This window comes from Streptomyces physcomitrii (assembly GCF_012273655.1).
Lineage (GTDB): Bacteria > Actinomycetota > Actinomycetes > Streptomycetales > Streptomycetaceae > Streptomyces > Streptomyces physcomitrii.
Map to the genome: position 1 here is coordinate 55,743 of NZ_JAAWWP010000011.1, position 219,594 is coordinate 275,336.

The 219,594-nt window shown below is 73.8% G+C and carries 176 protein-coding genes, 2 tRNA genes and 3 pseudogenes (1 of these 181 cut by a window edge); 93 read left to right on the top strand and 88 right to left on the bottom strand.

Annotation, left to right across the window (positions count from 1 at the left end; genetic code table 11):
• From HFV08_RS18620 to HFV08_RS18650, 7 genes are all read right to left on the bottom strand, one after another.
• Nucleotides 1-69 carry the start of a DNA repair helicase XPB gene (locus HFV08_RS18620; protein WP_168540869.1) on the bottom strand. Its footprint begins 1,572 nt before the window's first position, so the window shows 69 of its 1,641 coding nt (coding positions 1-69); its start codon is at nucleotides 67-69; the stop codon falls past the left edge of the window.
• Nucleotides 70-220: 151 nt separating this feature from the next.
• Nucleotides 221-700, bottom strand: a complete 480-nt coding sequence (locus HFV08_RS18625; protein WP_168540870.1) for a GNAT family N-acetyltransferase — start codon at nucleotides 698-700, stop codon at nucleotides 221-223.
• Between the two features lie 193 nt (nucleotides 701-893).
• On the bottom strand, nucleotides 894-1,829 hold the full coding sequence (locus HFV08_RS18630) for a PaaX family transcriptional regulator (protein WP_168540871.1): 936 nt from the start codon (nucleotides 1,827-1,829) through the stop codon (nucleotides 894-896).
• Nucleotides 1,830-2,133: 304 nt separating this feature from the next.
• Complete coding sequence (locus HFV08_RS18635; protein ID WP_168540872.1) at nucleotides 2,134-3,747, bottom strand: AMP-binding protein; 1,614 nt, start codon at nucleotides 3,745-3,747, stop codon at nucleotides 2,134-2,136.
• Between the two features lie 31 nt (nucleotides 3,748-3,778).
• Nucleotides 3,779-4,558: a maleate cis-trans isomerase family protein gene (locus tag HFV08_RS18640; protein WP_281373508.1), complete on the bottom strand. Its 780-nt coding sequence runs from the start codon at nucleotides 4,556-4,558 to the stop codon at nucleotides 3,779-3,781.
• A complete protein-coding gene (locus HFV08_RS18645; RefSeq protein ID WP_168540873.1) occupies nucleotides 4,555-5,490 on the bottom strand; it encodes a fumarylacetoacetate hydrolase family protein in 936 nt (311 codons plus the stop codon). The genes HFV08_RS18640 and HFV08_RS18645 overlap by 4 nt, the downstream gene beginning before the upstream one ends.
• Nucleotides 5,491-5,587: 97 nt before the next feature.
• Nucleotides 5,588-6,709: a cupin domain-containing protein gene (locus HFV08_RS18650; RefSeq protein ID WP_168540874.1), complete on the bottom strand. Its 1,122-nt coding sequence runs from the start codon at nucleotides 6,707-6,709 to the stop codon at nucleotides 5,588-5,590.
• Nucleotides 6,710-6,901: 192 nt separating this feature from the next.
• Between HFV08_RS18650 and HFV08_RS18655 the strand changes: the two genes are divergently transcribed.
• From HFV08_RS18655 to HFV08_RS18665, 3 genes are read left to right on the top strand one after another with little or no spacing between them, the layout of a single operon-like run.
• Nucleotides 6,902-7,321 (top strand): acyl-CoA thioesterase, encoded by a 420-nt coding sequence (locus HFV08_RS18655; protein ID WP_168540875.1) that lies wholly within the window; start codon nucleotides 6,902-6,904, stop codon nucleotides 7,319-7,321.
• Nucleotides 7,321-9,732 (top strand): oxidoreductase, encoded by a 2,412-nt coding sequence (locus HFV08_RS18660; RefSeq protein WP_168540876.1) that lies wholly within the window; start codon nucleotides 7,321-7,323, stop codon nucleotides 9,730-9,732. The genes HFV08_RS18655 and HFV08_RS18660 overlap by 1 nt, the downstream gene beginning before the upstream one ends.
• On the top strand, nucleotides 9,732-10,769 hold the full coding sequence (locus HFV08_RS18665) for a carbon-nitrogen hydrolase family protein (protein ID WP_168540877.1): 1,038 nt from the start codon (nucleotides 9,732-9,734) through the stop codon (nucleotides 10,767-10,769). Before HFV08_RS18660 ends, HFV08_RS18665 begins: the two co-directional genes overlap by 1 nt.
• Nucleotides 10,770-10,808: 39 nt before the next feature.
• On the opposite strand, the gene HFV08_RS18670 is transcribed toward HFV08_RS18665, so the two are convergent.
• Both HFV08_RS18670 and HFV08_RS18675 read right to left on the bottom strand, forming a co-directional pair.
• On the bottom strand, nucleotides 10,809-11,879 hold the full coding sequence (locus HFV08_RS18670) for a hypothetical protein (RefSeq protein WP_168540878.1): 1,071 nt from the start codon (nucleotides 11,877-11,879) through the stop codon (nucleotides 10,809-10,811).
• Between the two features lie 84 nt (nucleotides 11,880-11,963).
• Nucleotides 11,964-14,468, bottom strand: a complete 2,505-nt coding sequence (locus HFV08_RS18675; protein ID WP_168540879.1) for a helicase C-terminal domain-containing protein — start codon at nucleotides 14,466-14,468, stop codon at nucleotides 11,964-11,966.
• 154 nt (nucleotides 14,469-14,622) lie between these two features.
• Between HFV08_RS18675 and HFV08_RS18680 the strand changes: the two genes are divergently transcribed.
• Nucleotides 14,623-15,720, top strand: a complete 1,098-nt coding sequence (locus tag HFV08_RS18680) for a hypothetical protein (RefSeq protein WP_168540880.1) — start codon at nucleotides 14,623-14,625, stop codon at nucleotides 15,718-15,720.
• A 91-nt stretch (nucleotides 15,721-15,811) separates the two neighbouring features.
• Nucleotides 15,812-16,465, top strand: a complete 654-nt coding sequence (locus HFV08_RS18685) for an HAD family hydrolase (protein ID WP_168540881.1) — start codon at nucleotides 15,812-15,814, stop codon at nucleotides 16,463-16,465.
• A gap of 221 nt (nucleotides 16,466-16,686) precedes the next feature.
• Here HFV08_RS18685 and HFV08_RS18690 read toward each other — a convergent pair whose 3' ends face one another.
• A complete protein-coding gene (locus tag HFV08_RS18690; RefSeq protein ID WP_168540882.1) occupies nucleotides 16,687-16,965 on the bottom strand; it encodes a hypothetical protein in 279 nt (92 codons plus the stop codon).
• 169 nt (nucleotides 16,966-17,134) lie between these two features.
• On the opposite strand from HFV08_RS18690, the gene HFV08_RS32115 reads away from it, so the two are divergent.
• On the top strand, nucleotides 17,135-17,518 hold the full coding sequence (locus HFV08_RS32115; RefSeq protein ID WP_040252226.1) for a cold-shock protein: 384 nt from the start codon (nucleotides 17,135-17,137) through the stop codon (nucleotides 17,516-17,518).
• 51 nt (nucleotides 17,519-17,569) lie between these two features.
• On the opposite strand, the gene HFV08_RS18700 is transcribed toward HFV08_RS32115, so the two are convergent.
• The 4 genes from HFV08_RS18700 to HFV08_RS18715 all read right to left on the bottom strand — a co-directional run bounded on the left by HFV08_RS18700 (nucleotide 17,570) and on the right by HFV08_RS18715 (nucleotide 21,181).
• Nucleotides 17,570-18,415 carry a 1,4-dihydroxy-6-naphtoate synthase gene (locus HFV08_RS18700; RefSeq protein WP_312885699.1) on the bottom strand — a complete coding sequence of 282 codons (846 nt, stop codon included), beginning with the start codon at nucleotides 18,413-18,415 and terminating at the stop codon, nucleotides 17,570-17,572.
• 10 nt (nucleotides 18,416-18,425) lie between these two features.
• Entirely contained in the window at nucleotides 18,426-19,208 is a 783-nt protein-coding gene (locus tag HFV08_RS18705; protein WP_168541011.1) for a futalosine hydrolase, read from the bottom strand.
• Nucleotides 19,178-19,681: a DUF2771 domain-containing protein gene (locus HFV08_RS18710; protein WP_168540883.1), complete on the bottom strand. Its 504-nt coding sequence runs from the start codon at nucleotides 19,679-19,681 to the stop codon at nucleotides 19,178-19,180. The genes HFV08_RS18705 and HFV08_RS18710 overlap by 31 nt, the downstream gene beginning before the upstream one ends.
• A 72-nt stretch (nucleotides 19,682-19,753) precedes the next feature.
• Entirely contained in the window at nucleotides 19,754-21,181 is a 1,428-nt protein-coding gene (locus HFV08_RS18715) for an MFS transporter (protein ID WP_210430505.1), read from the bottom strand.
• A gap of 436 nt (nucleotides 21,182-21,617) precedes the next feature.
• Here HFV08_RS18715 and HFV08_RS18720 point away from each other — a divergent pair, with 436 nt between their 5' ends.
• The 5 genes from HFV08_RS18720 (at nucleotide 21,618) to HFV08_RS18740 (ending at nucleotide 28,015) form a co-directional block, all read left to right on the top strand.
• Nucleotides 21,618-22,709, top strand: coding sequence for a DUF3027 domain-containing protein (locus tag HFV08_RS18720; RefSeq protein ID WP_168540885.1), 1,092 nt, complete (start codon nucleotides 21,618-21,620; stop codon nucleotides 22,707-22,709).
• 245 nt (nucleotides 22,710-22,954) lie between these two features.
• The gene (locus tag HFV08_RS18725) at nucleotides 22,955-23,110 is read left to right on the top strand and encodes a hypothetical protein (protein WP_246341865.1); all 156 of its coding nucleotides are present in this window, start codon (nucleotides 22,955-22,957) and stop codon (nucleotides 23,108-23,110) included.
• A 238-nt stretch (nucleotides 23,111-23,348) separates the two neighbouring features.
• Entirely contained in the window at nucleotides 23,349-26,795 is a 3,447-nt protein-coding gene (locus HFV08_RS18730) for a sacsin N-terminal ATP-binding-like domain-containing protein (RefSeq protein ID WP_168540886.1), read from the top strand.
• 107 nt (nucleotides 26,796-26,902) lie between these two features.
• Nucleotides 26,903-27,592 carry a DUF6313 family protein gene (locus tag HFV08_RS18735; protein ID WP_246341866.1) on the top strand — a complete coding sequence of 230 codons (690 nt, stop codon included), beginning with the start codon at nucleotides 26,903-26,905 and terminating at the stop codon, nucleotides 27,590-27,592.
• A 60-nt stretch (nucleotides 27,593-27,652) separates the two neighbouring features.
• Nucleotides 27,653-28,015, top strand: coding sequence for a hypothetical protein (locus tag HFV08_RS18740; protein ID WP_168540887.1), 363 nt, complete (start codon nucleotides 27,653-27,655; stop codon nucleotides 28,013-28,015).
• Between the two features lie 49 nt (nucleotides 28,016-28,064).
• On the opposite strand, the gene HFV08_RS18745 is transcribed toward HFV08_RS18740, so the two are convergent.
• From HFV08_RS18745 to HFV08_RS18760, 4 genes are all read right to left on the bottom strand, one after another.
• Nucleotides 28,065-28,658: a maltokinase N-terminal cap-like domain-containing protein gene (locus HFV08_RS18745; protein WP_168540888.1), complete on the bottom strand. Its 594-nt coding sequence runs from the start codon at nucleotides 28,656-28,658 to the stop codon at nucleotides 28,065-28,067.
• A gap of 209 nt (nucleotides 28,659-28,867) precedes the next feature.
• On the bottom strand, nucleotides 28,868-31,384 hold the full coding sequence (locus HFV08_RS18750) for an HAD-IC family P-type ATPase (RefSeq protein WP_168540889.1): 2,517 nt from the start codon (nucleotides 31,382-31,384) through the stop codon (nucleotides 28,868-28,870).
• A 234-nt stretch (nucleotides 31,385-31,618) separates the two neighbouring features.
• Complete coding sequence (locus tag HFV08_RS18755; protein ID WP_168540890.1) at nucleotides 31,619-31,909, bottom strand: DUF2530 domain-containing protein; 291 nt, start codon at nucleotides 31,907-31,909, stop codon at nucleotides 31,619-31,621.
• Between the two features lie 77 nt (nucleotides 31,910-31,986).
• Complete coding sequence (locus tag HFV08_RS18760) at nucleotides 31,987-32,922, bottom strand: NmrA family NAD(P)-binding protein (RefSeq protein WP_376770660.1); 936 nt, start codon at nucleotides 32,920-32,922, stop codon at nucleotides 31,987-31,989.
• A gap of 152 nt (nucleotides 32,923-33,074) precedes the next feature.
• On the opposite strand from HFV08_RS18760, the gene HFV08_RS18765 reads away from it, so the two are divergent.
• Together HFV08_RS18765 and HFV08_RS18770 are read left to right on the top strand one after the other, a co-directional pair.
• Nucleotides 33,075-33,722 carry a TetR/AcrR family transcriptional regulator gene (locus HFV08_RS18765; protein ID WP_168540891.1) on the top strand — a complete coding sequence of 216 codons (648 nt, stop codon included), beginning with the start codon at nucleotides 33,075-33,077 and terminating at the stop codon, nucleotides 33,720-33,722.
• Between the two features lie 269 nt (nucleotides 33,723-33,991).
• The gene (locus HFV08_RS18770; RefSeq protein WP_168540892.1) at nucleotides 33,992-35,440 is read left to right on the top strand and encodes an NCS2 family permease; all 1,449 of its coding nucleotides are present in this window, start codon (nucleotides 33,992-33,994) and stop codon (nucleotides 35,438-35,440) included.
• 60 nt (nucleotides 35,441-35,500) lie between these two features.
• Here HFV08_RS18770 and HFV08_RS18775 read toward each other — a convergent pair whose 3' ends face one another.
• Entirely contained in the window at nucleotides 35,501-35,686 is a 186-nt protein-coding gene (locus HFV08_RS18775) for a hypothetical protein (protein ID WP_040252261.1), read from the bottom strand.
• Between the two features lie 325 nt (nucleotides 35,687-36,011).
• Here HFV08_RS18775 and HFV08_RS18780 point away from each other — a divergent pair, with 325 nt between their 5' ends.
• The 3 genes from HFV08_RS18780 to thpR are packed head-to-tail and all read left to right on the top strand — an operon-like array spanning nucleotide 36,012 to nucleotide 38,345.
• Entirely contained in the window at nucleotides 36,012-36,389 is a 378-nt protein-coding gene (locus HFV08_RS18780) for a MarR family winged helix-turn-helix transcriptional regulator (protein ID WP_210430509.1), read from the top strand.
• 47 nt (nucleotides 36,390-36,436) lie between these two features.
• Nucleotides 36,437-37,777, top strand: coding sequence for an MFS transporter (locus HFV08_RS18785; RefSeq protein ID WP_168540893.1), 1,341 nt, complete (start codon nucleotides 36,437-36,439; stop codon nucleotides 37,775-37,777).
• 13 nt (nucleotides 37,778-37,790) lie between these two features.
• Nucleotides 37,791-38,345 (top strand): RNA 2',3'-cyclic phosphodiesterase, encoded by a 555-nt coding sequence (gene thpR, locus HFV08_RS18790; protein ID WP_168540894.1) that lies wholly within the window; start codon nucleotides 37,791-37,793, stop codon nucleotides 38,343-38,345.
• 245 nt (nucleotides 38,346-38,590) lie between these two features.
• Here the strand turns inward: thpR and HFV08_RS18795 are convergent, their stop codons facing one another.
• From HFV08_RS18795 to HFV08_RS18805, 3 genes are all read right to left on the bottom strand, one after another.
• Complete coding sequence (locus HFV08_RS18795) at nucleotides 38,591-39,580, bottom strand: aldo/keto reductase (RefSeq protein ID WP_168540895.1); 990 nt, start codon at nucleotides 39,578-39,580, stop codon at nucleotides 38,591-38,593.
• Nucleotides 39,581-39,659: 79 nt separating this feature from the next.
• Nucleotides 39,660-40,250, bottom strand: a complete 591-nt coding sequence (locus tag HFV08_RS18800; protein ID WP_168540896.1) for a Uma2 family endonuclease — start codon at nucleotides 40,248-40,250, stop codon at nucleotides 39,660-39,662.
• Nucleotides 40,251-40,407: 157 nt separating this feature from the next.
• Nucleotides 40,408-41,100 (bottom strand): GDSL-type esterase/lipase family protein, encoded by a 693-nt coding sequence (locus HFV08_RS18805; RefSeq protein ID WP_168540897.1) that lies wholly within the window; start codon nucleotides 41,098-41,100, stop codon nucleotides 40,408-40,410.
• A 179-nt stretch (nucleotides 41,101-41,279) separates the two neighbouring features.
• Between HFV08_RS18805 and HFV08_RS18810 the strand changes: the two genes are divergently transcribed.
• Nucleotides 41,280-42,275, top strand: coding sequence for a YncE family protein (locus HFV08_RS18810; RefSeq protein WP_168540898.1), 996 nt, complete (start codon nucleotides 41,280-41,282; stop codon nucleotides 42,273-42,275).
• 119 nt (nucleotides 42,276-42,394) lie between these two features.
• Nucleotides 42,395-44,764: an FHA domain-containing protein gene (locus HFV08_RS18815; protein WP_168541015.1), complete on the top strand. Its 2,370-nt coding sequence runs from the start codon at nucleotides 42,395-42,397 to the stop codon at nucleotides 44,762-44,764.
• A 91-nt stretch (nucleotides 44,765-44,855) separates the two neighbouring features.
• Here HFV08_RS18815 and HFV08_RS18820 read toward each other — a convergent pair whose 3' ends face one another.
• Nucleotides 44,856-45,317 (bottom strand): PPOX class F420-dependent oxidoreductase, encoded by a 462-nt coding sequence (locus tag HFV08_RS18820; RefSeq protein ID WP_168540899.1) that lies wholly within the window; start codon nucleotides 45,315-45,317, stop codon nucleotides 44,856-44,858.
• 149 nt (nucleotides 45,318-45,466) lie between these two features.
• On the bottom strand, nucleotides 45,467-46,585 hold the full coding sequence (gene serC, locus HFV08_RS18825; protein ID WP_168540900.1) for a phosphoserine transaminase: 1,119 nt from the start codon (nucleotides 46,583-46,585) through the stop codon (nucleotides 45,467-45,469).
• A 169-nt stretch (nucleotides 46,586-46,754) separates the two neighbouring features.
• Between serC and HFV08_RS18830 the strand changes: the two genes are divergently transcribed.
• The 7 genes from HFV08_RS18830 (at nucleotide 46,755) to tgmC (ending at nucleotide 53,903) form a co-directional block, all read left to right on the top strand.
• Nucleotides 46,755-49,691: an FAD-binding and (Fe-S)-binding domain-containing protein gene (locus HFV08_RS18830; protein WP_168540901.1), complete on the top strand. Its 2,937-nt coding sequence runs from the start codon at nucleotides 46,755-46,757 to the stop codon at nucleotides 49,689-49,691.
• A 170-nt stretch (nucleotides 49,692-49,861) separates the two neighbouring features.
• Nucleotides 49,862-50,068: a hypothetical protein gene (locus tag HFV08_RS18835; protein WP_168540902.1), complete on the top strand. Its 207-nt coding sequence runs from the start codon at nucleotides 49,862-49,864 to the stop codon at nucleotides 50,066-50,068.
• On the top strand, nucleotides 50,052-50,576 hold the full coding sequence (locus HFV08_RS18840; RefSeq protein ID WP_168540903.1) for a DUF6879 family protein: 525 nt from the start codon (nucleotides 50,052-50,054) through the stop codon (nucleotides 50,574-50,576). Before HFV08_RS18835 ends, HFV08_RS18840 begins: the two co-directional genes overlap by 17 nt.
• On the top strand, nucleotides 50,566-51,408 hold the full coding sequence (locus HFV08_RS18845; protein ID WP_168540904.1) for a helix-turn-helix domain-containing protein: 843 nt from the start codon (nucleotides 50,566-50,568) through the stop codon (nucleotides 51,406-51,408). Before HFV08_RS18840 ends, HFV08_RS18845 begins: the two co-directional genes overlap by 11 nt.
• 121 nt (nucleotides 51,409-51,529) lie before the next feature.
• A complete protein-coding gene (gene tgmA / locus HFV08_RS18850) occupies nucleotides 51,530-51,802 on the top strand; it encodes a putative ATP-grasp-modified RiPP (protein WP_168540905.1) in 273 nt (90 codons plus the stop codon).
• A complete protein-coding gene (gene tgmB / locus HFV08_RS18855) occupies nucleotides 51,802-52,764 on the top strand; it encodes an ATP-grasp ribosomal peptide maturase (RefSeq protein WP_168540906.1) in 963 nt (320 codons plus the stop codon). The genes tgmA and tgmB overlap by 1 nt, the downstream gene beginning before the upstream one ends.
• A complete protein-coding gene (tgmC, locus tag HFV08_RS18860) occupies nucleotides 52,761-53,903 on the top strand; it encodes an ATP-grasp peptide maturase system methyltransferase (RefSeq protein WP_168540907.1) in 1,143 nt (380 codons plus the stop codon). Before tgmB ends, tgmC begins: the two co-directional genes overlap by 4 nt.
• 37 nt (nucleotides 53,904-53,940) lie before the next feature.
• Here the strand turns inward: tgmC and HFV08_RS18865 are convergent, their stop codons facing one another.
• On the bottom strand, nucleotides 53,941-54,321 hold the full coding sequence (locus tag HFV08_RS18865; RefSeq protein WP_168540908.1) for a VOC family protein: 381 nt from the start codon (nucleotides 54,319-54,321) through the stop codon (nucleotides 53,941-53,943).
• A gap of 219 nt (nucleotides 54,322-54,540) precedes the next feature.
• Between HFV08_RS18865 and HFV08_RS18870 the strand changes: the two genes are divergently transcribed.
• From HFV08_RS18870 to HFV08_RS18910, 9 genes are all read left to right on the top strand, one after another.
• Nucleotides 54,541-55,533, top strand: coding sequence for an EamA family transporter (locus HFV08_RS18870; RefSeq protein ID WP_376770661.1), 993 nt, complete (start codon nucleotides 54,541-54,543; stop codon nucleotides 55,531-55,533).
• A 136-nt stretch (nucleotides 55,534-55,669) separates the two neighbouring features.
• The gene (locus HFV08_RS18875; RefSeq protein WP_168540909.1) at nucleotides 55,670-56,479 is read left to right on the top strand and encodes a TIGR03084 family metal-binding protein; all 810 of its coding nucleotides are present in this window, start codon (nucleotides 55,670-55,672) and stop codon (nucleotides 56,477-56,479) included.
• Entirely contained in the window at nucleotides 56,476-58,200 is a 1,725-nt protein-coding gene (locus tag HFV08_RS18880; protein ID WP_168540910.1) for an acyclic terpene utilization AtuA family protein, read from the top strand. Before HFV08_RS18875 ends, HFV08_RS18880 begins: the two co-directional genes overlap by 4 nt.
• Before the next feature lie 61 nt (nucleotides 58,201-58,261).
• Nucleotides 58,262-59,869: an acyl-CoA carboxylase subunit beta gene (locus HFV08_RS18885; RefSeq protein ID WP_168540911.1), complete on the top strand. Its 1,608-nt coding sequence runs from the start codon at nucleotides 58,262-58,264 to the stop codon at nucleotides 59,867-59,869.
• Between the two features lie 8 nt (nucleotides 59,870-59,877).
• On the top strand, nucleotides 59,878-61,959 hold the full coding sequence (locus HFV08_RS18890; protein ID WP_168540912.1) for an ATP-binding protein: 2,082 nt from the start codon (nucleotides 59,878-59,880) through the stop codon (nucleotides 61,957-61,959).
• On the top strand, nucleotides 61,956-63,116 hold the full coding sequence (locus HFV08_RS18895) for an acyl-CoA dehydrogenase family protein (protein ID WP_168540913.1): 1,161 nt from the start codon (nucleotides 61,956-61,958) through the stop codon (nucleotides 63,114-63,116). Before HFV08_RS18890 ends, HFV08_RS18895 begins: the two co-directional genes overlap by 4 nt.
• A gap of 68 nt (nucleotides 63,117-63,184) precedes the next feature.
• On the top strand, nucleotides 63,185-64,837 hold the full coding sequence (locus HFV08_RS18900; RefSeq protein ID WP_210430484.1) for a 4-coumarate--CoA ligase family protein: 1,653 nt from the start codon (nucleotides 63,185-63,187) through the stop codon (nucleotides 64,835-64,837).
• A complete protein-coding gene (locus HFV08_RS18905) occupies nucleotides 64,834-65,565 on the top strand; it encodes an enoyl-CoA hydratase family protein (protein WP_168540914.1) in 732 nt (243 codons plus the stop codon). The genes HFV08_RS18900 and HFV08_RS18905 overlap by 4 nt, the downstream gene beginning before the upstream one ends.
• Nucleotides 65,553-66,140, top strand: a complete 588-nt coding sequence (locus tag HFV08_RS18910; RefSeq protein WP_168540915.1) for a TetR/AcrR family transcriptional regulator — start codon at nucleotides 65,553-65,555, stop codon at nucleotides 66,138-66,140. Before HFV08_RS18905 ends, HFV08_RS18910 begins: the two co-directional genes overlap by 13 nt.
• Nucleotides 66,141-66,396: 256 nt before the next feature.
• On the opposite strand, the gene HFV08_RS18915 is transcribed toward HFV08_RS18910, so the two are convergent.
• On the bottom strand, nucleotides 66,397-67,506 hold the full coding sequence (locus HFV08_RS18915) for a citrate synthase 2 (protein ID WP_168540916.1): 1,110 nt from the start codon (nucleotides 67,504-67,506) through the stop codon (nucleotides 66,397-66,399).
• Between the two features lie 407 nt (nucleotides 67,507-67,913).
• Here HFV08_RS18915 and pdxH point away from each other — a divergent pair, with 407 nt between their 5' ends.
• On the top strand, nucleotides 67,914-68,594 hold the full coding sequence (gene pdxH, locus HFV08_RS18920) for a pyridoxamine 5'-phosphate oxidase (RefSeq protein WP_246341883.1): 681 nt from the start codon (nucleotides 67,914-67,916) through the stop codon (nucleotides 68,592-68,594).
• Between the two features lie 48 nt (nucleotides 68,595-68,642).
• Here the strand turns inward: pdxH and HFV08_RS18925 are convergent, their stop codons facing one another.
• The gene (locus HFV08_RS18925; protein ID WP_168540918.1) at nucleotides 68,643-69,503 is read right to left on the bottom strand and encodes an alpha/beta fold hydrolase; all 861 of its coding nucleotides are present in this window, start codon (nucleotides 69,501-69,503) and stop codon (nucleotides 68,643-68,645) included.
• Between the two features lie 490 nt (nucleotides 69,504-69,993).
• Nucleotides 69,994-70,686: an iron-dependent transcriptional repressor DtxR gene (locus tag HFV08_RS18930; protein WP_040252313.1), complete on the bottom strand. Its 693-nt coding sequence runs from the start codon at nucleotides 70,684-70,686 to the stop codon at nucleotides 69,994-69,996.
• A gap of 225 nt (nucleotides 70,687-70,911) precedes the next feature.
• Here HFV08_RS18930 and HFV08_RS18935 point away from each other — a divergent pair, with 225 nt between their 5' ends.
• Complete coding sequence (locus HFV08_RS18935) at nucleotides 70,912-71,718, top strand: SIS domain-containing protein (RefSeq protein ID WP_168540919.1); 807 nt, start codon at nucleotides 70,912-70,914, stop codon at nucleotides 71,716-71,718.
• Nucleotides 71,719-71,744: 26 nt separating this feature from the next.
• Here HFV08_RS18935 and HFV08_RS18940 read toward each other — a convergent pair whose 3' ends face one another.
• The 3 genes from HFV08_RS18940 to HFV08_RS18950 all read right to left on the bottom strand — a co-directional run bounded on the left by HFV08_RS18940 (nucleotide 71,745) and on the right by HFV08_RS18950 (nucleotide 76,162).
• Nucleotides 71,745-73,247, bottom strand: coding sequence for a PAS domain-containing protein (locus HFV08_RS18940; RefSeq protein WP_376770662.1), 1,503 nt, complete (start codon nucleotides 73,245-73,247; stop codon nucleotides 71,745-71,747).
• Between the two features lie 456 nt (nucleotides 73,248-73,703).
• Nucleotides 73,704-75,362: a transporter gene (locus HFV08_RS18945; protein ID WP_168540921.1), complete on the bottom strand. Its 1,659-nt coding sequence runs from the start codon at nucleotides 75,360-75,362 to the stop codon at nucleotides 73,704-73,706.
• Nucleotides 75,359-76,162, bottom strand: coding sequence for an ABC transporter ATP-binding protein (locus HFV08_RS18950; RefSeq protein WP_168540922.1), 804 nt, complete (start codon nucleotides 76,160-76,162; stop codon nucleotides 75,359-75,361). The genes HFV08_RS18945 and HFV08_RS18950 overlap by 4 nt, the downstream gene beginning before the upstream one ends.
• A 218-nt stretch (nucleotides 76,163-76,380) precedes the next feature.
• Between HFV08_RS18950 and HFV08_RS18955 the strand changes: the two genes are divergently transcribed.
• Nucleotides 76,381-77,763: an NsdA family TPR-like regulatory protein gene (locus HFV08_RS18955; protein ID WP_040252321.1), complete on the top strand. Its 1,383-nt coding sequence runs from the start codon at nucleotides 76,381-76,383 to the stop codon at nucleotides 77,761-77,763.
• A gap of 219 nt (nucleotides 77,764-77,982) precedes the next feature.
• Nucleotides 77,983-79,986, top strand: coding sequence for a hypothetical protein (locus tag HFV08_RS18960; RefSeq protein WP_168540923.1), 2,004 nt, complete (start codon nucleotides 77,983-77,985; stop codon nucleotides 79,984-79,986).
• Nucleotides 79,987-80,107: 121 nt separating this feature from the next.
• Here the strand turns inward: HFV08_RS18960 and HFV08_RS18965 are convergent, their stop codons facing one another.
• A complete protein-coding gene (locus HFV08_RS18965) occupies nucleotides 80,108-81,427 on the bottom strand; it encodes an ABC transporter substrate-binding protein (RefSeq protein WP_168540924.1) in 1,320 nt (439 codons plus the stop codon).
• 181 nt (nucleotides 81,428-81,608) lie between these two features.
• On the opposite strand from HFV08_RS18965, the gene HFV08_RS18970 reads away from it, so the two are divergent.
• The 3 genes and pseudogenes from HFV08_RS18970 to HFV08_RS18980 form a co-directional block, all read left to right on the top strand.
• A complete protein-coding gene (locus tag HFV08_RS18970) occupies nucleotides 81,609-82,055 on the top strand; it encodes an SCO4402 family protein (RefSeq protein WP_040252327.1) in 447 nt (148 codons plus the stop codon).
• Nucleotides 82,056-82,247: 192 nt separating this feature from the next.
• Nucleotides 82,248-83,165 (top strand): formyltetrahydrofolate deformylase, encoded by a 918-nt coding sequence (gene purU, locus HFV08_RS18975; RefSeq protein ID WP_312885706.1) that lies wholly within the window; start codon nucleotides 82,248-82,250, stop codon nucleotides 83,163-83,165.
• Nucleotides 83,166-83,416: 251 nt separating this feature from the next.
• Nucleotides 83,417-84,682: pseudogene (locus HFV08_RS18980) on the top strand (glycoside hydrolase family 27 protein); the annotation flags it as partial.
• A gap of 117 nt (nucleotides 84,683-84,799) precedes the next feature.
• Here the strand turns inward: HFV08_RS18980 and HFV08_RS18985 are convergent.
• Nucleotides 84,800-86,278 carry a zf-HC2 domain-containing protein gene (locus HFV08_RS18985; RefSeq protein ID WP_312885707.1) on the bottom strand — a complete coding sequence of 493 codons (1,479 nt, stop codon included), beginning with the start codon at nucleotides 86,276-86,278 and terminating at the stop codon, nucleotides 84,800-84,802.
• The gene (locus HFV08_RS18990; protein ID WP_168540926.1) at nucleotides 86,275-86,913 is read right to left on the bottom strand and encodes a sigma-70 family RNA polymerase sigma factor; all 639 of its coding nucleotides are present in this window, start codon (nucleotides 86,911-86,913) and stop codon (nucleotides 86,275-86,277) included. Before HFV08_RS18990 ends, HFV08_RS18985 begins: the two co-directional genes overlap by 4 nt.
• 615 nt (nucleotides 86,914-87,528) lie before the next feature.
• On the opposite strand from HFV08_RS18990, the gene HFV08_RS18995 reads away from it, so the two are divergent.
• From HFV08_RS18995 to HFV08_RS19005, 3 genes are all read left to right on the top strand, one after another.
• A complete protein-coding gene (locus HFV08_RS18995) occupies nucleotides 87,529-87,903 on the top strand; it encodes an STAS domain-containing protein (RefSeq protein WP_040252331.1) in 375 nt (124 codons plus the stop codon).
• A gap of 178 nt (nucleotides 87,904-88,081) precedes the next feature.
• Nucleotides 88,082-88,621: an EF-hand domain-containing protein gene (locus HFV08_RS19000; RefSeq protein ID WP_168540927.1), complete on the top strand. Its 540-nt coding sequence runs from the start codon at nucleotides 88,082-88,084 to the stop codon at nucleotides 88,619-88,621.
• Between the two features lie 561 nt (nucleotides 88,622-89,182).
• A complete protein-coding gene (locus tag HFV08_RS19005; RefSeq protein WP_210430485.1) occupies nucleotides 89,183-89,647 on the top strand; it encodes an ATP-binding protein in 465 nt (154 codons plus the stop codon).
• Nucleotides 89,648-89,769: 122 nt separating this feature from the next.
• Here HFV08_RS19005 and HFV08_RS19010 read toward each other — a convergent pair whose 3' ends face one another.
• Nucleotides 89,770-90,840 (bottom strand): GlxA family transcriptional regulator, encoded by a 1,071-nt coding sequence (locus HFV08_RS19010; RefSeq protein WP_168541020.1) that lies wholly within the window; start codon nucleotides 90,838-90,840, stop codon nucleotides 89,770-89,772.
• On the opposite strand from HFV08_RS19010, the gene HFV08_RS19015 reads away from it, so the two are divergent.
• Nucleotides 90,821-90,961, top strand: coding sequence for a hypothetical protein (locus HFV08_RS19015; protein ID WP_168540829.1), 141 nt, complete (start codon nucleotides 90,821-90,823; stop codon nucleotides 90,959-90,961). The genes HFV08_RS19010 and HFV08_RS19015 overlap by 20 nt on opposite strands.
• A 57-nt stretch (nucleotides 90,962-91,018) precedes the next feature.
• Nucleotides 91,019-92,398: an MFS transporter gene (locus HFV08_RS19020; RefSeq protein WP_312885711.1), complete on the top strand. Its 1,380-nt coding sequence runs from the start codon at nucleotides 91,019-91,021 to the stop codon at nucleotides 92,396-92,398.
• A 130-nt stretch (nucleotides 92,399-92,528) separates the two neighbouring features.
• On the opposite strand, the gene HFV08_RS19025 is transcribed toward HFV08_RS19020, so the two are convergent.
• The 3 genes from HFV08_RS19025 to HFV08_RS19035 form a co-directional block, all read right to left on the bottom strand.
• Nucleotides 92,529-94,862: an acetate--CoA ligase family protein gene (locus HFV08_RS19025; RefSeq protein ID WP_246341869.1), complete on the bottom strand. Its 2,334-nt coding sequence runs from the start codon at nucleotides 94,860-94,862 to the stop codon at nucleotides 92,529-92,531.
• Nucleotides 94,863-95,084: 222 nt separating this feature from the next.
• Entirely contained in the window at nucleotides 95,085-96,704 is a 1,620-nt protein-coding gene (locus HFV08_RS19030) for an ABC-F family ATP-binding cassette domain-containing protein (protein WP_168540929.1), read from the bottom strand.
• Between the two features lie 220 nt (nucleotides 96,705-96,924).
• Entirely contained in the window at nucleotides 96,925-98,097 is a 1,173-nt protein-coding gene (locus HFV08_RS19035; protein WP_168540930.1) for a flavin-containing monooxygenase, read from the bottom strand.
• A 191-nt stretch (nucleotides 98,098-98,288) separates the two neighbouring features.
• Between HFV08_RS19035 and HFV08_RS19040 the strand changes: the two genes are divergently transcribed.
• Entirely contained in the window at nucleotides 98,289-98,972 is a 684-nt protein-coding gene (locus HFV08_RS19040) for a GNAT family N-acetyltransferase (protein ID WP_168540931.1), read from the top strand.
• Nucleotides 98,973-98,995: 23 nt separating this feature from the next.
• Here the strand turns inward: HFV08_RS19040 and HFV08_RS19045 are convergent, their stop codons facing one another.
• Together HFV08_RS19045 and HFV08_RS19050 are read right to left on the bottom strand one after the other, a co-directional pair.
• Complete coding sequence (locus HFV08_RS19045; RefSeq protein WP_168540932.1) at nucleotides 98,996-99,802, bottom strand: pyridoxal 5'-phosphate synthase; 807 nt, start codon at nucleotides 99,800-99,802, stop codon at nucleotides 98,996-98,998.
• Between the two features lie 220 nt (nucleotides 99,803-100,022).
• Nucleotides 100,023-100,670 carry a TetR family transcriptional regulator gene (locus HFV08_RS19050; RefSeq protein WP_168540933.1) on the bottom strand — a complete coding sequence of 216 codons (648 nt, stop codon included), beginning with the start codon at nucleotides 100,668-100,670 and terminating at the stop codon, nucleotides 100,023-100,025.
• 351 nt (nucleotides 100,671-101,021) lie between these two features.
• Here HFV08_RS19050 and kbpA point away from each other — a divergent pair, with 351 nt between their 5' ends.
• Entirely contained in the window at nucleotides 101,022-101,804 is a 783-nt protein-coding gene (gene kbpA / locus HFV08_RS19055; RefSeq protein ID WP_168540934.1) for an AfsK-binding protein KbpA, read from the top strand.
• 419 nt (nucleotides 101,805-102,223) lie between these two features.
• Nucleotides 102,224-104,620 carry a protein serine/threonine kinase AfsK gene (gene afsK / locus HFV08_RS19060; protein ID WP_168540935.1) on the top strand — a complete coding sequence of 799 codons (2,397 nt, stop codon included), beginning with the start codon at nucleotides 102,224-102,226 and terminating at the stop codon, nucleotides 104,618-104,620.
• Between the two features lie 73 nt (nucleotides 104,621-104,693).
• On the opposite strand, the gene HFV08_RS19065 is transcribed toward afsK, so the two are convergent.
• The 4 genes and pseudogenes from HFV08_RS19065 to HFV08_RS19080 form a co-directional block, all read right to left on the bottom strand.
• Nucleotides 104,694-105,197, bottom strand: a complete 504-nt coding sequence (locus HFV08_RS19065) for a low temperature requirement protein A (RefSeq protein ID WP_312885714.1) — start codon at nucleotides 105,195-105,197, stop codon at nucleotides 104,694-104,696.
• A gap of 31 nt (nucleotides 105,198-105,228) precedes the next feature.
• Nucleotides 105,229-105,609: a DUF2255 family protein gene (locus tag HFV08_RS19070; protein ID WP_168540936.1), complete on the bottom strand. Its 381-nt coding sequence runs from the start codon at nucleotides 105,607-105,609 to the stop codon at nucleotides 105,229-105,231.
• A 73-nt stretch (nucleotides 105,610-105,682) separates the two neighbouring features.
• Nucleotides 105,683-106,615: pseudogene (locus tag HFV08_RS19075) on the bottom strand (alpha/beta hydrolase); the annotation flags it as partial.
• A 28-nt stretch (nucleotides 106,616-106,643) separates the two neighbouring features.
• Nucleotides 106,644-107,582, bottom strand: coding sequence for an alpha/beta hydrolase (locus HFV08_RS19080; protein WP_168540938.1), 939 nt, complete (start codon nucleotides 107,580-107,582; stop codon nucleotides 106,644-106,646).
• 177 nt (nucleotides 107,583-107,759) lie between these two features.
• Between HFV08_RS19080 and HFV08_RS19085 the strand changes: the two genes are divergently transcribed.
• Nucleotides 107,760-108,641, top strand: a complete 882-nt coding sequence (locus HFV08_RS19085; RefSeq protein WP_168540939.1) for a helix-turn-helix domain-containing protein — start codon at nucleotides 107,760-107,762, stop codon at nucleotides 108,639-108,641.
• A gap of 252 nt (nucleotides 108,642-108,893) precedes the next feature.
• On the opposite strand, the gene HFV08_RS19090 is transcribed toward HFV08_RS19085, so the two are convergent.
• Nucleotides 108,894-109,733 (bottom strand): DUF4190 domain-containing protein, encoded by an 840-nt coding sequence (locus HFV08_RS19090; protein ID WP_210430486.1) that lies wholly within the window; start codon nucleotides 109,731-109,733, stop codon nucleotides 108,894-108,896.
• 308 nt (nucleotides 109,734-110,041) lie between these two features.
• On the opposite strand from HFV08_RS19090, the gene HFV08_RS31730 reads away from it, so the two are divergent.
• Nucleotides 110,042-110,689, top strand: a complete 648-nt coding sequence (locus tag HFV08_RS31730) for a hypothetical protein (RefSeq protein ID WP_246341870.1) — start codon at nucleotides 110,042-110,044, stop codon at nucleotides 110,687-110,689.
• A gap of 186 nt (nucleotides 110,690-110,875) precedes the next feature.
• On the opposite strand, the gene HFV08_RS19100 is transcribed toward HFV08_RS31730, so the two are convergent.
• From HFV08_RS19100 to HFV08_RS19110, 3 genes are all read right to left on the bottom strand, one after another.
• On the bottom strand, nucleotides 110,876-111,046 hold the full coding sequence (locus HFV08_RS19100) for a hypothetical protein (RefSeq protein WP_168540940.1): 171 nt from the start codon (nucleotides 111,044-111,046) through the stop codon (nucleotides 110,876-110,878).
• Between the two features lie 463 nt (nucleotides 111,047-111,509).
• Nucleotides 111,510-114,461, bottom strand: coding sequence for an SARP-family global regulator AfsR (afsR, locus tag HFV08_RS19105; protein WP_168540941.1), 2,952 nt, complete (start codon nucleotides 114,459-114,461; stop codon nucleotides 111,510-111,512).
• 962 nt (nucleotides 114,462-115,423) lie between these two features.
• On the bottom strand, nucleotides 115,424-117,010 hold the full coding sequence (locus HFV08_RS19110; RefSeq protein WP_168540942.1) for a CehA/McbA family metallohydrolase: 1,587 nt from the start codon (nucleotides 117,008-117,010) through the stop codon (nucleotides 115,424-115,426).
• 254 nt (nucleotides 117,011-117,264) lie between these two features.
• Between HFV08_RS19110 and HFV08_RS19115 the strand changes: the two genes are divergently transcribed.
• Together HFV08_RS19115 and HFV08_RS19120 are read left to right on the top strand one after the other, a co-directional pair.
• The gene (locus tag HFV08_RS19115; RefSeq protein WP_376770669.1) at nucleotides 117,265-119,826 is read left to right on the top strand and encodes a bifunctional FO biosynthesis protein CofGH; all 2,562 of its coding nucleotides are present in this window, start codon (nucleotides 117,265-117,267) and stop codon (nucleotides 119,824-119,826) included.
• A 161-nt stretch (nucleotides 119,827-119,987) separates the two neighbouring features.
• Nucleotides 119,988-121,103, top strand: coding sequence for an ADP-ribosylglycohydrolase family protein (locus HFV08_RS19120; protein ID WP_168540944.1), 1,116 nt, complete (start codon nucleotides 119,988-119,990; stop codon nucleotides 121,101-121,103).
• Between the two features lie 195 nt (nucleotides 121,104-121,298).
• Here HFV08_RS19120 and HFV08_RS19125 read toward each other — a convergent pair whose 3' ends face one another.
• From HFV08_RS19125 to HFV08_RS19135, 3 genes are all read right to left on the bottom strand, one after another.
• Entirely contained in the window at nucleotides 121,299-121,511 is a 213-nt protein-coding gene (locus HFV08_RS19125) for a DUF397 domain-containing protein (protein WP_168540945.1), read from the bottom strand.
• 210 nt (nucleotides 121,512-121,721) lie between these two features.
• Nucleotides 121,722-122,579, bottom strand: coding sequence for a helix-turn-helix domain-containing protein (locus HFV08_RS19130; RefSeq protein WP_168540946.1), 858 nt, complete (start codon nucleotides 122,577-122,579; stop codon nucleotides 121,722-121,724).
• A gap of 224 nt (nucleotides 122,580-122,803) precedes the next feature.
• Entirely contained in the window at nucleotides 122,804-123,502 is a 699-nt protein-coding gene (locus HFV08_RS19135) for a GOLPH3/VPS74 family protein (protein ID WP_040252364.1), read from the bottom strand.
• A gap of 868 nt (nucleotides 123,503-124,370) precedes the next feature.
• Here HFV08_RS19135 and HFV08_RS19140 point away from each other — a divergent pair.
• Both HFV08_RS19140 and HFV08_RS19145 read left to right on the top strand, forming a co-directional pair.
• Entirely contained in the window at nucleotides 124,371-127,091 is a 2,721-nt protein-coding gene (locus HFV08_RS19140; RefSeq protein ID WP_312885715.1) for a D-alanyl-D-alanine carboxypeptidase, read from the top strand.
• Between the two features lie 302 nt (nucleotides 127,092-127,393).
• A complete protein-coding gene (locus HFV08_RS19145; RefSeq protein ID WP_168540947.1) occupies nucleotides 127,394-129,229 on the top strand; it encodes a DUF8823 domain-containing protein in 1,836 nt (611 codons plus the stop codon).
• A gap of 85 nt (nucleotides 129,230-129,314) precedes the next feature.
• On the opposite strand, the gene HFV08_RS19150 is transcribed toward HFV08_RS19145, so the two are convergent.
• From HFV08_RS19150 to HFV08_RS19175, 6 genes are all read right to left on the bottom strand, one after another.
• Nucleotides 129,315-129,872, bottom strand: coding sequence for a glutathione peroxidase (locus HFV08_RS19150; RefSeq protein ID WP_168540948.1), 558 nt, complete (start codon nucleotides 129,870-129,872; stop codon nucleotides 129,315-129,317).
• 10 nt (nucleotides 129,873-129,882) lie between these two features.
• Nucleotides 129,883-130,932, bottom strand: coding sequence for a 2,3-diaminopropionate biosynthesis protein SbnA (sbnA, locus tag HFV08_RS19155; protein WP_168540949.1), 1,050 nt, complete (start codon nucleotides 130,930-130,932; stop codon nucleotides 129,883-129,885).
• 163 nt (nucleotides 130,933-131,095) lie between these two features.
• Nucleotides 131,096-132,181: a 2,3-diaminopropionate biosynthesis protein SbnB gene (gene sbnB, locus HFV08_RS19160; RefSeq protein WP_168540950.1), complete on the bottom strand. Its 1,086-nt coding sequence runs from the start codon at nucleotides 132,179-132,181 to the stop codon at nucleotides 131,096-131,098.
• Nucleotides 132,178-133,179, bottom strand: a complete 1,002-nt coding sequence (locus HFV08_RS19165) for a TauD/TfdA family dioxygenase (protein ID WP_168540951.1) — start codon at nucleotides 133,177-133,179, stop codon at nucleotides 132,178-132,180. Before HFV08_RS19165 ends, sbnB begins: the two co-directional genes overlap by 4 nt.
• Nucleotides 133,179-136,016, bottom strand: a complete 2,838-nt coding sequence (locus HFV08_RS19170) for a non-ribosomal peptide synthetase family protein (RefSeq protein ID WP_168540952.1) — start codon at nucleotides 136,014-136,016, stop codon at nucleotides 133,179-133,181. The genes HFV08_RS19165 and HFV08_RS19170 overlap by 1 nt, the downstream gene beginning before the upstream one ends.
• Nucleotides 136,013-138,712 (bottom strand): Pls/PosA family non-ribosomal peptide synthetase, encoded by a 2,700-nt coding sequence (locus tag HFV08_RS19175; RefSeq protein ID WP_312885717.1) that lies wholly within the window; start codon nucleotides 138,710-138,712, stop codon nucleotides 136,013-136,015. The genes HFV08_RS19170 and HFV08_RS19175 overlap by 4 nt, the downstream gene beginning before the upstream one ends.
• Nucleotides 138,713-139,600: 888 nt before the next feature.
• Here HFV08_RS19175 and HFV08_RS19185 point away from each other — a divergent pair.
• A tRNA-Arg gene (locus HFV08_RS19185) sits at nucleotides 139,601-139,676 on the top strand.
• Between the two features lie 212 nt (nucleotides 139,677-139,888).
• Here the strand turns inward: HFV08_RS19185 and HFV08_RS19190 are convergent.
• Entirely contained in the window at nucleotides 139,889-141,487 is a 1,599-nt protein-coding gene (locus HFV08_RS19190) for an SNIPE associated domain-containing protein (protein ID WP_246341871.1), read from the bottom strand.
• A gap of 369 nt (nucleotides 141,488-141,856) precedes the next feature.
• Entirely contained in the window at nucleotides 141,857-143,134 is a 1,278-nt protein-coding gene (locus HFV08_RS19195) for a M6 family metalloprotease domain-containing protein (RefSeq protein ID WP_168540953.1), read from the bottom strand.
• 364 nt (nucleotides 143,135-143,498) lie between these two features.
• Here HFV08_RS19195 and HFV08_RS19200 point away from each other — a divergent pair, with 364 nt between their 5' ends.
• Both HFV08_RS19200 and HFV08_RS19205 read left to right on the top strand, forming a co-directional pair.
• Complete coding sequence (locus HFV08_RS19200; RefSeq protein ID WP_168540954.1) at nucleotides 143,499-144,194, top strand: TetR/AcrR family transcriptional regulator; 696 nt, start codon at nucleotides 143,499-143,501, stop codon at nucleotides 144,192-144,194.
• Nucleotides 144,195-144,513: 319 nt separating this feature from the next.
• The gene (locus tag HFV08_RS19205) at nucleotides 144,514-146,061 is read left to right on the top strand and encodes an MFS transporter (protein ID WP_168540955.1); all 1,548 of its coding nucleotides are present in this window, start codon (nucleotides 144,514-144,516) and stop codon (nucleotides 146,059-146,061) included.
• A 46-nt stretch (nucleotides 146,062-146,107) separates the two neighbouring features.
• Here the strand turns inward: HFV08_RS19205 and HFV08_RS19210 are convergent, their stop codons facing one another.
• Complete coding sequence (locus HFV08_RS19210) at nucleotides 146,108-146,629, bottom strand: MarR family winged helix-turn-helix transcriptional regulator (RefSeq protein WP_168540956.1); 522 nt, start codon at nucleotides 146,627-146,629, stop codon at nucleotides 146,108-146,110.
• 189 nt (nucleotides 146,630-146,818) lie between these two features.
• On the opposite strand from HFV08_RS19210, the gene HFV08_RS19215 reads away from it, so the two are divergent.
• Nucleotides 146,819-147,580, top strand: coding sequence for a dioxygenase family protein (locus HFV08_RS19215; protein ID WP_168541025.1), 762 nt, complete (start codon nucleotides 146,819-146,821; stop codon nucleotides 147,578-147,580).
• Nucleotides 147,581-147,596: 16 nt separating this feature from the next.
• Here the strand turns inward: HFV08_RS19215 and HFV08_RS19220 are convergent, their stop codons facing one another.
• Nucleotides 147,597-148,193 (bottom strand): GNAT family N-acetyltransferase, encoded by a 597-nt coding sequence (locus HFV08_RS19220; RefSeq protein WP_168540957.1) that lies wholly within the window; start codon nucleotides 148,191-148,193, stop codon nucleotides 147,597-147,599.
• 129 nt (nucleotides 148,194-148,322) lie between these two features.
• On the opposite strand from HFV08_RS19220, the gene HFV08_RS19225 reads away from it, so the two are divergent.
• The gene (locus tag HFV08_RS19225) at nucleotides 148,323-149,351 is read left to right on the top strand and encodes a sigma-70 family RNA polymerase sigma factor (RefSeq protein ID WP_168540958.1); all 1,029 of its coding nucleotides are present in this window, start codon (nucleotides 148,323-148,325) and stop codon (nucleotides 149,349-149,351) included.
• 102 nt (nucleotides 149,352-149,453) lie between these two features.
• Here HFV08_RS19225 and HFV08_RS19230 read toward each other — a convergent pair whose 3' ends face one another.
• The 3 genes from HFV08_RS19230 to HFV08_RS19240 form a co-directional block, all read right to left on the bottom strand.
• Nucleotides 149,454-150,230 carry a DUF6227 family protein gene (locus HFV08_RS19230; RefSeq protein WP_168540959.1) on the bottom strand — a complete coding sequence of 259 codons (777 nt, stop codon included), beginning with the start codon at nucleotides 150,228-150,230 and terminating at the stop codon, nucleotides 149,454-149,456.
• Between the two features lie 183 nt (nucleotides 150,231-150,413).
• The gene (locus HFV08_RS19235) at nucleotides 150,414-151,589 is read right to left on the bottom strand and encodes a L,D-transpeptidase (RefSeq protein WP_246341890.1); all 1,176 of its coding nucleotides are present in this window, start codon (nucleotides 151,587-151,589) and stop codon (nucleotides 150,414-150,416) included.
• A gap of 527 nt (nucleotides 151,590-152,116) precedes the next feature.
• Nucleotides 152,117-153,208, bottom strand: a complete 1,092-nt coding sequence (locus HFV08_RS19240; RefSeq protein WP_168540961.1) for a P1 family peptidase — start codon at nucleotides 153,206-153,208, stop codon at nucleotides 152,117-152,119.
• A gap of 79 nt (nucleotides 153,209-153,287) precedes the next feature.
• Between HFV08_RS19240 and HFV08_RS19245 the strand changes: the two genes are divergently transcribed.
• Entirely contained in the window at nucleotides 153,288-153,467 is a 180-nt protein-coding gene (locus HFV08_RS19245) for a hypothetical protein (RefSeq protein WP_168540962.1), read from the top strand.
• A gap of 50 nt (nucleotides 153,468-153,517) precedes the next feature.
• On the opposite strand, the gene HFV08_RS19250 is transcribed toward HFV08_RS19245, so the two are convergent.
• Nucleotides 153,518-153,988, bottom strand: coding sequence for an MscL family protein (locus HFV08_RS19250; RefSeq protein ID WP_168541026.1), 471 nt, complete (start codon nucleotides 153,986-153,988; stop codon nucleotides 153,518-153,520).
• Nucleotides 153,989-154,216: 228 nt separating this feature from the next.
• The gene (locus HFV08_RS31735; protein ID WP_246341872.1) at nucleotides 154,217-154,486 is read right to left on the bottom strand and encodes a hypothetical protein; all 270 of its coding nucleotides are present in this window, start codon (nucleotides 154,484-154,486) and stop codon (nucleotides 154,217-154,219) included.
• 301 nt (nucleotides 154,487-154,787) lie between these two features.
• Between HFV08_RS31735 and HFV08_RS31740 the strand changes: the two genes are divergently transcribed.
• Nucleotides 154,788-155,033: a hypothetical protein gene (locus tag HFV08_RS31740; RefSeq protein ID WP_246341873.1), complete on the top strand. Its 246-nt coding sequence runs from the start codon at nucleotides 154,788-154,790 to the stop codon at nucleotides 155,031-155,033.
• Between the two features lie 143 nt (nucleotides 155,034-155,176).
• On the opposite strand, the gene HFV08_RS19260 is transcribed toward HFV08_RS31740, so the two are convergent.
• The 4 genes from HFV08_RS19260 to HFV08_RS19275 all read right to left on the bottom strand — a co-directional run bounded on the left by HFV08_RS19260 (nucleotide 155,177) and on the right by HFV08_RS19275 (nucleotide 159,611).
• Nucleotides 155,177-156,073 carry an S-methyl-5'-thioadenosine phosphorylase gene (locus tag HFV08_RS19260; protein ID WP_168540964.1) on the bottom strand — a complete coding sequence of 299 codons (897 nt, stop codon included), beginning with the start codon at nucleotides 156,071-156,073 and terminating at the stop codon, nucleotides 155,177-155,179.
• Between the two features lie 74 nt (nucleotides 156,074-156,147).
• The gene (locus tag HFV08_RS19265) at nucleotides 156,148-156,504 is read right to left on the bottom strand and encodes an FmdB family zinc ribbon protein (protein WP_168540965.1); all 357 of its coding nucleotides are present in this window, start codon (nucleotides 156,502-156,504) and stop codon (nucleotides 156,148-156,150) included.
• Between the two features lie 67 nt (nucleotides 156,505-156,571).
• Nucleotides 156,572-157,852 (bottom strand): MFS transporter, encoded by a 1,281-nt coding sequence (locus HFV08_RS19270; RefSeq protein ID WP_168540966.1) that lies wholly within the window; start codon nucleotides 157,850-157,852, stop codon nucleotides 156,572-156,574.
• Between the two features lie 286 nt (nucleotides 157,853-158,138).
• Nucleotides 158,139-159,611, bottom strand: coding sequence for a potassium/proton antiporter (locus HFV08_RS19275; RefSeq protein ID WP_376770665.1), 1,473 nt, complete (start codon nucleotides 159,609-159,611; stop codon nucleotides 158,139-158,141).
• 323 nt (nucleotides 159,612-159,934) lie between these two features.
• Between HFV08_RS19275 and HFV08_RS19280 the strand changes: the two genes are divergently transcribed.
• Nucleotides 159,935-162,688 (top strand): penicillin acylase family protein, encoded by a 2,754-nt coding sequence (locus HFV08_RS19280; protein ID WP_168540967.1) that lies wholly within the window; start codon nucleotides 159,935-159,937, stop codon nucleotides 162,686-162,688.
• 23 nt (nucleotides 162,689-162,711) lie between these two features.
• On the opposite strand, the gene HFV08_RS19285 is transcribed toward HFV08_RS19280, so the two are convergent.
• Nucleotides 162,712-163,329 (bottom strand): 5-formyltetrahydrofolate cyclo-ligase, encoded by a 618-nt coding sequence (locus tag HFV08_RS19285; RefSeq protein ID WP_246341874.1) that lies wholly within the window; start codon nucleotides 163,327-163,329, stop codon nucleotides 162,712-162,714.
• Between the two features lie 94 nt (nucleotides 163,330-163,423).
• Here HFV08_RS19285 and galU point away from each other — a divergent pair, with 94 nt between their 5' ends.
• From galU to HFV08_RS19330, 9 genes and pseudogenes are all read left to right on the top strand, one after another.
• Entirely contained in the window at nucleotides 163,424-164,329 is a 906-nt protein-coding gene (gene galU, locus HFV08_RS19290; RefSeq protein ID WP_168540969.1) for a UTP--glucose-1-phosphate uridylyltransferase GalU, read from the top strand.
• A complete protein-coding gene (glp, locus tag HFV08_RS19295) occupies nucleotides 164,211-165,656 on the top strand; it encodes a molybdotransferase-like divisome protein Glp (RefSeq protein ID WP_168540970.1) in 1,446 nt (481 codons plus the stop codon). Before galU ends, glp begins: the two co-directional genes overlap by 119 nt.
• A 115-nt stretch (nucleotides 165,657-165,771) precedes the next feature.
• On the top strand, nucleotides 165,772-166,287 hold the full coding sequence (gene moaC / locus HFV08_RS19300; RefSeq protein WP_168540971.1) for a cyclic pyranopterin monophosphate synthase MoaC: 516 nt from the start codon (nucleotides 165,772-165,774) through the stop codon (nucleotides 166,285-166,287).
• A gap of 212 nt (nucleotides 166,288-166,499) precedes the next feature.
• Nucleotides 166,500-167,021 (top strand): MogA/MoaB family molybdenum cofactor biosynthesis protein, encoded by a 522-nt coding sequence (locus HFV08_RS19305; RefSeq protein WP_210430525.1) that lies wholly within the window; start codon nucleotides 166,500-166,502, stop codon nucleotides 167,019-167,021.
• Nucleotides 167,018-167,647: pseudogene (locus tag HFV08_RS19310) on the top strand (GNAT family N-acetyltransferase); the annotation flags it as partial. The gene HFV08_RS19305 and the pseudogene HFV08_RS19310, both read left to right, overlap by 4 nt.
• Nucleotides 167,648-168,123: 476 nt before the next feature.
• Nucleotides 168,124-169,344 (top strand): SepX/GlpR family protein, encoded by a 1,221-nt coding sequence (locus HFV08_RS19315; RefSeq protein WP_168540972.1) that lies wholly within the window; start codon nucleotides 168,124-168,126, stop codon nucleotides 169,342-169,344.
• A gap of 116 nt (nucleotides 169,345-169,460) precedes the next feature.
• Nucleotides 169,461-169,534, top strand: a tRNA-Ala gene (locus tag HFV08_RS19320).
• 558 nt (nucleotides 169,535-170,092) lie between these two features.
• Nucleotides 170,093-173,221, top strand: coding sequence for a GH92 family glycosyl hydrolase (locus HFV08_RS19325; RefSeq protein ID WP_168540973.1), 3,129 nt, complete (start codon nucleotides 170,093-170,095; stop codon nucleotides 173,219-173,221).
• 112 nt (nucleotides 173,222-173,333) lie between these two features.
• Nucleotides 173,334-174,206, top strand: coding sequence for a glycoside hydrolase family protein (locus HFV08_RS19330; RefSeq protein ID WP_168540974.1), 873 nt, complete (start codon nucleotides 173,334-173,336; stop codon nucleotides 174,204-174,206).
• Nucleotides 174,207-174,410: 204 nt separating this feature from the next.
• On the opposite strand, the gene HFV08_RS19335 is transcribed toward HFV08_RS19330, so the two are convergent.
• From HFV08_RS19335 to HFV08_RS19360, 6 genes are all read right to left on the bottom strand, one after another.
• On the bottom strand, nucleotides 174,411-176,831 hold the full coding sequence (locus HFV08_RS19335) for an acyl-CoA dehydrogenase family protein (RefSeq protein ID WP_312885720.1): 2,421 nt from the start codon (nucleotides 176,829-176,831) through the stop codon (nucleotides 174,411-174,413).
• Nucleotides 176,828-177,103, bottom strand: coding sequence for an acyl carrier protein (locus tag HFV08_RS19340; protein WP_040252429.1), 276 nt, complete (start codon nucleotides 177,101-177,103; stop codon nucleotides 176,828-176,830). Before HFV08_RS19340 ends, HFV08_RS19335 begins: the two co-directional genes overlap by 4 nt.
• Entirely contained in the window at nucleotides 177,100-178,869 is a 1,770-nt protein-coding gene (locus tag HFV08_RS19345) for an acyl-CoA dehydrogenase family protein (protein ID WP_168540975.1), read from the bottom strand. Before HFV08_RS19345 ends, HFV08_RS19340 begins: the two co-directional genes overlap by 4 nt.
• Entirely contained in the window at nucleotides 178,866-179,696 is an 831-nt protein-coding gene (locus HFV08_RS19350; RefSeq protein ID WP_168540976.1) for an acyl-CoA thioesterase, read from the bottom strand. The genes HFV08_RS19345 and HFV08_RS19350 overlap by 4 nt, the downstream gene beginning before the upstream one ends.
• Nucleotides 179,697-179,701: 5 nt before the next feature.
• Nucleotides 179,702-179,968, bottom strand: a complete 267-nt coding sequence (locus tag HFV08_RS19355) for a MoaD/ThiS family protein (protein WP_168540977.1) — start codon at nucleotides 179,966-179,968, stop codon at nucleotides 179,702-179,704.
• Nucleotides 179,969-180,049: 81 nt separating this feature from the next.
• Nucleotides 180,050-181,810 carry a fatty acyl-AMP ligase gene (locus HFV08_RS19360; protein ID WP_168540978.1) on the bottom strand — a complete coding sequence of 587 codons (1,761 nt, stop codon included), beginning with the start codon at nucleotides 181,808-181,810 and terminating at the stop codon, nucleotides 180,050-180,052.
• Between the two features lie 216 nt (nucleotides 181,811-182,026).
• Between HFV08_RS19360 and HFV08_RS19365 the strand changes: the two genes are divergently transcribed.
• From HFV08_RS19365 to HFV08_RS19395, 7 genes are all read left to right on the top strand, one after another.
• Nucleotides 182,027-183,451, top strand: coding sequence for an MFS transporter (locus HFV08_RS19365; protein ID WP_168540979.1), 1,425 nt, complete (start codon nucleotides 182,027-182,029; stop codon nucleotides 183,449-183,451).
• 640 nt (nucleotides 183,452-184,091) lie between these two features.
• Nucleotides 184,092-184,385 (top strand): hypothetical protein, encoded by a 294-nt coding sequence (locus HFV08_RS19370; protein ID WP_168540980.1) that lies wholly within the window; start codon nucleotides 184,092-184,094, stop codon nucleotides 184,383-184,385.
• Nucleotides 184,382-185,320 carry an acyl-ACP desaturase gene (locus tag HFV08_RS19375; protein WP_168540981.1) on the top strand — a complete coding sequence of 313 codons (939 nt, stop codon included), beginning with the start codon at nucleotides 184,382-184,384 and terminating at the stop codon, nucleotides 185,318-185,320. The genes HFV08_RS19370 and HFV08_RS19375 overlap by 4 nt, the downstream gene beginning before the upstream one ends.
• On the top strand, nucleotides 185,296-185,784 hold the full coding sequence (locus tag HFV08_RS19380; RefSeq protein ID WP_168540982.1) for a holo-ACP synthase: 489 nt from the start codon (nucleotides 185,296-185,298) through the stop codon (nucleotides 185,782-185,784). Before HFV08_RS19375 ends, HFV08_RS19380 begins: the two co-directional genes overlap by 25 nt.
• Nucleotides 185,771-186,157 carry an acyl-CoA thioesterase gene (locus tag HFV08_RS19385; protein ID WP_312885721.1) on the top strand — a complete coding sequence of 129 codons (387 nt, stop codon included), beginning with the start codon at nucleotides 185,771-185,773 and terminating at the stop codon, nucleotides 186,155-186,157. Before HFV08_RS19380 ends, HFV08_RS19385 begins: the two co-directional genes overlap by 14 nt.
• A gap of 101 nt (nucleotides 186,158-186,258) precedes the next feature.
• Nucleotides 186,259-187,854: an AMP-binding protein gene (locus HFV08_RS19390; RefSeq protein ID WP_168540984.1), complete on the top strand. Its 1,596-nt coding sequence runs from the start codon at nucleotides 186,259-186,261 to the stop codon at nucleotides 187,852-187,854.
• 49 nt (nucleotides 187,855-187,903) lie between these two features.
• The gene (locus HFV08_RS19395; protein ID WP_168540985.1) at nucleotides 187,904-188,569 is read left to right on the top strand and encodes an enoyl-CoA hydratase-related protein; all 666 of its coding nucleotides are present in this window, start codon (nucleotides 187,904-187,906) and stop codon (nucleotides 188,567-188,569) included.
• 363 nt (nucleotides 188,570-188,932) lie between these two features.
• Here the strand turns inward: HFV08_RS19395 and HFV08_RS19400 are convergent, their stop codons facing one another.
• The 3 genes from HFV08_RS19400 to HFV08_RS19410 all read right to left on the bottom strand — a co-directional run bounded on the left by HFV08_RS19400 (nucleotide 188,933) and on the right by HFV08_RS19410 (nucleotide 192,888).
• Nucleotides 188,933-190,096: a hypothetical protein gene (locus tag HFV08_RS19400; RefSeq protein ID WP_168540986.1), complete on the bottom strand. Its 1,164-nt coding sequence runs from the start codon at nucleotides 190,094-190,096 to the stop codon at nucleotides 188,933-188,935.
• Between the two features lie 784 nt (nucleotides 190,097-190,880).
• Nucleotides 190,881-192,392 carry a hypothetical protein gene (locus tag HFV08_RS32570; RefSeq protein ID WP_376770666.1) on the bottom strand — a complete coding sequence of 504 codons (1,512 nt, stop codon included), beginning with the start codon at nucleotides 192,390-192,392 and terminating at the stop codon, nucleotides 190,881-190,883.
• Between the two features lie 40 nt (nucleotides 192,393-192,432).
• Nucleotides 192,433-192,888 (bottom strand): hypothetical protein, encoded by a 456-nt coding sequence (locus HFV08_RS19410; RefSeq protein ID WP_168540988.1) that lies wholly within the window; start codon nucleotides 192,886-192,888, stop codon nucleotides 192,433-192,435.
• 218 nt (nucleotides 192,889-193,106) lie between these two features.
• On the opposite strand from HFV08_RS19410, the gene HFV08_RS19415 reads away from it, so the two are divergent.
• Nucleotides 193,107-193,547, top strand: coding sequence for a hypothetical protein (locus HFV08_RS19415; protein ID WP_168540989.1), 441 nt, complete (start codon nucleotides 193,107-193,109; stop codon nucleotides 193,545-193,547).
• Nucleotides 193,548-193,645: 98 nt separating this feature from the next.
• On the opposite strand, the gene HFV08_RS19420 is transcribed toward HFV08_RS19415, so the two are convergent.
• Together HFV08_RS19420 and HFV08_RS19425 are read right to left on the bottom strand one after the other, a co-directional pair.
• Nucleotides 193,646-194,665 carry an aldo/keto reductase gene (locus tag HFV08_RS19420; RefSeq protein ID WP_312885723.1) on the bottom strand — a complete coding sequence of 340 codons (1,020 nt, stop codon included), beginning with the start codon at nucleotides 194,663-194,665 and terminating at the stop codon, nucleotides 193,646-193,648.
• 96 nt (nucleotides 194,666-194,761) lie between these two features.
• Nucleotides 194,762-195,241, bottom strand: coding sequence for a GNAT family N-acetyltransferase (locus tag HFV08_RS19425; RefSeq protein WP_040252449.1), 480 nt, complete (start codon nucleotides 195,239-195,241; stop codon nucleotides 194,762-194,764).
• Between the two features lie 181 nt (nucleotides 195,242-195,422).
• On the opposite strand from HFV08_RS19425, the gene HFV08_RS19430 reads away from it, so the two are divergent.
• Nucleotides 195,423-196,223 carry an exodeoxyribonuclease III gene (locus tag HFV08_RS19430; protein ID WP_168541032.1) on the top strand — a complete coding sequence of 267 codons (801 nt, stop codon included), beginning with the start codon at nucleotides 195,423-195,425 and terminating at the stop codon, nucleotides 196,221-196,223.
• 103 nt (nucleotides 196,224-196,326) lie between these two features.
• Here HFV08_RS19430 and HFV08_RS19435 read toward each other — a convergent pair whose 3' ends face one another.
• A complete protein-coding gene (locus tag HFV08_RS19435) occupies nucleotides 196,327-197,022 on the bottom strand; it encodes a MerR family transcriptional regulator (protein WP_168541033.1) in 696 nt (231 codons plus the stop codon).
• Nucleotides 197,023-197,288: 266 nt separating this feature from the next.
• Between HFV08_RS19435 and HFV08_RS19440 the strand changes: the two genes are divergently transcribed.
• The 4 genes from HFV08_RS19440 (at nucleotide 197,289) to HFV08_RS19455 (ending at nucleotide 201,128) form a co-directional block, all read left to right on the top strand.
• Nucleotides 197,289-198,857, top strand: coding sequence for a flavin-containing monooxygenase (locus HFV08_RS19440; protein WP_168540990.1), 1,569 nt, complete (start codon nucleotides 197,289-197,291; stop codon nucleotides 198,855-198,857).
• Nucleotides 198,854-199,777: an alpha/beta fold hydrolase gene (locus tag HFV08_RS19445; protein WP_168540991.1), complete on the top strand. Its 924-nt coding sequence runs from the start codon at nucleotides 198,854-198,856 to the stop codon at nucleotides 199,775-199,777. Before HFV08_RS19440 ends, HFV08_RS19445 begins: the two co-directional genes overlap by 4 nt.
• On the top strand, nucleotides 199,774-200,661 hold the full coding sequence (locus tag HFV08_RS19450; protein ID WP_168540992.1) for an SDR family oxidoreductase: 888 nt from the start codon (nucleotides 199,774-199,776) through the stop codon (nucleotides 200,659-200,661). Before HFV08_RS19445 ends, HFV08_RS19450 begins: the two co-directional genes overlap by 4 nt.
• Nucleotides 200,662-200,930: 269 nt before the next feature.
• Nucleotides 200,931-201,128, top strand: a complete 198-nt coding sequence (locus HFV08_RS19455; RefSeq protein ID WP_168540993.1) for a hypothetical protein — start codon at nucleotides 200,931-200,933, stop codon at nucleotides 201,126-201,128.
• 197 nt (nucleotides 201,129-201,325) lie between these two features.
• On the opposite strand, the gene HFV08_RS19460 is transcribed toward HFV08_RS19455, so the two are convergent.
• Nucleotides 201,326-204,925 (bottom strand): S41 family peptidase, encoded by a 3,600-nt coding sequence (locus HFV08_RS19460; protein ID WP_246341893.1) that lies wholly within the window; start codon nucleotides 204,923-204,925, stop codon nucleotides 201,326-201,328.
• 387 nt (nucleotides 204,926-205,312) lie between these two features.
• Here HFV08_RS19460 and HFV08_RS19465 point away from each other — a divergent pair, with 387 nt between their 5' ends.
• Nucleotides 205,313-205,903, top strand: a complete 591-nt coding sequence (locus HFV08_RS19465; RefSeq protein WP_040252466.1) for a TetR/AcrR family transcriptional regulator — start codon at nucleotides 205,313-205,315, stop codon at nucleotides 205,901-205,903.
• A 115-nt stretch (nucleotides 205,904-206,018) separates the two neighbouring features.
• Nucleotides 206,019-208,250, top strand: a complete 2,232-nt coding sequence (locus HFV08_RS19470) for an MMPL family transporter (protein WP_168540995.1) — start codon at nucleotides 206,019-206,021, stop codon at nucleotides 208,248-208,250.
• A 211-nt stretch (nucleotides 208,251-208,461) separates the two neighbouring features.
• Here HFV08_RS19470 and HFV08_RS19475 read toward each other — a convergent pair whose 3' ends face one another.
• The gene (locus tag HFV08_RS19475) at nucleotides 208,462-208,821 is read right to left on the bottom strand and encodes an SsgA family sporulation/cell division regulator (RefSeq protein WP_168540996.1); all 360 of its coding nucleotides are present in this window, start codon (nucleotides 208,819-208,821) and stop codon (nucleotides 208,462-208,464) included.
• 532 nt (nucleotides 208,822-209,353) lie between these two features.
• Between HFV08_RS19475 and HFV08_RS19480 the strand changes: the two genes are divergently transcribed.
• From HFV08_RS19480 to HFV08_RS19495, 4 genes are all read left to right on the top strand, one after another.
• Complete coding sequence (locus HFV08_RS19480) at nucleotides 209,354-210,478, top strand: energy-coupling factor ABC transporter permease (RefSeq protein ID WP_168540997.1); 1,125 nt, start codon at nucleotides 209,354-209,356, stop codon at nucleotides 210,476-210,478.
• A 1-nt stretch (nucleotide 210,479) separates the two neighbouring features.
• Entirely contained in the window at nucleotides 210,480-211,241 is a 762-nt protein-coding gene (cbiQ, locus tag HFV08_RS19485) for a cobalt ECF transporter T component CbiQ (RefSeq protein ID WP_168540998.1), read from the top strand.
• A 97-nt stretch (nucleotides 211,242-211,338) separates the two neighbouring features.
• The gene (locus HFV08_RS19490) at nucleotides 211,339-212,097 is read left to right on the top strand and encodes an energy-coupling factor ABC transporter ATP-binding protein (RefSeq protein WP_168540999.1); all 759 of its coding nucleotides are present in this window, start codon (nucleotides 211,339-211,341) and stop codon (nucleotides 212,095-212,097) included.
• Nucleotides 212,098-212,216: 119 nt separating this feature from the next.
• Entirely contained in the window at nucleotides 212,217-213,413 is a 1,197-nt protein-coding gene (locus tag HFV08_RS19495; protein WP_168541034.1) for a serine hydrolase domain-containing protein, read from the top strand.
• Nucleotides 213,414-213,438: 25 nt separating this feature from the next.
• Here HFV08_RS19495 and HFV08_RS19500 read toward each other — a convergent pair whose 3' ends face one another.
• On the bottom strand, nucleotides 213,439-213,900 hold the full coding sequence (locus HFV08_RS19500; protein WP_168541000.1) for a MerR family transcriptional regulator: 462 nt from the start codon (nucleotides 213,898-213,900) through the stop codon (nucleotides 213,439-213,441).
• Nucleotides 213,901-214,006: 106 nt separating this feature from the next.
• Between HFV08_RS19500 and HFV08_RS19505 the strand changes: the two genes are divergently transcribed.
• Nucleotides 214,007-214,903, top strand: a complete 897-nt coding sequence (locus HFV08_RS19505) for a polysaccharide deacetylase family protein (protein WP_168541001.1) — start codon at nucleotides 214,007-214,009, stop codon at nucleotides 214,901-214,903.
• 85 nt (nucleotides 214,904-214,988) lie between these two features.
• On the opposite strand, the gene HFV08_RS19510 is transcribed toward HFV08_RS19505, so the two are convergent.
• The gene (locus tag HFV08_RS19510; RefSeq protein WP_168541002.1) at nucleotides 214,989-216,686 is read right to left on the bottom strand and encodes a penicillin-binding transpeptidase domain-containing protein; all 1,698 of its coding nucleotides are present in this window, start codon (nucleotides 216,684-216,686) and stop codon (nucleotides 214,989-214,991) included.
• 340 nt (nucleotides 216,687-217,026) lie between these two features.
• Nucleotides 217,027-217,728, bottom strand: coding sequence for a hypothetical protein (locus HFV08_RS19515; protein ID WP_168541003.1), 702 nt, complete (start codon nucleotides 217,726-217,728; stop codon nucleotides 217,027-217,029).
• 362 nt (nucleotides 217,729-218,090) lie between these two features.
• Here HFV08_RS19515 and HFV08_RS19520 point away from each other — a divergent pair.
• On the top strand, nucleotides 218,091-219,594 hold a 1,504-nt coding region (locus tag HFV08_RS19520), incomplete at its 3' end, for a sensor histidine kinase (RefSeq protein WP_512700960.1).

Consider the following 219,594-nt stretch of genomic DNA (forward strand, 5'->3'; position numbering starts at 1 on the left):
GTCGGCCTGCTCGTGGTCCACCTCGAGCAGCAGGGTCTTGTCGCTCTGCACGATCAGCGGACCGTTCACGTGCGCACCTTTCCTCGTCCCACCGGCCGCCCCGCCCCGCCGCGCGGAACCCGGGTCACTCGGCCAAACGTCCAGTGTGCCGTATGGCGGGGGAGGGGAGGAGTGGTGCCGAGGCCGTCCCCGGCAGGTGTGGCGGAACGAACAGCCGGGCTCAGCCCGGCGCCGGCGCCTCCCACTCCAGCGACTTGAACAGGTGCACATCCGCGTGCCCGCCCGGGATTCCCAGGGAGCGGCCGGTCTCCACGTAGCCGTGGCGCTGGTAGAAGCCGGGGGCCTGGAAGGTGAAGGAGGAGACGAGGACGCGGTCGCAGCCGCGGTCGCGGGCCTCCTGCTCGGCGGTGCGCAGGAGCTTGCCGCCCCAGCCGCCGGAGCGCAGGTCCTCGCGTACCCAGAGCAGTTCGATGCCGCACAGTCCGCCCCAGATCCAGGCGGAGAGGCCGCCGGCCAGCTCGCCGGAGGCGTCGGTCAGGCGGACGGTGAGGTGCTTGTCCTCGTCCGGTGTGCCGGTGGCGGCGGCGTTGAAGGCCTCCAGGGCCGCTTCGAGCTGCTTGTCGAGGGCCTTGTCCTTCTCCCCGGTGGTGAGCGTGAGCGCGGCGGGGGAAGGTGCGCCGGTGGGGTCTTCCGTGGTCATGCGGGGAGTATCGCAGCGGGGTGCGGGGCGGGGCAGCGGATTTCCTTGCGGGTGCGGGTGCGGGTGCGGGTGCGGGTGCGGGTGCGAGTACGGGGACTGGGACGGATATGGGTACGGATACGGGTACGGGCAGGCTCCCCGGCAGTGGCGCCCGGCGAGGGCTGTCGGCGGCCGGGCGGCCGGGCCTCCTGGCTCAGTCCAGCATCGCGGTCACCTGGGCCCGGGCCGGTTCCTCCAGGTCGGCGTGGAGGGCGAAGAAGAGGTCGGCGGCGCGGAGGCCGACCCAGTCGGCGGGCAGGAGCTCGGCGGGCAGGCCCGGGTCGAGGTAGGGCAGGCGGCGCCAGTCGGTGAGCGCCCGCACGTAGTCGGCGAAGGCCCGGAAGCCGTCGGCGCCGGCCCCTTGCCCCTCCTCCCGGCGCAGGCGTTCCCGTACCGGGCCGTGGGTGTCGAGGAACTGGCCGTACAGGGCGTCGAGTTGGCGGAAGTCCCACCAGGTGCGGACCTTCTCGGCGAGGTCGCCGAAGGCGAGGTGGTCGGCGCGCAGCAGTTCGGCGTACGCGCTGAGGCCGAGGCGGCGCAGGACGGCGGCGGTGGGCTCGTAGAGGTGGGCCGGGGCGATCCAGACGCCCGCGGTCATGGTGCCGAAGCCGAGGCGGGTGAGCTGGGAGCGGAGCTGGTGGCGCTTGTTGCGCTCGGACTCGGGGACCGAGAAGACGGCGAGCAGCCAGCCGTCGGCGAGGGTGGCGCGCTCGCGGCGGAAGATGCGGGCGTCGCCCTCGCGCAGGATGGCGCGGCCCGCCGCGGAGAGGGCGTAGCCCGCGGCCCCGTCCTGCTTGCCTGCCTCCAGGACGCCGCGGCGCTTGAGCCGGTGGATCGCGGAGCGGACCGCCTGCTCGTCCACGCCGAGGGGGGTGAGCAGCGCGATGAGGGAGGCCACCGAGAGCCAGCCGCCGTGGCTGCGCGAGTACAGGCCGTAGACGGTGACGATCAGGGACCTCGGCGGGGCGGCGGCGAGCCCGGACGCCTCGGTCCCGGATGCCCCGGACACCCCGGCTCCGGCCCTCGGGGTCACGGGGGCCTGCGCGCCGGGCCCCTCCTCGGCGGCGGCTGCCGCGCGTGCGCTGGTCATCCGCTCACGGTACCCAGCCGCCCGCGGCGCCTCCCCGGCCGTCCCCTCCGGCCGCCTCGACCAGCCCGCAGGCCTCTCCCCGCGACCACGGACCTCTCCCCGCGGCCACGGACCTCTCCCCGCGGCCCCGGCCCGGCCGTCGCTCACGGACCGGCCTTCGACCCCGGACCGGCCGTCCCTCACGGACCGTCCATCGATGCCGGACCGGCCGTCGCTCACCGACCGCCCGCCGCCCCCGAACCGCCCTGCGCCCCCACACCCCCCTTCGGTCACGACCCGCCCTCCTGCCCCCCTGACCGCCCCCTCACCCCGCCGGCTCCCGCAGCCGGAAGCGCTGGATCTTGCCGCTGGGGGTCTTCGGGAGTTCGGGGAGGAAGGTGAGGGCGCGGGGGTATTTGTAGGGGGCGATGGCGGACTTCACGAAGGACTGGAGTTCGGCGGCCTTGGCCTCGTCGGCGGGGGTGCCCTCGCGCAGGACGACATAGGCCTTGACGATGGTGCCGCGCTCCTCGTGCGGGGCGCCGACCACGGCCGCCTCGGCGACGTCGGGGTGGGCGAGCAGCGCCTCCTCGACCTCGGGGGCGGCGATGTTGTAGCCGGAGGAGATGATCATGTCGTCGCTGCGGGCCCGGAACCAGAAGTAGCCCTCGGCGTCGCGGACGTAGGTGTCGCCGGTGATGTTCCAGCCGTCCTGGACGAAGAGCCGCTGCCGCTCGTCGGAGAGGTAGCGGCAGCCGGTCGGGCCCTGCACCGCGAGGCGCCCTGGGGTGCCGTCCGGGACCGGTCTGCCGTCGGGGCCGAGGACGGCGGCGCGGTAGCCGGGGACCGCGCGGCCGGTGGCGCCGGGGCGGATGTCTTCGTCGGCGGCGGAGATGAAGATGTGCAGGAGTTCGGTGCCGCCGATGCCGTCGATGATGCGCAGACCGGTCTGCCGGTGGAACTCCTCCCATACGGTCCGCGAGAGGTGTTCGCCCGCCGAGACGCAGCGCCGCAGGGTGCCGAGCGAGTCCGCGTGCCCGGCGGCGAGCATGGCCTTGTAGGCGGTCGGCGCGGTGAACAGGACCGTCACGCCGTGCGCGGCGCAGGCCTCGGCCAGCTCGGCGGGGGTGGCGCGTTCCAGGAGCAGGGTGCTGGCGCCGGTGTGCAGCGGGAAGACGAGCAGTCCGCCGAGGCCGAAGGTGAAGCCGAGCGGGGGCGTGCCGGTGAAGACGTCGTCCGGGCCGGGCCGCAGGACGTGCCGGGAGAAGGTGTCGGCGTTGGCGAGCACGTCCCGGTGGAAGTGCATGGTCGCCTTGGGGCGGCCGGTGGTCCCGGAGGTGGGGCCGAGCAGCACCACGTCGTCGGCGGCGGTGGCGACCGCGGTGAACCGCGCCGGTTTGGCGGCGCTGCGCGCGACGGCGTCCTCGGGTGCCGCCGGGTCGCCGTACGGCAGCACCGTCAACTCCCGGTCCGCCTGGTGGAGTTCACCGAGGAAGCGGTGGTCGCACAGGGCCAGCGAGGGGCGGGTCAGCTCGATCAGGCCGGCGAGTTCCCCGGCGCGCAGCAGCGGCACGGTGGTGACGACGACCCCGCCCGCCTTGACCACCGCCAGCCAACAGGCCACCAGATACGGGGTGTTGGGGCCGCGCAGCAGGACCCGGTTGCCCGGCAGCAGGCCGTGGTCCTCGGTGAGCAGCCGGGCCAGGCGGTCGGTGGCGCGCTGGAGGTCGCCGTAGGTCCAGGTCTCGGTGGGGGTGCGCAGACAGGGCCGGTCGGGGCCGAGGCGGCGGATGGTCTTGTCCAGCAACTCCTCGGCGCAGTTGAGGCGTTCGGGGTACTGGAGTTCCGGCAGGTCGAAGTGGAGTTCGGGCCACTGGCTTCGGGGCGGCAGGTGGTCGCGGCAGAACGTGTCGAGGTGCGCGGACTCGGAGAGCTGCACGGGCGGTGCTCCCTTCTGCGAGTGGCCCTTCTCAGGAGGGCAGCGGGGACTCGGCGTAGGCGCCGGAGAGCAGGGTGCCCGCGCCGGGGGCGAGGGCGGGCAGGTCCAGGGCCCGCATCAGCTGGTGCGCGGTGGCGACGGAGGCCGACAGGACCGGCTTGCCCAGCTCCTGCTCGACGCGTTCGACCGAGGTCAGCGAGGGGAGCTGCACACAGGCCGAGAGGACGACCGCATCGGCCTGGCTGTGGTCCAACCGCCGCACGATCGGCAGGAGTTCGTCGGGGTCGTGGGCGGCGACCCGCAGGTTGTCGGGGATCTCCAGGGCGGTGAAGTCGGCGGTCTCGATGCCCTCGGCGGCCAGGTAGTCCACGACCGTGCGGGTCAGCGGCTTCAGATAGGGGGCGACCAGGGTGATGGTGCGCGCGCCCATCGTGTGCAGCGCGCCGACCAGGGCGCCGGCGCTGGTCACCACCGGTGCCTCGGCGCCGTTCTCGCGGGTGACCGCGGTGAGCTTCTCCTCGCTGGCGCGGTGGTAGCCGCGCCCCGTGCTCATGATGGCGACCAGGCAGGCGTAGCCGAGGACGTCGACGCGGGCGTCGGAGAGTTCGGCGGCGCAGCGGGTGGAGTCGGCGTCCATGACGGCCAGTTCCTCCGCGCGTACCTCCCTCATCCGCATCCGGCTGGAGTGGAAGGTGAAGCGCTCCGGGGCGACCTGCTCCCTGGCCCGGAAGAGGGCCGGTATCTCGGTCTCCATGGTCACATTGGAACTGGGCACGATCTGCCCGATGCGGTAGGGGAGTTGGCGGCTCATCCCCGCTCAGCCCCCGCCTCGCGCGCGTCCACCACCGGGTTGCGCAGGGTGCCGATCGACTCGATGCTCGCCTCCACCACGTCGCCGGGGGTGAGGAACTGCTGCGGGGTGAAGCTCGCCCCGACGCCCGCCGGGGAGCCGGTGGCGATGACGTCGCCCGGTTCCAGGGTCATGCCGGAGCTGATGTCGGCGATGAGTTCGGGGATGCGGAAGAGCATGTGCCGGGTGTTGCCCTTCTGCTTGACCTCGCCGTTGACCTTGAGCAGCAGGTCCAGGTTCTGCGGGTCGGGGACCGTGTCGGCGGTGCGGACCGCGGGGCCCAGCGGGGCGTAGGAGTCCTGGCCCTTGGAGAAAAACCACTGCCCGCCGCGGCGCTGGTCGCGGGCGCTGATGTCGTTGACGATGCTGTAGCCGAAGACGTGGTCCAGGGCGTCCTCGGGGCGCACCCGGCGGGCCGTCTTCCCGATGACCACGGCGAGTTCGCACTCCCAGTCCAGCTGGGCGGTCAACTCGCCGTTGTGCCAGATGGGTTCACCGGGCCCGGTGACCGCGGTGGCGGGCTTGCTGAAGAGCACCGGCCGCTGCGGGAGTTCCCTGTCGGTGTCCAGGGTGCGCGCCGACTCGGCCACGTGCTCGGTGTAGTTGAGGCCGACCCCGACCACCTTCCCGGGCCGCAGCGGCGCCCGCAGCCGCACTGCGGAGAGCGGCAGCCGCACCCCGTCCGGGAGCGGAGCGGCCAGCAACTCCCGCAGCCGTACGAGGAGTTCGGGTCCCGCCTCGATCGCCTCGCGTACCGAGGCCGGGGCCTCGCCGAGCCCCGGAAGCGGCACCCCGTGCGCGGCCGCCAGCGCGGCGACGTCGAGCACCGCGTCCTGGTCCTGGACGCCGAGGCGGCGCACCTCGTCCTCGCGGACATAGCTGACGAGCAGCATGCGTACTTCCACTCCCTCTCGTTTTGGCCCTGGTGGGCCGGGCCGTGCGGTCCTGCCGTGCGGGTGGTGCTCCTCGGCTGCTCAGCCCTTCGGCTGCTCAACCGAGGGGCTGGTGGCCGCCGTTGTCGGGGTAGGCCTCCTCGCGCCAGAAGCCGAGGGAGCGCATCACCGGGAAGTCGTCGAAGGAGAAGAGGACGGCGTCCTCGGAGGCGTCGGCGTTCGCGTGCTCGTGCCAGGCCCAGGAGGGCACCGCGAAGATGTCGCCCTCGCGCCAGTCGAAGCGCTGCCCGGCGATCACCGAACTCCCGCTGCCCTTGGCGACGTTGTAGACCACCGAGCCGGTGTGCCGGTGCGCCCGGGTCGCCTGGCCCGGTCGCAGCAGTTGGAGATGGGCGCCCATGGTCGGCATCACCGGGCCGCCGGTCAGCGGGTTGCTGTACTCCAGGATGATCCCGTCGTACGGCGAACCCTCGCTCGCCTTGGCCGCGTCGAGCAGCGCCGGGTAGGCCCGCTCCCAGGGGTAGGCGAACAGCGGCGAGTAGGGCTTGTGCCAGCCGTCCTCGAAGCCGAAGGGGCGCAGTACGCCCGAACCGTAGGTCAGCAGCGAGGAGTCGGGGATCGGCCGGGGCTGCTGGTACAGCTCGGGGTGGACCTCGTAGAAGCCCGCGTCGTGCGCGTTGACCAGCGGGATGTCCAGGCCGTCCTGCCAGATGACCGGGCCGCCGGTGTCCTCGGGGCTCTCGTTGCCGTGCTCGTGCCAGGTCCAGTTCGGGGTGATCGCGAAGTCGCGGGGGCCGACGCGGAGTTTCTGCCCGTCCACGACGGTCCAGGCGCCCTGTCCCTCGACCACGAAGCGCAGCGCCGAGGCCTGGTGGCGGTGGGCGGTCATCGACTCGCCGGGGCCCATGACCTGGAGCCCGGTGTAGAGCATGCCCACGGCCGCGGAGACGTCCTTGCGGCCCGGGTTGACCAGCATCACCACCCGGCGCCCCGCCTCGTCGCCCTTGACCAGGGCCAGCGACTCCAGGACCAGCGGGCGCAGCTTCTCGTACGACCACAGCACCGGCACCGACTTGGGCTGCGGGTACCAGGGTTCGATCTCGTTGGCCACGGTCCACAGGGCGCCGGCCTCGTGCCCGGCCAGCCGCTCGTAGTACGCCTTCAGGTCCGCCGTGTCGCTGACCCGTGCCCGGCCCAGTACGTCGTCGCTGTACGTCATCTCCGCGCCTCTCCGTCCGGCGTCGCCGTCCGCTGTCGTCCGCGCTCGTGTCCTGCCGCCTGCCCCCGTGTTGCGTTCTGTTGACGGTCGTCATAGTCACGCTATAGCTTCGAGGGTGTCAAGAGGCCGGGAGTGGAGTGTCGGAGGACCGCGCGTGCCGAGGGCGCGGGCGCCGGGAGACTGGAGGACCAGATGAACGCACCGGACCCCGCGGCGCTCGCCGTCACCCTCAAGCGCCGCGTGGAGTGGGTCGACACCGACGCCGCGGGCCACCAGCACCACTCGGCGATCCTGCGCTGGGTCGAGGCCGCCGAGGCCCAACTCCTGCGCGCGCACGGCCTGGAGTGGCTCTTCGGCCGCGCGCCCCGGGTCCGCCACGAGGTCGACTACCGCGCCCGGCTGTGGTTCGGCGAGGAGGTCACCACCCATCTGCGGGTGGAGCGCCTCGGCCGCACCTCGCTCGCCTACGCCTTCGAGGTGCACGGGCGCGAGGGACTGGCCGCCGAGGGCCGCCTGGTGGTGGTGCACGCCGAGCCCGACGCGCCCGCGGCCACCCCCTGGCCCGCCGAGGTCCGCACCGCCTTCGCCGCCGCCGAGGGGGTGCGCTCCTGATGCGGATCGCGGTGGTCGGCGGCGGCCCGGCCGGGCTCTACTTCGCCGCGCTCGCCCAGCAGTCGGACCCCTCCCGCGAGATCACCGTCCACGAACGCAACGCCGCCGACGACACCTTCGGCTTCGGCGTGGTCTTCTCCGACGAGACCCTGGACGGGATCGCGGCCGCCGATCCGGGCGTATTCGCCGCCATGGAGAGCGAGTTCGCCCGCTGGAGCGACATCGACATCCACTACCGCGGCCGGGTGGTGACCTCCGGCGGCCACGGTTTCGCCGCCCTCTCCCGCAAGCGGCTGCTCCAACTGCTCCAGGAGCACTGCCGGGACCTCGGCGTGCGGCTGCGGTACGGCGCCGCGGCCCCGCCCGCCGACCAACTCGCCCGCGAGAACGACCTGGTGGTCGCCGCGGACGGGGTGCACTCGGCGATCCGCGCCAAGTACGCCGATGTCTTCCAGCCCTCCCTGGACGCCCGCGACTGCCGCTATATGTGGCTCGCCGTCGACCGGCCCCTGGAGGCCTTCACCTTCCTCGTGGTCGAGACCCCGCACGGCCCGGTGCAGGTGCACGCCTACCCGTACAGCCGCGAACGCTCCACCTTCATCGTCGAGATGGACTCCGCCACCTGGCGCGCCGCGGGCTTCGAGACCCTGGCGGCGCGGGAGCCCGCGCCGGGGGCGAGCGACGAGGCGAGCATCGCCCGCTGCGCCGCGCTGCTCGACGGACACCTCGGCGGCCGGCGGCTGCTCGGCAACAACTCCCGCTGGGTGCGCTTCACCACGGTGCGCAACCGCACCTGGCGGTACGGCAATACGGTGCTCCTCGGCGACGCCGCGCACACCGCGCACTTCTCCATCGGCTCCGGCACCAAGCTCGCCATGGAGGACGCCCTCGCCCTCGCCGCCGCCCTCCGGCCCGGGCACCAGGACCTCGCCACCGCCCTGGAGCGCTACGAGCAGGATCGCAGGCCGGTGGTCGCCTCCACCCAACGGGCCGCGCAGGCAAGCCTGGAGTGGTTCGAGACGGTACGGCACGCGGTCGGCCAGGAGCCCGAGCAGTTCGCCTTCAACCTGCTCAGCCGCAGCCGCCGGGTCACCCACGGCAATCTGCGGATCCGCGATCCGCGGTACGCCGACTCCCTGGAGCGCTGGTACGCCGACTCGCTCCCGCCCACCGGGCAGTCCGGGGAGCCGTCCGGCACCGGACGCCCCGCCCCGCCGCTCTTCCAGCCCTGCCGACTCGGCGGCCTGGACCTGCGCAACCGGGTCGTCGCCGCGCCGGTGGCCACCTACACCGCCGATGCCCGAGGGCGGGTGGGCGAGGCCGAGTTGCTGCACCTCGGCGGTGCCGCGCTCGGCGGCGTGGGCCTGGTCCTCGCCGGGATGACCGCGGTCAGCCCCACCGGCCGGACCACCCCCGCCTGCCCCGGGCTGTGGGAGGACGCGCAGATCGCGCCCTGGCGCCGGATCACCGAACTCGTGCACCGGCAGAGCGGCGCCGCGATCGGCGTGCAGCTCAACCACAGCGGGCGCAAGGGCTCCACCGCCGTGCCGGAGCGCGGCTCGCTCGGCGCCCCGCTCACCGAGGGCGGCTGGGAGACCCGCGCCCCCTCCCCGCTCGCCTGGGCGGACCACCCCGCGCCCCGGGAACTCACCGAGGCCGAACTCGACACCCTCACCGAGGAGTTCGGGCAGGCGGCGGAGCGCGCGGAGGCCGCCGGATTCGACGTACTGGAGATCCAGGCCGGCCACGGCTTCCTGCTCTCCTCCTTCCTCTCGCCGCTCACCAACCACCGCACCGACGCCTACGGCGGCAGCCTGGAGGCCCGCCTCCGCTTCCCGCTGCGGGTGCTGACCCGGGTGCGCGCGGCCTGGCCCGCCGCCAAGCCCCTCCTGGTGCGGATCTCCGCCTGCGACTGGGCCGAGGGCGGCACCCGGATCGAGGAGGCGGTACGGATCGCGGCGGCCCTGCACGCCGCCGGGGCGGACGCGATCGAGGTCTCCAGCGGCGAGGTCGTCCCCTGGGAGCGCCCCGCCTACGGCCGCACCTACCAGACCCCGTTCGCCGCCCGGATCCGCGCCGAGGCCGCCGTCCCGGTCATCGCTGTCGGCGGCTACTCCTCGTACGACGACGTCAACTCCAGCCTGCTCGCCGGGCGCGCCGATCTGGTGGCCCTCGGCCGGGTCCAGCTGTACGACCCCGCCTGGACCCTGCACGCCGCCGCCGAACTCGGCTACCGCGGCCCCGGCGCCCCCTGGCCCCGCCATCTGCTGCCCGGCAGCACCCCGCCCCCCTCGGGCGGCCGGGAACGCCCCGCGCTCACCCTGCGCCCGCCTACCGCACCCGCCCTCCACCGGCGCTGGCTGCCCGGGGCGGGGGACCGGACCGAGCCCCGTACCGAAGGGACCGACTGATGCAGCTCCTCGGACAGGACGACTTCCCCCGCTTCACCGCCGCCGCCGTGCAGGCCGCGCCGGTCTACCTCGACGCCGCGGCCACCGTCCGCAAGGCCGTCGCCCTCATCGAGGAGGCCGCGGGCGAGGGGGCTCGACTCATCGCGTTCCCGGAGGTGTTCGTCCCCGGCTACCCGTACTGGAACTGGACGATGAACCCGGTCCAGGGCTCCGCCTGGTACGAGCGGCTCTACCGGGCGGCGATCGACGTGCCCGGCCCCGAGGTGGACGCCCTGCGCGCGGCGGCGGCCGGCACCCGCACCACGGTCGTCATCGGCGTCAACGAGCGCGGCGCGCACAGCCTCGGCGTCCTCTACAACAGCGTCCTGGTCATCGGGCCCGACGGTTCGCTGCTCGGGGTGCACCGCAAGCTGGTGCCGACCTGGGCGGAGAAGCTCACCTGGACCGGCGGGGACGGCAGTTCGGTACGGGTGCACCGCACCCCGGTGGGCCCGCTGGGCGTGCTCGCCTGCGGGGAGAACACCAACACCCTGGCCCGCTATGCCCTGTTGGCGCAGGGCGAGCTGGTGCACATCGCCAACTACATCGCCCTGCCGGTGGCGCCCGCCGACTACGACATGTCCGAGGCCATCGCCATCCGCACCGCCGCCCACTCCTTCGAGGGCAAGCTCTTCTCCCTGGTGTCCTGTTCGACCGTCACCGAGGAGATGATCGAGATCGCGGCGAGCGAGGACGCGCGGATCGCCGCGACCATGCGCCGCCCGCGCAGCGCCCTGTCCGGCGTCTTCGGCCCCGACGGCCGCCCGCTGAGCGAGCCCCTGGTCGACGAGGAGGGCATCGTCTACGCCGAGATCGACCTCGCCCGCTGCCTCGCCCCCAAGCAGATGCACGACATCATCGGCCACTACAACCGCTTCGACGTCTTCCGCCTCCACCACGACACCACCGCCCGCCAACCCGTCGTACGGCAGGGGGAGTTCAGCCCCGGGCCGGTGCTGGGGCCGTGGGAGGGGGAGTCGGGGCGCGAGCACGGCTGACCTGTCGGCGGTCCGCCCGTGGCGGGCCCGGCTCCCGGGTCAGTCGCCCCCGCCGCCGCCGTCACCCCCGCCATCGCCTCCACCGTCTCCGCCGCCGCCGTCACCGCTTCCGCCGTCGCCGCCGTCCGCGCCCCAACCGTCGCCGCCGCCGGGCTCGTTGTCCTGGCCGTCGCCGCCGAGGTTGCTGAACCAGGGGCGGTCCCAGTCGAGGTCGGGGGCGAGCGGCTCGCTGCCGCCCGGCTCCCGGTGCTGCGGGGAACGGAACCGCGCGAGGCCGGTGGCGTCCCCGAGCCCGAAGGACGCGGCGAAGAGGTGCGCCATGACGGCGTCGAGCGGATCCGGGTTCTGGTGCAGCACCCGGGCGAGCGGCAGCAGCAGCGTGTCCGGCTCGGGCTTCGCCCGCCGCGGCGGGCGGGTCAGCAGGGCCACCCGCCGCTCGCCGCTCAGCAGCCACGAGCTGTCGGGGGCCTCCCGCCGCAGCACCCACTCGCGCCCGTCGAGCCAGACCCGGACCGAACTCTTCGCCTTCCGCAGCTTCTTGCGCAGCCTCAGCTCCGCCGGGACCTCGCCGACGGTCAGCGAAAGCCCCTGGGACGGACCGGTCAGACGGGAGAAGCCCTGCGGCGCCCGGAGGCGGACGGCCGGAGCCCCCGGCCCCCACACATCCACCCGCGCCAGCCGCCGGTCGACCGCCACGGTGACCGGACCCGCGGGCCCCGGTGCCCGGCGCCGCGCGATCCACAGCGGCACCCCCTCGGCCTCGGCCCGGGCCGCGAGGGCGGCGACCTGCTCGGGCCCACCGCACTGCCGTACGGCCAACTCGCCCAGCGCACGCGCGAATTGAGCGGCCTCCCGCACCTCGACCGGCCTGCTCGTCCCGGTGGCACGGGTGATCGGGACGACCCCGGGCCCCTGCGGGAGCAGCTCCAGCGGGCGCTCGGTGCCGCCGCCCCCGAGCCAGTGCCCGCGCCGATAGGCCTCGGCCATGGCGCCGAGGTTCAGCTCGGTGAACGGCACGGTCCTGCCGTGCGCCCGCAGCCCGTCCTCGGTCAGTTTCACGGTCCGCGCGAGCGGGTTCCACGACCGCTCGGCGTAGAGCTCCTGGCCCACCCCAACCCCCCGGATACGTAAGCGACTCGGCCGGTCCGCCCGCGCAGCCCCGGCCCGGGCGGCCCCCACCACCCTGTCATGCGCCTACGCCAGCTCCGCGACCCCGGTGATCCGGTGCAGCGGATACGTCCGCACCTCGTCCGCCGTGTGGTCGAAGGCCGTCACAAAGCCGCCCTCGACGCGGATCGGGGCGATCACCCGCTGGCTCGCGGTGCCCTCCGCGTTGACGTACCCGATCCACAGGGCCTCGTTGGTCAGCACCGCGGCCTGCACGGTGGCCAGGGTCTCCGCGGCGGTGGTGCGCGGGAGTTCGCCCTCCTGGCCGGGTTCGGGGAGCCCGCGGCGGGGGGCGGTGGAGGCGAGGTCGCCCGCACGGATGGCCCGAACCGCCGCCTGGACCAGGGCGGTTCCGGGGGCCGGGGGGCCTTCGGGGACCGGTTCGGGGGCGCTGCGCGGGGTGGTACGGCGGGAGTCGGCGCGGGTGATGAGGACCTCGCCCTCGGGGGACTCGGCGGCCGGGGCGAAGCCGATCGCGCGCAGGGTCTCCAGGAGGGTGCCCGGGTCGGCCTGGGCGGCGAGCACGGTCGGCGCGAGCCGGCGCAGGCGCAGCGGCTGGGCCCGCCGGTCGGCCAGGATCTCGCCGAGCACGGCCTCGTCGTCGCAGCGGACGTACGCGGAGGCGGCGCCGATCCGCAGCCGGCCGTGTCTTCGGGCCACGTCGTCGATCAGATAGGCCAGCGGCTGCGGCACCGGGGTGCGGGAGTGCGCGGCGAGGAAGGCGTGCAGTTCGGCGGCGGTCTGCCCGGCGTCCAGGGCACGGCGTACCGAGCCGGGGGTGAAGCGGTAGACGGTCGCGCCGCCCTTGGACTCGACATCGGCGAGCACCCCGAGCAGCTGGGCGAGGGGGCGGCGCAGCGGGCCCGGCGCCACCGCGGTCAGGTCGGCCTGGAGCAGCACCTCGTCGACCGGCTCCGGCAGCAGCGGGGCGAGCAGCCGTCCGGCCCGGGCGGCGCTGACGGCGGCCTCGGCCTGGCCGTGCCCCTCCGCCGCCTCCTCCTCGCCGAGGAGCGCCCTGCCGTGCGCCGAGAGCGCGCCGCGCCCTGTGACGCCGAGGAGTTCGGCCTCTTCGAGGGTCCAGCGGGCGAGGCGGGCGCGCAGGTCCTCCTGGCCCTCGCCCTCCTCGCGGGCCCGCGCGCGCCGCGGCCGCTCCCAGGCGAGGCGGCCGAGCACGGACTCGGCGGTGGCGGCGGCGCCTTCGGGCAGCTCGGCGAGGAGCGTGAGGACCCGGTGGCGCACCTCGGGCGCCGCGGAACGGTCCAGCCCGGGGCCGAGCGCCGACAGCGCCCGGTCCTTGGCGTCCCGGCCGCCGGCCAGGCCCGCGGTGCGGGTGGCGGTGAACCAGGCGCCGGCCAGCCAGGACCAGCGCTCGGAGTCCGGGAGATCCTGCCACTGGTCGTAGGCGGGGGTGGCCGCGAAGCGCTCCTCGGCCTCCCCGTCGGCGGCGAGCAGGCCCGCGCAGTGGGCGAGTTCGAGCCAGAAGGCGGCCAACTGCTCGGTGGTGTCCAGGGCGGCGGCGGTGCGCTTGAGGTCGCGCACGCTCAGCCCGCCCGCGCGCAGCACCGCGGGGCCGCCCTCGTCCCAGTCGCGCAGCAGTTCCTCGACGGTGTTCAGCGCGGTCCACGCCTGACCGGCGGCGGTGGCGTCCACGATCCTGGCGCTGTGCTCCGCGGCGGCGAGCAGGGCGGGCGGCTCGGGGTGGGTCTCGCGGTGCGCGTGCCCGGCGCGCAGGTGCAGCGCCGCCTCGCGCGGGAGCACCACGGTGCCCGGCGCGGTCGGAAGGAGCAGCCCGCGGTCGAGCAGCCAGCGCAGGTGCGCGGCCGGTTCGGCGGTCACCTTCCCGTACGGCGGGCCCCACTTCAGGCGGTCCAGGACCTCGTGGGCCGCCTCGGGCGCCTCGGCGAGCAGCGCCGCCATCCGGGCGCGGTCGGTGAAGAGCGCGGTGAGCGAGCCGACCGCCGAGACGGGGTCGTGGGTGGTCTCCAGGCCGGCGGTCACCACGATCTCCTGGACGCGGCCCGGCGAGATCCCGGTGCAGGACTCCGCCAGGGTGGGCCCGAGGCCGGTGGGGGAGGGGTGCTGCGGGGAGGGGCTGAGCAACTCCCGGGCGGTGCGTACCAGGCGCAGCCGGTCGTCCTCGCCCCAGACCAGGGCCCGTCCGCGCAGGGTGCCGAGCGCCCGCGGCAGCGCCGCCGCCACCGCCGGATCGCGCTCCTCGCCCGCCATGAGGGTGAGCAGTTCCCCGTACGAGGCGGGGTCGGGCGCGACGGCCAGCGCCTCGGCGCTCTCCAGGGCGAAGCGGTCCAGATGCTCCAGGGCGCGGACCACCGAGGCCCGGGTGCCCGCCCTGGTCGCCAGCTGGCCCACATCGTGCGGCACCGGGGAGAGCAGGTCGGGGCGGGCGCGCAGGAGTGCCGCGAGTGCCTCGTCGTCGTGCGCCCGCAGCGATTCGGCGAGCGAACGGGGCGCGCCTGCGGGGGCCGGGGCCCCGTCCCCCGCGGTGGGACCGGCTGCCGGTACGTGAGCGCTCATCCGGCCCACGGTAGCGGGTGCGGGTGACAGGCGGGGGCGCGCGAGGGGCGCCCGGACGTCGCGGGGAACGGCCGGGGCTCCCGCGGGCGGCCCCCGGATCGCGATACGGTCGGTCGGCGGGAACCATCAACGCGCGCGCCCCGGAGGGGACTTCGTGGGGATCGAGAGCGATCAGCTCGTCTTCGACTATCTGAGCCGGGTCGGCGACCTGGCCCAGCAGCGGCAGCTGCCCTCGGGCGCCCGGATGCGCCTGGTGTCCGAGCTGCGCAACGAGATCGAGCAGCGCAGGGCCAGGACCTCCGACGAGACCCCGGCCTCCGTGCGGCGCCTGCTCGACCGCCTGGGCAGCCCCGAGGAGCGGGTCACGGCGGCGGGCGGCGGCGCCCCGGCCGCCGGTGCGGCGCCGCCCTCCCCGGCCGCGGTCCCCTCCCAGCGGGAGGACGAGCGGCCCCCCGCGCCCGCCCGCCGGGGACTGCTCGGCAAGCGGTCCCGCCCCGCGCGGCCGGAGGCCCCGGGGGACCGGAAGGCGCCGGAGCAGGAGGCGGAGCAGCCCCGATTGCTGCCGAAGAGCCTGCGCCGCCGGGCGCCACGGCCCCGTACCGAGGAGACACCGCCGCCCGCCGAGGTGCCCTCGCCGCCGCATCTCGCCAGCGCGGTGGAGCTGGGCGACCAGCGCGCCGGAGGGGACTGGTGGAGCGACCGGACGCCCTTCGGGCCCGGCGAGAGCGTGCCCGGCTTCGTCGGCGGCATCGAGATCCCGGAGATACTGCGTCCGCCCCCGCAGAAGGCCGACCTCAGCAAGCCGCTGCCCGCGGGCAAGCCCGGTGAGTCCGGCAAGGCGGCGGAGGCCGAGGACGCCGGGGAGGAAGCGGCCGAGGAGGCCGTCGTCCGGGGGCGGCTGCGGCTGCTCGCGGGCGGCTGGAGCAATCCGCTGCTGCTGCTCGCCGCGCTCAGCCTGCTCGCGGGCGCGGTGCTCGGCAACCTCGTCGTCCTCGCCGTGGGCTGGCTGATCGCCTACCTCTCCCGGCGGCTGACCTCCGCCGAGTCCAAGACCGCGGTCCTCGTCCTGCCCGGCCTCTCGCTGCTCGGCGGCGCCGTCTGGCTGTGGGGCAGGTCCCGCGGCCGCTGGGGCGAGGCCATCGCCGACGGCCGGATGAGCGAGGCGATCGCCGACACCTGGCCCTGGGTGCTGCGCGCGGCCGCCCTCGCCTCGGCGGCGTACGTGGTCTGGCGCTCCCAGCGGCGGCGGTGAGCGGGGCGGGCGGCCGCGGTCCGGCCGCGCGGACGGTGATCTCCGCCACCCGCGCCGCCGGTGTCCGGTACCCCCTCGGCACAATTGCCGCATGGCTTCCCCCGCGACCGTGCCCCCGCCCGCCGACCGCTCCGTACCCACCGTCGGTTTCGACCTGGACATGACCCTGGTCGACACCCGGCCCGGCATCCACGCCACCTACCGCGCCCTCGCCGAGGAGACCGGCACCTGGATAGACGCCGACCTCGCGGTGAGCAGGCTCGGTCCGCCGCTGGAGCAGGAACTCGCCCACTGGTTCCCCGAGGCGGCGATCGAGGAGATCGCCGTCCGCTACCGCGAGCTGTACCGGCGGATGGCGATCGAGCTGAGCCAGGCGCTGCCGGGCGCCCGCGAGTCGCTGGCCGCGGTGCGCGAACAGGGCGGCCGGACGCTGGTGGTGACCGCGAAGTCGCAGCCGCTGGCCGCGCTGCACCTCTCGTATCTGGATCTCGAACCGGACGCCCTGGTGGGCGGGTTGTGGGCGGAGGCCAAGGCGCTCGCGCTGCGCGAGCACGGGGCGGGCGTCTACGTCGGCGACCACCTGGCCGATGTGCGCGGCGCCCGCGCGGCCGGCGCCCTCGCGGTCTCGGTGCCGAGCGGCCCCTGCAGCGCGGACGAACTGCGCGCCGAGGGCGCCGATGTCCTCCTCGACGACCTCGCCGCCTTCCCCGAGTGGTTCGGGCGGCACGCGCGGGGGGCTGCCTGAGGGCCGTACGTACCGGTGACGCGGGGCCCTTGACGGGCGGACGCGCTGCTGAGGCGTACGGGACCCGGGGGACGGGGGATGCCCGAGTCCGGAGCTGAGGTGCGGGCCGGGCGGGAAGCGGGGTGACCGGCCGGTACGTGACGGACGGCCGGTATGTACCGGACGGCCGTCCGGTATGCGGCGGGCGGCGGACCTGCTTCGGGTGCCGCCCCGTGGGGTGGTCAGCCCTGCCGGGCGGTGCGGGCCGCGCGGCGCTGGGCGGCGGCCGAGCGGCACAGGCCGGCCGCGGCGAGCAGGAAGCCGGCGCCCATGAGCATGCTGAGCAGGAACATGTAGGTGGGCAGCGGGGCGGTGCCGAGGAGGAGCGGGACCAGGGTGGCCAGGGTGGCGAGCGCGCCGAGGAGGAAGACGGCGGCTCCGGCGCGCACCAGCCGGTCGCCGGGTCCGGCGCCGCTGTCCGTGGTTCTCCCGGCGCCGCTGTCCGTGGTTTTGTCTCGCACCCGAGCAGGGTAGTTCCCAGCGCATAGGCGAGAAACCGGCGGCGCCGCGTGCCCGGCTCGGGGATCATGGCAGTGGTACCGGGCAGGCGGCCCGCTGCTCTGCGGGTACCGGGCAGGCCGACCGACGGCCCTTCAGCGAACACCGAGTGCGAAGACGAGGACTGACTTCATGCCCACCGGCAAGGTCAAATGGTTCAACAGCGAGAAGGGCTTCGGCTTCCTCTCCCGCGACGACGGCGGCGACGTCTTCGTGCACTCCTCCGTACTCCCCGAAGGCGTCGAGGGCCTGAAGCCGGGCCAGCGTGTCGAGTTCGGCGTGGTCGCGGGCCAGCGCGGGGACCAGGCGCTCTCCGTGACGCTGCTCGACCCGGCACCCTCGGTGGCCGCCGCCCAGCGCCGCAAACCGGACGAACTCGCCTCCATCGTGCAGGACTTGACCACCCTCCTGGAGAACATCACCCCGATGCTGGAGAAGGGCCGCTACCCCGACAAGGCGGCCGGCAAGCAGATCGCCGGACTGCTGCGGGCGGTCGCCGACCAGCTCGACGTCTGAGCCTTCGCCGCCCGCCGCCCCCCGACCGCGAGGCTTTCAGCCGCGAGGCCCTCAGGGAAAGGCCAGCGCCGCGGGCGGCAGCGGCGGGACCAGTCCCTCGGCCGCCGCCCGGGTGAGCAGTCCGCGGACGGCGGCGTAGCCCTCCTCGCCGAGACCGGCGGTGAACTCGTTGACGTACAGGCCGATGTGCTGGTCCGCGACGGCCGGGTCCATCTCCTGGGCGTGCGCGAGGACATAGGGCCGGGAGGCGGCCGGGTCGTCCCAGGCCGCGCGGACCGAGCGGCGGGCGGACTCGGCGAGCAGTTCGAGGCGCTCGGCGCCGAGCGAGCGCCGGGCGATGATCGCGCCGAGCGGGATCGGCAGCCCGGTGGTGTCCTCCCAGTGCTCGCCGAGGTCGGCCAGCCGGTGCAGCCCGTAGTCCTGGTAGGTGAAGCGGGCCTCGTGGATGACGAGCCCGGCGTCGATCTCGCCGTCGCGCACCGCGGGCATGATCCGCTCGAAGGGCATCACCACGATCTCGCCGACCCCGCCGGGCACCTGCTCGGCCGCCCACAGCCGGAACAGCAGATACGCGGTCGAGCGCTCGCTCGGCACCGCGACCCGCTTGCCGGTCAGCGCGGCGCCCGGCTCCCGGGTGAGCACCAGCGGACCGCAGCCGCGGCCGAGCGCGCCGCCGCAGGGCAGCAGCGCGTACTCGTCGAGGACCCAGGGCAGCACCGCGTAGGAGACCTTCAGGACGTCCAGCTCGCCGCGTTCGGCCATGCCGTTGGTGAGGTGGATGTCGGCGAAGGTGACGTCGAGGCCGGGTGCGCCGGGCAGCCGTCCGTGGGCCCAGGCGTCGAAGACGAAGGTGTCGTTCGGGCAGGGCGAGTAGGCGATCCGCAGCGGCTCGGTCACGTGGCTCAGCTCATCCTCGGTCGGGGACCTGTTCCTCGGTCCAACTCTCCAGTACGGGCAGGAATTTCCGCATGCCCCCGGTCAGCGCCGCGAAGGCCTCCGGGATCCGCCAGGCGGCGCGGTCGCGGGGGCCCACCGGGTTCGAGACGGCGCGCAGTTCGGCGACCGGGCAGCCGTGCGCGGCGGCGGCCTCGGCCACCCCGAAGCCCTCCATCGCCTCGGCGAGGGCCCGCGGATGGCGGGCGCGCAGCACGGCGGCGCGCGCGGCGCTGCCGGTGACCGTGGAGACGGTGAGCACCTCGCCCGCGGGGCAGCCGAGCGCGGCGGCGGCCCGGCGCACCAGCTCGGGCGGCGGGGTGTGCGTGACGGTGCCGAAGCCGAGCGCGGTGACCGGCAGGAAGCCCTCGGGCGACTCGGCGCCCAGGTCGGCGGCGGTGATCAGCTCGGCGAGCACCAGCGAGCCGACCGGCGCCGCGGGCAGGAAGCCGCCGCCGATGCCCGCGCTGACCACCAGGCCGTACGGTTCGCCCGCGAGCGCGGCGGCGGTCAGCGCGCTCGCGGTGGCGGCGGCGGCCCGGGCCGGGCCCACGCCCGCCGCGAGCAGGTCGGCGACGGGGGCGCCGGGGCGGGCGGCGGTCCGCACCCGGTGCAGGACGGCGCCGCCGGGCAGCCGCCGCTCCTCTACGGCTTCGGTGAACGCCCGCGCCACCGCGTCCCGTTCCTGCGGGACCGCGGTGGCGAGGAGTATGCGCGGCGGTTTCGTCAGTCTTCCTTCGTCAGCTTGAACGACCAGAGGCCGTAGGCCTTCTGATTATCGCCCTTGGCGATGGAGACGGTGGTCGAGTCGCCCTGCGCCCCGTACTGCTGGTTGAAGAAGACGCTGCCCGGGACGGTGGTGTACGTCCGCTTCAGGGGCTCGGTGATGGGCTGGCCGTTCAGGAGCAGGGCCCAGCCCTTGTCCGCGATGTCCGGTTCGACGCCGAAGCGCACGGTCTCGTCCGCGTGCACCTTGATCGTCTTGATGCCCTTGCTCGCGGTGAGGCAGGACTTGACCTGCTCGGTGCTCAGCGGCTCGTCGCCCTCGTTGTAGCACTCGGCCTCGGAGTGGACCGAGTCGGTGCCCACGGTGACGGTCGCGATCGGGGTCGGCTTGTCGCAGGCGGTCAGGACCAGGGGACCGGCCGCGGCGGCGGCGAGTACGGCGAGGGCGCGGCGGCGGGCCGGGTTCGCGGGGGCGGGCGGCTCGGCCGCGAGCGGGGTGGTCATGGCCGAAAGGTTAACCGCGGCCGTGCTGCTCCGGTGTGCCCGGCGGCGGCGTGCCGCCCGTATCGTGCCCGGTCAGGCCAGCCGTGCGCGCCGCCCCCCGCGATGGCGTGCCGCCGCGAGCAGTCCCCGTACCGTCGACAACCAGCCAAGGGCGACGATGCCCGCGGCGACCGAGAGGCCGAGCGAGCCGACCAGCGGCAGGGAGATCCCGATCGCCCCGCCGAGCACCCAGGACATCTGCAGCAGCGTCTCGGAACGGGCGAAGGCGCTGGTGCGCACCAGCTCCGGGACGTCCCGCTGGATCAACGCGTCGAGGGAGAGCTTGGCGAGCGCCTGCCCGAAACCGGCGGTGGCGCCGAGCGCGGCCACCGCCACCGCGCCGAAGAAGACCGCGGCGCAGATCGCCACCCCGAGGGCGAGCCCGCACACCGTGACGATGATGATCTCCGGGCCGCGGGCCTTCAGCCAGGCCCCGACCGCCGTGCCGAGCGCGTTGCCGGTGCCCGCCGCCACGCCCACTATCCCGAGCGAGACCGCCGCGCTCTGCCCGGCCAGCGGCTCCTGGCGCAGCAGGAACGCCAGGAAGAAGATGAGGAATCCGGAGAGGCCGCGCAGCGAGGCGTTGGCGGCCAGCGCGTGGGTGACCGCGGGCCCGACCGTCCGCAGGCCCGGCTTGCGCTCCTTGGCCTCCTTGGCCTCCTTGGTCTTTCTGCGCTCCTCGGTGTCCTCGGCGTCCTTGGCGTCCCCGGCCTCGGACCGGGCCGCCTCGGACCCCTTCCTGCCGGGCTCGGCCCTGCGCTCCCGCATCCGGGCCAGGCGCAGATGCTCCTCGTCGGCGGCGAGCAGCGCCCGGCGCTCGCCCTTCGCGGAGTCCACCTTGGGCGGCATGGACAGCGAGAGGAACATGCCCGCCACGAAGAGCACGAAGGCCCCGTACAGCGGCCAGGGCGGGCCGATCTGGTGCAGCCCCGCCCCGATCGGCGCCGCCGCGGCCGTCGCGAGCAGACCGCCGAGCGTCACCCGGGAGTTCGCCTTCACCAGCGAGAAGCCCGGCGGCAGCAGCCGCGGTACGACCGCGCTGCGCACCACCCCGTACGCCTTCGAGGCCACCAGGACGCCGAGCGCCGCCGGATACAGCTCCAGGCTGCCGGTCGCCACCGCCCCGGAGAGCATCAGCGCGAGCAGCGCCCGGGCCAGCATCGAGGCGGCCATCGCGGCGCGGCGGCCGTGCGGCAGCCGGTCCAGGAGCGGGCCGATCACCGGGGCGAGCAGGGTGAACGGGGCCATGGTGATCGCCAGATAGAGCGCGACGCGCCCGCGGGCCTCGTCCGTCGGCACCGAGAAGAAGACCGTGGAGGCGAGTGCCACCGTGATCATCACGTCCCCGGCGCCGTTCACCGCGTGCAGCTCGATCAGCTTGCCGAGGCCCGACTCGCCCGCGCCGTGCGCGTGTGTCGCCCTGCGGATCTGCCGGGCCGCGCCGGTGAACGGCCGGTGCAGGGCACGCCCGAGGGCCCGGACCGCCCGGCTCGCGGGTCCGGGCTGTCCGGGTCCGGCTCTGTCGAAGGAGTGGGTCGACCTGGCAGCTGCCACCCCGCAATAGTGCACTGTCCGCGCGGCACCCGTAGCCGCCCGCGCCGCCGGGGCCCCGCGGCACGCCCGCGGCACCCGTGACCGGAGGTCGCGGTGCGCGTCAAGGCGCCGAGAGGGTAGCGTGCCCTGATGAGTGAGTCCGCCGACCGGCGGGGCTCACCCGAAGCAGCGCCCGCGGCGGTTGATTCTGGCCGCGCGCCTGATGGCCCTCTTGCAGAATGGAAGGCACAGGTGCGCCCGGGGACACCGGGCGTGGACGTCGACGCGGCCCACCGGTCCGCTCCGTCCGCGCTCCCGCCACCGGGGCGTACTCGTGAGACGGCGTAGGAGAGAAGCGATACCTGTGAGCGCAGCGACAACGCGAAGCCGCACCCCCGACCGCCTCTGCGCCGAGGCCGTCGACCTGGCGAGGGCGGCGGCCGAGGAGGCCGCGGCCCCCGGCGTCGTCGGCGAGTACGTGGGCGCCGTGTCCGAGGGCGACCGGGTCGTCACCCACCTCTTCGCCTGCGAGGAGAGCGGCTACCGGGGCTGGCGCTGGGCCGTCACGGTGGCCCGCGCCTCCCGCGCGAAGCTGGTCACCCTGGACGAAACCGTTCTGCTTCCCGGCCCCGATTCGCTGCTCGCCCCCGAGTGGGTCCCCTGGAGCGAGCGGCTGCGCCCGGGCGACCTCGGCCCCGGTGACCTGCTGCCGACCGACGCCGAGGACCTGCGCCTGGAGCCCGGCTGGTCCGACGAGGACAATCCGCCGCCCAACTCGGTCGTCGCCGAGCCCTCGGTGGCCGAGTCCGCCGCCGCGGGCGCCGATGTCGCCGCCGCCGCCGTGCTCGCCGAGGAGGCGGCCGCCCCGGACGCGGTCCCCGGCGTGGACACCTCGGCCGCTCCCGCCGCGGCGCCCGGCGAAGTCTCCGAGGGCCTCGCCGCGCTCGCCGAGGCGGAGGACGCCGAGGTCACCCCCGGGCCCGCCGCCGACCTGACCGGCACCCCGCTCCCCACCGGCCGCACCGCGCCCGCCACCTCCCGCGGCGCCATCACCGAGGTCGCCGAGGAACTGGGCATGGGCCGCGCCCGCGTCCTGTCCCGCTACGGGCTGCACACCGCAGCCGACCGCTGGGAGGAGTCCTACGGCCCGAAGACGACCATGGCCCAGGCGGCGCCCGCCTCCTGCGCCTCCTGCGGTTTCCTGGTCCCGCTCGCGGGCTCGCTGCGCCAGGCCTTCGGCGTCTGCGCCAACGAGTTCTCCCCGGCGGACGGCCGCGTGGTCGCCCTCTCCTACGGCTGCGGCGGCCACTCCGAGGCCGCCGTGATGCCCAAACCGCCCCAGCCGGTGCCCCCGGTCCTCGACGAGACCCGGGTCGACCCGCTGCCGCTGCGGCCCGCCCCGGACTCGGGCTCGGTGCAGACGGAGGGGCCCGCGGAGGAGTTCGGGCACTCCTAGGGCCTTTCGTTTGGATCAGGCTGGGCTCGCGGGGGCTGGCACGCACATCTGCGGCGTTGTCGTCAGTTTTCCCCAAACTCTCAACTGCGTTCGAGCAGGGGAGGCCCCAATCGCTCCGCGTCGACGCCCTCCTCCGCCTTGCAGCTGCACGCACCAGCCCCCGCTCCCTGATCCAGCCCGATCCGAACGAAAGGCCCTAGGGCGTGGGCGGCCCTGTTCCGCGAGGTGACGGGAGGGAATCCTCGATGAGCGCCGACGCGATCACGCACACCGGGTTCCCCGCCGGACACACGGTCCTCTTCGGCACCGGCGGGAAGGTGATCATGACCCCGCGGAGCTTCGAGCACTCCCGCACGATCAGGTCGGTGCAGATCGACTCGCTCGCTCTCGGGCGCCGATGAGCTGCCGCGCCCCGAGCAGGAGAGCAACTGACGGCGTGGCGAAGTGAGTTGAGGTCCGCTGTCACCTCGGCGGCGGCTCCCTCCCGCGGCTGTCCGAGGTCCCGGGGCAGCCCCGCTCCGGTTTCGCCGCTCCGGTGGGCCGCCGCTGCCGGGCGGGTGCGGGAGGTGTGCCGCGGGCGCGGTACCTTCGGCCCTGTGCGGGGCGTCTGCCGCGTACGGGCGACAAGGAGTGAGCACCGTGAGCGACTACGTGCGGCCGGCGCCCGAAGGAGCGGATCCCTTCGGGACCGCCCGACTGCGGCGCGGGGTGCTCGACGCCTGGGCGGCGAGCCCGGCGCGCTTCCGCGAGGACGCCAACGCCGAGGAGGACCTCGCGCTCGGCGGCTACCGCGACCGCCTCGTCGTCGAGCTGGCGCAGAACGCCGCGGACGCCGCCGCCCGTGCGAAGGTCCCCGGCAGACTGCGGCTGACCCTGCGCGGAAAGGTCCTGGCCGCCGCCAACACCGGTGCCCCGCTGGACGCCGCGGGCGCCGAGTCGCTGTCCACGCTGCGCGCCTCCGCCAAGCGCGAGGAGGGCGACGCCGCCGGACACACCGTGGGCCGCTTCGGCGTCGGCTTCGCCGCCGTGCTTTCCGTCACCGACGAGCCCGCCGTCCTCGGCCGCCACGGCGGCGTCCGCTGGTCCCTCGCCGAGGCCCGCGCACTCGCCGCGGAGACCGCCGGGTCCAGCCCCGGCCTCGCCGACGAGCTGCGCCGCCGGGACGGCCATCTTCCGCTGCTGCGGCTGCCGTTCGCGGCCGAGGCCAGCGCCCCCGAGCCGTACGACACCGTGGTCGTCCTGCCGCTGCGCGACGCCGCGGCCGAGGACCTGGTGACCCGCCTCCTCGACGGCGTGGACGACGCGCTGCTGCTCACCCTGCCCGGTCTCGACGAGGTGGTCGTCGAGACCGAGGAGGGCGTCCGCGTCCTCGGCCGCACCGCGGTCGTCCCGGCTCCGGTCGCCGAACCGGCCGTGTCTGTCGGCCAGTCGGGCACCGAGGCCGCCCAACAGGACTTCTCCACGGACCAGTTGCGTTCCGGGGACGCCGAATCGACCGCGGTCGCAGGGCAGTCGGCCACCCCCGTACCCGGCGCCCTCACCGATGTCACCCTCTCCGACACCCGCGACGGTACGAGCCGCTGGCGCTGCCTGAGCCACGGCGGGCCGCTCGCCGCCGAGCTGCTCGCGGACCGTCCGGTCGAGGAACGGCTGCGCCCGTACTGGTCGTTGACCTGGGCCGTGCCTCTCGACGAGGAGGGCGCGCCGCTGCGCCCGCGGACCGCGCCGGTGGTGCACGCCCCGACGCCCAGTGACGAACCCCTCGGCGTACCCGCCCTGTTGATCGCCTCGCTGCCGCTGGACCCGAGCCGGCGGCACGCCGCTCCCGGACCGCTCACCGACTTCCTCGTCGAGCGGGCGGCCGAGGCCTACACCGCGCTCCTCGCCGCCTGGCGCCCGGTCGGCGAAGGGCTCATCGGCCTGGTGCCGGGCCCGCTCGGCGAGGGCGCCCTCGACGGGGCGCTCCGGCAGCAAATCCTGGACGCCCTCCCGCGTACCGCCTTCCTGCCGCCCGCCCTCGAAGGCGGCGCCGCGGCGGACGGGCGGGCCGCCGGGTCCGCGAGGACCGAGGCCCCGGCGGGCGCGCTGCCCGACTGGGACCTCGCCGCGCTCGCCGAGCAGGAGGCCGCGCCCTCGGCCCTGGAGTCGCCGGTGGCGCTGCGGCCGCGGGACGCCGAGGTGGTGGAGGGCGCGGGCGCCGAGACCGTCCGGGTCCTCGCCGAGGTGCTGCCGAATCTGCTGCCCGGGGGCCTGGAACGCCGCGGCGAGCTGCGCGCCCTCGGAGTGCGCCGGGTGCCGCTGACCGAGGCGATCGACCGGCTCACCGGCATCGAACGCGAAGCCTCCTGGTGGTGGCGGCTCTACGACAGCCTCGCCGGGGTCGACCCGGACCGGCTCAGCGGCCTCCCGGTCCCCCTCGCGGGCGGCACCGGCCGCACCGCCCTCGGCCCGCGGCACGTCCTGCTGCCGGGCACCGGCGACCGGTCCGGGAGCGGGACGGGCGCGGCCGAGGAGGCGGTCACCGCGGAGGGTGCCGTCACCCCCGGGGCGCTGGCCCGGCTCGGGCTCAAGGTGGCCCACCCCGAGGCGGCGCACCCCCTCCTGGAGAAGCTCGGCGCGCTGCCCGCGTCGCCGCGCGCCGTCCTGACCACCCCTCAGGTACGGGCCGCGGTCGCCGCCTCCCTCGACGACGACGGCTGGCAACTCGCCGAGAACCAGGGCGAGGAGCCGCTCGGCGCCGAGGAACTCGCCGCTCTCGTCCTGGAGTTGGTCCGCGCCGCCGGTCTGGAACCGGGCGAGGAGCCCTGGCTCGGCGCGCTGGCGCTGCCCGACGAGGACGGCGAACTCTCCCCGGCGGGCGAACTCGTCCTGCCCGGGAGCCCCTTCGCCCGCGTGATGCGCGAGGACGAACTCGCCCTGGTGGACGCCGACTGGGCCGCCCGCTGGGGTGAGCAGCCGCTGGCGGGCGTCGGCGTGCTCGCCGGTTTCGCCCTGGTACGCGCCACCGACGTGGTGCTCGACCCGGACGAACTCGACCCCAGGGAAGGCGACTTCGCCGAACCCGACGACGCCGGGCTGCTGGACGCGGTGGACGTCTGGTGCGAGGACGTCCTCGACCGGCTGCCCGAGACCCCGCTGCCCCCGGTCGCCACCGAACTGCTCGCCGTACGCGACCTGGAGGTCGTCGACGACGACCGCTGGCCCGAGGCGCTGGCCCAGCTCTCCCGGCCGCCGCTGCGGGACGCCCTGATCCAGCAGGTGCGGGTGCTGCTGCCGGACGGCGGCACCCGGACGGTGCGCCCCTACACGGCCTGGTGGCTGCGCGGGCACCCGGTGCTCGACGGCCGTCGCCCCGCCGGTCTGCGCGCGGCCGGCTCGGACCCGCTGCTCGCCGGTCTCTACGACTCCGCGGACGCCACCGGCTTCGACGACGAGCAGGTCCTGCGCGCCCTCGGGGTGCGCACCTCGGTCACCGCCCTGCTCGACGAACCCGGCGGCGCCGCCGAACTCCTGGACCGCCTCGCCGACCCGGACCGCGAGGTCACCGCCGCCCAACTGCACGCCGTCTACAGCCTGCTGGCCGAGCTGGACCCGGCGGAGGTGACCCTGCCGGAGGAGCTGCGCGCGGTACGGGACGGCGAGGTCCTGGTGCTCGACGCCGGGTCGGCCGTGGTCGCCGACACCCCCGACCTGCTCCCGCTGGCCGCCGGGCGCCCCCTGCTGCCGGTCCGCCCCGACCGGGCCGCCGCCCTCGCCGAACTCCTCCAGGTACGCCGCCTCAGCGAGAGTGCCTCGGGCGCGGTGACCGGGGACGGCGTGGTGCATCCGGTGCCCGGACCGGTACGCGTGCTGCTCGGCCCCGGCACCCCCGAGACGTACACCGAGTACGAGGAACTCCAGGTGGACGGCGTCGAGTTCGACTGGCGCCGCACCCCCGACGGCACCGTGCACGCGGCCACCGTGGAGGGCGTCGCCGCCGGGCTGGCCTGGGCCGCGGGACAGTGGCCGCGCCGCTTCGAGGTGGCCGCACTGCTCGAAGACCCGTCCCGTACCGCGGAGTTGGCGCGGGACCGGTGGTTCGACTGAGGGGCGGGGTCCGGGCGGCGGGCCGGTAGGCCGCTCGCGGCGGGAACTCGGGCGCGTCCCCGGTCGTCCCTCAGTGTGCCCCGCTGACGGCACGAAGGAGACCACGGATGTCGAGCGGCCTCCCGTCCCCGCTTCCGCCCGCTCTCACCCCGCCCGGGCGCGCCCCGCGCGGGACCGGGGTGCGGCGCGCCTTCCGGTCCCGTAAGGCGCTGTCGGGACTGACCCAGTGGGTGATCGACTGGGGAGTGCTGATCCTGGTCGTGGTGGCGGCGGTGTGGCTCGCCGCGGGCTTCGCCTGGGGGTGGGCCCACGCGTACCGGGTCTTCACCCTGATCGACTCACCGGTCCACGGCCTCCCGTGGGCCGCCTCGGTCATCGGCTGGCTGCTCGTCCCCGCGATCATCGGTGGCGTGGCCGGTCATGTGATCGCCGCCCGGATCCGCAGCGTCAAGGAGATCTCGCCCAACAACCTCTTCAAGAAGCGCAGTTGGGCGGACCGGCGCCGACTCCCCTCGCTGATCACCAAGTTGGGCAGGCTCTTCCACAAGTCGGAGCAGCGGCAGTTCCTGGACGCCTATGTGCGCATCGCCCACCGCGGCGACTGGCGGGAGGCGCAGGACCACTGGGAGATCGTGGTACGCGACACCCTGTGCACCGCGGAGTTCGCCGATCTGGACCGCACGGAGGCGCTGCGGCTCGCGGAGAGCCTCTGCCGCGAGCTGGCCTGGCTCCTGGCCCTCAGTGGACGCTGCCTGGTCTGCGAGGCCCGGCACACCCCGCCCGCCACCACCCCCTGAGCCTTCCGGCGCCGAGCCTCCGGGCCGCCGCCGGTCCCCAACTGCCCCCAGGAGCAAGGCATGCAGACACGCAGCGCCGTGGAGATAGCCCGGTCCGCGCTGGCCAAGGCCTCGCCCGGGGCCAGTGACGCGGCCCTGGACGAGGCCGCCCGGCTGCTCGTCCGCTGGGGCCTGGAGGGGCACGGGGCCTCGCTGGACCTGCCGCGCGCCCTGCTCATGGTGACCGACCTGGAGGGGGTCATGGGGGCCGCTGTCGAGGTCGCCCCCGAACACGCGGGGCTCCGCCGGGAGGTCGGCGGCCTGCGGCGGCCCTGGCGCCGCCCGTCGTCCACGCCGCCCGGCGGCCGGTCGTCCGCGCCGCCCGGTCGCTTCACCTCCGCGACACCGGACGAGGGCGACGGCACCGACGCCCCGGGGGAGTGAATCGGGCCGGTCGCCGGTCGCCGGTCGCCCGTGCCGCCGGCAGCCGGGGCTATCCCTCCTCCACCACCGCGAACACCCCGCGTACGCCCGTCCCGTCCGGGAGTCGCCACCCCGCGAAGAGGCGGCCCAGGGCGGGGGCGGCCTCCTCGGGGGCGCCGTCCGGCAGCGGGGTCAGGGCGCGGTGCAGCCGGGGAGTGAGGGGCGCCGTCGCCGGTCCTGTGTAGTGGGCCCGGACGGTGGGGTCCGGGGTGTCGCTCTCGCTCTGCGCCTGCGGTGCGGACTTGCCGAGGAAGAGGGCGCCCAACTCCCGTACGAGCACCGGGTCGTGGGCACCGTCGTAGACCCAGCGGCGGCCCAGGACACCGTGCTCGGCGGTGCCGAGGAGGGCGTCCGCCGCCTCCTCCAGCGGGGCGGCGCGGTAGGTGAGCGGCACCAGATAGCTGCGTGGCTCCGCCTCGGGGCCCTCGGTCACCACCATGAACTCGATGCCGACCTCGCCCGCCGGGTCGTCCAGGCGGAAGCCGCCCGCCTTGGCGGGGCGCGGGCCGCCTTCCGGCTCCTGGTACCAGGGCTGGGCGGGGAGCCAGGAGGCGAGGAGTTCGAGTTTGGTCGGGCTCAGGGTGGTGCGGTGGATGACTGCCATGCGGGTTCCCCTCGGTCGGCCGCGCGTGCGGTGAACTGCCGCCGCGTACTCTGCCATTCTCCGAGGTGGGCCCGGCGGCGGCACTCCGCTGTCCAGCGGTCCCGGTAAGCCCCGTCCAGCGAACGGGACTTCGGTCCACCCCGGGTGCGTCCTGGTTGAAGGCCCCGGCGGACGAGCACTGGTTGACGGGCCCGGCGGCTGTCGATCGGCTAACTGCCGGGCGCCGCCGCCTGGTCGGCGGGGAACCTGCGCCCCGCCCACACCCACACCGGTTCGAGCAGCGCCGCGGCCACCACGGCGATGCCGACCGCGGTCCAGGGCATCGCGGAGCCCACCAGCCGCAGCGCGAAGAACTCCTGGAGCCAGGGCACCACGAGCACCACGAGGAAGGCCGCGCCCATCGTGGCCACCAGCAGGATCCGCCACCAGGTGTAGGGGCGGGCGATGATCGCGAGTACCCACAGCGAGATCAGGAAGAGGGTCAGGGTCGCCGCGCTGGTCTCGGCCTCCAGCGCGCCGGGCCCGGTGTAGTGGGCGCGGGCGAGCAGATAGGTGGCGAAGGTGGCGGCGCCCGCGAGGATTCCGGCGGGCAGGGCGTAGCGCATCACCCGGCGTACGAAGTGCGGCCTGGCGCGTTCCTTGTTGGGGGCGAGCGCGAGGAAGAACGCGGGCACCCCGATGGCCAGGGTGGACAGCAGGGTCAAGTGCCGCGGCAGGAAGGGGTATTCGACCTGGCAGCAGGCGACGAGCACGGCGAGCAGCACCGAGTAGACCGTCTTCACCAGGAAGAGGGTGGCGACCCGGGTGATGTTGCCGATGACCCGGCGGCCCTCGGCGACCACCGAGGGCAGCGTGGCGAAGCTGTTGTCCAGGAGCACGATCTGCGCGACGGCACGGGTGGCCTCGGAGCCCGCGCCCATGGCGACCCCGATGTCGGCGTCCTTCAGGGCGAGTACGTCGTTGACCCCGTCCCCGGTCATGGCCACCGTGTGCCCGCGCGACTGGAGGGCGCCGACCATGGAGCGCTTCTGCTGCGGGCTGACCCGGCCGAAGACCGCGTGCGCGTCCACCGCCTCGGCGAACTCCGCCTGCTTCTCCTCCCGTTCGGGCAGCCGGCGCGCGTCCACGGTCCCCTCGGCACCCGGCAGCCGGAGCTTGGCCGCGACGGCGCCGACGGAGACCGCGTTGTCGCCGGAGACCACCTTCACCGCGACGTCCTGCGCGGCGAAGTAGCGAAGGGTGTCCGCCGCGTCGGGACGCAGCCGCTGCTCCAGGACGACGAGCGCGGCCGGTTCGGCGTCCTGGGCGGCCCTCGGCCGCTCCAGTCCGCGGCGGCTCCGGGCGAGCAGCAGGACCCGCAGGCCCGCGGCGTTCAGCTCCTCGATGCCGGTGAGGACCGGGTCGCCCGCGGGCAGCAGCACATCCGGGGCGCCGAGCAGCCAGTCGGCGGCGCGGCCGTCCGGGTCCTCGATCCGGCCGCCGCTGTACTTGCGGGCCGAGGAGAACGGCAGCGGCAGCGTGCAGCGCCAGCCGGGCGCCGCGGGGAAGGCCGCGATGACCGCCCGGAGGCTGGCGTTGGGCCGCGGGTCGCCGGTCCCGAGGGCGCCCAGGACCCGGCGTACCGTCTCCTCCGTGCCGGGGGCCGGTCCTGCCCCCGGGGTGCCGTCCGGCAGCAGGCGCAGTTCGGTGACGTCCATGCCGCCCTCGGTGAGGGTGCCGGTCTTGTCCAGGCAGACCACATCGACCCGGGCCAGGCCCTCGATCGCGGGCAGCTCCTGCACCAGGCACTGCTTGCGGCCGAGGCGGATCACCCCGATCGCGAAGGCCAGCGAGGTCAGCAGGACCAGGCCCTCCGGCACCATCGGGACGATGCCGCCGATGGTGCGGGCGGCGGCGTCCCGGGCGCTGTCGTGCTCCAGGAACATCTGGCTGACGATCAGCGCGGCCGCGGTCGGGACCATCATCCAGGTCACGTACTTGAGGATGGTGGAGACCCCGCCGCGCAGCTCGGAGTGGACCAGGGTGAAGCGGGAGGCCTCCTCGGCGAGCTGCGCCGCGTACGCCTCGCGGCCGACCCTGGTGGCGGTGAAGGCGCCGCTGCCCGCGACCACGAAGCTGCCCGACATCAGCGGGTCCCCGGGGCGTTTGACCACCGGGTCCGCCTCGCCGGTGAGCAGCGACTCGTCGATCTCCAGGCCCTCGGCCTCCGCGCAGAGACCGTCCACCGGGATCTTGTCGCCGGGGCCGGTCTCGATCAGGTCCCCGAGCACGATCGTGGAGGTCCGGACTTCCCGCGACCGCCCGTCCCTGCGCACCACGGGGCGGGTCTCGCCGACCAGGGCGAGCGAGTCGAGGGTCCGCTTGGCGCGCAGCTCCTGGACGATGCCGATACCGGTGTTGGCGAGGATGACGAAGCCGAACAGCGAGTCCTGGACCGGGGCGACCACCAGGGTGATCACCCACAGCACGCCGATGATCGCGTTGAAGCGGGTGAAGATGTTGCCGCGGACGATGTCGGCGGCCGAGCGGCTGCTGCGCACCGGCACGTCGTTGACCTCGCCGCGCGCCACCCGCCGCGCCACCTCGGCGGTACTCAGCCCCGGCGCCCGCTCCGGAGCCCCGGCGGGAGCGCTCCCGCCGGGGCCGGCGGCCGTCCCGGCGCCGCTCCCCGCGGGCCGGTCCGGGGGGCCGTGGTCGTCGGCGCCGGTCCGCGCCCGCTGCGTCATGGTTTCGACGGTACGGGGAACCGCCGTGCTCCACTGCCCGGGGACCCGAAGATCAGACCTGGGGAGGGCCGTCCCGCGGGGCGCGTCCACCCGTGGTGGTAGCCGGGTGGAACCGGCGGGGGCGCGGGTGTCCACCCCTGGCCGTAGGGGACGGGACCAGGTGCGGCAGCCGGGTGGACCGGGTGCCGCCGGGCGGGCTGGGAGCCGCCGGGTGGACCTGGTGCCGCAAGGCCTTTAGGAGCCGCTCGCCTCCGCGCCCTCGCCGTCCGCCGCCCCGGAGCGGGCGATCGCCGCCTCGCGCCTGCGGACGTACCAGATGCCGAAGAGGCCGAGCCCGCCGCCGGCCAGGCAGGTCCACAGCCACCACAGGTGCCCGTGGTCGTCGAACCAGCCGTAGAAGGGCAGTTGCACCAGGAAGAGCACGAACCAGATCACCGTGCCGCCCGTGACGGTGCCGACGACCGGTCCCTCCAGGGGTTCCGGTGCCTCGCGGAGCGGGGTGCTGCGGCCAGGGGATCGGGTCATGCGGACAGCTTACGAGGCGGGTGCGCGGGGCCGGGCGCCAGGCGGTGCGGGGCGGCGCCGGAGCGCGGGCCCGGCCGTCAGGCGGCGGGGCGCAGGTGCCGCCGGGCCCACTCCTCGAAGCCGGTCAGCGGGATGCCCAGCTCCCGCGCGTACCGGGGGCGGCCCGGCTGACCGGCGGCGTTCAGCCACTCGTGGTGGGCGCCCATCGCGGGCATCCCGGCGGCGAGGGCCTCCTGCTCGGTCATGTCCGGCGCGGACAGCGGCCTGCCGAGGACGCGGGAGAGGACCGCGGCGATCTCCGTCATCGAGAGGTAGGCGCTCGCCAGCTCCAGCTCGACCCCGTCGAACCGCTCCGGCGCGGTGAAGGCCGCGGCCGCCGCCGAGCCGATGTCCGCCACCGCGACCAGCGACAGCCGGGTCTCCGGGTACAGGACGCTCACCAGGCCGCCCTCGATGCCGCGCGGGAAGAGGAAGGCCATGGACGGCAGGAAGTTCTCCATGAAGAAGCCCGGCTTGAGCAGCGTCCAGTGCGGGAACCCGGCCGCGCGGACCCGGTCCTGGATCGCGGTCTTGGCGCCCAGGGTCGGTTCCATCCGGGCCCAGCGGCCCTCGGCCCAGCCGGGGACCTCGGTGTGCTGCCCGGCGCCGGTGACCGAGGTGTGCACGAACTGCGCCACCCCGGCGGCCCTCGCGCCCTCCACGAGGTTGACGCCCTGGGCCACCTCCCCCTCGAAGTCGAAGCCGTCCGCGGTGGCGGCGGGCATCTGCACGGAGAAGACGGCTCGGGCGCCCTCGGCGGCCCGGACCACGGAATCGCGGTCGTGGAGATCGCCGGTGACCAGCTCGGCGCCGAGCGCCCGGACGGCCCGGGCGCGTCGGCTCGCCGGGTCCCGCACCAGCGCGCGGACGGGCACGCCCGCGGCCAGCAGCGCGCGGGCCGTGGCCCCGCCCTGCCTGCCGGTGGCGCCGGTGACCAGGACGGGTGCGCTCGCGGGCATGGCGCTTGCGGACATGGGGGCTCCTCGGGGTGGGCGGACAGGAAACGGCGGGCCCCGCCGTTTCTGCTCCGGTACGATATGGCGGGCCCCGCCGTTTAGCAATCCCGGCCGGGAGTCCCGTCGGCGGTCCCGGCGGTGGCGCGGTCGGCAATCCCGGAGGTGACGCAGTGCCCGAGCGGCAGCGTTCGGACGCCCGGCGCAACTACCGGCGCATCCTCGCCGTGGCCGAGGAGGAGGTCGCCGCGCGGGGTGCCGGTGCCTCCCTGGAGCAGATCGCCCGTACCGCGGGGGTCGGTTCGGCGACCGTGCGCCGGCACTTCCCCACCCGCCGCGCGCTCCTGGGGGCGGTCTCCCGGACGCGGATCGAGGCCCTGTGCGCCCGCGCCCGGGAGCTGACGGGCCGGGGCGACAGCCGGGCCGCCCTCCTGGAGTGGCTGGACGAGGTCCTCGCCTACTCCCTCTCCGCCCGGGGGCTGGCCTCCGCCCTCGCCTACGACGGCCCGGTGCGCGAGAACAGCTGCGCGGCGGTGCTGGAGGACGCGGGGGATCCGCTGCTGCGCCGGGCCGTACGGGACGGGGCGGTGGCGGCAGGGGTCACCGTCGCCGACCTGATCACGCTGATCGTCGGCATCGTCCTGGCCACCGAGGAGCACCCCGACCCCGCCGCCCAGGCGGACCGGCTGCTCCGGCTGGCCGTGGCCGGGCTGGAGTCCGCGGAGCTGGGCGAGGGGGAAGGGGCGGGCGAGCGGTCGGGGCGGCAAGGGGCTGGGCGAGAGCAGGAGCAGGGGCAGGGGCGGGAGCAAGGGCTGAGCTGAGGGTCCGTACGGCCGGGGCGGCCGGGGCGGCTGAGTGGGGGCTGCCCCCGTACCGCCATCGTTCAGATGCGGGTCCACACGCAGGTCTACGCGCGGAGATTTCCCTTGCGGTATCCATGTATTCATACTGAATCCCGTTCGACCTGGCCGGTTCTCATCGGAGATTCCCCCAAAGGCCCCCGCGCCGCGCACTCTCCCGGACCGGTCGACGGCCCCTGGCGGCCGGGTCGAGCCGCCCCCGCCGCAGCCGCACGATCCCGAGGTCCCCCATGCCCAGCCCGGCCCCCGGCCCGGTCGACGCCCCGCAGGGCGCGTCCGTGCTGCCGCACGGTCCGCTCGACCGCTTCTTCAAGATCAGCGAACGGGGCTCGACCCTCGCCCGTGAGGTGCGCGGCGGCTTCGCCACCTTCTTCGCCATGGCGTACATCGTCGTCCTGAACCCGATCATCCTGTCCAGCGCCAAGGACATGCACGGGCACCACCTGGACAACGGCCAGCTGGTCACCGCCACCGCGCTGACCGCCGCCTTCACCACCCTCCTGATGGGCGTCATCGGCAACGTCCCGATCGCGCTCGCCGCCGGGCTCGGCGTGAACACCGTGGTCGCCCTCCAGCTCGCCCCCAGGATGAGCTGGCCGGACGCGATGGGCATGGTCGTCCTCGCGGGCTTCGTGGTGATGCTGCTGGTCGCCACCGGTCTGCGGGAGCGGGTGATGAGCGCGGTGCCGCTCGGGCTGCGCAAGGGCATCGCCATCGGCATCGGCCTGTTCATCATGCTGATCGGCCTGGTGGACGCCGGTTTCGTCTCGCGGATCCCGGACGTGGCCGAGACCACGGTCCCGCTCCAGCTCGGCGGCGACGGGCGCCTGGACGGCTGGCCGGTCCTGGTCTTCGTGCTCGGGGTGCTGCTCACCCTGGCCCTCCTGGTGCGCAAGGTGCCCGGGGCGATCCTGCTCAGCATCGTCGCGATGACCGCGGTGGCGATGATCATCGAGGCGGCCGCGGACGTGCCCTCCTGGGGCCTGACGACCCCCAAGTGGCCCGGGAACCCGGTCTCCTCCCCGGACTTCGGGCTGGTCGGCGAGGTCAGCCTGTTCGGCGGCTTCGGCAAGGTCGGCCTGCTCACCGGCACGCTCTTCGTCTTCACCGTGCTGCTCTCGTGTTTCTTCGACGCGATGGGCACGATCATGGGCATCGGCGACGAGGCCGGGCTCACCGACGAGGCCGGCGGCATGCCCGGCATGAACCGGGTCCTCTTCGTCGACGGCATCGCGGTCGCCGCGGGCGGCGCCTCGTCCTCCTCGGCCACCACCTGCTTCGTGGAGTCCACCGCGGGGGTCGGCGAGGGGGCGCGTACCGGCTTCGCCAATGTCGTCACCGGCGGGCTGTTCGCGGTGGCGCTCTTCCTCACCCCGCTCGCCACGATGGTGCCCTCCCAGGCGGCCACCCCCGCGCTGCTCGCGGTCGGCTTCCTGATCCTCTCGGGCTCGATCCGCGACATCGACTGGGCGGACTGGACCATCGCCGTCCCGGCCTTCGTGACGATGCTGATGATGCCGTTCACGTACTCGATCACCAACGGCATCGGGATGGGCTTCATCACCTTCACGGTGCTGCGCCTGGTGGCGGGGCGGGCCCGCGAGGTGCCGGTCGCGATGTACGTGGTCGCGGCGGTCTTCGTCTTCTACTACCTGATGCCGGCGCTCGGGCTGACCTGAGGCCGGGCGGCGGAGCCGGGGTCAACCCGCGTCCCCGGCGCCCGCCGCTGCCGTGCGCCGTCAGACGGCTTTTCCGTAGAAACGTTCCGTCTCGTCGACGGCCGCGTGGAAGCGCTCGTCGAAGTCGTCGCGGACGAGCGTGCGGACCACGTAGTCCTGCACGCTCATGCCGCGCTTGGCCGCATGTCCCTTGAGCCGGTCGAGCAGCTCGCTGTCCACCCGCAGGCTGAGCACCGTCGATCCCATGGCACAAGCCTCCCGGGGCCCCGGCGCGCGGGGCCTCGCTTTCCGCAACCGTCTCACTCGTATGAGTGAGCGGTGGGCCGGAAGGGGGTTGGGTGGCCCGGGTCACGGGAAACGAGCTGGTACTTAGACAGAGTAATGAGTTAGGCTAAAGAACATGCCCGACCTTTCCCCTGGCCCGAGCGCAGGCCACCCCCCTCCCGGCGGGGCTCCCGCGGGTTCCGCTGTTCCCGCGGCTCCCCCCTCCCCCGAGGGGACCGCGGCGGGCGGCTTCCGTCCGGACGCCGCCGAGGACATCGCCGCGGTCAACGCCCTGCGCTCCGCCGTGATGCGGCTGTCGCGACGGCTGAAGCACCAGCGGGTGGACGAGTCGCTGAGCCCGACCGAGATGTCGGTCCTCGGCACCCTCTTCCGCTGCGGCTCGGCCACCCCCGGTGAGCTGGCGCGCAAGGAGCACGTCCAGCCGCCCTCGATGACCCGCATCGTGGCGCTCCTGGAGGCCAAGGGCCTGGTCAGTCTCGAGCCGCATCCCGAGGACCGCCGCCAGAAGCTCGTCACGCAGACCGAGCAGGCCGAGGCCATGCTGGAACAGAGCCGCCGCAAGCGGAACGCCTGGCTCTCCGGCCTCGCGGAGGAACTCGACGAGGACGACTGGGCGAAGATCCGCGCCGCCGCCCCCGTGCTGGAGAAGCTCGCCCACCTGTGACCGAGGGCGCCGCGCGCCCGCCGACCGACCGCCCAGGAGGCCCCGCCTTGAGTACGGGATCCGGAGCAGACTCCGCCCCCGTCCCAGCCACCCACGACCCCTCGCCCGCCCGCGAGAAGAACACCTTCAGCTCGCTGAAGGTCCGCAACTACCGGCTCTTCTTCACCGGGCAGGTCATCTCCAACACCGGCACCTGGATGCAGCGCATCGCCCAGGACTGGCTGGTGCTCAGCCTCACCGGCTCCTCCGCCGCCGTGGGCATCACCACGGCGCTCCAGTTCCTGCCGATGCTCCTCTTCGGCCTGTACGGCGGTGTGCTCGTCGACCGGCTGCCCAAGCGCGCGCTGCTGCTCGTCACCCAGTCCGCGATGGGCCTGACCGGCCTCGCCCTCGCCGTGCTCACCCTCAGCGGCCATGTCCAGGTGTGGCATGTGTATCTGACCGCCTTCCTCCTCGGACTCGCCACCGTCCTGGACAACCCGGCCCGCCAGACCTTCGTCTCGGAGATGGTCGGCCCCGGCCAGCTCGCCAACGCGGTCAGCCTGAACTCGGCCAACTTCCAGTCCGCCCGGCTGGTCGGCCCCGCCGTCGCGGGCGTCACCATCACCGCCGTCGGCTCGGGGTACGCCTTCCTCGCCAACGGCCTCTCCTTCCTCGCCCCGATCGCCTCCCTGCTCCTGATACGCACCGCCGAGCTGCACCCGGTGGCCCGCACCCCGCGCGGCAAGGGCCAGCTGCGCGAGGGGCTGCGCTATGTCGCGGGGCGTCCCGAGCTGCTCTGGCCGATCGTCCTCATCGGGTTCATCGGCACCTTCGCCTTCAACTTCCCGATCTGGCTCTCCGCCTTCGCCGACGACGTCTTCCACGCGGGCGCCGGCACCTACGGCATGCTCAACACCCTGATGGCCGCGGGCTCCCTGGCCGGTGCCCTGCTCGCCGCCCGCCGCGGCACCAGCAGGCTGCGGCTGCTGATCTTCGCCGCCGCGGCCTTCGGCGCCCTGGAGATCGTGACCGCGCTCGCGCCCACGTTCTGGCTCTTCGCGGCGCTGCTCGTGCCGGTCGGCATGTGCGGCCTCACGGTCAACGTCACCGCGAACTCCTCGGTCCAGATGGCCGTCGACCCCGCCATGCGCGGCCGGGTGATGAGCCTGTTCATGATGGTCTTCACCGGCGGTACGCCCTTCGGTGCCCCGCTCATCGGCTGGGTCACCGACACCTACGGCGCCCGGCTCGGCTTCGCCGCGGGCGGAGTCGTCGCCGTGCTCGCCGCCACCGCGGTCGCCTTCGCCCTCGCCAGGGCGGGCGGGCTGCGCCTGTCGGTGCGCTGGAACCGGGGCCACCCGGACGTGCGCTTCGTGCCGCGCGAGGAACTCGCGGCGGTGGCCTGAGGGGCGGCACCGGATGAGACTCTTCGCCGCCGTCCTCCCGCCGCCCGCCGCGGTGGACGAACTCGCCCGCGCCGTGGCCCGCCTGCGCGCGCTGCCGGGCGCCGAGGCGCTGCGCTGGACCGACCGGGAGGGCTGGCACCTCACCCTCGCCTTCTACGGGGAGACCGCCGAGGAGGAGCTGCCCGCGCTCTCGGCGGGCCTCGCCCTCGCGGCGGCCGGGGAGGCGGACTTCCCGCTGGCCCTGCGCGGCGGCGGCCGCTTCGGCTCCCGCGCGCTGTGGGCCGGGGTGGCGGGCGACCTGACCGCCCTCGGCCGCCTCGCCGAGCGGTCCCGGGCTGCCGCCCCCGGCGACGCCGACCGCACCTACCGGCCCCATCTGACCCTGGCCCGCGGCCGCGGCCCCGCCGACCTGGCCCCGTACGTCTCCGTGCTCGACGCCTTCGAGGGCGCCGGGTGGCGGGCCGGGGAGCTGGCCCTGGTCCGCAGCAACCTCGGGGGCGGGCCGGACCGCGCCGGCCCGCCGCGGTACGAGAAGGTCGCGGGCTGGCCCCTGAGGGGCGCAGGTTAGTCTCGGAGGGTGAATCCCAAGACCCGCAACCAGATCATGGCCGGTGTGCTCGTCCTGATGTTCGCCGTGGTGGCGGTCGCCGCCGCAGCCGGGCGCTGAGTACGGGCGGCAGCCGAGCAGGCCGCCGGCCGGACCGGCCCGCGAGGGACCGGCCCGGCCGGGCAGTGCCCCGCCGGGTGGTCGCCCGGCCGGGCAGTGCCTGACCGGGCGACCGCCCGGCGATCACCGGGCGGAGGCCGCCGGGATCACCAGGCGAAGGCCTCCGGGGAGGGACCCGGACCCGGGAAGATCCCCTCCAGGCCGTCGAGGACCTCCGCCGAGAGCTCCAACTCGACCGCACGCAGGGCGGAGGCGAGCTGGTCCGCGGTGCGCGGGCCGACGATGGGGCCGGTGACCCCCGGGCGGGTGAGCAGCCAGGCGAGCGCCGCCTCGCCCGGTTCCAGACCGTGCTTGGCGAGCAGGTCCTCGTAGGCCTGCACCTGCTCCCGTACCGCCGTGTTGGCGAGCGCGTCGGCGCTGCGGCCGGAGGCGCGGCGGCCGCCCTCGGACTCCTTGCGGATCACCCCGCCGAGCAGCCCGCCGTGCAGCGGGGACCAGGGGATGACGCCGAGTCCGTACTCCTCGGCGGCGGGGATGACCTCCATCTCGGCGCGGCGCTCGGCGAGGTTGTAGAGGCACTGCTCGCTGACCAGGCCGAGGCGCCCGGCGCGGGCGGCGGCCTCGTTGGCCTGGGCGATCTTGTAGCCGGGGAAGTTGGAGGATCCGGCGTAGAGGATCTTGCCCTGCTGGATCAGGACCTCGACGGCCTGCCAGATCTCCTCGAAGGGTGTCTTCCGGTCCACGTGGTGGAACTGGTAGACGTCGATGTAGTCGGTCTGGAGCCGCTTGAGGCTGGCGTCCACCGCCCGGCGGATGTTCACCGCGGAGAGCTTGTCGTGGTTGGGCCAGACCTCGCCGCCGGCGCCCATGTTCCCGTAGACCTTGGTGGCGAGCACCGTCTTGTCGCGCCGTCCGCCGCCCTGGGCGAACCAGGTCCCGAGGATCTCCTCGGTACGGCCCTTGTTCTCGCCCCAGCCGTACACATTGGCGGTGTCGAAGTAGTTGACCCCCGCGGCGTGCGCCGCGTCCATGATCGTGTGACTGGTCGCCTCGTCCGTCTGCGGCCCGAAGTTCATCGTGCCGAGAACGAGGCGGCTGACCTTGAGTCCCGTGCGTCCAAGCTGCGTGTACTTCATGGCAACCCAGCCAACGCGCTGGAGTGCGCTCTAGGCAAGGGCGGCAGGGCGGGCGAGTGGGGGGCGGGGCGGCCCGGGGTCAGTCCCGCGGGAACTCGTCCGTCCTGAGCACGAGTCCGACCGGGGTCCGGCTCAGGTCGAGTACGTCACCGAACGGCGCCCGGGTCTCGGTCGCGTACTCCTCGCCCTTGGGGGAGGTGAAGAGATGGCAGCGGGCCTGGTAGGGGTCGACGATCAGATACACCGGCACCTCGGCCAGCGCGTACACGGCCTTCTTCGGCCCGTAGTCGTTCCGCGCCGTGCTCTGCGAGACGACCTCGACCACGCACTCGACATCCTGGTGCCGCCAGCGTCCGGCCGCTGTCTTCACCGCGCCCTCCGCGATCACGGTGACGTCGCTGGCGAAGCCGTTGAGCAGTCCCGGGTAGTCGACGCGCACATCGGACTTGAGGCGGGCCCGAGGATACTTCGTCCGCAGCTGCTCGAAGATGTCGGCGATGATGTCCCAGTGGGTGTCCCGCTGCGGCGACATGAAGATGTTTCCCCCGACGATTTCCACCTTGGTTCCTTCGGGGACGGGCATCTTCTCGAGCACCTCGAACATCCTGTCCAGAGTCAGCTCGTCGTCGCTGTCGGCCATGCTGATCCTGTCGCTGTCCACGACGGTCATTGTGGCGCTCCTCCCCGCTGCGGCGTGTGTGCATGCAGCCGGACGGTTCAACGAGGTGGGCCGGGGCGGGGGCACGGGGGGTTCCGTACGGGTGTGCGGTTGTCCGGAAACCTTCGGTGGTGTGCTCCTCGCCGTACTCACCCGGGGCCGGCCCGCGTCAGGCCCGCTCCGCCGCGTACTCCTCCCCGATCCCCCACCCCTGGTGCAGTGACTCGGCGAAGGCGGCGGCGAGTTTGTGTTCGCCGGACTCGCTGGGGTGGGTGCCGTCGTAGGTGTCGAGGTGGAGGTCGTAGTCGGCCGGCGGGGAGGCGAGGAGGAGGGGGGAGGGCGGGGCCGCGAGGTCGGCGACGGCCTTGGCGAGGAGGACGTTGAAGTGGGCGACCTCGGCGGCGAAGGGGGCGTCGTGCCCGGCGCGGATGTTGGGGATGACCGGCATCAGGACGCAGCGCAGGCGGCGGTTGGCGGCGCGGGCGCCGGCGAGGAAGCGGTGCACGTTCTCGGCGGTCTGCTCGGCATTGGTGTAGAAGCCGAGGTCGATCAGGCCGAGGGAGACGAGCAGGATGTCGGCGCGGGCGGCGGCGACGTGCTCCTCGATGACGGGGGCCATGTGCAGCCAGCCCTCGCCCCAGCCCGCGAGGTGGCGGCGGTGGCGGGCGGGGAAGTCCGGGTCGGCGTAGTCGGCGGAGACGGCCTCCCCCGCGGCCTTGTCGTAGAGGGTCTCGCGGGGGCCGACGATCTGGAAGGGGCCGCCGAGGCTCGCGCACAAGTGCTGCCACATGCGGTAGCGCCAGGTGTACTCGCCCGCGCTGCCGATCGTCATCGAGTCACCGACGAACATGAACCTGAGCATCGGCTCATCATCCCGGAACCGCGGCCCGCCGGGGACCGTCCTCCCGCCGACTGTGAGCAGGCCCACCACGGGGCGCCGCGGTCCCCGCGAGCCCGGCCCGTCCGGGGGCCGCCTGTGACGATGGCCACGCGCCGGGCATCGCGGCGGTGTCCGGCGTCCGGGATGGCAGGCTGTGCGGCATGCGTGTGCGTTCGCTGCCGCTGGCAGCCGGTGCCCTTGCGGCCCTTGTCCCGGTCTCGTTCGCCGTCACCCCCGCCCGTGCGGACGGCGGCGGCGCGGCGAGCTTCACCCTCACCGACCCCCGGATCACCGAGTCCAGCGGTCTGGCCGCCAGCCGGGCCCACCCGGGCGTCTACTGGACGCACAACGACAGCGACGACGGCCCCTACCTGTACGCGGTGGACTCGCGCACCGGCAAGACCGTCGCCACCGTCACCATGAAGGGCGTCGGCAGCCCGCGCGACGTCGAGGCGATCTCGATGGGCCCCGGCAACACCCTCTGGGTGGGCGACATCGGCGACAACCGCGGCGGCACCTGGCCCTACGTCTGGATCTACCGGCTGCCCGAGCCGAAGGAGCTGCGCGACCAGACGGTGCGGGCCACCCAGTACACGGTGAAGTACGCGGACGGGCCGCGGGACGCCGAGGCGCTGATGGTGCATCCGAAGACCGGCCGGGTCTACATCGCCGACAAGAAGGAGGAGGGCGGCTCGCTCTGGGCGGCGCCGAAGACGCTCTCCACCGGCGGCACCAACGTCTTCCGGCGGGTCGCGGACACGGGCATGTGGGTCACCGACGGCGCCTTCTCGCCGGACGGCAAGTGGCTCGCCCTGCGCAGCTACTTCGGCGGCGCGAGCTTCGCCTGGAACGACGGCAGGCCCAAGCGGCAGGGCAGGCTGAGCGTCCCGATGCAGCCGCAGGGCGAGTCCCTCACGTACGCCGCCGACGGCTCGGCGCTGATGTACGGCAGCGAGGGGGACGGGAGCCGGGTCACCGCGCGGCAGCTGCGGGCCCGGGACGGCGGCAAGGGCCCCTCCCAGGACGGCAGCGCCACCGGCGGGGATGCGGGCAGCGGCGCGGGCTTCGAGGGCGACTGGAAGAAGGGCGCGCTGGTGATGGCGGTCGCGCTCGCCGCGGTCTTCGGCCTGAAGCGGCTCTTCGCCCGCCGCCGCTGAGCGCACCGGCGGCGGGTGCGGAGAGCGCCGCCGCCGAGGCCCGGCCCCCACGCGGTCCCGCCTTCCTCGGCGCGGGTGCCGAGCATCCCGTACGGCCATAACATCCACGTATGCCAGGTATGTCAGGTGAGCCGGGTGGGCCCGGGGAGGACGGGCCGCCGGATCCCCCGACCGCGCCGGAGCTGCTCGTCGAGTCCGGCGGCGAGGCGCGGGTGATGAGCCCGCGGCGCAGCTACCGGGTGGGCCGGGACCCCCGCAGCGACCTGGTGCTCGACGACTCCCGGGTGTCCTGGCACCACGCGGTGCTGCGGCCCGCCCGGGGCCGCTGGCTGGTCGAGGACGCGCGGAGCACCAACGGCACGTACACCGAGGGGCGGCGGGTGCGGCGCACCCCGGTCGGGCCGGGCAGCGTGATCCGCTTCGGCAGCCCCGCCGACGGGCCCTGCGCGGTGCTCCGGGGCCTGCCGCCGGAGGGGGCCGCGGAACCGGCCGCCGTGGCCCGCCCCGGCGGCACCCGCACCTTCCGGCGGCCGAGCACGGTGCGCCCGCTGCCCACCGCGCGCCGCACCCGGATCGGCCGCGCCCCGGACAACGACCTGCGCGTCGACGACCTCGCCGTCTCCCGGCACCACGCCGAACTGCGCGCGGGCCCCGGCGGCTGGCGGATCGCCGACCTCGGCAGCCACAACGGCACCTATCTGGGCGGGCGGCGGCTCACCGGCAGCGCCCCGGTGCTCCCCGGTGACCTCGTCGGCATCGGGCACTCCGCCTTCGTCCTGGTCGGCGAGGAACTCCAGGAGTACGTGGACACCGGCGAGGTCTCGCTGGACGTCCAGGATCTCTCCGTACACGTCGACAAGGGGCGCCGCACGCTGCTCGACGCGATCTCCTTCCCGGTCGGGGAGCGCACCCTGCTCGCCGTGGTCGGGCCGAGCGGCGCGGGCAAGTCGACCCTGCTCAACGCGCTGACCGGGCTGCGCCCCGCCGATCAGGGCACCGTCCTCTACGACGGCCGCGACCTCTACCGCGACTACGCCGAACTGCGCCAGCGCATCGGCCTGGTCCCGCAGGACGACATCCTGCACACCCAGCTCACCGTCGGCCGCGCGCTCGGCTACGCGGCCCGGCTGCGCTTCCCCGAGGACACCGCCAAGGCCGAGCGCCGGGCCCGGGTGGACGAGGTGGTCCGCGAACTCGGCCTCCAGGAGCGGGTGGACCAGCACATCCACGCGCTCTCCGGCGGCCAGCGCAAGCGGGTCAGCGTCGCCCTGGAGCTGCTCACCAAGCCCTCGCTGCTCTTCCTGGACGAGCCGACCTCGGGCCTGGACCCGGGCATGGACCGCTCGGTGATGGGGACCCTGCGGGCCCTCGCCGACGACGGCCGCACCGTCGTCGTGGTCACCCACAGCGTGCTCAGCCTGGACCTCTGCGACCGCCTCCTCGTGCTCGCCCCCGGCGGACGGCTCGCCTACTACGGCCCGCCCGGCGAGGCCCTGGACCACTTCGGGCACACCGACTGGCCGGAGGCCTTCGAGGCCTTCGAGCGGGACCGGGACCGCGACTGGGCGGGGCTCTTCCGCGCCTCCCCGCTCCACCGCCGCTATGTGCGCGGGGAGTCTCGGCAGCCGCGGCGCCCCGCCCAGCCGCCGCCCGGGCCGGTCGCCCCGCCCACCGCGCAGAGCTGGGGCGGGCAGCTGCGCACCCTGGTCCGGCGCTATGCCGCCGCGCTGAGTTCGGACCGCACCTTCCTGGTGATCATGGTCGTGCTGCCCTTCGTGACCGGGGCGATGGCGCACGCCCTCGCGGGCAGCGGCCTGAACCGGGACTCGGCGCTGAACGCCCTGCTGATCCTGTGCGTGGGCGCGGTCCTGACCGGGGCCGCCAACGCGGTGCGCGAACTGGTCAAGGAACGGGTGATCTACCAGCGGGAGAGAGCCGTCGGCCTGTCCCGATCCGCGTATCTGATGTCCAAGGTCCTGGTGCTCGGGGCGGTCAGCGTGGTGCAGGCGGTGGTCCTCACCATGGTGGCGCTCTTCGGCGTGGACCTGAACGCCCCGGACGGCAGCGGGGTGCTGCTGCCGCCGCTCCTGGAGATCACCCTCGCGGTGGCGCTGCTCGCCTTCACCTCGATGATGCTCGGGCTGCTGGTCTCGGCGCTGGTGCGCAAGGAGGAGGTCACCATGCCGCTCCTGGTGCTGCTCGCCCTGGTGCAGGTGGTCTTCTGCGGGGCGCTGCTGGTCCTCGACGGGGTGCCGGGCCTGGAGCAGGTGGCCTGGCTGGCGCCGTCCCGGTGGGCGCTCGGCGCCATGGCGGGCACCGTCGGCCTGGGCGCGCTCGTCCCCGGCGACATCACGGCCGACCCGCTGATGCGGCACTCGGCCCCGGTCTGGCTGCTCGACATGGGCATGATGCTCGTCCTCAGCCTCCTCCTCGGCCGCCTGGTCGCCCATCTGCTGCGGCGCCATGAGCCGGAGGTCATGCGGGAGTAGCCGCCGGGGCGGAGAGGCGGGCCCGGCGCGCGACCGGGCCCGCGGGGGGCGCGCCTCGGCCGTCCGCCCCCACCCCTAGCTCACCCGTCGCTCAGCCGTCCGCACCCGGGGCCTGGCTCACCGGCGGTCCCTCGCCGCCGTGCGCCTCGTCGGGGCCGGTCAGCCGCAGCTCGTACTGGAGGGTCCGGTCCCGCTTGACCAGGCGGTGCACCAGCGGCACCAGCACCCCGTGCACCACCGGGTGCTTGCGCACCAGGAGCCGCTTCGCGTGCCGGTCCTCCTCGCCGCCCTGGTCGAGCAGCCGCACCCGGGCGCCCACCGCGGCCCCGGTCGGCGCCCCGCGGAAGGTGCAGGGCGCGATCTCCACCCGCGCCTCGCGCCGCATCCGGCGGACCTTCCAGGCCCTGCCGTACGTACGGAAGTACGCGTGGTCGCCGTCGACCGCGAGGTTGACGGGGGTGCCGACGCCCGTGCCGTCCTTCTTGTACGTGGTGAGCAGCACGGTGTACTGGCGTACGAATCGGGCCAGTTCCGGGATCGCGGGTTTCTTCATGCCCCTATGAGGCCACCCGGGGCGCCCCAGCGGAAGCCGTACGCACCGACCGGCCGGGCCGTAACGCGCCGACGGGGTGCCCGGAGGATCCCGGGCACCCCGTCGCGGGGGCCGTCACCTCCGCCGCTCGGCGGGGGCGCGGCACCGGCTCAGAGCTGGGCGATGACGTGGTCGATGCAGCGGGTCAGCGCCTCCACGTCGGCGGGCTCGACGGCCGGGAACATCGCGATCCGCAGCTGGTTGCGGCCCAGCTTGCGGTACGGCTCGGTGTCCACGATGCCGTTGGCGCGCAGCACCTTGGCGACCGCGGCGGCGTCGACGTCCTCGTTGAAGTCGATGGTGCCGATGACCTGCGAGCGCTTCGCCGGGTCGGTGACGAAGGGGGTGGCGTGCTTGCTCTCCTCGGCCCAGCCGTACAGCGTCCGGGAGCTGGTGGCGGTGCGGCGGACCGCCCAGTCCAGACCGCCCTGGCCGTTGATCCAGTCCAGCTGCTCGGCGAGCAGGAAGAGGGTGGCGAGCGCCGGGGTGTTGTACGTCTGGTCCTTGCGGGAGTTGTCGATCGCCGTGGGCAGGCTGAAGAACTCCGGCACATGCCGCCCGGAGGCGTGCACCCGCTCGGCGCGTTCCAGCGCGGCCGGGGAGAAGGCGGCGATCCACAGCCCGCCGTCGGCGGCGAAGGACTTCTGCGGCGCGAAGTAGTAGACGTCCGACTCGGCGATGTCGACCGGCAGCCCGCCCGCGCCGGAGGTCGCGTCGACCAGCACCAGCGCGCCCTCGTCGGCGCCCGCGACCCGCTGGACGGGGGCGGCCACACCGGTGGAGGTCTCGTTGTGGGTGAGGGCGTAGACGTCGGTGCCCGCCTCGGCCCGGGGCTCCGGGTGCGAGCCCGGGTCGGCGGCGATCACGGTGGGCTCGGCCAGCCAGGGCGCGAGCTTCGCCGCCTTCGCGAACTTGGAGGAGAACTCGCCGAAGGTGAGGTGCTGCGACTTGTTCTCGATGAGCCCGTGGGTCGCGATGTCCCAGAAGGCGGTGGAGCCGCCGTTGCCGAGGACGACCTCGTACCCCTCGGGCAGTGAGAAGAGCGCGCGTACGCCCTCGCGGACCCGGCCGACCAGTTTCTTCACCGGGGGCTGGCGGTGCGAGGTGCCGAGCAGGGAGGTGCCGGTCGCGGCGAGCGCGTCCACGGCCTCCGTCCGCACCTTGGAGGGACCCGCGCCGAATCGACCGTCCGCGGGCTTGATGTCAGAGGGAATCCGGATCTCAGCCACGGGCCGAGCCTAGACGCTCCGGCGGCCCTGTCCACCGCGCTGTCCGCCCGATGAGACGGCGGCCGGGCGGTGGCCGGTCACTCCCCGGTGCCCGGTCGCGGATGTGCCGGACGGGACGCGGGTGGCGCAGGGGACGGGAGAAGGTTTGGCGAGCGGGCATCCTGAAGGCATGACCGATCGCGAGGTAGAGGCACTCGGCGGACAGGCCCCGGCGGGCGGAGCGGACGACCCGGAGGCGAAGAGCGCCCGGCAGCCGGCCGGCCGGGACGTGCTCGGCGCCCGGCTGCGCGCCTCGGTCCGCGGCGAGGTCGCCCTCGACGCCACCGCACGCGCCCTGCACACCATGGACGCCTCCAACTACCGGCGGGTGCCGCTCGCCGTCGTCGCCCCCGTGGACGCCGAGGACGTCGCCGCCGTCCTCGCGGTCTGCCGCGAGGAGCAGGTGCCCGTCGTCCCGCGCGGCGGCGGCACCTCGATCGCCGGGCAGGCCACCGGCACCGGCGTGGTCCTCGACTTCACCCGGCACATGAACCGCATCCTCGCCGTGGACCCCGAGGCGGGCACCGCCCTCGTCCAGCCCGGGGTGGTCCTGGACCGCCTCCAGGAGGCCGCCGCCCCGCACGGGCTGCGCTTCGGCCCCGATCCCTCCACCCACTCCCGCTGCACCCTCGGCGGCATGATCGGCAACAACTCCTGCGGCTCCCACTCGGTGGCCTGGGGCACCACCGCGGACAGCGTGCGCCGCCTCGACGTGCTCGGCTCCGACGGCCGCGCCAGGCGCCTCGCCCAGGGCTGGACGGACGCCCCGGCCGGGCTGCGCGAACTGGTCGAGGGCGAACTCGCCCTGCTGCGCACCGGTTTCCCCGAGCTGCCGCGCCGCATCTCCGGCTACGCCCTGGACGCCATGCTGCCGGAGAACGGCACCGACCTCGCCCGCGCCTTCTGCGGCAGCGAGGGCACCCTCGGCGTCCTCACCGAGGCCGAGGTCGCCCTGGTCCGGCCGCCCGCCGCCCGGGTGCTCGCCGTCCTCGGCTACCCCGACGAGTCCGACGCCGCCGAGGCGGCGCCCGCGCTGCTGCCGTACGGGCCGATGACCGTCGAGGGCATGGCCGCCGACCTGGTCCCGCCGGGCACCACCGGTCTGCCGCGCGGCGGGGCCTGGCTCTTCGTGGAGGTCGGCGGCGAGAGCCCGGCCGAGGCCCGCGCCCACGCCGAACGCCTGGTGCGCGCCGCCGGCACCCCGCACTCCCTTGTGGTCTCCGACCCGGCCGGGCAGCGCGCCCTGTGGCGGATCCGGGAGGACGCCAGCGGCACCGCCACCCGGCTGCCCGAGAGCGCGGGCGGCGGGGAGGCCTGGCCCGGCTGGGAGGACTGCGCGGTGCCGCCCGCCCGGCTCGCCGCCTATCTGCGCGACTTCCGCGCCCTGCTCGCCGAGCACGGGCTGCGCGGCACTCCGTACGGGCACTTCGGCGACGGCTGCATCCACGTCCGGATCGACTTCGATCTGATGAGCCATCAGGGAGTGCGCAGCTTCCGGCTGTTCTCCGAGGAACTCGCCAAAGTCGTGGTGGCGCACGGCGGTTCGCTCTCCGGCGAGCACGGCGACGGCCAGGCCCGCGCCGAACTCCTGCCCACCATGTACGGCCCGCACCTGGTACGCCTCTTCGAGCGCACCAAGTCCCTCTGGGATCCGGCCGATCTGCTCAACCCGGGAATGCTGGTACGCCCCGCGCCCCTCGACAGCAACCTCCGCTTCGACGTGCTCCCGCGCCGCCCGGTCGACGTCGCCTTCGGCTATCCGCACGACAACGGCGACTTCTCGGCCGCCGTCCGCCGCTGCGTGGGCGTCGCCAAGTGCCGTACGGACACGGCCGATTCGGGGGTCATGTGCCCCTCCTTCCGGGCCACCGGCGAGGAGGAGCACTCCACCCGCGGCCGGGCCCGGCTGCTGCACGAGATGCTCGCGGGCGAGGTCATCACCGACGGCTGGCGCTCCACCGAGGTACGCGACGCCCTCGACCTCTGCCTGTCCTGCAAGGGCTGCCGCTCCGACTGCCCGGTCGGCGTCGACATGGCCACCTACAAGGCCGAGTTCCTGCACCACCACTACGAGGGCCGCCTGCGCCCCGCCGCGCACTACGCCCTCGGCAGGCTGCCGCGCTGGCTGCGCCTGGTCCACGGGCTGCGCCTGACCCGCCCGGTCAACGCCCTGGCCGCGGTGGGCCCGTTCGCCGCCCTCGCCAAACGCCTCGGCGGCATCTCCGCCGAACGCGCCCTGCCGGTACTGCCCGCCGAGACCTTCACCCGCTGGTGGCGGCGCGGGCTGCGGCGGGCCTCGGGCGGGCGCCGGGGCGGTGCGGTGCGGCGGCTCCAGGCCGGGCGGACGGTGATCCTGTGGCCCGACACCTTCACCGACCACCTCTCGCCCCAGGTCGGCCGCGCGGCCGTGGAGGTGCTGCGGGACGCGGGCCTCGAATGCCTGGTCCCGGAGAAGGTCTGCTGCGGACTCACCTATGTCTCCACCGGCCAACTCGACGGCGCCCGCGCCGTGTTGCGCCGCACCCTGGACCGGATGGAGCCCTATCTGCAGACCGGCGCCCCCGTCGTCGTCCTCGAACCGAGCTGCGCCGCCGCCCTCCGCACCGACCTCGTCGAACTCCTCGGCGAGGACCCCCGCGCCCGCACCCTCGCCGACTCCGTCCTCACCTTCGCCCAGGCCCTGGAGCAGTACGCCCCCGGCTGGCGCCCGCCCCGGCTCGACCGCCCGGTGGCCGGGCAGACCCACTGCCACCAGCACGCCGTCCTCGGCGACGCCGCCGAACGCCGCCTGCGCGAACGCGCCGGACTCACCGGCGAGTTGAGCGGCGGCTGCTGCGGCCTCGCCGGAAACTTCGGCTTCGAACGCGGCCACGAGGACGTCTCCCGCGCCTGCGCCGAGGAACAACTCCTGCCCTCCGTACGCCAGTCACCCCCCGACACCGTCCTCCTCGCAGACGGCTTCTCCTGCCGCACCCAACTCGACCAGCTGGGCGGGGTGGAGGGCCGGCATCTGGCGGAGGTACTGGCGGAGGGGTTGGGGGAGGTGGGGGGATCGGCGGGGGTGTGAGGGGGTGTCACCTGACAATGGTGGCTGGGGAGTTGAGCCGGATGGGCCGCTCTCCGGTGCGTTTTATGCGATGACGCGAATACGGGCGCTCCCGCATGGACGGCCTGGGCGCCCCGCTCGTACCGTCATGGCGTCCGGCCCGCAGGGGGCCGCCGAGGGGGTTCGCAGTCATGTCTCGTGAGGAACTGACCCGGCTCACCGGCAACGGGAACGGCACGTGCGGCAAGGACGACTGCCCGAACGTCTACCGGACCGCGGCGGGATCATTTCTGGTCCAGGGTGACGTGTCCCATGCCTTCAAGGCGCCCGACGGGGAAGGGCTTGTGGAAATTCCGGAGGAGACGTTGAGGGAGGCCGTTCGTGCTCTTGGCTGGTGAGGAGTGGGCTGCTCGCTTTGCGGGATTCCAGCGGGAAGCCTGGCGCCTGGAGACCCTGCCGCAGTACCTCATGCCCCAGGAGGCGGAGGAATTCGCGTCCTTCAGGGACGGCGCTCGCATCGATCCGGCAGCCGTGTCGAACGAGTACACGGACCGGCTGCGCAGGCAAGCCGCAGCGGGGCGGATGCAGGGCAGGGTCCATGTGCTGACCCGCCCCCTCTCCGACTATCTGCGGTTCGAGTTCCATCACTACTACCGGCCGCACGCCCTGGCCGGCGAGCAGATCCGCATTCTCGATGTCACGAACCGCCCCAATCCCCTTGAGGGGGCACAGGACTTCTGGATGTTCGACCGTTCCGAAGTGGTCCTCATGAATTACCACGCCGACGGCCGGCAGATCAGCCGGGAGGCATGGGCCGGTGAGGTCGCACCGTTCCTCGAATACCAGAGGATCGCGGTGAGCGAGTCGGTTTCCTTCGAGGAGTACGTGAAGGGCCTTGACCTTTGACCCCGGAGCCCTAGGTCATTCCAGGTCGGACCTAGCGGCAGCGTTGAAGCGGGAGCGCAAGCGGGCCGGGTGGACCCAAGTCCGGCTCGCCAAGCGCTGCAATATGAGTCAGACCAAGGTGAGCACCATCGAAAGCGGGAAGTCGACCCCCGCCTTGGTCGATGTCGAGCTGATCCTCGAAGCCCTGGGCTCCGGGGGGCCGCCGGCTGCCGACATCCTGTCGCTCGCGCGCTCCGCGCACACCGAGTGGCAGGACCATTGGGCGTCGCGCCGCAGAGGACTGGACAAGAAGCAGAACGAGTTGGCCCGTCTGGAGGCGGCGACCGAAGAGTTCCGCTTCTTTCTGCTTTCCATGATCACCGGCCTCCTGGCCACACCCGATTATGTGCGGGCGAGCATCGCCGATGTTTCCGGTGACCAGTCCAAGACCATCGCCAAGAAGCTTGAACGGCAGAACGTCCTCCTTGAATCCGCGAAGTCGTTCACGTTCATCCTGACCGAGCAGGCTGTCAGGTGGCCTCTTCTCCCGCCGCTTGCGATGGCCATGCAGCTGGACCGGTTGGTGTCGGTTTCCCGGCTGCCCCAGGTCCGCCTGGGTGTTCTCCCTCTCGTCGGCCACATCCCGGAAAGGCCCTTGAACACCTTCACGGTCTACGACCGGCGCCTGGCCACCGTGGAGACGGGTACGGGAGCTTTGGTGCTGCGGGACCACCGAGACGTGAACGCTTACCGAGATGACTTCGACAGATACGAGGGATACGCGGTGTGGGGCGAGGAGTGTCGGGAGTTGCTCTCCGAATGGTCCATGATCTTTACCCGACAGCACCCATAAAAGGCCGAGTCGGGGCCGGTTCGAGGAATCATTTCCCCGTACTCACGAGCCGGGAGGCGGGGACAGCATGGCAGTGGCGCCGACGGAGACCGAGACCGCAGGAGACGGAGGCGCGGAACAGGTGCCTCAGACGCACGCACCGTGGGGCACGCGGCGGATGGGGCCGTATGCGGCCACCTCCACGGTTCCGCAGCACCTGCCCGTGATCGACCCCCGTACGCAGATCGCGCTGATCGTGGACCGGCACGGGCGGACGGTCGAACTGGGCGGTCACGGCACCAGCACGAGCGGTCTGACGCCCACGGCGACCAGCCCCGGTGACGGGGCCGGTCCGGGCGGCGCGACCGACGCGGACAGCACCGAGTCCTACGACCAGGACCAGGGCTCCGACTGATGGGCGACCGCAGGTCCGTGCTGGTGCTGACCAACCCCCACGACGTGACAGCCGACGTGGTGTTACGGCTTCTCCTCGCACGCCGGGTCCCCGTGGTCCGCCTCGACCCCGGCGCCGACCTGCACACGGGTGCCTCGCTGACCGCCATGTACCGGTCGGGCGAGCAGCGGGGCAGGCTCCGTACGGCAAGCCGGGAACTCGACATCACCCGGGTTCGATCGGTCTGGGTGCGCAGGCCCTCGCCTTACGAAGGGCCACCCGGGCTGCGCGGTCAGGACCGCCGGTTCGCCTCGGAGCAGGCGTTGTGGGGTGCGGGGGGCATCCTCGCCTCCCTGCCCGGAGCGCTCTACGTCAACCACCCGTGGAGCAACCGGGCTGCCGAGTTCAAGCCGTGGCAGCTGTCCGCCGCGCAAGGCTGCGGATTCCTGGTGCCTTCCACGGTGATCACCGATCACCCGGAAGAGGCGCGTGCGTTCGTCGCGTCGCACCAGGGCGGAGCGGTCTACAAGCCCCTGTGGAACACGCGCTACCGCATCGACGGCCAGCCGCACAGCGTGTGGGTCCGGGAGGTGCACGCGGTCGAGATCACCGAGGCCGTGTCCGCGTGCCCCCACCTGTTCCAGGCGAAGGTGGACAAGGCTTTCGACGCGCGGGTGACCGCCGTCGGCGACCGGCTGTTCGGGATCCGGATCGACAGCCCCGCTCTCGACTGGCGCCACCGTCAGGATCTGATGACCTGCACACCGGTCGAGGTGCCGGAGCCGGTCGCCTGCGCGGTCGCGGCGTACCTCGCCGAACTCCGGCTGATCTACGGTGCGTTCGACTTCGCCGTCACCGCCTCCGGGGAGTGGTACTTCCTCGAGTGCAACCCGAACGGCCAGTGGGCGTGGCAGCCCGCCGAGACCACCACTGCCGTCGCCCTCGCCCTCGCTGACCGACTGGAAGAAGGCACCGACTCGTGAGCACGGCGACCCGGCTCCGCGCCGTCCTCGCGGACCGACTCACCGAGGACGGCGCCCTCGCGGATGACCAGTGGAGCAGCGCGGTCAGGGCGGTGCCTCGCGAACTGTTCACCGGTGCCTACTTCACGGCGGTGGCGGGCAGCATCCCCACCCGCTACCGCCCCGTCCGTGAGGGCGAGCCCGGCTGGCTGGAGGGGATCTACTCCGACACCACGCTGATCACTCAACTCGACGGCCGGACCAGGCCCGAGGACGTGACCGAGGGGACCGTGCCCGGCTCCCCGACGTCATCGTCCACCCTGCCCTCGCTGGTGTTGCGTATGTGGCACCAGCTCGGCGCCGAGGCCGGACACCGCGTGCTGGAGATCGGCACGGGCACGGGCTACTCGACCGCCCTCGGCGCGCACCGATTCGGGGACGCCGACCTGAGCAGCATCGAGTACGACCCGGTGGTGGGCGGCGCCGCGGCTGCGGCGCTCGAGGCCGCCGGGTTCGCGCCCCGGCTGATCATCGGTGACGGGCTGCGCGGCGATCCGGAGGGCAGGCCGTACGACCGGCTCATCGCCACCTGTGCGGTCCGGTACCTCCCGCTCCCGTGGCTGCACCAGGTGAGGCCGGGCGGGAGGATCCTGGTCACCCTCTCCGGGTGGAGCCATGCCAACGCCCTCGCGCTGGTCGAGGTCACCGGCCCCGGACGGGCCACGGGCCGGTTCCTGCCCGGCTGCACCAGCTTCATGATCGCCCGCCCCCACGACCAGCCGCCCCGCCCGGCACTGGCCCTGCTGCCCGGCGAGGAGCGCCCGAGCCGGATCGACCCCGCGAAGCTCGGCGACTGGACCGGCGGTTGGGTCGCCCAGCTCGCGGCACCCGCGGCCGAGCGCATGGGAGCCGGAGCCGAGCAGATCCTCTGGGACGTGTCCACCGGTTCACAGGCCCGGACGGCGCCCGACACCAACGGAGGGTGGAGGGTCACGCAGCGCGGGCCCGTGCGCCTGTGGGATCGCGTGGAGCGGGCAGTGCGGCTCTGGCAGGAAGCCGGCGAACCCCACCAGGAAGCATTCGGCATCACGGTCTCGGCCGCGGGGCAGCGGGTGTGGCTCGGCACCGAGGACGGGCCCGGCTGGGACCTGCCGATCTGACGTACGGCAGTCCCGGCCGAGGGGCCGCCCCACCCCCTCACACCACCCCCGCCCGCTCCTCCCCGCTCCGTTCCACGCAGAACTCGTTGCCCTCCGGGTCGGCGAGGGTGACCCAGCCGGTGCCGTCGGGCCGGCGGTGGTCGGCGACCGGGGTGGCGCCGAGGCCGAGGAGGCGGGTGACCTCCTCGTCGCGGGTGCGGTCCTGGGGCTGGAGGTCGAAGTGGACGCGGTTCTTCACGGTCTTGGCGTCCGGTGAGGTGACGAAGAGCAGCGAGGCCCCGGGCGCGGTGACCGAGGCCTCCGGATCCCCCGGGAAGTCGTCCTCGGCGAGGGTGCCGCCGAGCGCGGCGGCCCAGAACCGGGCCAGGTGGTAGGCGTCGGAGCAGTCGACGGTGACATGGCGTACGAGAGAGGTCATGCGGCGCACTATCCGAGGGCGGGGGAGGGGTGTCCAGCGGATTTCGGGGTCTGCCCCGGGCACCCCGAACCTTCAAGATCGTCCACTGTCCTGAACTATTGAGTTCAGCATGATGGACCGGTCATGTGTAACCTTTCCTCTTGCTCCTGTACGTCACTGCCATGGCTGCCATGGCGGTGACCGCCCCCACCGCCGTCATCGCCCAGAAAGGCCCCGCCCGTGAACGCCTCCGCCGACCGGCAGCCGTCCCCCGCCAGCCCGGCCGAGGCCCCGGTGCTCGCGGAGGCGACCGTGGGGCAGCCGGAGTCGGCCGCGGCGGTGTCCCCGGGGCCGGCGGCGGGGCGGGTGGCGCTCGCGCCGGTCGGGCTGGTGCTGGCCGGGGGGATCTCGGTGCAGTTCGGTGGGGCGCTCGCGGTGACGCTGATGCCGCGGGCGGGGGCGCTCGGCGTGGTCTCGCTGCGGTTGGGCTTCGCGGCGCTGGTGCTGATGGTGGTCTGCCGTCCGGCGCTGCGCGGGCACTCCCGGGCGGACTGGGGCACCGTGCTGGTCTTCGGCGCGGTGATGGCCGCGATGAACGCGCTCTTCTACCAGTCCCTCGCGCGGATGCCGATCGGCCCGGCGGTCACCCTGGAGGTGCTCGGCCCGCTCACCCTCTCCGTGCTCAGCTCCCGGCGGCTGCTCAATCTGCTGTGGGCGCTGCTCGCCCTCGCCGGGGTCTTCCTCCTCGGCGGCGGGGGCTTCGACCGCCTCGACCCGGCCGGGGCCGCCTTCGCGCTGGGTGCCGGTGCCATGTGGGCGGCGTACATCGTCTTCAGCGCCCGTACCGGCCGCCGGTTCCCGCAGGCCGACGGGCTCGCGCTCGCCATGGTGGTCGCCGCGCTGCTCATGCTCCCGGTCGGGCTCGCGGACGCGGGCTCCCGGCTCGCGGTCCCGGCGACGCTGGGCCTCGCGGCGGCCGTGGCGGTGCTCTCCTCCGTACTCCCGTACACCCTGGAACTGCTCGCCCTGCGCACCCTCCCGGCCGCCTCCTTCGCGATCCTGATGAGCCTCGAACCGGCGATCGCCGCCCTCGCCGGGCTCCTCGTCCTCGGCCAGGCGCTCAGCCTCTCCGAGACGCTCGCCATCGGCCTGGTCATCGCGGCGAGCATGGGCGCGGTGCGCAGCCATACGAAGGCTGCGGGCGGCGGGCGTACCGAGGCGGCCGGGGCCTGAGCCCACCCGGATCCCGGGGCGTCCGGGCCGCCCCGTAAAAACAATACAAGCACGCTTGCTTGTTTCTCCCCGCGCTGCCATGCTCGCCCCAGGGGGCGCCGGTCGCCCCCCGGCGCCGTGTCGAGGGGAGTGCTCTGTGTCCGAGCCGTTGCCGGTCTTCGAGGACCTGCGTGCCGAGGGTGAGGAACTCGACGCGCTGGTGGGGGAGTTGACCCCCGAGCAGTGGGGTCTCGCCACGCCCGCCGAGGGGTGGACCGTCGGCCACCAGATCGCCCATCTCGCCTGGACCGACCGGGTCGCGCTGCTCGCCCTGACCGACCCCGAGGGCTTCGGTGCCGAGGTGGAGAAGGCCCTCGTGGCGCCGGACACCTTCGTGGACGACACCGCCGCGCGCGGTGCCGCGCTGCCGCCCGCCGAGCTGCTCGCCGACTGGCGCACCGGGCGGGCGGCGCTGCACAAGGCGCTGCTCGCCGCCGAGCCCAAGGTGAAGTTCCCCTGGTTCGGGCCGCCGATGTCGGCCGCCTCGGTGGCCACCGGGCGGCTGATGGAGACCTGGGCGCACGGCCAGGACGTGGTGGACGCCCTCGGGGTGCGACGCGCGCCGACCGACCGGCTGAAGAACGTGGTGCACATCGCCGTGCGCACCCGTGACTTCGCCTTCCAGGTCCACGAGCTGCCGGTGCCCGCCGAGCCCTTCCGTATCGAACTCACCGCGCCTTCGGGCCGGTTGTGGACCTACGGTCCCGAGGACGCGGCGCAGCGGGTGCGCGGGAGCGCCCATGAGTTCTGCCTGCTCGCCACCCAGCGGGTGCACCGCGACGATGTGCGGCTCACCGCCGAGGGGCCGGAGGCCGACCGGTGGCTCGGCATCGTCCAGGCCTTCGCGGGACCGCCGGGCGGCGGGCGCCCGCCGCAGGAGGAGCCCGCGGGGGGTGAGCGGCGATGAGCCGGGAGGTGCTGCGTATCGGCAATGCCTCCGGTTTCTACGGGGACCGCTTCGAGGCGATGCGCGAGATGCTCACCGGCGGTCCGCTGGACGTGCTGACCGGGGACTACCTCGCCGAGCTGACCATGCTGATCCTCGGCCGGGACCGGCTGCGGGACAGTGCGCTCGGCTACGCCAAGACCTATCTGCGGCAGCTGGAGGAGTGCCTCGGGATCGCGCGCGAGCGCGGGGTGAAGCTGGTCAGCAACGCCGGGGGCCTCGCGCCCGCCGCGCTGGCCGAGGAGATCCGCGAACTCGCCGAACGCCTGGGCCTGGACGTACGGGTGGCGCATGTCGAGGGCGACGATCTGCTCGGCCGCGGCGGCTGGGGCGAGGGGGTGCTCACCGCCAACGCCTACCTCGGCGGTGAGGGCATCGCCGCCTGCCTGCGGGCCGGTGCCGATGTGGTGGTCACCGGGCGGGTCACCGACGCCGCGCTGGTGAGCGGTGCCGCCGCCGCGCACTTCGGCTGGGGCCCCGAGGACCACGACCGCCTCGCCGGTGCCGTGGTCGCCGGGCACATCCTGGAGTGCGGCACCCAGGCCACCGGCGGCAACTACGCCTTCTTCGGTGAACTGGCCCCCAGGGAGGGCGGGTTCGGGCTGCTGCGGCGGCCGGGCTTCCCGCTCGCGGAGATCCACGAGGACGGCACCTCGGTGATCACCAAGCATCCGGGGACCGGTGGCCGCGTCGACGCCGGCACCGTCACCGCCCAGCTCCTCTACGAGACCGCCGGGGCGCGGTACGCGGGTCCCGATGTCACGGCCCGCCTGGACACGGTGCGGCTGACCGAGGAGGGTCCCGACCGGGTGCGCGTGGCGGGGGTGCGCGGTGAGGCGCCGCCGCCCACGCTGAAGGTGGGCCTGAACCGGCTCGGCGGCCACCGCAACGAGGTCGTCTTCGTCCTCACCGGTCTCGACATCGAGGCCAAGGCGGAGTTCGTCAAGGCCCAGATGGCCGAGGCCTTCGTCAAGTCGCCGCCGGCCGAGGTGCGTTGGGAACTGGTGCGCACCGACCGGCCGGACGCGCCGACCCAGGAGACGGCGAGCGCGCTGCTGCGTCTCGTGGTGCGCGACCCGGACCAGAGCGTGGTGGGCCGCCCGCTGAGTGCCGCCGCCGTCGAACTCGCCCTCGCCAGCTATCCCGGCTTCCACCTCACCGCCCCGCCCGCCAAGGGCACGCCCTACGGGGTCTTCGAGGCCGCGTACACGGGTCAGGAGACGGTGGCGCACTTCGCCGTGCTTCCGGACGGCTCCCGGCACCAAGTGGGCGTACCCGCAAGGACGTTGGCGCTGGAGGAGGTGGCCGAGCCCGCGCTGCCGCCGCTGCCCGCCGGGCTGCGGGAGACCCGGCGCGCCCCGCTCGGCCTGCTCGCGGGCGCGCGCAGCGGCGACAAGGGCGGCAGCGCCAATATCGGGGTGTGGGTACGGGAGGAGGCGGCCTGGGCCTGGCTCGCGGCCACCCTCACCGTGCCGAAGCTGCGTGAACTGCTGCCCGAATGCGCCGAGTTGCCGGTGACCCGGCATGTGCTGCCCAATCTGCGGGCGCTGAACTTCACCGTCGAGGGCCTGCTCGGCGAGGGGGTGGCCTCGCAGGCGCGCTTCGATCCGCAGGCCAAGGGGCTCGGCGAGTGGCTGCGCGCCCGCCACCTCGACATCCCGGTCCGGCTGCTGCCGTCATGACCCCTGCCCGGCGCCCGACCACGACCGCCCGACAGCCCGCCCGACAGGAAGGGAGCGCCCCGTGACCGTGCTGCCCACCGCGCTCGACGCGAGCGCCCCCGAGTACGCCGCGAACCGCGAGAACATGCTCGGCAAGCTCGGCGAACTCACCGCCGAGCAGGACAAGGCCCTGCTCGGCGGCGGCCAGAAGTACCTCGACCGGCACCGGGGGCGCGGCAAGCTGCTCGCCCGGGAGCGCATCGAGCTGCTCCTCGACCCGGACACCCCCTTCCTCGAACTCTCCCCGCTGGCCGCCTGGGGCAGCGACTTCGCGGTCGGCGCCTCGCTGGTCACCGGCATCGGCACGGTGGAGGGCGTGGAGTGCCTGATCACCGCGAACGACCCGACGGTGCGCGGCGGCGCCAGCAACCCCTGGAGCCTGAAGAAGGCGCTGCGGGCCAACGAGATCGCCTTCGCCAACCGGCTGCCCTGCATCAGCCTGGTCGAGTCCGGCGGCGCCGATCTGCCCTCGCAGAAGGAGATCTTCATCCCGGGCGGCGCCATCTTCCGCGATCTCACCCGGCTCTCCGCCGCCGGGATCCCGACCATCGCGGTCGTCTTCGGCAACTCCACGGCGGGCGGCGCCTACGTCCCCGGCATGTCCGACCACGTCATCATGGTCAAGGAGCGCTCCAAGGTCTTCCTCGGCGGGCCCCCGCTGGTGAAGATGGCCACCGGCGAGGAGAGCGACGACGAGTCCCTCGGCGGCGCCGAGATGCACGCCCGCACCTCCGGCCTCGCCGACTACTTCGCCCTCGACGAGCCGGACGCCCTGCGCCGGGCCCGCCGGGTGGTGGCCCGCCTCAACCACCGCAAGGCGTACGCGGATCCGGCCCCGGCCGAGCCGCCCGCGTACGACCCGGAGGAGCTGCTCGGCATCGTCCCGGGCGATCTGAAGACCCCCTTCGACCCGCGCGAGGTCGTCGCCCGCCTGGTCGACGGCTCCGACTTCGACGAGTTCAAGCCGCTGTACGGGCCGAGCCTGGTCACCGGCTGGGCGCGGCTGCACGGCTATCCGATCGGGGTGCTCGCCAACGCGCAGGGCGTGCTCTTCAGCGCGGAGTCCCAGAAGGCGGCCCAGTTCATCCAGTTGGCCAACCAGCGCGACATCCCGCTGGTCTTCCTGCACAACACCACCGGCTACATGGTCGGCAGCCGGTACGAGCAGGGCGGCATCATCAAGCACGGCGCGATGATGATCAACGCGGTCTCCAACTCCAAGGTGCCGCACCTCTCGGTCCTGATGGGCGCCTCCTACGGCGCCGGGCACTACGGCATGTGCGGGCGCGCCTACGAGCCCCGCTTCCTCTTCGCCTGGCCGAGCGCCAAGTCGGCGGTGATGGGGCCCCAGCAGCTCGCCGGGGTGATGTCGATCGTGATGCGGGAGTCGGCCGCCGCCAAGGGGCGACCCTTCGACCAGGCCGCCGAGGAGCAGGACGCGGCGCTGCGCGCCATGGTGGAGCAGCAGATCGAGTCCGAGTCGCTGCCGATGTTCCTCTCCGGACGGCTCTACGACGACGGCGTCATCGACCCGCGCGACACCCGCACCGTCCTCGGTATGTCCCTCTCCGCGATCCACACCGCGCCCGTCGAGGGCGCGCGTGGCGGCTTCGGCGTCTTCCGGATGTGAGGCAGTTGATGATCTCTTCCCTCCTCGTCGCCAACCGCGGCGAGATCGCCTGCCGGATCTTCGGCACCTGCCGCGCCCTCGGCATCGCCACCGTCGCCGTGCACTCCGACCCGGACTCCGGCGCCCCGCACACCCGCGAGGCCGAGAGCGCGGTACGGCTGCCGGGCGCCACCCCCGCCGAGACCTATCTCCGCGGTGACCTCCTGGTGAAGGCGGCGCAGGCCGCGGGCGCCGACGCGGTCCACCCCGGCTACGGATTCCTCTCCGAGAACGCCGACTTCGCGCGCGCCGTCCTCGACGCGGGCCTCGTCTGGGTCGGTCCGCCGCCGGAGGCGATCGCCTCGATGGCCTCCAAGACCCGCGCCAAGGAGCTCATGGCCGCCGCCGGGGTCCCGCTGCTCGCGCCCCTGGACCCGGATCGGATCACCGAGGAGCAGCTGCCGGTCCTGGTCAAGGCGGCCTCCGGCGGCGGGGGTCGCGGCATGCGGGTGGTGCGTGAACTGGCCGCGCTGCCCGAGGAGTTGGCCGCCGCCCAGGCGGAGGCGGCGAGCGCCTTCGGGGACGGCGAGGTCTTCGTCGAGCCCTATGTGGAGCGCGGCCGCCATGTCGAGGTGCAGATCCTCGCCGACGGCCACGGCACCGTCTGGGCGCTCGGCACCCGCGACTGCTCCCTCCAGCGCCGCCACCAGAAGGTCGTCGAGGAGGCGCCCGCGCCCGGCCTCGACGAGAAGCTGCGCACCACCCTGCACGAGTCGGCCGCCGCGGCGGCCCGGGCGATCGGCTACACCGGCGCCGGGACCGTGGAGTTCCTGGTCCGGGGCGAGTCCGCGTACTTCCTGGAGATGAACACCCGCCTCCAGGTCGAACACCCCGTCACCGAGGCCGTGTTCGGGCTCGACCTGGTCGCGCTCCAGCTGCGGATCGCGGAGGGCGGGGCCCTGGACCCCGAGCCGCCCGCCCCGCGCGGCCACGCCGTCGAGGCCCGCCTCTACGCCGAGGACCCGGCCCAGGGCTGGCTGCCGCAGACCGGCACCCTGCACCGCTTCGAGGTGCCCGCCGCGGACGCCGCGCACCGCCCCGGGGCCCCGGCCGCCGAGAGCGGGGTGCGCCTGGACGCGGGCTACCGCAGCGGCGACGCGGTCGGGGTGCACTACGACGCCATGCTCGCCAAGGTCATCGCCTGGGCGCCCACCCGGGCCGAGGCGGTGCGCACCCTCGCCGGTGCCCTGGAACGCGCCGTCCTGCACGGCCCGGTCACCAACCGCGAGCTGCTCGTCCGCTCCCTTCGGCACCCCGACTTCACCGGCACCGGCGGCGACCCCACCGGACTCGACACCGGCTTCTACGAGCGCCACGGCGCCGAACTCACCGGCGCCGACGGGAAGTTCGACCACCGCGACGAGCAGATCGCCGCCCTCGCCGCCGCCCTCGCGGACTCCGCCGCCCGCACCGCGCCCACCGCGGCCCCGGCCGGCACCACCCGTCCGGGCGGCGCCCAGCCCGGCACCCGCACCTTCGGCGCCTGGCGCAATCTGCCCTCGGTGCCGCAGTCCCGCCGCTTCCGGGGGCGGGAGGGTGAACTGGAGGTCCGCTACCGGGTGTCGCGCGATTCCGTCGAGCCTCAGGAGCTGCCCGGGGTGCGGGTCCTGGCCACCGCCCCGGACGCCGTCGTACTCGAAGTGGACGGCGTACGAAGGGAGTTCGGCCTCGCCCGGTACGGGGAGCAGGTGTACGCCGACACCGCCACCGGTGCCTGGGCGCTCACCGCGCTGCCGCGCTTCCCGGACGCCGCCGGGCAGCAGGCCCCGGGCTCCCTGCTCGCCCCGATGCCCGGCACCGTGATCCGGCTCGCCGAGGGGCTCGCCGTGGGCGCCCGGATCGAGGCCGGCACCCCGCTGGTCTGGCTGGAGGCGATGAAGATGGAGCACCGCATCACCGCTCCCGCCGCCGGCACGCTCACCGCACTGCACGCCGCCGTCGGCCACCAGGTCGAGGTCGGCGCCGTACTCGCCGTCGTCACCGAGGCAGAGGACCCGGCGGGGGCCGCAGCCCCCGCCGACACCGCAGCCACCGTGGAGGAGACCCCGTGACCACCGTCCTGGAGACCGAGGAGCAGCAGGCGCTGCGCGAGGCCGTCGCCTCCTTCGGCAAGCGCTTCGGCCGCGACTACATGATGGCCAAGGCCACCGCGGGCGAGTACCCGCGCGAACTGCACGAGGAGGCCGCGAAGCTCGGCTACGTCGGCGTCAGCCTGCCCGAGGAGTACGGCGGCGGGGGCGCCGGGATCTACGAATCCTCCCTGGTGCTGGAGGAGTTGGGCGCCGCGGGCGCACCGCTGCTGATGATGATCGTCTCGCCCGCCATCACCGGCACGGTCATCTCCCGCTTCGGCACCGAGGCGCAGAAGCGCGAGTGGCTGCCCGGACTCGCCGACGGCAGCCGGATCATGGCCTTCGGCATCACCGAACCCGACGCGGGCTCCAACTCGCACCGCATCACCACCACCGCCCGCCGCGACGGCGACGACTGGCTGCTCACCGGCCGCAAGGTCTTCGTCTCCGGCGTCGACATCGCGGACGCCACCCTCATCGTCGGCCGCACCGAGGACGCCCGCACCGGCAAGCTCAAGCCCTGCCTGTTCATCGTCCCGCGCGACGCCCCCGGCTTCTCCCGCCACCCCATCGACATGGAACTGCACGCCGCGGAACGGCAGTTCGAGCTGGTCCTGGACGACGTGCGGCTGCCCGCCGAGTCGCTGGTCGGCGACGAGGACGCGGGCCTGCTCCAGCTCTTCGCGGGGCTGAACCCCGAGCGCATCATGACCGCCGCCTTCGCCCTCGGCATGGGCCGCTACGCCCTGGGCAAGGCCGTGGAGTACGCCAGGGAGCGCACCGTCTGGAAGCAGCCGATCGGCGCCCACCAGGCCATCGCGCACCCGCTCGCGGTCGCCCGGATCGAGCTGGACCTCGCCCAGCTGATGATGCAGAAGGCCGCCCGGCTCAACGACGCGGGCGACGACCTCGGCGCGGGCGAGGCCGCCAACATGGCCAAGTACGCCGCCGCCGAGGCCTGTGTGAAGGCCGTCGACCAGGCCGTGCACACCCTCGGCGGCAACGGCCTCACCCGCGAGTTCGGCCTCGCCTCGCTCATCACCGGGGCGCGGGTGGCCAGGATCGCCCCCGTCAGCCGCGAGATGATCCTGAACTTCGTCTCCCACCAGACCCTGGGTCTCCCCAAGTCGTACTGAGGACGGGTCTACTGAACCGAGAACCGCCCGGCGAACGCCGCGGCCGGTCCCGACAGGTGGGAGTGAGCATGGTGTTCCACAGCGAGTACCCGGCGGTCGAGCCCGTGGAGGAGCCCATCCACGAGGTGGTGCTCCGCGGGGCCGCCGCCCGCGGTGAGCGGCCCGCGCTGATCGACGGCGTGAGCGGCACCGTGCTCAGCTACGCCCAGCTCGACGCCTCCCACCGCCGGGTCGCCGCGGGGTTCGCCGCCGCGGGCCTGGTCAAGGGCGATGTGCTCGCCCTGCACAGCCCCAACACCCTCGCCTTCCCGGTCGCCTTCTACGGTGCCACCCGGGCCGGCGCCTCGGTCACCACCGTGCACCCGCTGTCCACGCCCGAGGAGTTCGCCAAGCAGCTGCGGGACAGCGGGGCGCGCTGGATCGTCACCGTCTCCGCGCTGCTCGGCACCGCGCGCGAGGCGGCCGAACTGCACGGCGGCATCCGGGAGATCTTCGTCTGCGACCAGGCGGAGGGCCACCGCTCGCTCTTCGGGATGCTGGCCGTGCCCGAGTGCGAGGCGCCGGAGCCGGAGGTCGCCATCGACCCGGCCACCGACATCGCCGCCCTGCCGTACTCCTCCGGCACCACCGGCGTCCCCAAGGGCGTCATGCTCACCCACCGCTCCATCGGCACCAACCTCGCCCAGTTGCAGGCCCTGCTGCCGATGACCGAGGGCGAACGCCTGCTCGCGGTGCTGCCCTTCTTCCACATCTACGGGCTCACCGCGCTGCTCAACCATCCGCTGCAGCAGGGCGCCACGGTCGTCGTGCTGCCCCGCTTCACCCTGGAGACCTTCCTCGCGGCCGTCCAGGAGCACCGCATCAGCAGCCTCTTCGTGGCCCCGCCGATCGCCCTCGCGCTGGCCAAGCACCCCTCGGTGGACGACTACGACCTCTCCTCGGTGCGGCACATCGTCAGCTCCGCCGCCCCGCTGGACGCCGAACTCGCCCGCGCCTGCGGGGCCCGCCTCGGCCTCGGCCCGATCGGCCAGGGCTACGGGATGACCGAACTCTCGCCCGCCACCCATGTGGTGCCGCGCGGCGCCGCACACGTACCGCCGGGGACCGTCGGCAAGCTGGTGCCCGGCACCGAGCTGCGGATCGCCGCCCTGGACGGCGAGGAGGGCGGCACCCCGGGCGGCGACCTCGGGCCCGGGGAGCACGGCGAGATCGTCTTCCGCGGCCCGCAGGTCATGAAGGGCTACCTCGGGCGGGCCGAGGCGACCGCCGCGATGATCGACGGGGACGGCTGGCTGCACACCGGGGACATCGGCTACGTCGACGAGGACGGCTGGCTCTTCGTCGTCGACCGGGTCAAGGAACTCATCAAGTACAAGGGCTTCCAGGTGGCCCCCGCCGAACTGGAGGCCCTGCTCCTCACCCACGAGGGCATCGCGGACGCCGCCGTCATCGGCGTGGGCGACGCGGACGGCAACGAGATCCCCAAGGCGTACGTGGTCCGCGCGCCCGGCGGCGCGGACCTCGGCGCGGAGCAGGTCATGGAGTGGGCGGCCGCCCGCGTCGCCCCGTACAAGAAGATCCGGCGGGTGGAGTTCGTCGAGCAGGTGCCGCGCGCCGCCAGCGGGAAGATCCTGCGGCGGGAGCTGCGCACCCGGCACGAACAGGCCGCCCAGGGGCCGGAGTCCACCGCAACCGTGGAAGGCAGGCAGCACACCCCATGACCATCGGCCGCAGCAGGCAGGGCGGATTCCTCACCCTGAGCCTGGACGCCCCCGAGCGCCGCAACGCGCTCTCCGCGACGCTCGTCCGGGACCTCGCCGAGGCGCTCGCCGAGGCGGGTGCCGACCCCGGCGTACGCGCCGTGGTCCTCACCCACAGCGGCAACACCTTCTGCGCGGGTGCCGATCTGCGCGAGCCCCCGGACCCGGAGGCCTTCGTCGCCCTGCTGCGGGGGATCGTCGCGCTGCCGAAGCCCGTGGTGGCCCGGGTGGCCGGGCATGTCCGGGCCGGCGGCCTGGGCCTGCTCGGCGCCTGCGACCTGGCGGCGGCGGGGGAGGGCTCCACCTTCGCCTTCACGGAGGTGCGGATCGGGGTGGCCCCGGCGGTGATCTCGATGCCGCTGCTGCCGCGCCTGGACCCGCGGGCGGCGGCCCGCTGGTACCTCACCGGGGAGAAGTTCGGCGCCGCCGAGGCCGCCGCGGCGGGCCTGGTCACCGCGGCCGGGCCGGAGGTGGACGCGGTGCTCGCCCCCCTCCTCGACGGGCTGCGCAGGGCCGCCCCCGGGGCCCTGGCCGAAACGAAGAGACTTCTGACGGTTAAGGTGCTTGACACCTTCGACGAGCAGGCCGGAGAGCTGATCGCGCTGTCGGCGCGGCTGTTCACCACCGACGAGGCACGCGAGGGGACGACCGCCTTCCTCGAACGACGGGATGCCGCATGGGTGTGGTGACGTCACCGAAGCAGGACCGCAGCCGGGTCACCCGGCAGCGGCTGCTCGAAGCCGCCGTGTCCTGCCTGGCCGAACGCGGCTGGTCGGGCTCGACGGTCTCGGTCGTCGCCGAACGCGCCGGGGTCTCCCGCGGCGCCGCCCAGCACCACTTCCCCACCCGCGAGGACCTCTTCACCGCCGCCGTCGAGTACGTCGCCGAGGAGCGGTCCACCGCGCTGCGCCAGCTCTTCCCGGAGGGCGGCGCGGACCGCCGGGAGGTCGTCACCGCCCTGGTGGACCTCTTCACGGGACCGCTCTTCCGGGCCGCCCTGCAACTGTGGGTGGCCGCCGCCAACGAGGAGCAACTCGGCACCAGGGTCGCCGAGTTGGAGGCACGGGTGGGCCGCGAGACGCATCGGATCGCGGTGGAGATGCTCGCCGTGGACGAGTCCCGCCCCGGCGCCCGGGAGACCGTGCAGGGCTTCCTCGACATGGCCCGCGGCCTCGGCCTCGCCCATCTGCTCACCGACGACACGGGCCGCCGCGCCCGGGTGGTCGCGGAGTGGGCGCGCATCCTCGACGGCGCCCTCGGCTGAGGACGGCGTCCTCGGCGGAAGACGACGTCCTCAGCTGAAGACGACTTCCTCGGCTGAAGAGGACTTCCTCGGCCGAGACCGAGACCGAGACCCAGGCCGAGACCGAGGCCGAGATGGGGCCAGAGATCGGGCCAGAGGCGGGCCCGAGACCGGAGCCGAGGTGCCCGGAGCCGAGGTGCCCGGCGCCGGGTCGTCCTCCCGGTGCCGGGCGGGCCGGGGCGGCGCCGGGCCCTGACGCCCGCGCCGCCGCCGGGGCTCAGCTCCGCCGGCCGCCGATGCCGTCGAAGCCCTCGATGGACTGCGGCGGGCGGGTGCCCGGGCCCACGTAGCGGGCCGAGGGGCGCACCAGGCGGCCGGTGCGCTTCTGCTCCAGGATGTGCGCCGACCAGCCCGCGGTACGGGCGCAGGTGAACATCGAGGTGAACATGTGCGCCGGGACCTCGGCGAAGTCCAGGACGATGGCCGCCCAGAACTCCACGTTGGTGGCGAGCACCCGGTCCGGGCGGCGGGCGTGCAGCTCGGCGAGGGCCGCCTTCTCCAGGGCCTCGGCGACCTCGAAGCGCGGGGCGCCCAGCTCGCGGGCGGTGCGGCGCAGCACCCGGGCGCGCGGGTCCTCGGCGCGGTAGACGCGGTGCCCGAAGCCCATCAGGCGCTCACCCTTGTCGAGGGCGCCCTTCACATAGGCCTCGGCGTCCCCGGTGCGCTCGATCTCCTCGATCATGTGCAGCACCCGGGAGGGGGCGCCGCCGTGCAGCGGGCCGGACATCGCGCCGACCGCGCCGGACAGGGCGGCGGCCACATCGGCGCCGGTGGAGGCGATGACCCGGGCGGTGAAGGTGGAGGCGTTCATGCCGTGCTCGGCGGCCGAGGTCCAGTAGGCGTCCACGGCGGCGACATGCTTGGGGTCCGGCTCGCCGCGCCAGCGGATCATGAACCGCTCGACCACCGACTGCGCCTGGTCGATCTCGCGTTGCGGCACCATCGGCAGGCCCTGGCCGCGCGCCGACTGGGCGACGTAGGAGAGCGCCATCACGGCGGCGCGGGCGAGGTCCTCGCGGGCCTGCTCGGCGTCGATGTCCAGCAGCGGGCGCAGCCCCCACACCGGGGCGAGCATGGCGAGGGCGGACTGCACGTCCACCCGGATGTCCCCGGAGTGCACCGGGATCGGGAAGGGCTCGGCGGCCGGCAGGCCCGGATTGAAGGCCCCGTCGACGAGCAGCCCCCAGACATTGCCGAAGGAGACGTTGCCGACCAGGTCCTCGATGTCGACGCCCCGGTACCGCAGGGCGCCGCCTTCCTTGTCGGGTTCGGCGATCTCCGTCTCGAACGCGACGACTCCTTCAAGTCCGGGTACGAAGTCGGACATCGGGCGGCTCCTTGGGTGCGACGGTGGTCGGCGGCTCTGCGCGGTGCGCCCCGCGGCTCGGGGGCGACGGCCCGGCGTGCCACTCCTAGGGTGAGTGTGCGGCACTGAGTGCCACTGTGCCATCGAGAGGGTCCGCGCGTCGATGGTGCGGACACGGGATCCCGGCCGGGGTGGGTACGGGATCCGGCCGGGGCGGTACGGAGATCCGGCCGGGGCGCTACGGGGACCCGCCCGGGCCGGGTGCCGGAGCCGCCGGGATGTGGTGCCGGATGCGGCAGGATGGCCGGGTGACCGACCCCACCGCCGAGGCCGCCGACGCCCTCGCCGCCGATGCCGCCGCCGACGCGCGGGGCGCCGCCGACCGGCCGCGCCCCGCCGCCCCGGAGACCGCCCTCGACCCCGCCGGGATGCGCGAGCAGTACCGCACCGAGGGCCTGGACGCGCGCACGCTGGCCGCCGATCCGATGACGCAGTTCGGCCACTGGTTCCGGGAGGCCGCCGAATCGGCCATGCTCGGCGGCCTCTACGAGCCCAACGCCATGATCGTCTCCACCGCCGACGCCGAGGGCCGCCCGAGCGCCCGCACCGTACTGATGAAGCAGTACGACGCCCGCGGCTTCGTCTTCTTCACCAACTACGGCTCCCGCAAGGCCCGCGAGCTGGCCGCCAACCCGCACCTCTCGCTGCTCTTCCCCTGGCATCCGATGGCCCGCCAGGTCCTGGTGACCGGCACCGCGGCCCGCACCTCCGCCGAGGAGACCGCCGCCTACTTCCGCTCCCGCCCGCACGGCTCGCAGCTCGGCGCCTGGGCCAGCGCCCAGTCCGAGGTCATCGCCTCGCGCGGTGAACTCGACCGCCGCTGGGCGGAGTTGAACGCCCGCTACCCGGTGGGCACCGAGGTGCCGGTGCCGCCGCACTGGGGCGGCTTCCGGGTCACCCCGGCCGCCGTCGAGTTCTGGCAGGGCCGCCGCAACCGGCTGCACGACCGGCTGCGGTACGTACGGGAGGGCGGCGCGGACGGGCGCGTACCGGAGGGCGGTCGCGAGGGCGGGGCCGCGGGCTGGCGGGTGGAGCGGCTCAGTCCGTGAACTGCCCGGCCCCCGGCGGCCGTTGAGGAGAGGCGGGAGCGGGGGTGCTCAGGAGGTGAGCACGCCCTCCAGGAAGGGTTCCACCGCGGCGCGCCACTCGCCGGGGCGGTCGAGGTGGACGAGGTGGCCCGCCTCGGGCACCTCCGCGTACCGGCCGCGGGGCAGCACGCGGACCATCTCCTGGGCCTCCGCGCGGCCGAGTTCGCCGTCGAGGCCGCGGACCACCAGGGTGGGGCAGTCCACCGCGGCCAGCTCCTCCCAGTGCGCGTCGTAGACCCAGTGCTCCCGGGACCTGAGCATGTGCGCGGGGTCGAAGACCGGGCGCCAGCCGTCCTCGGTCTCGGTCATCACCGCCGCGTAGAACTCGGCGCGGCTCGGATTCGGCCGCTCCAGCCAGGGGTCCGTCTCGCCGAACCATCTTCGGACCTCCGCGAGCGAGCCGAAGGGCAGCGGCCAGGCGTCGTACCAGTCCTCCCAGACGCGCTGGCTGGCGAGGCCGAGCGCGGAGGCCCGCATGTCGCAGATGATCAGCGCGCGCACCAGGTCGGGGCGCTGGGCGGCCAGCTGCCAGGCGTTCAGGGCGCCCATGGAGTGGCCGACGAGCACGGCGGGGCCCAGCTCCAGCTGCTCCAGGACGGCGGCCAGGTCCTCGACGTAGGCCTCCCTGGTCCAGGGGCCGGCGCCGGGCTTCTCGCTGCGGCCGTGGCCGCGCTGGTCGAGGGCGACGGTGCGGTGGCGGGCGGCCAGCCATCCGGCGGTGCCCGTCCAGTGGCCGGCGCAGCCCATCAGGCCGTGCAGCAGTAAGACGCCGCTGTCCGCCGGGGCCCCGCCGGCGCCCGCTGCACCCGTGAACTCACGGGCGGCCAGGCGCACTCCGTCCGCGCCGCTCAGCTCGATGTGCCGCTCCATTGACCTGGCACCCCCCTCGATCCCCTAGACGGTGGTTGCTCCGGGCCGCGCCGTTCGCTGCTCCTCGGGACGGCCACCGGTCACGCTATCGAACCCCTATTCGAAAACATGTGCTGTGCGGCAAGGACCCCTCGTACGAGTGACGGCGCGGCGGGATTGTCGCTCGCGGCGCTGGGGAGATTCGGAGCGGGAGGCGGGCCGCTCGGGGAAACCGGTCCGACGGGTACGACCCTGGGAGCTCGGGGCTCCGGGTCGGGACAGGGGAGGCGGGGCCCCGGCGCCGCGAGGTGCCGGGGTCCTGAGTCCGTTCGCCGACGCTCATCCTCAGGGCTCCTCCGACATCCTCGGGACTCCCGTGAGTCATATGCCGGTCACAGCCTTGCAGGAAATCCCGCTCAGCGCTGCGGCCCGGAGCTGTGAATTCCGAAAACGGCGCGACCTGATCGGTCCGCCGCCCGAAGGCCCCGTCCCGGCGCCCCGGGCGCGGGGTTCAGCGCTTGGCGACGAAGACGTGCGAGGCGATCTCCGGGTCCAGCTCCGCGGCCTCGCCGCCGCTGCCGACCAGGACCCCGCCCGGCGACTGGGTCACGCTGACCACGGCGCCCGGCTGGAGCCCGGCCCGGCGCAGCGTGTACATCAACTGGGCGTCGTTCTGGATGGGTTCGCCGATGCGGCGCACCACGACGGTCTTGCCCTCCTCGCCGGTCTCCAGGTCGGAGAGGGAGACCAGGGAGTCGTTGAGGAAGGGGTCGGCGCCGTCCTTCTCGCCGAGTTCCTCCAGGCCGGGGATCGGGTTGCCGTAGGGCGACTCGGTGGGGTGGCGCAGCAGCTCCAGGACGCGCCGCTCCACCGCCTCGCTCATCACGTGCTCCCAGCGGCAGGCCTCCGCGTGCACCTGCTCCCACTCCAGGCCGATGACGTCGACGAGGAGGCACTCGGCGAGACGGTGCTTGCGCATCACCCGGGTCGCGAGCCTGCGGCCCTCCTCGGTCAGCTCCAGGTGGCGGTCGCTGGCGACGGCGACCAGTCCGTCCCGCTCCATCCGTGCCACGGTCTGGCTGACCGTCGGGCCGCTCTGGTCGAGCCGCTCCGCGATGCGGGCACGCATCGGGACCACACCTTCCTCTTCGAGCTCCAGGATGGTGCGGAGATACATCTCCGTGGTGTCGATCAGTGCGGACATACGTGCCCCTCGAATCTTGCCGTGCCGGTGCGGGTGCTCGCCGCCGTGATGCAGCCTCACGTCAATTCTGACGCATGCCGGAGATTCTCGACCCCAGCGCCTCCGTGTTGACACCGGGCCCGCACTCCCCGCACGGTGAGCGGCGGCAGAATGTGATCCGTACAACAGGCGCCCGGCGGGCGGCCGTACGGCGCCCCGGGCGGGGCGGGGAAGGAAGGTGCGCGGGTGAGCGCAGTCGGTACGGACGGGGACGCGCGCGGGGAGCGGGCCGCGGCGGCGCCGGGCGGCGGCCTCGCGGAGGCCTACCTGGACGCCACGCTCCACCTGCTCGCCCGGCAGCGCGAGCAGGAGGCGGAGTCCGGGCGCATCGGCACCGCGGCGGCGCTGATCGCGGACACCGTGGCCGCGGGCGGCAGGCTCTTCGCCTTCGGCGCCGGGCACTCCTCGCTGCTCGCCCAGGACCTGGTCTACCGCGCGGGCGGCCTCGCCCTGGTCAATCTGCTCCCGGTGCCGGGGGCCCGCGGCGTGGAGTCCCCGGCGACCCTCGGCTCGGCCCTGGAGCACGTCGAGGGCCTGGCCACCGCCGTCCTGGACACCTCCCCGGTCACCGCGGGCGATCTGCTCCTGGTGATCTCGCTCTCCGGGCGCAACACCCTGCCGGTGGAGATGGCGCTGGAGGCCCGCGCCCGGGGCCTCAGGACCCTCGGCGTCACCTCGCTCGCCTACGTGGAGGCCACCACCGCCCGGCACGCCTCGGGCACCCGGCTCGTCGACCACTGCGACGCGGTCCTCGACACCGGGGTGCCGGTGGGCGACGCCCAGTTGACCGCCGAGGGCATCGACGCGCCCTTCGCGCCCGTCTCCACCCCGGTGACCAGCGCCCTGCTGCACGCCGTCTTCGCCGCCGCCGCGGGGGAGCTGGCCCGGCGCGGCGCCGAGGTGCCGCTGCTGCGCTCCGGCAACGTCGACGGCGGCATCGAGTGGAATGAACGGGTCTTCGCCACGTACGGGGACCGGATCTTCTACCGGTAGCCGCGGCGCCCTCCCGTCCGCCCGCCTCAGTCCGCCCCGCCCACGCCCGCCAGGTCCAGGGCGGCGGCCAGGCGGGCGGCGACGCTCTCCGCGTACTGGGCGTCCTCGCGGGTGAAGGCGGGGCGGTGGCCGCCGCGCAGGAAGGTCACCGCGCCCAGGGTCCGCGCCCGGCTGCGCAGCACCACGCACAGGGCGTGCACCGCGTCCTCGGGCCACTGCCGCCGGGCCGCCCAGCGCCGCGCCGCCTCCGGATCCACCGGTCCGGCCGCCTCACCGTTCTCACCGGAGCCGGAGCCGGAGCCGAGGCCGCTGCCGCCCGCGTCCGCCCGTACCGAACCGGCGCGCTGGACGCACAGCAGCGCCGGGTGGTCCTCCTCGTAGCCCACCGGGATGCGGGCCTGCCCCGAAAGCGCGCCGGGGACATGGCCGCCCGCGGGCGCCGAGGCGAACCGGACCAGGCGGGCCGGCTCGCCGTCGAAGGCCGCGTCGAGCAGGGCGTGGTCGGCGAAACCGGCCAGCGCGAAGTCGAGCTGGGTGACGGCGGCCTCGCCGGGGTCCTCGCACTCGGCCGCGGCGAGCGCCGCCCGGTGCAGCTGCCGGCCCCGGAAGCGCAGCCGCGCCGACTCCTGCTCGGTCCGCCGGGACTCGGTCACGTCCTGGAAGAGCCAGCCCACCCCGAGCGGTACGGGCTCCTCCGCGAGCGGGGAGGACAGGCGCAGGAAGCCGTTGCGCCAGCAGCGGCGCCGCTCGCCCTCGGCGGTGCGCAGGGTCAGCCACATCTCGGCGGGGGCGGGCGGCGCGCCCGCGGCGAGGACATGGGTCAGCGCGCTCTCCAGCTCCTCGGCGCCCTGGGCGAGCAGTTCGCCGAGCGGGCGGCCGAGCAGCGCCGAGCGGCCGGAGCCGAAGGCGCGGGCGGCGTGCGTGTTGACCACGGCGGGCCGCAGATCGGCGTCGACGAGGACCACGCCCCAGGAGGCGTCCTCGAAGAGCGCCTCGCTGAGCGCGAGGGAGCGTTCCAGGTCGATCTGGGCGTGCACCTCGCTGAAGGCGCAGTAGACACCGGCCGGGCTCCCGTCGGCCCCGCGGACCGCGGCGGACTGGGTGCGCACCAGGACGCGGCCGCCGTCCTTGGTCAGCAGCGCGAACTCGTGGACCTGGCGGCCCGGGGCGTCCATCGCCGCGAGCAGCCGGTCCGCCACCTGCGCCGCGTCCGCCTCGCGCACCGCCCAGCCGCTGAAGCCGCGGCGCCCGACGGCCTCCTCGGCGCTCCAGCCGAGGATCCGCTCGGCCTCGCGGTTCCAGTGCGTGACGGTGCCCTCGGCGTCGAGCGCGCAGAGGGCGGCGTCCATGCCGTCGAGGAGGGCCGCGAGCAGATCGGAGCCGGGGCGCCCGGTCTCCTCACCGGGGCCGTTGGGCTCGCCGGAGCCGGGTCCGCCGCCCCGGCCGTCGCCCGTTCCGCCGTCCTGGCCCGTGCCCCGGCCGGGCTCGCCGAGTTCGCCGGTGGATCCACTGCGCCGGGAAGCAGTCACCTGGCACCCCCTGCCGTGTGCTCCTGCGCGGTCAACTGCACGGAGGATCATTCAACTCGAAGGTGACGCAGTGCACACCGGGTTCACGGAAATCGTTGCGGGCGCGAAACACCCGGACGGGGCCGGGACGGGAGCGGGCGCCGCTGTGCGGGCCGGGCCGGACCCGTCGGCCGGACCGGGCCGGGCCCCGCCGGGCGGCCGGAGGAAAAAGGGCTTGAACACCGCCGGGACGGTTCCTACTGTGTGGGGCACACGAGAAGGGAGGTGGTTCGGCAGATGTACGCATACCGGACGCGTGAGGTGGCTGAGGGCCCACGCTTCTAGCGCTGGCCCATTCCACGCAGTCACCCGACCCGCGGGCCGCCGGTACGTCCGGCCGGCTCCCTCCCCGGAGGGACCAAGGCCCGCGGGTCGTCCGCGTTCCGGGGCACCCGCCCCGGGCCCCCGGTGGCGCGCTCAGCCCTTGCTCACCGCCGCCAGGATCTCCGGCAGCCGCCGTGCCGTCCGCGGGGCGGCCAGGCGCAGCCCGAGCAGGGTGATCCCGATCCCGTAGGCCGTACCGGCGGGCAGCAGCAGCCAGGCGGCCGAGGCCCGGTCCGCCAGGTGCAGCCAGAGGTCGAGGGCGAGTACCGGAGCGCAGAGCACGGCCGCGGCCACCATCCCGCCGAAGACGGAGATCCAGGCGAGCCCGGCCTGCCCCGCGGCGACGTTCTTGTGGCCCTCCTGCGGGATCGAGTACGGGAAGCGGGCCGAGGCCCAGGCGCCGGTCGCCAGCATCGCCCCGAGCAGCGCGAAGGAGAGCCCGACCGCCTCCGGCAGCAGCTCCCAGTCGCCGATCAGCGCGGTGGTCAGGACGGTGACCAGGGTGGCGTACGGCAGGGTGATCACCAGGAGGGCGAGGGCGCGGCCGCGCAGTTCCACATAGGCGTCCCGGGGCGAGGAGATCGTCATCGCGACCATCCAGAAGGCCGAGGTGTCCTGGCCGAACTGGTTGTACATCTGGATGCCGAGCATGCCCGCCGCGAAGCAGGCGAAGTAGACCGAGCCGCTGCCCTGGAGGGCGTTGAAGACCGGCACGATCAGGCCGACGGCGAGCGAGGTCACCCAGGCCGCCTTGGTCTTCGGATCCCGCCACACATAGCGCAGGCTGCGCTCCATCACGGTCCCGGTGCGCCCGGCGGGCAGCAGCCGGGCGAGCGGGTCCCGGCCCCGGCGGCGTACCGCGTCCGGGGCCGCGGCCTGCAGGGTGGAGCCGTCCGGCGCGGTCATCAGCCGCTCCAGGCTGCGCCGCCACAGGTGCAGGAGGCCCGCCAAGGCGAGGGCGCAGAGGGCGAGTTGGGCCAGCGCGCTGCCGTACGAGCCCTCGCCCGCGGAGGCCACGGCGCCGAGCGCGGCGGCGGGCGGCACCCAGCGCACCGCCCCGGCCACCGGTTCCAGCCGCTCCAGTCCGGCCGAACCCAGCTGCTGCACACCGAAGTTGACCAGCTGCGCGCCGACCGCGATGACCAGTCCGCTGAGCACCGCGAGGTCCCGGCCGCGCCGGGAGGTCAGCAGCCGTACGTTCGCGGCGGCGACCGCGCGGGCCAGGCTGACGCAGACCAGCAGCGCCAGCGGCACCGCGAGGACGGCGAGGGCCCAGGCCCCCGGCGTACCGGCGAGCGCCACCGCCGAGGCGGCGAGGACGCAGAGCGAGAAGAGCGGTCCTACGCCCACCAGGGAGGCCACCAGGAGGGATTGCACCAGCGGGGCCGGGCGCAGCGGCAGCATCACCAGGCGGCTCGGGTCGAGGGTCTCGTCGCCGCTCGGGAAGAACAGCGGCATCACCGCCCAGCCGAGCGCGAGCAGCGCGGCCAGCGGCACCGTGACCGCGTCGGCGTGCGTATTGCCGTGCAGCAGGACCAGGCCGAGGGAGAGGAAGCAGGCGGCGAGCAGGGCGAGGGCGGAGGAGGCGAGGTAGGCCGCGCGGCGCCCCGCCGACTGCCGCAGCCCGCCCCGCAGCAGCGAGAGCCGCAGCCGGACGAAGACGGGGGTGAGCGCCGCCGCGCCCAGCCGCGCGCCGGGTTCGGGTGCCGTCGCGCCCTGCTGTGCTGCGGGTTCGGGTGCCGCCGCGCTCATCGGGCCCCGCCGCCCAGCCAGTCCAGGTGCGAGTCGTCCAACCGGCCCTCGGCGCCCACCAGTCGGAGGAAGGCCTCCTGGAGCGAGGGGGCGCCGCCGCGTACCTCGTCGAGGGTGCCGTGCGCGCGGATGGTGCCCGCGGCCAGCACCGCCACCCAGTCGCAGAGCGATTCGACGAGCTCCATCACATGGCTGGAGAAGACCACGGTGGCGCCGGAGGCGGTGTACCGCTCCAGGACCGCGCGGATGGTCTGGGCGGAGACCGGGTCCACACCCTCGAACGGCTCGTCCAGGAAGAGGACTTCGGGATTGTGCAGCAGGGCGGCGGCCAGGCCGGTCTTCTTGCGCATGCCGGTCGAGTAGTCGACGACGAGCTTGTGCTGGGCGTCGGCGAGGCCCAGCACATCGAGCAGGCGGTCCGCGCGCCGATCGGTCTCGGGTCCGGGGATGCCGCGCAACCGGCCGGTGTAGCCGAGGAGTTCGCGCCCGGAGAGCCGCTCGAACATCCGCAGGCCCTCGGGGAGCACGCCGATCCGGGCCTTCACCGCGGCCGGATCGCGCCAGACGTCGTGCCCGGCCACCTCGACGCTGCCCTCGTCGGGGCGGAGCAGGCCGGTCACCATCGACAGGGTGGTGGTCTTGCCCGCGCCGTTGGGTCCGACCAGGCCGATGAATCTGCCCGCGGGCAGCTCCAGATCGATTCCGGCCACCGCGGTCTGCTCGCCGAACCGCTTCCACAGCCCGCGGACCCGCACCGCCGGGGCCGTCCCCGGTGCCTTCCCCTGTCCCGTTTCCGTCATCCGGTCACGATACGGCCGGTGGGGGCGCACTGATGCACCACCGGGGGCGCGCGGGCACAAGGCCCGCCGGGGTGGGTAGCCCGCGAGAGGCGGCCCGTCCTGCCGCCACGGGTAAAGCTCGCAATGTCCCGCATCTTCCGTTTGTCCGTGGGGCATTGATCAAGCCGAGAAAACACGTCGTGGTGCGCAGGACGGCACCGGGAGCCAGGGGGTACGCCATGGCCGCAAGGCCTCTCGTCGCACGGCAGCCCAACGAGCGCCTGCAGGCGCTCATCCAGGAGGCGGGCTGCTCCAACGCCGGTCTCGCCCGCCGGGTGAACATGTGCGGCGCGGAGCAGGGACTCGACCTGCGGTACGACAAGACCTCGGTGGCCCGCTGGCTGCGCGGCCAGCAGCCCCGGGGCCGGGCGCCCGCCGTGATCGCGGAGGCGCTCGGCCGCAAGCTGGGCCGCGGGGTCAGCGTCGAGGAGATCGGGATGTCCGGCGGGAGCAATCTCGCCACCGGGGTGGGCCTGCAGTTCTCGGTCACCGTCCCCGGCGCCATCGAGCAGGTCAGCGAGTTGTGGCGGAGCGATGTCGGCCGCCGGGACTTCCTCTCCGGCTCCACGGTCGCCGCCTCCGCCCTGGTGGAGCCCAGCCGGGACTGGCTGATCTCCGCCCCCGACGGCCAGGTGGCCCGGTCCGCGGGCGCCCGGGTCGGCGCCTCGGACGTGGCGGCGGTACGGGCGATGACCGAGGCGCTGGTCACCCTGGACCACCAGTACGGCAGCGGGCATGTGCGCCCGGTGCTCGTGCACTACCTCAACAGCGTGGTCTCCGGGCTGCTCTCGGGCTCGTACCGGGAGTCCGTCGGGCGGGACCTCTTCGCCGCGGTCTCCCGGCTCACCGAACTGGCCGGGTACATGGCGGTCGACACCGGCCAGCCCGGTCTCGCCCAGCGGTACTACATCCAGGCGCTGCGCCTCGCCCAGGCGGCGGGCGACCGCGGCTACGGCGGATACGTACTGGCCGCCTCGATGAGCCATCTCGCCGCCCAGCTCGGCAATCCGCGGGAGATCTCCCAGCTGGCGCGCGCCGCGCAGGAGGGCGCGCGCGGGCGGGTGACCCCGCGCGCGGAGGCGATGTTCCACGCGGCGGAGGCGCGCGGGCACGCCCTGCTCGGCGACCGGAGCGCCGCCGAGTCCGGGATCGCCAAGGCGCTGGACGCGATGGAGCGCACCCAGGGGGTCGACGGCGACGACCCGGTCTGGATCGCCCACTTCGACCACTCCTACCTCGCCGACGAACTCGCCCACTGCCACCGCGACCTGGGCCAGTGGGCCGCCGCCGCCCGCACCGCCCAGGAGTCGCTCGCCGGCCACCCCGCGTCCCGGGCCAGGCGGCGCGCCATCGGCCTGGTCCTGCTCGCCACCGCGCAGTTGGAGCAGCGCCAGCTGGAGCAGTCCTGCGACACCGCCCTGCACGCGGTGGAACTCCTCGCTGGGCTCCGCTCCCAGCGCGGCGCCGAGTACCTGGAGGACTTCAAGGAGCGCCTCGCCCCCTACCGCGACGAGCCGGTCGTCCGGGACTTCGGGGCGCGGGCGGAGCTGCGGGCGGCCTGACCGGGGAGGCAGCCGGAAGGGGCCCGGAAGCGGGCCCTCCGGTGGTGCGGCGGGAGCGCGTGCACGGCGTCGCGCGCCGGGCGGGAATTGTCGGACTGGCCCCGGATGCGAGGGCTGCGCGGGCTTGGGCGGGAGCGGGCCCGCCTGCGTGGCACGGGAGTTGGGACAGCGGGTAGCGTGAGCCGTCGAGCGAGAAGCCCACCACTGTCAGGAGTCCCGGTGACGCAGAGCGGACAGGGCGAGGACGCGCCCCTCCCCCCGGAGCGGCACGCACACGAAGGCATCGTGCTGCCCTCCGACGGGGGCGAGCCGCTGCTCCCCGGCGCCCCCGCCGAGCGCCCGGTGCCACCCGGCGGCCCCGAGCGCGGCGCCCCCGCGGGCGGCCAGGCCTGGGGTCAGCCCTGGGGCCCGCAGTCCCCGCCGCCCGCCGCCCCCGGCAACGCCTGGGGCGCCGAGTCCGCCGCCGCGGAGTCCGCCCCCGGGTACGGTTCCGGCTCCGGGCCGTACGAGGTGGACGCGCGCTACGGCACCGACGGCCAGGGGTACGCGCTCGACCAGGGCCCCGGTCGGCACCGGCCGGATCAGTACCAGCAGGGCCAGTACCCGCAAGATCAGTACCCGCAGGATCGGCAGCAGGGCGGGCACCAGGACCAGGGCCACGGGCAGCAGTCCGGTGGCTGGGGTGCCCCCGAGGCGGGCCACGCCCTCCCGCCCGCCGCCGTTCCCGGGGCCCTGCCGCCCGCGCAGCCCCCCGGTCGGTACGCGGCACCGGAGAGCCAGGCGTACGCGCCGGAGAACTCCTCCTACGGGCCCGGGAGTTCCTCGTACGGCTCCGGGGACCCCTCGTACGGTCCTGAAGGGGCGCAGTACGCGCCGGGAGCGCCGCAGTATGCCCCCGAGAGCCCGCAATTCGCGCCGGGCGCCGGGCAGTTCGGTCCGGAGGCCGGGCGGTACATACCGGATGAAGGGCCCACCCAGTACATTCCGCCGGTGGCTCCGGGCGCCCTGCCGCCCGAGATGCCCGCCGGTCCCGCACCGCACGGCGCCGGGGCGTCCCACGCCGAGTCGACCCGGTTCCTCGGCAGCATCCCGCAGCAGCCCGACGCCGGCGACCCGTCTCCGTACGGCGGCGCGCAGCCCCCCGCCCCGAACCCGGACGCGGAGCCGACCCAGTACATCGCCCCGGTCCCCGCCCCGCCGCCCGGCGCCCCCTACGGCATCCGCCCCGGCACGCCCGCCGAGGCCGCCGGGCAGCAGCAGCCGGGCGCGGGCCAGGCGCCCGGCGGTCAGAACCCCGGCGGCCAGGCACCCCGTCCCGGTCAGGGCCCCGGTGCCGGGCAGGAGCCGGGGGAGCGGCAGCCCCCGGCCGAGTTCGACAGCCTCTTCCGTACCGCGCCCGGTGAGGCTCCGGCCGCCACCCAGCAGATGCCCCGCTACGACGCGCGGCGCGCACGGGGCGTGCAGTTCAACGCGGGCGCCCCCGCGGGACCCGGTGCGCCGGGCGGCGGCGCCCCGTACCCCCCGCCGGGCGGCGGCGAGCCGGGCGGCCGGGCCGAGCGGCGGGAGCAGGACGAGCGCCGGCGGCGTACCGGGTCGAAGGTGCCGCTGCTCGCGGCCGTCGGCGTCGGCATCGCGGTGATCGGCGTGGGCGCCGGTGCGCTGCTGAGCAGCTCCGGTGGCGACGGCGACGGGGACGACAAGAGCGCGCCCGTCTCCGCGACCGCCCCGGAGGAGTCCGCGGAGCCGTCCCCCTCGGTCGACCCGGTCGAGGAGCAGGCGGTGGCCCTGGACAAGCTGCTCGCCGACAGCAACAACAGCCGCAGCGCGGTCATCTCCTCGGTCGGCCATGTGAAGAGCTGCGACAAGCTCGGCGAGTCCGCGCGCAGCCTCCGCGAGGCGGGCCGGCAGCGCAGCGGGCTGGTCACCCGCCTCGGCAAGCTCTCGGTGGACAAGCTCCCGGACCACGCCCGCCTGACGGCCGCGCTCACCAAGGCCTGGCAGGCCTCCGCCTCCGCCGACAACCACTACGCGGCCTGGGCCGACCAGGTCGGCAAGGGCGGCAAGAAGTTCTGCCCCAAGGGCAAGGCGCGCGGCACCGCGCACACCGTCGCGGCCAACCGCTCCAGCGGCGAGGCGACCAAGGCCAAGCAGGAGGCGGCGGGCCTGTGGAACACCATCGCCGAGAAGTACGGCCTCACTGCCCGCGACAAGTCCGAGCTGTGAGGCGGGAGCCGGGGCCGGCGGCCGGGGTGCGCTGAGGCGGTCCCGGCGGGCCGCCGCGTACCGAGTCGCCTCGGGCCGTCTCGTACGGGACCGGCTCGATCGCTCCGCACCGTCCGCCCGCTCAGTCCGGCGCGCTCTCCAGCGTCCGGGACATGTCCACCGCTCCGCGCCGCTCAGCCACCAGGCGGCCGGCGCGTACCACCTGGAAGGTCACGTCCGCGTTGACCAGGCGGGGGAAGTCGCGTACCGCGATCATGTCCTCGAAGCGCCAGCTCAGCTTCGGGGTGAGGCCGCCGGTGCCGACCTGGAGGCCGTCGTCGAAGGTGCGGCGCAGGGTGCGCGCGCTGACCTCGCCCCCGCCGAGGGACTCCACCGCGCGGCGCAGCACCGTATAGGCGATCCAGGTGGTCTGCACGCCCGCGTCCGCCGCGTCGACCCGGTTGTCGCCGAAGGCCTGCCGGTCGATGACCGCGCGCAGCTCCCGCCAGCGCGGGTCCGAGGCCACTGGATACCAGCCGGTGACGTACGCGCCCTCGTAGGGGCCCGAGGCCCCGCCGGTGCGGTCGATCACCGACTGGTCCACGCTGCCGAGGACGGAGGCGACCCGCACGGCCGGGTAGCCGTCCTCGGTGCGGCGGAAGGAGTCGAAGAAGGTGTCGGTGCGCTCGCCGAGCGCCGCCGTCACACAGCCCTGCTCGTCCGGGTCCCCGGTGGCGTACTCCAGGGCCTGCCGCGCCGCCTCGCTGTAGGAGGTGTCGTCCTCGGCCGCGCGCACGTCCCTGACCCGCAGACCCGCCCTGGCCAGCCCCGCGTCGAGCAGCACCGGCAGGTTGTCCCCGGCGACGGTGTCGGGACGCACCAGGGCGACCCGGCCGCAGCGCTCGGCGAGTTCCTGGCCGACCCCGGCGAGCACCGCGGGCCGGCCGCCGTTGACCGGGTAGGACAGCGGGCTGGTGAACTCGTCCTCGGTGACGCCGTACCCGCCGATGTACGGGATCCCGGCGGCCTCCAGCGGACCCAGGAAGGAGCGGCCGTGCTGGCTGTAGGAGCCGACCACGGCCGCCACGTCCTCGCGTACCGCCCGGCGCGCGCAGGCCGCGGCGCCCACCGCGTCGTTGTGGTCGTTGCAGGTGAGCACCCGCAGCTCGCGGTGGCCGAGGCCGCCCTGGGTGTTGATCCAGCGCGCGTAGGCCCGCGCCATGGCCGTCATGCCGGGCTTGTTGGTCGCCCGGGTGTTCTCCGGGGCCCAGGTCATGACCGTCAGGGGCGCCTCGTCCGCGGAGTCGTCGAGCACCCCGCAGCCGGAGAGCAGCAGCGCCGCGCAGAGAGCCGCCGCGGCCGCCCGGCGGCACCCGCGTTTCGCCCCGGCGGGCCGGTCGGCGCGAGCGGAGGCGGCGGGGAACGGGACGGGCAAGAGGCGCGTGCGAGGCCTTTCGGTCATGTCGAGCCACGATTCCGGCGCCCCGAGAACCTGCCAGTGACCTTCGGGGAACCGGCGGTGGCGCGCAGGTGAACAGCGGGCGCCGGTGGGGGCCGGTGGGGCGCGCCGGACGGGGAACGTACGATCGGTCCTCGTGCAAGCACCGGAGAACTCTTCCCGTCGCGGCAGTCGCTCGGCCACCATGGGCGTCATGCCGCTGAACGACATGCCGTGGTGGCGCTGGCGCAGCAATGTGCGTTCGGCGCTGCACATGCTTTCCGACCCCGTCTTCCAGCGTGAGTGCTGGCTCGCGGGGCACACCGGGTACGGGGACGTCACCGACGCCGTGTACCGCCTGGTCGAGGACACCTGGCTCGACAACTGGTCCGCCGAGAAGTACGTCGGCACGATCTTCCGGGACTCCCAGGAGGCGGCCCTCGTCGACGTCGCCGTGCTGCGGGTGCTGCGGATCATGCACCAGGTCGGCCCGGACGCCCAGGTCGCCGCCTATCTGGAGCACCATGCCTGGCCGGAGGCGGTGCGCGCGGCCCGGGACGCCCATGTGAGGCTCGCCACCAGCGACGGCGACGATCCCGACACCGCGCCGCGCACCCTGGAGGCGCTGCGCCTCGTCACGCGCACGGCCTGAGGGGCCGGCGGCTTCCGGCGCCCCGTCTCACCTGTCGGCGGGGCGGCCCTCGCGGGCGCCCGACTGTGGAATCCTGGCGGCGGCACCCGGCAGCGCCCGCCCTCCGGTGGCCCGGCCAGGGCCGCGGCGGGAGGGCCCGGTGCCGCGAGAAGCACCAGCCGCGAGGATCACCCAGTGCATGAGGAACGTCCAGTGAACGAGCAGCCCGCAGCCGCCGCCCCGTCCCCCGGCCCGGCGGGCGGTACGGGCGCCGGGGACACCTCCGGGCACTACGTCCTCACCCTCTCCTGCCCCGACCGGCAGGGCATCGTGCACGCGGTCTCCAGCTACCTCTTCATGACCGGCTGCAACATCGAGGACAGCCAGCAGTTCGGCGACCACGACACCGGCCTGTTCTTCATGCGGGTGCTCTTCTCCGCCGAGGCCCCGGTCAGCCTGGACAAGCTGCGGGCGAGCTTCGCCGCGGTCGGCGACTCCTTCCAGATGGACTGGCAGCTGCACCGCGCCGCCGCGAAGATGCGCGTGGTCCTGATGGTGTCCCGCTTCGGCCACTGCCTGAACGACCTGCTCTTCCGCGCCCGCACCGGCGCGCTGCCGGTCGAGATCGCCGCCGTGGTCTCCAACCACACCGACTTCGCCGAGCTGGTCGCCTCGTACGGCGTCCCCTTCTGGCACATCCCGGTCACCAAGGACACCAAGGCCGAGGCGGAGGCCGAACTCCTCGCGCTGGTACGGGAGTCGGACGTCGAGCTGGTGGTGCTCGCCCGCTATATGCAGGTCCTCTCGGACGAGCTGTGCAAGCAGCTCAGCGGCCGGATCATCAATATCCACCACAGCTTCCTGCCGAGCTTCAAGGGCGCCAAGCCCTACCACCAGGCCCACACCCGGGGCGTGAAGCTCATCGGCGCGACCGCCCACTACGTCACCGCCGACCTCGACGAGGGCCCGATCATCGAGCAGGAGGTGGAGCGCGTCGCGCACGGCGTGACCCCCGAACAGCTCGTCGCCCTCGGCCGGGACGTGGAGTGCCAGGCCCTCGCCCGCGCGGTGAAGTGGCACGCGGAGCACCGCATCCTGCTCAACGGCCGCCGCACGGTGGTCTTCTCCTAGGCTCTCGCGCCGGGCCAAAGCGCACACAATCCAACGCCGCTGCCGCACAGGCGCGCCGAACCCTGTCCCCTTCGGTCGCTTTCGGTCGCCGTCCGGATTCCGGAAACGGAACAACTCCCCGTATTTCGCCGAGCTTTGTCCAGAGTCTTTCAACAGAGTCCAACAGCTCCTAACGTAATCGCACGTGTGGAGGCGCTTGTTGCTGCCGCCCCGCATGTCCGCTCCCCCCCACGTCTTGGAGGACTGTGTCCATGCGCTCCATGAACCGTCCGTCAGCGCGCGCCGCTTCGATCCGCCGTCTCTCCGCCGCCCCGGTCCGCCGGCTCTCGCGCCAGGGCCTCGCCCTCGCCGCCGCGGCCCTGCTCTGCGGCGTCGGCGCCGCCGCCCCGGCCCTCGCCCAGGCCCCCGAGGCACCCGCCCCGCCGACCCCGGGCGACGGACTCGCGGCCACCCCGCCGATGGGCTTCAACAACTGGAACTCCACCCACTGCGAGGCCGATTTCAACGAGGAGATGGTCAAGTCGATCGCCGACCTCTTCGTCGAGAAGGGCCTCAAGGACGCCGGGTACGAGTACGTCAACCTCGACGACTGCTGGGCCCTGCCCGAGCGCGACGCCGACGGCGAACTGGTGCCGGACCCCGAGCGCTTCCCCAATGGCATCAAGGCGGTCGCCGACTACGTCCACGGCAAGGGCCTGAAGTTCGGCATCTACACCAGCGCCGGTACGAAGACCTGCAGCGACATCGGCTTCCCCGGCGGCCTGGACCACGAGTACAGCGACGCCCGGCAGTTCGCGGACTGGGGCGTCGACTACCTCAAGTACGACAACTGCAACAACCAGGGCGTGGACGCCCGGCAGCGGTATACGACGATGCGCGACGCGCTGAAGGCGACCGGCCGCCCGATCCTCTACAGCATCTGCGAATGGGGCGAGAACAAGCCCTGGGAGTGGGCCGAGGGCATCGGCGAATCCTGGCGCACCACCGGGGACATCAGCGACAACTGGGACTCGATGCTCTCCATCCTCAAGCAGAACCTCCCGCTCGCCGAGCACGCGGGCCCGGGCCACTGGAACGACCCCGACATGCTCGAAGTCGGCAACGGCGGCATGACGGACACCGAGTACCGCAGCCACTTCTCCCTCTGGTCGGTGATGGCCGCCCCGCTGCTGATCGGTGCCGATCTGCGCGAGGCGGGCGAGGAGACGTACGAGATCCTCGGCAACAAGGAGGTCATCGCCGTCGACCAGGACGAGCTGGGCAGGCAGGGCACCGTGCTCTCCTCCGAGGACGGGCGCTGGGTCCTCGTCAAGGAGATGGCGGACGGCAGCCGCACCGTCGCCCTCTTCAACGAGACCGGTGAGGAGCAGCAGATCGGGACCACCGCCCAGGACGCGGGCCTGCCCGAGGCCGCCTCCTACGAGGTGCGCGACCTGTGGGAGCACCGCACCGACACCGGCGACGGCACCCTCTCCGCCACGGTCCCGGCCCACGGCACGGTCCTGCTGCGGGTGACGCCGAGCAGCTAGGAGGTCCAGGGGGCGGGGCCCGGGCTGGGCTCGCATCCGGCCGGTCAACCCGTGGGGCCCGGATCGGGCCCCACGGGTCCATCGACCCGCACACCCGGGCCGGACTCACATCCGGCTCAGTGCCGCCGCGGCGAAGAGGACCTCGCGGATCGCCTCGCGGTCGCCGTGCTGGCCTGCCGCCGCCTCGGGCGGCGGCAGGTGCCCGGCGGCCAGTCGGCAGAACTCGATGCCGTCCAGGGCGATGTGCGCCACCTCGTCCGCGGGCGGTGCCTCCGCCGCCTCGCCTCCCGCGGCCTGCCGACCCGGCGCCGGCTCTCGCGGAGCCTGCGGTCCCGCCACCTTCCGTGCCGGGGCCGCGGCTCCCTTCGCGGGCCCCGCGCCGCCGGGTCCGGAGGGCGGCGGATCGAGCGGGATCAGCCACTCGCCGCCGCCCGCGCCCTCCACCTCCACGCGCAGCGCCCGGCCCGCCGAGCCGGGGCCCCTCGGCCGGGCGGGAGCGCCGTGCCCGTCCCGGCGGCGGGCGGCGAGGGCGGTCGGCAGCAGCCGTGCCGCGAGGTCGATCATGTGGTGCAGATGGCCCGGGGCCGGGGGAGCGTAGGGGTAGTGGACGGCCTCGGCGATGTCCGCGGCGTGCACCCAGCAGGCGAAGGCGCGGTCGACGAGCGCGTCCCGCAGCGGCAGCGCGCAGCCTCCGTAGGAGACGGGCAGCAGTCCCGAGCCCCGTCCGGCGAAGGCGAGCGTGCGCACCAGTTCATGGCTCTGGTCCCGCCAGGGGCCGCGCAGTTCACGGCCCATCGGCGCGGCGGCGGCCCGCCAGAACTCCTCGGTACGCTCCCGGGGCGTGCCCGCCGCGCTCCCCGCCTCCGCCGCGGCGTCCCCGCCCAGCGGATCCGGCAGCCCGAGCGCACGGGCCACCACCCCGTCCACCGCGGTCAGATGGCCGAGCACCCCGCCCACCGTGGTCTTCCGCCGCACCTGCGCGTCGTGCCGGTACCAGCGCAGGTCCACCCCGGCGTGCCACTCCGCGGTGCCGAAGTCCTTCAGGAGGGCGTCCAGGCGCGCGGTCTCCGCGTCGTAGGCCTCGGCCCACCGCGGCACCGGGATCCGCGCCGGGCGGCCCTCCATCGCCCTGCCGAGGACCCGGCGGCGCAGCGCGGGGTCCAGGTCCAGGCTCTCGGCGGGGTGCAGCAGCTCCACCGCCTGCCGCAGCCGCAGCGCCTCCTCGGCGCAGGAACCGCAGTGGCCGAGATGCTCCTCCACGCTCAGACTCTCCCGCGGCGAACAGGCGGCGAGCGCCCAGGCACCGAGCAGCGACTTGAGCACCTGGTGCGGCGGCGGCGCCGGGTCCTGGGACGCGGACGGCCGCGGTGCGGGCGGCAGTTGGGCGGACGGCGGCGCGGACGACTGCGGTGCCGAGTCCGGTGGTGCCGAGTCGCGCGGTGCCGAGTCCGGCGTCACGGGCGCGGGTGCCTGCGGCAGCGACTCCTCGCCGTTCTCCACCGGGTACCGCTGCCCCGGTATGCGCGGCGCGCCCTGCGGCGCGTCCTCCGGGCGGGGGCCGGAGCGGCCCGGGTCGCCGCTCACGAGACACGCCCCCAGCCGCCGGGGCCGTTGCCGTACGGGCCGAGCTCGCCGCCGTACCTCCCGGGCCCGCCCCCGTACCCGCCGTCGCCGCGCGTGCCGCTGTCGTGGGCGGTGGCGAGCAGTTGCAGTCCGAGGCGCAGGCGCCGGCGTGCCTCCTCCTCGCTGATGCCGAGGTCGGCGGCGGCCTGCCGGTAGTCGCGCCGCTGGAAGTAGGCGAGTTCGAGCACGGCGCGCAGCGGGGCGGGCATCGAGGTGGCGATGTAGTCGGCCCGGGCCGCCACCGAGGCGCGGCGCACCCGGCGGTCGAGGTCCTCGCTGGTGCCCTCGCCGCCGCCGACCAGGGCGGCGGCCTCCCGCCGGCGCAGCCGCGCGACGGCGAGCCGGTGGGCGAGCGCGGCCACCCAGGAGCGCAGTCCGCCGTGGGCCGGATCGTAGGACTCGGGGTGCTCCCAGAGCCGGGTGAACACCTCCTGGGTCAGAGCGCCGGCGGCCTCCTCGTCGCCGAGCACGCGGTGCGCGAGGGCGTGGACGAGCAGTGCGTGGCGGTCGTAGACCTCGCCCAGGGCGGCCGCCTCCCCGCGTGCGAGCCGCTGCTGCACCTTGCGGTCCCAGCGGGGCGATGCGTCCGTCGCCATCCGGTCCCCCTGCCTGCCGTGCCGGTCCGTCCCGCCCCGAGGCCCCTGCCGCCTGAGGTCTGTACCTCTGCCGGTTCCCCCGGCCAGTGTGCGGGAATCCGTCCATGAGCGCGCCCCCGCGCTCCGGGCTGTCCCTTTCGTACCGTCTCCGAATGTAGTCCGGACAACCGTCGGTGCGCCTCTCTTTGCCCAAGGGTGGCCTTCCGCGATGCCGGGGGCGGTCCCTCTGCGGTCGGCACGCGGGGCGGTGCCGTCGGCACGCGGGGCGAGCGATCGGCTACCCGATGTGGTCGATTGAGGGGGTTCGGAACGTGAGCCACGCCACTTCCGGGTGGGGCTTTCGCGGGGAGCGTGCGAGGGTGGAGGGGTTCCGGGCGGCCGAGGGCTCCCGGATCCCGAGCGGGCCCGGAGCCGCGGGCCGCCTTCTGCCCCCTTCCGCGGGCCGCAGACCGTCGAATTCCGGCCACTGCGAAGCCAAGCCTTTGCTTGGGGATACGGAAGAGCTTTCCGCGGTGTTTCATGTGAGGGCGGGCGGGCAGCCGCGCAGGGGAAGCGAAAGCAGAGCTTCCGGATCGAGCGAAGAAGGGTCCGGACCGGCAGAGCGAGAGGCATGGCGTGACGCTCAAGGTGACCGAAGGCAGGCAGGGCGGCTGGGTCGTCCTGCGGGTGTCCGGCGAGATGGACCTGGTGACGTCCCCCGTGCTGCGGCAGGGCGTGCACGAGGCGGTGGCCGAGGGTCGCCGCTCCATTGTGCTGGACCTCTCCGAGGTGCTCTTCTGCGACTCCAGCGGCGTCGGTGTGCTCATCGCCACCCGGCGGCTGATCCGCTCCTGCCGGGGCCGTCTGCGCGTGATCCTTCCCGCCCACGGTGCCGTCGACGGCTCCCATGTGAACCGCGTCCTCGCCGCCCTCGGCGTCCGCCGCCTCTTCGACGTCTACCCGGACGTCGCCGCCGCGGTCGACGAGGAGCGCCAGCCGCTCTCCGCCTAGCCGGACCTCCGCGGCTCCCCGCGGTCCCCGGCGGCGCGCGCCCCGTTTTCGAACACCGCGCTGCGGGCGTCCCGTTGGAGTACCCCCGGGGCCCCCGAGCACGTACGCTCCCTGCGACACAGCAATACCGGCGCGCGGCGGCGCGGCGGGATCGACACCGAGGTGGGTCGCACAAGCCATGGCCAGCAGCGAGTACGAGCACAGGATTGCCTCCCGGTTCGCCGGATTCGACCAGGACGGCAACGGCTACATCGACCGTGAGGACTTCAGCGGCGCGGCCCGTGCCCTGCTCGCCGAGTTCGGCGCCACGGCCCGCTCCGACAAGGGCCAGGCCCTCTACAGCGGGGCCGAGGCCTTCTGGCAGGGCATGGCCGGGATCGCGGACGTGGACGGCGACCAGCGCGTCAGCCGCGAGGAGTTCGTCACCGGCGCGGTCAAGCGCCTGGCCGACAACCCGCAGCGCTTCGCCGAGATCGCCCGGCCCTTCCTGCGCGCGGTGCTCGCCCTCGCCGACGAGGACGGCAACGGCGTGACCCTCCAGGGCGCCGAACGCGTCCTGCGCACCCTCGGCGTCCCCGCCGAGCAGGCCGCCCAGGCCGCCGCCGCCCTCGACTCCGAGCACGACGGCCGGATCTCCGAGGAGGAGACCCTCGCCGCCTTCGCCGCGTACTACACCACCTCCGACTCCGCCGAAGCCGCCGGTACGGGCTCGGACTGACGGGAGTTGCGCGGCGCCGGGGGCAGTCGCGGGGGACAGGTGCGGGCCGGCGGGTGCCGGTCCGCACGGCTTTCCGGGTCAACTCCCGTACGCCATAAGCTCACCGAGAGTGACCAACTGGCTGCTGCCGGGTGCCGATATCGCTTTGTGTCCCAGGTGTGACTCGTCACGGCATGGAGTCGGCGCCCGGCTCCGGTAGCTTGTGCCAGATGCGAGTGGTGTCCGGTCCCAGCCGCCCCCGTGCCGCCCGAACGGCGTCCCGGGCCCGCGTGCTGCCGCGCCGCGACCTCGCAGAACAGGCCTCTGTGGTACGGGTTTCCGGGCAATTCGGCCGTCTCGGCCGGGCTCGCTGTTCGACTGCCGCCGAAAGGCGTCGCACAGTATGCCGGAGTTGTACTCCTTCGCGCGAGGATATGCCCGAAGCGCTTGTTGAGGTGACTGTACGTCAACCATGCTGTGCTCGGGGGGGGTTCCCACCGGGGTTCACGTTCCGTGATCCCGGGGAGACACGAGGCGAAGTGTCCGCCGGTTCGGATGGTGTGAGCGGTGCAGGAGCGTCAGATGCAGCTGGAGGTCGGGGCCGACCCCGCGGAGGTGGGCAGGGCCCGCAGGTGGGCACGCTCCCGGCTGGCCGTTTCCGGAATAGCGGCTGACGAACCCCTCGCCCAGACGCTGGTGCTGCTCATCTCCGAACTCGTCACCAACGCCGTGGTGCACACCGGCTGTCCGGCCGTCCTGCGGATCCGGCTGCCGCACACCGCGCTCGCCGCCTCCGGCACCGTCCGCGTGGAGGTCGCCGACCGCAGCGCCCGGCCGCCGTGCCCGCGCCGCGCCGAGGACTGCGAGACCGGCGGCCGGGGCCTCGAACTCGTCGAGGGGCTCGCCGACCGCTGGGGCTGGAGCCGCGAGGGCGAGGGCAAGCGCATCTGGTGCGAGATCGACCGGCGCCCCGCCCCGGCCGCGTCCCGTGCCGCCGCCCGCCCCGCGACCCCCTCCCTCGGCGGCTTCGCCTTCGGCCTCGCCTGAGCCGATCCGGGGCCCGAGCGCCCGACTCGCCCCGGAGCCCGGCCGCCTGAGCCCGATCCGCTGCGTCCGGCCCGCTGCGCCCGATCCGCTGAGTGGCTGAGCCCGGTCTCCCGAGACCGGGCTCAGCGGGCTCCCGCGGCCGTACGGAAGGTGCGGCGGTACGCGGTCGGGGTGACGCCGAGGGCGGACTGCAGGTGCTGGCGCATCGACTGGGCGGTGCCGAAACCGGCGTCCTGCGCCACCTGGTCCACCGGCAGATCGCTCGACTCCAGCAACTGCCGTGCCCGCTCGACCCGTTGCAGGGTGAGCCACTGGCCGGGGCTGACCCCGGCCTCCTCCCGGAACCGCCGAGTGAAGGTGCGCACCGACATCGACTCCTGCGCCGCCATGTCCCGCAGCTGGATCGGCTCGTGCAGGCGCGCGAGGGCCCAGGCCCGCGCCCGGGTGGTGGTCGCCAACTGCGGTTCGGGCACCGGGCGTTGGATGTACTGGGCCTGTCCGCCGTCCCGGTGCGGCGGGACCACGGTGCGCCGCGCCACGTCGTTGGCGACCGCGGTGCCGTGGTCGCGCCGCACCAGGTGCAGGCACAGGTCGATGCCCGCGGCGACCCCGGCCGAGGTCAGCACGTCGCCGTCGTCGATGAAGAGCACATCGGCGTCCACCTCGACCCGCGGGAAGAGCCGCTGGAAGTGCTCGGCCGAGGCCCAGTGCGTGGTCGCGGGGCGCCCGTCGAGATAGCCCGCCGCGGCGAGCACGAAGCCGCCGGTGCAGATCGCCACCAGCCGGGTGCCGGGCCTGATGTGCCCGAGCGCCGCGGCCAGTTCGGGGGTCAGCCTGCCCTCCTCGTACACCGGTCCCAGCTCGTAGGAGGCGGGCACCACCACGGTGTCGGCGCTCGCCAGGAGTTCGGGGCCGTTCTCCACCAGTACGGCGAAGTCGGCGTCGGTGGCCACCGGGCCCGGGCGCAGCGCGCAGGTCAGGATCTCGTAGAGCGGGGCGCCGCGGCCGTCCTTGGCACGCCCGAAGATCCGCTGCGGGATGCCCAGTTCGAAGGGGAGCAGTCCGGGCAGGGCGAGCACGACCACGCGGTGCGGCCGGGCCGCCGGCGGCGTCGCGGAGGCCGCGGGCGCCGACGACTCCGCTGCTGGCGCTGCTGGCTCCGCCGGCGGTGACGTGGGTGACGTGGGTGGCATCACCGTCTTCGCGGGCGCCGCGGGCGCCGCGGGCGCCGCGGGCTTCGCGGTGGTCGTCGAGGAGGCGGGTGCGGAGGCCGAGGCGGCGGCCGGTGCGGAGGGAGGCATGGCCCGATCCTAACGAATGCTGTCCCTCGGGCCACTCGCTCGCCCCCGGGCCTTCGCGGATGCTGAAGCCGTGACACAGACCTCCGACACCGCCGCCGCTCGGCAGAGAGCCGCGAAGGCCCCGGCCCCCGCCGCCACCGGACCCGCCACCGCTGAGACCCCCCGCGGCACCGCCCCCGCGCGCCGCCGCGGACCGCACCGCGCCTGGCTGGTGGCGGCCGTCGCCTTCGTGACGATCATCGGGGCGGCGGCCTTCCGCTCGCTGCCGGGGCTGCTCTTCGACCCGCTGAACGAGGAGTTCGGCTGGTCCCGCGGCACCATCGGCGCCGCCGTCTCGGTCAACCTCGCCCTGTACGGGCTCACCGCCCCCTTCGCCGCCGCGCTGATGGACCGCTTCGGCATCCGCCGGGTGGTGGCCGCCGCCCTCGCGGTGATCGCCCTCGGCTCCGGGCTCACCGTGTGGATGACGGCGCCCTGGCAACTGCTGCTCTGCTGGGGCCTGTTGGTCGGGCTCGGCACCGGCTCGATGGCGCTCGCCTTCGCGGCCACGGTCACCAACCGCTGGTTCACCCGGCGCCGCGGACTGGTCACCGGCATCCTCACCGCGGCCTCCGCCTCCGGGCAGCTGATCTTCCTGCCGGTGCTGTCCTGGCTGGTCGAGGCGCACGGCTGGCGGCCCGCCGCGGTGACCGTCGCCCTCGCCGCGCTCGCCGTGGTCCCCTTCGTCTGGCTGCTGCTCCGCGACCACCCCGCCGACGTGGGCCTGCGCCCGTACGGGGCCGAGGAGTTCCAGCCGAAGCCGCCGCCCGTGCCCGGCGCCGCCCGCCGCACCCTGCGCGTGCTGCGCTCCGCCTCCCGTACCGGGACCTTCTGGCTGCTCGCCGGTTCCTTCGCGATCTGCGGCGCCTCGACCAACGGACTCATCCAGACCCACTTCGTGCCCGCCGCGCACGACCACGGCATGCCGATCACGGCCGCCGCCTCCCTGCTCGCGGTGATCGGCGTCTTCGACGTGGTCGGCACCATCGCCTCCGGCTGGTTCACCGACCGCTTCGAGGCCCGCCGCCTGCTCGCCGTCTACTACGCGCTGCGCGGCATCTCGCTGCTCTTCCTGCCGATGCTGCTCGCCCCGGACGTCCGCCCGCCGATGATCTTCTTCATCGTCTTCTACGGCCTCGACTGGGTCGCCACCGTCCCGCCCACCATCGCCCTGTGCCGCGCCCACTACGGCGAGGACAGCGCCATCGTCTTCGGCTGGGTCCTCGCCTCGCACCAGGTCGGCGCCGCCGTGGTCGCCGGTCTCGGCGGCCTCGCCCGCGATGTCTTCGGCTCCTACAACGTGGTCTGGTACGCCTCCGGTGCGCTCTGCGCCGCCGCCGCGCTGATGGTGCTGGTGATCCGGGGAGCGGGGGCGGCCCCGGTGCCGGTGCGGAAGCCGGGGGTGGCCTGAGCGCGTACCGCCGCCGGGGGCCGCCCCGCCCGAGCGCCGCCCGAGCGCCGGTCCGGCCGGGGCGCCGGTCGCCCGTGAGGCGCCTCCGGCCACGGCGCGTCGGCTCAAGTCCTTCTCCGCAGTGGGCCGTTCAGCCGCAGACCGCCCGTACGTTGAGGGCCACGGCCCCCTGGCCCCGGGGCAGCACCCGCAGGGGGTCGATGTCGAGGCCGGTCAGTCGGCCGTCGAGTTCCAGGGCCAGGCGCTGCACCCGCAGCAGCACCTCGGCCAGGGCGTCCACATCGAGCGCCGGGCGTCCGCGCACCCCGTCGAGCAGGGCGTGACCGCGCAGCTCCCGGAGCATCGCGTGCGCTCGGTCGGTCCCGAACGGCGGTACCCCGTAGGCGAGTTCGGGCAGCACCTCGCGCAGCTCGCCGCCGTGTCCGACGGTGACCGTGGGGCCGAAGACCGGGTCCTGGGCCACCCCGACCACCCACTCCGCCCCCTCCGGCACCATCTGGCAGACCAGCACCCCGTCGAGGTCGACCCCCTCGTACTGCGCCCGGGCGGTCAACTCCCGGTAGGTCTCCCTGACTTGGCTGGCCGAGGTCAGGGAGGTGCGCAGCAGGCCGCGTTCGCTCTTGTGGGCGAGCCGGGCGCCGGAGGCCTTCATCACCACCGGGTACCCCACCTGGGCCGCGGCCCGTGCCGCCGCGGCCGCACTCGTCACCAGCTTCTCGCGCGGCACCCGGATCCCGTACGCCCGCAGCAGCCGCTTCGCCGCGTGCTCGCTGAGCCGTTCGCCGGGCACGAGCAGGGCCTCGGCCGTACGCAGGCTGGGGGAGGGGGTCCGGGGCGCCTCGTCGAAGGGGGAGCGGTAGCCGGTGGTGAAGCGGTGGTGCGCGAGGTGGGCGCCGACCGCGCCGAGGCAGTGGGCGAGCGTACGGAAGGCGGCGACCCGGCCGGAGCCGAGCAGGGTCTCCCGGTACGCCGCCGCCGTGCCGTCCGGTGAACTCCACACCGCGCAGAGGAGCTTGCCGGTCCCCTCGGCGGCCTCGGCGAGGTCCCGCGCCAGCCGCTCGGTGGCGGCCGGGCTCGCCGCGGGGAGCGGGCAGATCACCACGCCGAGCCCCGGATCGTCGAGCAGCGCGTCGAGGAGCGGCCGTTCCCCGCCCTCCGGCATGGCCCCGGCGTCCGCGAGCGCGCGCACCCGCAGCCCGGCCGCCTCGGCGCGGCGGCGGACCTCCTCGCCCAGGTCGCCGGACGGTGCGTAGACGGCCACCCCTTCGGCCACCGGCGGCCCCGCCTTCGCCAACAGGGCGGCGGTGTCCTGGAGTTCATCGGTGCCGCCGACCTGGATCACCCCGAACTGCCGCAGCGCCGCCTCGGCGACGGCCCCCGCCCGCGGTGAGCCGCCGGGCGGGCCCGCCGCCACCGCGACCAGCGGGATGCCGCGGCGGGCCGCGTGGTCGGCGGCCAGCAGGAGGGCGCGGCCCTCGCGCGGTTCCGCCAGGAAGCAGGCGAGCACGGAGACATCCGGCTGCTCGGCGAGGGAGCAGAGCAGCTCGGCGGCCCCGAGATCCGCCTCCCCGCCCGTCACCACCCAGTGGGCGAGCCGTACACCGACCTCCCGGAGCCCGGCCACGGGCAGCCCCTGCGCGCCCGAGCGGCTGAGCAGGGCGATGCCCGGGGTGCCCGGCCCCGCCCGGCCGGGGGAGCCGCCGTGGCGGTCGGGATCCGCGTCCACCCCGAAGGCGTCGAGTCCGGTGCCGGGGCCCAGCAGCCGGGGCCGGGCGGTCCGGGGGCCGCCGCGCGGCAGCGCGACATCGGCGGCGACGACGGCCAACGGCACCTCGGCCTCGGCCAGTTCGGCGAGCAGCGGCGGGGGAGCGGGGCCCAGGAGCACGGCGAGGTCGGGCCGCTCGGGCAGTTCGGCGAGGGTGAGGGCGGGCCCTTCCGGCAGTTCGGTGACGGCGCGGTCGGGCCCTTCCGGCGGCTCGGGGACGGTGGTTCCGGGCCGCTTCGGCAGATCCGACCGCTCCGGCAGCTCCGGCAGTTCGGCGGGCGAGGTCCTGCGCCCGGGTGCGGGGAGGCTCGTACCTGCAACTCCCTTACCGGGGAGGCTCGTACCTGCAACTCCCCTCCCAGCGAGGCCCGTACCGGCAACTCCCTTGCGGGGGACGCCGGTAGCGGCAGCCGAGGTGAAGTACAGCCGGGCGCCGAGGTGTTCGGCCCAGGTGGTCAGCTGCCGGATCGCCTCCGTGCGGGGTTCACCCTCGGCGTCCCAGGCGTCCAGGACCACGATCGAGCGGGGGCGCAACAGGCCGCTCAGGTCCGGGACTTGAGGGTGCAGGGGGCGGCCGCTGACATCCGTCTCCGGGGCGGCGGGCGAGGGTTGCCCGGGCGGTGCGGGGGCGCGGGACTCGCCGCCCGTGAGGGCGCGGTGTCCGCCGGTGGTGAGGGTGCCGTGGGTCGATCCGAGCATGGGTAACCCCGCTCCTGTGGACGGCAGTTGCGGTCGGCTGACGGGCAAGGGGCCGCTGGTCACGGGTCACTGACGGCTCATCGGGCCTCCTCGGGTGCCGTGCCCCTGCGGTGATCGCCGCGCTGCCTTACCGATGGTTACCCCACCGTCGCACGGAGCAATCGGATCACCGCGGCGCCCGGCCGCGAGGCCCGCCGATCCCTGCCGGGCCGTGCCGGGCGCTCACCGCGCCCGCGCCACCCGGCCCTCGTCCCAGACCGGTTCCGGGGCCTCCCGCAGGCGGCCGTCCGAGCCGAAGACCAGGTACCGGTCGAAGGAGCGGGCGAACCACCGGTCGTGGGTCACCGCGAGCACCGTGCCCTCGTAGGCCTCCAGCGCGTCCTGGAGGGCCTCGGCGCTCTCCAGGTCCAGGTTGTCGGTCGGCTCGTCCAGCAACAGGGCGGTGGTACCGGCGAGTTCGAGCAGCAGGATCTGGAAGCGGGCCTGCTGGCCGCCGGAGAGGCGGTCGAAGGACTGCTCGGCCTGCGCGGTCAGTTCGTAGCGGCGCAGCAGGGACATCGCGGCGCCGCGGTCGCGGGCGTGGTCCAGCCAGAGGATGTCGAGCAGGGTCCGGCAGAGGAGTTCGGGGTGGGCGTGGGTCTGGGCGAAGTGGCCGGGGACCACCCGGGCGCCGAGCTTCCAGTCGCCGGTGTGCGCGACCTCCTCGCCAGCGAGCAGCCGCAGGAAGTGCGATTTGCCCGAGCCGTTGGAGCCGAGCACCGCCACCCGCTCGCCGTAGAAGACCTCCAGGTCGAACGGGCGCATCAGACCGGTGAGTTCGAGCCCCGCGCAGGTCAGCGCGCGCACCCCGGTACGGCCGCCGCGCAGCCGCATCCGGATGTCCTGCTCCCGCGGCGGCTCCGGCGGCGGGCCCGCCTCCTCGAACTTGCGCAGCCTGGTCTGGGCGGCGGAGTACCGGGAGGCCAGCTCATGGCTGACCGAGGCCGCCTCCCTGAGGCTGAGCACCAGCTTCTTCAGCTGCGCGTGCTTCTCGTCCCACCGGCGCCGCAGCTCCTCGAAGCGCGCGAACCGCTCCTTGCGCGCCTCGTGGTAGGTGCCGAAGCCGCCGCCGTGCACCCAGACGTCCGCCCCCGCGGGCCCGGGCTCCACGCTCACGATCTTCTCGGCGGCCCGGGCGAGCAGCTCCCGGTCGTGGGAGACGAAGAGCACCGTCTTGCGGGTGGCCTTCAACTGCTCCTCCAGCCACCGCTTCCCGGGCACGTCGAGGTAGTTGTCCGGCTCGTCCAGGAGCAGCACCTCGTCCGGTCCGCGCAGCAGCGACTCCAGTACGAGGCGCTTCTGCTCACCGCCGGAGAGGGTGCGCACCTGGCGCCACTGCGCCTTCTCGTACGGCACGCCGAGGGCCGCCGTGGTGCAGATGTCCCACAGCGTCTCGGACTCGTAGCCCTGCACCTCGGCCCAGTCCGAGAGGGCCTGCGCGTACCGCATCTGCGCGGCCTCATCGTCGACCGTCATCACGGCCTCCTCGGCGGCGTCCACCGCCCGCGCGGCGGTCCTGATCCGCGGCGGGGCCACCGAGACCAGCAGGTCCCGTACCGTCCGCTCGTCCCGGACGCTGCCCACGAACTGCGGCATCACCCCGAGTCCGCCGGTGACGCTCACCGAGCCGCCGTGCGGGCGCAGCTCGCCCGCGAGGAGGCGGAGCAGGGTGGTCTTGCCCGCGCCGTTCGGCCCGACCAGGGCCAGCGCGCTGCCCTCCGGGACCCGGAAGGACACGTCACCGAGCAGGGTCCGCCCGTCCGGGAGGTGGTACTCGACGTGCGCGGCCTCTAGATGTCCCATGCGGCGCATTGTGGGCGGCGGGCGGCGGGGGCGGCAAATGGGTTCCGGTGGACGCCCGGGGTCGCGGGGCGGGGAACCGGGGCGGAAGGCGGTGGCGAGGCCGCCCCGTACCGCGACCGGGCGGTCCTCCGAAACGGTCCGCCGAGCGGTCCTGCAAGCGGTCTTCCGCAGGCGCGGCGGTCGGCCTCAGAGGTGGCGGCGGTCAAAGAGGTGGTGGCGGTCAGAGGTGGCGGCGGATGGCCTTGGCGATCTTCCGGGACTCGCGGCCGATCTCGCGCAGGGTTCCGCCGAGCGGCGCGGTGTAGCCGGTGAAGAAGAGGCCGGGCGCGTTCGCGGGGCTGCGTCCGCCGCGTGCCGTGGGCAGGCCGTGCGCGTCCAGGACGCCGAGGTGGCCGAGCAGCTCCTCCAGCCCGGGCCGGTAGCCGGTCGCCGCGATCAGCACCTCCGGCGCGAGCAGGGTCCCGTCGGCGAGGAGCACCTTGCCGCCGTCGAAGGACTCCACCGCGGCGACCGGCTCCACCCGCCGCTTGCGTACGGCGCGGATCAGCCCCGGGTCCAGTACCGGCGCCGCGCCCTGCCGGGCCCGGGTGGCGAGCCCCCGCGGCGGGCGCGCGAGTCCGTACTCGGTGAGGTTCGGCACGCTCAGCCGTACGAGCACCGCCGCCAGCCGGTCGACCAGCGGCACCGGCAGCCGGCGGCAGAGCACGCCCGCGCGCTGCACGGGGACGCCGAGCAGCGAACGCCGCAGCAGATGCGGCGGGGTGCGCACCGCGAGCCGGACCTTGTCCGCCCCGGCCGCGGCGAGGTCCGCCGCGATCCCGGCACCGCTGCCGCCCGCGCCGACCACCAGGACCTCCCGGTCGCGGTACGGGGCGGCCTCGCGGTACCCGCTGGAGTGCAGCAGCTCGCCGTGGAACTCCTCCTGGCCCTCCCAGCCGGGCAGCCGAGGTGTGCGGTGGCGGCCGGTCGCCACCACCACGGCGCTGGCCGCCAGCACCCGGCCGCCGGTGGCGTGCAGCAGCCAGCCGGAGTCGTCCGGGGCGCGGTCGACGCGGTCGACCTCGACGCCGGTGACGATCTCCAGATCGTGGTGGTCCGCGTACTTCTCCAGGTAGCGGACCATGTCCCCGGGCGAGACCCGGCGCCCCGACCGGCGCGGCATCCTGAGCCCGGGCAGCGCGGCGAGCCGCCGCGGGCTGTGCAGCCGCAACCGCTCGTAGTGCCGCCGCCAGGACGCGGCGATGTCCGTACTCCGCTCCAGGACCACGGCGCGTATCCCGGCGGCGCGCAGCGATCGCGCCGCGGCGAGCCCGCCGGGACCTGCGCCGATGACGTAGACCGGCCGGTCGGCGGTGCGTCGGGGGGCTGGGGCGGGGGGAGTCGCGTGGGGCATGTACGCGAGCGTAATCACCTCTTGAGTTGATGGGTCTCGGTCAAGGAGGAAATAAGTTGCGAATGGGTCACGGGGTGGTGCAGTCAACACCCGGGAGAGGATGGGGGGTTGGGCGCGGCTCCCGCGGGCGGGGTGCCGCCGGGCGGTCGCGGGGGTGGGCGGGGTGCCGGTACGCGTACTTCAATGGACGGATGCCCGACCCCGTACCGCCGCCCCGGCCGACCACCGCCCCCGATGCCGCCGCCCCCCGGTCCGACTCGCCCTCCGCCCCGCTGCCCGCGCCCGAACTCATCGGCGAGGGGCTGCGGTTGAGGCCCTGGCGGCCCGAGGCGGAGGAGGACGTGGACGCCTGGCTGCGGGGGATCCTGGACGAGGAGTTCCTGCGCTGGAACACCCCGCTGAAGCCGGTCACCGACCGCCTCGGGGCCCGGGAGAGCCTGCGCAGAAGGGCGGAGGAGGGGCGGGCCGGTTCGGCGGTCTCCTTCTGCGTCACCGACGCCGCCGAGGGCACCGTCCTCGGCCATCTCGCCTTCCAGCCGGTGGACCAGGTCAGCCGCTCCGCCCGGGTCGGGTACTGGGTGCTCCCCGAGGCGCGCGGCCGCCGGGTCGCCGCTCGCGCGCTGCGCCTGGCGGGGGACTGGGCCTTCACCCGGCTCGGTCTGCACCGCATCGAACTCGGCCACGCCATGGGCCACTTGGCGTCCTGCCGGATCGCCGAGCAGTGCGGCTACCCGGCCGAGGGCGTGCTGCGCGGGGCGATGTTCGCCGCCGGACGCCTTGACGCCTTCCGCGATGTGCATCTGCACGCCCGACTCGCCTCCGACCACGCGGCACAGCGGGACGGCGTCAACGGCGGTGACGGCGCGGCCGGTTGAGGGTCCGGTGGCGGCAACACCCTTCAGGGCCAGAGGAGTTCCCGTACCCAGGGGGCGGGTTCCGGAGCCTGGGAGGGTGAGGCGGTCTGCTCCGCACGCTCCGGGGCGTGCTGGGGCTGAGGGGCCTGAGGGCCGTCCGGGCCGTCCTGCTCCGCGGGCCCGGCCAGCCGGTAGCGGAGCCGAACATGCCGCCGGTGGCTGTCGCCCTGGAAGAACTCGGCCTCCTCGGGGCGGAGCAGATACAGGGTCCAGCTCGGCGCCTCGGCCCGCGGCTCCCGGCTCGCCCGGTTCCAGGCGGTCTCCGAAGCGCGGACCAACTCCCCGTAGGAGCCGAGGACTTCGCTCTGCCGGCCCACCAGGGCGGAGGCGAGCGCCCCGGTGGAGCGCGCGTGCAGATCGGCCTGGGCGGCGGCTCCGGGCAGCGGGGTGACGGTGCCGCGGACCCGTACCTGGCGGCCCAGGACCGGCCAGTAGAAGCCCAGCGCCGCGAACGGCCTGGCGTGCAGCTGCCGTCCCTTGCGGCTGCCCTCGTGCGAGGCGAACCACCAGCCGCGGTCGTCGGCCCCGTGCAGCATCACGGTCCGTACGTCCGCGCGGCCCTCGGCGTCCGTGGTGGCGAGGGACACCGTCTGCGGCTCCGCCTGACCGGCCTCGGCGGCCTCGGCGAACCAGGTGCGGAAGAGGGGGAGGGGGCTGCCGGGGGCGCCCTCCGTGTCGAAGGCGGGCAGCGTCGTACGGGCCGGGTGCCAGACGGGCAGGGCGCGGAGCAGGCGGTCGAAGTCCGCCTGGCTGGTGGCGGCGGGCGAGGGGGGTTCCGACGGCTCGGTCATGGGCCGATTGTCGCGCGGCGGGGGCGCTGCGGGGCGACCGGGGCGGTGGGGCGCGGCGGCGCGGCGGAGGGGGCCCGCGGAGGGGGCCCGCGGACGGGACCTGCGGACGGGACCCGCGGACGGTCTGCGGACGCGGTCTGCTGACAGGAAGGTGACCGGTCCGGGTGAGGCCGGGGCTCCGGTCTCGGAGTGCGGCGGCCCGGCGGTCCGCGGTGGACGGCTACTTCGTCGGCTTGCGGCCGGTCACGCCGAGGTGGACGAGGAGCGCCAGGTTCGGCTTCAGCTCGGCCTGCTTGACGCCCCAGGTCTGGAAGCCCTTCTGGTGCGAGGCCACCGCGGCGAGCATCGCGACCAGCGAACCGGCCACCGCGGCGGGGCTGACGTCCTTGTCGACCTTGCCCTTGGACCGGAGCTCGGTGACGGCCTCGGTGAGCGAACGGGTCACGGAGTTCAGGACCTTCATACGGATCTTGTAGAACCGTTTGTCCCCCTCCGCCGCGCCGAGGTCGACCACGCGCAGGATCGCCTCGTTGCGCCGCCAGAAGTCGAGGAATCCGTCGACGAGTTCCTGCGCGCTCTGCCAGCCGCTCCTGCCGGTCCAGGACCGCCCCTCGACGAGCGAGGTGAGGCCCGAGCCCTCCGCCGCCATGCCCTCGGCGAGCTCCAGGACGGCGCCCTCGACATCCGGGAAATACTGGTAGAACGTCGCCGGGGAGGTGCCCGCCTTGCGCGCCACGTCGATGACCTTGACGTCCCGGTAGGGCGAGGAGCTGAGCATCTCGCTGAGGCAGTCGAGCAGCTTCTGACGCGTCGCCTGACCACGCCGTCCGGCAACGCGGCCGTCGACGGTTCTCACCTGTCCTGTCATGCCGTCAGCTTACCGAGGGGTGTTCGGCGCGCGATTCGGCCGACTGCAAATGGGGTTGGGGCCCGACAGGACCTGTCCGGCGAGTCCCGTCCGCCATCCACCTGACGCCGCGCGGCCGCCCCGCGGGCGACGAGGGGAACCATCGGACGGGTCCCGGGTCCCGGGTCCCGGGTCTCGGGCGGCGGCCGGCGGCGGCTCCGCGTCCGTCAACAGGCTGTGGACAAGTGCGTCCCGCGCGCTCGCCGCGCCCCCGGGCCCGCGTTAGCTTGTGCCTGACGGGCTCCGCGTAACGGGCGCTCCCGCCCATACCGGAACAGCACCGTGCTCCTGCGTACGGGAAGGACCCTCCCCATGGCCGCATTCGCCGAAGGCGTCCCCTGCTGGGTCGACGCGATGCTCCCGGACGTGGCGGCGGGCAAGCGCTTCTACGGCGAGATCTTCGGCTGGTCCTTCGGCGAGGCCGCCGGCAAGGAGTACGGCTACCGCACCCAGGCGTACCGGGACGGCAAGAATGTCGCCGCGCTCGCCCCCAAGCGGGACGGCCGGATGCCCACGGTGTGGACGGTCTACCTCGCCACCCCGGACGCGGACGCGCTCACCGCGCGGGTGCTGCGCGCGGGCGGCCGCGTCGTACGGGAGCCGCTGCCGGTCGGGAACTTCGGCACCATGGCGCTCGCCGCCGACCCGGAGGGCGCCGTCTTCGGGCTGTGGCAGGCCGCCGCCTACCCCGGCTTCGCCCTGCAGCAGGAGCCCGGCTCCTACTGCTGGGCCGAGGTCTGCTCCCGCGAGGCCGCCGAGGTCGACCCCTTCTACGAGGAGGTCTTCGGCTACACCGCCGCCGATGTCCCCGACGAGGGAGGATCCGACTTCCGCATGTGGTCCCCGGCGGGGCGGGAGCCGGGCCCCGGGACCGCCGTCGCGGGCCGGGCCCTGGTGGGCGACACGGTGCCCGCCGAGCTGCCCGCCCACTTCCTCGTCTACTTCCGCGTCGAGGACTGCGACGCGACCGCCGCCTCGGTGGTCCGCCTCGGCGGGCGGATCCGCTCCGCGCCCGTCGACGTCCCGCCGTACGGGCGGATGGCGGTGTTCGCCGACGACCAGGGAGCGGAGTTCGCGGTCCTTCAGGAGCTGTGAGGCGCCGGACGGCGGCGGCGGGGGCCCGGATCCGGGGCGGAGCAACGGGGGCAATCCGCCGGAAGAGGGTCCGGACTCCGTTATTCCGGCCCGGACCCCGGCATTCCGTCGCCGCTTCTCCATCGGATCTGCACGTCCGTGGCGGGATTCCGGGGGCAATCTGGGACGAGGTGCCGCGGCCCCGGTGGCGGGACAGGGGTGCGGGTGGCGCGTCTGAAAGACCCCGTACCTGCAAGAACGCGGAGATTTCGCGGGCGGCGGCGCGTATTTTGTCCCGAGACACCCCGGTCCTGACCCGGGTTCGCAAGACGGGGGCCGGACAGGAAGAATCGGGGTGCGTTCCGCCGCGGGCTTCGGTGGTGAGACGCTGCACGGGTTGCAACCAGAGAAAGCGACCCGAACGGGGAGGTGGCAGGCACGTGGTCGATCAGCTGACGCAGCAGGATCCGAGACGGATCGGTCCGTTCGAGGTCCTCGGGCGGCTCGGAGCCGGCGGCATGGGGCTGGTCTATCTCGCGCGCTCGGCTTCCGGCCGCCGGGTCGCGATCAAGACGGTCAGGACCGAGCTCGCCGAGGACCAGCTCTTCCGGGTCCGCTTCACCCGCGAGGTCGAGGCCGCCCGCGCCGTCTCCGGCTTCTACACCGCCGCGGTCGTCGACGCCGACCCCCGCGCCGCCGTCCCCTGGCTCGCCACCGCCTACGTACCCGCGCCCTCGCTAGAGGAAATAGTGAACGAGTGCGGGCCGCTCCCGGCCCAGGCCGTACGGTGGCTGGCCGCCGGTATCGCCGAGGCGCTCCAGTCGATCCACGGCGCCGGTCTGGTCCACCGGGACCTGAAACCCTCGAACGTCCTCGTCGTCGAGGACGGCCCCCGCGTGATCGACTTCGGCATCGCCTCGGGTGTCTCGAACACGCGCCTGACCATGACCAACGTCGCCGTCGGCACCCCGGCCTACATGTCGCCGGAGCAGGCCAAGGACTCCCGCAGCGTGACCGGGGCCAGCGATGTGTTCTCGCTCGGCTCCACCCTGGTCTTCGCGGCCACCGGGCACGCCCCCTACCACGGGGCCAACCCGGTCGAGACCGTGTTCATGCTGCTGCGCGAGGGCCCCGACCTGAAGGGCCTGCCGGAGGAACTGCGGCCGCTGATGGATGCCTGCATGGGCATGGAGGCCGCCGACCGCCCGAGCCCGGCCGACCTCCAGGCCCAGCTGGCCCCGCACCTGTTCGCCTCCGGTTCCGACGACAGTGGCACCGCCTCCGCCTGGCTGCCGGAGCAGGCGGTGGCCCTCATCGAGTCCCGCCGCGGGGGCCGCCCCGCGGTGAAGCCCGCGGCGGCGCACGGCCACGGCGGCAAGGCGAGCCCGGCCACGGCGCCCCCGCCTCCGCCGCCCTCGCACGCCCCGCAGGTGCCCGCGCGCGCCCACGAGTCCGTCCACGCGCAGGCGCCCGCCTACGCCCCCGCACCCGCCCACGCTCCCGGGCACTCCCCGGACGCCGCCCCCGTGCATCTCGCGGGCGCCCGGGTGCCCATCGGCCCCGGGCCGCGGGCGGCCGAGGCCCGGGCCGCCGCCGTCGGGGCGCCGCCCGTCGAGGCGGGTCTCGCCGGTTCCTGGTCGCGCGGCCAGGCGGGCCAGGCCCATGGCGCCGAGCCCGCGGTGCCCGGCCCCGCCCCCGCCGTGGACGCGGGCGGCACCTGGCGGCCCTGGCGCTTCCGGATGTCCAACGACGTCTGGGGCACCCCCGCCGTCGCCGGCGACCTCGTCTACGTCACCTCCTTCGAGGTGCACGCCCTCGACGTCGGCACCGGCCGCCGCCGCTTCAAGACCCGGGACGTCGCCTGGTCCATGGCGGTCGCGGGCGGCCGGATCCACGCCTCGGACGGCCCCACCCTCTACGCCCTGGACGCCCGCGAGGGCTCCGAGCTCTGGCGGCTGACCACCGACGCCTGGGTCTACTCCCTCCAGGCGGACCGCGGCACCGTGGTCACCGGCACCCGGGGCGGCGGCATCCAGGCCTGGGAGGCCTCCAACGGCCAGAAGCTGTGGGAGATCACCGGGGCGCAGACCGACTTCGAGACCCCCGAGGCCGGTCCCGCCGTCCACGACGGCACGGTCTACGTCTGGCAGGACGCCCGGCTGCGCGCCCTGGACGCCCGCACCGGTGACGAGCGCTGGTCGTACCCCATCGGCGACGCCGCCTCCTGCGGCGGAGTCCCGGTCCGCCTGAACCACGCCCCGGACGGCTATGTCTACGTAGCCGCCGGTACCCGGGCCCTCGCCCTGGACATCGCGCAGGGCCACGTCCGCTGGCACTTCGAGGCACCCGCGGTCTTCCTCAGCCCGCCCGCCTTCGCCCCCGGGCCCGCGGTCACCGGCGGCGGCGTCTACCTCGCCGACTACCTGGGCACGGTCTACGCCCTGGACGCCACCGACGGCCGCGACCGCTGGCGCATCGCCACCGAGTCCCGCTCCTCGGTGGAGCCGGTGCTGGTCGCGGGCGGCCATGTCCACGTGGGCAGCGGAAAGGGCCTCTACACCCTGGACGCGGTCACCGGCACCCCCAAGTGGCGCTTCCAGGCGGGCGGCGAGGTGGTCGGCACCCCGGTGGTCGCCGAGGGCCGGATCCACTTCGGCTCCACGGACCACCTCCTCTACACCCTGAAGGCCGACGACGGCCGCCTGCGCTGGAAGCTGGCCACCGGCGGCGAGATCACCGGGGCACCGGTCGTCGAGGCCGGAGTCGTCTACGCCTGCAGCAAGGACCGGTGCGTGTACGCACTGGACGCGGAGAAGGGGACGGGGACGCGGGGGTAGGCAGCCGCACCCTGGGCAGCACCGACGAGCAGATGCTCCAGCTCCTGGAGCCGTACGCCGCGGGCAGCCCGGCTCATGCTGTCGTCGCCTGCCCCACCGGCAGGCTCTCGCCGAGCAGGATGAGGGTGAACAGGCCGTAGCGCTCGGTGATGTGGTGCGGGTGCCACGGCGTGGAGCCGGTGCGCTCGGCGATGATCGGCACGGCGAGTTCGGTGCCCACCAGAACGACGAGGGCGACGAAGAACGCCGATTCCGGCAGCAGCAGGGAGGCCGGCCGCAGTAGTCGGACGCCGGTGATGCCGCCGGCGTGGATGAGCGTGGCCCGCCGCGCCTGTCCGGCGGAGCGGGAGGCGCGCAGCCACCGGGCGACCAGGGCCAGGCGCATGACGACGCAGGCGAGGATCAGCACCGAGTAGTCGTGGTCCTCGAAGGCCGGGGTGCCCGGTTCCGGGCCGGGGTGCCCGGTTCCGGACGCTTGCCGTACGGGGTGGCGGCGACGGGGACGACCTGACCGTTCGCACCGGCAGACCGGACTGGTGAGGGCGGGCAGAACAGGCCGTGCGGTCCGGGGCGTCACCCGCCCCGGACCGCTGCACGCATCCGGGGCCTCACTCCTCGGGGACCACCTCCAGGGTGTTGCGGCGCACGGGCTCGGTCGACATCGTCACCGAGTACTCGCTGTCGGCGTACTTCTCCAGGTAGGAGGCGTCGACGGCCCGGTTGGTCTCCTCGTCGTCGGGGTCGACGGGCACGAAGCGCACAGGCTTGTCGACCCCGCCGGCCGAGATCCGGCCCCGGCCGGTCTTCAGGGCCGGCCCGTACCACTTCCCCTGCGTGCCGTTGTAGGAGCGGATGAAGATCCGGTCCCCGACGGGCACGGACCAGATGTCGACGGTCTTGGGGGTGGTTCCGTCGGGCAGGGCCGCCCCGACGGTGAAGTAGGTCTCGGCGTTGATGCGCTCGAGCTCATCCGGGGTCCAAACGGCCATGGCCGGTCTTCCTTTCGCGTCTGCGGTCATGCTGCCCCGCATGGTCGGTGCGGGGCGGCGACGACTGCCCGGGTCAGAGCTTGTCGGCGAAGAAGGGGCCGAGCTTGCTGACGGCCTCGGCGACCTCCTTCTCGCCGTCGTAGAGCTCCATGTGGTTCGATCCCTCGACGACGTGGAATGACTTGTCCTTGCTCGCGGCGCGCGCGAACAGGTCATCGCTCATCCACTTCGATCCGGCCTCGCTGCCCGCGACGACCAGCAGCGGCTGCGTGAGGAACGCCTCGGCCTTGTGGAAGGCGTCGTAGGTGATGATCTGGCTCAGGCTGCGCGCGGTCATGAAGCCCGGCGCGTTGGGGTGCTCGCAACGCGGCGTGTGGTAGTACTCCCACGCCTGGCGCAGCTCCTCGTTCGGCGCGTCTTCCTCGCGCATCGGTGCGAGCGGGAAGGGGTTGTCCTTGCCCTGGACATCGGTGGTGCGGGCTTCGGCGCCCATCGCGAGCAGGGGTGCGGCGTCGGCGTCGGCGACGTCGTTCATCCAGCCGTTGCGGAACATCTGGCCGATGTTGACGAGGCTCACGGTGCCCACGGCCTTGATGCGGGGGTCGTCGATCGCGGCGTTCGCGGTGTAGCCGGCCCCGGCACAGATGCCCATCGCGCCGATGCGGCTGCTGTCCACGTAGTCGAGCGTGGTCAGGTAGTCGACCACGGCGCTGACGTCCTCGGTGCGGATGTGCGGGTTCTCCAGCTGTCGCGGCTCCCCGGTGCTCGCGCCCTGGAACGAGGCGTCGTAGGCGACGGTCACGAAGCCGTGCTCGGCGAGCTTGCCCGCGTACAGGCCGGCGGCCTGCTCCTTCACTCCGCCGCCCGGGTGGGAGACGACGATCGCCGGGTGGGTCTTCGACGCGTCGAAGCCTTCCGGGAAGTTGATCACCGCGGCGAGGGTGGTGCCGTAGCCGTTGAGGGTCTTGATGCTGATGTTCTCGCTCATGATTTTCCTCGGGTCTGCTGTCGAATGGGTTTCTGGGCGGCCTGGCTCACAGGTGGGCGCCGAAGAATTCCGTCGCGGCTTCGACGGCCTGGCGCGTCGGCTCCGGCCGGTCGTAGAGGTCGTAGTGCGAGGTGTCCTCCACGACGAGGAGCCGCTTGTCCTTCGAGGTGGCGCGGCCGTAGATCTCCTGGCCGTCGCGGTAGGCGCCGAACCCGCCGGGCTTGTCGCCGATCACGACCAGCAGCGGCCGGGTGAGCAGCCGCTCGGCGCCGGAGAACGCGTCCCAGCCGATCGCCGCCGCGCGACGCGACAGCACCGCGCTCGTGGCACCGCCCGCGCTCTGCCCCCGGCCGGTCTTGTAGTAGTCCGTGGCCTCCAGCACGTCGATGTCCGTCAGCCCCGCCTCCCGTCCGGCCTCGACCGAGACGGGCAGGAGGTCGTCGACCCGCGGATCCGCGCCGCGTGCCTCGGCGGTGCGCTGCGCCGCCATCTGCTCCAGAGCGCCGATCGGGTCGTAGCCGCTGAACGACTCGCGGCTGAGACGCCCGAAGTTCACGCCGGTGATGCTGGTGACGGCCTTGATCCGGCGGTCGGTCATGGTCGCGTTGATGACGTAGCCGCCACCCCCGCAGACCCCGATCCCGCCGATGCGGTCCGCATCGACGTACGGGAGCGTCACGAGGTGGTCGACCGCGACGCGGACGTCTTCCACGCGCTGCGCGGGATCCTCGATCAGGCGCGGCTGCCCGCCGCTCTCACCCTGGTGACTGGCGTCGAAGACCAGCACCACGTAGCCGGCCTCCGCCAGCGCCTTCGCGTACACGTTGCCGGCGGTCTGTTCCTTGCAGCTGCCGATCGGGTGAACGCTCACGATCGCCGGACAGGAGCCGTTCTCGTCGAAATCCGCGGGGAGGTGGAGGATTCCCGCCAGGTCCCAGGCCATTCCCGGGGAACGGAAGCTCACGCGCTCGGTCCGTTCGGTCATGATTCCTCCTGGCTGTCCCACTCATCGTCGTCCGGGAGCCGGGTCGGCGCCCGTCGGCTCTTACGACATCAACAGTGGGCGCCCTCGACCGAGGGTGGAAGGTTGCGACAGAACCCCCCTCGAAGGGGGGTCCGGCGGAACCTGGCCCCTGGCCCCGATCGCCCATAGCGTGAGGTCATGGCACCGAAGGACGAGCGCGTACGGGACTTCCTGACCACCCGCCGCGCCAAGATCACCCCCGACATGGCCGGCATCCCGAAGGGCGGCGGAGCGCGCCGCGTCCCCGGTCTGCGCCGGGAGGAGGTCGCGATGCTCTCCGGCGTCTCGGTCGACTACTACACCCGGATCGAGAAAGGCGACCTGACAGGGGTCTCCGACGAGGTCCTCGACGTCCTTGCCCGCGCCCTGCAGCTGACCGATGACGAGAGCGCCTACCTCTACGACCTCGCCCGCACCGCGCGCCGGCCCTCGCGGGCGAGGAGGCGGCCGAAAGCCACGGCGGGCGTGCCGCAGCAGGTGCAGCTGCTCATCGACGCGATGAGTGACATCCCCGTCATCGCCCTGAGCAAGAGGCTCGACGTCCTCGCGTCGAACGCTCTCGGCCGGGCCCTGTTCGACATGGCCTTCACCAGCCCGACCCGGCGCTCCTCAGCCTCCCCGCCGAACCTGGCCTCCGTCGTCTTCCTCGACCCCGCCGCGGCCACGTTCTACGACGACCTCGACAACGCGGCTGCCACCTGCGTGCGCATCCTCCGTGCCCAGGCCGGCGCGACACCGCACGACAAGCAGCTGATACAGCTCGTCGGCGAGCTGTCCACGCGAAGCACCGACTTCAGATCCCGCTGGGCCGCTCACGATGTCGGCGTCCACCGCGCGGGCCGGAAGACCCTCCACCACCACCAGGTCGGAGAGCTCATCCTGGGCTTCGAGGAACTGACCCTCGACTCCTCTCCCTCCATCACCCTGTCCGCGTACATCGCCGAGCCCGCCTCGCCCACCGCCGAGCGCCTGCAACTGCTGGCCACCTGGGCAGCGACGACCGCAGCGGCGCACCCGTGAATCAGACCGAGCTGCCGGCCGCCGGGCATGGTGGGGAGGACCAACCCGGTCGCGCCGACGGGTGCCAGAACACTGACGCCGATGATCGGCGGGCGCCAGTCCTCGTACGGTGTCCGTGGTGGTGGTTTGTGCGCGGGTGGCGCTGCGACCGGGATCATGTCCAGCCGCCCCCGTTCACGGCTGAGCGGCTGCCCCTCGCCCCCTGGTCAGGCCCACCTGTTCCAGGCGCCCTCGTCAGCGGCGCTGGCGCACTCAGTGGCGCTGATGGGAGCGCCGGTGCCGATTCCGGTGGCCGGAGTCCTGGGGCGGGTGCTCCGCGGAGGAACCCCAGGTGATGCGGGCGGGCGGGCCGGTGCCCTCGGTGCCCGGCGGGTAGGGGCTCGGCTCGGTCGGCGCGGGGGTGTCGTAGGCGGGCGGCTGGGCCGCGGGGTAGGTCGCCGTGGGGTGGTCGGGGGAGCCCGGGTAGGGAGCGGTGGGGTGGTCGGGGGCGCCGGGATAGGTGTCGTCGGGGGCGGTCGGAGCGTAGGGGCTTCCCCACTCCTGTGGCGGGGTCCGGTCGTACGGGGCGTACGGGGTGAACTGCTCGGCGCCGGTGGTGGGTTGGGCGTACCCGGGGCCGGGTGCGGGGGCGTAGTGGGGCTCGGAGGCGGGGGCGTACCGGGGTTCGCGGGAGGCCCGGCGGCCGCGCATCAGCGCCGCGCCCAGGAAGAGGAGGACGCTGCCGCCGAGGGCCATACCGGCGCCGTGGTCGAGGCCGGTTCCGTCACCGGCGACGGTCAGGCTGCCCTGTTCCTGGGCCTGGCGGACCATCCACAGCGCGGTGAAGCCGAGCACGAGCACTCCGGCCAGGGCGACCAGGAGCCGTGAGCGCAGAATCACCCCGAGGAGGGCGACCACCGCCGCGACGGCGAACGGGAGGAAGAGCGAACCGAGCAGTACGGCTTCCGCCCCGGAGACACCCGTGCTCGTGAAGAGGTCTTCGAGGCGGAAATCCCGTCCGGGACGGCCGTCGTACCAGGCACGGAAGGGGCTCCAGACGGCGGCCGTCGCTCCGAGGAGAGCGAGAAACGACCCGAGGATGGTGCGAAGCATCGCCTTCCTCCTTCGCGGGCTCTCGCCTCCGACGCTACGCCCGGTGACCGGGGCCCGCATGCGGGCGGCACGCGGGGTGCGGTCCGCATGCGGGCGGCACGCGGGGTGGCGGCGGGGACGACAGCACCGCTCCGGGGCGCCGGGAGCGCCCCTGCGCGCGGCCTCCGCATACCCGTCCCGGCCGCGCCCCCTGCGGTCTGCCACAGGCCTGTGCCGAGGCGGTAACGGTCCGGAATCAGCCCTGGAGGGAGGGGAGTCGGCCGTTGCTAGGGTGGCGCGCTCCCACCCACTCACCAGGGGATGAACCCATGCGCGCTCAGCTGCGTCTCACCGCCGTACTCGCCGTCGTGGTCCTGTCGCTCACGGGATTCTCCGCGCGGGGCGGTCACGGCGGTCACGGCGGCCACGGTTCCGGCGGCGGGGGTTGCAGCAGCTCCCACCAGAACCACGGCGGCGGTTCCTCGTACCGGGACCATGACGATGACGATGACGACGATGACGACGACTACGGCGGCGGGGAGGGCGACTCCTACGAGGATCCCTACCCACGGGAGAGCGGCAGTCCCAGCGGCACGGCCGTCGCCACCGTGGTCAGGTGTGCCGGGAGCGTGGGGTCGCCGGGCGGCAACGGGCGCGCGCGGGGCGGGAGTTCGGGCTCAGGGAAGACCGGGGGGACCGGGAGGACCGGCGAGACCGGCGGTACCGGCAAGGGCGGTTCCAGGGGTGCCGACAGCGCGAAGGTGGTGGTCGGGCACAGCAAGGGCTTCGCGGTCACCTACACCGTGCGCCTCACCTTCCGGGACGCCTCCGGTGCCGTGCTGACCCGGGGCGAGGGCAGCGTGGAGGTGCCGGCCAACGGGGAGAGGAGCGTCGAGATCGAGCCCGAGGACGGCGGCAAGCTCGGCCGGATCCGTAGCTGCCAGGTTGCGTACGTCGGTGCGGTAGAAGGTAGTTGACGGGGCGTCAGTTCGCAGCGGGCGTCAGTTGATGGAGTGTCAGGCGTCACTGGCGGGACGGGAGCTGTTGGGAACGCCCGCCGGACCCTGTGGCGGCGGGCGCGGTCCCGCACACACCGGGGCCGCGACAGCCCCCCTCCTGCTGTCGCGGCCCCGGTGCGGTGCGATGGTGCGGTGACGTGACCTCTAGTGAGCGGGCTCGGTGGTCACGTGGATGTTGTCCGTGCTGACGTCGGCCTCGCCCTTGCCCTTCTTGGCGCGGGGCTTGTCCTTGGCCTCGGTCTTCTCCGGGGCGTCCGTGACGTGGATGTTGTCCGGGTGCACGGTCGTGTCGTCGTTGTCGTGGGAAGTGGCCACTGAATTCACCTCTGTGACTGGCTGAATGGGGTGAGGTGCGGCCCCGCCGGACATTCCCCCGAGGACGTCCGGATGAGGCCGCCACGGTCGCCCACCCTGATGAGCGGATACGGCAACCTGACCGGCGGTCCGTCCATCCACCGATGCGGCGGATCGACGGGAACAAGACTGCCGGTTGGCGATAAACGAACGATTAACGTCCTGACCGCATCTCGCAGCAACCACCCCGCCGAATGTAACGGGCCGACAGTGCAAGCAACCCGGCTCGGGGACAGCCGAGTTGGGCCGCACCCGCGGACGGGCCGCCCGCATCCCAGGCCGGAGCGGGTCCGGGGGCCGGGAGGGGGCGGGGGAGGCGGCTCCGGCTCCCGCCCGTGTTTCGTAACACGGGCGGTGTCACCGCCGCGGGCGCCCTGTGCGGCTCGGCCCTCGTGACCGCGGCGGGCGCGATGCGCGGCTCGGCCTACGCCACCGCCACGGGCGCGAGCAGTCCGCGGACGTCCTCCGCCTCGTCCGAGCCGAGTTCCTCGTAGATGGCGAGGGCCTCGCGCCAGCAGACCTGGGCGCGGCCGGACTGGCCGATCTGGTTGAGGGCGCGGCCGAGCACCGTCAGGACGTTGCCGCGGCGCCACTCGCCGCCGATGCCGCGCAGCACGGTCAGGGCGGCGTCGGCGTGGGTCGCGGCCTGGGCCGGTTTCCGTACGGCCAGGTCGAGTTCGGCGAGCCTGAGCAGGGTCATGCCCTCCCACAGGCGCTGCCTGCTGCTGCGGAAGACGTCGAGGGCCTCGGTGAAGCGCTCGGCGGCCTCGCGGTGGCGGCCGCTGGCGCTGAGGGCCATGCCGAGCGCGTAGCGGCCGTTGGCGCCCTTGAGGGAGTGGCCCATCGAGTCGTACATGTCGGTGCCCTGCTGGGCGAGGCGTACCGCGCTCGCCGCCCGGCCGGTGCCCAGATGCGTACGGGAGACATTGCACAGGGCGCTGGCGGCGCCGGGGCCGTCGCCGCGGGCGTGGAAACCCTCGTAGGCGCGCTGGAAGTAGCCCTCCGCGACCTCGAAGCGGTTCTGGTAGAAGGCTATGGCGCCGACCATGTTGGCGGCCCAGCACTCGGTGAGGCCGTCCCCGGCCGCCTCGGAGAGGCGCAGTGCGCGCAGGCCCTCCTCGTCGGCCTGGTCGAAGCGGCCCATCAGGAGGTGGGCGTTGCCGAGCACGATGGAGGCGCGGCCCTCCGAGCGGCTGTCCGCGCAGGCGCGGGCGGCCTCGACGAGGGCGGTGGCCGCGGCCTCGTACTCCCGGGCGTTGGCGCCGGACTCCGCGAGGTCGACGGCGGCCCACATCAGGTCGATGGCCCGCCGCAGGGTGCCGGACCCGGTGGACTGGCGTACGCAGGCGAGCAGCGGGATGGCCTCGGCGTACAGCCAGTCCTGGGCGGCCGGGCGCTCGGTGAAGGCGAGGCCGGGGTGGCGGGTCGGCTCCAGGCTGTCCACCAGGCGGTCGCCGGGGCGGTCGATCTCGTAGACCCGGCGGGCGGAGGCCAGATAGAAGTCGAGCAGCCGCGAGGTGGCCGCCGCGCGCTCGCCCGGGGGATGCTCGTCGCGCTCGGCGCAGGCACGCGCGTAGAGCCGGACCAGGTCGTGGAAGCGGTAGCGGCCGGGGGCGGCGGATTCCAGGAGCGAGGTGTCGACGAGGGCTTCGAGCAGGTCCTCGGCGTCCTCGGCCGGCAGGTCGAGCAGGGCGGCCGCGGCGGCGAGGGACATGTCGGCGCCGTCCGCGAGGCCGAGCAGGCGGAAGGCGCGGGCCTGGGCGGGTTCCAGCTGGCCGTAGCCGAGTTCGAAGGTGGCCTTGACGGCGAGGTCGCCGGCCTGGAGTTCGTCGAGCCGGCGGCGTTCGTCGCCGAGCTTGGCGGCGAGGACGGAGACCGTCCAGGTCCGGCGGGCGGCGAGCCGGGAGGCGGCGATCCGGATGGCCAGCGGGAGGAAGCCGCAGGCCGAGACGACGTCGAGGGCTGCCTCCCGCTCGGAGGCTACCCGCTCGGCGCCGACGATCCGGGTGAACAGCTGCAGGGCCTCCTCGGGGGACATCACGTCCAGGTCGACGAGGTGCGCCCCGGCCAGGTCGACCATCCGCACCCGGCCGGTGATCAGGGCGGCGCAGCCCTCGGCGCCGGGCAGCAGCGGGCGTACCTGGGCGGCGTCCTTGGCGTTGTCGAGCAGCACGAGGACGCGGCGGGTGTCCAGGCTGGAGCGGTAGAGGGCGGCGCGCTCCTCCAGGGAGTCGGGGACGGCGGACTCCGGGGTGCCGAGCGCGCGCAGGAAGGAGCCGAGCACGGTCTCGGGGTCGGCGGGGCGGGAACCGGCGCCCTGCAGATCGACGTACAACTGCCCGTCCGGGAAGGAGGCGCGGGCGGCGTGCGCGACGTGCACGGCCAGGGTGGTCTTGCCGACGCCGCCGATACCGGCCAGCGCGGAGACCGCCATGACCTTGCCGTCGGCGGCCGAGAGCACCTCGCCCAGCTCCGCGACCAGATGCTCGCGGCCGGTGAAGTCCGGCACGGTGGCGGGGAGTTGGGCGGGGCGGACGGCGGCGGGCGGGGGCGTGGCGGCCCGGGTCCCGGACTGGGCGAGCCCCGGGTCGGCCTGCAGGATGCGCTGCTGGAGCTCCTTCAGTCCGGGGCGGGGGTCGACGCCCAGCTCCTCGGCGAGCAGGCGCCGGGTGTCCGCGTAGACGGCGAGGGCCTCGGCCTGGCGTCCGCTGCGGTAGAGGGCGAGCATCAGCAGCTCGCGCAGGCGCTCGCGCAGCGGGTGGGCGGCGGTGAGCGCGGTCAGCTCGGCCACGGTCTCCGCGTGCGCGCCCTCGTCCAGGTCCATGTCGAGCCGGGATTCGAGGAGTTGGAGGCGCCACTCCTCCAGGCGGGTGCGCTGGGTCTCGGCGAAGGGGCCCGGCAGATTGGCGAGCGGTTCGCCCTCCCAGGTGCCGAGGGCCCGGTTGATGAGGGCCCGGGCGTGCGAGAGGTCACCGGCGGTACGCGCCTTCTCGGCCTCGGTGCGCAGGCTCTCGGCGACGGACAGGTCGAGCCGGTCCGAGGAGACCCGGACCGCGTAGCCCCCGGCCTCGCTGACCAGGACCTCCGCGCCGAGGACCTTGCGCAGCCGGGAGGCGTACGTGCGCAGCGCGGCCAGGGCCTGGGACGGCGGCTCCTCGCCCCAGAGGGCGTCGATGAGTTCGGAGGCGGTGGCGGTGCGGCCCTCGCGCAGCAGCAGGGCGGCGAGCAGGGCGCGCTGCTGGGGCGAGCCGGTCGGCAGGGGCTCCTCGCCGCGCCAGGCGCGGACCGGTCCGAGCACGCTGAACCGCAGCGCCGGGGCCACCGGCCCGGGGCCCGTGGCCGGGTGCCGCTGCCGAGGTACGCGCTCGCGGTCCATTGCTTCCCCCTGCCCTACCCGTGACGTCTGCCGTGCCGGTGACTCTGCGGCTGCCCTGGGGCTCCGCGCCGTTGCCGTCGCCGTGCGGTTCTGGTGTGCTGGTGCCTGTCTGTGCCTGCTGCGTACGCGCTTTCTGCTGCCGTACTCGTGACTGCTGCCTTACCCCGTGCTCGCTGTCGTGTCCGTCGTCGTACGCCGGGCTCGTGCCCGCTGTCGTGCCGGTGACGCCCGCCTCGGCCGTGAGGCCTTCGCCGGGCGTGCGTCGCCGTGTGTCCGCCGGGGCCTTGCCCCGCCTGTGAGGCGCCGCCCGCCCGGACGCCTGCCCCTGATCTTCCGCGATGCCGCCCGTGAGCCCGTCCCGCTGAGCGGGCGCCCGGGCGTCGCCCCGCCAGTTTGCCTTGTCGAGCCGGTGCACGTCAGCCGCGGGGGCGACCTCTCACAAGGTCCCCCCGGGTGGCCGGAAGCGTCCCGGTCGCACCCGGGGGTGCCCGAGGTTGACTCTGCGTCAGGGAGGCGCGGTCCCCGGGGCGGTGGCGAAATCCCCGGGAGTTCCGGTGCGGAGCGCGGCGCGGCGGGGCCGGGCGGCGGCGGCCCCCGCGGTCCGGGCGGAGGGCCGGCGCCGCCGAAGTACCAGGGCAAGGGCGTGCGGGCGGCCCCGGGGCACTGTGCGGAAGAACACATTCCGGCGGCGGGTCCGCGGCGTCCGGCCACCTGCCGCCGCCGGTGCGGGAGTCGGCCAACAGGCCGTCGCCGTACGCGGATTCGCACCCTCCGCTCATGCCCCCGGCCCGCGGTCCTCGCGTGCGATCGTGACGAAATCCGGCTGGAAATCATCACCTACGGGCAGATTGCGTGCAGAGGGTGAGGGGTCCCGCAGGGGTGCGGCGGGCGGGCCCGCGCCCCCGCGCACCCCTGGTCCTCCCCGCGCGCGCCCGCGCAGCCGAGGTGCCCCGGGCGCTCCCTCACGCTCCCAGGAACACCGGATTGGTGAACGCCACCAGCGCCCCCGGCAGCCCCGGCACCGCCGGGGCACGGCGGACCTCGGCGCGGACATAGGCGGCGTACTCGGCGGTCGTGCGCCACTCCACGCTGCCCGCGCCGGAGGCCGGCAGGGCGGCGCCGGTGAACAGGGTGCCCTGGTCGGTGACGATGCTCGGGGTGGCGCCGGGGGCGCCCTTGACCTCCAGGCGGACGGTGACCGGGGCCTCGGGCGCCACCCGCAGCCGCTCGCCGATGCCCGCGTGCTCGCCCCGGCTGCCCGAGGCGCTGAACGCCAGCTCGACCTCGGCCGATTCGGCGACGTAGCTGCGGCCCGCGCGGATGCCCGCCTGGATCGCCCGGCGGCTCAACTCCTCGGCGAGCACGACGGTCTGCGGCAGGCCGACGGCGTCCGGGTCGCGGTGCGCGTCGCTGCTGCCCATGGCGGGCAGCCAGCCGCGGCCCGAACGCACCGAGGAGACCAGCATGTTGTCCCACTCGGCGAGGGTGACCTCGTCGTCGGGCGTGTAGGTGCCGTTCCACACCTCCACCGCGTCGGCCTCATCGAAGCCGAACTTCCAGTTGCAGCCGACGCAGGTGCCGTGCGGGTGCGCGGGCACCACGAGGCCGCCCGCGGCGCGGATCTGCCGGGCGTACTTCCCGAAGCGGTTGTCCCGGGCCCGGTAGCGCCAGTCCACGAAGGTGCCGGGGTCGGTGCCGAGGGCGACCACATGGCCGTTGCGGGTGGTGATCTCCTCGCCGAGGAGGACGAGCAGGTCGTCCCCGGCCGCCGCGGACCAGGCGCGGTGGGCGGAATGGGTGTTGTGGTCCGAGGAGTTGAGGAAGTCGAGCCCCGCGGCCCGGGCGAGCGCGGCGATCTCCTCGGGGGTGCGGCGGCCGTCGGAGTGCCAGGAGTGCAGATGGCAGTCGCCGCGGTACCAGGCGCGGCCCCGCCCCTTGGCGCGCTCGGCGGGATAGCGGGGCCGGGGAGTCCGTCCCGGGGCGCCGTGGGTGAGCGTGACGGTGACCCGGTAGGGCAGGCCCTCGGGCGCCACGGTGTAGGGGCCGAGCGCGATGTGCCAGGTGCCGGGGCGGATCGGGCCCGGCAGATAGCCGGGGGTCGCCTCGTCGGCGCGGACGAAGAACTCGGTGCGGGCGCCGCCGGACCAGCCCCGGAAGCCGCGGCCGCCGAGCGCGGTGCCGCCCTCGTCGAAGAGGCCGATGTCGAGCGCGTTGCCCTGGGTGCCGGGCGGGACCTCCGGCTTCTCGTACGTATAGGCCACGTGGATCTCGCGTACCCCGCGCGGCACTTCGACGGGCAGGTAGACGAAGTCGGGGGAGCCCGGCGGCAGGGTCCCCTCGACGGTGCGGCGCTGCTCGGTGCCCGGGGCGGGGTCCCGCTCCCCGTCGGCCTCGGCGAAGGTCACGGTGCCCAAGGTGAGCGCGGCGGCGGCCGAGGAGACGAACACGGTGCGCCGGGTGAGGCGTCCGCCCCCGTCCGCCGGGCCGCCCGGTTCGCCGTGGCCCGCCCGGTGGCTCCCGCCCTGGCCCTTGACGTGGTCCTCGCACATGCTGACTCCCCTGGAGAGGCCGGATGGCTGCGGATCGGTGCCGCCGGGCCGTGGTCCCGGTGCCGGACGACACCCTGGTATCGGGCCATGAACTCCCCGGGAAGGGAAGGGAATCGACAGCTTTCGGCCGGGCGGCTTTCCCGGCGCCGCAGTGCGGCGGGATCAGGCCCGGGCAGTCGACACATTCCGCTCGTATGCTCGGGCACATGACTGATCACCTCTCGGTTCCGCCCGGGGCCCCCACGGCCAACGCGATGCGCCGCGCCCTGCGCAGGGCGCGGGACGGTGTCGCGCTGGACGCCGCCGAGGCGGCCGTACTGCTCCAGGCCCGCGGGGAGGATCTGCGGGACCTCGCGGCCTCGGCGGGGCGGGTGCGGGACGCGGGCCTGGCGGCGGCGGGGCGCCCCGGGGTGCTCACGTACTCGCGCAAGGTCTTCATCCCGCTGACCCGGCTGTGCCGGGACCGGTGCCACTACTGCACCTTCGTGACGGTGCCGGGCAAGCTGCGCGGGGCGGGCCACGGGATGTACCTCTCGCCGGACGAGGTGCTCGACATCGCCCGGCAGGGCGCCCGAATGGGCTGCAAGGAGGCGCTGTTCACGCTCGGGGACCGGCCCGAGGACCGCTGGCCCGAGGCGCGCGAGTGGCTGGACGCGCACGGCTACGACGACACCCTCGCCTATGTGCGCGCCATGGCGATCCGGGTCCTGGAGGAGACCGGGCTGCTGCCGCACCTCAACCCCGGGGTGCTCTCCTGGACCGACCTCCAGCGGCTCAAGCCGGTGGCGCCCTCGATGGGGATGATGCTGGAGACCACCGCGACCCGCCTGTGGTCGGAGCCCGGCGGCCCGCACCACGGCTCGCCCGACAAGGAACCGGCCGTGCGGCTGCGGGTCCTGGAGGACGCGGGCCGCAGCAATGTCCCCTTCACCACGGGCGTCCTGATCGGCATCGGCGAGAGCTACCAGGAGCGCGCCGAGGCGCTGTTCGAGCTGCGGCGGATCCAGCGGGCCTACCACGGGGTGCAGGAGGTGATCGTGCAGAACTTCCGCGCCAAGCCGGACACCGCGATGCGCGCGATGCCCGACGCCGACCTCGCGGAACTCGCCGCCTGCGTCGCGGTGACCCGCCACCTCCTCGGCCCCTCGGCCCGGGTGCAGGCGCCGCCGAACCTGGTGGACGAGGAGTACGCGCTGCTGATCTCGGCGGGCATCGACGACTGGGGCGGCGTCTCCCCGCTCACCCCCGACCACGTCAACCCCGAGCGCCCCTGGCCGCAGATCGAGGAACTCGCCGCCCGTACCGCCGAGTCGGGCTTCACCCTGCGCGAACGCCTCACCATTTACCCGGAGTTCCTGCGCCGCGGGGAGCCCTGGCTCGACCCGCGGCTGCTGCCGCACGTACGGGCGCTCGCCGACCCGGAGACCGGTCTCGCCCGCGAGGGGGTGCTCCCCGAGGGGCTGCCCTGGCAGGAGCCCGACGAGGTCTTCGCCGCGGGCGGCCGCACCGAACTGCACCGCACCATCGACACCGAGGGCCGCACCGCCGACCGCCGCGGCGACTTCGACGAGGTCTACGGCGACTGGGGCGCCCTGCGCGAACAGGCCGCGCCCACCATGGCCCCCGAGCGGGTGGACGCCGATGTCCGCGCCGCGCTCTCCACCGCCGCCGAGGACCCCACCCGCCTCACCGACGACGAGGCCCTCGCCCTGCTGCACGCGGAGGGGCCCGCCCTGGACGCCCTCTGCCGGATCGCGGACGAGCTGCGCCGCGAGGTGGTGGGCGAGGACGTCACGTACATCGTCACCCGGAACATCAACTTCACCAATGTCTGCTACACCGGCTGCCGCTTCTGCGCCTTCGCGCAGCGCCGCACCGACGCGGACGCCTACACCCTCTCCCTGGACCAGGTCGCCGACCGCGCGCAGCAGGCCTGGGAGGTCGGCGCCGTCGAGGTCTGCATGCAGGGCGGCATCCACCCCGACCTGCCGGGCACCGCCTACTTCGACATCGCCCGGGCGGTCAAGGAGCGCGTCCCCGGCATGCATGTGCACGCCTTCTCCCCGATGGAGGTGGTCAACGGCGCGACCCGCACCGGCATGTCGGTACGGGACTGGCTGACCGCCGCCCGCGAGGCCGGGCTCGACTCGATCCCGGGGACGGCCGCCGAGATCCTCGACGACGAGGTCCGCTGGGTCCTCACCAAGGGCAAACTCCCCGCCGCCACCTGGGAGGAGGTCATCACCACCGCGCACGAACTGGGCATCCGCTCCTCCTCGACCATGATGTACGGGCATGTGGACCAGCCCCGGCACTGGCTCGGCCACCTGCGCACCCTGGCCCGGATCCAGCGGGCGGCGCTGGAGAAGGGCGTCGCGGGCTTCACCGAGTTCGTGACGCTGCCCTTCATCCACACCAACGCCCCGGTCTATCTGGCGGGCATCGCCCGGCCGGGCCCCACCGACCGCGACAACCGCGCGGTGACGGCCACGGCCCGGCTGCTGCTGCACCCGTACATCCCGCACATCCAGACCAGTTGGGTCAAACTCGGGGCCGAGGGCGCCGCCGAGATGCTCCGCTCCGGCGCCGACGACCTCGGCGGCACCCTGATGGAGGAGACCATCTCCCGGATGGCGGGCTCCGGTTACGGCTCCTACCGCTCGGTGGCCGACCTGGTCGCCATCGCGGAGTCCGCGGGCCGCCCGGCCCGGCCGCGCACCACCCTGTACGGGGAGGTCCCCGAGGAGCGCAGGGCGGCCGCGGCGGCGCGCGACGGGCAGCTGCCCCGGCTGCTCCCGGTGCTGCCCGCGACCTGATCCGGCGATCGTCCGAACACCCCACAAAACCGCGCGGAAAGCCCAGTCTCCGCATTCCGCTGTGGCCCACAACCGGTCGTTGCCGGTCGATTACAGTGCTGCCGGGACGGGCCCAGCGGGTCCTTCCACCGTGCGACGACGGGGGCAGGGAAGGAGGTCCGGTGAGCGCAGGAGCCACCGCCGTCTGGGGCCGCGCCGAGCAGCAGGACTTCCGCAGCCGGGTGCGCGGATCCCTCCTCGGGCTCGCCCTCGGCGACGCCCTCGGCGCCCCCCTCGAAGGCCTCGGCCCCGAGCAGATCCGCGCGGAGTACGGGGCCGAGGGGCTGACCGGTCCCGCCCCCGCGTACGGCAGGCGCGGCGCCGTCACCGCGGCCACCCAGCTCACCCTCTTCACCGTCGACGGGCTGATCCGCGCCCAGGTCCGCCGCGACACCGGCGCCTGGCATCCGCCGACCGACCTGCACCGCGCCTACCGCCGCTGGTCGGCCACCCAGCACGACTGGGGCCCCGACGAACGCCGCGGCGAGGACGGCTGGCTGGCCCGCGAGGAGTGGCTGTACGCCCGGCGCTCGCCCGCCCGCGCCTGCCTGATCGGACTCGGCGACGAGGCCATGGGCACCCTGGAGTCCCCGAAGAACCCGGGCGACGACTCGCCCGACGCGGCGGTGCGTTCGGCCCCCTTCGGACTGCTCGTCGGCTGGGAGCCGCAGCTCGTCCTGCAACTCGCGGTCGAGTGCGCGGTGCAGACCCACGGGCATCCGACGGCGTACCTCTCGGCGGGGGCGCACGCGGTGATCGTGCACGCCCTGGCCCGCGGCGAGAGCCTGGACGCCGCCGTGCAGCGCGCCCTCGCCCTGCTCGCCGCCCGGCCCGGCCATCTGCCGGTCACCGACGCCCTCCAGCACGCGCTCGGCGCGGTACGGCAGGGCATGCCGACCGCGGCGCGGGTCGAGGAACTGGTCGGTGACGGCGCCGCCGACGGCATGCTGTCCGCCGCGGTCTACTGCGCCCTGGTCGGCGAGGACATCCGGCACGGGCTCTGCCTGGCGGTCAACCACGGCGGCGACTCCTCGGCGACCGGGGCGCTGACCGGTGCCCTGCTCGGCGCGCTGCACGGGGAGACGGCGCTGCCGCCGGCCTGGGTCGCGGGCCTGGAGGGCCGGGCCACCCTGCTCGAACTCGCCGACGACTACGCGATGGAGATGACCCAGGGGCCCGCCCTGCACGGCCCGGGGGTCTCCTCGCCGTCCTGGCTCGCGCGGTATCCGCGGGGCTGAGGGCGGGGACCGTCCCGCGGGAGCGCCGCCCGTACCGGCTCGGCGGGAGCGCCGCCCGGCAGGAGCGGCGGGGCAGCGCCGAGCCCCCTCGGCCGGGACGGCGGACCAGTCGAGAGGGCTCTTCCCGCTGCGGTGCAGCGGTCTGTTCGCGCTGTGCGGTCTGTCGCGCTGTGCGGCCGGTCGGGCCGCGGGGGTTCAGCCGCGGTGGCCGAGGACCCCCTGGCTCACTTCGCTCACGAAAGCGTTCCAGGAGCCGGGGGCGAAGCCGAGCGCCGGCCCCCCGGGCACTTTCGAGTCCCGTACCGCGACGGCGTGTGCCACGGGGGACTTCACTTCGACGCAGGCGCCGTTTCCCGTGGAGTACGAGGACTTGGTCCAGCTGTGGGTGGCGCCTTGTTGGATTGCCATGTCTGCTCCGGTTCGGCCAGTCGGTGATGTGGTGTCACCGCGCAGAGTCGGCAGCAACGGTGTGACCGGCCAACTCCTCTGCGTGATGGCGTGATCGACGCTACTCGTCCGCCCTCGGGGACGCCGGAGCCGTTCACTCGACCGGATGGCATATTCCACAGGTGACTTCCGCCCTGCCGGGATGGCGGTGTACCGTGCCGCGCCTCACCGTCAGGGCGCGTACTCCTTGGCGATGTCGGAGATGAACTGCCGCGACTGGTCGACGTTGAGCGCCTGGGCCCGCAGGTGCTCGTACATCACGCTGTACTTGTGGACGTCGTTCGCCTTCTCCAGGTAGAGGTCGCTGGTCACGCCCTCGATGTAGACGACGCTGGAGTCCGAGGCGTCCGGGAACTCCAGGATGGCGTACTGGCCGTTGAGTCCCGGGTGCGCGCCCAGGTGGAAGGGGATCACCTGCACGGTGACGTGCGGCAGCCGGGACTGCTCGACCAGGTGCTCCAACTGCTCGCGCATCACGGTCCGGTCGCCGACCACCCGGCGCAGCGCCGCCTCGTCGAGCACGGTCCACAGCCGCAGCGGGGCCTCCGGCGAGGTGATCCGCTCCTGGCGGCGCAGCCGCACCTGGACCCGCTTGTCGATGTCGGTGGGCGCGGTCTCCGGGAGCGCCCCGGCGATCAGCGCCTCCGCGTAGGGGCGGGTCTGCAGCAGGCCGGGGACGACCTGGGGGTCGTAGACGCGCAGCGAGGCGGCGTCGGTCTCCAGGCCGATGTAGACGCTGTACGGGATGTCGCCGAAGGAGTGCCACCAGCCCTGCTGGCGCGAGTCCTTGGCCATCTGCATCAGCGAGTCGACGATCCGGACGTCCTCGACCTCGTACACCCCGCACAGGTCGCGTACGTCGCGCTGGCTGATGCTGCGGCGGCCGTTCTCCAGCCGGCTGATCTTCGACTGCGAGACCAGCAGGCGTTCCGCGACTTCCTCGGCCGTCATGCCCTTGAGCTCGCGGAGCCTGCGCAGCTCCTGGCCCAACCGCCTACGCCTGACAGTGGGATTGACATTGGACGCCACGTACGCGCACCTCCGGCTGCGGCCTCAAGAACCCTGGTACTCAAGGACTTTGCGTATCTGCTGCTGAGCAGATTGCCACCAACCGGGCACACTGCGCTGGGAAATGGCCGGGTTGGCCTCTCCCTGTGTGATCCCACCGGCACTCTCCGGCGCCGCACCCGAGGGGGCGCGGGCGCCGGAGAAGGCCGTGTGCCGTACTGCGCGTGGAGCCGCGGACCGCGGTCTCAGCTCGCGGCGCGCGCCATCGGCCCGCGGCGCCCGGGCACCGCCACTGGCGCGGGTGCCCGGCGCGGCTGTGCCGCCACGCCGTTCTGGACGTCCATCACCGCGTGCGCGACGAGACCGCCCATCGGGTCGTGCCTGATCAGATCCCGCAGCCGGGAGCGCGAGGAGCGCCCCTCGTTCCCCGGGTAGAGGTGCTTGCCGAGTCCGACCGCGTGGGCCAGCGCGGCGAGCGCCGCGGTCCGTGGGTCCGGCGGTACACCGGTACGGATCGCTGAGTCCAGCCGGGCCCTGATCTCCCGGCTGATCGCCGTGTCCGTCGCCTGGTAGCGAGTCGTCGGCAGCACTCCGCACATCTGGCCGGCCACGGCATGGACCATGCCGCACCTCTCCAGATGCGAGAGATACGTCTGGCGCAGCCCGAGACGGGGCCCGCCTATCCAGTGGACCGCGCGTACCGGTGCGCCACGCCTTCGCAGCAGCTCCAGTGCGGAGTCCAGCGTCGGATCTCCTGTCGGCCGTGGCACGACCACGGCGATACGATCCCCATCAGGGGCTATCCGTCCGGCCAGCGCCAGCTCCACTAGCTGCGCTCCGGCCAGACCGAGGTCGAGCGACTGCGGCTGCGCTGTGGTACCCGTGGTCGGGTCCAGAGCGAGCAGCAGAAGCTCCTCCGGAATTGTTCTGCGGCTCCTGCCCATCCATGCCTCCCCGCGTGGATGAATGACAGGGTGACCCCTCTCACATTGGTCTGTCGAGAGCGCCTGTCCGGTTGATCCGGGAACCGGAAGGTATGTCGTTCTCGTCTGTCGGAGAGTTGAACCCCGCACACGGGACACTGGTACACGGTTTGGACACCCAAGCGCACCGGCTGGGGCGCGGCGCATGAAGGAGGAATCGGTGGCGGGCGAGTCCCCCGACAGATCGAAGCGGCGGAATTCCGCGGGGAACCCGGCCGAGTCGGCCCCCGCGGTCCCGCGCCGACGTGACCCCCGTCTCGCCCTCGGCCGCGAGGAGGCCGCCGCCGGACGCCCGTCCGCCGCGGGGAGGAGCGCGGACGGCACGGCCGGTACGGATGCTGCCGGTGCCGGTTCGTCCGCTACGAGCGCTGCCGGGCCGGAGAAGGACCGGGAGCCGTCGTCGGCGACGGACCGTTCTTCCGGTGAGACGCCCGGCGGTGCGCGGTCGGTTGCCCTGGGCGCGGGTTCGGCTGGATCTGAGCGGTCGGGCGGGTCCGGGGAGGGCGGCGGCTCCGGGGCCGGTGGTCCTGGGGGCGCCGGTGGCCCGGAGGATCACGGTGGCTCCGGGGGCGCCGGAGCGGTGGCTGATTCCGAGGGGGGCGAGCCCGGCGGGAAGGGCGACGCCCGGCTCCGGAACGCCGTCGCGGCCTGGGTGTCCGGTGGTGGAGCGGAGGCCGCCGACGGGGCGGAATCCGCGAACGGTACGGAAGTTGTCGGCAAGGCGGACGAGGGTGACGTGGCAGAACGGGACGGGGTGTCCGAGGTGACCGGGGGGTCCGGCGGAGCGCGTGGGGGGTCCACTGTGGCGGGTGGGTCCGAGGCGTCCGGGGTGTCCGGGGCGTCCGGTGGGAGCGGGGCGTCCGGCGAGGGCGGGGCGGCAGGGCCCGGTCGGCGGGAGCCCGATCAGGCCACGGCCGTCTTCAAGCTGCCGAAGCGGCCGGTCGAGCCTGTCGACCAGGCGACGACGACGCTGAAGCGCGCCGACCTGCCCGCGGGGGCGGAGTCCGTTGCTGAGGCGGGCGGCTCCTCGGAGGCCGAGGCCTCTTCCGGGGGCGATGTCCCGTCCGGGGCGGAGGCGGCGGTGCCCGCGGCCCGTGGTGGCGAGGAGCAGGATGCCGCGGCCATATCCGGTGCGGGGGGCGAGGGGGCCGGCTCCGGGGAGTCCGACGCGGCCGGTGCCGGTGCCGGTGCCGGTGCCGAGGCGGAGGCCGAGGAGGCCGCCGCGCCCGCACAGGAGCCCGCTGAGGCGCCGGAGGCGGCTCCGGGCGCCGCGGGGCGGGAGCGCGCCGGAGAGGACGAGCAGGAGGGCGCCACGTCCGCGGACGGTGCCACGTCCGCGGAGGGCGTCACGTCCGCGGAGGGCGTCACGTCCGCCGAGGCCGCCGGGCCCGCGGAGGAGCGGGGAGCCGCGAAGCCGGAGGCGGAGGACGAGCCCGCCGCGCCCGCCGAGCCCGTAGCCGAGACGGCGAAGGCGGCCGAGACGGCGAAGGCCGCGGGAGCTGCGAAGGCGGCCGGAACCGCGAAGGCGGCAGAGGCCGCGAAGGCGACCGGAACCAAGACGCCGGAGCCGAAGCAAGACGGCGAACCGAAGCAAGACGGCGAACCGGAACAGGCCGACCAGCCGCAGCGAGCCGACCAGTCGGACAAGGCGGCGCAGGAGAAGCAGGCAGCGCAGGAAAAGCAGGCAACGGAGGAGAAGAAGGCAAAGCCGGAAAAGGCGGCAGAACCGGAGGAAGGGGAAGACCGAAAGGCGGAACCCGCCTTGGCAGCCCCCGAAGCCGCGAAGTCGAAGTCGACCGCCCCGGAAGCCGCGAAGCCGACCGCCCCGGAAGCGAAGTCGGCCTCCCCGGAAGCCGCGAAGCCGACCGCCCCCGCCGACCCCGAGCGAACCACCATGCTCCGCGCGCTCAAGGACCCGAAGCAGACCGAGGGCCCGAAGCGCACCGAGGACCCGGAGCAGGCGAAGGCTCCCGAGCGGACCGAGGACCCCAAGCAGGCCAAGGCCCCCGGGCAGACCGGCGATTCGGCGCGGGCGAGGACCCCCGAGGCTCCCGCCGACCCCGAGCGCACCAGCAAGTTCGTCGCGCTCAAGGACGTCGACGCGCCCCGCCTTCCCGCCGCGGGTGCCGCACTGCCGCCCGCCGCTCCGCGGCAGCCGGGGACGGACCGCACGGGAGCCCCGCAGTCGGCGCCCCGCCCGGCCGACCCCGACCCCGACGGTCTGGTGGGCCGAACCCGGCAGCAGCCCCTGCCGCCGAGGCCGCCGCTGGATCTGCTGGCCGAGCTGACGAACACCCCGCCGCCGCCGGAGACGCCGATGCGTACCGCGGTGCGCAGGGTGAAGGTCTGGACGCCGCTGGTGCTTCTGCTGCTCGTCGCGTTCGCGGTCGCACAGTATCTGCGGCCGCTGCCCGAGCCGGCGCTCGCGCTCACCGCCGAGGACACCTTCGCCTTCGGCGGGGAGAAGCCGGACCTGCCCTGGCCCAGCCAGGGCCAGGCCGCGATGGAGGTCGACGGGATCGGTGACTTCGGTGCCTCCGGCGCGCAGAAGCCGGTGCCGATCGCCAGTGTGGCCAAGGTGATGACCGCGTACGTCATCCTGCGCGACCACCCGGTGAAGAAGGGCACCGACGGCCCGCTGATCACCATGGACAAGCAGGCCGAGGACGACGCCGCGAAGTCCTCCGAGGGCGAGTCCACGGTGGACGTGCACGAGGGGCAGCGGATCACCGAGCGGGAGGCGATCCAGGCGATCATGATCGCTTCCGCGAACAACATCGCCCGGCAGCTGGCCCGCTGGGACTCCGGCGGCTCGGAGAAGGCCTTCGTCAAGAAGATGAACGCCGCCGCCGAGGACCTCGGCATGAAGAACACCACCTACACCGACCCCTCGGGCCTGACCGCGAGCACCGTGAGTACGGCCCGGGACCAGGTGAAGCTGGGCAGGAAGGCGATGGAGAACCCGCTCTTCCGCGAGGTCGTCAGCATGTCCTCGTACAAGGACGTGAACGGCAAGAAGCAGGACAACTGGAACCGGCTGGTGCCGGTGAACGGCGTCATGGGCATCAAGACCGGGACGACCACCAAGGCGGGCGGCAATCTGCTCTTCGCCGCCACCAAGGAGGTCGGCGGCACCCGCCAGACCGTCATCGGGGCGGTGCTCGCGCAGCCCGCGGACAGCAGCGACAACTCGATCCTCACCGGTGCCCTCAAGGCGGGCGACGCGCTCATGCAGGCCGCCCGCGGGGTCCTGGAGACGAAGACGGTGGTCCGCAAGGGCGATGTCGTCGGCGCGGTGGACGACGGACTCGGCGGGACCACCCCGGTCGTCGCCACCCGCGACGTCAGCGCGGTGGGCTGGCCGGGACTCACGGTCGAGCTGAAGATCGCCGACGACGGCAGGACGGTGCCGCACACCGCGGACCAGGGCACCGAGGTCGGCGTGCTGCGGGTCGGGGACGGCACCGCGGGCGCCGTCGAGGTGCCGGTCGCCCTCCAGGAGGACCTCGCCGAACCCGGCTTCGGCGCGAAGCTGACCAGAATCAGCTGAGAGTCGCCGTCCGGCGGGGACCGCGGGTTCCGCCCCCGGACGACGGCGGGGCAGGCCTCACCCGATCGGGCGACACCGCCCCCGTACCGTCCCACCAGGTACGGGGGCCCGGCCCGGGAGCCCGCCGGGCCTTCGGGCCGCCCCCGCGGGCAGGCCGACCGCCCGGTTCCGGCGGGGCGGCCCGTGCTAGCGTCGCGAGACCGGGGGCAGCAGACCGGGGTGCTCCCGGGCGCGGTGTGGTGGGGCGACCACATCGAGGGCCCAGGCGGCCCCGCCGAGACTGATTACGGGGAGTTCCTCCAGTGGCCACTGCGGAGCCGACGCGGGCCGACGGCGCCGATCCGGACAAGGAACCGGACGCCGGCGCGCGAATAGTGCTACCCGCCCAGCGGGACAGCGAGAAGGACGGCCGGTCCCGCGGCAGACCGGTCTGGCTGGAGTGGCTGTGCGCCCGGCCGATCCTGTACGTCACCGTGGTCGCCGGTGTGCTGCACATCGTGTGGTTCTTCGTCTTCGCCAACAGCGGCGGCGACCTCGCCGCCCAGGACGCCTGGGCCGAGTTCGTGGGCCGCCACCCGGACTCCGCGTACAACCTCGCCTGGTACGGCGGGATGCACCCGGTCTCGTACAGCGTGGTCTCGCCGTATCTGATGTCGGTGTTCGGCGTGCGCACCACGATGATGGTCGCGGGCACCCTCTCGGCGACCCTCCTCACCCTCGTCCTGGTGCGCAGCCGGGTGGTCTCCCGGGTGCTGCCGCCCGCCTTCCTCGGCGTCTTCGGACTGGTCTGCAACGCCATCTCGGGCCGGGTGACCTACGGACTCGGCACCCTGTTCGCCCTCGCCGCCGTCGCGGTGGTCTTCTGCTGGCCGCACCGCTGGCGCCGCCGCCGCTGGGCCAAGGCGCTGCTCGCCGCCCCGCTCGCGGGCATCGCCACCGCGGCCTCGCCGGTCGCGGGGCTGTTCGTGGGCCTGGTCGCGGTCGCCCTGTTCCTGCAGAAGCGGCGGCCGGGCGCCTGGGCGCTGGGGATCGCGCCCACCGTCGTGGTCGGCCTGTCCGCCTGGCTGTTCCCCTTCTCGGGCACCCAGCCGATGGACGTGATCGCCGCCGGGCCGCCGCTGCTGTGCTCGCTGATCGTGGCGTGGGGCGTGCCCAAGGACTGGAAGACGGTACGGGTCACGGCCTGGGTCTACGCCCTCGCGGTGCTGCTGACCTGGGTGATCAGCTCGCAGATCGGCTCCAATGTGACCCGGCTCGGGATGGTCTTCGGCGGGGCGGTGCTGCTGGCCGCGCTGCCGTTCATCGAGCCCCGTACCCGCCGCTGGTACATCGTCAGCTTCGGCGTCTTCGGCTTCGTGGTCTGGATCGCCATCAAGACCATCATCGACATCATCCACACCACGCCCGCCGCCTCCTGGGCCCGCGAGCTGGCCCCGCTGGTGCACCACCTGGAGGAGGAGGGCGCCGACAAGGGCCGCGTCGAGGTGGTGCCGACCCGCAGCCACCGCGAGGCCTCCGCGCTCGCGCCGTACGTGAACCTCGCCCGCGGCTGGAACCGCCAGGCGGACATGGAGCGCAACCCGCTCTTCTACGACGACACCCTCAACTCGGCCAACTACCACGAGTGGCTCCAGCGCTGGGCCGTGCACTTCATCGTGCTGCCCAAGGACTCCCTGGACGGCACCAGCGGCCCGCGCGAACGCGAGCTGATCCTGCGCGGCCAGCCCTATCTGAAGCTGCTGTGGGGCGACAAGAACTGGCAGCTGTACGAGGTCACCGACCCGGCGCCGCTCGCCGAGCCCCCGGCCAGCGTCACCCGCGCCGACCAGGGCGAGCTGACCGTCGAGGTCGAGCGGGCGGGCCGGGTGCTGATCCGCATCCCGTACTCGCCCTGGCTCGGGCTGGTCAACGAGAACGGCAAGAGCCTCAAGGCGCCGCAGGAGACCCCGGCCTCCAAGGACCGCGGGGACGGCGAGCCCAAGGAGTACCGGAACACCAACGGCTGCCTGATGGAGGCCGAGGAGGACGCGGCCGGCGACAAGTGGACCGAACTCCTCGCCCCCGGCCCCGGTGTCTACCGCCTCGCCGCCCCCTACCAGCTGCCGCGCGGGACGCCCTGCCCGGAGGAACTGCGCTGAGCCCGCGGCCGGGAAGCCGCCCCGGCCGGGAGCGGCCCGCGCCCGGCGGGCGGTCCCGGCGGGCGTCGGGCGGCCCCGCTGAGCCTCAGGCGGTGGGCAGCACCTTCTCCACCGCCGAGCGGATCTCGGCGGACTCCGGTTCCGTCTGCGGGGCGAAGCGGGCGCTGACCGTGCCGTCGGGGGCGATCAGGAACTTCTCGAAGTTCCAGCGGATGTCGCCGCGGTGGCCGTCCGCGTCGGCGGTGTCCACCAGGCGCGTGTAGAGCGGGTGCCGCCCCTCGCCGTTGACCTCGATCTTCTCGGTCAGCGGGAAGGTGACCCCGTAGGTCGCGGAGCAGAACTCGGCGATCTCCTCGGCGCTGCCCGGCTCCTGGCCCATGAACTGGTTGCAGGGCACCCCGAGGACGGTGAACCCGTGGGGGGCGTAGCGCTCGTGGAGCCGTTCCAGGCCCTCGTACTGGGGGGTGAGTCCGCAGCGGGAGGCCACGTTCACGATCAGTACGGCCCGGCCCCGGTACTGCCCGAGGTCGGCGGCGCCCCCGCGCAGCGCGCCGATCTCCACGTCGTGGACGCCGGGCCGGGCGGTGCCCGTCCCGTCCGCGGTGTGCGCGCCCTGGGCCTCGTTCGCATCGTTGGCTGACATGCCCCGGATGCTACTGGCCGAGGAAGGAGCGCGGCGGGGCAGGTTCCCCGGCGCCGGGCGTCCCGCCGGTGCCGGGTGCCCGGTAGCCGGGGTCCGCCTCCTCGTCCTCGTCGAGGGCCCCGCTGCCGTACAGGCCCTCCACCCAGTTGGCCTGGTAGACGGTGTCGAGGTAGCGCTCGCCGAGGTCGGGGGCGATGGCCACCGCGGTGAGGTCCTCGGCCCGGTGCCGCTCCAGCCAGTCCATGGCGCCGCTGACCACGGTGCCGGTGGAGCCGCCGAAGAGGAAGCCGCGCCGGGCCAGGCGGTGGCAGGTGCGGATGGTCTCCGCCTCCTCGACGCGTACGGCCTCGTCGACCAGGGACTCGTCGAGCAGCGGCGGGCGCACGCTCATCCCCAGGCCCGGGATCATCCGGCGCCCGGGCGGCCCCCCGAAGCTGACCGAGCCGACGCTGTCCACCGCCACGATCCGCACCGGCCGCTCCGCCTCGCGGAACCAGCGGGCGCAGCCCATCAGGGTGCCGGTGGTGCCCGCGCCGACGAAGAGCACGTCCAGGTCGGGGAACTCCTGCGCGATGGCCGGAGCCGTACGGGCGTAGTGGGCCTGCCAGTTGGCCGGGTTGGTGTACTGGCTGAGCCAGACGCAGCGCTCGTCACGGGCGCAGAGGTCGCGGATGAAGTCGAGGCGGGCCCCGAGGTAGCCGCTGCCCGACTCGCCGCCGGAGACCAGGTGCACCTGGCTGCCGAGGGCCTTCATCAGCAGCCGGGTGGTCAGGTTGCAGCGGGGGTCCGTCACGCACAGGAAGCGGTAGCCCTTGCTGGCGGCGATCATGCTCAGCGCGACGCCGAGGTTGCCCGAGGAGGACTCGACCAGGATCGACTCCGGTGTCAGCACTCCGTCCCGTTCGGCGGCCTCCACCATCGCGTTCGCGGCCTTCAGCTTGATCGAGCCGGAGAAGTTGAAGCCCTCGCACTTGAGGAACAGCGGATGGGCGCACAGGGACCGCAGATCGACGTAGAGGTCTTCCTCGTTGAAGGCTTGGGGAGCGGAAATGACAGGCACGATGGTCTCCTCCAGGGGCGGAGCGCCCTCGGTTCGACCGTCCGGTCCCGGCGGGACGGAGGTCCGGCCGGACCCGGCGGTACGGGCGGGCTGGGCTACGGGTGGTGGTCGGGCACGGCCTGCCTCCTCTCGCCTGCCGGTTTCCGGACGGTCCCCCGACTCCTCAGCCGTGTCTGCGCAGTTCGTGGAAGAAGCTGTCGATGACCTGGAGCTCCCCGGAGCGGGCCACCTCCTCGTAGACGTACTTGCCGACCGCGAGGTCGAGCACCCCGAGCCCGAACGGCGAGAACACCGCGGGCCGGTCCGCGGGCACCCGCACCCGCCCGGCGATGACGTCGTCGAGGGTGCCGGTGAGGAAGTCCCGGTTGCCGGTGCGCTCCTCGGTCAGCTGGGTCGAGGTGGCGGCCCGCTGGCAGTGCTCGACGTCGTCGACGATGTTGGCCGAGGCGAGCAGCACCTCGGGGGCCAGATCCCGCAGCGAGACGTGCAGGACCACCGGGTGGTGCGCGAACCAGCCGGGCTCGGTGACATGCGGCTCGGCGGCGACCGTGGCGAAGACCACCAGGTCGCTGGTGCGGATCAGCTCCTCGGCGCTCTCGTGCACGGTGACCCGGCCGGCGGCACCGGACTGCTCCAGGTACGTACGGAATCCGGCGGCGCTGCCCGCGGACAGGTCGTGGACGCCGAGTTCCTCGAAGGACCAGCCGGTGCCGGCCAGGAAGGTGTGGATGTAGCGGGCGATCAGGCCCGCCCCCACGAAGCCGATCCGCACCGGCCGGGGCCGCCCGCGGCTGAGCCGGTCGGCCGCGGACGCCGCCGAGGCGGCGGTCCTGGTCGCGCTGATGATGGAGCTCTCCAGGCAGGCGAAGGGGTAGCCGGTGGCCTGGTCGTTGAGGATCAGCACGGCCGAGGCGCGCGGGATCCCGGCGCGTACGTTCCCCGGGAAGCTGGAGATCCACTTCACCCCGTCCACCTCGCCGCCGATCGAGGCGGGCAGCGCGATGATCCGCGAGGAGCGGCGGTCGGGGAACCGCAGGAAGGAGGACGGCGGGTTCACCGAGGCCCCGGCGGCGTGCAGCCGGTAGGTCTCCTCGACCACGGCCACGATCTCCGCCTCGCGGCCCCGCAGCGCCTCGTGGACCTGGGCGCCGGGGATGACGGCGAAGCTGGGGACGTCGGGCAGCTCCTCGGCCGCGGCGGGCGCGGTGACGGGGGCGGTGGTACGGGCGGCGGTGCGGGCGGTCGTCATGGGAACCTCACCTCGGCTGTGGGCGCGCAGTCGGCCAGACGCACCGGGCCGCCCATGGCCACGACCACGTCCCGCGGTCCTTCGTAGGGCTCCCGGCTGTGCGCGGCGCGGATGTTGTCGACGAGCAGCAGGTCGCCGCGCTGCCAGGGGCGGCGCAGGGTGTGCGCGGCGTAGACCTGGTTGAGGGTGTCCACGGTGTGCTCGTCGATCGGATCGCCGTTCCCGTGGCGGGTGTTGAAGGGCAGCCCCTCGGGGCCGTACTCCTCGATCAGGTACTCGCGCACCTCGGGGGCCATCGTCCACTCGTTGAGGAAGGCGATCTGGTTGAACCAGCAGGCCCGGCCGCTGACCGGATGGCGCACGACGGCGCTGCGGTGCTGGCGGGTGCGGAGCGAACCGTCCGGCTGCCAGGCGCAGTCGACGGCCTGGGCGCGGCAGTAGCGCTCGATGGCCGCGGGGTCCTCGGTGCCGAAGGCCTCGGTCAGGGAGGCGCCGATCTCGTTGTTGTAGCTGCGGGTGAGCAGCCAGCCTTCGCGCGCGAAGCGCTCGGTCAGCGCGGCGGGCAGCGCGTCGAGCACCGCGGCCGCGTCGGCCACCCCGGTCGCGCCGCCGCTCTCGGGGGCGCTGAGGCAGGCGAAGAGCAGCAGCCCGGGGAACTCCAGGGTGTAGCTCAGCTCGTGGTGCATGCACATCGGCTGGTTCGGCGGCCACTTCACGGAGGAGTAGACGCCCTCGCGGTACCTCTGCCGGGGGGCGAAGGCCTCCCGCTCGGCCACCGGGGCGGCGTCCAGGGCGCCGAGGACCGCGGCGGCCTCCTCGGGCCCGCCGAGGGCGAGTCCGCGCACCATGACGGCGCCGTGCGCGACGACCGCGGCCGACAGCTCGTCCCGCTGCCCGGCCACCCAACGCGCCGCGTCCGCACCGGAGTCGGCGTACACCAGCGGTGGTTCGCCGGGGCGCTCCCGTTCGAGGAGCGCGGCGGGGAGTGAGGACGACATCATGTGCTCCTTTCCGTCCCGGGGGTTCCGGGGGCCGGTCGCTGCGGCTGCGGCTGCTGATCCGGCTGTGGCTGTGGCTGTGACGGGGACGGCTGCGGCGCGCGCCGCCGCCCGCGTGCGTCGACGAGTGCGGCCAGGTCGGCGAGGACCGGGTACTCGGTGAGGTCCCGCAGCGAGACCTCCCGGTCGAGGGAGATCGCCAGCCGCACGCCGGTGAGCGAGGTGCCGCCCAGCCCGAAGAAGTCGTCCCGCCGCCCGATCCGCGCCCGCGGGACGCCGAGCACCTCGGCCCAGGCGGCGGCCAGCCGCTCCTCGGTACGGGAGCCGGGGGCGACCGGGCCGGAACCCGGACCTGGACCCGTACCCGTATCCGTACCGGCTCCGGAGTCGGCCTCGGAGTCGGCCTCGGCTTCGGGTACGGGGTCGGCGTCGGGTACGGGTACGGGGCCGGATTCGGGTACGGAGTCGAGGTGCTCGGCGCGGGTCGTGAGCGCCCCCCGGTCGGTCTTGCCGTTGGCGGTCAGCGGCAGGGCGTCCAGCCAGCGGAAGGCGGCGGGCACCATATACGCGGGCAGCGTCTCGGCGAGACGGGCCCGCAGTGCCTCCGGGGCGAGCGGGTGCGGCCCGGCGCAGAAGGCGATCAGGCGCTGCCCCTGCCCGGCCGGGGGCGAGACCACCACCGCGGTGTCCCGCACACCCGGCGTCCGCAGCAGTGCGCTCTCGATCTCGCCGATCTCGATCCGGAAGCCCCGGATCTTGACCTGGCTGTCCCGGCGGCCGAGGAACTCCAGCGTGCCGCCGGGCCGCCAGCGCCCGAAGTCACCGCCCTGGTACAGCCGTTCGCCCGCGCGGTACGGGTCGGCGGTGTACGCCGCCGCGGTGCGCTCCGGGTCGCCCACGTACCCGCGGCCCACGCAGACCCCGGAGAACACCAGGGCACCGGGGGCGCCGAGCGGCACGGGGGCCAGCCGTTCGTCGACGACATAGACCCGGGCATTGCGCACCGGCCGCCCGATGGGCACGCGGTCGCCCTCCGGCACCCGGTCCATGATCTCGTGGTTGGTGTCGTCGGAGGTCTCGGTGAGCCCGTAGGCGTTGACCAGCCGGACCCCGGGCCGGGCGGCGAACCACCGCTCGACCAGTTCCCTGCGCAGCGCCTCGCCGGTCACCGACACACAGCGCAGATCGGGGAGCCGGCGCGGATTCCGCTCCAGGGCGGACAGCACGACCTCCAGGTAGGAGGGCACCACCTGGAGCACGTTGACCCGCCCCCGGACGAGCGTGTCGAGGAACTCCTCCACATCCAGGACCACTTGCTGCGGTACGAGCAGCGTCCGGCCGCCCGCCAGCGGCCCGGCGAGCAGCTGCCACAGCGAGATGTCGAAGCACTGCGGCGCGGTCTGCGCGACGACATCGCCCTCGCCGATCCCCAAGTCCCCTGTCTTGGCCAGGAGATGGTTGAGCATGCCCGCGTGCTCGCACATGGCGCCCTTGGGCTCGCCGGTCGAACCGGAGGTGAAGTAGAGGTAGGCGAGATCGTCCGGGGCCACCCGGATGCCGGGGTCGCTGTCCTTGTGGCTCTCCTCGTCCGCCTCCCCGAGGGACAGCACCCGGAGCCCGGGCACCGTCTCCCGGGCGCGCGTCAGGGCGGCGGTGGCGCCGGGCGCGCTCAGCACGAGACGGCAGGAGGCGCGGCCGAGCATGGTGGCCACCCGCTCGGCCGGGAAGTGCGGCTCGACGGGCAGATAGGCGCCACCGGCCTTGAACACCGCGAGGACCGCGGCCATCCACTCCGGTGTGCGCTCCGCGACCACCGCGACGACCTCCTGCCGCCGCAGGCCCGCGTCGAGCAGCGCGTGCGCCAGCCGGTTGGCCCGCCGGTTCAGCTCCCGGTACGTCAACTCCCGGGCGCCGCACACCGCGACGACCTCCTCCGGGCGCTCCCGTACCCGCTCCTCGAACAGCTCGTGGAACCGCTGATCCGGCAACTCCCGCTCCGGCCCGGCGAGTCCGTAGAGCTGGAGATCCAACTCCTCGGCGGACAGCAGGCTTTGGCGCTCATGTGCCGCCTCCGGATCGCCGGTGAGGAGGGCGAGCGCGGTGCGGTGGTATCCGGCGATCCGCGCGGCGGCTTCTTCGTCCAGTACGTCGGTCCGGTAGCGCAGGCGCAAGGTCCAGGCGGGGGCGTCGAGTTGGGGCGAGTGGGGCTGGTGGGGCGGCCGGAGGAGAGTGAGGGAGAGGACGGTGGCCGGGGCGAGAGGGGGTTCTCGGTCCTCGGCCGACGGGTTGTTGCCTGCCTGGTCGCTCGCTGTCTGGTCGCTGCCTGCGGGGTTGTTGCTTGCGAGGCTGCTGTCCGCCGGGAGGGTGCCTCCCGGGGAGATGCCCGTCGGGTCGAGGATGGTCTCCGGGGCGGGTGCCAACTGGCTGTACTCAGCCTCCTGTTGGCCGTCCTGCCGCCGGTCGTCCCGACGCCGGTGATCCGAGGGGGCCGCGGCCCGTCCCGCTTCCGTGACCCGTGCTGCTTCCGAGACCCGTCCCGCTTCCGAGACCCGTGCCGTCTCCCGGATCAGCGACCGCCAGGAGCCGTCCGCCACGGTCAGGCGAAGGGGTACCGGCGGGCCTCCCGGGTGGTCGACGCAGCCGGTCGTCACCTCGCGTCCGCCGGTGAGTGCGGCGAGCACCTTGGCATGGGCGGCGAGCAGCACCGCACCGGGGGCCGTCCCCTCCGACTCGGCCAACTTCCGTACGGAGGTGATGAGTTCGCCGGACAGTGGTGCGTCCAGGTGCGCGGTCCCGGGGGCGGGGGCGCGGGTCCAGCGGGGAATGGTGGCCGTCATGGCTGCTGCCTCCGCTCGCCGTCGGCGTCCCCCGGAAGGGGCTGGACCCCGTCCTGCGGGAAGGGCCGGGCCGGGTTGCCGCCCCACAGCGCGTGCCGCGGTACCGTCTCGCCCTTCATCAGGAAGGAGTCGGGGGCCAGTTCCGCGCCGTCGCCGAGCGCGATGCCGTAGTGCGCGAAGGCGCCGACCCCGAGGGTGCAGCCGGAACCGATCGCCACGCGGTCGGACTTGAAGGTGCCGTCCTCCTGCGAGTGGCACTGGACGACGCTTCCGGCGTTGAGCGTGCAGCCGTCGCCGATGCTGACCATCGTCCGCTCGGTCAGCGAGCAGCCGTCGTCGAAGACCCGCCGCCCGATCCGGACCCCGAGCACGCGCCAGACGAGGCTCTTGTACGGGGTGCCGTTGAAGAGCCGCAGATAGGTCTCCGAGGGCACCTTCCAGTACCGCTCGCGGCGCCAGAAGCGGATGTCGTAGATCGAGCAGAACAGCGGGCGCAGCGCGTGCCGCGCGGTCACGATCCGCTCGACGAGGACGTAGTACACGGCGGTGAAGAGCACCACCAGGACGTTGCCGAGCGCGATCGCGAGTGCGCCGAAGGCGGTGTACAGCTCCGCGGCGCCCGAGACGAGCAGCGTGATCCCGAAGAAGTGCAGCCACCGCACCAGCAGATACAGCGCCATGGTGGCCGCGTTGTGCCGGTTCTTGGCGGGCAGCAGGCTCTCCAGCTCCTCGCCGCTCTTCAGCCGGTCGAAGCTGCTGTCCCGCTGGACGGACCGCGGTATCTCGAAGGCGGGCGAGCCGAGCAGCCCGACCCCCTCCCGTACGGGCCCGTCCACCGGGACCATGACCTTCGTCGCCAGCAGGCAGTTCTCGCCCGTCCTGCCCCGCGTCGGGTAGGTGATCCGGTTGCCGAGGAAGTTGCGGGGCCCGATGGCCACCGGCGCCACCCGGAAGGAGCTGCTGGAGAAGTCGGCGTTGGCGATCGAGAGCCCGTCGGCCACCATCGTGCCGGTCCCCACGGTGCTCAGATACGGCGTCTCGTGGCGGACGTCGGTGCCGAAGTTGGAGCCGGTCTGCTGGACGCGGGAGAGGTCGTATCCGAGGTAGCGCAGATAGTGCACGATGCCGGAGCTGTCGCCGAACAGCCGGGTCAGAAAGCGCCGGTTGGTGGCGAGCATGATCAGGCGGTGCGCCGCGTAGTGGTAGCCGTAGAGCGGATAGACCCGGCCGGGGCGGACGGTGCGGCCGAGCAGCCGGGGAAGCGTGGCCACCAGGAGCACGCCGAGCAGGGTGGTGCCGAAGAAGAGCAGCAGGGAGGCGGCGAGCGCCTCGCCGTAGAAGACCCAGCCGGTGAGCGCGGTCGCCCCCGGTTCGAGGGCCGCGTTCAGCTGCGGGACCTCGGCGAGCAGGATGCCCGCGCCGCCGACCGCGAGGGGGACGTACACCAGCAGGGCGGCGAGCAGTTGCAGCAGGCTGTGCAGCGCCCTGCGCCGGGTGCCGCACTCTGCCGGGTCCAGCGGCAGGAAGTCGGCGTCGCCGCGCTGGGCCGGGGAGCCGTGCCAGTGCTCGCCGTCGGGGACCGCCTGCCCGCGGTGCAGCGAGGAGGCGTGGCCGAGCTGGGCGCGGTCGCCCATCGTGGTCCCGATGTCGAGGACGGTGGCCTCGCTGACCACCGCGTCCCGGCCGAGGACGACGGCACCGGTCTGGATCACCCCGTCCCGGGCCCGGTAGCAGCTGAGGAAGGAGTCCTTGCGGATGACCGTGCCGGCGCCCACCGTGAGCAGGTCGGTGCAGACCGGCAGGTTGCGGGTGAAGACGCTGACGCCCTTGCCGACGCGGGCACCGAGCGCCCGGAGGTAGAGCACGTAGAGCGGCGAACCCACGAAGAGCACCAGCGGGTTGGATCTCACCAGGGTCTTCACGGTCCAGAAGCGCACATAGTCCAGGCTCCAGACCCGGATCTCCCGCGGCTTCCACCGCCCGACCAGCAGCCACTTCAGGGCAATCGGCAGCCCGCACAGGGCGAGGAAGGCCCCGGTGCCGACGGCCACCGCCCGCAGATAGGCCTCGACGGCACCGGCACCCGCGGAGATCCACTCGTACCCCTGGACCGCCACGACCGCGACCACACAGGAGTAGCCGAGAAACGCGAGGAGTTGCAGGGCTCCGCAGAGGAGGTAGTGGGGGGTGTTGGTGCGGGGCGTGCGGGGTGGGGGGTCGGGTTTCGCCGGGGGTGCGGGGGGTGCTGAGGTGTCGTCGGGTGCTGTCGTGGCTGTGGCTGTGGCTGTGTTTGCGGCTGTGCCCGTCGCCGTCGCCGTCGCTGCTCTTGTTGGTGCTGTGGTGGGGGCGGGCGCGGGGGGCTCGGTGGTCTCGCTCGTCGCGGCGGTCCGGATGCTCGTGGCGGTCTCGGTCGGCTCGGCGATCCCACGGGCTTCCGCGACCTCGGTGGTCTCACCGCTCCCGGTGGCCTGCGGCGTGGGGGCAGGTACGGGGGTGGGTACGGGGGCGGCGAGAGCGTCCGCGAGTGCGCCGACCGTGGGGTACTTGTAGACGTCCCGCATCGACACCTGCGGCAGGTCGCCCCGCTTCCGGACCCGTGCGCAGAAGTGCGCCATCACCAGGGAGTCCGCACCCAACTCCTCGAAGAAGTTACTGTCAGCCGCCACTTCGTCCACGTGCAGCACCTCGGCGAGCACTGCGGCGAACTCCCTCTCCGCGTTACCGAGTTGTGCGCCGTCGTCCGCCGGGGGCGGGGGGCCGTCCGTCCGTTCGTACCGGGCTTCGTCTCGTAGACCCGCGTCTACGCCTGCGGACTCGCCCTCGGCTCGTACGTCCGGGGCTTCGTCTCGTACGCCTACGGCCTCGTCCTCGGCGGGGACGTACTGACCGTCGCCCTCTGCTTGTGTCTGCTCTGTCCGATGTATCGGCTGTATCGACTGGGCGTCTTCGAACGATGCCTGCGAAGTGGTGGGGCCGCTGCCGGCCGAGGAGGGTTCCTCCCGGTCGGCGGGCAGCACTTCGACTGGCTTTCCCCTCATGTGCGCTCCCTGAACGGTTCCGGCGCTTCGTGCCGGGTGCGAGGCGTTGGCCGGGCCTCTGCGCTCCTCCGGTACCGACCCGTGCGGGCGACTCGTGAGGTGGACGGTGCGCCGGGCGCGGGGGCGGCTCGGCCCGAAGGAAGGCCGATGCCGTCCCTCGCACGCTCGGATCTCGCCGCGGTCGGACGTCATGACCTTGATTCGATACTGCAGCAGGTCCGGATTGACCGCTTTGCGAACTGTCTCTACTTCTGAAAAGCCATCTCGAACTCCGGACAGCACTCGCTCGACCAGCAACGGAACATCACTCGGGCATATGCGAAAAGCCCATCGAACTGCTCCGGGGGCTGCTGCCCCCACTCCGGTAAGGCCGACGATCCCTATTTCTGCGGACGGCCCCGCCAGCCCGCCACGCCCTGATCACCACCCGCTACACTGTCCGCGGTGGCGCAGACCTCACCGTCCGCGAGCACCACAAGACTGCCGGGAACAGACCCCCGATCCGCCCACCTCCGGGCGACCTCGGAGACCTACCCGACAGACCCCGCCTTCGTAGCTCAGGGGATAGAGCACCGCTCTCCTAAAGCGGGTGTCGCAGGTTCGAATCCTGCCGGGGGCACCAGGCATAAGGCCCCGGACCGATCATGGTCCGGGGCCTTCTTGTGGTCTCCCCACTCCTGAAAACCCGCACCCGCCGCAGCCGGCCTTCCGAGCTCAGCGGCGCAGACGCTCCCTCTTCGGCCGAGGGCCCGCCCAGGAGGGCAACCTGGATCAGTCTGGATGGCGCCGCCTGCCGTCTGGACGCACCGGACGAGGCCTGCTGAGTCGAGCCCGTCACCGTCCGGCTGCGGTCTGGCTGGCCCTCCATTCAGGAGCCTCGGGCGTGTCCTGGAACTCCAGGAGGTGCTGTCCGGCGAACCGCTGCAGGGCGGCGCGTACGTCTGCCGGTGTGACGTAGAAGAACTCCCGGCGCAGGTTTACCCGGTTGACGCGGCGGGACTCGAACTCCTGGTGCAGGCGGCGTTCCAGGCCGACGGCGTCCTCACTGAAGATCAGGGCGTGCACGTCGAAGCGGAAGGGGACAGACGCGTCCCCGAGTTCGATGACGCGGTCCATGGGATCGAGGCGCCGGGTCATGCCGATCTTGACCATGCGTTCGCCGAACGCCCCGACGTTGGAGATGACGTAGACGTATCCGGCCCGGATGTTGGCCTCGCGGGCCTCGACCGCCTCCAGTTCGGCGCCCAACTCGGCGAGCTTTCCTTCGAGTTCGGCGATGGCGGCCTCATCGCCGGTGCCGGAGCGCAGGCGGCGCAGGGCGCCCTCGTAGTGGCTGCGTTCCTTCTCCAGCCGCTGCCGCTCGCGCTCGATCTCGCGCTGCATGCGTTCCTCTTCGCGCTGCTGGGCTCGTAGCTCCCGCTGCTCCTCCCGCTCGGTCTCCTTCCTCACCAGGTAGTCCGCCGTCAGCTCCAACTCCTGGACCCGCAACTGGTGGTAGTCGTCGCCGATGCGGATCTGCATGGTGGCGCCGAGCCGGGCGATCGACTCCCGCGTCTTGCCGAGCCGGTCGATCAGCGAGTCGAGCCGGTGCGGCTTCATGCCGCGCACCGCGTTGTCCGCCTCCGCGTTGTACGCGCGCAGCATCAGCTTGGAGAAGTCACGGACCATCTTGCGGCCCTTGGCAGCTGAGCCGTCCACCATCCAGTACTGGTTCCCGAGCACTGCCCGATCGTCCTTCGCCAACTGTTTGTAGCGGGCCTTGAGACCGTCGAGCCGGTCCTTGTAGGCGAGCGTGTCGGCGAGCGGATGGCGGTATTCGTAAATGCCTGCCTCTTGCAGCATCCGCGTCTCATCGGTGAGCACCAGATCCCGGCGCGCGGCCGTGAGGCGCTGTTCGGCCTCCACCGTCTGGCGAGCTATGGCGTCGGCTTGGCGGCGCACATCGACCAGGGACTGCGCGGCGCTCTCCGCGGCGTGCTCCACCTTCTCGTCGAGGAGAGCGTCGATCCGTCCGATCTCCTGGAGCTTCTCTTCATGCGCGCGGCGCAGTCGCTGCTGCTCGGCGGCTATCTGAGCGCTGTCGGCTCCGATGAGACGACTTAACTGCTCCGTCAGCTGACGGTTGTCTTCCTGCAGCCCGCTTACCTGTGTCTCCCGCAGCGCCAGCTCGCCCGCCAGACGCGCCGCCTCGGACTCCGCTTGCTTGCGGCGTCGGCCGAACAGACCCCCGCTTGTGGTCGTGACCGTCGCCTGGGGGCCGTAGGGGGACTGCTGAGGAACGGATGCGCTCGGCTGCGGCGCGGCCTCGTCCGGGATCCAGATCTGCCAGCCTGGGGGTGTGGGCCATGCGGGATCCGGTTCCCAGCCCGGTGGCGGGCTCCATCCCTCCGGCGGGGCGGGCCAGGTGGGCGGCGGGTTGAACCGGTAGGTCATGGGGCAACGACTCCTGTCGCGAGGGCGAGAGACGGCCGGCATAACCCCGATGCCGCCCTGCAGCCGGCGGGCCGAGTCGAACGTACTCGGCCTTGTGGGCCTTCGTCCTGCCCTCTCCTGTTCTCGGCCTCCCGGCAGTGGGTCCGACGAGGTGGACAGGCGGCAGGGAGCCGATGGACTCCGGCCGCTGTCAGGACGGCCCTTCGCCGGTCGAACGCGGTCATGGCGGAGCTACCCCAGGTCACGACCCGAAACGCAAGCGGGCAGTGGCGCCTCCCAACTCGCCGGACGAGTCGATGCTTTCGGCGGGGGCCAGTCGGCACGAGCGGTGCGACACAGCCGCGCAGGACGCCGGGACGGCCGCGGTACTCACCCCCGCCTGCTCACCCGCACCCGGTACTCCCCGTCCCCGCCCCCCTTGCTCACCGAGATGCGGACGCCGGTGCTCGGGTCGGTGAAGGTCTGGCCGGGGGTGTAGGCGGCGTCGGAGAGTTCGGCGTGGACGTTGGGGCTGCGGGTGCAGCCGCCGCTGTCCTCGGTGGCGTCGGAGACGGCGATCGGGCCGTGGCCGGTGTCCACGTCGGCGTCGACGCGGTAGACGAGGACGCCGGGGCGGCAGACGGAGGCGTCGTTGCCGCCGCGGACGTGGACCTCGGCGGCGTAGCCCGCGGTGCCGCTGACGGGGACGAAGACCATCTTCTTGCCGCCGGAGCGGGAGAGCGGGCCGAGGGTGTGGTCGCTGGTGCCGGGGGAGGAGGCGCAGTCGACCTGCTTGTCGTCGAGCCAGCCGAGCTTCCACTTGTGCCAGCCGAGGAGGTCGTTGTCGGCGCCCCAGTCCTCGCTCATGATGTCCCAGTGGCCGGCCGCCCCGCCGCCGTCCTGGGTGTAGAGGTCGGGCAGGCCGAAGGTGTGGCTGTTCTCGTGCGGCAGCACCCGGTAGCCGGTCTCCGCGTAGGAGCCGGAGCCGTCGTCCTGGCGGCTGTAGACGAACGAGGTGTTGGAGAGCGGTATGCCGTCGGCGACCGGCGCCTCCCGGTTGCCCGCGAAGGTGACCGACAGGACGGTGTCCAGGGCGGAGGGGCCCGCGTTGGGCGTCGCGATGATGTTGACGATGTCGTAGTCGCGGAAGTCCACCTCGGGGTCGGCGGCCTTCACGATGTCGTCGACGAGGCCGCGGTAGCCCGGGTCGAAGGGCGCGCCGCGCTCTATCCCGTACTGCTTGAAGGGCTTGGGCATGCGCAGCCAGTGCGGTACGGGGGCGGCCGGGCGGTAGTCGAGGCGGCCGTAGGAGCTGGTGCGGAACCACTCCTGGGTCTGCGGGAAGAACTCGGCGAGGCGGTCCAGGGCGCTGCCCTCGCCGCGGGCGTCGGGGAAGTCGACCATCAGGTTCAGGGCGTGCACGGTGCCGGTGGCGCGGGCGTAGCCGGGGCCGGTCGGGATGCCCTCGGACATCTGGACCCCGCTGGAGCCCTTGATCATGCAGGGGCCGAGGGCGGCGCCCCTGGCCTGGGCCACCGGGCCCGCGGCGGTGGCCGAGTCCGCGAGGAGCCGGCCCGCGCTGGCGGAGGTGGTCGCCGCGAGGACGAATGCGCTGAGGGCGGCGAGGGCGGAGGTGCGGCGGGCGCCGCGTATCCGGCTGCTGCTCATGCGTGCGCCTTCCGCTCCGCGGCAGCCCGCGGCCCGGCTGCGCCCTGTGCTCAGCCTGTTTCGGAGCGGGGCCGGGGCGCGCGCTGAGTGCCGCCGATCGTGGGTTTCCGCCGGTCCGGGATGCGGGGCGGTACGGGGTGTGGTGGGCGGCGGGCGGGTGTGCTCGGACCGGGAGGAGCCGGGTCGGGGCCGGGGTGAGGACCGGGGCGAGGAGGGGGCGGGGGCCGGGGTGAGGCAGGTCACAGGCGGCGGGGAATTACCGGGGGGTCGTTCCCCGTTTAGCAGGGTGTCCGGATGAAGCGGGGACTCGATCCCCGGATCGCGGACCACCGCAGCAGAGCGACCGAGAAGTGAGGAGTACGCCGTGAGCACCGCAGCCCAGACGCAGCGCCGGGGGACCCGGCCGAGGGCGGATGCCCTGCGCAACCGGGAGCGGATCGTCACGGCCGCCCGCGAGATGTTCGTCGAACTCGGCGCCGAGGCCGCCCTCGACGAGGTCGCGCGTCGGGCGGGTCTCGGGAATGCTACGCTTTACCGGCATTTCCCGGATCGTTCGGCGCTGATGCACGCCGTCTTCCTGGAGGTCATGGGGAACGTCGAAGGACTCGCGCGGGAGCTGCTCGCCGAGACCGACGACGACACCGCCGCCGCGCGGAACGGGGCCGACGAAGACCCCGGCGGGGCGGATGCCTTCGGAGCGCTCCGGCGTTTCGCGCATGGTGCCGCCGCCGAGCGGATCGGGGCCCTCTGCTCTCTGCGCTTCACGGACTTCGACCAGAACCACCCGGATCTCGTGGCCGCCCGTGCCCGCATCAACGCCGATGTGGAAGCACTCATGGAGCGGGCGCGCGCGGCGGGGCAGCTGCGCACCGACGTCACCGTCGAGGATCTCCTGGTCGCCCTCGCCCACCTCTCCAGGCCGCTGCCCGGCACCGTCTGCCTGGACCTCGACGCGTACTTCCGCCGCCACCTGGAGATCTTCCTCGACGGTCTCAGGGCGCCCGCGCACTCCGAACTCCCCGGTGCGCCCGCCTCCTTGGGGGTGCCCCCGGGCGCCTGAGCGGAACGATCCGCCGCGGCGCCCCCCGGCTCTCCCCTCCCGACCACGACCCCGACCGTCCTCCCCGAGCCACCCCTTCCGACCGACCCCGAACTCCCGAACCGATACGAACGACGAGCGACGAACGAACCCGAGCCTCCCCTCTCTCCTTCCTCTTTCCCTCTCTCCTCTTCTTCCTTCAGCCTTCGCGCGCCGTGACCGGGGCCTCTGACGCCCTGATCCGGCCCGGCCGAGCCCATCCGACCGGTGTCGTGGGCCCGTCCTGCCAGTTTTCCGACCGCAATTCCGTACCGACTCGTACCAACAGGTGGATTCCGTCATGTCCCACACCCACGCCTCCCCGGCCTCCGCGGGCTCGGCCCCCGGACCCCTTCCCGATCCGAAGCGCTGGAAGGCGCTCGTCTTCATCGCCCTCGCGCAGCTCATGGTGGTCCTCGACGCGACCATCGTGAACATCGCGCTGCCCTCGGCCCAGCAGGACCTCGGCATCTCCGACGGCAACCGCCAGTGGGTCATCACGGCGTACGCGCTGGCCTTCGGCGGACTGCTCCTCTTCGGCGGCCGTATCGCCGACCTCTGGGGCCGCAAGCGCACCTTCGTCACCGGACTGATCGGCTTCGCCGCCGCCTCCGCGATCGGCGGTGCGGCGCAGGGCGAGGCGATGATGCTCGGCGCCCGCGCCCTGCAGGGTGTCTTCGGCGCGCTGCTCGCCCCGGCCGCGCTCTCGCTGCTCGCGGTGATGTTCACCGACGCCAAGGAGCGCGCCAAGGCCTTCGGCATCTACGGGGCGATCGCCGGTGGCGGTGGCGCCGTCGGCCTGATCCTCGGCGGTTTCCTCACCGAGTACCTGGACTGGCGCTGGACCTTCTTCGTGAACATCCCGTTCGCGGTGGTCGCCGCGATCGGCGCCTACTTCGTCATCAGCGACCCCGCGGGCAGCCGCAACCGCTCGCCGCTCGACGTGCCCGGCGTGGTCCTGTCCACCCTCGGCCTGGTCTCGCTCGTCTACGGCTTCACCCGCGCCGAGTCCGACGGCTGGACCGACTCGGTCACCCTCGGCCTGTTCGTCGCCTCGGCGGCGCTGCTCGCCCTGTTCATCCTGGTCGAGTCCCGGGTGAAGGCGCCGCTGCTGCCGCTGCGCGTCCTGACCGAGCGCAACCGCGGCGGGATCTACCTCTCGCTGGGCCTCGCCATCATCGGAATGTTCGGCCTGTTCCTCTTCCTCACCTACTACCTGCAGGTCGTGAAGGGGTACTCGCCGGTCAAGACCGGCTTCGCCTTCCTGCCGATGATCGCCGGCATGATCACGGGCTCCACGCAGATCGGCGCCCGCCTGATGACCCGGATCCCGCCGCGCCTGCTGATGGGCCCCGGCTTCCTGGTCGCCGCCCTCGGCATGCTGATCCTGACGCAGCTGGAGGTCGGTTCCTCCTACGCCTCGCTGCTGCTGCCCGGTCAGCTGCTGCTCGGCCTCGGCATGGGTACCGCCTTCATGCCCGCGATGTCGCTGGCCACGCACGGGGTGGAGCCGCGTGACTCCGGTGTCGCCTCCGCGATGGTCAACACCTCTCAGCAGGTGGGCGGCGCCATCGGCACCGCGCTCCTGAACACCATCGCCGCCTCCGCGACCACCTCGTACGTCAAGGACCACCTCGCCTCGACGCCGCGGAACCGGCCCGCCCAGGAGCTGATGCAGCTGGACGGACTGGTCAGCGGCTACACCACGGCGATCTGGGTCGCGGTGGGCATCCTGCTCGCGGCCTCGCTGATCGCGGCGACCTTCGTCAACGCCGGTGTCCCGCAGGCCGCCACGACCACCGGGGACGGCGTCGAGGACGAGGTGAAGATCCCCGTCGTCGCGCACTGAGCGGCGCCCGCGCGCGGTAGGGCCCGCGCACGGTGGGCGAGGCGGGTCAGCGGAGCCAGGGCAGGTCCGCGTCCGCCTCGTCCGGCTGGAGTCCCTCGGCGATGATCTCCATGATCTCGCCGAGGGACTTCTGCTGTCCGGGGCTGAGCCGGTCGAAGAGCGCCTGCCGTACGGCGCCCACATGCCCGGGGGCGGACCGGCGCAGCACCTCCCGGCCGTCCTCGCTCAGCACCGCGAACTGCCCGCGCTTGTCGGAGGGGCAGTCCTCCCGGACCATCCAGCCGCGCTGCTCCAGCCGGGCCGCGGCGTGCGAGAGCCGGGAACGGGTGATCTTGAGATTCTTCGCCAGCTGGGTCATCCGCAGCCGCCGCCGGGGAGCCTGGGAGAGGTGCACGAGTATCGCGTAGTAGAGGTGCGGCATCCCGGCGTCGCGTTGGAGCTGCCGGTCGAGATGGTCCTCCAGGAGGGTCGTGGCCTGCAGATAGGTGAGCCAGAGGTGCCGTTCGGAGTCGTCGAGCCAGCGCGGCTCGGGTCCGGGCGCGGGTGCCGGTGCGGATGCGGGGTCCATGGGCACCACTGTACGAAATGGTTTATTGAACTTTGTACTGAATGTGCGTACGGTGGGAAAGTCATTGCTTGAGAGTTAAACTATCAAGGTGTCGGCCGGGTGCGACAGCCGAGTACGGCGATCGAGGCCGAAGAACCTGGAGGGTGCGCCATGGTGGCAGGGGGAAGTCCGGCCGGTACGGCGGAGCGGATGCCGGCGCTCTACCTCAGCCATGGCGCGCCGCCGCTCGCCGACGACCCGCTGTGGCCCGGCCAGCTCGCCGACTGGGCGGCGCGGCTGCCGCGCCCCAAGGCGATCCTGATGGTCTCGGCGCACTGGGAGGAGTCCCCGCTCGCCCTCGGCGCCACCGTGACCCGCCCGCTCGTCCACGACTTCACCGGCTTCGCCCCGCACTACTACCGGGTCCGCTACGAGGCGCCCGGCGCGCCCCGACTCGCCGCCGCGGTACGGGCCCTGCTCGGCGGCAGCGGCACCCCCGTGCAGGACGTGCCGGAGCGCGGCCTCGACCACGGCGCCTATGTCCCGCTGGTCGAGATGTATCCGGACGCCGACATCCCCGTGCTCCAGATCTCGCTGCCCACCCTGGAACCGGGGCGCCTGATGGAGATCGGCCGGCGGCTCGCCCCGCTGCGCGAGGAGGGCGTCCTCCTGGTCGGCAGCGGCTTCTTCACCCACAACCTCGCCGCGCTGCGGCACCGGGGAATCCCTTCCTGGTCCACGGAGTTCGACGATTGGGGCCACCGCGCGCTCGCGGCGGCCGACGTGGACGCGCTCCTCGACTTCCGGCACACCGCCCCCGCCGGGCAGCTCGCGCATCCGCGTACGGAGCACTTCGCGCCGCTGTTCGTGACGCTGGGCGCGGCGGAGGCCTTCGGTGAACTCGGCTCCCAGCGCAGCGTGATCGACGGATTCTGGCTGGGGCTCGCCAAGCGGTCGGTGCAGTTCGGGTAGGCGGGTCCCTGCCGGGTCAGGCGCCGCCCAGCTCCTTCTCGTACCAGTCCACGTCCCACCAGGCGCCGAACTTGCGGCCGACCTCGTGATAGGTGCCGAGGTGGCGGAAGCCGAAGCGCCGGTGCAGGCGCAGCGAGGCGGTGTTGCTGCCCTCGCCTCCGGCCGGCCGTGACGCGGAGGCGACCGCCGCGTACGCGCGGTGCACGTCCTCGCCCTCCAGGGCGGCGAACAGCGCCTCGTACAGGCGGCTTCCGATGCCGCGGCCGCCGGAGCCGGGGGCCAGGTAGACGCTCACCTCCACCGAGGTCGCGTAGGCGGGCCGGGAGCGGTAGGCACTCGATGTGGCGTAACCGAGAATGCGCGGCGCACCTTCGGGGCAGGCGATCGGTGCGCCGGACAGGGGTGCCGGGCCGGAGTCCTGGGCGACCAGGAGGCGGTGCGGGCCGTCCTGCGGGTGGGAGAGCAGCCAGTCGCGCCGCTCACCGGGGGTGAAGACCCGGGTGTCGAAGGTGACGGCGGTCTCCCGTACGTAGTGGTTGTAGATGTCGGTGAGCGTCGGCAGATCGGCCTCGACTCCCGCTCTGACCTGCACCTCTGAGGGGTTGAGTGCCATCGGCCCTCCCTTTCGGCCGCACAGGGTACTGCAAGATCATCAAATCGAGGGGGTGTCTGGGGAATTCTGTCCTGATTCCAGTCGTTGTTTCCATCAGACAGCTGACCGCACCAGAGCAAGGGAGCACGCATGGCAACCCGTGCCGTCGCCCGTCGTCAGACCACTGCCGGGACCTCGTCCCGGGCAGAGGCCGACACGGCACACAGTGTTCGCGCCGCAGGCGGCGAGATCGCCGACCGCGACCTGGTCGGCATGTACCTCGACGAGATCGCGCGGACCCCGCTGCTCGACGCCGCCAGAGAGGTCGAGCTGTCCCAGATCATCGAGGCGGGTGTCTTCGCGCAGCAGATACTCGACGGCGAGGTCGACGCCAAGAGCGCGGGCCGGGGCAAGAAGTCCGCCTCCCACGAGGAGCTCCAGGCGCTCGTCGCCGAGGGCGAGCGGGCCAAGGACGTCTTCATCCGCTCCAACCTCCGCCTGGTCGTCGCCGTCGCCCGGCGCTATCCCCGCAGCGGCCTGCCCCTGCTCGACCTGATCCAGGAGGGCAACGCCGGCCTGGTGCGTGCCGTCGAGAAGTTCGACTACCGCAAGGGCTTCAAATTCTCCACGTACGCGACCTGGTGGATCCGCCAGGCCATCACCCGCTCCATCGCGGACCAGTCGCGGACCATCCGGCTGCCCGTCCACCTGGTGGAGGAGCTGGGCCGGATCCGCAGGGTGCAGCGGGAGTTCAACCGCGAGCAGGGCCGGGAGCCGGAGCCCGCGGAGATCGCGGCGGAGCTGGGCTCCACGCCCGAGCGCGTCACCGATGTGCTCGACTGGGCGCGCGACCCGGTCTCGCTCAACATGTCCGTGGACGACGACGGCGAGACCCAGTTCGGCGACCTCCTGGAGGACACCTCCGCGGTCTCCCCGGAGACCTCCGTGATGACCCTGCTGCGCAGCGAGGAGCTGGACGACCTCATCGGCCGGCTCGACCAGCGCACGGCGTCCATCATCAAGATGCGGTACGGAATCGAGGACGGCCGCGAGCGCACCCTCACCGAGGTCGGCAAGCAGCACGGCCTCACCCGGGAGCGCATCCGCCAGATCGAGAAGCACGCACTGCTCGAACTCAAGAAGCTGGCGCGCGACACCGGCTTCGACGCGGCGGCCTGACCGCCCCCGGCGGCCGCCACCACAGACGAGCCCCGGCGCCTACTCCCCCCCCAGGCGTCGGGGCTCCCTCCTGCCCCGGTCCGTCCCGGGGCGGCCGGGAGTTCAGCGCACCCGGGAGGCGCGGCGCCGCATGGCCTCGGCCGCGGCGCGGGCGCTGAGGTAGACCTCGCACATATGGCGGCCGTCCTCGGTCGCGGTGTGCTCGACCTCCCAGAGGCTGACCTCGCTGCCGTCGCACAGCAGGAAGGCGTGCTCGTAGAGCGAGAAGCTGCGCCCCGCCTTCTCGTTGGCGGGCAGGGACCGGCCGAAGCTCTGGGTGATCCGGTGGCCGCAGGCCATGCTCAGCAGCCGGGCGGTGGCGGGCCCGGGGCGGTCCTGGTTCTCCGCGCGGCGCAGTAAGCGGCGCGCGTGGTCGGGGGAGTTGTCCAGCGCGTACGTCGGCCGGGGCCCCGGGATCGCGGGCAGGGCGCCCTCGGGCTGCGGCAGTTCGAAGTACGGCATGCCCGGAGTCGGCACCAGCCGGGCCTGGGCCGTCCGCCACTCCTCGGGATCGGTGTACAGCTCGCAGTGCGCGGAGCCGCCGAGGACGCCCGGCGGCAGGGTGTGGTGGCTCAGCTCCCACAGCGTCAGGGTGCCGCCGTCGGCGAGCAGCCAGGTGTGCCGGTAGGTCTCGTGGTGCAGGCTCGCGCTGTGGTACGCGGACTGCAGCGCGCTGTCGTGGGCGAGCGCACCCTCGACGCTGCGCACGGTCTCCTCGGGCAGTTCGAAGGAGTTCAGGGCGCGCGCGAGCAGTCGCGCCAACTGCTCCTGCGGAGTGCAGGGACTGGGCGCCTGGGGTGGTTCGTCCGCTGCCTCATCGGGCCCGTACGGAACGCTCAAGGTCTCTCCCGGCGTTGCTGCATGTCACCTCGTGGGTGCATACCGTAGCCCCTCGAAAGGCGCCGTGCCAGGGCTGTGGGAAAAGAACAGCCACCGGCGAAAAACCGCCGCCCCGCCCGCCCCGCCTCAGCGGGCCGAACGGGGCGGGCGCACCTTCCTGAACAGGCGGTTCGCCGGGGCGGCTCAGTCGGTGGCGCTGCCCGCCACCCACTCGCTCCAGCTCATGTTCCAGCCGTTGAGGCCGTTGTCGGGGGCCACGGTCTTGTCCGGGGAGTTCCGCACCGTCACCACGTCGCCGACGAGCGACTGGTCGAAGAACCACTTGCCGTCCGTCGCCGCGCCGCCGCCCCGCGCGTCCCGCAGCCCCACGCAGCCGTGGCTGGTGCCCTGGCTGCCGAACGGTGGATTCCCCTGGTTGTACCAGTAGTTGCCGTGGATGAAGGTGCCGCTCGTCGACAGGCGCATCGCGTGCGGCACATCCGGGATGTCGTACTCCCCGCCGAAGCCCACCGAGGAGCCGTCCATCCGCGTCTTCTCGAACTTCTCCGCTATCACCATCTGGCCGTTGTACGTGGGGTTCTGGGCGCTGCCCGAGGAGATCGGCACCTTCTTCAGGACCTGGCCGTCCCGTACCACCGTCATGGTCTGGGTCTTCACGTCGACCGTGGAGACCTGCGAGCGCCCGATGGTGAAGGTGACCGTCTTGTCCTGCACGCCGTACAGGCCGTTCGCGCCCTTCACGCCGTCCAGGCCGATGCGCATCGTCACCTTGGAGCCGGACTTCCAGAACTTCTCCGGCCGGAAGTCGAGGCGCTGGGAGCCGAACCAGTGGCCCACCACCTTCTGCCCGCTGCTGGCGGTGACCGTGATGTGCTTCTGCACGTCCGCGCGTTCGGTGATCGCCTTGTCGAAGGTGAAGGAGACCGGCATGCCCACGCCGACCTTCGCCCCGCCGTCCGGGGTGAAGCTGCCGATGAAGCTGTTCGCCGAGGACACCGTGGTGAAGATCGCGTTGGCGGCGGCGGGTTCGCCGTCGGAGCCCTTCGCGTTCGCGGAGATCTTGTACTTGGTGCCCCGCTCCAACTGCTCGGCGGGCTTCCAGGCGGCGCCGTCCCCGGTGATCCTGCCCGGCACCTCGGTACCCCCGGCCACCTCGGTCATGGTGACCTCGGTCAGCTTGCCGGCCTCGACCTCGACCCCGGTCGCGTTGATGGAGGCGCCCGTCGAACCGTCCTTCGCCGAGATGGTGATCCGCGCGTGCCCGGACTCCTCGCCGCCCTTGCCGTTGTCGCCCTTCGCGTCGCCCTCGCAGGCGGTCAGCGCGAGGGCCCCGGCCGCGAGCACGGCGCAGGCCGCCATGGAGCGGCGCGCGGCACGCCCCCGGCGTCCGGACCCGGCGGCGCGCGCACCGCGGTCCAGGGGGGTCGGGGTCTGCGGTCGACCGCTGCTGTCCGGCGTGATCACGGGTGGCTCCCTGTGGTTCATGAGGCGCGTGCTCCCCACCGGGTACGCGCCTTCGGCGTCCCTGTGAGTTGTACGCGTGTCTGCTGTCCGAGTCGCTCCGCTGCGGGTCCGCGCGCTCGCGCGTTCCCCCGTGTGGCTTCGCTGCCCAGCCTTCTGTTCGATAGGAGCCCGAAGACCGCCGAAAGGTTCCGTCCGGAATCGACCCGTACGTCACAGCCCTGTGACAGGTGTCGCGAGCACGTGACGAGGTGGGGGCTGGGGCGGGTCCGGGCCCGGGGCGGCAGTGAGTTCGGACGCGGTCGGCGGTGGCTGCGGGCCCGGGGCGGCGAGGAGTCCGGGCGCGGGCCGGGCGGGGCGCCCGGGTGCGCGGTGGGGCGGGGCGGTCGGGAGTTCCGCGGCTTCTCGTCGCGGGAGACGGGGAGTCAGCGGCCGGCGCCGTACAACTCGCCGTAGGAGAGGTAGCTTCCCGCGGAGGTCTCGACCGACTCGGCGGTGCGCAGGGCGTGCACGATCGCGCGCGTCACCATGTCCGCCCCCGCGGCGAGGACTTCGTTGAGCGCCAGCGGATCCTCCTCCGCCAAGGGCCGGGCACCCGTCGCCAGGGCGAAGACCGTGTCGCCGTCGTTGAGCAGATGCACGGGACGCACGGCCCGCGCGATGCCGTCATGCGCGGTGCCGGCCACCTTCTGCGCCTGCGCGCGGCTCAGCCGGGCGTCCGTGGCGACCACGGCGAGCGTGGTGTTCAGCGGGGGAGTGCTGTTCCGGGCGGCGGCCTCGGCCAGCCTGTGCCGCGCCGCCTCGTGCACCTCGCCGGGCGGCGGGCTCACCCGGCCCTGGAAGAACTCCCCGTACAGCACCCCGGTTTCCGGATCGAGCGCCGAGCCCGCGGCGTTCGCCACCACCAGCGCCGCCACCGTGGCCCCGCTCGGCAGTACGCAACTGGCCGTACCGACACCGCCCTTGAGCTGTCCCACCACCGCGCCGGTACCCGCGCCCACCGCACCCGCCGCCACCGGTGCGCCCGGCGCGGAGGCCGCGGCCGCCTCCACCGCGGCCCGGCCGGTCGCGGCGTCCGGACGGGCCCGGAAGTCGCCGCCCCGGCCCAGGTCGAAGACGCAGGCCGCCGGGACCACGGGGACGACGTGCGCCGGATCGGGGCCCACCCGGACGCCCCGGTGCTGCTCCTCCAGCCAGGCCAGCACGCCGCTCGCCGCGTCGAGGCCGTACGCGCTGCCGCCGGTGAGGACCACGGCGTCGATGCGCTGCACGACATTGCGGGGGTCGAGGGCGTCGGTCTCCTTGGTGCCGGGACCGCCGCCGCGGACGTCGACCGCCGCGGTCATTCCGCCCTGGGGGGCGAGGACGACGGTGGTGCCGGTGAGAGCCGAGGCGCCGCGCAGGGTCGCGTGGCCCACCCGCAGGCCCGGCACGTCGGTCAGGGCGTCGGCGGGGCGGGGCGCGGTGCCCCGGGGGAGGGGCTGCCGGGGTCCGGAGGGCTGGGGGGCTCCTGTCATGGGGCATGGGTATCACGCGGGCCGGCGGCGGCAGGGCGCTGACGGCCGTGCGGGGGCGGACCGGACGTACCCTGGAGGCATGAGTGCCGCCCCCGCCCCCGAACCGCGTGATCCGCAGGACGCGCTGGTCTTCGACGATCCGCTGACCCGGCAGTCCTCGGACGATACGGACCAGGGGTGGGGCGAGCGGCCCTCGGGCGGCGGCAGCGCCGCCGATCTGGCCCGCTTCCTCGACGAGAAGCCGCCGCACCACCTCTGAGGGGGCATCCCTCCCGAGGGGCGCGGGACTTCGCGCCGGGGAGGTTCGCGTCAGACCGGGTTGGTACCGGGCCCAGGGTTCGGGCCGGGCGGAGTGGAGCCGGGAGCCGTGCCGCCCTCGCCGCGTTGGGCGACCAGCGCGTCGCGGATCTCCTTGAGCACCTCCAGCTCGCTGACCTCCAGGGTCTCCTGGATGCCTTCCTTCTCCGCCTTGCGGGCCGCCTGCCGGGCCAGGTACTTCGCCATCGGCATGACCATCAGGAAGTAGACGACGGCCGCGGTGATCACGAAGCTCAGCGTGGAGCTGAGGACGGATCCCCAGAGGATCTGGATGCCGTCGACCGTCCCGTCCTTGCGGGTCTCGCAGGAGCCCTTGAGGCAGGAGCTGTACTTCTCCAGGTCCGAGGTGCCGAAGGCACCGACCAGCGGGTTGATGACACCCTTCACCACGGCGTTCACGATGTTGGTGAACGCGGCGCCGATGACGACCGCCACCGCGAGGTCGATGACATTCCCGCGCATCAGGAAGGCCTTGAAGCCCTCCCAGACGCCCGGCCCGTTGTTCTGACTCACTTCGGGGCCCTTCTTCTGCTGTGTGCGCTTCTGCTGAGTACGAATCTGCTGTGTCCGGGTGGGGACAAGCGGAACGGCAACTTACGCGGGCGCTCCGCCAACCGGACCAATGTGCACCTCTGGATAACACGAGAGGGTGGCTTTGCGGCAAACTTCCTCCCTCATGGTTGACACGTGTCACCACAGGGTCACGGCCAGTTCCGAACGCGTCCCGGCGCCCGCCAGCCGGACCGCCGTTCGCCGCGGCACAGACAGCACCACCAGGGCGCCCCCGGCCTCCTCGGCGCCCGCCGCATCGCTACCGGACGCGCCGCCCGGGTCCCGCCAGACCCGGGCCCCGGAGACGAGCACCCGCGCCTCGCCCTCCCGGTCCGCGGCGATGACGTCGACCCGGTCACCGCGCCGCAGCAGCCGCACCGTCTCCGGATCGCCCAGGCGCACCGGCACCCGGACGTACTCACCGCCCGGATGATCCCGTCCGGGCGGCTGCCCGCGCCCCCGCCCGGCCCCGCCGCCCGAGCCCGTACGCGGGGCCGCGCCGCCCCCACTTCCAGTCACCGGAGCGCCCCGCCCCTCGCCGGAACTTCCCCCCGAACTGCCCTGCAAGGAGCGGCTGTTGGCCACCAGAGCCGCCGCGGCCAGGGCGAGCCCCGCCGCCAGTGCCGTCCTGCGCTTCTGCCGCACCGGACCGGGGACCCGGAGCCTCCCGCCGCGAACCCGCAGCGGGGCGAACGGCGGCACCGCACTGGTGGACGGCACGGCACCGGACGCGGGCGCGCTGCCGTACGCCGACGAACGCGTCGAAGAGCACGTCGAAGAGTGCGGGATACCCGAGGAAGAGGGAGAGGAAGGGGACGAGGGAGAGGGGACAAGAGGGGCGGAAGGAGAAGGGGAGGGAGCAGAAGAGGGGAAGAACGCGGACATGGGGAACCACCGCTCGCGGGAAGGGATTGCCTGGGTCCCCACCTTGCGGCAGATCGCCCGAACCCGCTGAGCCCTGTGGACAACTCCGCGGATGTGGACAACTCCCTCACCCGAAGGGGCAGTTCCGCCACCCTCTTCTCAAGGCCTCAAGGCCTCAAGGCCTCAAGGCCTCAAGGCCTCAAGGGCGTCGTCCCCTCAAGGCACCGCGCCCCCTCAAGGCAGCGCGATCCCCGTCTCCCACCCCCCGAGCGCCCCCGCGCACAGGCAGGCGCGGTCCTCGGTGGCGGGCAGGGCGGCCACGGCGTCGAAGAGGACCTCGCGGAGGCGGTCGACGTTGGCGGCGAAGACGCGCATGACCTCGGCGTGGGAGACGCCCTCGCCGGTCTCGGCACCCGCGTCCAGGTCGGTGACCAGGGTCAACGAGGTGTAGCAGAGTTCCAGTTCGCGGGCGAGGGCGGCCTCCGGGTGGCCGGTCATGCCGACCACCGACCAGCCCTGGGCGGCATGCCACCGGGACTCGGCGCGGGTGGAGAAGCGCGGGCCCTCCACGACGACCAGGGTGCCGCCGTCCACCGCCTCCCAGCCGCGGCCCTGTGCGGCCACCAGCGCGGCCTTGCGGCCGTCGGGGCAGTAGGGGTCGGCGAGCGAGACGTGCACCACGTTGGGGGTGCTGCCGTCGGCGCGCGGGACGCCGTCGAAGTAGGACTGGGCCCGCGCCTTCGTACGGTCCACGAACTGGTCCGGTACGAGCAGCGTCCCCACGCCGTACTCCGGGCGGAGGCCACCCACCGCGCAGGGGCCGAGGACCTGGCGCACCCCGAGGCTGCGCAGGGCCCAGAGGTTGGCGCGGTAGTTGATGCGGTGCGGGGGGAGGTGGTGGCCGCGGCCGTGGCGGGGCAGGAAAGCGACCCGGCGGCCGGAGATCTCGCCGAGGAAGAGGGAGTCGCTGGGCGGACCGTAGGGGGTGTCCACCTGGACCTCGGTCACGTCCTCGAGGAAGGAGTAGAAGCCGGAGCCGCCGATGACACCGACCTCGGCCCGCTCCGGCTGCCCGGCGGCAGGGGAGGAGGGGACCGAGGTCGTCGCGTCTGTGTTCGCCTTGTTCGCCATGCCCCGCAGATTAGCGGGGCCGGCCGCGGTTCAGCAGGGCCGGGCGGTGCCGCCGCGAAGGGGCGGCGGCAGGGTCAGGCGGCGCCCGCGGTGGAGGTGCTGCTGGAGCTCGCGCCCGAGGTGCTCGTGGAGCCGCTGCCCGAGGAACCGCCCGAGGAGCCCGACGAGGAGGAACCGCTCGACGCGGCGGAGTCCGCGGACTTGGCGCCGCTGTCCGCGGCGGGCTTCGACGCCGGGGAGCTGCTCGACGAGGAGCCGCGGCTGTCGTTGCGGTAGAAACCGGAGCCCTTGAAGACGATGCCGACCGCGGAGAACACCTTCTTCAGGCGTCCCTGGCAGCTCGGGCACTCGGTGAGGGCGTCGTCGGTGAACTTCTGCACCGCCTCGAGGCCCTCGCCGCACTCGGTGCACTGGTACTGGTAGGTCGGCACGTGCTTCCTCCTGGCACTCTCACTCAATGAGTGCTAACGACAGTCCATAGTGACGTATTCCGAGGGATCAGTCCACTGCCACGGGCACGGGGTGAGGGATCCCACGCGCGGCGGTGCGCGCGACCGGGGGCGGGACCAGGTGCGCGCGCAGGCCGAGCAGCACGGTCAGGGCGAGCAGGGTGCCGCCGAGCGGGACCAGGAAGCCGGTGCCCTGGCCGAGGCGGTCCTCCAGGAGCCCGGCCACCGTCACCGCGGCGGCCTGGCCGAGGGCGACCGCGCCGGTCAGCCAGGTGAAGGCCTCGGTGCGGGCGGCGCCGGGCACCAGCCGCTCGACCAGGATGTAGCCGGTGATGATCGAGGGCGCGATGCACACCCCGACGAGGAGGCCGAGCCCGGCGAGCAGCGGCGCCGAGTGCGCGGCCCACAGTCCGGAGGCGGCGAGGGCGAGCGCCGCGTAGCCGGTGAGCAGCCGGTGCCGGGGTGCCCGCTTCCAGGCGATCGCCCCGCAGGCCAGGCCGGAGAGCATGTTGCCCGCGGCGAAGATCCCGTAGAGGACGCCGTTCAGGCCGGGTTCGCCGATCGACTCGGTGAAGGCGGCGAGGGAGACCTGCATACCGCCGAAGACGGTGCCGATGCCGAGGAAGGCGGCCACCAGGGCGCGTACCCCGGGTGTCCGCAGCGCCGAGACGTGCCGGGCCGGCGCTTCCTGGGCGTTCTTCGCGCGGTCCCCGGCGGGGCGGGGCTCGGTGCCGCGCCGGGCGGCGAAGAGCAGGCCGCCGAGGAGGGTCAGGCCCGCCTCGGCGAGCAGTCCGGCGGCCGGGTCGACCGCGGTGCACAGGGCGGTGGCGAGCAAGGGGCCGAGGACGAAGGTGAGTTCGTCGGTGACCGATTCGAAGGCGGTCGCGGTCGGCAGCAGCGGGGAGTCGCGCAGGATCCGGGCCCAGCGGGCGCGCACCATGGGGCCGATCTGCGGGACCGAGGCGCCGGTGGGCACCGCCGCGGCGAACAGGGCCCAGGCGGGGGCGTGGGCGAGCGCGAGCAGGGTGAGCGTCAGGGCGGCCGCGGTGTGCAGGGCCACCCCGGGCAGCAGGACGCGGCGCTGGCCGAGCCGGTCGGCGAGCCGCCCGCCGAGCGGGGCGCACAGGGCCATCGCGACCCCGGTGACGGCGGCCACGGCGCCCGCGGTCCCGTAGGAGCCGGTGGTGTGCCGCACCAGCAGGACGATCGAGAGGGTCAGCATCGCGAAGGGCTGGCGGGCGGCGAAGCCGGGGAGCAGGAATGTCCAGGCGCCGGGGGTGCGCAGCAGGGGCCCGTATCCGGGACGGGCGGAGGTGACCGTGGTTGCCACGGCCGTGCCTTTCTGCCGCCTGGTAGCGCGCCGGTGCGCGCCGAGAGCTGTCCTCTTGCGCGGATCTGCGGTAGTTACCGGGGTCCGCTCGGGGGTGCCGGACACCGCCCAGGACGCCGCGGCCGCCATACGGTCGCGCCAGCTCTGCGTCAGGCAGAGGTGGTGACGATCAAGTGCGCGTCCATCTTACAAGCGGTTCACAGGGGTTTTACCCGCCGAGCGGCGAAGGTGACGAAGGCGACGGTGGCGGCCGGTTCCTCCCGGGGCCCGGCGGCCGGGCCCCGGTTCACCGGCCGCCCGGGTCCTTGCTGTCGCCGCCGTCCGTGCCGAGCCATCCGGCGAGCTTGCCGCCGCGGCCGACCGCGCGCAGCCGGCGTTCGGCGGCGTCGCGGACCGGGTCGGTGGCGACGACGAGGAGTTCGTCGCCGTGGCGCAGCATGGTCGTCGGGGTGGGGACGAAGGAGCTGCCGTCGCGGACGACCAGGGTGACCGCGGCCCCGGCGGGCAGCCGCAGTTCGCCGATCTCCACGCCGTGCATCCGGGAGCTCTCGGGCACCGCCACGGACAGCAGGTGGCCGCGCAGCCGCTCCAGCGGGGCGGATTCGATGCCGAGGTCGGAGGCGGCGTCCCGGGTGCCGAGGCCGAGGCGGCGGGCGACCCAGGGCAGGGTCGGGCCCTGGATGAGGGTGTAGACGACGACCAGGACGAAGACGATGTTGAAGATGCGGGTGCTGTCCTCGACGCCGCCGACCATCGGGATGGTGGCCAGGATGATGGGGACGGCGCCGCGCAGTCCGGCCCAGGAGATCAGCGCCTTCTCCTGCCAGGGCATCCTGAACGGCAGCAGGCTCAGCATCACTTCGACCGGGCGGGCGATCATGGTCAGGACCAGCCCGATGACGAGCGCGGGCCAGATGTCGTCCGCCATGTCGTGCGGGGTGACCAGGAGTCCGAGCAGGACGAACATGCCGATCTGGGCGATCCAGCCGAGGCCCTCGGCGAAGCCGCGGGTGGCCGGGAAGTGCGGCAGGCGGGCGTTGCCGAGGATCACCGAGGCCAGGTAGACCGCGAGGAAGCCGCTGCCGTGGGCGAGCGCCCCGGCCGCGTAGGCGGTCACCGCGATGGCCATCACGGCGATGGGGTAGAGGCCGGAGGCGGGCAGGGCGACATGGCGCAGCCCGTAGGCGCCGAGCCAGCCGACGGCGAGGCCGATCGCGGCGCCGATCGCCAGCTCCAGGGTGATCTCGCCGAGCAGGGTGTACCAGTGCTCTATCGGTCCCGAGTGCGAGAAGGCGACGACGAGGATGACCACGGGGGCGTCGTTGAAGCCGGACTCGGCCTCCAGGATTCCGGTGATGCGGGAGGGCAGCGGGACCTTGCGCAGCACGGAGAAGACGGCCGCCGCGTCGGTGGAGGAGACCACGGCGCCGATGATCAGCGCCGGGCGCCATTCGAGGCCGACCAGATAGTGCGCTCCTGCCGCCGTGACACCCACGCTCACGGCGACTCCCGCGAGCGAGAGCATCACGGCGGCGGGCAACGCGGGCTTGATTTCACGCCATTTGGTGCCGAGACCGCCCTCGGCCAGAATCACCACAAGGGCGGCATATCCGATGACCTGGGTCAACTCGGCGTTGTTGAAGTCGATGTTGCCGATGCCGTCCTGCCCCATCAGCACGCCGATGCCGAGGTAGACGAGCAGGCTGGGGAGCCCGCTGCGGGAGGAGAGCCGTACCGCCGTGACGGCGAAGAGCAGCACCAGGGAGCAGACGAGCAGGATTTCGTTGAGCTCGTGGACAGTCAGGGGCCGGTCCCTTTCTGTTGTCTTGTCCGGACATGTGTCCGGCAGCGGGGGCCTGTTACTTCGTTACCTTACCTAATCATTGACGCTTTCTTGACGGGCTTCGGCTCTGAGCGAACAACTGGGCGCGATCCGCTGGCAGATACCGCGTCCTGGGCTCTTCAACTGTGCGCCTATGGTTGCTCCAGCGCTCTTCAGGCCGCCGCGAACCGAGCCCCCTCGGTTCTGCGAGCCGGCCGTCTCGACAGCTCGCCGCTTCGCGAAGGACAGCAAGGACAGCGATGCCTGCACACACCAACGCCCCTTCCGGTCGCCAGCCCGGCAAGAAGAAGGGGCGCCGCGCGCGGCTCCTCGTGATCGTCCTGGTCCTGGCCCTGGTCGCGGGCATCGGCTACGGGGCCTACTGGAGCGTGGACGCCGTGCGCGCCTCGCTGCCCCAGACCAAGGGCTCCCTCCAACTCAAGGGCCTGGCGGGCCCGGTGGACGTACGGCGCGACGGGCACGGCATCCCGCAGGTGTACGCCTCCTCCGACGAGGACCTTTTCATGGCCCAGGGCTTCGTCCAGGCCCAGGACCGCTTCTGGGAGATGGACGTGCGCCGGCACACCACCTCCGGGCGCCTCTCGGAGATGTTCGGCAAGGGCCAGGTCAAGACCGACGAGTTCCTGCGCACCCTCGGCTGGCACCGCGTCGCGCAGCAGGAGTACGACACCAAGCTCTCGGCCTCCACCAAGAAGTACCTCCAGGCCTACGCGAAGGGCGTCAACGCCTACCTCGACGGCAAGGACGGCAAGGAACTCTCCCTGGAGTACGCCGCCCTGGGCTTCGCCCACGAGTACACCCCGAAGAAGTGGACCCCGGTCGACTCGGTCGCCTGGCTGAAGGCGATGGCCTGGGACCTGCGGGCCAATATGCAGGACGAGATCGACCGCGCCCTGATGACCAGCCGCCTCGGCCCCGGCCAGATCGAGGACCTCTACCCGCCCTACCCGTACGAGGAGCACAAGCCCGTCGTACGCGAGGGCGGTTACGACGAGCTCACCAAGAGCTACGAGTCCCGTGAGCCCGCCTCCTCCGGCGGCTCCGGCGGGACGGGCGGCACCGCGGGCAGCGGCCTCGCGGGCGGCACCACGGCGCCCGGCGGACTCACCGGCCAGCTCTCGCGGCTGTCCGACGCCCTCGACGAGGTCCCCGCGGTCTTCGGCCCGAACGGCAACGGCATCGGCTCCAACTCCTGGGTGGTGGGCGGCAAGCACACCATCACCGGCAAGCCGCTGCTCGCCAACGACCCGCACCTGGCGCCCTCGCTGCCCTCGGTCTGGTACCAGATGGGGCTGCACTGCCGGGGCATCTCCGAGAACTGCCAGTACGACGTCTCGGGTTACACCTTCGCGGGCATGCCCGGCGTGGTCGTCGGCCACAACCAGAAGATCTCCTGGGGCGTGACCAACCTCGGCGCCGACGTCAGCGACCTGTACCTGGAGAAGTTCAGCGGCGACGGCTACACGTACGACGGCAAGACGCGGCCGTTCACCACCCGCAAGGAGACCATCGAGGTCGCCGACGGCCCCGACAAGACCATCACGGTGCGCGAGACGAACAACGGCCCGCTGATCTCCGACCGCAGCGACGAGCTGCGCGAGGTCGGCAGAAAGGCCGATGTGGACGCGGCCGCCCCCGACCGCGGCGCGGGCTACGGCATCTCCCTGAAGTGGACCGCGCTCAGCCCCGGCCGCACCATGGACGCCGTCTTCGCCTTCGACAAGGCGCAGAGCTGGCAGGAGTTCCGCAGCGCGGCCAAGCTCTTCGAGGTGCCCTCGCAGAACCTCGTCTACGCCGACACCGAGGGCAACATCGGCTACCAGGCGCCCGGCCGCATCCCGGTGCGCGCCAAGGGCGACGGCTCGCTGCCCGCGCCCGGCTGGGATCCCGCCTACCGCTGGGACCGCTGGATCCAACAGGACGAGCTGCCTTACGAGTTCAACCCCGAGCGCGGCTACATCGTGGCCGCGAACCAGGCCGTCGTCGACGAGAAGTACCCGTACACGCTGACCACCGACTGGGGCTACGGCACCCGCAGTCAGCGCATCGACGACCTGATCCGGCAGAAGACCAGGAACGGCGGCAAGATCTCCACCGAGGACATGCGCCTCATGCAGACGGACAACAGCAGCGAGATCGCCAAGCTGCTCACCCCCGAGCTGCTGAAGATCGACATCTCGGACTCCTACGTCCGCCAGGCGCAGAAGCTCCTGGAGGGCTGGGACTACACCCAGGACCCGGACTCGGGTGCGGCCGCCTACTTCAACGCGGTCTGGCGCAACATCCTCAAGCTCGCCTTCGGCAACAAGCTCCCGAAGGAGGTCCGCGTCGAGGGCCAGTGCCTGAGCGTGGAGCCCGCGGACAACACCGGCCCCGCCGACGAGGACCGCCTGGTCCGCGAGTGCGGCGAGCGGGACGACACCTCCGCCCAGCCGGACGGCGGCGACCGCTGGTCCGAGGTGGTGCGGCGGCTGTTCGACGACGAGAAGAGCGACTGGTGGAAGACCCCCGCCAGCCGTACCGACAAGGCCACCGAGACCCGCGACCAGCTCTTCGCCCGGGCCATGGAGGACGCCCGCTGGGACCTGACGGCCAAGCTCGGCAAGGACGTCGACACCTGGAGCTGGGGCCGCCTGCACAAGCTGGAGCTGAAGAACCAGACGCTCGGCAAGGAGGGCCCGGGACTGGTCAAGTTCCTGCTGAACCGCGGCCCTTGGGACCTCGGCGGCGGCGAGGCCGCGGTCAACGCCACCGGCTGGAACGCCGCGAACGGCTACGGCGTGGTCTGGGTGCCCTCGATGCGGATGGTGGTCAACCTCGACGACCTCGACAAGTCGAAGTGGATCAACCTCACCGGCGCCTCCGGGCACGCCTACAGCGACCACTACACGGACCAGACCGACGCCTGGGCCAAGGGCGAGCTGTTCACCTGGGAGTTCTCGGAGCGCGCGGTGAAGAAGGCGGCCAAGGACACCCTGGTCCTCAAACCCTGAACACCCGCCGCGGCCGGGGGAGTTCAGATGGCGAAGCGGTGCACCGCCGCCGGGGTCAGGGCGGCGTGCACCGGCTGGTCGTGGGGCTCGTGCGGCAGCGCCTCGACGACCTCGCCCTCGTACACCAGGACCACCAGGGCGGGGTCCGCGCCCGCGCGGGCGAGCCGGGCCAGGACCCGGTCGTAGCTGCCGCCCCCGCGGCCCAGGCGGATGCCCGCGTGGTCCACGGCCAGGCCCGGCAGCAGCACGGTGTCCGCGGCGAGCACCGCCCCGGTGCCGAGCGGGGGCCCGGCCGGTTCGCGCAGCGCCATCCGGCCCGGGTGCCGCACCGTGGCCAGCGAGCCGGGGCCGGTGTACTCGCCCCAGGACAGGTCGTTGTCGGCGAGCAGCACCGGCAGCAGCACCCGGGTGCCGCGCCCGCGCAGCCAGTCGAGCAGGGCGCCGGTGCCCGGCTCCGTACCCATGGACACGTAGGCGGCCACGGTGGAAACCTGGCAGAGCGCGGGAAGGTCCGCCGCCCGGGCGGCGAACTGCGCGGCCTTTTCCTGGACGTCATCTTCCGTCAACCGGTTTCTCACGGACAGGAACTCTCGCCGCAACATTCGCTTGCCAGAGTCGGTCCCGCGCGGGGCTGCATTCATGGATTGCTCACAAACCTTTCCGAAGGTGGGCATACGCAGCTGAATTAACCGGACCCTCACATTCTGTGCCAGGGCAGCGGTTAAGGTGGCGGACATGACTGAGCACCCCCACACCAGGATCACCAAGGCTGTCATTCCGGCGGCGGGACTGGGCACCAGGTTCCTGCCCGCGACCAAGGCAACTCCCAAGGAAATGCTGCCGGTTGTGGACAAGCCGGCTATTCAGTACGTGGTGGAGGAGGCCGTCGCCGCCGGTCTCGACGACGTTCTCATGGTCACCGGACGCAACAAGCGCCCCCTTGAGGATCATTTCGACCGCAATTACGAACTGGAAGAAGCCCTGACAAAGAAGGGCGACCGGACCCGGCTCAGCAGGGTCCAGGAATCCAGCGATCTCGCCACGATGCACTACGTACGCCAGGGTGACCCCCGCGGACTCGGTCATGCCGTCCTGTGCGCCGCCCCCCACGTCGGCCACGAGCCTTTCGCCGTCCTGCTCGGCGACGACCTGATCGACCCGCGCGACCCGCTGCTCGCCCGGATGACCGACATCCAGGAGCAGCGCGGCGGCACCGTCGTCGCCCTGATGGAGGTCGACCCCCAGCAGATCCACATGTACGGCTGCGCGGCGGTCGAGGCCACCGGGGAGTCCGACGTGGTCAAGGTGACCGGCCTGGTCGAGAAGCCCGACCCGGCGGACGCGCCGTCCAACTTCGCCATCATCGGCCGCTATGTCCTCGACCCCGCCGTCTTCGACATACTGCGCAAGACCGAGCCCGGCCGCGGCGGCGAGATCCAGCTCACCGACGCCCTCCAACAGCTCGCCGAGGACGAGAAGGTCGGCGGCCCCGTGCACGGCGTGGTCTTCAAGGGCCGCCGCTATGACACCGGCGACCGGGGAGACTACCTGCGTGCCATTGTCCGCCTCGCGTGCGAACGTGAGGACCTGGGACCGGACTTCAGGACCTGGCTACGCAGGTACGTCACCGAGGAGATGTAACCACTTGAGCAGCACCACGACGCGCCTCGCGGGCCCCGACCACCTCTGGTCGGTCGGCGAGCACCTGGACGACATCCTCGCCACCGTCCGTCCGCTGGAGCCCATCGACCTCCAGCTGCTCGACGCCCAGGGCTGCGTCCTGGTCGAGGACGTCCCGGTCGACGTCTCGCTGCCCCCCTTCGACAACAGCGCGATGGACGGGTACGCGGTACGGGTCACCGACGTCTCCGAGGCGGGCCGGGAGTACCCGGCCGCCCTGGAGGTGATCGGCGACGTCGCGGCGGGGCAGCACGCGGAGCTGACCGTGGGCCCCGGGCAGGCCGCCCGGATCATGACCGGGGCCCCGCTGCCGCCCGGCGCCGAGACCGTGGTCCCCGTCGAGTGGACCGACGGCGGGCTCGGCGAGGGCCCCGTCGACTCGATGCCGCCCGGCGCCGCCGGGGGCGCGGACGGCGAGGTCCGCGTCTTCCGCCCGGCCCCCGAGGGCGCCCACGTCCGCAGGGCGGGCAGCGATGTCCGCGCCGGGGAGCGGGCGCTGCGCGCCGGCAGCGTGCTCGGCGCCCCGCAGATCGCCCTGCTCGCCGCGATCGGCACGAAGACCGTCCGGGTCCGCCCCCGCCCGCGCGTCGTGGTGCTCTCCACCGGAAGCGAACTCGTCCAGCCCGGCGTCCCGCTCGGCCCCGGCCAGATCTACGACTCCAACTCCTACGCCCTGACCGCCGCCGCCCGGGAGGCGGGCGCGATCGCCTACCGGGTCGGCGCGGTCGCCGACGACCCCGAGACCCTGCGCGCCACCATCGAGGACCAGCTCATCCGCGCCGATCTCCTGGTCACCACCGGCGGGGTCAGCGTCGGCGCCTACGACGTGGTCAAGGAGGCGCTCTCCTCCACCCGGGACGCCGAGGAGGACGGCAGCGGCGTCGAGTTCCGCCGGCTCGCCATGCAGCCCGGCAAACCGCAGGGCTTCGGCTCCATCGGCCCCGACCACACCCCGCTGCTCGCCCTGCCGGGCAACCCGGTCTCCTCGTACGTCTCCTTCGAACTCTTCGCCAGACCCGCGATCCGCACCCTGATGGGCGTGGCGGACATCCACCGGGAGTCCGTCCGCGCCGTGCTGCGCAGCAAGAAGCCGCTCGGTTCGCCGGAGGGCAGGCGGCAGTACCTGCGCGGCCGCTACGACGCGCGGCGCGGCGAGGTCACGCCCGTCGGCGGCTCCGGTTCCCATCTGGTGGCCGCGCTCGCCAAGGCCGACGCCCTGATCGTGGTCCCGGAGGAGACGACCGGGCTGAAGCCGGGCGCCGAGGTCGAGGTGCTGCTGCTCGGCTGAACCGCCCGCGCGGTACGGGCCGTGCCGCGCGCGGTACCGTGTCGCGCACACAGGGCCCGTACGCGGCGGTCAGCCACCGGCGGCGGCGCGGCCCGGACCGGGAGCGCCAGGGCACATGACAGCGACGGACCGGGGCAGCGGCCCCGAGCGGCACCGCCTCACCCATCTCGACGAGGCGGGCGCCGCGCACATGGTCGACGTCTCGGAGAAGGACGTCACCGCGCGCACCGCCCGGGCCAGCGGCCGGGTCCTGGTCGCCCCCGCCGTGGTGGCGCTGCTGCGGGGCGAGGGCGTCCCCAAGGGCGACGCGCTCGCCACCGCCCGCATCGCCGGGATCATGGGCGCCAAGCGCACCCCCGAGCTCATCCCGCTCTGCCACCCGCTCGCCCTGTCCAAGGTCCGCCTCGACCTCGCGGTCACCGAGGCGGCCGTGGAGATCCGCGCCGAGGTCAGGACCACCGACCGCACCGGCGTCGAGATGGAGGCGCTGACCGCGGTCTCGGTCGCCGCGCTCACCGTGGTCGACATGGTCAAGGCCGTCGACAAGGGCGCCGTCATCACCGACGTACGGGTGGAGGAGAAGACCGGCGGCAAGTCCGGCGACTGGAACCGCCCGGAGGAGCCCCGGTGACCGACCACACGCCGCAGGCGGGCGACCGCACGCCGCCGGTGAGCGACCGCACTCCGTCGGTGGGCGACCGTATCCCGCCGGTGAGTGACCGCACCCCGCACGGCACCGGCCCGCACGCCGCTGAGGCCGCCGATCCGCACGCCGCGCATGCCGCCGGCCCGCACGCCGCGCAGGCCCCCGGCCCCCGTCCGGCCGGTCCGCCCTACCGCGCCCTGGTGGTCACCGCCTCGAACCGGGCGGCCTCCGGGGTGTACGAGGACCTCGGCGGCCCGGTGATCGCCGAGGCGCTGCGCGCGCTCGGCTTCGCCGTGGACGGCCCGCAGGTGGTCCCGGACGGCGACCCGGTCGAGACCGCCCTGCGCGCCGCCGTCGACACCGGCTACGACCTCGTCCTCACCACCGGCGGCACCGGCATCTCGCCCACCGACCGCACCCCCGAGGCCACCCGGAGGGTCCTCGGCGCCCACGGCTACGAGATCCCCGGCATCCCCGAGGCGATCCGCGCCCACGGCAACCGCAAGGTGCCCACCGCCGCCCTCTCGCGGGGCCTCGCGGGCGTGGCCCGGCGCACCCTGATCGTGAACCTGCCGGGCTCCACCGGCGGCGTACGCGACGGGCTCGCCGTCCTGGAACCCCTGCTGCGGCACGCCGTCGACCAGCTGCGCGGCGGCGACCACGCCCCGTCCGCCGGGCCCGCGGCCCCGGACGAGGGCGGGGCGGGGAGGTCGCGCTGAACAGCCTCGCCTGGCCCGTCGAGCTGGTCGACGGCGACATCACCCTGCGGCCGATAAGGCTGCGGGACCAGCGCGCCTGGCGGGAGGTCAACCGGCGCAACCGCGAATGGCTGCGCCCCTGGGAGGCCACCGTCCCGCCGCCCACCCCGACCGGGCCCGTCGCCCACCGGCCCACCTACCGGCAGATGGTCCGGCATCTGCGGGCCGAGGCGAACGCGGGGCGGATGCTGCCCTTCGTGATCGAGTACCGGGGCACGCTCGCCGGGCAGTTGACGGTCGCCGGGATCTCCTGGGGGTCGATGTGCTCGGGCCACGTCGGCTACTGGGTCGACCAGTCGGTGGCGGGCCGCGGCGTGATGCCCACCGCGGTCGCCCTCGCCGTGGACCACTGCTTCCGCACCCTCGGCCTGCACCGCATCGAGGTGTGCATCCGCCCCGAGAACCTGCCGAGCCGCCGGGTGGTGGAGAAGCTCGGTTTCCGCGAGGAGGGACTGCGCCCCCGCTTCCTGCACATCGACGGGGACTGGCGGGACCACCTCGTCTTCGCGCTCACCGCCGAGGAGGCCCCCGAGGGGCTCCTCGCCCGCTGGCACCGCACCCGCGGCGCCGCCCCGGGGCAGCGCCCCACCGCGCCCGGCCTCTCGCCGCGCGCCCCGCACGAGCCCCCGGGCACCGGCTCGCACCGCGAGGCCCCGCGCCCCGGCGCGCACCGGGACACCTGGACGGAACCGGGCCGCGGTCCGGTCCGCGGCCCCTGGAACGGCCCCGAGGACAGCGGCTGAACGGGCCGCCCCCGCCTCGTATCCCGCCTGCCGGAACGGTTCTCCATGGCCGGAACGCACTCCGGGCCGCCGCCGAGCCCCCGAGCATGCCCCGGGCAACTTCCCCTGCCCGAAAGGGCAGTTCCCCGAAAAGGGAATAGGTGTTCGAATAAAAGCCCGACAGATGCCCGGAAAGGTCCCGCTCAGGGCTTTAATTCCCTTCCGTCGACGGGCTGTTGATCACATCGGTCGGAAGAAAGCTTGAAAATATCAGCCAGATCGTGCGACACACCGGCCCAATTGGCAGATGGCCTCACGCAATCCCCTCTACCGTGTAGCGGGTGAGCAGCAGCGGCCTCATCTACGCAGTCATTGTCGGGGCCTGGGCCGCCTACCTGGTGCCGATGTGGCTCCGTAGGCAGGACGAGCTCAACGAGGCCCGTCCAACAGAACGTTTCAGCACCGCCATAAGGCTTCTGTCCGGCCGGGCGGGAATGGAACGCCGGTACGCCAAGGACCTGAAGGCGCGGTCGGAGGAGAACCCCGAACCGCCCGCCCTCCCGGGCGACGTCACCGATTCGGTGGACGTCCGGGCCTTCGCCGTGCCCCCGAAGCAGTCCTCCCGCGCCGAGGCGGCCGAGGTCTCCCGCGTGGAGAACCGGCGGCCGGCGGCGCGCGAGGAGGCCCGGGAGGCGGCCCCGCGCGAGCCCGAGTACGAGAAACGCGAGGCCGCCCGCGAGAGCGCCCCGGCGGGCCGCGCGGGGGAGCGGCGCCCGAGGAGCGCGCAGGAGGCTGCCCGCGCCCGGCGCACCCAGGTCCTCGCGCGCCGTCGGCGCACCACCGTGCTGCTCTTCGTGCTCTTCACCGCCGGTGCGGTGGTGGCCGCGATCGGCGGCCTCGCCTTCCTCTGGGCACCGGTGGCCCCCGCCCTGCTGCTGAGCGTGTACATCGTGTACCTGCGCGTCCAGGAGCGGCGCCGGTTCGCGTACGTCATGGACCGCCGCAGGGCGGAGGAGGCGGCGCAGCGCCTGCGCGAACGGCAGGCCTCCCGGCGCGGTACGGGCGAGCGGCGCGGCGGTGAACTGCCGCCCGGCGCGGGCGAGTCCACCGGTCCCGAGCTGCCCGACCTGGCCGCGGACCGCCGCGCTCTGGTCGAGCAGACCGACCACGCGGAATGGGTCGACCAGCAGCGCGAGCGCCGCGGCGGCCCGGCCCGGGGCGAGAGCTGGGACCCCGTCCCGGTCCCGCTGCCCACCTATGTCACCGCCCCCGTCGCCCCGCGCGCCACCGGCAGCACCGACCTCGGCGCCCCGGACACCTGGAGCGCGGCCCGCTCCAGCGCGGCCGACCCGGGCGAGAAGGGCGGGCGCGCCGGATCCACCCCGGCCGGCGCCGGGGAGGGCGAGGCGGACGGCACGGACGCCTCCGGCGCCGCCGAGGCCTCCGGTGAGCGCAGCGACGCCCGCCGCGCCGCCTCGGCCCGCCGGGCCCGGGAACGCGGCCGTACCCCCCTCTTCGACCAGTTCGACGAGGACGGCCGCCCCCGGGCGGCGAACGAGTAGCCGACGCGGGGCCCGCCACCACGGGCCCCGCACCCCGCCCCTGACCAGCCCGTCAGGCGGCCCGCAACGGATTTCCGAGCACCGCGGCCGGGGTGCTAGAGTCTCCCTCGTTGCAAGGGCCTGTGGCGCAGTCCGGTAGCGCACCTCGTTCGCATCGAGGGGGTCAGGGGTTCGAATCCCCTCAGGTCCACGAAAGCGATGGCGATCTGTATCCACGGAAAGCGTGGATCGGGTCGCTTTCGTTGTTTTTGCGCGGGCTTCGCCGCGCGGGGCGGGGGCTTCGCCACCCGCACCCCCATCCGGCCGGGTGCTGTTGTCGGTCGGCTTTCCGGTTTGGGTTGCTGCTGTCGGTCGGCTTTCTTTCTCTGTTGCGGTTGTTGGTTGGGTTTGTGGTTTTGCGCGCCCTGGGAGGTCGGTCGCCTGTTGGCGCGTTTCCTGGAGCATCGAGCGGGGGCCCGAGCGGTCGCGTGCCGGGTTGTGCTGGACGTCGGTAAATCCTGGTGGTGGTGCGGTCGTTGAGGGGGGATGCCTCTGGGCGGGCGGGAGTCGGTGTGTGCGGCCCTCTTGACCGTTCGTGGTTGTCTCCCCGACTGTGTGGTGGCCGGGTCGCTCCCGTTTCGCGGAGGCAAGTGTGAGAAGTCGCAGGGGCCGCAGTGTTCTCGTCGGTGTGCTGGCCAGTGGGATGCTGCTGGCGGCGTCCTCGGTGGCCTCCGGTGATCCGGGTGGGTCGGCGGAGACGTCGACAACGATGTCAGACGGGCAAGGTCCGCGTGCGGCGGCGCAGTTGGTGGAGGATCCGGCCGACTATGTGGACCCGCTGATCGGCACCGGACGCGGCGGGGAGTCCGTCGGGGAGATCAACAACTTCCCGGGGCCCGCGGCGCCGTTCGGGATGATGCAGTTCTCGCCGGACACCGAGGGCTCGTACGCGGGGTACCAGTACCACAGCGAGCGGATCCGGGGGTTCAGCCTCGATCACGCCTCGGTCGGCTGCACCGCCTTCGGGGACGTGCCGATCCTGCCGGTGGCCGGGGAGATCGGCGCGAAGCCCTGGGAGCGGACCGAGCGGTTCTCGCACGACGGGGAGAAGGCGGAGCCCGGGTACTACGCGGTGACCCTCGGGGACGCGAAGGTGCGGGCCGAGCTGGCGGCCACCACGCGCACCGGACTGGCCCGGTTCACCTTCCCGGAGGGCGAGCAGGCGGCGCAGGTCCTGGTGAAGGGCGGGGCCAGCCTGGCCGGGAACAAGCGGGCCGCGCTGCGGATCGAGGGGGACCGCACGGTCACCGGCTCCGCGACGACCGGGAACTTCTGCGGCAAGGGCAACGAGTACACCGTCCACTACGCGCTCACCTTCGACCGGCCGTTCACCGCGCACGGCACCTGGGACGGCTCCTCGGTGTCCGAGGGCGCCGACGCGGTGGACGCCCCGAAGGCGGGCGCCTATCTGACCTTCGGCGGGGCGCGCACGGTGCGGGCCAAGGTGTCCATGTCGTATGTCTCGGTGGCCGGGGCGAAGGCCAATATGGCGGCGGAGGCGGGTGGTTGGGACCTGGCGGCGCTGCGGGAGAAGACGCGGGCCGAGTGGTCCGAGGCGCTCGGCAGGATCCGGGTCGCGGGCCGCGAGGAGGGCGAGCTGCGGACCTTCTACACGGCGCTCTACCACGCGCTGATGCACCCCAACACCTTCAACGACGCCGACGGCCGCTACCCGGGCTTCGACGACAAGGTGCGCACCCTGCCCGAGGGCCGCACCCAGTACGCCAACTTCTCCGACTGGGACACCTACCGCAGCCTGGCCCCGCTGCAGGCGATGCTGTGGCCCGAGCGGGCGAGCGACATGGCGCAGTCGCTGGTCAACGACGCGGTGCAGGGCGGGTGGTGGCCGCGCTGGCCGCTGGCCAACGACTACACGGGGCAGATGACCGGGGACAACTCGGTGCCGCTGATCGCCAACCTCTACGCCTTCGGCGCCCGGGACTTCGATCTGCCCACCGCCCTCAAGTACCTGGTGAAGGGCGCCACTTCGGTGGACGAGCGGCCGGGCGCCTATCAGGAGCGGCCCGGGGTGCGCAGCTATGTCGAGCGCGGCTACATGCCCAACAACGACGCCTCCCGCGGCGATCACCAGCGGGTCGGCGGCTCGGTCACCCTGGAGTGGGCGATCGACGACTTCGCCATCGCTCAACTCGCCGAGGCCGCGGGGCAGAAGGAGACCGCCCGGACCTTCACCCGGCGCGGGCAGAACTGGCAGCACCTCCTGAACCCGGCCACCGGCTACCTCCAGCCGCGCGGCCAGGACGGGCGCTTCCCGGACGGGCCGCCCTTCCAGCCGCCGCCCCCGGGGAAGTTCGGGCAGGACGGCTACGACGAGGGCAACGCGGCGCAGTACAACTGGCTGGTTCCGCAGAACACCGCCGGGCTGATCGCCGCGATGGGCGGGCGGGAGGCCGCCGCCGACCGCCTCGACACCTTCTTCGGCAAGCTCAACGCGGGCCCCAACGAGCCGTACATGTGGGCCGGCAACGAGGTCGACTTCTCGGTGCCCTGGGTCTACAACCACCTCGGGCAGCCCTGGAAGACGCAGCAGCGGGTGCGGGAGATCGCCACCACGCTGTTCAGCCCGACACCGGACGGGGAGCCCGGCAACGACGACCTCGGTGCCCAGTCCTCCTGGTACGTCTGGGCCGCGCTCGGCCTGTATCCCTCGACGCCCGGCACCGGTGATCTGACCCTGCACGGACCGCTGTTCGAGCGTGCGGTGCTCGATCTGCCGGGCCGGGCGCGGGAGTTGGACATCAGGGCGCCGAAGGCCTCCGCGAAGACGCCGTATGTGCACGGGCTGCGGATCGACGGCCGGGAGCGGGAGCGTACGTCGCTGCCGCGCGGGATCCTCGACCGCGGCGGGCGGCTCGACTTCGACCTGGGCGGCGAGCCCGACCGGAGCTGGGCCACCTCGGCTCAGGCCGCGCCGCCCTCGTACCGCACCGGGGAGAAGCCCTTCCTCGCCTCGGTGACGCCGAACCTGGTGACGGTCCGACCGGGGCGCGGGACGGCCGAGTTGCGGGTGCACGGGCAGCGGCTGGGCGGGAAGGACCGGTCGCTGCGGGTGCGGGCCGAGGCACCCGCGGGGCTCAAGGTGGCTCCGGGCGGCGGGAGTCTGCGGCTCGATCCGGCAACCGGCAGCGGGGTGACCGAACTTGAGGTCAGCGCGGCGGCCGGGACGCCCGAGGGGTACTACGAGATCCCGGTGAGCGTCCGAGGGGCTTCGGGGAAGCCGGTGCGCGGGTCGGCGATCGTCCTGGTCGCCCGGGAGGGCGGGCTCGCCGCCGCCTGGGAGGGCACCGGGGCCTCCGACGACGGCGACCGGGGGCAGGGCGACTACGACGGGGACGGCAACAGCTACTCCCGGCAGGCGCTCGCGGCCGAGGGGCTGCGGGGCGGGGCCCGACTCGAAGCCTCGGGGACCCGGTTCACCTGGCCGGACGCGCCGCAGGGCCGCCCCGACCACGCGAGCGCCAAGGGGCAGACCCTCGGCCTCGGCGAGGAGGCGGCGGACGCCGGGCGGCTGCTCTTCGTCGGCTCCGCGACCCACGGCGACCAACGGGGCACCGCCACCGTGACGTTCACCGACGGCAGCACCGCGAAGGCGGACCTCTCCTTCGGCGACTGGACCGAGCCGGGCGGCGGCCGGGACCCGGTCTTCGGCAACACCGTGGTGGCGCACACCGCCTACCGCAACCAGGCCTCGGGGCAAGGGCCTTCGGCCTTCGTCTACGCCACCGAGCCCTTCCGGGTCCCGGCGGGCAAGCACCTGAAGAGCGTCACCCTGCCCGAGAACGACAAGCTGCATGTCTTCGCCCTCGGCCTCGGCTGAGGACACCGACGCGGGGCGCACAGCGCCGCGTTGAGACCCCCGTCCCCTACCGGCACCCGCACAGAGTCGAGACCCGCTGCTCCTACTGGCCCCCACAGACCGGGAGATCGAGATGACCGTGCCCTCTTGGCGGAACCGCCGCTCACGGCGCCGTCCGCGGTGGCTGCTGCCCCTGTTCGCCGCGGCCCTCGCCGTGCTCTGCGCCACCGGCGCCACCGCCCCCGTACCGGATGCCTCCCCAGCGGCGGCGCCGACTGCCGCCGGGGGCAAGGGAGTCAGCGTGACGCCGGTCGAGGGGGCCGGTGCGGCGCTGGCCGATGTCGGGGCGTCCTGGTACTACGACTGGTCCCCGTCCACCGGTGAGATCGCGCGGCCCGAGGGCGCCGAGTTCGTGCCGATGATCTGGGGCGCGGGCGCGGTCAACGACGCCGATCTGGCCCGCGCGAAGGAGGAGGGGCAGCAGCTGCTCGGCTTCAACGAGCCGGACATGGCGGGCCAGGCGGACATGCCGGTGGAGCAGGCGCTCGATCTGTGGCCCCGGCTCCAGGACACCGGGCTGCGGCTCGGCGCGCCCGCTGTCGCCTTCGGCGGGGACACCCCCGGCGGCTGGCTCGACCGCTTCATGACCGGCGCCGCCGAACGCGGGCTGCGCGTCGACTTCATCCCGCTGCACTGGTACGGCGGCGACTTCGGCCCGGCCGCCGTCGACCAGCTGCGCGGCTATCTGCAGGCGGTGTACGACCGCTACCACAAGCCCATCTGGCTCACCGAGTACGCCCTGACCGACTTCTCCGGCTCCACCCCCCGCTACCCGAGCGAGCAGGAGCAGACCGACTTCGCGCGGGGCTCCGCCGAGATGCTGGGGCAACTGCCGTTCGTGGAGCGGTACGCCTGGTTCACGCTCTCCACCGGCACGGCACCGACCGGCCTCTACGACGGGACCACACCCAACGCCACGGGTCTCGCCTACCGCGAGGCGGGCTGAGCACACGCGGCAGGGCGCGGCCGATTCCCGTACGGTCGGCTCAAGTCCCGTAGCGGCACTTGGGAGTCCCGCACTGCCAGCTCCAAGTCCCGTACCGCCGTACCTGAGTTCAGTGTCGCCAGTCCCAAGTCGCTGACAGGACAGGGGAGTCGGCCACCGGTCGTACTCCGGTGGCCGACTCCCCTGTCCGGTCGGGGCCCGGTGCTACGGCCGCCGGGCCGCGAGCAGGCGGATGCCGAGGGCGGGGTCCTCCCAGGCGGTCCTGAGGTGGGTGAGGCCCGCCTCGGTCAGCGCCTCCTCCAGGGCGCCCTCGGCGGGGGCCGGGGCCCCGGTCAGGGCGAGTTCGAGGCGCAGGGCGGCCGCGCCCGCCGGGCGCTTCGGGGGCAGCGGGGCCACCAGGAGGAGCCAGCCGCCGGGGAGCAGGGCACCGGCGGCGGAACCGGCCGCGCGCCCGATCTCCTGCGCGGTGCGTCCGGCGGTCGGCAGCCAGGCGAGCGCGAGGCGGTCCTCGGCGGTGAAGGAGTCCGGGCCGCCGGTGCGGACCTCGACCAGGCTCTCCCCGGCCGGGGTGCGCGGGTCCCGCGCGGCCCGCGCCGTGTCGGCCGCGGCCTCCGGTTCCAGGGCGAGCACCGGTACGAAGGGGATGTGGCGGGCCAGTTCGGCGGCGGCTGCTCCGCCGTCGCCGGCCGCGCAGCCCACCTTGGCCCCGGGCCGGTCGAGGCGCTCGGGCAGCCCTTCCAGCCTGCCGAGCAGTTCGTTGACCAGGGCGTCCGCGAGCGGAGCCGACTCGGTGCCGCAGCCGGTGAACTCCGCCCGACCGGCGGCCTGTTCACCGGTGCGCAGCCGCCCGGCAGCGGTCACAGTGCGGCGCAGGCGGGCCGCGAAGGCGGTGGTGCGGGGGCCGCCGACGAGGACGCGTTCGAGGCCTTCCTCGGCGGCGAGGCGGCCCTCGGCGTCCCGGCGTACCAGGGAGGCGGACACCAGGGTGTCGAGAAGCCGCGCGGTGGTGTCCTCGTCCGGGCCCCCGACTCCGGCCGCCGCCTCCTTGGGAGTGCAGGGTTCGAGGAGGCGGGCGAGGAGCCCGGTCTGCTGGGCCAGGGCGCAGGCGAGGAAGGAGCGGGCACCGGCGGCGCGTTCGGCGAGGCGCCCGGTGAAGCCGCCGGGGACCTCGGGCAGCGCGCCGGGCGGCTGTCCCGAGCGGGCTGCGGCCAGGGCGGCGTGGGCCCTGTCGAGGAAGGCGGTCAGCTCGGCCCGCTGCCCGGCGGGGACGGGGTCGAGCTTGGCCGCGGTCGTCATCTCGGCCACCGCGTCGGCGAGTTGGCCGGGAGCGCCGTTCGCGGCGGCCTCGGCGGCGTGCAGCGCCCACCAGGAGTCGGCGAGCTTGGCGACGGTGCGCTCGGCGGCCTCCTCGCGGACCCGGGTGCCCTCGATGCCGACGATGGTGCGCTGGCCGAGCTGCATGAGCAGGGTCTCCTGCGAGCCCTGTCCGGAGATGAGGCCGAGGATGTCGCGCATGAAGCGCTCCCAGGGGAACGCCGACATATAGGCCTCGCCGCCCATCAGGCCCATCACCAACTGGCCGATGCGCAGGGCGCATTCGGAGGCGTGGTGCTTGGCGACGGTGGCGAACTCGTCGAAGTGCGGGTCGCGGCCGGTGTCCCGGGTGCCGTCGAGCGCCCGGTAGACGCTGGCCCTGGCCTGCATGAGCAGGGCGCGCATCTCGCCGACGGTGCGCTCGACATTGGCGTAGTCGAGGACCCGGCGGCCCGCGCGGCGCCGGGTGGCGAGCGCCTCCACGCAGTTCTCGATGACGCCGTCCAGGGCGCCGAGTACCCCGCAGGCGCTCATGGTGCGGCGGATGCGGGCGTAGGTGTTCAGCTCGCTCAGCGCGTCGGCGCGCCAGACCAGGCGCCACTCGGGCAGCCGCACCCGGTCCAGGACGACCTGGCCGAGGCCCATGGTGTGCATGCCCATGGTGTCCATGTGGATCGGCGTGACGCCCGGGTCGTCCTTCTCGACCAGGAAGGCCAGCATGTCGTTGGAGGCCTCGTCGCGCACGAAGAGCAGGAAGAGGTCGGCGAAGCGGGCGCCCGCGAGGAAGCGCTTGGCGCCGTTGAGGACCCACGCGCCGTCCTCCAGGCGGGCGGTGGACCGGTAGTCGTAGGGATCCAGGCTCTCGTAGGCGCCCTGGACGCCGAAGCGGCGGCCGGCGACCAGGTCGGGGACGTACCGCTCGATGAGTTCGGGCCGGCCGCTGGAGAGGATCAGCTCGCAGATCTCGACGCTGATGTCGAGCAGGACGGCGAAGCCGGGATCCCGGGAGAGGCGGGCGATCTCCTCGACCACCACGCCCCAGGCCAGCTTGTCGCGCCCCTCGCCGCCGATCGAGGCGGGCAGCGAGAACCGCATCAGGCCGAGGTCGCCGGCCTTCTCGAAGACGCTGTTGTCCAGCGGCCGGGAGGCCTGGTTGCGAAAGTGCGCGCCCGGGTTGGCCCGGTCCAGGACGAAGGAGGCGAACCGGCGGCGGGCCTCGCGGCGGACCTGCTCGACCTCCGCGTCCAGGGTGCGGTGGCCGGGGGCGGCCGCCCGGTTCATGACATCGGCGGCGTGCGCCCGGGCCGTCACGCCCCGGCCTCCGTGCCCTGCTCCTCGGCCTCGCGCACCAGCTCGTCGAGGGTCTCGGTGCCGAGGAAGCGTTCCAGCGGGATGGTGGCGCCGGTGCGCTCCTCGACCTCGACGGAGAGCTGCGCGGCGGTGAGCGAGTCGATGCCGATCTCGCCGACCGGCCGGTCCCCGGGGATGTCCTCCGCGGCGAGGCCGAGCAGTTCGGCGATGAGGTCGGCGAGCCAGGCGGCGGTGGCGGCCTGTCCCGTGCTGTCGGGGGAGGTGGCGGTCATGGGCGCTCCTTGGTTCGTACGGGCCCGGGCTCCCGGTGCTGCGGGGCGAGCCGCAGCGGGATCAGGGACAGGGCCCGGTCGTCGTCGTCGAGTTCGGCGAGGTGGCGTACCAGGCGGTCCTCGGCTTCGAGGTCGGCCCCGGCGGGCAGGCCGAGCCGTTCGAGGACCCGCCGCAGGGCCACCGAGAGCCAGGCGGGGTCGGCCGCGAGCGGGCCGAGTGCCCGGCGGCGCTGGAGCCAGGTGTGCAGGCAGCAGGCCCCGGCGTGCACCAGGCAGTGGCGGCGGGCCGCCTCGTAGGCCGGGGCGCCGCGGTCGGTGCCGAGCGCGGCGAACTCGGCGCGGACCTGGTCCCGTACGGTGCGCAGGGTGCGTGCGAGGGCGGCGAGCCCGGGCTCGTCGGCGAGAGCGTCCACGGCCTCGTCGAGGCAGCCGGTCACCTCGTCGGCGCCGCCGTGGGTGAGGGCGGGGCGCTGGGCGCGCGGGCCGGGCGAGGCCGCCTGTGCGCCGAAGCCGAAGAGCAGCGGCAGCGGCAGTTCGGCGCGGGCGGGGCTCCTCCTGCGGGCGGCGCTGGCGAGCTGGGCGCGCACGGTGTCGAGCTGGACCAGCTGGGTGCCCTCGAAGACCGGGGTGATCGCCAGGTCGCGCACGATCTTCTGGAAGGCTCCGGCCCCGGCGCCCTCGCGCAGATAGGCGCGGGCGCTGAGCACCTCACCGCAGGCGGCGACGGAGTCCACCGCGAACTGCGGGACCACGTACTTGGCCACCGCGGACCAGAGCGGCATCCGCTGCCGGGCCACGTCGAGTCCGCGGGCGGCGGCGAGGGCGGTGCACTCGGCGACGAGGAGGTCGGCGAAGGCCCGCGCGAGCAGCCCGCGCACCGGCGCGAGCTGGGTGGCGGGCGCCCCGTACAGGATCCGGCCGCGGGCGTGCCTGAGGGCGATCCGCAGGGCGGTGTCCGCGGAGCCGAGGGCGCTGCCGCCGACCAGGGTCCGGGTGTACTGGAGTATCCCGGAGACCATTTCGATGCCGCGGCCCCGGCGCCCGATCACCGCCTCCTCGCCGACCCGGCAGCCGCTCAGCGCGAAGCCGCTCAGGTCGTGGCCGCGCAGCCCGTGGGTGGGCACCTTCGCGAGGCGCCGTACGCCGGTGACGGCCGGGTCCTCGAAGTCGAGCAGGAACAGCCCGAAGGAGGGTTCGGAGGCGGCGAGCACGGTGGCGAAGGAGGACCGGCGGCCGTTGCCGACCAGCCACTTCTCGCCGTTCAGGAGGTAGCCGCCGTCGACCGGGACGGCCCGGGTGCCGGTGGCGAGCAGATCGCTGCCGGCCGCCTCCTCGCTGATGCCCGCGGTGCCCCAGGCCCGGCCGAGGGTCAGCTCGGCGACCCGGCGGCGCTGGGCCTCCTCGCCCCAGATCCACACCGGGAGGGTGGCGAGCAGCGTCGAGCCGAGGCCGACGGAGACCGCCGCGTCCCGGCGCGAGGCGGCGCGCACCAGGGCGAGCAGCGACTCGAAGGAGGTCAGGCTCCCGCCCTCCTCGGCGGGCACCAGGTGGGTGTGCAGCCCGGCCGACCAGGCCGCCTCGTAGGCCTCGGTGGGCTCGGCCTCCCGGTCGTCCGCGCGGACCCCGCGGGCCAGCGACATCCCGGTGTCCGGGTCGAAGGGGCAGCCGAGGTCCTGTTCCAGGCGGGCGGCCGGGGCGAAGGCGGGGAGCCCGTCCTCGGCGGTGGGCCCGGGTGCGGCCTGGGGTGGGGCGGTCGGCCCGGTCATATCCGCTCCACGACGATCGCGTACGGGCCGCCGCCGTCGTCCTCGGCGAGCCCCAGTTCATGGACGAAGGCGAGGCCGCCGCCGTGGCGGTAGGCCGTGGTGCGCACCTGGAGGAGGTCCCAGAGCTGGCCCGCGCGCAGCCAGGTCACGTCCAGGCGCCGCACCCCCTCGCTGAGCGAACGGCGCAGCTCGGGCGCCTTCCTGCCGTGCCGCATCACGAACTCCTCGCGGGCGCCGCCCGCGAAGCCGAGCGACTCGGCCCAGTACCACTGGTCGGCCACCTCGCAGTGGTGCCGGTGGACCCGGAAGGTGGTGGTGTCCGAGGCGATCTCCTCGCCCTCGCGGTCGAAGGAGCCGCGCAGCGCCCGCACCCGCGAGAGGTAGGGCGTGCGCTCGATCTCGTCCTCCCGGAAGGCGGCCACCACCGCCTCGGGCAGGGTGGTCGGCGCCCCGGAGAGGGCGAGGTCGCCGCTGAGCGCGAGCGGCACCGAGGCGGCGCGGGCCCGGACCGCGACCCCGGCCGGGCCGGTGACGGTCAGCTCCGCCTCCAGCTGGGAGGCGCGCGGTCCGCGCACCCGCATCCGGACGTCGACCTCGGCCTCGTCGGCGTCCTCGAAGCGCAGCGGCTGCTCGTACTCCAGCTGCCAGGCCCACAGGACGAGGCCCACCCGGTGCTCGGTGACCAGCCTGCGGTGGCTGTGCAGATGGTCGCGCAGCCAGCGGGTGCCGGCCTGGAAGGCCAGCCGCCCCACCGCGGTGGGCTGCAGCTGGGTGGGGGTGAACAGGCCTGCGTCCAGGACGACTTCGTAGGTGGAGCTGCGGGGCACGGGGACTAACCCCCCGACACCGCGGTGATGATGTCCACCCGGTCGTCCTCGGTGGCCTCGCGGTCCAGCTCGGCGGGGGAGAGCTGCTCGCCGTTGAGGGCGATCAGATGGGTGGCGCGCACCGTGCCCTCCCGGTCGAGGAGGACCTCGCTGAGGTTCGGGTAGCGCTCGGTCAGTTCGTTCAGGCCGGCGCGCACGGTCTCGCCGCCGACCTCGATGTCGTTCTCGTAGTTGGTGAACCGGAGCAGGACGCCCCTGACCTTGACGATCATCGCCAGGACCCTTCGTCGCTTCGTGGATGCCAGGTCGTGCTGCCCCGCGCGGTGGTGTGCCCGTGCCGGGGCACGGTGCCGCTACCGCGCGGGGGCCTGCCAGCGGGCGAGCTCGTCGAGCTCGCCGCCGAGGTACTGCTTGCGGGTGAGCCAGCGCTGGACCTTGCCGCTGGACGTCTTGGGGATGGTGCGGGGCCGGATCAGGACCAGGGCGCCCGGCGGGATGCTCAGTTCCAGGGAGACCGCCCGGCGCAGCGCTTCGAGGACCTCGCGGTAGTGCTCCGCGGCGTCTTCGGGGTCCGACTCGGCGGCGGGGTCGGCCTCGTAGACGAGGACCAGGCGTTCGGTGGCGCCCGAGGCGTCCTCGACGGCGAAGGCGGCACCGCAGTTGCGGCGCACGCCCGGGACGGCGGCCTCGCAGACCCGCTCGATGTCGACCGGGTGGTGGTTGCGGCCGTTGACGACCACGAGGTCCTTCATCCGGCCCGCCACGAACAGCTCGCCCCCGCGCAGGAAGCCGAGGTCGCCGGAGCGCAGGAAGGGCCCCTCGCCGTCCGCGGTCTTCACCCCGAAGGCCGCCGCGCTCTCCTCGGGGCGGCGCCAGTAGCCCTCGGCCACGGACGGCGAGTCGATCCAGATCTCGCCGACGGTGTCCTCGGGCAGCTCCGCGCCGGTCTCCGGGTCGGCGATCCGGATCCGGGTACGGGGTCCCGGCGGGCCGCAGCTCACCAGGGAGCGCGCGGCTTCGCCCGGCTCGGCCGTCCGTACGGCGTTCTCCCGCTCCAGCGGTTCGCGGGCCACGTCCACCGCGTGCCAGCCGCCGAGCGGGGCGCCGCCGGTGACGAAGAGGGTGGCCTCGGCGAGGCCGTAGCAGGGGTAGAAGGAGGCGGCCCGGAAGCCGCAGGGGGCGAAGCGCTCGGCGAAGCGGGCCATGGTCTCGGCGCGGACCGGTTCGGCGCCGGTGAAGGCCACCTCGACCGCGGACAGGTCGAGCCCTTCGAGGTCGGCGTCCTTGGCGCGGCGTACGCACAGGTCGAAGGCGAAGTTGGGGCCGCCGGTGACGGTCGCGCCGTAGCGGGAGACCATGCGCAGCCAGGACAGCGGGCGGCGCAGGAAGCTCACCGGCGACATCAGGGACACCTCGATGCCGACGGCCAGCGGGGTGAGGATGCCGCCGATGAGCCCCATGTCGTGGTACGGCGGCAGCCACAGGCCGCCCACGCTGCCGGGGTGCATGCCGAAGCCGCGGGTGATGTCCCGGCAGTTGTCGCGCAGTTGGGCGTGGCTGAGCATCACGCCGCGGGGCAGCGCGGTCGAGCCGGAGGTGTACTGCAGCAGCGCGAGCGCCTGCGGCCGCGGCACGAGGTCCTCGCCGCCGCCGACCGCGTCGTCGGTGGTGAGCAGCCGCGGGGCGCGGCCGTCGAGCGCGGTGGCGAGCCAGTCCGCCATCAGCGGCGCGATGTCCGTGGTGGTGAGGACGAGGTCGGTGCCGGCGTCCTCGATGATCGCGGCGAGCCGGGGCAGCGTACGGGCCAGCCGGGTCGGGTCCGGCGGGAAGGCCGGGACCGCGGGGACGCCCGCGTAGAAGCAGCCGAAGAGACCGGCCAGGTAATCCGGGCCGGGCGCGAAGAGCAGCAGCGCCGGGACCGGCCGGCCGCCGGTGGTCTCAAGGATCCGCGCGGCCACCGCCCGTGCCCGGCGGTCGAGTTCGGCGTAGCTGATCTCCTCGGCCGACTCGTCCTCGGCGACGAAGCGGTAGGCCAGGGCATCGGGCGTCTGCTCCGCCCGCTCCCGCAGCAACTGCGCGAAACTCTCCGCTCCGCGCTCCAGTGAAGCCTCCAAGGCCCCGTGCCTCCCCCGCACTTGACGCAAGGGCCGCAGTGTTGCAGCAACATTGCGGGAGGGTCAATGATCATCTGCGCGGGTGGGTGCCGCAGGTCGGGCCTGGTATTGACACTGGCGGGTAACAAGCAGCAGGGTGATCCCCCGCATCCGCCCTCCGGGCGGGCCCGGGCCGCCCGACGCGGCTTGCCGCGCGCCAAGTTGGGAGACGCGTCCATGGCGAAGACACCGGTCGCTCCCGGGGACGCCCGTGGCGCCCCGGCCGCCGAGGCGGGCGCCAAGCCGCCCGCCGCCCTGGTCCTGCTGTGCTGCCTCGGCGCCTTCATGGCCTTCCTGGACAGCACCATCGTGAACGTGGCCTTCCCGAACATCGCCGAGACCTTCGACGACTCGGACCTGCCGACCCTGTCCTGGGTGCTCAACGGCTACAACGTCGTGATCGCCGCCCTCCTGCTGCCCGCGGGCCGCGCCGCCGACCGGCTCGGCTGCCGCCGCTCCTTCGCCGTCGGGCTGGTGCTCTTCACCCTCGCCTCCGCGGTCTGCGGGGCCGCCGATTCGGCCGGACTCCTCATCGGGGCACGGGTGGTGCAGGCCGTCGGCGCCGCCATCCTGATCCCGACCTCGCTCGCCCTGCTGATGCCGATGTTCCCGATGGCGCGCCGCCTGGTCGCCATCACCCTGTGGAGCGCGGCGGCGGCGCTGGCCGCCGGGATCGGCCCCGGCCTCGGCGGCATCCTCGCCGAGCACTGGACCTGGCGTGCGGTGTTCCTGGTCAACATCCCGATCGGCGTCCTCGCGCTCTGGGCCTCCCGCCGCCTGACCGAGCAGCGCGACCGCAGCGGCCCCACCCCCGACATCCTGGGCGTGGTGCTGCTCGCCGCCTCGCTCGGACTGATCGCGCTCGGCCTGGTCAAGGGCCCGGACTGGGAGTGGGAGAGCGGGCGCACCCTCGGCGCGCTCGCGGCGGGCGCGCTGCTCCTGGTGGCGGTGGCCCTGCGCAGTGCCCGCCATCCGGCGCCGGTCATCGAACTCGACCTGCTGCGCTCGCGCAACGCGCTCGGCGGCAACCTCGGTTCGATGCTCTTCTCGGTGACCTTCTTCGCGGTCATCCTCAACAACATCCTCTTCCTGACCACGTACTGGCACTGGTCCCTGATCACCGCGGGCCTCGCCACCACCCCGCCGCCGCTGGCCACCGCCGTGGTGGCCCGGCCCGCCGCGCGCCTCGCCGAGAAGTTCGGTGATCTGCCGGTCGTCGTCGCCGGCTGCCTGATCTACATCGGCGGCACCCTGCTGCTGTTCTGGGGCGGCGGCAAGGACCCGGACTTCGTGCGGCACTGGCTGCCCGGCGCCGCGGTCATGGGCACCGGCGCGGGCCTGGTCTGGCCGGTGCTCGGCGGGGTCGCCCTGGCCGGGGTCGAACCCGCCCGGCTCGCCACCGCGAGCGCCGCCAACTCCGCCTTCCGGCAGCTGGGCGCGGTCCTCGGCACCGCCCTCGCGGTGTCGATCGTGACCTCCTCCGCCGGGGACCCGCTCGGCGGGGCGCGCAACACCTGGTGGCTGTCGATCAGCTTCGCCGCCTCGGTCGCGGTGCTCGCCGCCCTCACCATCCGGCGTACGGAGGCTTCCGCGGCCCCCTGAGAACGGCGCCCTGGGAGAACTCCGGCACCGGCTCCGGCACCAACTCCGTGCACCACCGGGAAAAGTGGTGCCGGAGTGCACGGCGGTACGCGGAAAATGATCGATCGTCGATCGGCCGCCGCCCGGCCGAGTGCGCCGCCCGTGAATTCGTCCGACATATCGGCCGCCCCGTATTCGGATGCCGGGGTGCGTTTCGGTGCATCTTCCGCGCCACATAAGGAATATGTCGTTCCGCTTGCCCGAAGGGAATATCCGACTCCGTTTCGCCGGAGGGCCGTACGCGGAAGGCCCGGGCGGCGGGGGGATCATTCCGTGCCTGGTGGGAGGCCGTCGCCCGAGCCCTCCGGCTGCGGTCGTCCGGCGGTCGTCCGGGGTTCGACACCCTTCGCCAGCAGGGGAGTTGATCCGATCGGCCGGGTGCGGTGCGGGCCGTCCCGGGGTGGGCCCCGGCCCGTACGGCTTCACGCGCGGTTAACGCGAACGGGCCTGATTCTCCACAGAGTTAACCCGGCGGGACCTGTTTTCGTCTTTCCGCTGTGCGTCCTTTCCGGGGACCCGCCCGGGCCTTGTCCGCCTGACAACTTCCCCTGTGGCAATGGTCACTTGGCCCGGAGTGTCCATGGCTTGTACGATCCCGCCCATGACGACGCCTGGGGTGGATTCCTACATCCGGCAGAAATTCGCCGAGCATGCAGGTCTGAGTGAAGAGCAACTGTTCGCCGACGACGTGACATTGGCCGCGGTGATCAGCCGCAGCCCGAAAATGACCAACAGCATCGACCTGATGGAGGCGTTCGCCAAGACGGCCAACGCGCTCCGCAAGGACTACGGCGTGCGGGTCCGGCTGCCCGCCCTGCCGCTGGACACGCCCACGTCCACCGTGCTGAAGACCTTCCTCGAGGAATTCGAACGGCAGAAAGAGGCAACCGGATGAGCGTCACCGACGCCGAGCAGACCACCCGCCGCTCCGCCGTACCCGCCGGGGCGCCCGCGATCATCACCGACCTCTACGACGCCTTCGCCCAGCGGAACATGTCGCTGGTCCAGGTGACCTGGGAGCAGCAGCGGCTGCACGAGTCCCGCCGCTGGAGCGTCGTGGACATGCTCTCCGCCGTGGACCTGGACGCGCTGACCCCGATCGACCGCAACCTGGTCTGGAACGCGGGCCGCGCCGAGCTGACCACCAAGCCGGGCGCCGACCGCCTGGAGCGCCAGTCCCGCAGCGAGGTCGACCGCTGGCGGGACAAGAACCCGGTGGTCGCCAACATCATGGAGGCCTGCGGCACCTGGAGCCGGTACTGGAACGAGGAGGAGGCGCACCACGAGACCGTCTTCCTGCGCCTCGCCGAGGTCACCGGCATGGAGACCGTCGCCGACGAGACCTTCATCGACTTCCGCCAGGTCTTCCCCGACGACGACATGCTGCGCACCCTGGTGCTGCTCGCCTTCTCGGAGATCACCGCGGCGGTGAACTACGGCGCCTGCCAGCACGTCATCCAGGACCCCGGCCTGCGCCGCATCTTCAAGCAGGTCGCCGCCGACGAGATCCAGCACCGCAACTACTTCGTCGCCTTCGCCAAGGCGCTGGTGGACAGCGGTGAGTACCACGCCAAGGACGCCTTCGCGGTGGGCCACCTCTTCCTGCGCGAGGACGGCGAACTCGGCGGCAGCGCCCGCGAGAAGGTCGAGGAGCGCGGCACCCACGTCAACTGGTGGGACCACCTGGAGACCGGCGAGGGCGACTTCCGCCCCGACGCGCTGGAGAAGAAGGAACAGCTGATCTGCGGCGCCCTGAAGAAGATCACGGGCATCGAGGTGAACTCGAAGGAAGAGGTCGAGGACACTTGGATGGACCTGGTCGGGAGCTGACCGGGCTGGGCCACGACCTCCAGTTGATCAGCGAACTGGAGGTCGCCCCGGCCCTGCGCGAGCCCGGCGTCTTCTTCACCCCGGGCGAGCTCGCCCGCTTCGCGGCGGCCGTCTCGCCCCTGGAGAGCCTGGCCGGGGGATTCGCCGCCAAGGAGGCCCTGTTCAAGGCTCTGCCCCCGGCGCAGGCCACCTGGTTCTGGACCGAGGCCGAGCTGGTCCACGACCCCCGCGGCGCACCCCGCTTCCGCGCCCACGGCACCCTCGCCGCCCACCTGGACGCCCACCGGCTGCGGGTCGACGTCTCGCTCTCGCACAGCGGCGGCTTCGTCTCCGCCGTGGTCCTCGTCACGGCCCGGCCTCCCGGCGGCGGCACCCCTCTCGGCACCCTCATCGGCTTCCTCTCACGGGCGGTTGGACGTGTACTTCAGCGAAACCCGGCTCACACTTCCGGTGCGCCCCAATGACCTCGACGCCCTCGGCCATGTGAACAACGCCGTCGCGCTCGAATACCTCGAAGCCGGCCGCTGGGACTGGCTCGCCCAGCACGACCTGGTGCACGGCGACCGCCTCATCTCGGTCGTCGCCCGCACCGAGATCGACTACCGGGCCGAGATCCCGCGCGGCCGGGTCGAGGTCCGTACCGTCCTCGACACCCCGGACGCCGAGGAGTACGACCCGGACAGCATCACCTTCCGGGCCCGCTTCCGGCAGCGCGTCCACCTGCCCGGCGCCCCGGACCCGGCGGTCGACGCCCTGGTCACCGTGGCCTTCCTGGACGCGCGGCAGCGCTCCCTGGTCTCCCTGCAGGACTTCCTCGCGGCCGCCGCCGCGCACTGAAACCGCTGCCGCCGGCCACCGCGCGGCACGCACCCGTCCCAGCGGCACACACCCACCGCCGCACCCGCGTCCAGCGGCACACACCTACCGGAGAGGCCCCGGTGCTCGAACACATCCAGCGCAACCAGCAGTGTCCGCCCGAGCGCGGCCTCCACCTGTACGAGAAGTACAGCGACCCGCCGGAGTTCCTCGCCTACCGCGACTTCCCCGAACGGGTCGCCGCCGCAGCCGACTTCTTCCGCGAACAGGGCGTCGGCCCCGGCACCCGGGTGCTCTTCCCCTTCGAGACCTCCACCCCGGTCATCCTCGCCTTCCTCGGCCTGATGGAGATCGGCGCGCTGCCGCTGTCCGTGAAGCCGCTGGTGATGAACACCCCCCGGGAGGCCTACCAGGAGTTCCTCGGCCGGGTCGCCCGCGACTTCGCCGCCGAGCGGGTCCTCGAGGTGCCGAGCCTGGCCCCGCTGGACCTGCCCGCGCCCGGGCTCCCGCTGCCGCCCGCGGGGCTGCGCAAGCCCGGCGCCCGGCTGCGTACGCCCGGCGACGAGGAGCTGGCCTTCGTGCAGTTCTCCTCCGGCTCGACCAGCTTCCCCAAGGGGGTTCCGGTCCGCCAGGGCGCCCTGCGCGCCAACCTGGAGATGATCACCCGTACCGACGGCCGCACGCCCGAGGAGCGGGTCAGCAGCTGGCTGCCGCTCTACCACGACATGGGCCTGGTCGGCGGCATGCTCTCCTGCTTCTCCATCGGCTGCGACCTGCTGCTCGCCGAGCCGGTCACCTTCCTCTTCGACGCGCGCGGCTGGTGGGAGCACATGGGCCGGGAGCGCGCCATCGGCACGGTGATCCCGAACTTCGCGGTCGACTACTCGCTGAAGCTGATGCAGGACCTCGACCCCGAGGACCTCGCGGAGATGGACCTGTCCACCGTCCGCTCGATCTACCTCGGCAGCGAACCCATCAACCTGCCCAATCTGGGGGCCTTCCTCGACCTGATGGCCCCGGCGGGCCTGCGCCGGGACGTCTTCATGCCCTGCTACGGCATGGCCGAGGCGGTGCTGCTCGTCGCCAGCCGCCCGGTCGGCGGCGAGATCCGCACCGTGCCGTCCCCCTCCGGGCTCCCGTCGATCTCGGTGGGCCGCCCGATGCCGGAGTTCACCGTACGGCTGCGGGACGAGGACGGACGGCCGTGCGCGGAAGGGGAGTTGGGCGAGATCGAGCTGTCCGGCGGCAGCCTCGCGGCCGGCTACTTCGACCGCGGGGAACCGCTCGGCGGGGCGGACGGCTTCTACGCCACCGGGGACATCGGCTTCCTCGACGACGGCGAACTCTTCGTCACCGGCCGGATCAGCGACCGGATCAAGGTCGGCGGGCAGAGCTACTTCGCCGCCGACTTCGAACAGGCCGTGGAACAGCTGCCGTTCGTCCGCGAGGGCCGCAGCGCGGTCGCCCAGATCGGCCCGGACATCATCGTCCTCACCGAGGTGGACCGCGAGGCGCGCGAGGACGTCGAGGGCAGCCGGGCGCAGATCGTCGACCACCTGGTGCACACGGTCGGCGTCACCGTCGAGGCCGCCCACGTCCACTATCTGCGCCCCGGCCAACTCCCGCGCACCAGCAGCGGAAAGCTCCAGCGCCGGGCAATCGTGCGGGCATACGAGCAGGGCGAGCTCGAAGGCCTGACACTGACTCCGGGGGCCTGACAGCGCCCCGCACGAGGCCCGGAGCCGCAACTCACAAGGAGCACACACGATGCCGAAACTGGAGCGGGACGGCGAGGTCTACGTCCTCCACCTCACCCCCGACGACGAGAACCGCTTCCACCCCGACTGGCTGGCCGAGGTGGAGTCGGCGCTCGACGAGGTGGAGGCCGCCGAGGGGCCGAAGGCGCTGGTCACCGCGGGCAGCGGCAAGTTCTGGTCCAACGGCCTCGACCTGGACTGGATGGGCGCCCACGGCGACGAGGCCGCCGCCTACCTCGACCGGGTGCACGCCCTGCTCTCGCGCACCCTCGTCTCCCCGGTGGTCACCGTCGCCGCCCTCAACGGCCACACCTTCGCCGCCGGGGCGATGTTCGCCCTCGCCCACGACCTGCGGGTGATGCGCGCCGACCGCGGCTACTTCTGCCTCCCCGAGGTGGACCTCGGCCTGCCCTTCCAGCGCGGCATGTCCGACCTGATCCGCGCCCGGCTCAGCCCCGCCACCGCCCACGAGGCGATGACCACCGGCCGCCGCTACGGCGGCCAGGACGCCCGCACCGCGGGCATCGTCGAGGCGGCCGCCCCCGCCGAGGAGGTCCTCGCCGCCGCGATCGCCCTGGCCCGCCCCCTCGCCGCCAAGTCCACCCCGGCCCGCGGGCAGATCAAGCAGACGCTGTACTCGGAGACGGTGGCCTCGCTGGCGATCCCCACCCGGTGACCGCGGCCGGCGCGGCGGTGCGCTGAGGCAACCGCCCCCGGCGCGGCGGGCGGACACGCCACCTGGCCCGAATCCCTCCCCGGTGCCGGGGCCGGCTGACAGACTCCGGGGAGGATTTCGGGCACGATCGGGCGCTGGCGGGGGCTGCGGGTGGACGAGGTGAACAACGGCGTGGCGGGCGGCACCCAGGGTGTCGTCCTCCAGGGCGCGCACAACCACATCGAGAACCTGGTGCTGCACGGCCCGGCCGCCCGGAACCGGCGCGTCCCCCGCATGCTCCCGTACGCGCCCGAGGAGTTCGTCGACCGCGAGGAGCAGCGCGCCGCCCTCGACCGGCTCTCCGCGACCCGCGCCGGGCGGACCTCACCGCTGGTCGCCGCGCTCACCGGACCGCCCGGCGTCGGCACCAGCGGACTGCTCGCGCACTGGGCCAACTCCCCCGACCGGCCGGGGGAGTTCCCCGGCGGCATCTTCTACTACGACCTCAGTGCGGGCGCCTCGGGCCCGGCGGACCCGGTGGCCGTCCTGGAGTGCTTCCTCGCCGAACTGGAGGTCCCCCGGGCCGAGTTGTCGGCCGTACCGGAGGTTCTCGCGGCGCATTTCCGGTCGTTCACCTCGGCGGAACCCTGCCTGGTGCTGCTCGACGGGGTGTCCCGGCCCGGCCAGGTCCGCCCGCTGCTGCCCGGGCATCCGCAGGGCATGGTCCTGCTCGCCAGCGGCAGCCGCCTCAGCGGGCTCGGCCAGGCGGTGCCCTCCCGGCCCGCGCCGCTGCCGGTCGGCGCCCTCGACGAGGCGGCCTGCACCGAACTCTTCCTGCGCTTCGCGGGCCGACCGGAGGGCCTGGCGCCGGAGGCGGTGCGCGCGGTGGTCGGCCTGCTGGGCGGGCTGCCGGGTGCCGCCCGGATCGCGGGAGTGCTCGCGGCCGACCCCTTCGGCGGCGGCGTCGAAGAGCTCGCCCGGCGCCTGCGGACCCGGCGCTCCTCCCTGGAGGTGCTGACCTTGGCCCTGGACGAGGACGAGCCCGACGGCGCCTACGACCAGTCCTGGCACTCCCGGCAGCTGGCCCTGCGCTCCGTCTGGGCGACCGCGTACCAGACCCTCGGCCCGGCCGCCCGGCACACCTACCGCGCCCTCGGCCTCAACCCCACCCCGGAGTTCGCCGACGGCCTGCTGCGCGCCCTGGCCGGAGGAGAGGCCGCGGGGGAGCGGGTACGGCGGCAGCTCCTGGAAGCACAGCTCGTCGAACCGGCGGGTCCGGGCCGCTGCCGGATGCCCCGCTTCGGCCACGAGTACGCCCGCGAGCTCCCCGAGGACCCGGAGCGGGACGCGGCGGCCCTGACCGTGCTGCTCGACTGGTATCTGCGGCGCACCACCGCCGCCGCCCACCAGCTCTCCACACGCTGGCACTTCGGGCCGCTCTTCGCCGAAGCTGCCCTGCTCACCGCCGAGTTGGCCGACCGCGAGCAGGCACTCGCCGCGATGACCGCCGAACTGGACAACGCCTCCGCCGCCGTACGGCTGGCCCATGACCGCGGGCGGTACGCGGCGGCCACTCGACTGACCGAGGCGTTAAGGGACTTCTACTTCCCCCGGGGACAGCACGCGCACTGGCTGGAGGTCTGCCAGTGGGGCCTGAAGGCGGCCGAGGCCCTGCCTCAGGACGCCGCACTGGTCCGCGCCCGCATGCGGTACGAGCCTGAAGGCGGCCGAGGCCCTGCCTCAGGACGCCGCACTGGTCCGCGCCCGCATGCGGTACGAGCTGGCCTTCTGCTACCTCGACCGAGGCGCGGCGGACGACCTCACCCGTGCCGCCGGGCACTACCGAAAGGCTCTGGAAGAAGGCCAGTCGGCCGGTCACCCGCGTACCGAGTCCTCCGCCCTGGAGGGCCTCGGCCAGATCGCGGTACGGGAGGGCCGCCCCGAGGAGGCGATGGACCTCTTCGCGCGGGCGGCCGAGGCGCTGGAGGGCGTCGACCATCCGCGCGGCCGGGTCCTGCTCGGCTTCCACCGCGGCAACGCCGCGAGCGCCGCCGGACACCACGAGGAGGCGGCCGCCCTCCTGGAGTCGGCCCACCGGGACTTCGCCGCCCTCCCCGACCCGGTCAACGCCGCCAAGAGCCTCAGCCGCCTCGGCGGCGCCCTGCTCGCCGGGGGCCGCCACGAGGAGGCCCTCGGCCGCCTGGGCGAGGCCCTCGCCGCCCACGGGGACGGCACCGTCCACGCGCCCAAGGACCACGCCGACGCCCTCCTGCTGCGCGGCGACGTCCACCACGCCGCGCAGCGGCCCCAACCGGCCCGCGCGGACTGGGAGTCAGCGCTCGCCCTCTACCGGGACCTGGGCAGCCTCCGCGCCGAGGAGGCCCTGCGCCGGCTCGCCGCCCTCGACGGGCCGGGCACCGGGGGCGGCGACCTCGGTCGGACCGGAGCCGGCGACCCGGGTCAGGACGAGGACTGAGCCGGGGGCGGTGTCGCGGCCCGGCCCGGCGGCGCCGATGCCGACCGTGATCCGGCGGGCGGGGGCCCCGGTGCCTTCCGTGCCGACCGCGTCCTCCGCCTCTGCCTTCGCCTTCGCCTCCGCCTCTGCCTGGATCTCGGTCTCGGCCTCGTCTTCGGTCTCGCTCAGCCGTCCGTACAGGACCGACGCGGCCGCCGCGGTGTCGGACCACCAGGCCGGGTTCTCCCAACGGGCCCGGTAGCTGCGGTGGCCGGCGCCCTCGCGCAGGACGAGGGTGCTGCGGGCGCGGTCACGGGGGTCCGGAACCGCCACCAGTGCGCAGCCCGGGTGGCGCCGGAAGAGTTCGGCCGCGGCCCGGGCGGGGTCGGCGGCGCGGGGGGCCACCACGATCTCGGCGGTGTGCGCCCAGCGGGGCCCGGGTTCACCGGCGGTGACCACCAGGTGCGGGTCGTGCGGCTCCAGGTCGGCGGGCCGGTGCAGCGAGGCGGGGTACCGCCGGATCCGCACCCGCTCCCGGTCGCCCGCGACCGGCCGTACCTCGGCGAGGACCGGAGGGGGCAGCGGGGCGGTCCGTACCGACGGATCCGGTGGCGGCAGCGGTACGGGGCGGGCGTGGACCGGGTGGGCGGGCTCGGGGAGCCGCAGTCGCTCGTAGCAGAGCGCGCGGATGGCGCGCAGGGCCTCGCCGGGGCGCGAGGTGAGGGCCCCGGCGGCCCGGGCCAGGTCCGGATCGCCGGGCTGCTGCCGCATGGCGCCTTCGAGCTGTGCGCGCAGCGGGACGAACGGGGCGGTGCGCGGCAGCAGCCGGCCGAGCAGGGCCATGGGGGAGTCCGGGGCGACGGTGTCCTCGTCGAAGGCGGCGAGCACCCCGGGCAGCCCGTGCCGGACCCCGTAGAGCGTCAGTGAGCCATGGTCCCCGAGGAAGACATCGGCCGCGCAGAGCGCCGCCTTCCAGGTGTCGCTCTCCGGGCGGGGGAGGAGCAGCCCCTCGCGCAGATAGGGCGCCAGCCAGGAGCGGATCTGACGGCCGCTGTGGCCGTACCAGGCATTGGGATGGACGGCGGCCAGAACGCGGTATTCGTCACGCGGGAGTTCGGCGAGCGCGCGGTGCACGAGGGCGAAGGGAATACGGTGCCGGATTTCCGGGCGACCGCATTCCTGGGCCAGCAGCGAACGGGTCCCCCAGGTCGAGGTGATCACCACGAGTTTCTGGCCCGGTGCGATTCCGAGGGCGGTGCGGTATTCCTCCCGGAAAGGCGCGGAGACTTCCAGTTCGTCCGCGCAGGGATCGCCGAGGGTGTGCGCCACGGGCACCGCCTCCGGGCAGCCCGCCCGCAGCCGCTCCCGCTGCTCCTCATGCGAGAGCACGATCGCGGAGTGCAGCAACTCCCCCTCGTGCAGCAGCCATTCAGCCGTCAGCCCGAAGGCTTCCGGCTTCCGGCTTCCGGCTTCCGGCTTCCGGCTTCCGGCTTCCGGCTTCCGGCTTCCGGCTTCCGGCTTCCGGCTTCCGGCTTCCGGCTTCCGGCTTCCGGCTTCCGGCTTCCGGCTTCCGGCTGAGTTTCTTATTGTATCCGGCGCCGTGGGGGAATCCTATGAGAGGGGCGGATATCTCGTGGAGTCCGCCGCCGCGGCTGGTGGCCACCGCGAGGTCGAAGGTGTATTCCTTCGCCTCGTCCCAGGGAATGAGGGGAAAATCGTGCCGCGCCGCGAATTCCCGTACGCCCGCCGTGAACGGGGACGAGCCGGTGCAGGTGAAGAAGAGCTGCACCCGGGGGTCGCCGTCGAAGACGGTCAGGATGTCCAGGAGGCGGGTCGCCGAGGTGACGTTGTGGACGACGCCGAGTACGGACCGCTCGTAGGGCACCGTGCGCCAGTGCGGCGGGAGTCCGGCGCGGCGCGGCCGGGGGTCTCCTTGATCCGTACTGGGCACCCCCGCACCCTACGCAGCGCCCCGGCCTGCTGGAAAGGCGGCGGCCCCGGGCCCGGGCGCCGCACCGTGGGGGCGGCTTCCCAAGCCGGATGCGGATCCCTACGGTGGCCTCAGCGCATCCGCGCGGGTACGCACCGTGGCAAGGGGGTTTCATGGAAGCTGAGTTGGCGGGACTGGCCTCGTCGGCCGCGACGGCGGTGGTGGGTCTGATGCTGTCGGAGGCCTGGGAGCAGGGCCGTTCGCGGCTGGCGCGCTTTCTCGGCAGGGGCGGCGGCGAGGCGGCCGTGGCCGAGGTGGAGGAGGAACTGCGCTCCTCGCAACGGGAGTTGGTGGCCGCCCGGGACTCCGGTGACGAGGAGGAGGCGGGCGACATCCAGCTCGCCTGGCGCCAGCGGATGCGGCGCGCCCTGCGCGAGGACCCGGAGGCCGCCGAGGAACTGCGCCGCCTGCTGGCCGAGTTGGAGGCCGAGACCGGCAAGGGCACCGGGGTCACGGTGACCAACACCATCTCCGGCGGGGTGCAGCACGGACCGGTGATCCAGGGGCAGAGCTTCCACGGCTCGATCACCTTCCACGGCCCGGATCCGCGGTGAGCGGAGACGAGGGCGCCGACCGCTGAGTCGACGTCAGTACCGGTGCGCTGCCCGGGAGTCGGCGTACCGGTGCGTCGAGACGTTCGCCGCCCGCCCGGTCACGGCAGCTGCGCCCCCCGTGCCGTCACCCACAGTACGTACCACTCCTCGTGGGTCAGTTCCGGTGGGCGCAGGGCGGCGTCGCGGCAGGCGTGGATGCGGCTGGGGCGGGCGGTGCCGATGACGGGGGCGATGCGGGCCGGGTGGCGTTGGAGCCACCACAGGAGGATGGTCTCGGGAGTGGTGCCCTTGGCCTCGGCGAGGGTGGTCAGGAGGGCGGCGGTGGCCCGCTCCTCGGGGGTCTGCTGGCGGCCGGTGAAACGGCCCTGGGCCAGGGCACCCCAGGCCTGGAGGCGGATGCCGTGCCGCAGGCAGTATTCGAGGGTGCCGGTGGGGAAGCCGCTGCGGGCGGCGGCCGGGGTGTTGAGGAGGACGCCGTCCTCGACCCAGTCCCGGCGGGCCAGGCTCATCTCCAGCTGGTTGGCGACCAGCGGTACGTCGGTGTGCTGCTTGAGCAGGGCGATCTGCGCCCCGCTCATATTGGAGACGCCGAACTGCCGTACCAGGCCCTGCCGGTGGAGCGCGGAGAGCGCTTCGCCGGTCTCGGCGGGGTCGGCCAGCGGGTCGGGGCGGTGCAGCAGCAGGACGTCGAGGACGTCGGTGCGCAGCCGGGTCAGGCTCTCCTCGGCGCGGCGGGCGATGGTCGCGGCGCGCAGGTCGTAGAGGCCGGGCAGGGTGCCGTCCGCCTGGCGGATGCCGCACTTGGTCTGCAGCACGATGCGCTCGCGCAGCCCGGGGGTGCGGGCGAGGACCTCGCCGAAGACCGCCTCGGACTTTCCGCGCCGGTAGATGTCGGCGTGGTCGAAGACGGTGATGCCGCTGTCCAGCGCGGTCTGGATCGCGGCCTCGGCCTCGTCGATCTCGGCGGTGCCGTAGGGCGTCTCGTCCCAGCTGCCGCCGAGTCCCATGCAGCCGTAGAGCAGGCGGTTGCCGTCAAGGCCCGCCGCGCGCCCGGGAGTCGGGCCCGATGTGGCGAGGGGTGCAGGTTCCGGTTCTGAGGGGGAGTCCGCGATGGTCACCGCGCCAGCCTACGGCGCGGGTGGCGTCCCTCCGGCCGGGGGCTGCGGGGGCTCGGTGGCTCGGCGGTTCAGGCCCGGCGGTTCAGGCCCGGCGGTTCAGCCGAGGAGGGGCTTGGCGAAGCAGAGGCTGAGTTCGTGGAAGCGGTAGTGGCCGAACTTGGCGCAGGGCTCGTATCCGGCGGAGGTGTAGAGGGAGACCGCCTCGGGCTGCTTGGTGCCGGTCTCCAGGACCATCCGGGTCCGGCCGCGCAGCCGGGCGTCGTCCTCCAGGGCGGCGAGGAGCACCCGGGACAGTCCGCGCCCGCGGGCCTCCGGGACCACGTACATCCGCTTGATCTCGGCGTCGCCGTCCGAGTAGCCCCACTCGTTCTCCTCCTGGCCGCGCCAGCCGCCGGTGGCCACCGGGAGCCGTCCGTCGTAGGCGAGCAGGTAGAGGCCGAGCGGCGGCGCGAACATGGCCGGGTCCAGGGGTGTGATGTCGCCTTCGTCCTGGTAGCGCTCGGCGTACTCCAGCTGTACGCGGTCGTTGAGCGCGACGGCGTCGGGGTGGTCGAAGGGGACCGGACGTATATCCATGCGGGTAATCGTACTTCTATGCGTAGGGTGGGGAGGAGTCGTGACGGGCGGGTGAGGCAACGGCCACAGTACGACGAGTCGCGGGCCGGGGGCGCGGTGCGTGCGGCGGGGTGAGGGTGGTGCTCGTCCGGCTCCCCGGCCCGTTGTCGGACCCGGCGGTTATCGTGCCGGGGTGCTGACTGTGACCAGTGTGAATGTGAACGGACTGCGGGCCGCCGCCAAGAAGGGCTTCGTGGAGTGGCTCGCCGTGACCGAGGCGGAGGTGGTCTGCCTCCAGGAGGTGCGCGCCGAGCCGGGGCAGCTGCCGCCCGAGGCGGGGGCGCCCGAGGGCTGGTCCGTGGTGCACGCCCCGGCCGCGGCCAAGGGGCGGGCCGGGGTCTCCCTCTACAGCCGCCGGGAGCCGGACCGGGTGCGGATCGGCTTCGGCGCCGAGGAGTTCGAGAGCAGCGGGCGGTATGTGGAGGTGGACCTGCCGGGGGTCACCGTGGCCAGCCTGTATCTGCCCTCCGGTGAGGTCGGCACCGAGCGGCAGGAGGAGAAGTGGCGGTTCATGGCCGCCTTCCGTGCCCATCTCGACGCGCTGCGGCTGAGCGCCGCGGCCGACGGGCGGGAGGTCCTGGTCTGCGGCGACTGGAACATCGCGCACCGCGAGGCCGACCTCAGGAACTGGCGGGCCAACCGGAAGAACTCCGGGTTCCTGCCCGAGGAGCGCGAGTGGCTCGGCGCGGTCTTCGGCGAGGGGGAGGGCGAGGGCGGCTATGTGGACGTGATGCGCCGCCTGCACCCGGACGTCGAGGGCCCGTACTCCTGGTGGTCCTACCGGGGCCAGGCCTTCGACCGGGACACCGGCTGGCGCATCGACTACCACGTCGCCACCCCGGGCCTCGCGGAGCGCGCCCTCAAGGGCCGGGTGGAGCGGGCCGCCAGCCATGCCGAGCGCTGGTCGGACCACGCCCCGGTGACGGTGACGTACGGGAGCTGAGGCGGTCCCCGGCGGCGGGCCGGGCTCCGGTCGCCCGGGCCGCCCGGTGCGACCGCGCCGCGTCCCATCCCGCCGCGCCGCGCCCGAGACCTCCGCGCCGCGCCTACTCCTCCGGACCGTCCTGCGGTCGCCGCGCCGCCGCGTCCTGGCGGCGCTTGTCGAACTCCTCGGCGAAGCGGCGGTCCATCGCCATGGAGAGTTCCGCCTCCACGATGGACTTGGCCATCGGGCGCATCTCCTGGACCTCCTCCAGGGAGGCGTGGGCGAGGGCCATGTCGGCGAAGATCGTGACCAGGGCCTCCGCGTGCCGCCGTACCTCGGTGGCCCCGCGCAGCACCTCGGCGAGCGGGATGCCCCGGCCGACCAGGTCCGAGGAGAGGTCCAGCAGGCGGCGGCTGACGTGCACGAACTCGGTGCCCGAGGTGCCGAGGTAGCCGAGTTCGAGGGCGGCGGCGAGGTTCTCCGGGGTGACGTCGTCGGCGAAGTAGTCGAAGAGTTCCTCGGGGGTGAGGCGGACCGGGGTCTCCTCGGTGGGGGCGCCCAGGCCGAGCAGGTCGCCCACGTCGCGGCCGTTGTCGAAGGCCTCGGCCAGCTCCGCGATGCCGCTCAGGGTGTGGCCGCGCTCCAGGAGGGCCGAGATGGTGCGCAGCCGGTCCAGGTGGCGGTCGTCGTACCAGGCGATGCGGCCCTCGCGGCGGGGCGGCGGGATCAGCCGGCGTTCCCGGTAGAAGCGCAGGGTGCGCACCGTGATGCCCGCCAGTCTGGCCAGCTCGTCCACCCGGTACTGCTGTTCCTCCATCGCCACCCTCGCAGCTTAGGCGGTGTCCGGGGTCCGCCTCAGGGCCCGCGGGAGAGCCCGCCGCCCGCACCGGGGGCGCCGGGACCGCCGCGAGCGGGCGCCGCGTACTGCCGGAAACCGTCGTTTCCGCAGGTCCGGACCTGGTTCACCTACCCGCGGTAACTTTTCCGGCCGGAACCCTACCCACCAGTTAACTCCTGCCTTACTCTCCCATTGTGCCAGTGGTTACTGGCAAGGTTTATGGGGCCGCACGCGAGGAGGAGCCGATGAGCGGGCACGAGCACGAGCATGTACGGGTGGCGGTGATCGGTTCCGGTTTCGGCGGACTCGGCGCCGCCGTCCGGCTGCGCCGCGAGGGCATCACGGACTTCGTGATCCTGGAGCGGGCGAGCGGCGTCGGCGGCACCTGGCGGGACAACAGCTACCCGGGCTGCGCCTGCGACGTCCCCTCGCACCTGTACTCCTTCTCCTTCGCACCCAACCCGGACTGGCCGCGCACCTTCTCCGGCCAGCGGCACATCTGGGAGTACCTGGAGTACGTCGCCGACACCTTCCGGCTCCGCCCGCACCTGCGCTTCGACTCCGAGGTGAAGCTCGCCCGCTGGGACACCGAGAAGCTGTGGTGGGAGCTGGAGACCGCGAGCGGCACCCTCACCGCCGATGTGGTCGTCTCGGCGACCGGGCCGCTGTCCGACCCGAAGATCCCCGCCATCCCCGGCCTGGACTCCTTCCCCGGCAAGGTCTTCCACTCCGCCCGGTGGGACCACGACTACGACCTGCGCGGCAAGCGGGTCGCCATGATCGGCACCGGTGCCTCGGCGATCCAGATCGTGCCCGCGATCCAGCGGGACGTCGCCCGGCTCACCCTCTTCCAGCGCACCCCGCCGTGGGTGATGCCCCGGGTGGACCGGAAGATCACCGCGCCCGAGCGCTGGCTGCACCGGCAGCTCCCGGCCAGCACCAAGCTGCGCCGCGGCATCCTCTGGGGCATCCGCGAGCTCCAGGTGCAGGCCTTCACCAAGCACCCCGGGGAACTGGGCCTGGTGGAGAGCCTCGCCAAGGCCAATATCGCCCGCGCCGTGCGCGACCCCGAGCTGCGCCGCAAGCTCACCCCGGACTACCGCATCGGCTGCAAGCGCATCCTGCTGTCGAACAGCTACTACCCGGCGCTCGCGCGCCCCAATGTCGATGTCGTGGCCTCCGGGCTCACCGAGGTCCGCGGCTCCACCGTGATCGCCGCCGACGGTACCGAGACCGAGGTCGACGCGATCGTCTTCGGCACCGGCTTCCACGTCACGGACATGCCGATCGCGGAGCGTGTGGTGGGCGCCGAGGGCCGCACCCTCGCCGAGAGCTGGGCCGAGAACGGCATGGCGGCGCTGCGCGGCGCGACCGCCGGCGGCTTCCCGAACCTGATGACGGTCATCGGCCCGAACACCGGCCTCGGCAACTCCTCGATGATCCTCATGATCGAGTCCCAGCTGAACTACCTCGCCGACTACCTCCGCCAGCTGAACGTCCTCGGCGGCCGCGCCGCCCTCGACCCGCGCCCCGAAGCCGTCGGGCGCTGGAACGACTTCGTCCAGCAGCGCATGGAGCGCACCGTCTGGAACACCGGCGGCTGCAACAGCTGGTACCTCGACGCCTCCGGCCGCAACACCACCGTCTGGCCGGGCACCACCGCCGAGTTCCGCCGCGCCACGCGCTATGCCGACCTCGCCGAGTACGACATCCTGCGGCCGCCCGTGAAACAGGGGACGGACGCGACCACCACCACCCAGGGCACCGCCAAGGCCGAGCGCGGCCGGGCCCGGAAGCAGGAGAGTGCCGCATGAGCCGCGCCCCGCACGTGACCTCGGGCCCCTTCGCCCCGCCGGAGCCGCGGCGGCGGGTGACCGCGACCTCCGCGGACGGCGCCGTCATCCACGCCGAGGTGCACGGCCCCGACCGGGCGCCCGCGGTCGTCCTCGTCCACGGCTGGACCTGCTCCACCGCCTTCTGGGCCGCCCAGATCCGCGACCTCGCGGCCGACCACCGGGTCATCGCCTACGACCAGCGCGGCCACGGCCGCACCCCGCAGGTCCCCGGCGGCTACCGCACCGAACTCCTCGCCGACGACCTCGAAGCGGTGCTCCGCGCCACCCTCGCCCCCGGTGAGCAGGCCGTCCTCGCCGGGCACTCCATGGGCGGCATGACGATCATGGCGGCCGCCCGGCGCCCCGCGCTCCGCGAGCACGCCGCCGCGGCACTGCTCGCCAGCACCGGCTGCTCCCAGCTGGCCCAGCGCTCCACGGTGCTGCCGCTGCGGGAGGGCAGGATCCGTACCCGCCTCACCCGGCAGATCCTCGCCGCCCGGCTGCCGCTCGGCCCGGTCACCCCGCTCGCCAGGGCCGCCCTGCGCTACGCCACCATGGGCCCCGGCACGGTCAGGGAGAAGGTGGAGGCCAGCGCCCGTATCGTGCACGCCTGCCCGACCCGGGCCCGGCACGACTGGGGACTGGTCCTCAGCACCCTCGAACTCACCGACCACGTGGCCGACCTGGCGGTGCCGACCGCCGTGGTCGCCGGCACCGCCGACCGCCTCACCCCGCCGGTGAACGCCCAGGGCCTGGTCGCCGTCCTGCCGAACTGCGTCGGGCTGCTGGAGCTGCCCGGCGTGGGCCATATGTCGCCCATCGAGGCGCCGGAGGCGGTCAACGACCGTATCCGCGAACTCACCACCGCATACCTGCCTGCCAAGGAGGCCGCCGCATGAGCCGCAAGAGTCTGGACGGACAGGTCGCTGTCGTCACCGGAGCCGCCCGGGGTGTCGGCGAGCTGCTCGCCCGCAAGCTCTCCGCGCGAGGCGCGAAGATCGCGCTGGTCGGCCTGGAGGAGGACGAGCTGAAGCGGGTCGCCGCCCGGCTGCACACCGACAGCGACCACTGGTACGCCGATGTCACCGACCACGCCTCGATGGCCCGGGTCGCCGAGCAGGTCAAGGCCCGCTTCGGCCGCGTCGACATCGTGGTCGCCAACGCCGGGGTGGCCACCGGCGGCCCCTTCGTCGACTCCGACCCCGAGTCCTGGCGCCGGGTGATCGAGGTCAACCTCATCGGCTCCGCCGTCACCGGCCGCGCCTTCCTGCCCGCGCTCGTCGAGAGCCGCGGCTATCTGCTCCAGATCGCCTCGCTCGCCGCGATCACCCCCGCCCCGATGATGTCCGCGTACTGCGCCTCCAAGTCGGGGGTGGAGGCGTACGCGCACAGCCTGCGCGCCGAGGTCGCGCACAAGGGCGTCAAGGTCGGCGTCGGCTACCTCTCCTGGACCGACACCGACATGGTGCGCGGCGCCGACCGCGACGACGTGATGCGCGAACTGCGCCAGCGGCTGCCCTGGCCGATGAACAAGACCTATCCGCTCGGCCCGGCCATCGACCGGATCGTCACCGGCGTCGAGCGCCGCGCCACCCATGTCTACGCCCAGTGGTGGCTGCGCGGCATGCAGTCGGTGCGCGGTTATCTGCCGGGCGTCATCGGCACCTTCGGCCCGCGCGAGGTGCGCAAGGTCGAGGGGCGCGCCGGCCAGATCTCCCGCGGCCTGGTCGGCGCGGGCGGCGAGGCCGACGAGCAGACGCGGTCGGCACGCGGCTCGGCTTGAGGGCTGGGGCTTGAAGCCCACGAGGTGAGGGCTGAGGGCTGAGGTCTGAGACCTGGAGTCCGCGGGGTGAGGGCTGAGGGCTGAGGTCTGAGCCGGAGTCCGGGGGCGGGGAGCCGCGCGCGCTGTGGGGGCGGGCGCGGCTCCTGCCTCGCTCCCGGGGCGCCCGCGCCCTCGCCTCACCAGGGCGAATTGATCGAAATGCACGAGATGTCCGCCCGTGGCAGTCTGGTCGAGGCCCGACCGCCCAAGACCCCACGGGAGGGGACTCGATGAGCCTCAGGGACCAGTTCAGGATCAAGGCCGACCAGCTGGCCGCCCGCGCCGAGGAACAGCCGCGCGACACCAAGGACCAGCCCGGCACCCGCGCCACCCCGCGCCCCGACCCCCGCCCCGGCACCCGCCGCGAGGACCGGCACGAACGCACCCCGCTGCGCGCCGAGCGCCCCGACGAGCTGTACGAGGCCTGAGCGACGAGCTGCGAAAGCGCCTGAAGGGCCTGAGCGGGGCATCCGCCAAGGTCCCGCGCCCGCGCCTTCTCCACCGCGCCCCCTCCCGTACGTGACATCCGTACGGGAGGGGGTGCGGCTGTCTGCCCTCGGCTCCCCTTCCGCCCCTCTTCCTTTCCGGCCCTCTTGCGACCCCGGCCCTCTTGCGACCCCCGGTCCTACGCCTTCTCCTCCTGCCCGGGGTCCTCGCCGTCGCTGCCCCGGTCCGAGGTGCCCGGCCGGGGTGGCAGCGGCGGGCGGCGGCGGTCCGGGACGGCGCTGTAGTCGGGCGGGGAGGCGGCGGGCTCCTTGGCGAGCAGGTCGAGGGCGACCCAGACCGCGTCGTCGAGCTGGGCGTGGCGGCCCTCGGCCCAGTCGAGCGGGGTGCGCAGCGCGTCGATGTCGGGCTCGACCCCGTGGTTCTCGATGGACCAGCCGTAGGCGTCGAACCAGGCCGCGTTCATCGGCACCGTGATCACGCTGCCGTCGCCGAGCCGGTGCCGCCCGGTCATGCCGACCACCCCGCCCCAGGTGCGGCTGCCCACCACGGGGCCGAGCCCGAGCAGCTTGAAGGCCGCGGTGATCATGTCGCCGTCGGAGGAGGTGGCCTCGTCGGCGAGGGCGACCACCGGGCCGCGCGGGGCGTTGGAGGCGTACGAGACGGGCTGGGCGTCGCGGGTGAGGTCCCAGCCGAGGATGGTGCGGGTCAGCTTCTCCACCACGAGTTCGCTGATGTGGCCGCCCGCGTTGCCGCGCACGTCCACGATCAGGGCGGGGCGGGAGACCTCCATCCGCAGATCGCGGTTGAACTGGGCCCAGCCGGAGCCGCCCATGTCGGGGATGTGCAGGTAGCCGCACTTGCCGCCGCTCAACTGCCGTACCACGGCCCGGCGTTTGGCCACCCAGTCCTGGTAGCGCAGCGGGCGCTCGTCCACCAGCGGGACCACCGCGACCCGGCGGGTGCGGCCGCCGCCCTCGGCCGGGCGGAAGGTCAGCTCGACGGTGGTGCCGCCCGCCGCGGCGAGCAGCGGGAAGGGGCCCGCGTCCGGGTCGACCGGGCGGCCGTCGACATGGGTGAGCGCCGCGCCCTCGCGGATCCCGGTGCCGGCCAGCGGGGAGCGCGCCTTGGAGTCCGAGGAGTCGCCCGGCAGGATCCGGCTGACGTACCACTCGCCGTCCCGGGGGACCAGGTTGGCGCCGAGCAGGCCGATGGCGCGCTGGTAGTGCGGGGGCCCCTCGTTGCGCCGGGCGGGGGCGACGTACGCGTGCGAGGTGCCCAGCTCGCCGAGGACCTCGCGCAGCAGATCGGCGAACTCGTCCGGGGAGGCGACCCGTTCGACCAGCGGACGGTACTGGTCGAGCACCGCGGGCCAGTCGATGCCGCACATCTCCGGTTCCCAGAAGAACTCCCGGATGATGCGGCCCGCCTCGTCGAAGGACTGCCGCCACTCGGCGGGCGGGTCGACCTCGTGCAGGATGCGGCGCAGGTCGATCCAGACGGTGGCGTCGAGGTCGCCGGGGTCGCCCGCGGGCACCGAGCGCAGTTCGCCCTCGTCGACCAGGACGAGCCGCCCGCCGTTCCCGCTGACCGCGAACCAGTCGAGGTGGCCCAGGAGTTCGGTCTTGCGCGCGCGGCCGAGGTCGAACTGCTCCAGGGTGGGCCGCCCCGAGGTGTCCGTCGGATTGACGAAGGTCTCGCCGAGCGCCCCGGAGATCGGCCAGCGCAGCCAGACCAGGCCGCCGCCCGCGACCGCGCTCAGCGCGGAGTACTTGGAGGCGGCGACCGGGAAGGGCACCACCCGGTTCTCCAGGCCCTCGATCTCCACGTGCACGGTGCCGTCCCCGGCCGCCGCCCCGCTCGGGTCGAGGCCGCCGGGCACCGGGCGGCCGTCCGGGGAGAGCGCGAAGGGGGACAGGGTCGCCGAGGAGAGCGGGACGAGATAGGGGCGGCAGCCGAGCGGGAAGGAGAGGTCGCCGGTGTGCACGTCGTAGACCGGGTCGAAGCCGCGCCAGGAGAGGAAGGCGAGAAAGCGGCCGTCGCGGGTGAAGACCGGATTCTCGTCCTCGAAGCGGCCGTTGGTGACGTCGACGATGGTCCGGTCCTTGATCCGCGCCATCTTGATCTGCCGCAGCGAGCGCCCGATCCCCGGGTGCGACCAGGTCAGCCAGGCCCCGTCCGGGGAGAAGGCGAGATCGCGTACGGGGCCGTTGACGGACTGGATCAGCTCGGTGACGGGGCCGGGATCGGGGGTCCTGGGATCGCCGGTCCTGGGGACGCTGGTCCTGGGGTCGCCTGTCCTGGGATCAGCGGTCCCGGGATCGCCGGTCCCGGGATCGCCGGTCCCGGGATCGCCGGTCCCGGAATCGGTGGCCCTGGGATCAGTGGTCCGAGGGCCAGTGGTCCCGGGCTCCTCGCCCTCCGGCTCCTCCGCCCTTGCCGCGTCCTCTGCCCCTGCCGCGTCCCCCGCCCCCGCTTCCTCTCCCGCCCCCGCTTCCTCCTCCGCCTCCCACTCCTCGATCTGGTCGATCTCCTCGATCCCCGCGGCCAGTTCCTCCCCCTGCTCCTCCGCCGAGGTCGCGACGAGGAGCAGGCGGCCGTCGTTGGTGGCGACGGCGAGGCGTTCGCCGGTCGGGTCGGAGACCATCTCCAGGACCCGGCCGAGCTGCCCGGCGGCCACCCGGCGCGGGGGCCACTCACCGGTGGCGCGCGGCAGGAAGGCGATCTCGATGGCCTCCTCGCCCTCCGCGTCCGTCACATAGGCGATCTGCCCGCCGTCGCCGAGCATCTCCGGGAGCCGGACCCGTACCCCCGGGGTGTCGGAGATGGTGCGGGCCGGGCCGTCGCGGTGGGTGAGCCAGTACAGGCTGCCGCGTACGGTGACGGCGCTCGCGCGGCCGGTGGCGTCCACCGCGAGGCCGTCGACGTTCTGGGCGGCGGGCACCTGGTAGCTGCGGCGGCCCGCCCGGGGGCCGCCGAGGCGGATGTCCAGGCGGCGGGCGCGGGAGTCGGCGGTCAGCTCGTCCACCAGCCAGATCTCGCCCGCGCACTGGTAGACGACGCGGTGGCCGTCCGAGGAGGCGTTGCGGGCGTAGAAGGCGTCGTGGTCGGTGTGGCGGCGCAGGTCGCCGCCGTCGGGCAGGACCGAGTAGAGGTTGCCGACGCCCTCGTGGTCGGAGAGGAAGGCGATCCGCCCGCCGACGAACATCGGTGACTCCAGATGCCCGTCGAGCGAGGGGAGCAGCCGCCGGCCGTGCAGCCACAGGCGGCCCGTCGCCCCGCCCCGGTAGCGCTTCCAGGCGGCGGGCTCGTGCGGCGGCTTGCCGGTGAGCAGGAGGGTCTTCTCCTCGCCCCCGTGCTCGCAGATCGCGATGTCGGAGACCGGGCCCCAGGGCAGCTTGCCGCCCGCGGAGCCGTCGGTGGGCACCTTGTGGGCCCAGGCGAAGTACGAGAAGGGCTGGCCGTGCGAGGCGACGGCGAGGATCTCGCCCTGCGGGCTCCAGCCGCAGACCCGGGTGTCCACGCTGCCCCAGTAGGTGAGCCTGCGGGCGGGACCGCCGCCGACCGGCGCGAGGTGGATCTCCGGGTCGAGGCTGCGCCAGGTGGTGAAGGCGATCTGGCTGCCGTCGGGCGAGAAGCGCGGGTGGCTGACCTTGGTCCGGTCGACGGTCAGCCGCCAGGCCCGGCCTCCGGGCGCGCCCTCGGCGGTCAGCGGGGCGAGCCAGAGATCGTCCTCGGCGGCGAAGCAGAGCAACTCGCCGCTGAGGTGCGGGAAGCGCAGATACCCGGGGGCGTCCCCGTCCGCGCGGCCGTCCTCGCGGCGCCGCCGGGCGGACGGCTCGGCGAGCTGCTCGGCCGTCTCCTCGGTGGACTCACTCACCCCACCCATGCTTTGCCCGGCGCCTGGGACCGGCAACTCGTGGGAGCGGGGGCCGGGCACGAGGGGCGACCGGCCTTCGCGGGCGTTTCGGGCGGGGTGAGACACCTCACCTCGAATCCCCCTCGAAACTGTTCCGTTTCGCTGGGGGGAGGACGTAGGCTCGGTGTACGAAACCGTTTCGTTCAGAAGTGTGGATCAGAAGCGTCGAGAAGTTCCGCGAGGGCCGCCGGTCCGGCAGTACGTGCAGGACCGGCCCCGGGCGGACATCGGCAGGAGGGGGTGAGGACGGTGACGGCGGAGGCAGTATCGCGCCGCAGCCGGATCACGCCGGAGCGCGAGGCCGAGCTGTACGGCGCCGTGCTCGACCTGCTGCGCGAAGTCGGCTACGACGGCCTCACCATGGACGCCGTGGCGGCCCGCACCCGGTCCAGCAAGGCCACGCTCTACCGCCAGTGGGGGAGCAAGGCCGAGCTCGCCGTCCGGGCACTCCGCAGCCAGAAGCGGGTGAACCTGGAGGACGTGGACACCGGGAGCCTGCGGGGCGACTTCCACCGGATCGTGGAGAGCGAGGACGACTGCCGGATGGAGGAGGACTCCGCGCTGATGCGGGGACTCGCCATGGCCGTCCACGCCAACCCCGATCTGCACAAGGCCTTCCGCGAGCTGATGGTCGCCCCGGAGGTCACCGGCCTCGGCCGGGTGCTCCAGCGGGCCGTGGACCGGGGCGAGGTCGGTGCGGACAACCCCGCGCTGCCCTACGTGGTCCACATGCTCATCGGTGCCTATGTCGCCAGGGACCTGGTCGACGGCCGGCCCCTGAACCAGTCCTTCCTCCGTGACTATGTCGACTCCGTGGTCCTCCCCGCCCTCGGCGTCTGACCCCTCCTAGACCCCCGCGCGCTCCCCTCGCGCAACCGCCCGGCGTACTCCGCTCCTGTCGCCAGGTCACCCACCCCTGCCCTGTTGGACCTCAACTGACCGGGAGTTCACCTCCGTGGCCACGTACCTGTACAAGCTCGGCCGGCTCGCCTTCAGGCGCCGGCGCTGGTTCGCCCTGATCTGGGCCGCGCTGCTCGCCCTCGCGGTCTTCGGCGCGGCCAAGGCCCCCTCGCCGGGCGCCACCGGCTTCTCGATCCCGGGCACCGAGGCGCAGCGCGCCTTCGACCTGCTGGAAGAACGATTCCCCGGCTCCAGTGCCGACGGTGCCCAGGCCCGCGTGGTCTTCCAGGCGCCGGACGGCGAGAAGATGACCGACCCCGCGAACAAGAAGGTCATAGCGGACACGGTCAAGGAGCTCGGCTCCGGTTCCGAGGTGGACTCCGTCTCCGACCCGTTCAAGGCGGCCGGGGTCAGCAAGGACCGCAGCACCGCCTACACGCAGGTGACGTACAAGGTCACCAGCATGGAGCTGGAGGAGTCCTCCCGCGAGGCGCTGGAGAAGTCCGTGGAGGACGCCCGCAGCGGCGGGCTCGCGGTCGAGGTCGGCGGTGACGCCCTCCAGGCCACCCCGGAGACCGGCAGTACCGAGATCATCGGCATCGCCATCGCCGCGGTCGTCCTGGTGATCACCTTCGGCTCGCTGCTCTCGGCGGGGCTGCCGCTGCTGACCGCGCTGATCGGGGTCGGCGCCGGAGTCTCCGGCATCGCCGCGCTGTCCAGCACGCTCAACCTCGACCAGAACACCTCCACCCTGGCCACGATGATCGGCCTGGCGGTCGGCATCGACTACGCCCTGTTCATCGTCTCCCGCTACCGCGCCGAACTCGCCGAGGGGCGCGGCAAGGAGGAGGCCGCGGGACGGGCCGTCGGCACCGCGGGCTCCGCGGTGGTCTTCGCCGGACTCACCGTGGTCATCGCCCTGGTCGGCCTCTTCGTGGTGAACATCCCGATGCTCACCAAGATGGGCGCCGCCGCGGCCGGCACGGTCGCCGTCGCGGTCCTCATCGCGCTGACCCTGATCCCGGCCCTGCTCGGCTTCGCCCAGAAGCGGGTCCGCCCCGCGGGCGAGAAGTCCAAGCTGCTCGGCGGCGGCCGCGAGAAGTCCGCCGAGAAGGCCGCCCGGCCGAACATGGGCACCCGCTGGGCGCGGTTCGTGGTGCGCCGCCCGATCATGGTGCTGCTCGCGGGCGTGGTCGCCCTCGGCGCGATGGCGGCGCCCGCGGCCTCGCTGGAGCTGGGCCTGCCGGACGACGGCTCCCAGCCCACCAAGACCACCCAGCGCAAGGCCTACGACATGATCTCGGAGGGCTTCGGACCGGGCTACAACGGCCCGCTGATGATCGCCACCGACCTCAAGGGCTCCGGTGACCCGAAGGCCGCCGCGGGCGAGGCCGCCAAGAAGATCGCCGGTGTCGACGGCGTCGGCCCGGTCACCAAGCCGGTCCTGAACAAGGCGGGCGACGCCGCGACCTTCATGGCGGTGCCCGACTTCAAGCCCAGCAGCAAGGAGACCGAGGACGTCGTCCACGCCATCCGCGACGCGGGCCCCGGCATCGAGGCGGACAACGGCGCCGAGATCATGGTCACCGGCAGCACGGCCATGAACATCGACGTCTCGCAGAAGCTCAACGACGCGCTGGTGCCGTATCTGGCCCTGGTCGTCGGGCTCGCCTTCCTGCTCCTGATGATCGTCTTCCGCTCGGTGCTCGTCCCGCTCAAGGCGGCGCTCGGCTTCCTGCTCTCGGTCCTCGCGGCCCTCGGCGCGGTCGTCGCGGTCTTCCAGTGGGGCTGGCTCGGCGGTCTGTTCGGGGTCGAGGAGACCGGCCCGATCATGTCGATGATGCCGATCTTCATGGTGGGCGTGGTCTTCGGCCTCGCGATGGACTACGAGGTCTTCCTGGTGACCCGGATGCGGGAGGCCTACGTCCACGGCGAGGAGCCCAAGCAGGCGGTCGTCACGGGCTTCAGGTACGGGGCCCGGGTGGTCACCGCCGCCGCGATCATCATGATCGCCGTCTTCGCCGGGTTCATCGGCTCCACCGAGCAGATGATCAAGATGATCGGCTTCGGCCTCGCGATCGCGGTCTTCTTCGACGCCTTCCTCGTACGGATGGCGATCGTGCCCGCGGTCCTGGCGCTGCTCGGCCGCTCGGCCTGGTGGCTGCCCGGCTGGCTGGCCAAGGTGCTGCCGAACGTCGACGTCGAGGGCGAGGGCCTCAGCAAGCTCGACGAGGGCCGCGGCGACCAGGACGACCCGGACGCGGAGAAGGAGCTGGTCCGCGCCTGACCCGGACCGGGTCCCGGGCGGCGGCGCTGTCGCCCGGGACCCGGTCCGGCCGAGACCGCCGGGGCCGCCGTCAGGGCGGGCAGGTCCCGGCACCGCACCGCCCGTGGGGACGGGGACGGTGCGCCACAGGAACCCGGTGGCAGTGTGAGCGGCACTGGCACCGGGTTCCGGCGTGTGCGGGGGCCCCGGCCGTACCGGACCCGGCGGCGGCTCAGCGCAGGATCGGCGTCGGCGTCGGATAGGTGAGGCGCAGGAAGCGCACCAGGGCCGCTATGTCGAACTGGACCATCGCCACGGTGTGCCCGTTGTGCCGCTCGACCATGGCCTGCACCCGGCCGCAGGGCCAGACGCGGAAGTCCCCGCTGTCCACCGGGCCCCGCATCCCGCGCTCCAGGAGATCCCGCCCGAAGACCCAGTCCTCCACATGCTCGCCGGAGCCGCGGAAGCTGAGCCGGATGTCCCCGGGGGCGGCGTCGGGTTCGTAGCGCAGAGTGACCGGGATGGAGCGCGGGTCCTCGGCGGAATCCGTGACGATGCGGGCGCGGAGGTTCTTCTTGATGGCCTGGGGCATCGGTGCGGCTCCCTTGACTTGCCGTCGTCGGGCAGGTGGCACCCGCCGGTCCCGCCCGGACGCGATCGCCCTGCCCGGACCGGCGGCACCCGCCGCCTCGGTCACGCCCTGTCCGCCCCGTCTTCGAGGACATGGCCCCTGCGACTGGTGAGGTTCACCCTCCAATGTGACATAGGTGCATTTCGTCCTTCCACTCCGGTTGGGCCCCTGGAGTGGAAGGGCGGCCGGTACGGGTTCCGGGTGCGCGCGGGGTCCGCGCCGCCTCCGCCCCGGGTCGGGGAGCGGGGCCGCCGTGCCCCGAGGGGTCCAAGTGCCGTGAGGTGCGCGGCTGTTGGCCCGATCCCCCAACTGGCCTGCGCCCGCTCTTGCAAAGTCTTCGCAAGAGAGCACTATCATCAGACGGCTGTCCTCACAGCCAGGGCCCCGGCCCGCCGCCCGCGGCTCGACCGAGCCGCTGTCCCCGCCCCCAGCGCGTGCTCGCCCGAAGCCGTGCGACGCCCGACCGTCCCCGATGCCCGGAAGCGGTGCAGCCATGCATGTCCCCGATGGATTCATCAACGCCCCCGTCTCCGCCGCCACCGGCGTCGTCGCCGTGGCCGCGGTGGCGGTCGGGCTCAAGGGCGCCCGCCGGGAGCTGGCGGCCTCCGGGCCCGCGCTCGGCGGCGCGGAGCGCACGGCGCCGCTCGCGGGCCTCGTCGCCGCGTTCATCTTCGCGGTGCAGATGCTGAACTTCCCGGTGGCCGCGGGCACCAGCGGCCACCTCCTCGGCGGGGCGCTCGCGGCGATCCTGGTCGGCCCGTACACCGGCGTCCTGTGCGTCTCGGTGGTCCTGCTGATGCAGGGGCTGCTCTTCGCGGACGGCGGGCTCACCGCGCTCGGCGTGAACATCACCAACATGGCCCTGGTGACCGTCGTCGTCGCCTACGCCCTCTTCCGCGCGCTGCTCAAGGTCCTTCCCCGGCGCCGCAGTTCGGTCACCGCGGCCTCCTTCGTCGCCGCCCTCGTCTCGGTGCCGGCCGCCGCCCTCGCCTTCACGCTGATGTACTGGCTCGGCGGCACCACCGAGGTCCCGGTCGGCAAGGTGGCGACCGCGATGGTCGGCGTGCACGTCCTGATCGGCATCGGCGAGGCCCTGATCACCGCTGCCACCGTCAGCGCCGTACTCGCCGTCCGGCCCGACCTGGTCCACGGCGCCCGGGGCCTGTCCGTCCCGCTGAAGCTGCGCGTCGGCGGCGAACTCGTCGACGCCCCGGCCGCCGCCCCGGCCCCCGCGCCCGCCGCCTCGGGTCCGCACCCGCGCAAGGTCTGGATCGGCGGTCTGATCGCCTCGCTGCTGCTCGCCGGCTTCGTCAGCTTCTACGCCTCCGCGAACCCCGACGGCCTGGAGAAGGTCGCCTCCGACAAGGGCATCGACAAGAAGGCCGAGGAGCACGACATCGCGGACTCGCCGCTCGCCGACTACGGCGTCAGCGGCATCGACAACACCCGCCTCGCCGGAGGCCTCGCGGGCGTGATCGGCGTCGGCGGCACCGTCCTCCTCGGCAGCGGCGTCTTCTGGGCGGTACGCCGCCGCCGGACCACCGGCACCCCGCCCGCCGGGACCGCCTCGGCGACCGCCGCGGGGACGAGCGGCCCCACCGACCGCGAAGCCGTCTGAGATGGGCGCCGGCCACTCCCACAAGCTCTACCGCCACGGGCACTCGGTGGTGCACCGGCTCCCGGCCCACTGCAAACTCGCCGCGGTCTTCTGCTTCGTCCTCGTGGTGGTCTCCACCCCGCGCACCGCCATGTGGGCCTTCGCCCTCTACGCGGCGCTGCTCGGCGCGGTGGCGGCGGCGGCCCGGGTGCCCGCCGGATTCCTCGCGAAGCGGCTCCTGATCGAGGTGCCCTTCGTCGCCTTCGCCGTCCTGCTGCCCTTCGTCGCCGAGGGCGAGCGGGTGGACGTCCTCGGGCTCTCGCTCAGCGTCAACGGGCTCTGGGGCGCCTGGAACGTCCTCGCCAAGGGCACCCTCGGCGTCGCCGCCTCGGTGCTGCTCGCCGCCACCACCGAACTGCGCGAGGTGCTGCTCGGGCTCCAACGCCTGGGCCTGCCCTCGCTGTTGGTGCAGATCGCCGCCTTCATGCTCCGCTACGGCGAGGTGATCACCGACGAGATGCGCCGGATGCGGCTCGCCCGCCTCTCCCGCGGCTTCGAGGCCCGGGGCGTACGGCACTGGGGTGTGCTCGCCAAGTCGGCGGGCGCGCTCTTCATCCGCTCCTACGAACGCGGGGAGCGCGTCCACCTGGCGATGCTCAGCCGCGGCTACACCGGGGCGATGCCGGTGATCGACCGGATCACCGCCTCCCGCGCCCAGTGGTCGTACGCCCTCGCGCTGCCCGCCCTGGCGCTGGTGGTCTGCGTCCTCGGCTGGACGCTGTGAGCCGGGCCCGCGCCCGGAGCGCCCGGCGGCCCGGGCCGGACCCGGCGCTGTGAGCCGCGAGACACCCGCTGGCCCGCACCCCGCCCCGTCTGCTGGGATGGAGGGTGTGACCGCACCCCTCTCGCTCGAAGTGTCGAAGCTCGCCTTCGCCTACCCGGACGGCCACCAGGCCCTCTTCGGCGTGGACCTGGCCCTCGCCGCCGGGGAGCGGGTGGCCCTGCTCGGCCCCAACGGCGCCGGGAAGACCACCCTCGTCCTGCACCTCAACGGCATCCTCGGCGGCGGCCACGGCACCGTGCGGGTCGCGGGCCTCCCGGTCGACCGCGGCAACATGGCGGAGATCCGCCGCCGGGTCGGCATCGTCTTCCAGGACCCCGACGACCAGCTCTTCATGCCGACGGTGCGCGAGGACGTCGCCTTCGGTCCCGCGAACGCCGGGCTCAGGGGCGCCGCTTTGGAGGAGCGGGTACGGGAGGCGCTGGAGCGGGTCGGCATGACCGCCTACGCGGACCGGCCGCCGCACCACCTCTCCTTCGGCCAGCGCCGCCGGGTCGCGGTGGCCACCGTGCTCGCGATGCGCCCCGAGATCCTCGTCCTGGACGAACCCAGCTCCAACCTCGACCCCGCCTCCCGGCGCGAACTCGCCGACATCCTGCGGTCCTTGGACGTCACCGTGCTGATGGTCACCCACGACCTGCCGTACGCCCTCGAACTCTGCCCGCGCGCGGTCATCCTCTCCGAGGGTGTCATCGCCGCCGACGCCCCCACCGCCGAACTCCTCGCCGACCAGGAGCTGATGGCGAGCCACCGCCTCGAACTCCCCTTCGGCTTCGACCCCGGAAGCACCCGCCGATGAGCACCGAACAGCCCCCGACCGAGCAGCCGCCGGCGAACCGGCCCGCGACCGAACGGCCCCCGGCCGCTCGCTCCGCAGCCGAACAGCCCGTACCCGCAGGGCAGTCGACCCCCGCCCCGGTGACCGTGCACGGCACCACCGCCCCCGGCTGGGAGCCGGTGCGCGAGGCCTTCGCCCGCAACTTCCCGGTGTACGGGGAGCGCGGCGCCGCCGTCACGGTGTACCGGCACGGGCGCCCGGTGGTCGATCTCTTCGGCGGCGTACGGGACTTCGACGCCGCCGGGCCCGGTGCCGCGTCCTGGGAGCACGGCACCGCACAGATCGTGCGCTCGGCGACCAAGGGCGTGGCCGCCGCCGTGCTCCTCGCCCTCGCCGAGCGCGGCCTGCTCGACCTGGACGCCCCGGTGGCCGCCTACTGGCCCGAGTTCAAGGCCCACGGCAAGCAGCACACCCTGGTCCGCGACGTCCTCGCCCACCGCACCGGGGTCGTCGTCCTCGACCCGCCGCTGACCCCCGCCCAGGCCGCCGACCAGGACCTCGGCGCCGCCGCGGTCGCCGCCCGGCGCCCCGACTGGGAGCCCGGCACCGACCACGGCTACCAGGCGCAGACGTACAGCTGGCTGACCAATGAACTCGTGCGCCGCGTCACCGGGTCGAGCGTGGGGGAGTGGGCCGCCGCGCACTTCGCGGAGCCGCTCGGGCTCGACCTCTGGCTGGGGATGCCCGCCGCCGAGCAGCACCGCGCCGGACGCATCGGCCCGGTCACCGCACCCGAGAAGGGCGGCGGCCTCAGGCTCCGCGCCAAGCGCGACGTCGCCGAGGCCTATAGCGACCCCGCCAGCCTCACCCGCCGCGCCTTCGGCGCCATCGACCCGGCGCCCGACGAGAACGACCCCGCCTACCGCGCCGCCTGCCTCCCCGCCTCCGGCGGCATCGCCACCGCCCCCGCGCTGGCCCGCTTCTACGCCGCCCTGATCGGCCGAGTCGACGGCCACCGGCGCCTGTTGAGCGCCGAGACGGTCGACCGCGCCCGAGCGGTGGCCGCCGCAGGGCCCGACCGCGTCCTGGTCGTCGCCACCCGCTTCGGCCTCGGCTGGATGCTGCACGGCCCCGCCTCGCCCTTCCTGGACACCGGCTCCTTCGGCCACCCCGGCCGCGGCGGCGCCCTCGGCTTCGCCGACCCCGAACACGGCATCGCCTTCGGCTACGTCACCAACGGCCTCCAGAAGGGCGTCACCGCCGACCCGCGGGCGCAGGGGCTGGTACGGGCGGTGCGGGGGGTCCTGGCGGACCAGGGCGAGGCCTTCGGCACCTGAGGCGCCGCCGGGTCCGCCGCCGCGCTCACTCCCCGGCCGGGGCCGCCGGGCTCGTCGGCGCCGTCGCGTCCGGGGATGCCGCGCCCCCGCCTTCGCCGCCCCTGTCGCCCGCGCCCCCGCCGCCTCGGTCGTAGTCGAGTACGGCGTCGAGGTACTCGCCTATGGCGTCCCGGTTGTGCGTCAGGAACCGGATGCGCTCGGTCATCCGGTCGCGCTCGTGCCGCAGGGTGGCGATCATCTCCGGGGTGGCGTCCCGGAAGTAGATGGTCCGGGGCTTGTCGAGGCAGGGCAGGATCTGCTTGATGATGCGGGTCGGCAGTCCGGCGTCGAGCAGTCCCCGGATCTGCCGGACGCGGTCGACGAAGCGCTCGTCGAACTCGCGGTAGCCGTTGGCGCCGCGGGCGGCGGCGATGAGGCCCTGCTCCTCGTAGTACCGCAGCAGCCTGCGGGAGGTGCCGGTGCGCTCCGACAGCTCTCCGATGCGCATGTGACCCACCTCATACGGTGCTGCTTTGACCTTCTCATCAGTGTGAAGGTTCGACGATATCCGTCGACCGAAGCCGCCGTACAGCCCAGGCCCGAGGTGAACCCCGATGGACAACCAGCTCTTCGACTACAGCCCCATCGTCGAACGCGAGCCGCTGCACTGGCCGGGCGGCGCCCGGGTCGCCTTCTACCTGGGGCTGAACGTCGAGCACTACCAGGTCGACCGCCCCTCCACGAGCATCTTCGCCGACACCCGGACCCTCTCCCCGGACCCGCTCAACTACGGCTGGCGGGACTACGGGCCCCGGGTCGGCATCTGGCGGCTGATCGACAGCCTGGACCGCCACGGCCTGCGGGCCAGCGTGATGCTCAACTCCGATGCGGCCGCGCACTATCCGCAGATCATCGAGGCCGGCCTGGAGCGCGACTGGGTCTGGGCCGCGCACGGCAGGAACAACTCCATCCTCCAGGCCGACATGGCCGAGTCCGAGGAGCGCGCCTACCTGACCGAGGTGATCGGCACCATCGAGAGGGCGACCGGCCGCCGGCCGCGCGGCTGGCTCGGCCCGGCGCTCACCGAGACCTTCCGGACCCCGGAACTCCTCGCCGAGCTGGGCCTGCGGTACGTCCTCGACTGGGCGAACGACGACCAGCCGTACCGGCTGAGGGTGCCGGGCATGCTGAGCGTGCCGTACTCGATCGAGATCAACGACGTGCAGATGTTCGTCGGCAAGAGCCTCAGCGGCCCCGACTTCCTCCAGATCGTCAAGGACCAACTCGACCAGCTCTACGAGGAGTCGGCGGACAGCGGCCGGGTGATGTCCCTCGTCCTGCACCCCTTCGTCATCAACCAGCCCTTCCGCCACCGGTATCTGGACCGGGCGCTCGCCCACATCGCGAACCACCCCGGCGTCTGGCTGACCACCAGCGACGAGATCGCCGACCACTACGCCCGTACGACCGCGCCGGCGGCCGGAGCGGCCACCGGCGCGGAGCGGGGGTGACGTTCGGCGATGAGGGCGTGAACTCCCGCTGGAACGGGCGCCCTTGAGGCCGCGGGGAGGCTGCGCCCGCCGACCTGACCCTCCGTCAGCCCCCGGCCCGCAGCACCGCCGCCACCACGGGCCCGGCCGAGTCGCCGCCGTGGCCGCCCGCCTGGACCACGGCGGAGGCCGCCAAGTCGCCCTTGTACGCGGTGAACCAGCCGTTCGGCTCCTGCTGGCCGTCCACCTCCGCCGAACCGGTCTTCGCGCCCATGTCGCCGCCGACCGAGGCCATCGCCTGGGCCGCCGTACCCGAGGTCGCGGTGTAACGCATCAGCTCCCGCAGGGACTTGACCGTGCCGCTCGCCATGGTGCGGGAGGCCTTGGCCAGGGCGCGGTTGTCGAGTTCGGGGGAGACCAGGTAGGGCTGGCGGAAGGTGCCGGTGCTCGCGGTGGCGGCGACCGAGGCCATGTTGAGCGGGTTCATGCGCACCGCGCCCTGGCCGATGAGGGAGGCGGCCATCTGCGCGTCGCTCTGCACCGGGACCGCGCCGTCGAAACTCGGCACCCCGATCGCCCAGTTGTCGCGGCCGAGCCCGAAGACCTCCTGGGCCTGCGCGGTCAGGTCGCCGTCGGACAGCTTCGGCGCCTGGCTGATGAAGGCGGTGTTGCAGGAGCGGGCGAAGCTGGCGAGGAAGGGGCCGTCCTTGATCTCGAACTTGTCGTCGTTCTGGAACTTCCAGCCGCCGTAGGTGAAGTACTTGGGGCAGGGGTGCTTCCGGTTCACCTCCGCGAGCTTCTTCTCCAGGAGCATCGAGGAGGTGATGACCTTCATCGTGGAGCCGGGCGCGAGGGAGCCCTGCAGGGCCGTGTTGAAGCCGGCGGGCTCGGAGTTGGCGACCGCGAGGATCTCCCCGGTGCTCGGCCTGAGCACCACCACCGAGGCCTTCTTGCGGCTCGCGACCTCCTTCTCGGCGGCGGCCTGGGAGGTCGCGCTCAGCGTCGTACGGACCGTGCCCGGGGTGCCCTCGGAGAGGGTGAGGAGCGTGGTGTCGGGCTGGTCCTCCTTGCCGCCCTTCTTGCCCGCGGCCGCCGCGCCCTTCTTGTCCTTGCCGTCCTCCTCGCCGTGCACGGCACGCAGTTCGATGCCCGCCTGGCCGCCGGACTTCTCGCCGTACTTCTCGCGCAGCCCGTCGACCACATTGGCCAGCGAGGGGAACTTCTTCGTGTCCAGCTCCTTGCCGTCCCGGTCGACCGCCTTGACGGGCGGCGTGCCCGCCTCCCCGGTCAGCAACCGGTCGTGCTCGCCCCGCAGTTGGGGATGGAGCACCGAGGGCGCCCAGCCGACGAGCACCTTGCCGTCGGCGGGCCTGCGCACCACGCTCAGCTTCGACTCGTACGCCAGCGGCTTGCGCTTTCCCCCGTACGAGACCTCCGCCTTCACCGAGAAGGGGACCGTGCTGCCGCTCGCCCGGCCCGGGGTCAGCCGCACCTTGGCGATACGGCCCTCCTCGCGGTAGCCGGTGAGCGCGGCGCGGGCGGCCTTCGCGTCGTCGGTGCCCGCGGCGGCGGCGCCGGTGTCACCGCGCTGCCAGGCGTCCAGGAAGGCGCGGGCGGCGGTGCGTACGCCCTCGGGGGAGGGCGGCAGGTCGGTCAGCGGCGGCTTGCCGTCGGCGCTGGTGCCGCCGCCGTCCGCGAGGGCGTACCCGCCGAGGGCGCCCCCGGCCACGATCACGGCGAACACCGCGCCCCACAGCACCGGTCGCGTTCCCCGGCCCGTCCCGTCGCTTCGTCTCTGCCCCACGTGTCCCTGCCCCTTGCCCTCATGGCCCGTACGCCCCCGGACACAGGCCAGGACGTGACGCGAGCTGTCAAAAAGGATGCCGCCGCCCCGGGCTGTCCGTCCGGGGGTGCGCGGCCCGGGCACTCGACTGTCCCGGCCGCCGCCGACCGGGCCCACGATAGGCCCGGTGACCGTGCGGGGTCAGCCGCCTGCCCGCAGTGTGAGCAAGCCGTTTCCGTCCTGGGACCTGAAGGGGCGCGGCGGCTCCGGCCGCCGCCTCGGTTCCTCCGTGTCTCAACTCCCGTGCGCCTCAGGGCCGTACGCCTCCTCGGCGCCGCAACGAGCCCGCGCCCAGGTGCCGTTACTCGTGCGAGCTGATCACGCCGCCCGAACTGAGCACGATGTAGATGCCGTTGGCGACGACCCCGGTGTCCCGCTCGTTCGCGTCCAGCATGGCGACCTCGCCGTCGTGGCCGAGGATCTGCGCGCGGTAGCGGCCCTCACCGGCCTTCGTCACCTTGGCCTTCCAGTCGCCCGCGAGCTCGAAGGTGCCCGGGCCCTGGTGCTCGCCGCCCATCCAGGAGCGGACGTCGCCGCCCATCGTGAGCACCACGTACATGCCGTTGGCGTCCAGCCCGGCGTCGTGCTCGCCGGTCTCCAGGGTGGCGAGGAGGTCACCGTCGTTCACGATCTCGGCGCGGTGGCGCTGACCGCCGAGGGCGTAGATCTTGGCGGTGCTGCCGTCCACCAGCTTCTGGGTACGGGACGGGGTGCCCTTCGCGGCCGTGGCGGACGGCGCGGCGGTGCGGTCCTCGGCGGGCGTCCCGCTCTGCCCGCCGTCCGGGGTCCTGCCCGCACCGGAGCCGCCGGAGCCCTTGGAGGCACCCCCGTCGCCGGTGGACCGGGAGGCGGAGTCCTGCTTCGCGGGCGCGGCGCCCTCGTCCTCGCTGTCGCCCTGGCAGGCGGTCAGCGCGAGGGCCGCCGCGGCGGCGAGGGCCACCAGCCCCGCGGAACGGGCGGTGCGGGCGGAACGGGCGGTGCGGCGAGTACGGCGAGTGGTCATGAGTGGAGCCCCCCAAGGGCGATCGGGATGCGTGGCGCCTCCGTCTGCTCCCGCAGGCCGGGCGCCGCAGCCGTGTGTCGCGGCTGTCTGTCGGTATCTGTCTGCCGCATCTGTCTGTCGCATCTGTGTGTTCGCTACATCCATGAAGAGGGCGTCCGGGAAGGAGTTGTTCACCGGGTTCTGTCCGCATTCGGTAACAAGGGGCGGTGCCCGGTGAGGGCGGTCCGGGCGACCGGAGGAATCGCGGTCCGGGCGGTCCGAGGCATCGGGCGCCGCCCCCGCCGGAACGCGCGCCGCACCGCCGCCCTCCCCCGGCCGCCGCTACGGATGCCGTCCCCGGGGGCCGGTGCTACAGATGGAGGGTGCGCAGACGCCGGCCCCGGACGCCGCGTGATCACGAGGCACTGCCCGCACGGCGGCGCGGTCGCTCGCGGGTACCGAGGGCGCGGACCCTCGCCGGTCAGGTCTTCCTGGTCGAGATGGTGATCGTGCTGCTGCTCGTCGCCGCCGGGGTGGCCGCCCTCGTGCTCCAGGCCCGGTCCACCACCACGGTCGACGCCCGCCGGGTCACCCGGGGCGTCGCCGAGTCCTTCGCGCACTCCCCGGGGCTGCTCGCCGCGCTGGACAGCCGCGACCCCTCGGCGGTGCTCCAGCCGCGTACCGAGGCGGTCCGCAAGGCGACCGGGGTGGACTCCGTGGTCATCCTCAGACCGGACTACCTCCAGCTGACCTCGCCGGACCCCGCGTACATCGGGCGGCCCTACACCCCGCCCCCCGAGGTGGAGAACGACGTGGAGCCCAAGCTGCGGGCGGGCCGCACGGTCACCTTCAGCTTCGACGAGCCCGGCTACGACGCGATCGCCACCGCGGTCCCCGTCTTCGGCCCGAACCGCGAACCCAAGGGCGCCGTCGTCGCCACCATCGCGGTCGAGCGGGTGGACGCGGTGGTCAACTCCAACCTCCCGGTGCTGCTCGGCGGCGCCGCCGGAGCGGTCGCCCTGGCCGCCGCCGGGACCGCCCTCGCCTCCCGGCGGCTGCTGCGCCAGACCCGCGGCCTCGGCCCGGCCGACATGACCAGGCTGTACGAACACCACCACGCGGTGCTGCACGCCGTACGCGAGGGCGTCCTGATCATCGGCGGCGACGGGCGCCTGATCCTCGCCAACGACGAGGCGCGGCGCCTGCTCGACCTGCCCCGCGACGCCGAGCGCCGCCGGGTGGACGAGCTGGGCCTCGACCCGGCGACCGTGCGCCTGCTGCTCTCGGACGAGGAGACCGGCGAGATCACCGACGGGGTGCACGCCGCCGGGGACCGCCTGCTCGCGGTGAACAAGCGCCCCACCGCCCCGTACGGCGGCTTCCCCGGCAGCGTGGTCACCCTGCGGGACTCCACCGAGCTGTACGAGCTCACCGGCCGCGTCGAGGTCGCCGGGCAGCGGCGGCAGCTCCTCTACGAGGCCGGGGCGGGCATCGGCACCACCCTGGACACCACCCGCACCTGCGAGGAACTGGCGGCGGTGGCGGTGCCGCGGTTCGCCGACATCGTCGCGGTGGACCTCCTGGAGGAGGCGGCCCCCGCCGGGCAACCGGAGGGCACCGGCGCCCGGCGGCTGCGGCGCGCGGTCCTGCACGGGGCCCGGGAGGGGGAGGCACTGAGCCCGGTCGGGGCGCGGGTCCCGCTGGTCACGGCGGCTTCGCAGGGGGAGGACACGGGGGACACGGGGGAGTACGGGCCGGAGGGCGAGGCCGGGGAGGAGCGGCGGCAGGGCGGCGCGGAGAACGGGCGGGAGGGCCCCGCGGGGAACGGGCGGGCGCCCGCGGCCGGACCCGCTGCGGCCGGGTCCGGGGAGCCCGCGGCCGGACCCG

Excerpts from the sequence above, each read along its gene's own strand:
- HFV08_RS18625 (WP_168540870.1), bottom strand. The coding sequence starts at position 700 with ATGACCACGGAAGACCCCACCGGCGCACCTTCCCCCGCCGCGCTCACG.
- HFV08_RS18630 (WP_168540871.1), bottom strand. The coding sequence starts at position 1,829 with ATGACCAGCGCACGCGCGGCAGCCGCCGCCGAGGAGGGGCCCGGCGCG.
- HFV08_RS18640 (WP_281373508.1), bottom strand. The coding sequence starts at position 4,558 with ATGAGCCGCCAACTCCCCTACCGCATCGGGCAGATCGTGCCCAGTTCC.
- HFV08_RS18645 (WP_168540873.1), bottom strand. The coding sequence starts at position 5,490 with ATGCTGCTCGTCAGCTATGTCCGCGAGGACGAGGTGCGCCGCCTCGGC.
- HFV08_RS18650 (WP_168540874.1), bottom strand. The coding sequence starts at position 6,709 with ATGACGTACAGCGACGACGTACTGGGCCGGGCACGGGTCAGCGACACG.
- HFV08_RS18655 (WP_168540875.1), top strand. The coding sequence starts at position 6,902 with ATGAACGCACCGGACCCCGCGGCGCTCGCCGTCACCCTCAAGCGCCGC.
- HFV08_RS18660 (WP_168540876.1), top strand. The coding sequence starts at position 7,321 with ATGCGGATCGCGGTGGTCGGCGGCGGCCCGGCCGGGCTCTACTTCGCC.
- HFV08_RS18665 (WP_168540877.1), top strand. The coding sequence starts at position 9,732 with ATGCAGCTCCTCGGACAGGACGACTTCCCCCGCTTCACCGCCGCCGCC.
- HFV08_RS18675 (WP_168540879.1), bottom strand. The coding sequence starts at position 14,468 with ATGAGCGCTCACGTACCGGCAGCCGGTCCCACCGCGGGGGACGGGGCC.
- HFV08_RS18685 (WP_168540881.1), top strand. The coding sequence starts at position 15,812 with ATGGCTTCCCCCGCGACCGTGCCCCCGCCCGCCGACCGCTCCGTACCC.
- HFV08_RS32115 (WP_040252226.1), top strand. The coding sequence starts at position 17,135 with ATGCCCACCGGCAAGGTCAAATGGTTCAACAGCGAGAAGGGCTTCGGC.
- HFV08_RS18710 (WP_168540883.1), bottom strand. The coding sequence starts at position 19,681 with ATGACCACCCCGCTCGCGGCCGAGCCGCCCGCCCCCGCGAACCCGGCC.
- HFV08_RS18725 (WP_246341865.1), top strand. The coding sequence starts at position 22,955 with ATGAGCGCCGACGCGATCACGCACACCGGGTTCCCCGCCGGACACACG.
- HFV08_RS18735 (WP_246341866.1), top strand. The coding sequence starts at position 26,903 with ATGTCGAGCGGCCTCCCGTCCCCGCTTCCGCCCGCTCTCACCCCGCCC.
- HFV08_RS18740 (WP_168540887.1), top strand. The coding sequence starts at position 27,653 with ATGCAGACACGCAGCGCCGTGGAGATAGCCCGGTCCGCGCTGGCCAAG.
- HFV08_RS18745 (WP_168540888.1), bottom strand. The coding sequence starts at position 28,658 with ATGGCAGTCATCCACCGCACCACCCTGAGCCCGACCAAACTCGAACTC.
- HFV08_RS18750 (WP_168540889.1), bottom strand. The coding sequence starts at position 31,384 with ATGACGCAGCGGGCGCGGACCGGCGCCGACGACCACGGCCCCCCGGAC.
- HFV08_RS18755 (WP_168540890.1), bottom strand. The coding sequence starts at position 31,909 with ATGACCCGATCCCCTGGCCGCAGCACCCCGCTCCGCGAGGCACCGGAA.
- HFV08_RS18760 (WP_376770660.1), bottom strand. The coding sequence starts at position 32,922 with ATGTCCGCAAGCGCCATGCCCGCGAGCGCACCCGTCCTGGTCACCGGC.
- HFV08_RS18770 (WP_168540892.1), top strand. The coding sequence starts at position 33,992 with ATGCCCAGCCCGGCCCCCGGCCCGGTCGACGCCCCGCAGGGCGCGTCC.
- HFV08_RS18775 (WP_040252261.1), bottom strand. The coding sequence starts at position 35,686 with ATGGGATCGACGGTGCTCAGCCTGCGGGTGGACAGCGAGCTGCTCGAC.
- HFV08_RS18780 (WP_210430509.1), top strand. The coding sequence starts at position 36,012 with ATGCGGCTGTCGCGACGGCTGAAGCACCAGCGGGTGGACGAGTCGCTG.
- thpR (WP_168540894.1), top strand. The coding sequence starts at position 37,791 with ATGAGACTCTTCGCCGCCGTCCTCCCGCCGCCCGCCGCGGTGGACGAA.
- HFV08_RS18795 (WP_168540895.1), bottom strand. The coding sequence starts at position 39,580 with ATGAAGTACACGCAGCTTGGACGCACGGGACTCAAGGTCAGCCGCCTC.
- HFV08_RS18800 (WP_168540896.1), bottom strand. The coding sequence starts at position 40,250 with ATGACCGTCGTGGACAGCGACAGGATCAGCATGGCCGACAGCGACGAC.
- HFV08_RS18805 (WP_168540897.1), bottom strand. The coding sequence starts at position 41,100 with ATGCTCAGGTTCATGTTCGTCGGTGACTCGATGACGATCGGCAGCGCG.
- HFV08_RS18810 (WP_168540898.1), top strand. The coding sequence starts at position 41,280 with ATGCGTGTGCGTTCGCTGCCGCTGGCAGCCGGTGCCCTTGCGGCCCTT.
- HFV08_RS18815 (WP_168541015.1), top strand. The coding sequence starts at position 42,395 with ATGTCAGGTGAGCCGGGTGGGCCCGGGGAGGACGGGCCGCCGGATCCC.
- HFV08_RS18820 (WP_168540899.1), bottom strand. The coding sequence starts at position 45,317 with ATGAAGAAACCCGCGATCCCGGAACTGGCCCGATTCGTACGCCAGTAC.
- HFV08_RS18830 (WP_168540901.1), top strand. The coding sequence starts at position 46,755 with ATGACCGATCGCGAGGTAGAGGCACTCGGCGGACAGGCCCCGGCGGGC.
- HFV08_RS18835 (WP_168540902.1), top strand. The coding sequence starts at position 49,862 with ATGTCTCGTGAGGAACTGACCCGGCTCACCGGCAACGGGAACGGCACG.
- tgmB (WP_168540906.1), top strand. The coding sequence starts at position 51,802 with ATGGGCGACCGCAGGTCCGTGCTGGTGCTGACCAACCCCCACGACGTG.
- HFV08_RS18865 (WP_168540908.1), bottom strand. The coding sequence starts at position 54,321 with ATGACCTCTCTCGTACGCCATGTCACCGTCGACTGCTCCGACGCCTAC.
- HFV08_RS18880 (WP_168540910.1), top strand. The coding sequence starts at position 56,476 with ATGAGCCGGGAGGTGCTGCGTATCGGCAATGCCTCCGGTTTCTACGGG.
- HFV08_RS18890 (WP_168540912.1), top strand. The coding sequence starts at position 59,878 with ATGATCTCTTCCCTCCTCGTCGCCAACCGCGGCGAGATCGCCTGCCGG.
- HFV08_RS18900 (WP_210430484.1), top strand. The coding sequence starts at position 63,185 with ATGGTGTTCCACAGCGAGTACCCGGCGGTCGAGCCCGTGGAGGAGCCC.
- HFV08_RS18905 (WP_168540914.1), top strand. The coding sequence starts at position 64,834 with ATGACCATCGGCCGCAGCAGGCAGGGCGGATTCCTCACCCTGAGCCTG.
- HFV08_RS18910 (WP_168540915.1), top strand. The coding sequence starts at position 65,553 with ATGGGTGTGGTGACGTCACCGAAGCAGGACCGCAGCCGGGTCACCCGG.
- HFV08_RS18915 (WP_168540916.1), bottom strand. The coding sequence starts at position 67,506 with ATGTCCGACTTCGTACCCGGACTTGAAGGAGTCGTCGCGTTCGAGACG.
- pdxH (WP_246341883.1), top strand. The coding sequence starts at position 67,914 with ATGCGCGAGCAGTACCGCACCGAGGGCCTGGACGCGCGCACGCTGGCC.
- HFV08_RS18925 (WP_168540918.1), bottom strand. The coding sequence starts at position 69,503 with ATGGAGCGGCACATCGAGCTGAGCGGCGCGGACGGAGTGCGCCTGGCC.
- HFV08_RS18930 (WP_040252313.1), bottom strand. The coding sequence starts at position 70,686 with ATGTCCGCACTGATCGACACCACGGAGATGTATCTCCGCACCATCCTG.
- HFV08_RS18945 (WP_168540921.1), bottom strand. The coding sequence starts at position 75,362 with ATGAGCGCGGCGGCACCCGAACCCGCAGCACAGCAGGGCGCGACGGCA.
- HFV08_RS18950 (WP_168540922.1), bottom strand. The coding sequence starts at position 76,162 with ATGACGGAAACGGGACAGGGGAAGGCACCGGGGACGGCCCCGGCGGTG.
- HFV08_RS18955 (WP_040252321.1), top strand. The coding sequence starts at position 76,381 with ATGGCCGCAAGGCCTCTCGTCGCACGGCAGCCCAACGAGCGCCTGCAG.
- HFV08_RS18965 (WP_168540924.1), bottom strand. The coding sequence starts at position 81,427 with ATGACCGAAAGGCCTCGCACGCGCCTCTTGCCCGTCCCGTTCCCCGCC.
- HFV08_RS18970 (WP_040252327.1), top strand. The coding sequence starts at position 81,609 with ATGGGCGTCATGCCGCTGAACGACATGCCGTGGTGGCGCTGGCGCAGC.
- HFV08_RS18990 (WP_168540926.1), bottom strand. The coding sequence starts at position 86,913 with ATGGCGACGGACGCATCGCCCCGCTGGGACCGCAAGGTGCAGCAGCGG.
- HFV08_RS19000 (WP_168540927.1), top strand. The coding sequence starts at position 88,082 with ATGGCCAGCAGCGAGTACGAGCACAGGATTGCCTCCCGGTTCGCCGGA.
- HFV08_RS19005 (WP_210430485.1), top strand. The coding sequence starts at position 89,183 with ATGCAGCTGGAGGTCGGGGCCGACCCCGCGGAGGTGGGCAGGGCCCGC.
- HFV08_RS19010 (WP_168541020.1), bottom strand. The coding sequence starts at position 90,840 with ATGCCACCCACGTCACCCACGTCACCGCCGGCGGAGCCAGCAGCGCCA.
- HFV08_RS19025 (WP_246341869.1), bottom strand. The coding sequence starts at position 94,862 with ATGCTCGGATCGACCCACGGCACCCTCACCACCGGCGGACACCGCGCC.
- HFV08_RS19030 (WP_168540929.1), bottom strand. The coding sequence starts at position 96,704 with ATGGGACATCTAGAGGCCGCGCACGTCGAGTACCACCTCCCGGACGGG.
- HFV08_RS19035 (WP_168540930.1), bottom strand. The coding sequence starts at position 98,097 with ATGCCCCACGCGACTCCCCCCGCCCCAGCCCCCCGACGCACCGCCGAC.
- HFV08_RS19040 (WP_168540931.1), top strand. The coding sequence starts at position 98,289 with ATGCCCGACCCCGTACCGCCGCCCCGGCCGACCACCGCCCCCGATGCC.
- HFV08_RS19045 (WP_168540932.1), bottom strand. The coding sequence starts at position 99,802 with ATGACCGAGCCGTCGGAACCCCCCTCGCCCGCCGCCACCAGCCAGGCG.
- HFV08_RS19050 (WP_168540933.1), bottom strand. The coding sequence starts at position 100,670 with ATGACAGGACAGGTGAGAACCGTCGACGGCCGCGTTGCCGGACGGCGT.
- kbpA (WP_168540934.1), top strand. The coding sequence starts at position 101,022 with ATGGCCGCATTCGCCGAAGGCGTCCCCTGCTGGGTCGACGCGATGCTC.
- HFV08_RS19070 (WP_168540936.1), bottom strand. The coding sequence starts at position 105,609 with ATGGCCGTTTGGACCCCGGATGAGCTCGAGCGCATCAACGCCGAGACC.
- HFV08_RS19080 (WP_168540938.1), bottom strand. The coding sequence starts at position 107,582 with ATGACCGAACGGACCGAGCGCGTGAGCTTCCGTTCCCCGGGAATGGCC.
- HFV08_RS19085 (WP_168540939.1), top strand. The coding sequence starts at position 107,760 with ATGGCACCGAAGGACGAGCGCGTACGGGACTTCCTGACCACCCGCCGC.
- HFV08_RS19090 (WP_210430486.1), bottom strand. The coding sequence starts at position 109,733 with ATGCTTCGCACCATCCTCGGGTCGTTTCTCGCTCTCCTCGGAGCGACG.
- HFV08_RS31730 (WP_246341870.1), top strand. The coding sequence starts at position 110,042 with ATGCGCGCTCAGCTGCGTCTCACCGCCGTACTCGCCGTCGTGGTCCTG.
- afsR (WP_168540941.1), bottom strand. The coding sequence starts at position 114,461 with ATGGACCGCGAGCGCGTACCTCGGCAGCGGCACCCGGCCACGGGCCCC.
- HFV08_RS19110 (WP_168540942.1), bottom strand. The coding sequence starts at position 117,010 with ATGTGCGAGGACCACGTCAAGGGCCAGGGCGGGAGCCACCGGGCGGGC.
- HFV08_RS19115 (WP_376770669.1), top strand. The coding sequence starts at position 117,265 with ATGCGCCGCGCCCTGCGCAGGGCGCGGGACGGTGTCGCGCTGGACGCC.
- HFV08_RS19125 (WP_168540945.1), bottom strand. The coding sequence starts at position 121,511 with ATGGCAATCCAACAAGGCGCCACCCACAGCTGGACCAAGTCCTCGTAC.
- HFV08_RS19135 (WP_040252364.1), bottom strand. The coding sequence starts at position 123,502 with ATGGGCAGGAGCCGCAGAACAATTCCGGAGGAGCTTCTGCTGCTCGCT.
- HFV08_RS19150 (WP_168540948.1), bottom strand. The coding sequence starts at position 129,872 with ATGTCAGCCAACGATGCGAACGAGGCCCAGGGCGCGCACACCGCGGAC.
- sbnB (WP_168540950.1), bottom strand. The coding sequence starts at position 132,181 with ATGACGACCGCCCGCACCGCCGCCCGTACCACCGCCCCCGTCACCGCG.
- HFV08_RS19165 (WP_168540951.1), bottom strand. The coding sequence starts at position 133,179 with ATGTCGTCCTCACTCCCCGCCGCGCTCCTCGAACGGGAGCGCCCCGGC.
- HFV08_RS19170 (WP_168540952.1), bottom strand. The coding sequence starts at position 136,016 with ATGACGGCCACCATTCCCCGCTGGACCCGCGCCCCCGCCCCCGGGACC.
- HFV08_RS19190 (WP_246341871.1), bottom strand. The coding sequence starts at position 141,487 with ATGACCTACCGGTTCAACCCGCCGCCCACCTGGCCCGCCCCGCCGGAG.
- HFV08_RS19195 (WP_168540953.1), bottom strand. The coding sequence starts at position 143,134 with ATGAGCAGCAGCCGGATACGCGGCGCCCGCCGCACCTCCGCCCTCGCC.
- HFV08_RS19205 (WP_168540955.1), top strand. The coding sequence starts at position 144,514 with ATGTCCCACACCCACGCCTCCCCGGCCTCCGCGGGCTCGGCCCCCGGA.
- HFV08_RS19210 (WP_168540956.1), bottom strand. The coding sequence starts at position 146,629 with ATGGACCCCGCATCCGCACCGGCACCCGCGCCCGGACCCGAGCCGCGC.
- HFV08_RS19215 (WP_168541025.1), top strand. The coding sequence starts at position 146,819 with ATGCCGGCGCTCTACCTCAGCCATGGCGCGCCGCCGCTCGCCGACGAC.
- HFV08_RS19220 (WP_168540957.1), bottom strand. The coding sequence starts at position 148,193 with ATGGCACTCAACCCCTCAGAGGTGCAGGTCAGAGCGGGAGTCGAGGCC.
- HFV08_RS19225 (WP_168540958.1), top strand. The coding sequence starts at position 148,323 with ATGGCAACCCGTGCCGTCGCCCGTCGTCAGACCACTGCCGGGACCTCG.
- HFV08_RS19235 (WP_246341890.1), bottom strand. The coding sequence starts at position 151,589 with ATGGCGGCCTGCGCCGTGCTCGCGGCCGGGGCCCTCGCGCTGACCGCC.
- HFV08_RS19240 (WP_168540961.1), bottom strand. The coding sequence starts at position 153,208 with ATGACAGGAGCCCCCCAGCCCTCCGGACCCCGGCAGCCCCTCCCCCGG.
- HFV08_RS19245 (WP_168540962.1), top strand. The coding sequence starts at position 153,288 with ATGAGTGCCGCCCCCGCCCCCGAACCGCGTGATCCGCAGGACGCGCTG.
- HFV08_RS19250 (WP_168541026.1), bottom strand. The coding sequence starts at position 153,988 with ATGCGCGGGAATGTCATCGACCTCGCGGTGGCGGTCGTCATCGGCGCC.
- HFV08_RS19260 (WP_168540964.1), bottom strand. The coding sequence starts at position 156,073 with ATGGCGAACAAGGCGAACACAGACGCGACGACCTCGGTCCCCTCCTCC.
- HFV08_RS19280 (WP_168540967.1), top strand. The coding sequence starts at position 159,935 with ATGCCTGCACACACCAACGCCCCTTCCGGTCGCCAGCCCGGCAAGAAG.
- HFV08_RS19285 (WP_246341874.1), bottom strand. The coding sequence starts at position 163,329 with ATGAATGCAGCCCCGCGCGGGACCGACTCTGGCAAGCGAATGTTGCGG.
- galU (WP_168540969.1), top strand. The coding sequence starts at position 163,424 with ATGACTGAGCACCCCCACACCAGGATCACCAAGGCTGTCATTCCGGCG.
- glp (WP_168540970.1), top strand. The coding sequence starts at position 164,211 with ATGACACCGGCGACCGGGGAGACTACCTGCGTGCCATTGTCCGCCTCG.
- moaC (WP_168540971.1), top strand. The coding sequence starts at position 165,772 with ATGACAGCGACGGACCGGGGCAGCGGCCCCGAGCGGCACCGCCTCACC.
- HFV08_RS19325 (WP_168540973.1), top strand. The coding sequence starts at position 170,093 with ATGTCAGACGGGCAAGGTCCGCGTGCGGCGGCGCAGTTGGTGGAGGAT.
- HFV08_RS19330 (WP_168540974.1), top strand. The coding sequence starts at position 173,334 with ATGACCGTGCCCTCTTGGCGGAACCGCCGCTCACGGCGCCGTCCGCGG.
- HFV08_RS19340 (WP_040252429.1), bottom strand. The coding sequence starts at position 177,103 with ATGACCGCCACCTCCCCCGACAGCACGGGACAGGCCGCCACCGCCGCC.
- HFV08_RS19345 (WP_168540975.1), bottom strand. The coding sequence starts at position 178,869 with ATGACCGGGCCGACCGCCCCACCCCAGGCCGCACCCGGGCCCACCGCC.
- HFV08_RS19355 (WP_168540977.1), bottom strand. The coding sequence starts at position 179,968 with ATGATCGTCAAGGTCAGGGGCGTCCTGCTCCGGTTCACCAACTACGAG.
- HFV08_RS19365 (WP_168540979.1), top strand. The coding sequence starts at position 182,027 with ATGGCGAAGACACCGGTCGCTCCCGGGGACGCCCGTGGCGCCCCGGCC.
- HFV08_RS19370 (WP_168540980.1), top strand. The coding sequence starts at position 184,092 with ATGACGACGCCTGGGGTGGATTCCTACATCCGGCAGAAATTCGCCGAG.
- HFV08_RS19375 (WP_168540981.1), top strand. The coding sequence starts at position 184,382 with ATGAGCGTCACCGACGCCGAGCAGACCACCCGCCGCTCCGCCGTACCC.
- HFV08_RS19395 (WP_168540985.1), top strand. The coding sequence starts at position 187,904 with ATGCCGAAACTGGAGCGGGACGGCGAGGTCTACGTCCTCCACCTCACC.
- HFV08_RS19400 (WP_168540986.1), bottom strand. The coding sequence starts at position 190,096 with ATGGGCCAGCCGTACGGCGGCGGAGGCGTTGTCCAGTTCGGCGGTCAT.
- HFV08_RS19415 (WP_168540989.1), top strand. The coding sequence starts at position 193,107 with ATGGAAGCTGAGTTGGCGGGACTGGCCTCGTCGGCCGCGACGGCGGTG.
- HFV08_RS19425 (WP_040252449.1), bottom strand. The coding sequence starts at position 195,241 with ATGGATATACGTCCGGTCCCCTTCGACCACCCCGACGCCGTCGCGCTC.
- HFV08_RS19435 (WP_168541033.1), bottom strand. The coding sequence starts at position 197,022 with ATGGAGGAACAGCAGTACCGGGTGGACGAGCTGGCCAGACTGGCGGGC.
- HFV08_RS19440 (WP_168540990.1), top strand. The coding sequence starts at position 197,289 with ATGAGCGGGCACGAGCACGAGCATGTACGGGTGGCGGTGATCGGTTCC.
- HFV08_RS19445 (WP_168540991.1), top strand. The coding sequence starts at position 198,854 with ATGAGCCGCGCCCCGCACGTGACCTCGGGCCCCTTCGCCCCGCCGGAG.
- HFV08_RS19450 (WP_168540992.1), top strand. The coding sequence starts at position 199,774 with ATGAGCCGCAAGAGTCTGGACGGACAGGTCGCTGTCGTCACCGGAGCC.
- HFV08_RS19455 (WP_168540993.1), top strand. The coding sequence starts at position 200,931 with ATGAGCCTCAGGGACCAGTTCAGGATCAAGGCCGACCAGCTGGCCGCC.
- HFV08_RS19475 (WP_168540996.1), bottom strand. The coding sequence starts at position 208,821 with ATGCCCCAGGCCATCAAGAAGAACCTCCGCGCCCGCATCGTCACGGAT.
- HFV08_RS19480 (WP_168540997.1), top strand. The coding sequence starts at position 209,354 with ATGCATGTCCCCGATGGATTCATCAACGCCCCCGTCTCCGCCGCCACC.
- cbiQ (WP_168540998.1), top strand. The coding sequence starts at position 210,480 with ATGGGCGCCGGCCACTCCCACAAGCTCTACCGCCACGGGCACTCGGTG.
- HFV08_RS19490 (WP_168540999.1), top strand. The coding sequence starts at position 211,339 with ATGGAGGGTGTGACCGCACCCCTCTCGCTCGAAGTGTCGAAGCTCGCC.
- HFV08_RS19500 (WP_168541000.1), bottom strand. The coding sequence starts at position 213,900 with ATGCGCATCGGAGAGCTGTCGGAGCGCACCGGCACCTCCCGCAGGCTG.
- HFV08_RS19505 (WP_168541001.1), top strand. The coding sequence starts at position 214,007 with ATGGACAACCAGCTCTTCGACTACAGCCCCATCGTCGAACGCGAGCCG.
- HFV08_RS19515 (WP_168541003.1), bottom strand. The coding sequence starts at position 217,728 with ATGACCACTCGCCGTACTCGCCGCACCGCCCGTTCCGCCCGCACCGCC.